At 72.6% G+C, this 227,562-nt stretch carries 194 protein-coding genes, 3 pseudogenes and 2 riboswitches (1 of these 199 only partly in view); of the genes and pseudogenes, 102 read left to right on the top strand and 95 right to left on the bottom strand.

Annotated elements, in window-relative coordinates; all coding sequences use genetic code 11:
• Positions 1-1,579: the 3' portion of an ABC transporter ATP-binding protein gene (locus ACZ7MG_RS25695; RefSeq protein ID WP_471380839.1), read on the top strand. The gene continues 182 nt to the left of window position 1, outside the view; only the last 1,579 of its 1,761 coding nucleotides appear in the window; its start codon lies beyond the left edge, outside the window; its stop codon occupies positions 1,577-1,579.
• Between the two features lie 27 nt (positions 1,580-1,606).
• Here the strand turns inward: ACZ7MG_RS25695 and ACZ7MG_RS25690 are convergent, their stop codons facing one another.
• Both ACZ7MG_RS25690 and ACZ7MG_RS25685 read right to left on the bottom strand, forming a co-directional pair.
• Positions 1,607-3,067: an aldehyde dehydrogenase family protein gene (locus tag ACZ7MG_RS25690; protein ID WP_471380838.1), complete on the bottom strand. Its 1,461-nt coding sequence runs from the start codon at positions 3,065-3,067 to the stop codon at positions 1,607-1,609.
• A 182-nt stretch (positions 3,068-3,249) separates the two neighbouring features.
• Complete coding sequence (locus ACZ7MG_RS25685; RefSeq protein ID WP_471380836.1) at positions 3,250-3,546, bottom strand: hypothetical protein; 297 nt, start codon at positions 3,544-3,546, stop codon at positions 3,250-3,252.
• Between the two features lie 225 nt (positions 3,547-3,771).
• Here ACZ7MG_RS25685 and ACZ7MG_RS25680 point away from each other — a divergent pair, with 225 nt between their 5' ends.
• Positions 3,772-4,137, top strand: coding sequence for a nuclear transport factor 2 family protein (locus ACZ7MG_RS25680; protein ID WP_471380835.1), 366 nt, complete (start codon positions 3,772-3,774; stop codon positions 4,135-4,137).
• Positions 4,138-4,332: 195 nt separating this feature from the next.
• Positions 4,333-5,562, top strand: a complete 1,230-nt coding sequence (locus ACZ7MG_RS25675) for a glycosyltransferase (RefSeq protein ID WP_471381712.1) — start codon at positions 4,333-4,335, stop codon at positions 5,560-5,562.
• 427 nt (positions 5,563-5,989) lie between these two features.
• Here the strand turns inward: ACZ7MG_RS25675 and ACZ7MG_RS25670 are convergent, their stop codons facing one another.
• On the bottom strand, positions 5,990-6,658 hold the full coding sequence (locus tag ACZ7MG_RS25670) for a TetR/AcrR family transcriptional regulator (RefSeq protein WP_471380833.1): 669 nt from the start codon (positions 6,656-6,658) through the stop codon (positions 5,990-5,992).
• A 168-nt stretch (positions 6,659-6,826) separates the two neighbouring features.
• Here ACZ7MG_RS25670 and ACZ7MG_RS25665 point away from each other — a divergent pair, with 168 nt between their 5' ends.
• Complete coding sequence (locus ACZ7MG_RS25665) at positions 6,827-8,092, top strand: YncE family protein (protein WP_471380831.1); 1,266 nt, start codon at positions 6,827-6,829, stop codon at positions 8,090-8,092.
• On the opposite strand, the gene ACZ7MG_RS25660 is transcribed toward ACZ7MG_RS25665, so the two are convergent.
• Positions 8,085-9,968 carry a cellulase family glycosylhydrolase gene (locus tag ACZ7MG_RS25660; RefSeq protein WP_471380829.1) on the bottom strand — a complete coding sequence of 628 codons (1,884 nt, stop codon included), beginning with the start codon at positions 9,966-9,968 and terminating at the stop codon, positions 8,085-8,087. The two genes, ACZ7MG_RS25665 and ACZ7MG_RS25660, sit on opposite strands and share 8 nt — an antisense overlap.
• A 166-nt stretch (positions 9,969-10,134) precedes the next feature.
• Positions 10,135-12,204 (bottom strand): GTP-binding protein, encoded by a 2,070-nt coding sequence (locus ACZ7MG_RS25655; RefSeq protein WP_471380827.1) that lies wholly within the window; start codon positions 12,202-12,204, stop codon positions 10,135-10,137.
• Positions 12,205-12,550: 346 nt separating this feature from the next.
• Here ACZ7MG_RS25655 and ACZ7MG_RS25650 point away from each other — a divergent pair, with 346 nt between their 5' ends.
• Positions 12,551-13,660 carry an XdhC family protein gene (locus ACZ7MG_RS25650; protein WP_471380826.1) on the top strand — a complete coding sequence of 370 codons (1,110 nt, stop codon included), beginning with the start codon at positions 12,551-12,553 and terminating at the stop codon, positions 13,658-13,660.
• 6 nt (positions 13,661-13,666) lie between these two features.
• Here ACZ7MG_RS25650 and ACZ7MG_RS25645 read toward each other — a convergent pair whose 3' ends face one another.
• Positions 13,667-14,173, bottom strand: coding sequence for a metallophosphoesterase family protein (locus tag ACZ7MG_RS25645; protein WP_471380824.1), 507 nt, complete (start codon positions 14,171-14,173; stop codon positions 13,667-13,669).
• A gap of 13 nt (positions 14,174-14,186) precedes the next feature.
• Positions 14,187-16,934: a SpoIIE family protein phosphatase gene (locus ACZ7MG_RS25640; RefSeq protein WP_471380823.1), complete on the bottom strand. Its 2,748-nt coding sequence runs from the start codon at positions 16,932-16,934 to the stop codon at positions 14,187-14,189.
• A gap of 315 nt (positions 16,935-17,249) precedes the next feature.
• On the opposite strand from ACZ7MG_RS25640, the gene lanKC reads away from it, so the two are divergent.
• The 4 genes and pseudogenes from lanKC to ACZ7MG_RS25620 all read left to right on the top strand — a co-directional run.
• Positions 17,250-19,865: a class III lanthionine synthetase LanKC gene (gene lanKC / locus ACZ7MG_RS25635; protein ID WP_471380821.1), complete on the top strand. Its 2,616-nt coding sequence runs from the start codon at positions 17,250-17,252 to the stop codon at positions 19,863-19,865.
• Positions 19,866-19,950: 85 nt separating this feature from the next.
• Complete coding sequence (locus tag ACZ7MG_RS25630; RefSeq protein WP_005483995.1) at positions 19,951-20,067, top strand: SapB/AmfS family lanthipeptide; 117 nt, start codon at positions 19,951-19,953, stop codon at positions 20,065-20,067.
• Positions 20,068-20,234: 167 nt separating this feature from the next.
• Positions 20,235-22,232: an ATP-binding cassette domain-containing protein gene (locus tag ACZ7MG_RS25625; RefSeq protein ID WP_471380820.1), complete on the top strand. Its 1,998-nt coding sequence runs from the start codon at positions 20,235-20,237 to the stop codon at positions 22,230-22,232.
• Positions 22,229-23,722, top strand: a pseudogene (locus ACZ7MG_RS25620) (ATP-binding cassette domain-containing protein); the annotation flags it as partial. The gene ACZ7MG_RS25625 and the pseudogene ACZ7MG_RS25620, both read left to right, overlap by 4 nt.
• 309 nt (positions 23,723-24,031) lie before the next feature.
• Here ACZ7MG_RS25620 and ACZ7MG_RS25615 read toward each other — a convergent pair.
• Positions 24,032-24,634 (bottom strand): LuxR C-terminal-related transcriptional regulator, encoded by a 603-nt coding sequence (locus ACZ7MG_RS25615; protein ID WP_471380818.1) that lies wholly within the window; start codon positions 24,632-24,634, stop codon positions 24,032-24,034.
• Between the two features lie 290 nt (positions 24,635-24,924).
• On the opposite strand from ACZ7MG_RS25615, the gene ACZ7MG_RS25610 reads away from it, so the two are divergent.
• Positions 24,925-27,069, top strand: a complete 2,145-nt coding sequence (locus tag ACZ7MG_RS25610) for a SpoIIE family protein phosphatase (RefSeq protein ID WP_471380817.1) — start codon at positions 24,925-24,927, stop codon at positions 27,067-27,069.
• 265 nt (positions 27,070-27,334) lie between these two features.
• Here the strand turns inward: ACZ7MG_RS25610 and ACZ7MG_RS25605 are convergent, their stop codons facing one another.
• Complete coding sequence (locus ACZ7MG_RS25605) at positions 27,335-28,783, bottom strand: S1 family peptidase (RefSeq protein WP_471380816.1); 1,449 nt, start codon at positions 28,781-28,783, stop codon at positions 27,335-27,337.
• 720 nt (positions 28,784-29,503) lie between these two features.
• On the opposite strand from ACZ7MG_RS25605, the gene ACZ7MG_RS25600 reads away from it, so the two are divergent.
• From ACZ7MG_RS25600 to ACZ7MG_RS25585, 4 genes are all read left to right on the top strand, one after another.
• Positions 29,504-29,719 carry a hypothetical protein gene (locus tag ACZ7MG_RS25600; RefSeq protein WP_033528587.1) on the top strand — a complete coding sequence of 72 codons (216 nt, stop codon included), beginning with the start codon at positions 29,504-29,506 and terminating at the stop codon, positions 29,717-29,719.
• A gap of 88 nt (positions 29,720-29,807) precedes the next feature.
• Positions 29,808-30,614, top strand: a complete 807-nt coding sequence (locus ACZ7MG_RS25595; protein ID WP_471380814.1) for a hypothetical protein — start codon at positions 29,808-29,810, stop codon at positions 30,612-30,614.
• Between the two features lie 68 nt (positions 30,615-30,682).
• Entirely contained in the window at positions 30,683-32,848 is a 2,166-nt protein-coding gene (locus ACZ7MG_RS25590) for an NHLP family bacteriocin export ABC transporter peptidase/permease/ATPase subunit (RefSeq protein WP_471381710.1), read from the top strand.
• 1 nt (position 32,849) lies between these two features.
• Positions 32,850-35,681, top strand: coding sequence for an NHLP bacteriocin export ABC transporter permease/ATPase subunit (locus tag ACZ7MG_RS25585; RefSeq protein WP_471380813.1), 2,832 nt, complete (start codon positions 32,850-32,852; stop codon positions 35,679-35,681).
• Between the two features lie 271 nt (positions 35,682-35,952).
• On the opposite strand, the gene ACZ7MG_RS25580 is transcribed toward ACZ7MG_RS25585, so the two are convergent.
• From ACZ7MG_RS25580 to ACZ7MG_RS25565, 4 genes are all read right to left on the bottom strand, one after another.
• Entirely contained in the window at positions 35,953-37,245 is a 1,293-nt protein-coding gene (locus tag ACZ7MG_RS25580) for an MDR family MFS transporter (RefSeq protein ID WP_471380812.1), read from the bottom strand.
• Entirely contained in the window at positions 37,242-38,711 is a 1,470-nt protein-coding gene (locus ACZ7MG_RS25575) for an ABC transporter permease subunit (protein ID WP_471381708.1), read from the bottom strand. Before ACZ7MG_RS25575 ends, ACZ7MG_RS25580 begins: the two co-directional genes overlap by 4 nt.
• 299 nt (positions 38,712-39,010) lie before the next feature.
• Positions 39,011-40,504, bottom strand: coding sequence for an ABC transporter substrate-binding protein (locus tag ACZ7MG_RS25570; protein ID WP_471380811.1), 1,494 nt, complete (start codon positions 40,502-40,504; stop codon positions 39,011-39,013).
• A 74-nt stretch (positions 40,505-40,578) separates the two neighbouring features.
• Positions 40,579-41,163 carry a GNAT family N-acetyltransferase gene (locus ACZ7MG_RS25565; RefSeq protein ID WP_471380809.1) on the bottom strand — a complete coding sequence of 195 codons (585 nt, stop codon included), beginning with the start codon at positions 41,161-41,163 and terminating at the stop codon, positions 40,579-40,581.
• A gap of 166 nt (positions 41,164-41,329) precedes the next feature.
• On the opposite strand from ACZ7MG_RS25565, the gene ACZ7MG_RS25560 reads away from it, so the two are divergent.
• Together ACZ7MG_RS25560 and ACZ7MG_RS25555 are read left to right on the top strand one after the other, a co-directional pair.
• Positions 41,330-42,352: a Ppx/GppA family phosphatase gene (locus tag ACZ7MG_RS25560; protein WP_471380808.1), complete on the top strand. Its 1,023-nt coding sequence runs from the start codon at positions 41,330-41,332 to the stop codon at positions 42,350-42,352.
• 167 nt (positions 42,353-42,519) lie between these two features.
• Positions 42,520-43,029 (top strand): STAS domain-containing protein, encoded by a 510-nt coding sequence (locus tag ACZ7MG_RS25555; RefSeq protein WP_471380807.1) that lies wholly within the window; start codon positions 42,520-42,522, stop codon positions 43,027-43,029.
• 206 nt (positions 43,030-43,235) lie between these two features.
• On the opposite strand, the gene ACZ7MG_RS25550 is transcribed toward ACZ7MG_RS25555, so the two are convergent.
• Positions 43,236-43,781 carry an RNA-guided endonuclease TnpB family protein gene (locus tag ACZ7MG_RS25550; protein ID WP_471380805.1) on the bottom strand — a complete coding sequence of 182 codons (546 nt, stop codon included), beginning with the start codon at positions 43,779-43,781 and terminating at the stop codon, positions 43,236-43,238.
• 56 nt (positions 43,782-43,837) lie between these two features.
• Here ACZ7MG_RS25550 and ACZ7MG_RS25545 point away from each other — a divergent pair, with 56 nt between their 5' ends.
• Positions 43,838-44,026, top strand: a complete 189-nt coding sequence (locus ACZ7MG_RS25545) for a hypothetical protein (protein WP_471380804.1) — start codon at positions 43,838-43,840, stop codon at positions 44,024-44,026.
• A 199-nt stretch (positions 44,027-44,225) separates the two neighbouring features.
• Here ACZ7MG_RS25545 and ACZ7MG_RS25540 read toward each other — a convergent pair whose 3' ends face one another.
• Complete coding sequence (locus ACZ7MG_RS25540; protein WP_471380803.1) at positions 44,226-44,690, bottom strand: subtilase-type protease inhibitor; 465 nt, start codon at positions 44,688-44,690, stop codon at positions 44,226-44,228.
• 696 nt (positions 44,691-45,386) lie between these two features.
• On the opposite strand from ACZ7MG_RS25540, the gene ACZ7MG_RS25535 reads away from it, so the two are divergent.
• Entirely contained in the window at positions 45,387-46,553 is a 1,167-nt protein-coding gene (locus tag ACZ7MG_RS25535; protein ID WP_471380802.1) for a lactate 2-monooxygenase, read from the top strand.
• Between the two features lie 183 nt (positions 46,554-46,736).
• On the opposite strand, the gene ACZ7MG_RS25530 is transcribed toward ACZ7MG_RS25535, so the two are convergent.
• The 5 genes from ACZ7MG_RS25530 to ACZ7MG_RS25510 all read right to left on the bottom strand — a co-directional run bounded on the left by ACZ7MG_RS25530 (position 46,737) and on the right by ACZ7MG_RS25510 (position 55,366).
• Positions 46,737-48,581 (bottom strand): ricin-type beta-trefoil lectin domain protein, encoded by a 1,845-nt coding sequence (locus ACZ7MG_RS25530; protein ID WP_471380801.1) that lies wholly within the window; start codon positions 48,579-48,581, stop codon positions 46,737-46,739.
• A gap of 569 nt (positions 48,582-49,150) precedes the next feature.
• Positions 49,151-49,528: a toxin Doc gene (locus tag ACZ7MG_RS25525; protein WP_471380800.1), complete on the bottom strand. Its 378-nt coding sequence runs from the start codon at positions 49,526-49,528 to the stop codon at positions 49,151-49,153.
• Between the two features lie 3 nt (positions 49,529-49,531).
• Complete coding sequence (locus ACZ7MG_RS25520) at positions 49,532-49,777, bottom strand: hypothetical protein (protein ID WP_471380799.1); 246 nt, start codon at positions 49,775-49,777, stop codon at positions 49,532-49,534.
• An 85-nt stretch (positions 49,778-49,862) separates the two neighbouring features.
• Positions 49,863-52,106, bottom strand: coding sequence for a glycoside hydrolase family 9 protein (locus ACZ7MG_RS25515; RefSeq protein WP_471380798.1), 2,244 nt, complete (start codon positions 52,104-52,106; stop codon positions 49,863-49,865).
• Positions 52,107-52,270: 164 nt separating this feature from the next.
• Complete coding sequence (locus tag ACZ7MG_RS25510; RefSeq protein WP_471380796.1) at positions 52,271-55,366, bottom strand: glycoside hydrolase family 2 TIM barrel-domain containing protein; 3,096 nt, start codon at positions 55,364-55,366, stop codon at positions 52,271-52,273.
• A gap of 275 nt (positions 55,367-55,641) precedes the next feature.
• Here ACZ7MG_RS25510 and ACZ7MG_RS25505 point away from each other — a divergent pair, with 275 nt between their 5' ends.
• Complete coding sequence (locus tag ACZ7MG_RS25505; protein ID WP_471380795.1) at positions 55,642-58,056, top strand: SpoIIE family protein phosphatase; 2,415 nt, start codon at positions 55,642-55,644, stop codon at positions 58,054-58,056.
• Positions 58,057-58,230: 174 nt separating this feature from the next.
• Positions 58,231-59,490, top strand: coding sequence for an SLC13 family permease (locus tag ACZ7MG_RS25500; protein WP_471380794.1), 1,260 nt, complete (start codon positions 58,231-58,233; stop codon positions 59,488-59,490).
• A gap of 27 nt (positions 59,491-59,517) precedes the next feature.
• On the opposite strand, the gene ACZ7MG_RS25495 is transcribed toward ACZ7MG_RS25500, so the two are convergent.
• Complete coding sequence (locus ACZ7MG_RS25495; RefSeq protein ID WP_471380792.1) at positions 59,518-60,435, bottom strand: helix-turn-helix domain-containing protein; 918 nt, start codon at positions 60,433-60,435, stop codon at positions 59,518-59,520.
• Between the two features lie 73 nt (positions 60,436-60,508).
• Here ACZ7MG_RS25495 and ACZ7MG_RS25490 point away from each other — a divergent pair, with 73 nt between their 5' ends.
• Positions 60,509-61,342, top strand: coding sequence for a phytanoyl-CoA dioxygenase family protein (locus ACZ7MG_RS25490; RefSeq protein ID WP_471381706.1), 834 nt, complete (start codon positions 60,509-60,511; stop codon positions 61,340-61,342).
• Positions 61,343-61,362: 20 nt separating this feature from the next.
• On the opposite strand, the gene ACZ7MG_RS25485 is transcribed toward ACZ7MG_RS25490, so the two are convergent.
• From ACZ7MG_RS25485 to ACZ7MG_RS25475, 3 genes are all read right to left on the bottom strand, one after another.
• Positions 61,363-61,977, bottom strand: a complete 615-nt coding sequence (locus tag ACZ7MG_RS25485; protein ID WP_471381703.1) for a response regulator transcription factor — start codon at positions 61,975-61,977, stop codon at positions 61,363-61,365.
• Between the two features lie 47 nt (positions 61,978-62,024).
• Complete coding sequence (locus ACZ7MG_RS25480) at positions 62,025-63,218, bottom strand: sensor histidine kinase (RefSeq protein ID WP_471380790.1); 1,194 nt, start codon at positions 63,216-63,218, stop codon at positions 62,025-62,027.
• A 176-nt stretch (positions 63,219-63,394) separates the two neighbouring features.
• Positions 63,395-64,558, bottom strand: a complete 1,164-nt coding sequence (locus ACZ7MG_RS25475; protein WP_471380788.1) for an ABC transporter substrate-binding protein — start codon at positions 64,556-64,558, stop codon at positions 63,395-63,397.
• A gap of 288 nt (positions 64,559-64,846) precedes the next feature.
• On the opposite strand from ACZ7MG_RS25475, the gene ACZ7MG_RS25470 reads away from it, so the two are divergent.
• The 4 genes from ACZ7MG_RS25470 to ACZ7MG_RS25455 all read left to right on the top strand — a co-directional run bounded on the left by ACZ7MG_RS25470 (position 64,847) and on the right by ACZ7MG_RS25455 (position 70,310).
• Positions 64,847-67,594, top strand: a complete 2,748-nt coding sequence (locus ACZ7MG_RS25470) for a helix-turn-helix transcriptional regulator (protein WP_471380787.1) — start codon at positions 64,847-64,849, stop codon at positions 67,592-67,594.
• Between the two features lie 176 nt (positions 67,595-67,770).
• The gene (locus ACZ7MG_RS25465; protein ID WP_471380785.1) at positions 67,771-68,595 is read left to right on the top strand and encodes an alpha/beta fold hydrolase; all 825 of its coding nucleotides are present in this window, start codon (positions 67,771-67,773) and stop codon (positions 68,593-68,595) included.
• 54 nt (positions 68,596-68,649) lie between these two features.
• A complete protein-coding gene (locus ACZ7MG_RS25460) occupies positions 68,650-69,447 on the top strand; it encodes an alpha/beta hydrolase (RefSeq protein ID WP_471380784.1) in 798 nt (265 codons plus the stop codon).
• 65 nt (positions 69,448-69,512) lie between these two features.
• Positions 69,513-70,310 (top strand): MBL fold metallo-hydrolase, encoded by a 798-nt coding sequence (locus ACZ7MG_RS25455; RefSeq protein WP_471380783.1) that lies wholly within the window; start codon positions 69,513-69,515, stop codon positions 70,308-70,310.
• A 22-nt stretch (positions 70,311-70,332) separates the two neighbouring features.
• Here ACZ7MG_RS25455 and ACZ7MG_RS25450 read toward each other — a convergent pair whose 3' ends face one another.
• Positions 70,333-70,950, bottom strand: coding sequence for a flavoprotein (locus tag ACZ7MG_RS25450; protein ID WP_471380782.1), 618 nt, complete (start codon positions 70,948-70,950; stop codon positions 70,333-70,335).
• 23 nt (positions 70,951-70,973) lie between these two features.
• The gene (locus ACZ7MG_RS25445) at positions 70,974-72,002 is read right to left on the bottom strand and encodes a helix-turn-helix transcriptional regulator (RefSeq protein WP_471380780.1); all 1,029 of its coding nucleotides are present in this window, start codon (positions 72,000-72,002) and stop codon (positions 70,974-70,976) included.
• A gap of 331 nt (positions 72,003-72,333) precedes the next feature.
• Here ACZ7MG_RS25445 and ACZ7MG_RS25440 point away from each other — a divergent pair, with 331 nt between their 5' ends.
• The 4 genes from ACZ7MG_RS25440 to ACZ7MG_RS25425 are packed head-to-tail and all read left to right on the top strand — an operon-like array spanning position 72,334 to position 78,117.
• Complete coding sequence (locus tag ACZ7MG_RS25440; RefSeq protein ID WP_471380779.1) at positions 72,334-73,377, top strand: sugar ABC transporter substrate-binding protein; 1,044 nt, start codon at positions 72,334-72,336, stop codon at positions 73,375-73,377.
• Positions 73,378-73,388: 11 nt separating this feature from the next.
• Positions 73,389-75,371 carry a sugar ABC transporter ATP-binding protein gene (locus tag ACZ7MG_RS25435; RefSeq protein ID WP_471380778.1) on the top strand — a complete coding sequence of 661 codons (1,983 nt, stop codon included), beginning with the start codon at positions 73,389-73,391 and terminating at the stop codon, positions 75,369-75,371.
• Positions 75,368-76,360 carry an ABC transporter permease gene (locus ACZ7MG_RS25430; RefSeq protein WP_471380776.1) on the top strand — a complete coding sequence of 331 codons (993 nt, stop codon included), beginning with the start codon at positions 75,368-75,370 and terminating at the stop codon, positions 76,358-76,360. The genes ACZ7MG_RS25435 and ACZ7MG_RS25430 overlap by 4 nt, the downstream gene beginning before the upstream one ends.
• A gap of 59 nt (positions 76,361-76,419) precedes the next feature.
• A complete protein-coding gene (locus tag ACZ7MG_RS25425) occupies positions 76,420-78,117 on the top strand; it encodes an amidohydrolase (RefSeq protein WP_471380775.1) in 1,698 nt (565 codons plus the stop codon).
• Positions 78,118-78,175: 58 nt separating this feature from the next.
• Here ACZ7MG_RS25425 and ACZ7MG_RS25420 read toward each other — a convergent pair whose 3' ends face one another.
• Positions 78,176-79,117 carry an LLM class flavin-dependent oxidoreductase gene (locus tag ACZ7MG_RS25420; protein ID WP_471380774.1) on the bottom strand — a complete coding sequence of 314 codons (942 nt, stop codon included), beginning with the start codon at positions 79,115-79,117 and terminating at the stop codon, positions 78,176-78,178.
• A 118-nt stretch (positions 79,118-79,235) separates the two neighbouring features.
• Between ACZ7MG_RS25420 and ACZ7MG_RS25415 the strand changes: the two genes are divergently transcribed.
• The 3 genes from ACZ7MG_RS25415 to ACZ7MG_RS25405 all read left to right on the top strand — a co-directional run bounded on the left by ACZ7MG_RS25415 (position 79,236) and on the right by ACZ7MG_RS25405 (position 81,306).
• Positions 79,236-79,808, top strand: coding sequence for a MarR family winged helix-turn-helix transcriptional regulator (locus ACZ7MG_RS25415; protein ID WP_471380773.1), 573 nt, complete (start codon positions 79,236-79,238; stop codon positions 79,806-79,808).
• 299 nt (positions 79,809-80,107) lie between these two features.
• A complete protein-coding gene (locus tag ACZ7MG_RS25410; protein WP_471381701.1) occupies positions 80,108-80,728 on the top strand; it encodes a LysE family transporter in 621 nt (206 codons plus the stop codon).
• Between the two features lie 131 nt (positions 80,729-80,859).
• Positions 80,860-81,306 (top strand): nitroreductase family deazaflavin-dependent oxidoreductase, encoded by a 447-nt coding sequence (locus tag ACZ7MG_RS25405; protein ID WP_471380772.1) that lies wholly within the window; start codon positions 80,860-80,862, stop codon positions 81,304-81,306.
• 269 nt (positions 81,307-81,575) lie between these two features.
• Here ACZ7MG_RS25405 and ACZ7MG_RS25400 read toward each other — a convergent pair whose 3' ends face one another.
• Positions 81,576-82,634 carry a cation diffusion facilitator family transporter gene (locus ACZ7MG_RS25400; protein ID WP_471380770.1) on the bottom strand — a complete coding sequence of 353 codons (1,059 nt, stop codon included), beginning with the start codon at positions 82,632-82,634 and terminating at the stop codon, positions 81,576-81,578.
• Positions 82,635-82,740: 106 nt separating this feature from the next.
• On the opposite strand from ACZ7MG_RS25400, the gene ACZ7MG_RS25395 reads away from it, so the two are divergent.
• Both ACZ7MG_RS25395 and ACZ7MG_RS25390 read left to right on the top strand, forming a co-directional pair.
• Entirely contained in the window at positions 82,741-83,772 is a 1,032-nt protein-coding gene (locus tag ACZ7MG_RS25395) for a glutathione S-transferase family protein (RefSeq protein ID WP_471380769.1), read from the top strand.
• 1 nt (position 83,773) lies between these two features.
• Positions 83,774-84,103 carry a DUF4235 domain-containing protein gene (locus ACZ7MG_RS25390; RefSeq protein WP_471380768.1) on the top strand — a complete coding sequence of 110 codons (330 nt, stop codon included), beginning with the start codon at positions 83,774-83,776 and terminating at the stop codon, positions 84,101-84,103.
• Between the two features lie 51 nt (positions 84,104-84,154).
• On the opposite strand, the gene ACZ7MG_RS25385 is transcribed toward ACZ7MG_RS25390, so the two are convergent.
• A complete protein-coding gene (locus ACZ7MG_RS25385; protein ID WP_471380767.1) occupies positions 84,155-84,547 on the bottom strand; it encodes a VOC family protein in 393 nt (130 codons plus the stop codon).
• Positions 84,548-84,621: 74 nt separating this feature from the next.
• A complete protein-coding gene (locus ACZ7MG_RS25380) occupies positions 84,622-85,098 on the bottom strand; it encodes a GNAT family N-acetyltransferase (RefSeq protein WP_471380766.1) in 477 nt (158 codons plus the stop codon).
• A gap of 175 nt (positions 85,099-85,273) precedes the next feature.
• Here ACZ7MG_RS25380 and ACZ7MG_RS25375 point away from each other — a divergent pair, with 175 nt between their 5' ends.
• Both ACZ7MG_RS25375 and ACZ7MG_RS25370 read left to right on the top strand, forming a co-directional pair.
• Positions 85,274-85,636 carry a DUF1304 domain-containing protein gene (locus ACZ7MG_RS25375; RefSeq protein ID WP_471380764.1) on the top strand — a complete coding sequence of 121 codons (363 nt, stop codon included), beginning with the start codon at positions 85,274-85,276 and terminating at the stop codon, positions 85,634-85,636.
• Positions 85,633-86,205, top strand: a complete 573-nt coding sequence (locus tag ACZ7MG_RS25370; protein ID WP_471380763.1) for a TetR/AcrR family transcriptional regulator — start codon at positions 85,633-85,635, stop codon at positions 86,203-86,205. The genes ACZ7MG_RS25375 and ACZ7MG_RS25370 overlap by 4 nt, the downstream gene beginning before the upstream one ends.
• Positions 86,206-86,217: 12 nt before the next feature.
• On the opposite strand, the gene ACZ7MG_RS25365 is transcribed toward ACZ7MG_RS25370, so the two are convergent.
• The 3 genes from ACZ7MG_RS25365 to ACZ7MG_RS25355 form a co-directional block, all read right to left on the bottom strand.
• A complete protein-coding gene (locus tag ACZ7MG_RS25365; protein WP_471380762.1) occupies positions 86,218-87,087 on the bottom strand; it encodes a hypothetical protein in 870 nt (289 codons plus the stop codon).
• Positions 87,088-87,242: 155 nt separating this feature from the next.
• A complete protein-coding gene (locus tag ACZ7MG_RS25360; RefSeq protein ID WP_471380761.1) occupies positions 87,243-88,352 on the bottom strand; it encodes an NAD(P)-dependent alcohol dehydrogenase in 1,110 nt (369 codons plus the stop codon).
• A 31-nt stretch (positions 88,353-88,383) separates the two neighbouring features.
• Positions 88,384-89,841 (bottom strand): aldehyde dehydrogenase family protein, encoded by a 1,458-nt coding sequence (locus ACZ7MG_RS25355; RefSeq protein WP_471380760.1) that lies wholly within the window; start codon positions 89,839-89,841, stop codon positions 88,384-88,386.
• A 127-nt stretch (positions 89,842-89,968) separates the two neighbouring features.
• Between ACZ7MG_RS25355 and ACZ7MG_RS25350 the strand changes: the two genes are divergently transcribed.
• From ACZ7MG_RS25350 to ACZ7MG_RS25335, 4 genes are all read left to right on the top strand, one after another.
• Positions 89,969-90,397 (top strand): MarR family winged helix-turn-helix transcriptional regulator, encoded by a 429-nt coding sequence (locus tag ACZ7MG_RS25350; protein ID WP_471380759.1) that lies wholly within the window; start codon positions 89,969-89,971, stop codon positions 90,395-90,397.
• Positions 90,398-90,567: 170 nt separating this feature from the next.
• Positions 90,568-90,972, top strand: coding sequence for an anti-sigma factor antagonist (locus ACZ7MG_RS25345; protein WP_471380757.1), 405 nt, complete (start codon positions 90,568-90,570; stop codon positions 90,970-90,972).
• Positions 90,973-91,096: 124 nt separating this feature from the next.
• Positions 91,097-91,753 carry a DUF4230 domain-containing protein gene (locus ACZ7MG_RS25340; RefSeq protein ID WP_471380755.1) on the top strand — a complete coding sequence of 219 codons (657 nt, stop codon included), beginning with the start codon at positions 91,097-91,099 and terminating at the stop codon, positions 91,751-91,753.
• A gap of 263 nt (positions 91,754-92,016) precedes the next feature.
• Positions 92,017-92,706, top strand: coding sequence for a VanZ family protein (locus tag ACZ7MG_RS25335; protein WP_471380753.1), 690 nt, complete (start codon positions 92,017-92,019; stop codon positions 92,704-92,706).
• Here ACZ7MG_RS25335 and ACZ7MG_RS25330 read toward each other — a convergent pair.
• Positions 92,687-92,923, bottom strand: a complete 237-nt coding sequence (locus tag ACZ7MG_RS25330) for a hypothetical protein (RefSeq protein WP_471380752.1) — start codon at positions 92,921-92,923, stop codon at positions 92,687-92,689. The two genes, ACZ7MG_RS25335 and ACZ7MG_RS25330, sit on opposite strands and share 20 nt — an antisense overlap.
• Positions 92,924-93,081: 158 nt before the next feature.
• Here ACZ7MG_RS25330 and ACZ7MG_RS25325 point away from each other — a divergent pair, with 158 nt between their 5' ends.
• Entirely contained in the window at positions 93,082-94,128 is a 1,047-nt protein-coding gene (locus ACZ7MG_RS25325) for a PHP domain-containing protein (protein WP_471380751.1), read from the top strand.
• Between the two features lie 111 nt (positions 94,129-94,239).
• A complete protein-coding gene (locus ACZ7MG_RS25320; RefSeq protein WP_471380749.1) occupies positions 94,240-94,905 on the top strand; it encodes an HAD family hydrolase in 666 nt (221 codons plus the stop codon).
• Between the two features lie 304 nt (positions 94,906-95,209).
• Here the strand turns inward: ACZ7MG_RS25320 and ACZ7MG_RS25315 are convergent, their stop codons facing one another.
• Positions 95,210-95,866, bottom strand: coding sequence for a M15 family metallopeptidase (locus ACZ7MG_RS25315; RefSeq protein WP_471380747.1), 657 nt, complete (start codon positions 95,864-95,866; stop codon positions 95,210-95,212).
• 179 nt (positions 95,867-96,045) lie between these two features.
• Here ACZ7MG_RS25315 and ACZ7MG_RS25310 point away from each other — a divergent pair, with 179 nt between their 5' ends.
• Positions 96,046-97,074 carry an SDR family oxidoreductase gene (locus ACZ7MG_RS25310; protein ID WP_471380746.1) on the top strand — a complete coding sequence of 343 codons (1,029 nt, stop codon included), beginning with the start codon at positions 96,046-96,048 and terminating at the stop codon, positions 97,072-97,074.
• A 121-nt stretch (positions 97,075-97,195) separates the two neighbouring features.
• Here the strand turns inward: ACZ7MG_RS25310 and ACZ7MG_RS25305 are convergent, their stop codons facing one another.
• The 3 genes from ACZ7MG_RS25305 to ACZ7MG_RS25295 form a co-directional block, all read right to left on the bottom strand.
• Complete coding sequence (locus ACZ7MG_RS25305; protein ID WP_471380745.1) at positions 97,196-97,474, bottom strand: hypothetical protein; 279 nt, start codon at positions 97,472-97,474, stop codon at positions 97,196-97,198.
• A gap of 89 nt (positions 97,475-97,563) precedes the next feature.
• Positions 97,564-98,538: a phosphotransferase family protein gene (locus ACZ7MG_RS25300; protein ID WP_471380743.1), complete on the bottom strand. Its 975-nt coding sequence runs from the start codon at positions 98,536-98,538 to the stop codon at positions 97,564-97,566.
• A 121-nt stretch (positions 98,539-98,659) separates the two neighbouring features.
• On the bottom strand, positions 98,660-101,875 hold the full coding sequence (locus ACZ7MG_RS25295; RefSeq protein ID WP_471380742.1) for a cytochrome P450: 3,216 nt from the start codon (positions 101,873-101,875) through the stop codon (positions 98,660-98,662).
• Between the two features lie 155 nt (positions 101,876-102,030).
• Here ACZ7MG_RS25295 and ACZ7MG_RS25290 point away from each other — a divergent pair, with 155 nt between their 5' ends.
• The 4 genes from ACZ7MG_RS25290 to ACZ7MG_RS25275 all read left to right on the top strand — a co-directional run bounded on the left by ACZ7MG_RS25290 (position 102,031) and on the right by ACZ7MG_RS25275 (position 105,956).
• Positions 102,031-102,675, top strand: coding sequence for a PAS domain S-box protein (locus ACZ7MG_RS25290; protein ID WP_471380741.1), 645 nt, complete (start codon positions 102,031-102,033; stop codon positions 102,673-102,675).
• A gap of 119 nt (positions 102,676-102,794) precedes the next feature.
• Positions 102,795-103,289 carry an FBP domain-containing protein gene (locus ACZ7MG_RS25285; RefSeq protein ID WP_471380739.1) on the top strand — a complete coding sequence of 165 codons (495 nt, stop codon included), beginning with the start codon at positions 102,795-102,797 and terminating at the stop codon, positions 103,287-103,289.
• Between the two features lie 50 nt (positions 103,290-103,339).
• Positions 103,340-104,596 carry an FUSC family protein gene (locus ACZ7MG_RS25280; RefSeq protein ID WP_471380738.1) on the top strand — a complete coding sequence of 419 codons (1,257 nt, stop codon included), beginning with the start codon at positions 103,340-103,342 and terminating at the stop codon, positions 104,594-104,596.
• A 103-nt stretch (positions 104,597-104,699) separates the two neighbouring features.
• A complete protein-coding gene (locus ACZ7MG_RS25275) occupies positions 104,700-105,956 on the top strand; it encodes a lactonase family protein (protein WP_471380737.1) in 1,257 nt (418 codons plus the stop codon).
• Here ACZ7MG_RS25275 and ACZ7MG_RS25270 read toward each other — a convergent pair.
• The gene (locus ACZ7MG_RS25270; protein WP_086754388.1) at positions 105,924-106,649 is read right to left on the bottom strand and encodes a DUF2470 domain-containing protein; all 726 of its coding nucleotides are present in this window, start codon (positions 106,647-106,649) and stop codon (positions 105,924-105,926) included. The genes ACZ7MG_RS25275 and ACZ7MG_RS25270 overlap by 33 nt on opposite strands.
• Before the next feature lie 118 nt (positions 106,650-106,767).
• Positions 106,768-107,376, bottom strand: a complete 609-nt coding sequence (locus ACZ7MG_RS25265; protein ID WP_471380736.1) for a TetR/AcrR family transcriptional regulator — start codon at positions 107,374-107,376, stop codon at positions 106,768-106,770.
• Positions 107,377-107,492: 116 nt separating this feature from the next.
• On the opposite strand from ACZ7MG_RS25265, the gene ACZ7MG_RS25260 reads away from it, so the two are divergent.
• Positions 107,493-108,992, top strand: a complete 1,500-nt coding sequence (locus ACZ7MG_RS25260; RefSeq protein ID WP_471380734.1) for a cytochrome P450 — start codon at positions 107,493-107,495, stop codon at positions 108,990-108,992.
• Here ACZ7MG_RS25260 and ACZ7MG_RS25255 read toward each other — a convergent pair.
• From ACZ7MG_RS25255 to ACZ7MG_RS25205, 11 genes are all read right to left on the bottom strand, one after another.
• On the bottom strand, positions 108,960-109,817 hold the full coding sequence (locus ACZ7MG_RS25255) for a pentapeptide repeat-containing protein (RefSeq protein WP_471380733.1): 858 nt from the start codon (positions 109,815-109,817) through the stop codon (positions 108,960-108,962). The genes ACZ7MG_RS25260 and ACZ7MG_RS25255 overlap by 33 nt on opposite strands.
• A 36-nt stretch (positions 109,818-109,853) precedes the next feature.
• Positions 109,854-110,372, bottom strand: a complete 519-nt coding sequence (locus tag ACZ7MG_RS25250) for a GNAT family N-acetyltransferase (RefSeq protein WP_471380731.1) — start codon at positions 110,370-110,372, stop codon at positions 109,854-109,856.
• Positions 110,369-111,130, bottom strand: a complete 762-nt coding sequence (locus ACZ7MG_RS25245) for a PIG-L deacetylase family protein (RefSeq protein WP_471380730.1) — start codon at positions 111,128-111,130, stop codon at positions 110,369-110,371. Before ACZ7MG_RS25245 ends, ACZ7MG_RS25250 begins: the two co-directional genes overlap by 4 nt.
• 40 nt (positions 111,131-111,170) lie before the next feature.
• Positions 111,171-112,472, bottom strand: coding sequence for an alpha/beta fold hydrolase (locus ACZ7MG_RS25240; protein WP_471380729.1), 1,302 nt, complete (start codon positions 112,470-112,472; stop codon positions 111,171-111,173).
• A 129-nt stretch (positions 112,473-112,601) separates the two neighbouring features.
• Positions 112,602-113,627, bottom strand: a complete 1,026-nt coding sequence (locus ACZ7MG_RS25235; RefSeq protein WP_471380728.1) for a LacI family DNA-binding transcriptional regulator — start codon at positions 113,625-113,627, stop codon at positions 112,602-112,604.
• Between the two features lie 127 nt (positions 113,628-113,754).
• Positions 113,755-115,179, bottom strand: coding sequence for a BNR repeat-containing protein (locus tag ACZ7MG_RS25230; protein WP_471380727.1), 1,425 nt, complete (start codon positions 115,177-115,179; stop codon positions 113,755-113,757).
• A gap of 81 nt (positions 115,180-115,260) precedes the next feature.
• The gene (locus tag ACZ7MG_RS25225) at positions 115,261-115,581 is read right to left on the bottom strand and encodes an L-rhamnose mutarotase (RefSeq protein ID WP_471380726.1); all 321 of its coding nucleotides are present in this window, start codon (positions 115,579-115,581) and stop codon (positions 115,261-115,263) included.
• A gap of 17 nt (positions 115,582-115,598) precedes the next feature.
• Positions 115,599-116,681, bottom strand: coding sequence for a rhamnose ABC transporter substrate-binding protein (rhaS, locus tag ACZ7MG_RS25220; protein ID WP_471380725.1), 1,083 nt, complete (start codon positions 116,679-116,681; stop codon positions 115,599-115,601).
• A gap of 60 nt (positions 116,682-116,741) precedes the next feature.
• On the bottom strand, positions 116,742-117,716 hold the full coding sequence (locus tag ACZ7MG_RS25215) for an ABC transporter permease (protein ID WP_471380723.1): 975 nt from the start codon (positions 117,714-117,716) through the stop codon (positions 116,742-116,744).
• The gene (locus ACZ7MG_RS25210; RefSeq protein ID WP_471380721.1) at positions 117,709-118,749 is read right to left on the bottom strand and encodes an ABC transporter permease; all 1,041 of its coding nucleotides are present in this window, start codon (positions 118,747-118,749) and stop codon (positions 117,709-117,711) included. The genes ACZ7MG_RS25215 and ACZ7MG_RS25210 overlap by 8 nt, the downstream gene beginning before the upstream one ends.
• Positions 118,746-120,263, bottom strand: a complete 1,518-nt coding sequence (locus ACZ7MG_RS25205; RefSeq protein WP_471380719.1) for a sugar ABC transporter ATP-binding protein — start codon at positions 120,261-120,263, stop codon at positions 118,746-118,748. The genes ACZ7MG_RS25210 and ACZ7MG_RS25205 overlap by 4 nt, the downstream gene beginning before the upstream one ends.
• Positions 120,264-120,520: 257 nt before the next feature.
• On the opposite strand from ACZ7MG_RS25205, the gene rhaI reads away from it, so the two are divergent.
• From rhaI to ACZ7MG_RS25175, 6 genes are all read left to right on the top strand, one after another.
• On the top strand, positions 120,521-121,681 hold the full coding sequence (gene rhaI / locus ACZ7MG_RS25200; protein WP_471380717.1) for an L-rhamnose isomerase: 1,161 nt from the start codon (positions 120,521-120,523) through the stop codon (positions 121,679-121,681).
• Positions 121,682-121,959: 278 nt separating this feature from the next.
• Positions 121,960-123,999: a bifunctional aldolase/short-chain dehydrogenase gene (locus ACZ7MG_RS25195; protein WP_471380715.1), complete on the top strand. Its 2,040-nt coding sequence runs from the start codon at positions 121,960-121,962 to the stop codon at positions 123,997-123,999.
• Positions 123,996-125,474, top strand: coding sequence for a rhamnulokinase (locus tag ACZ7MG_RS25190; RefSeq protein ID WP_471380714.1), 1,479 nt, complete (start codon positions 123,996-123,998; stop codon positions 125,472-125,474). Before ACZ7MG_RS25195 ends, ACZ7MG_RS25190 begins: the two co-directional genes overlap by 4 nt.
• 88 nt (positions 125,475-125,562) lie before the next feature.
• Entirely contained in the window at positions 125,563-126,318 is a 756-nt protein-coding gene (locus tag ACZ7MG_RS25185) for a (Fe-S)-binding protein (RefSeq protein WP_471380712.1), read from the top strand.
• Positions 126,315-127,826 (top strand): LutB/LldF family L-lactate oxidation iron-sulfur protein, encoded by a 1,512-nt coding sequence (locus ACZ7MG_RS25180; protein WP_471380710.1) that lies wholly within the window; start codon positions 126,315-126,317, stop codon positions 127,824-127,826. The genes ACZ7MG_RS25185 and ACZ7MG_RS25180 overlap by 4 nt, the downstream gene beginning before the upstream one ends.
• Entirely contained in the window at positions 127,823-128,485 is a 663-nt protein-coding gene (locus tag ACZ7MG_RS25175; RefSeq protein WP_471380708.1) for a LutC/YkgG family protein, read from the top strand. The genes ACZ7MG_RS25180 and ACZ7MG_RS25175 overlap by 4 nt, the downstream gene beginning before the upstream one ends.
• Positions 128,486-128,523: 38 nt before the next feature.
• Here the strand turns inward: ACZ7MG_RS25175 and gap are convergent, their stop codons facing one another.
• Together gap and ACZ7MG_RS25165 are read right to left on the bottom strand one after the other, a co-directional pair.
• Entirely contained in the window at positions 128,524-129,522 is a 999-nt protein-coding gene (gap, locus tag ACZ7MG_RS25170) for a type I glyceraldehyde-3-phosphate dehydrogenase (protein ID WP_471380706.1), read from the bottom strand.
• 109 nt (positions 129,523-129,631) lie between these two features.
• Entirely contained in the window at positions 129,632-130,588 is a 957-nt protein-coding gene (locus ACZ7MG_RS25165) for a GlxA family transcriptional regulator (RefSeq protein ID WP_471380704.1), read from the bottom strand.
• Between the two features lie 287 nt (positions 130,589-130,875).
• On the opposite strand from ACZ7MG_RS25165, the gene ACZ7MG_RS25160 reads away from it, so the two are divergent.
• A complete protein-coding gene (locus ACZ7MG_RS25160; RefSeq protein WP_471380703.1) occupies positions 130,876-131,682 on the top strand; it encodes an SAM-dependent methyltransferase in 807 nt (268 codons plus the stop codon).
• A gap of 45 nt (positions 131,683-131,727) precedes the next feature.
• Here ACZ7MG_RS25160 and ACZ7MG_RS25155 read toward each other — a convergent pair whose 3' ends face one another.
• Positions 131,728-132,483: a UdgX family uracil-DNA binding protein gene (locus tag ACZ7MG_RS25155; protein ID WP_471380701.1), complete on the bottom strand. Its 756-nt coding sequence runs from the start codon at positions 132,481-132,483 to the stop codon at positions 131,728-131,730.
• 172 nt (positions 132,484-132,655) lie between these two features.
• Here ACZ7MG_RS25155 and ACZ7MG_RS25150 point away from each other — a divergent pair, with 172 nt between their 5' ends.
• From ACZ7MG_RS25150 to katG, 3 genes are all read left to right on the top strand, one after another.
• Positions 132,656-133,528 carry an EamA family transporter gene (locus ACZ7MG_RS25150; RefSeq protein ID WP_471380700.1) on the top strand — a complete coding sequence of 291 codons (873 nt, stop codon included), beginning with the start codon at positions 132,656-132,658 and terminating at the stop codon, positions 133,526-133,528.
• 85 nt (positions 133,529-133,613) lie between these two features.
• Positions 133,614-134,057: a Fur family transcriptional regulator gene (locus ACZ7MG_RS25145; RefSeq protein WP_471380698.1), complete on the top strand. Its 444-nt coding sequence runs from the start codon at positions 133,614-133,616 to the stop codon at positions 134,055-134,057.
• 31 nt (positions 134,058-134,088) lie between these two features.
• A complete protein-coding gene (katG, locus tag ACZ7MG_RS25140) occupies positions 134,089-136,302 on the top strand; it encodes a catalase/peroxidase HPI (protein ID WP_471380696.1) in 2,214 nt (737 codons plus the stop codon).
• A gap of 91 nt (positions 136,303-136,393) precedes the next feature.
• Here the strand turns inward: katG and ACZ7MG_RS25135 are convergent, their stop codons facing one another.
• The gene (locus ACZ7MG_RS25135; protein ID WP_471380695.1) at positions 136,394-137,227 is read right to left on the bottom strand and encodes an SDR family oxidoreductase; all 834 of its coding nucleotides are present in this window, start codon (positions 137,225-137,227) and stop codon (positions 136,394-136,396) included.
• Between the two features lie 85 nt (positions 137,228-137,312).
• Positions 137,313-138,080: an IclR family transcriptional regulator gene (locus ACZ7MG_RS25130; protein ID WP_471380694.1), complete on the bottom strand. Its 768-nt coding sequence runs from the start codon at positions 138,078-138,080 to the stop codon at positions 137,313-137,315.
• Between the two features lie 166 nt (positions 138,081-138,246).
• Here ACZ7MG_RS25130 and ACZ7MG_RS25125 point away from each other — a divergent pair, with 166 nt between their 5' ends.
• Genes ACZ7MG_RS25125 through ACZ7MG_RS25115 form a run of 3 tightly spaced genes read left to right on the top strand, consistent with a single transcriptional unit; the run spans position 138,247 to position 141,107 of the window.
• On the top strand, positions 138,247-139,239 hold the full coding sequence (locus ACZ7MG_RS25125) for a 2-hydroxyacid dehydrogenase (protein WP_471380692.1): 993 nt from the start codon (positions 138,247-138,249) through the stop codon (positions 139,237-139,239).
• Positions 139,240-139,248: 9 nt separating this feature from the next.
• Complete coding sequence (locus tag ACZ7MG_RS25120; protein ID WP_471380690.1) at positions 139,249-140,019, top strand: SDR family oxidoreductase; 771 nt, start codon at positions 139,249-139,251, stop codon at positions 140,017-140,019.
• A gap of 47 nt (positions 140,020-140,066) precedes the next feature.
• A complete protein-coding gene (locus ACZ7MG_RS25115) occupies positions 140,067-141,107 on the top strand; it encodes an L-idonate 5-dehydrogenase (RefSeq protein WP_471380689.1) in 1,041 nt (346 codons plus the stop codon).
• 28 nt (positions 141,108-141,135) lie between these two features.
• On the opposite strand, the pseudogene ACZ7MG_RS25110 reads toward ACZ7MG_RS25115, so the two are convergent.
• Both ACZ7MG_RS25110 and ACZ7MG_RS25105 read right to left on the bottom strand, forming a co-directional pair.
• Positions 141,136-141,417 (bottom strand): annotated as a pseudogene (locus ACZ7MG_RS25110) (RICIN domain-containing protein); the annotation flags it as partial.
• Between the two features lie 28 nt (positions 141,418-141,445).
• A complete protein-coding gene (locus ACZ7MG_RS25105; protein WP_471380687.1) occupies positions 141,446-142,465 on the bottom strand; it encodes a Gfo/Idh/MocA family protein in 1,020 nt (339 codons plus the stop codon).
• Positions 142,466-142,781: 316 nt separating this feature from the next.
• Here ACZ7MG_RS25105 and ACZ7MG_RS25100 point away from each other — a divergent pair, with 316 nt between their 5' ends.
• The 5 genes from ACZ7MG_RS25100 (at position 142,782) to ACZ7MG_RS25080 (ending at position 147,245) form a co-directional block, all read left to right on the top strand.
• Positions 142,782-143,447, top strand: coding sequence for a DUF6215 domain-containing protein (locus ACZ7MG_RS25100; RefSeq protein ID WP_471380686.1), 666 nt, complete (start codon positions 142,782-142,784; stop codon positions 143,445-143,447).
• Positions 143,448-143,585: 138 nt separating this feature from the next.
• A complete protein-coding gene (locus ACZ7MG_RS25095) occupies positions 143,586-144,005 on the top strand; it encodes a RidA family protein (protein ID WP_471380685.1) in 420 nt (139 codons plus the stop codon).
• Positions 144,003-144,209, top strand: a riboswitch (cobalamin riboswitch). (Overlaps the previous gene by 3 nt.)
• 68 nt (positions 144,210-144,277) lie before the next feature.
• A complete protein-coding gene (locus ACZ7MG_RS25090; protein WP_471380683.1) occupies positions 144,278-145,339 on the top strand; it encodes an ABC transporter substrate-binding protein in 1,062 nt (353 codons plus the stop codon).
• On the top strand, positions 145,336-146,433 hold the full coding sequence (locus tag ACZ7MG_RS25085; RefSeq protein WP_471380681.1) for a FecCD family ABC transporter permease: 1,098 nt from the start codon (positions 145,336-145,338) through the stop codon (positions 146,431-146,433). Before ACZ7MG_RS25090 ends, ACZ7MG_RS25085 begins: the two co-directional genes overlap by 4 nt.
• Complete coding sequence (locus ACZ7MG_RS25080; RefSeq protein ID WP_471380680.1) at positions 146,430-147,245, top strand: ABC transporter ATP-binding protein; 816 nt, start codon at positions 146,430-146,432, stop codon at positions 147,243-147,245. The genes ACZ7MG_RS25085 and ACZ7MG_RS25080 overlap by 4 nt, the downstream gene beginning before the upstream one ends.
• Positions 147,246-147,314: 69 nt before the next feature.
• Here the strand turns inward: ACZ7MG_RS25080 and ACZ7MG_RS25075 are convergent, their stop codons facing one another.
• The 3 genes from ACZ7MG_RS25075 to ACZ7MG_RS25065 all read right to left on the bottom strand — a co-directional run bounded on the left by ACZ7MG_RS25075 (position 147,315) and on the right by ACZ7MG_RS25065 (position 151,315).
• A complete protein-coding gene (locus tag ACZ7MG_RS25075; protein WP_471380678.1) occupies positions 147,315-148,490 on the bottom strand; it encodes an FAD-dependent monooxygenase in 1,176 nt (391 codons plus the stop codon).
• Positions 148,491-148,619: 129 nt separating this feature from the next.
• The gene (locus ACZ7MG_RS25070; RefSeq protein WP_471380676.1) at positions 148,620-149,924 is read right to left on the bottom strand and encodes a cytochrome P450; all 1,305 of its coding nucleotides are present in this window, start codon (positions 149,922-149,924) and stop codon (positions 148,620-148,622) included.
• A 20-nt stretch (positions 149,925-149,944) separates the two neighbouring features.
• Entirely contained in the window at positions 149,945-151,315 is a 1,371-nt protein-coding gene (locus ACZ7MG_RS25065; RefSeq protein ID WP_471380674.1) for a glutamine synthetase family protein, read from the bottom strand.
• Positions 151,316-151,480: 165 nt separating this feature from the next.
• Here ACZ7MG_RS25065 and ACZ7MG_RS25060 point away from each other — a divergent pair, with 165 nt between their 5' ends.
• From ACZ7MG_RS25060 to ACZ7MG_RS25015, 10 genes are all read left to right on the top strand, one after another.
• Entirely contained in the window at positions 151,481-151,669 is a 189-nt protein-coding gene (locus ACZ7MG_RS25060) for a ferredoxin (protein WP_086755097.1), read from the top strand.
• Between the two features lie 5 nt (positions 151,670-151,674).
• Positions 151,675-152,889: an NAD(P)/FAD-dependent oxidoreductase gene (locus ACZ7MG_RS25055; protein ID WP_471380673.1), complete on the top strand. Its 1,215-nt coding sequence runs from the start codon at positions 151,675-151,677 to the stop codon at positions 152,887-152,889.
• A gap of 12 nt (positions 152,890-152,901) precedes the next feature.
• The gene (locus ACZ7MG_RS25050; protein ID WP_471380671.1) at positions 152,902-153,714 is read left to right on the top strand and encodes an acetoacetate decarboxylase family protein; all 813 of its coding nucleotides are present in this window, start codon (positions 152,902-152,904) and stop codon (positions 153,712-153,714) included.
• Positions 153,715-153,813: 99 nt separating this feature from the next.
• Entirely contained in the window at positions 153,814-155,274 is a 1,461-nt protein-coding gene (locus tag ACZ7MG_RS25045; protein WP_471380670.1) for an aldehyde dehydrogenase, read from the top strand.
• A complete protein-coding gene (locus tag ACZ7MG_RS25040; protein ID WP_471380669.1) occupies positions 155,267-156,172 on the top strand; it encodes a 3,4-dihydroxyphenylacetate 2,3-dioxygenase in 906 nt (301 codons plus the stop codon). The genes ACZ7MG_RS25045 and ACZ7MG_RS25040 overlap by 8 nt, the downstream gene beginning before the upstream one ends.
• Positions 156,173-156,186: 14 nt before the next feature.
• Entirely contained in the window at positions 156,187-157,032 is an 846-nt protein-coding gene (locus ACZ7MG_RS25035) for a fumarylacetoacetate hydrolase family protein (RefSeq protein WP_471380667.1), read from the top strand.
• Positions 157,033-157,091: 59 nt separating this feature from the next.
• Positions 157,092-157,715 carry a TetR/AcrR family transcriptional regulator gene (locus tag ACZ7MG_RS25030; RefSeq protein WP_471380665.1) on the top strand — a complete coding sequence of 208 codons (624 nt, stop codon included), beginning with the start codon at positions 157,092-157,094 and terminating at the stop codon, positions 157,713-157,715.
• A gap of 198 nt (positions 157,716-157,913) precedes the next feature.
• Positions 157,914-159,374 carry an APC family permease gene (locus tag ACZ7MG_RS25025; RefSeq protein ID WP_471380663.1) on the top strand — a complete coding sequence of 487 codons (1,461 nt, stop codon included), beginning with the start codon at positions 157,914-157,916 and terminating at the stop codon, positions 159,372-159,374.
• Between the two features lie 133 nt (positions 159,375-159,507).
• Entirely contained in the window at positions 159,508-161,001 is a 1,494-nt protein-coding gene (locus ACZ7MG_RS25020; RefSeq protein WP_471380661.1) for an aldehyde dehydrogenase, read from the top strand.
• Between the two features lie 8 nt (positions 161,002-161,009).
• Positions 161,010-161,720 (top strand): gamma-glutamyl-gamma-aminobutyrate hydrolase family protein, encoded by a 711-nt coding sequence (locus tag ACZ7MG_RS25015; RefSeq protein ID WP_471946158.1) that lies wholly within the window; start codon positions 161,010-161,012, stop codon positions 161,718-161,720.
• A gap of 58 nt (positions 161,721-161,778) precedes the next feature.
• On the opposite strand, the gene cobN is transcribed toward ACZ7MG_RS25015, so the two are convergent.
• Positions 161,779-165,432, bottom strand: coding sequence for a cobaltochelatase subunit CobN (gene cobN / locus ACZ7MG_RS25010; RefSeq protein WP_471380658.1), 3,654 nt, complete (start codon positions 165,430-165,432; stop codon positions 161,779-161,781).
• Positions 165,433-165,523: 91 nt separating this feature from the next.
• Positions 165,524-165,600, bottom strand: a riboswitch (cobalamin riboswitch).
• A gap of 124 nt (positions 165,601-165,724) precedes the next feature.
• On the opposite strand from cobN, the gene cobG reads away from it, so the two are divergent.
• From cobG to ACZ7MG_RS24995, 3 genes are all read left to right on the top strand, one after another.
• Positions 165,725-167,041, top strand: coding sequence for a precorrin-3B synthase (gene cobG, locus ACZ7MG_RS25005; RefSeq protein WP_471380657.1), 1,317 nt, complete (start codon positions 165,725-165,727; stop codon positions 167,039-167,041).
• An 80-nt stretch (positions 167,042-167,121) separates the two neighbouring features.
• Positions 167,122-167,760: a precorrin-8X methylmutase gene (locus ACZ7MG_RS25000; protein WP_471381700.1), complete on the top strand. Its 639-nt coding sequence runs from the start codon at positions 167,122-167,124 to the stop codon at positions 167,758-167,760.
• A gap of 11 nt (positions 167,761-167,771) precedes the next feature.
• The gene (locus ACZ7MG_RS24995; RefSeq protein ID WP_471381697.1) at positions 167,772-169,262 is read left to right on the top strand and encodes a precorrin-2 C(20)-methyltransferase; all 1,491 of its coding nucleotides are present in this window, start codon (positions 167,772-167,774) and stop codon (positions 169,260-169,262) included.
• A 265-nt stretch (positions 169,263-169,527) separates the two neighbouring features.
• On the opposite strand, the gene ACZ7MG_RS24990 is transcribed toward ACZ7MG_RS24995, so the two are convergent.
• Positions 169,528-170,274 (bottom strand): cobalt-precorrin-6A reductase, encoded by a 747-nt coding sequence (locus tag ACZ7MG_RS24990; protein WP_471380655.1) that lies wholly within the window; start codon positions 170,272-170,274, stop codon positions 169,528-169,530.
• A gap of 18 nt (positions 170,275-170,292) precedes the next feature.
• On the opposite strand from ACZ7MG_RS24990, the gene ACZ7MG_RS24985 reads away from it, so the two are divergent.
• Positions 170,293-171,429 (top strand): cobalt-precorrin-5B (C(1))-methyltransferase, encoded by a 1,137-nt coding sequence (locus ACZ7MG_RS24985; protein ID WP_471380653.1) that lies wholly within the window; start codon positions 170,293-170,295, stop codon positions 171,427-171,429.
• A gap of 201 nt (positions 171,430-171,630) precedes the next feature.
• Here ACZ7MG_RS24985 and cobM read toward each other — a convergent pair whose 3' ends face one another.
• From cobM to ACZ7MG_RS24965, 4 genes are all read right to left on the bottom strand, one after another.
• Entirely contained in the window at positions 171,631-172,380 is a 750-nt protein-coding gene (gene cobM, locus ACZ7MG_RS24980) for a precorrin-4 C(11)-methyltransferase (protein WP_471380651.1), read from the bottom strand.
• Positions 172,377-173,702, bottom strand: a complete 1,326-nt coding sequence (cbiE, locus tag ACZ7MG_RS24975; RefSeq protein ID WP_471380650.1) for a precorrin-6y C5,15-methyltransferase (decarboxylating) subunit CbiE — start codon at positions 173,700-173,702, stop codon at positions 172,377-172,379. The genes cobM and cbiE overlap by 4 nt, the downstream gene beginning before the upstream one ends.
• A 177-nt stretch (positions 173,703-173,879) precedes the next feature.
• Positions 173,880-174,533 carry a polysaccharide lyase family 7 protein gene (locus tag ACZ7MG_RS24970; RefSeq protein ID WP_471380649.1) on the bottom strand — a complete coding sequence of 218 codons (654 nt, stop codon included), beginning with the start codon at positions 174,531-174,533 and terminating at the stop codon, positions 173,880-173,882.
• 352 nt (positions 174,534-174,885) lie between these two features.
• Positions 174,886-175,092, bottom strand: a complete 207-nt coding sequence (locus tag ACZ7MG_RS24965) for a hypothetical protein (RefSeq protein ID WP_471380647.1) — start codon at positions 175,090-175,092, stop codon at positions 174,886-174,888.
• Between ACZ7MG_RS24965 and ACZ7MG_RS24960 the strand changes: the two genes are divergently transcribed.
• The gene (locus ACZ7MG_RS24960; protein ID WP_471380646.1) at positions 175,091-177,253 is read left to right on the top strand and encodes a glycosyl hydrolase family 95 catalytic domain-containing protein; all 2,163 of its coding nucleotides are present in this window, start codon (positions 175,091-175,093) and stop codon (positions 177,251-177,253) included. The two genes, ACZ7MG_RS24965 and ACZ7MG_RS24960, sit on opposite strands and share 2 nt — an antisense overlap.
• Before the next feature lie 75 nt (positions 177,254-177,328).
• On the top strand, positions 177,329-179,227 hold the full coding sequence (locus ACZ7MG_RS24955) for a glycoside hydrolase family 97 protein (RefSeq protein ID WP_471380645.1): 1,899 nt from the start codon (positions 177,329-177,331) through the stop codon (positions 179,225-179,227).
• A gap of 65 nt (positions 179,228-179,292) precedes the next feature.
• Here ACZ7MG_RS24955 and ACZ7MG_RS24950 read toward each other — a convergent pair whose 3' ends face one another.
• From ACZ7MG_RS24950 to ACZ7MG_RS24930, 5 genes and pseudogenes are all read right to left on the bottom strand, one after another.
• A complete protein-coding gene (locus ACZ7MG_RS24950; RefSeq protein WP_471381696.1) occupies positions 179,293-180,258 on the bottom strand; it encodes a D-2-hydroxyacid dehydrogenase family protein in 966 nt (321 codons plus the stop codon).
• Between the two features lie 66 nt (positions 180,259-180,324).
• A pseudogene (locus ACZ7MG_RS24945) lies at positions 180,325-180,492 on the bottom strand (mycothiol transferase); the annotation flags it as partial.
• A 33-nt stretch (positions 180,493-180,525) separates the two neighbouring features.
• A complete protein-coding gene (locus ACZ7MG_RS24940; protein WP_471380643.1) occupies positions 180,526-181,449 on the bottom strand; it encodes an alpha/beta hydrolase in 924 nt (307 codons plus the stop codon).
• 26 nt (positions 181,450-181,475) lie between these two features.
• Complete coding sequence (locus tag ACZ7MG_RS24935; protein WP_471380642.1) at positions 181,476-182,390, bottom strand: SDR family NAD(P)-dependent oxidoreductase; 915 nt, start codon at positions 182,388-182,390, stop codon at positions 181,476-181,478.
• A gap of 90 nt (positions 182,391-182,480) precedes the next feature.
• Positions 182,481-183,962: an aldehyde dehydrogenase family protein gene (locus tag ACZ7MG_RS24930; RefSeq protein ID WP_471380640.1), complete on the bottom strand. Its 1,482-nt coding sequence runs from the start codon at positions 183,960-183,962 to the stop codon at positions 182,481-182,483.
• A 121-nt stretch (positions 183,963-184,083) separates the two neighbouring features.
• Between ACZ7MG_RS24930 and ACZ7MG_RS24925 the strand changes: the two genes are divergently transcribed.
• Positions 184,084-184,674, top strand: a complete 591-nt coding sequence (locus tag ACZ7MG_RS24925; RefSeq protein WP_471380639.1) for a TetR/AcrR family transcriptional regulator — start codon at positions 184,084-184,086, stop codon at positions 184,672-184,674.
• A 60-nt stretch (positions 184,675-184,734) separates the two neighbouring features.
• Here ACZ7MG_RS24925 and ACZ7MG_RS24920 read toward each other — a convergent pair whose 3' ends face one another.
• Positions 184,735-185,700, bottom strand: a complete 966-nt coding sequence (locus tag ACZ7MG_RS24920) for a pirin family protein (RefSeq protein WP_471380638.1) — start codon at positions 185,698-185,700, stop codon at positions 184,735-184,737.
• 192 nt (positions 185,701-185,892) lie between these two features.
• Here ACZ7MG_RS24920 and ACZ7MG_RS24915 point away from each other — a divergent pair, with 192 nt between their 5' ends.
• Genes ACZ7MG_RS24915 through ACZ7MG_RS24905 form a run of 3 tightly spaced genes read left to right on the top strand, consistent with a single transcriptional unit; the run spans position 185,893 to position 187,244 of the window.
• On the top strand, positions 185,893-186,399 hold the full coding sequence (locus tag ACZ7MG_RS24915) for a MarR family winged helix-turn-helix transcriptional regulator (protein ID WP_471380637.1): 507 nt from the start codon (positions 185,893-185,895) through the stop codon (positions 186,397-186,399).
• Entirely contained in the window at positions 186,396-186,845 is a 450-nt protein-coding gene (locus ACZ7MG_RS24910; protein ID WP_471380636.1) for a MarR family transcriptional regulator, read from the top strand. Before ACZ7MG_RS24915 ends, ACZ7MG_RS24910 begins: the two co-directional genes overlap by 4 nt.
• Positions 186,846-186,896: 51 nt before the next feature.
• Positions 186,897-187,244, top strand: coding sequence for a tetratricopeptide repeat protein (locus tag ACZ7MG_RS24905; protein ID WP_471380635.1), 348 nt, complete (start codon positions 186,897-186,899; stop codon positions 187,242-187,244).
• Between the two features lie 157 nt (positions 187,245-187,401).
• Here ACZ7MG_RS24905 and ACZ7MG_RS24900 read toward each other — a convergent pair whose 3' ends face one another.
• Positions 187,402-188,814, bottom strand: a complete 1,413-nt coding sequence (locus ACZ7MG_RS24900) for a PepSY-associated TM helix domain-containing protein (protein ID WP_471380633.1) — start codon at positions 188,812-188,814, stop codon at positions 187,402-187,404.
• 175 nt (positions 188,815-188,989) lie between these two features.
• On the opposite strand from ACZ7MG_RS24900, the gene ACZ7MG_RS24895 reads away from it, so the two are divergent.
• On the top strand, positions 188,990-189,667 hold the full coding sequence (locus ACZ7MG_RS24895) for a peptide deformylase (RefSeq protein WP_471380632.1): 678 nt from the start codon (positions 188,990-188,992) through the stop codon (positions 189,665-189,667).
• A 33-nt stretch (positions 189,668-189,700) separates the two neighbouring features.
• On the opposite strand, the gene ACZ7MG_RS24890 is transcribed toward ACZ7MG_RS24895, so the two are convergent.
• Positions 189,701-191,158: a dihydrolipoyl dehydrogenase family protein gene (locus tag ACZ7MG_RS24890; RefSeq protein WP_471380631.1), complete on the bottom strand. Its 1,458-nt coding sequence runs from the start codon at positions 191,156-191,158 to the stop codon at positions 189,701-189,703.
• Between the two features lie 126 nt (positions 191,159-191,284).
• Here ACZ7MG_RS24890 and trxA point away from each other — a divergent pair, with 126 nt between their 5' ends.
• A complete protein-coding gene (gene trxA / locus ACZ7MG_RS24885; protein ID WP_028796869.1) occupies positions 191,285-191,671 on the top strand; it encodes a thioredoxin in 387 nt (128 codons plus the stop codon).
• A 28-nt stretch (positions 191,672-191,699) separates the two neighbouring features.
• Here trxA and ACZ7MG_RS24880 read toward each other — a convergent pair whose 3' ends face one another.
• A complete protein-coding gene (locus tag ACZ7MG_RS24880; RefSeq protein WP_471380630.1) occupies positions 191,700-192,734 on the bottom strand; it encodes a LacI family DNA-binding transcriptional regulator in 1,035 nt (344 codons plus the stop codon).
• A 480-nt stretch (positions 192,735-193,214) separates the two neighbouring features.
• Between ACZ7MG_RS24880 and ACZ7MG_RS24875 the strand changes: the two genes are divergently transcribed.
• The 6 genes from ACZ7MG_RS24875 to ACZ7MG_RS24850 all read left to right on the top strand — a co-directional run bounded on the left by ACZ7MG_RS24875 (position 193,215) and on the right by ACZ7MG_RS24850 (position 199,460).
• Positions 193,215-194,189, top strand: a complete 975-nt coding sequence (locus tag ACZ7MG_RS24875) for an alpha/beta hydrolase (RefSeq protein WP_471380628.1) — start codon at positions 193,215-193,217, stop codon at positions 194,187-194,189.
• Between the two features lie 207 nt (positions 194,190-194,396).
• Positions 194,397-195,443, top strand: coding sequence for a helix-turn-helix domain-containing protein (locus ACZ7MG_RS24870; protein ID WP_471380626.1), 1,047 nt, complete (start codon positions 194,397-194,399; stop codon positions 195,441-195,443).
• A 203-nt stretch (positions 195,444-195,646) separates the two neighbouring features.
• Entirely contained in the window at positions 195,647-197,071 is a 1,425-nt protein-coding gene (locus ACZ7MG_RS24865; RefSeq protein ID WP_471380624.1) for an amidase, read from the top strand.
• A gap of 34 nt (positions 197,072-197,105) precedes the next feature.
• On the top strand, positions 197,106-197,330 hold the full coding sequence (locus ACZ7MG_RS24860) for a hypothetical protein (RefSeq protein ID WP_055513823.1): 225 nt from the start codon (positions 197,106-197,108) through the stop codon (positions 197,328-197,330).
• Positions 197,331-197,490: 160 nt separating this feature from the next.
• Complete coding sequence (locus tag ACZ7MG_RS24855) at positions 197,491-198,903, top strand: flotillin family protein (protein ID WP_471380623.1); 1,413 nt, start codon at positions 197,491-197,493, stop codon at positions 198,901-198,903.
• 110 nt (positions 198,904-199,013) lie between these two features.
• A complete protein-coding gene (locus ACZ7MG_RS24850) occupies positions 199,014-199,460 on the top strand; it encodes a type II toxin-antitoxin system PemK/MazF family toxin (RefSeq protein ID WP_471380622.1) in 447 nt (148 codons plus the stop codon).
• Between the two features lie 53 nt (positions 199,461-199,513).
• Here the strand turns inward: ACZ7MG_RS24850 and ACZ7MG_RS24845 are convergent, their stop codons facing one another.
• A complete protein-coding gene (locus ACZ7MG_RS24845; RefSeq protein ID WP_471380620.1) occupies positions 199,514-200,359 on the bottom strand; it encodes a TIGR02452 family protein in 846 nt (281 codons plus the stop codon).
• A gap of 288 nt (positions 200,360-200,647) precedes the next feature.
• Here ACZ7MG_RS24845 and egtA point away from each other — a divergent pair, with 288 nt between their 5' ends.
• The 5 genes from egtA to ACZ7MG_RS24820 all read left to right on the top strand — a co-directional run bounded on the left by egtA (position 200,648) and on the right by ACZ7MG_RS24820 (position 205,592).
• Entirely contained in the window at positions 200,648-201,922 is a 1,275-nt protein-coding gene (gene egtA, locus ACZ7MG_RS24840) for an ergothioneine biosynthesis glutamate--cysteine ligase EgtA (protein WP_471380618.1), read from the top strand.
• The gene (gene egtB, locus ACZ7MG_RS24835; protein WP_471380617.1) at positions 201,919-203,265 is read left to right on the top strand and encodes an ergothioneine biosynthesis protein EgtB; all 1,347 of its coding nucleotides are present in this window, start codon (positions 201,919-201,921) and stop codon (positions 203,263-203,265) included. The genes egtA and egtB overlap by 4 nt, the downstream gene beginning before the upstream one ends.
• On the top strand, positions 203,265-204,077 hold the full coding sequence (gene egtC, locus ACZ7MG_RS24830) for an ergothioneine biosynthesis protein EgtC (protein WP_471380615.1): 813 nt from the start codon (positions 203,265-203,267) through the stop codon (positions 204,075-204,077). The genes egtB and egtC overlap by 1 nt, the downstream gene beginning before the upstream one ends.
• On the top strand, positions 204,074-205,036 hold the full coding sequence (egtD, locus tag ACZ7MG_RS24825) for an L-histidine N(alpha)-methyltransferase (RefSeq protein ID WP_471380614.1): 963 nt from the start codon (positions 204,074-204,076) through the stop codon (positions 205,034-205,036). Before egtC ends, egtD begins: the two co-directional genes overlap by 4 nt.
• A gap of 337 nt (positions 205,037-205,373) precedes the next feature.
• A complete protein-coding gene (locus ACZ7MG_RS24820; RefSeq protein ID WP_351410094.1) occupies positions 205,374-205,592 on the top strand; it encodes a dodecin in 219 nt (72 codons plus the stop codon).
• Positions 205,593-205,613: 21 nt separating this feature from the next.
• Here the strand turns inward: ACZ7MG_RS24820 and ACZ7MG_RS24815 are convergent, their stop codons facing one another.
• Positions 205,614-206,102, bottom strand: a complete 489-nt coding sequence (locus ACZ7MG_RS24815; protein ID WP_471380611.1) for a phosphatase domain-containing protein — start codon at positions 206,100-206,102, stop codon at positions 205,614-205,616.
• A gap of 146 nt (positions 206,103-206,248) precedes the next feature.
• Between ACZ7MG_RS24815 and ACZ7MG_RS24810 the strand changes: the two genes are divergently transcribed.
• Positions 206,249-207,346, top strand: a complete 1,098-nt coding sequence (locus ACZ7MG_RS24810) for an NAD(P)/FAD-dependent oxidoreductase (RefSeq protein WP_471380609.1) — start codon at positions 206,249-206,251, stop codon at positions 207,344-207,346.
• A gap of 177 nt (positions 207,347-207,523) precedes the next feature.
• Here ACZ7MG_RS24810 and ACZ7MG_RS24805 read toward each other — a convergent pair whose 3' ends face one another.
• Positions 207,524-208,042: a MarR family winged helix-turn-helix transcriptional regulator gene (locus ACZ7MG_RS24805; RefSeq protein ID WP_471380607.1), complete on the bottom strand. Its 519-nt coding sequence runs from the start codon at positions 208,040-208,042 to the stop codon at positions 207,524-207,526.
• A 121-nt stretch (positions 208,043-208,163) separates the two neighbouring features.
• Between ACZ7MG_RS24805 and ACZ7MG_RS24800 the strand changes: the two genes are divergently transcribed.
• The gene (locus tag ACZ7MG_RS24800) at positions 208,164-209,114 is read left to right on the top strand and encodes an alpha/beta hydrolase (protein ID WP_471380605.1); all 951 of its coding nucleotides are present in this window, start codon (positions 208,164-208,166) and stop codon (positions 209,112-209,114) included.
• A 48-nt stretch (positions 209,115-209,162) separates the two neighbouring features.
• Here the strand turns inward: ACZ7MG_RS24800 and ACZ7MG_RS24795 are convergent, their stop codons facing one another.
• The 9 genes from ACZ7MG_RS24795 to ACZ7MG_RS24755 form a co-directional block, all read right to left on the bottom strand.
• Positions 209,163-210,506: an MFS transporter gene (locus ACZ7MG_RS24795; protein ID WP_471380603.1), complete on the bottom strand. Its 1,344-nt coding sequence runs from the start codon at positions 210,504-210,506 to the stop codon at positions 209,163-209,165.
• A gap of 109 nt (positions 210,507-210,615) precedes the next feature.
• Positions 210,616-211,566, bottom strand: a complete 951-nt coding sequence (locus tag ACZ7MG_RS24790; RefSeq protein ID WP_471380601.1) for a catechol 2,3-dioxygenase — start codon at positions 211,564-211,566, stop codon at positions 210,616-210,618.
• A gap of 29 nt (positions 211,567-211,595) precedes the next feature.
• The gene (locus tag ACZ7MG_RS24785; protein ID WP_471381694.1) at positions 211,596-212,648 is read right to left on the bottom strand and encodes a 4-oxalomesaconate tautomerase; all 1,053 of its coding nucleotides are present in this window, start codon (positions 212,646-212,648) and stop codon (positions 211,596-211,598) included.
• Between the two features lie 32 nt (positions 212,649-212,680).
• The gene (locus ACZ7MG_RS24780) at positions 212,681-213,406 is read right to left on the bottom strand and encodes a 4-carboxy-4-hydroxy-2-oxoadipate aldolase/oxaloacetate decarboxylase (RefSeq protein ID WP_471380600.1); all 726 of its coding nucleotides are present in this window, start codon (positions 213,404-213,406) and stop codon (positions 212,681-212,683) included.
• Positions 213,406-214,161 (bottom strand): PIG-L deacetylase family protein, encoded by a 756-nt coding sequence (locus ACZ7MG_RS24775; RefSeq protein WP_471380598.1) that lies wholly within the window; start codon positions 214,159-214,161, stop codon positions 213,406-213,408. The genes ACZ7MG_RS24780 and ACZ7MG_RS24775 overlap by 1 nt, the downstream gene beginning before the upstream one ends.
• Before the next feature lie 108 nt (positions 214,162-214,269).
• Positions 214,270-214,920: a GntR family transcriptional regulator gene (locus tag ACZ7MG_RS24770; protein WP_471380596.1), complete on the bottom strand. Its 651-nt coding sequence runs from the start codon at positions 214,918-214,920 to the stop codon at positions 214,270-214,272.
• Between the two features lie 86 nt (positions 214,921-215,006).
• Positions 215,007-216,629, bottom strand: a complete 1,623-nt coding sequence (locus ACZ7MG_RS24765; protein ID WP_471380595.1) for a CocE/NonD family hydrolase — start codon at positions 216,627-216,629, stop codon at positions 215,007-215,009.
• Positions 216,626-217,267, bottom strand: a complete 642-nt coding sequence (locus ACZ7MG_RS24760) for a TetR/AcrR family transcriptional regulator (protein WP_471380594.1) — start codon at positions 217,265-217,267, stop codon at positions 216,626-216,628. The genes ACZ7MG_RS24765 and ACZ7MG_RS24760 overlap by 4 nt, the downstream gene beginning before the upstream one ends.
• 103 nt (positions 217,268-217,370) lie before the next feature.
• Entirely contained in the window at positions 217,371-218,291 is a 921-nt protein-coding gene (locus ACZ7MG_RS24755) for an EamA family transporter (RefSeq protein ID WP_471380592.1), read from the bottom strand.
• A gap of 68 nt (positions 218,292-218,359) precedes the next feature.
• Here ACZ7MG_RS24755 and ACZ7MG_RS24750 point away from each other — a divergent pair, with 68 nt between their 5' ends.
• Positions 218,360-219,238 carry a LysR family transcriptional regulator gene (locus ACZ7MG_RS24750; protein ID WP_471380591.1) on the top strand — a complete coding sequence of 293 codons (879 nt, stop codon included), beginning with the start codon at positions 218,360-218,362 and terminating at the stop codon, positions 219,236-219,238.
• Here ACZ7MG_RS24750 and ACZ7MG_RS24745 read toward each other — a convergent pair.
• The 7 genes from ACZ7MG_RS24745 to ACZ7MG_RS24715 form a co-directional block, all read right to left on the bottom strand.
• The gene (locus ACZ7MG_RS24745; protein WP_471380590.1) at positions 219,223-220,917 is read right to left on the bottom strand and encodes a hypothetical protein; all 1,695 of its coding nucleotides are present in this window, start codon (positions 220,915-220,917) and stop codon (positions 219,223-219,225) included. The two genes, ACZ7MG_RS24750 and ACZ7MG_RS24745, sit on opposite strands and share 16 nt — an antisense overlap.
• Before the next feature lie 26 nt (positions 220,918-220,943).
• On the bottom strand, positions 220,944-222,776 hold the full coding sequence (locus ACZ7MG_RS24740; RefSeq protein ID WP_471380589.1) for a flavin-containing monooxygenase: 1,833 nt from the start codon (positions 222,774-222,776) through the stop codon (positions 220,944-220,946).
• A 62-nt stretch (positions 222,777-222,838) separates the two neighbouring features.
• On the bottom strand, positions 222,839-223,678 hold the full coding sequence (locus ACZ7MG_RS24735) for an SDR family oxidoreductase (protein WP_471380588.1): 840 nt from the start codon (positions 223,676-223,678) through the stop codon (positions 222,839-222,841).
• Positions 223,647-224,894: an NAD(P)/FAD-dependent oxidoreductase gene (locus tag ACZ7MG_RS24730; protein WP_471380586.1), complete on the bottom strand. Its 1,248-nt coding sequence runs from the start codon at positions 224,892-224,894 to the stop codon at positions 223,647-223,649. The genes ACZ7MG_RS24735 and ACZ7MG_RS24730 overlap by 32 nt, the downstream gene beginning before the upstream one ends.
• On the bottom strand, positions 224,891-225,088 hold the full coding sequence (locus tag ACZ7MG_RS24725; RefSeq protein ID WP_045561554.1) for a ferredoxin: 198 nt from the start codon (positions 225,086-225,088) through the stop codon (positions 224,891-224,893). The genes ACZ7MG_RS24730 and ACZ7MG_RS24725 overlap by 4 nt, the downstream gene beginning before the upstream one ends.
• 64 nt (positions 225,089-225,152) lie before the next feature.
• Complete coding sequence (locus ACZ7MG_RS24720) at positions 225,153-226,397, bottom strand: cytochrome P450 (protein WP_471380584.1); 1,245 nt, start codon at positions 226,395-226,397, stop codon at positions 225,153-225,155.
• Positions 226,398-226,701: 304 nt separating this feature from the next.
• On the bottom strand, positions 226,702-227,421 hold the full coding sequence (locus ACZ7MG_RS24715) for a response regulator transcription factor (RefSeq protein WP_471380582.1): 720 nt from the start codon (positions 227,419-227,421) through the stop codon (positions 226,702-226,704).
• Positions 227,422-227,562 lie beyond the last annotated feature (141 nt).

The raw sequence follows: 227,562 nt of genomic DNA, 5'->3' as shown, positions 1-227,562 counted from the left end.
GACCATCACCTGGGCGCTGGTCCTGATGTCCGTGCTGGTCGTCGCCAACTCGGCCGTGGGCGCGGTGGGTTCGTACGTGCTGCGGCGCACCGCCGAGTCGGTGGTGCTCGGCGCGCGGCGCGCCCTGTCCTCGTATCTGCTGCGGCTGCGGATCACGGCGGTGGACCGCAGCGAGCCGGGCGACCTGATGGCGCGGATCACCTCCGACACCACGCTGCTGCGGGAGGTCACCACCGACACCCTGGTGGGCCTCGGCACCGGCGGTCTGACGCTGGTGGCGACGGTGGTGCTGATGGGTCTGGTGGACCCGGTGCTGCTGGCCGTCACGCTGGGCGTGATCGTGGGCGCGGGCCTGGTGTTCGGGGTGATCGTGCCCCGGATCAACCGGGCGAGCAAGGCCGCGCAGGACGCGGTCGGCGCGATGGGCGCCTCGCTGGAGCGGATCCTCGGCGCGCTGCGCACGGTGAAGGCGTCCGGTGCGGAGCACCGCGAGGAGGAGACGATCCACGCGGCGGCAGAGGAGTCATGGCGGCAGAGCGTGCGGGCCGCCAAGTGGTCGGCCGCCGCCGGGAACACGGCCGGGCTCGCCATGCAGATCGCCTTCATCACCGTCCTGGCGGTGGGCGGCGCCCGGGTCGCGACCGGCGCGATCGACGTGGGCACCCTGGTGGCCTTCCTGCTGTACGTGTTCTATCTGATGTCGCCGATACAGCAGGTCGTGGGCGCGATCACGCAGTACCAGACCGGCGCCGCCGCCCTCACCCGCATCCAGGAGGCGCTGCGGCTGCCCGCCGAACCGGCGGCGCGTCCGGCCCCGCTGCCGGCCCCGGACGCCGAGCCCGCCGCGCTCGCCTTCGACGGGGTCCGCTTCCGCTACGCAGACGACCTGCCCTACATCCACCACGGGGTGACCTTCGATGTCCCGGCCCGGGGTATGACGGCGTTCGTGGGCCCGTCCGGCGCGGGCAAGACCACGGTGTTCTCCCTCATCGAGCGGTTCTACGACCCCGAGGCGGGCCTCATCACCGTGGACGGCCGCGATGTCGCCGAGTGGGAGCTGTCCCGGCTGCGGTCCGCGATCGGGTACGTCGAGCAGGACGCGCCCGTGCTGTCCGGGACCCTGCGCGACAACCTGCTCCTGGGCAATCCGACGGCCGACGAGGCGGACCTGACGCGGGTGCTGAAGACGACCCGGCTGGACGGTCTGATCGCCAAGCTTCCGCAGGGGCTGGAGACGCTGGTCGGCCACCGGGGCACCAAGCTCTCCGGCGGCGAACGCCAGCGGGTGGCCATCGCCCGGGCCCTGCTGCGCCGCCCCCGGCTGCTGCTGCTCGACGAGGCGACCAGCCAGTTGGACGCGGTGAACGAGGCGGCGCTGCGGGACACCGTCGCCGATGTGGCCCGTACGACGACGGTGCTGGTGGTGGCGCACCGGCTGTCGACGGTGACGATGGCCGACCGGATCGTGGTCATGGACGCGGGCCGGGTCCGCGCGGTCGGCACCCATCGCGAACTGGTGGCCGCCGACCCGCTGTACGCGGAGCTGGCGGCCACGCAGTTCCTCGCGACGGCCGGATAGCCGGGGTCCCGACGGGCCCCGGACGCGTCAGAAGGGGAAGTGCGCCTGCTGGCCGGCGATCGTCACCCAGCGGGTGTTGGAGAACGCCTCAATGCCCCAGCGTCCGCCGAAGCGGCCGTAGCCGGAGGCCTTCACACCGCCGAAGGGGGCCATCGGCTCGTCGGCCACCGACTGGTCGTTGACGTGCACGATGCCGGTACGGATCCGGCGGGCGACGGCCAGTCCGTGGGTGGCGTTCTCGGTGATGACCCCGCAGCTCAGGCCGTTGTCCGTGTCGTTGGCGACGGCCACGGCGGTGGCGTCGTCGGCGAACGTCTCAAGTACGCAGAGCGGGCCGAAGGACTCCTGGTAGTAGAGGTCGGCGTCCTTCGGGACATCGGTGAGGACGGTCGCCGGGTGCACCGCGCCCTCCGGCTGCCCGCCGCCGGTGAGCACGGTGGCGCCCTTGGCGACGGCGTCCTTCACCAGCGCGGCGATCCGCCGGGCGGCGTCGGCGCTGACCAGCGGCCCGACCACGGTGTGCGGGTGGTTGGGGTCACCGGCCTGGAGGGTGGCGACCTTGGCGGTGAACTTCTGCGCGAACTCCTCGGCCAGCGACTCGTGGACGAGGATCCGGTCGCCGGACATGCAGATCTGCCCGGCGTTCATGAAGACGCTGAAGGTGACGGCGTCGACCGCGTAGTCCAGGTCGGCGTCGTCGAGCACGATGACGGAGTTCTTGCCGCCCAACTCCAGGACGGCGGGCTTGAGATGACGGGCCGCGTGCTCGCCGATGATCCGGCCGACGCCGGTGGAGCCGGTGAAGTTCACGGCGCGCACCCGCGGGTCGGAGATCAGCGCTTCGGCGATCTCCGCCGCGTCCTCGGGCGCGTTGGTGACCACGTTCAGCACACCGTCGGGCAGTCCGGCCTCCCGGAAGACGTCGGCCACCAGCAGCCCGCAGGCGATCGGCGCGTCCTCGCTGGGCTTGACGACGACGGTGTTGCCGGCGGCCAGCGGGGCCGCGACGGCCCGTACGCCGAGGATGACCGGCGCGTTCCACGGCGCGAACGCGGCCACCACGCCCAGGGGTTCGCGTACCGCGAGGCTGAGGGCGCCCTCCTTCTGGGTGCCGAGGACCTCACCGCGCGGCGCGGTGATCGCGGCCGCCGCCTCGCGCAGGATGTTCGCCGCGAGCGCCACGTTGAAGTACGCCCACGGGCGGGTGCCGCCGGCCTCGCGGGCCATGATGTCGGCGACCTGGTCGCCCCGGCCCTCCAGCAGCTCGGCGGCCTTGAAGAAGATCGCGCGCCGGGCGAAGGGGGCGAGCGCGGCCCACTCCTCGAAGGCGGCGTCGGCGGCGTCCACCGCCCGCCGGACGTCCTCGGGACCGGCCGCCGCGACCGTCGCGTACACCTCCCCCGTGTACGGGTCGAGGTCCTCGGCGGTGCGGCCGGACGTGGCGGGCACATCCTTGCCGCCGATCAGAAGGTCACGGGTGATGGCCATGTGCGGCTTCCTCGGGGTACGAATCGACGACGGTACGTGATCGAGCATGATCGGTCATGAGCGCTCGTAGTGCGAAATTCAATTACGTTACTGTTCCGTGATGCTCTGCCCGGCCCCCTGGCATGTCAAGAGCCCCACCACGAGGTTCGCGGCGGGGCTCCCGGTCGTGTGCGACCGTTTCGCTACTCGATGGCGCCCAGCAGGCCGAGGGCGGGCGCGGCCATGTCGGTGACCTGGTGCAGTTCGTTCAGCCGGTTCAGTTCGTGGACCTGGTTGAGGCTCTTGAGCTGCTGCGAGGGGCGCGGCAGGGCCGCCTTGTGCTCCTCGGGGAGGTCGCTGACGGCGAGCGAGTCCAGCGTGGACATCGGGCTGAGCGTGGTCGCGTCCGCCGTGGCGTCCGCGTGCGCCATCGGAGCGGTCAGTCCCGTGACACCGACGGCGAGACCGACGGCGGCGACGATACGTCGAGTTGAGATCATGCCCTCAGCAACGCTCCCCGCCCCTCGACGGTCACGGCCGCTCACCCGTGAGGCGCACGCCTCCCCCGGCCGTACGGACAGCCGTGCGGGCAGCCGTGCGGGCAGCCGTGCGGGCAGCCGTCCGGCCACGGTTGCCGGGACCCGTCCGGGGGAGGAGCCTCGGAGGAGAGGCCGTTCGCGGCCCGTTGCGCCCTGCCGGGCCACGGCCTTCGAAGGAGGTCATCCATGGGCACCTCGACGAGCCCCGCCTTCGATGTCGAAGCGCTGCGCCGGGGCACGGAGGAAGCGAACGCGGCGACGCTGACGTCGCTCTACGCGGACGACGCGGAGCTGCGCGTCGTGGACCGCAACACCCAGCCGAGCCATCCCAAGGTGTTGCACGGCCGGTCCGAGATCGGCGCGATGTTCGACGACGTCTGCAGCCGGGAGATGACCCACAAGGTCGAGCAGTGCGTCGTCCAGGGCGATCAGGTCGCTCTCACCGAGTCCTGTCTCTACCCCGACGGGGTACGGGTCCTGGCGAGTTCGATGATGTCGCTGCGCGACGGAAAGATCGTCGACCACACCATGGTCCAGGCCTGGGACGAATAGCCGCGCGGCCCGACCGGGGCGTTCGAGAGCGGCGCCGAGCGGTCGGGGTCGGGCGGTCGGGGTCGGGCGGTTTCGGTCAGGGGCTCTTTCGGTCAGGGGCTCTTTCGGTCAGGGGCTCTTTCGGGTCATCGCGGGGCGGTCCGGCCCTTCCGCCGGGTCCTCGCCGCCATACTGTCGGGCGTGCGTGTAGCGATCATGACGGCGGGTTCCCGGGGTGACGTGGCCCCCTATACCGGGCTGGGACACGGGCTGGTGCGGGCCGGGCACGCGGTCACCCTGGTGACGCACGCCCGGTTCGAGCCGCTCGTGGCGGGCTCCGGGGTCACCTTCCACGCCATGCCCGTGGATCCGCGGGAGGAGCTGGAGTCGGAGCGCGGGCGGGGGCTGCACCGGAGCTCCACCGGGGCGGGGAAGCTGTACCGGGCGGTGGAGATGGCCCGGAGTCTGGTGGGGCGGATGGCCGGCGATCTGGTCGCCGCCGCCCGTGCCAGTGACGTCCTGCTGGTGGCGGGCACCCTGGCCCCGCTCGGCCACACCATCGGCCAGGGACTGTCGCTGCCCACCCTCGGCGTGAACCTCCAACCCCTGGCGCCCACACGGGAGTTCGCGCCGCCGATGACCGGGGTCCGCTCCTGGGGCGCGATCGGCAACCGGGCGGCCGGGCACGCGGTGAACGCGGCCGTCGAGTGGGTCTTCACCGACGAGGTGCGCAGACTGCGCGCCGAGTACGGGCTGCCGCGCACCGGCCGGGTGGCCGCGCGGCGGAGCCGGGAGCGGGCGGGCCGGCCGGTGTTCCACGGCTTCAGCCCCCGGGTGGTGCCGCGCCCCGGGGACTGGCGGGCCGGGCTGGACATCACGGGCTACTGGTGGCCGTACGACCGCGAGGACCGGCTGCCCGGAACGCTGCTGGACTTCCTCGACGCCGGGCCGCCCCCGGTCTTCGTGGGGCTGGGCAGCGCGACCGTGCCCGATGCCGAGCGGATGAGCGGCGAGGTCGTACGGGCCCTGCGGGCGGCCGGGCTGCGCGGGGTGATCCAGCGGGGCTGGGGCGAACTGCGGGGCGAGGGCGAGGACATGTTCACCGTGGGCGAGGTCCCGCACTCCCTGCTCTTCCCCCGCATGGCGGCCGTCGTCCACCACGCGGGCGCGGGCACCACGGCGGCCGGGCTCCGCGCCGGCGTCCCGGCCGTGCCGGTGCCGGTGCAGTTCGACGAGGCCTTCTGGGCAGCCCGCCTGGTCACCCTCGGGGTGTCACCGGCAGCCGTCCCCCTGCGCCGCTTCACAGCCGCCGCCCTGACGACAGCCCTACGACAGGCCACCGCCGACCCGTCATACACCCATCGCGCCCAAACCCTGGCCGAACAACTCCACACGGAGGACGGCGTAGCCCCGGTCCTGACCGCGCTGAACCGCCTGCCGGGCTGAGAGCCGGGGGCGAGCACGACCGGGCCGAGAGACCGGGACCGGCACCGGGCACCGGGCACCGGGCACCGGGCACCGGGCACCGGGCACCGGGCAGCCTTCGGCGACCAGCACGGGCAGGGCAGACGTAGCGCCCGGCCCCAGGCGGGACCGGGCCTCGGCCTTCCGCGACATCGGCACCCGGTCGGGCACGGGACCCGCACGGCACCCCTGGGCGGGTGCCGCCCCGGCGCGCGCCAGACACCCTCCTTCCCCTGCGCCGCACGGCAGCCGCACGTCCCACCGGAGCGTTTGGGGGCGCCGCCGGTCCGCGCACAGCCCGACGCCGGGACGGCACGCGGCGCAGCGCGCCCTCCTTTCTCGGGCGCCGCCCGCCAACCACGCGTGCCCGCCGGGGTGTTCGGGGCGGCGCCGGGGCGATGTGGTGCTGCTAGCCGCCGGTCGCCTTCGGGGTCCAACCCGCCGGTCGGAGGATTCCCAGGAGCAAGCCGACCAGTTCGTCGACCACCTCGTCGAGGGGGGCGTCGACCCAGCCGGCCTGCCAGTCGTGGAGGAGGCCGTTGACGCTGCCGATGAAGGCGGTGGCGGCGATGCGGTAGTCGCGGTGGACGGCCTCGCCGCGCTCGGCGGCGGCCGTGGCCTCGGCGCAGATGAAGTCGATCCAGCGGGACCGGCGTTCGAGGCGCTGGCGCTCCAGGCGGGGGCTGACGCCGATGATCTCGGTGAAGGTGATGCGCAGCCGGCGCGGATCACCGGTGACGTTCGCGGCGTAGGCGCGGAACGCGGCGGTGGCCCGCTCGGCGACGGGCCGACCGTCCATCGTCGCGAGGCCGGTGAGCGCGGCCTCCTCGGCCCAGTCGTTGACCTGGAGGTGGAGCGCGGCCAGCACATCCTCCAGGGTGCTGAACTCCTCGTAGAACTGACGGGTCGACAGCCCGGCGGCCTCGCTCAGCCCCGCGATGGTGGTGGCCCGGAAGCCGGGGCTGTCGCCGAAGAGTCGCAGGCCCGCGTCGAGGAACCGGTCCCGGCGCTCGGCCCGCCGTTCCGCCGCGGATCTGCCCCCGTACCGGCCGGTGGGCTGTCTGAGCCTGCCCGACACGATGCTCCTCCCGACGCGACGCCACTCGGTGCGACGGCCCGCTCGACCGTCACGGTCGATTTTGTCGTGTCCCTGGTCTTGTGGTGTGGCGGGGCCGTTCCTTACTTTCCAGTAAGTCTGCTCTGAACACTGGTGTGTTCAGATTCCACCCGCGCAGGAGGAACCGTCATGCCCCTCTCCCCCGCCCCCCGCCGCCGCGGAACCCGACACCTCGGCGCCGTCGCCGCCGCGCTCGCGCTGACCGCCTCCGCCGTCGCGACCGCCGGCCCGGCGAGCGCCGCGGCCGACCTGCGGGAGGTGATGTTCGTGGGCAACAACTGGGAGGGCACCGCGGACGTCATCAAGTCCTCCGGCGACTTCGCGAAGGTCGGCCGGGTCAATGTCATCCCCGACAAGGACGCGCGGATGGCGGAGATCAACGCCGATCCGATCAGATGGATCGCCTACATGACGATCCGGAACAGCGTGGGCGAGGGCCACGACCAGTACGTGGACGACATGTACTCGACGCCGGACGGCTCCTCGATGGTCGTCTCCCGCCCGAGCTTCGCCGACGTGGTCTCGATCAACCTCACGACCGGGGCGATCAACTGGCGTTTCCCGGTGTCGGGTTACCGCTCCGACCACATGGCGGTCTCCCCCGACGGCAAGCGCGTCGCGGTGTCCGCGTCGACCGGCAACACCGTGCACGTCCTGGACATCGTCACCGGCAAGCAGCTCGGTTCGTTCAAGACCGGCGACAAGCCGCACGAGAACATCTTCACCAAGGACGGCAAGTACATCTGGAACATGGCGATCGGCGATGTGAACACCCAGACCGACGCGCCCTGGCTGGACTGGACGAAGGGCGACCGGAAGATCACGGTCGCCGACGCGAACACCTTCCAGCAGGTGAAGGTGATCGACATGCGGGAGCGGCTCGACGCGATCGGGCTCGGCGACTACTCGGACGCGGTCCGCCCCGCCGCGTTCTCGCCGGACGAGACGAAGCTGTACTTCCAGGTGTCGTTCTTCAACGGCTTCTTCGAGTACGACATCGCCACCGACAAGATCACCCGCACCAAGACCCTGCCGAAGACCCCGGGCGTCAGCGACGACCGCACCACCTTCGTCAACGACTCCCGCCACCACGGCCTCACGATGAAGCCCGACGGCACCAAGCTGTGCATCGCGGGCACGATGGACGACTACGCGACCGTGGTGGACCGCGCGACCCTCCAGGAGGGCCCGCTCGTCCCCGTCTCCAAGCCGTACTGGTCGACCGTCAGCGGTGACGGCAAGTCCTGTGTGGTCTCCGAGAGCGGCGCCGACCAGGTGACGGCGATCGACTTCGCCACCGGGCGGAAGACCGTGTCCGTGCCAGTCGGCGACCACCCGCAGCGGGTGCGGCTGGCGAAGGTGCCCGCCGACTGGACCGGACCGTCCGCTAGCTGAACTCAGTGGCCAGCCAGCTCGCCAGCTCCGTCCGCGCCGCGTTCAGCTGCGTCGCGGTCGGGGCTGTCGCGCCGTTGGTGACCAGGGCGTAGTGGAGCTTGCCCGTGTCGGCGGCGGTGAGCAGGAGACGGCGGCTGCCGGTGCCGCCCGGTTCCTTGGCGGCGGCGATCGGCGTGGAGGTGGTGTACGCCGGGGGCGCGGCCGTCACCCCGAGGTCGGACACCACCGTGGTGGACGCGGTGGGGAAGGAGGCCGGGAGGTGCAGCTCGGTCGGTTCGGTGCTCCCGTCCGAGCGCCAGACCAGCAGGGAGTACTGGCCGGAGCCGACGAGCGAGGAGACGTTCGGCAGGGAGCTGGGCACCGGGTTCCACGTCAGCGTCGTGGAGCCGTCGCGCGAGCGGTCCTCGTAGGTGAAGGCGACCGTCCTGCCCGCCGTGGCGCTCGGGTAGATCCGGTCCAGCATCCGGGCGTCCTGGCGGAGCACGGCCGTACCGGAGTCGTCGAGGCGTACGGCGGAGAGGTCCTCACCGTTCCAGGCGTCGCCCTCGACCTGCACCTTGTCGGGGTTGTCGTTCATCAGCTCGTGGTGGCGGCCCCAGTAGATGTCCCACTGCCACTGGGAACCGGAGAGGACCGGGCCCGAAGTGGCCGGGTTCGCCCACCAGTTCGCGCCCTTCACCCGGGAGTCGAGCGCCTGGTACATGGCCTTGTAGACCGTGGGCGCCTTGTCGGAGACCGAGCCGCTGAGCGGGTGTCCGAACTCGCTGATGATCGCCGTGGTGCCGCCGGCGGTGGCCCGGTCGCGCACGGTCCCGAAGTCGGTCGTGTACTGCCCGTCCTCCGCCTTGCCCCACATGAAGACGCCGGAGATCGCCTTCTGGTCGTAGAAGTGGGTGTTGAAGACATAGCGCGGTCCGATGGTGCCCGCGTCGAGGAGGCCACCCTCCTGTTTCTGGAAGTCGATGTTGGCGTTCCAGAAGAGGTTCGGCTCGACGAAGGCAGGCTTGGACTGCCAGCCCGCCGCGTCCATCCGGGCGCGGAACTTGACGTAGAACGGCCACAGGACGTCCTTCTCCCACGTCCGGCTGGTCTGCCCCGAGTCGAGGATCCCGGGGTGCGGCTCGTTCCACGGGTCGAAGCCGACGAGGCCCTGGAACTGGGCGGACGTGAGGTTCGCCTTCACGTACGTCATCGTCTTCTGCGCGGTGTCCAGGAAGGAGTCCTGGAGCCCGTAGGTGTTGTGCCAGAAGTCGTACGTCGACTCCGTCACGGCCGCGTTGGAGGTGATGTTCTGGCCCCAGAACGGGCAGATCCCGCAGTACTCGTCCGGGTAGTCACCGAGGTCGACGGCCCACTTGGGGGCGCCGTCGCCGGTGTACCAGCTGTCGGAGTCGAACAGCCAGCGGGAGTACAGGTCCTGGTGGAAGTCGGGGTAGACCTTGATCCCGGCGTCCAGGAACGCGCCCATCTGCGCGGTGGCCGCCGCGAGGTAGGAGCTGCTCACCTGCCCGCGCACCGGTTCCGCGTACGCCCAGGAGAGCAGGAAGCGGACGGAGTTGCCGCCGCCGAGTGCCCGGAGCGCGGTCGCCGACTTCTTCGCGTCGGCGACCGAGGCGAAGGGCAGACCGTTGTTCTCCTTGAGTTTCGTCTCACCCGAGACGTTGTAGCCACGCAGGACGACCTCGCGGCCGAGGCCGTCCTTGAACGTGCCGCCGTCGACCGTGAGCGTGGCCGCGGCCTGGGCGTCGAACCAGAGTTCGTCCGTGAGAGCGGAGGCGGGCTGGGTGGGGCCCGCCGTGATCAGGAAGCCGGTGACGAGTACCAGGACACCGAGCAGACGAGTGCGCAATCTTGACATGTCCGCCACATTCGACATGTGCACTACCGTCCCAATGGTCAGGCGAGCCGTCAATAGCAACTGACGCACGAGTAAGTACCCGTTTTCTCAATACAGTTCACCTGTCACGGCTGATTCTTTGCCCCGCACACCCCGGCGCGATCACCGATGCGATCACGGATGCGATCACGGATGCGAGCGCCTCTCAGGTACCCACCCGCCGGGACAGGTTCAGGAGGTACTCCTTGCGGTCGAGGGGGTTGAGGTCGGTGCGCGGCCGTACGGGGACGGCGGTGCCCGCGACGGGCGCGTAGTGGTCGAAGGCGGTCTCCAACTCGCCCTCCCCGCCGGTCAGTCCGGGCAGCCGCTGCTCCAGCCCATGCACCTGGGCGGCGGGCATCAGCCCCTCCAGCCGTACGGCCGTCCCGACTGTCCCGGCCGTCCCGGTCGTCGTCGCCCGGGTGTCCCTCGGTACGGCGCGCAGGGCGGCCAGCACCGGCAGGAGCGCGCCCAGGGTGTCCGCCGGGGCGTCGACCCGGAAGCGGTGCATCGGCTCGTGGACCCGGGTCCCGGCCCGCCGCAGCGCTTCCATCAGCACCAGCGGGGTCAGCCCACGGAAGTCCGCGCCCGTGCTGGACATGCTCTTGTCGAAGCCCTGGTGGGCATGGCTCTGCCGGGGCGAGTAACCGGAGTGTGTCATCGTCACCGCGCAGTCGGGGACGCGCCAGCCGTGGACCCCCTGTTCCAACGCCTCCCGCACGGTGTCCTCCACGGCCTTAAAGAACGCGTACGGCATGGAGCCCAGCTCCACCTCCAGCCCGAACGCCACCCCGGAGCCGACCGGCGCCGGCGCCACCCGCAGCCCGACCGTCGCGAGGAACGGGTTGCCGTCCTTCTTGTTGAACTCCACCGCCGCGCCGTCGCCGACGAGGCGCTCCACACAGATGGTCGTCGTCTCGCGGAAGGTGACCTCGATGCCGTACTCGTCGGCGAGCGTCGCCTGCACGACCTCCTTCTGCACCTCCCCGTACAGCGACACGGAGGTCTCCCGCCGGGTCTCGTCGTGACGGAGGCCGATCAGCGGGTCCTGCTCGGCGAGTTGGGTGAGGGCGAGATGCAGGGCGCCACCGTCCTCGGCGCGGACGGGACGGACGACGGTTTCGAGGGTGGGAGGGGAGAAGTGGAGCCGGTCGGCCGACCGCCGGTGTTCGTCGGACGGCCCCTGCTCTCCGTCGGGCCGTCGATCGTCGCGTGGTGGGCCGAGGGTGTCGCCGATGCGGATGTCGGTGAGGCCCCAGAGTCGCGCGATCCGGCCGGCCGGGACGGCCGTCTCGCGGACGGCCGCTCCCCGTTCGAAGACGCTGATCGCGGTGACCTTGCCTTCTCGTTCGCCGCCGCGGAAGGTCAGCCGGTCGCGGGTGCGTACCGTCCCGTCGAACATGCGCACATAGGCGATCTTCTCGCCCGCCGGGCCGCGTTCGACCTTGAAGACCGTGCCGGAGACGGGGGCGTCCGCGTCACCGGCCGCCGGGGGCAGCAACTCCGCGATCCCGTCGATGAGTTCGCCGACTCCCGCGCCCGTGATCGCGGAGCCGTGGAAGACCGGGTGCAGCAGGGCCTCACCCGTCTGGGTGGCGAGGGCCGCGCGCAGCCGGGTGTCGGAGAGGGGGCTGTCGTCGGCGCGGTGGTCGACGTAGGCGGCGAGCAGGTCGTCGTCGTGTTCGGCGAGGAGTTCGGGCAGCCGGGACGGAAGGGGGTCGTACAGGGTGAACCGGGCTTGGGGTGTGCCTCGTCCGTGGACCTCGCCCATGGGGGCGATCGCCGGGGTGAGGCGGCTTGCGATCGTCGCCAGGAGGTCCCGGTGGCGCGCGCCGCGACGGTCGATCTTGTTGACGAAGATCAGTGTGGGGATGCGCAGGCGGCGCAGGGTGCGCATCAGGACGCGGGTCTGGGCCTGGACTCCCTCGACGGCCGAGACGACGAGGATCGCGCCGTCGAGCACGTTCAGGACGCGTTCCACCTCGGCGATGAAGTCGGGGTGTCCTGGGGTGTCGATGAGGTTGACGGTGAGGTCGTCGATCTCGAACGACACGACCGCGGACTTGATGGTGATGCCTCGGCGGCGTTCCAGGGCGAGGGTGTCCGTGCGGGTGTTGCCGGCGTCCACGCTGCCGGGCTCGTCGATGACGCCGGCCGTGTGCAGCAGGCGTTCCGTGAGGCTGGTCTTACCTGCGTCGACGTGGGCGAGGATGCCGAGGTTGAGCGTGCGTGACAAGCGTCATGTCCTTTGAAATGGGGGGCATTCCTTCCTGGCGGGACATGAACGTGCGGCGCATGGGGGCTCCTTGGGGGGTGGGAGTGGGGGTGGGGATGCGTGCGCAGTGAAACACCGTGGTCGAACCGCCCGCAAACCAATTTCCCGCGGGTAAGACACGGCCCTGGCGGGCCGTGAAAAAGCAGGGGCGCAGCCCCGCTTTTTCAGGGGCGCGGGGAACTGCGCGAGAAGCCCCACCGGACCCGCACCCGACAACGCACCCCTCGGGGTCGAGACTCGGCGGGCGATGGAGGGCCTGGTGCTGGACGCTGGAGGGGATGGGTGGGGCGGGAGAGGAGTGGAGGTCGTGCGGGAGATTCTTTCGGCGGTCGGGGCTTGGTGCGCCGCAGGCACCCCCTTCGGTCTCGCCACCGTCGTGGACGTCAGCCGCAGCGCCCCGCGCGGCCCGGGCGCCGCCATGGCCGTCGGGCCCGGTGACGAGGTCGTCGGCAGCGTGTCCGGTGGCTGTGTGGAGGGCGCCGTGTTCGAGCTGACGCAGGAGGTCATGGCGTCCGGTGAGGCCCGGCTGCACACCTTCGGGTACAGCGACGAGGACGCGTTCGCGGTGGGGCTGACGTGCGGTGGGGAGATCACGCTGCTCGTGCGGCGGGTGGCGGCGGCCGAGGACCCGTCGTTCGGGGCGGTCGTGGAGTCGGTGGGCGCCGGCCACCCGGTGACCCTGGCGACCGTGACCGACGGCCCGGCCCGACGCGGCGCCACCCTGGCCGTGTGGCCGGACACGGCCTCCGGCACCCTCGGCACCCCCGGGCTGGACGCCGCGGTCGCCGCCGATGCGCGGGGGGAGTTGGCTCAGGGGGTCACCGGGCTGCGGCACTACGGGCCCGGCGGGGAGCGGCGGGAGGACTCGGTGTCCGTGTTTCTGCAGTCGTTCGCGCCGCCGCCCCGCATGCTGGTGTTCGGCGCGATCGACTACGCGGCGGCGGTGGCCCGGATCGGGGACTTCCTCGGGTACCGGGTCACGGTGTGTGACGCCCGCCCAGTGTTCGCCACCCCGAAACGCTTCCCGGCCGCCGTCGAGGTGGTCGTCGACTGGCCGCACCGCTATCTGCGCGACACCCCGACCGACGACCGCACCGTCATCTGCGTCCTCACCCACGCCCCCAAGTTCGACGTACCGCTGCTGGAGGAGGCGTTGCGCCGCCCGGCCGCGTACATCGGGGCGATGGGCAGCCGCCGTACGCACGACGACCGGACGCGGCGGCTGCGGGAGGCCGGGCTCGACGCGGCCGAACTGTCCCGGCTGCGCTCCCCCGTCGGCCTGGACCTCGGCGCCCGTACGCCGGAGGAGGTGGCCGTCTCCGTCGCGGCGGAGATCGTCGCGCTGCGGTGGGGCGGCAGCGGGGTGCCGCTGACGGCGACGACCGGGCTGATCCATCCGGCGGCCCCGCCCCGCTGAGTCCGCTCAGGTGGGGGGAGGTGGGAGGCGGTGCAGGCGTACGTCCGTCAGCTCGCCCGCCGCCGCCGTCGCCGTCATGTAGGTGCGGTGGGGCTGGCGGCGGCGGTCGGTCGGGGAGCCGGGGTTCAGCAGGCGCAGGCCGGTGGGTGTGGTCGTGTCCCAGGGGATGTGGCTGTGGCCGAAGACGAGAACGTCGGTGTCGGGGAAGCGGGCGGCGCAGCGGGCCTCCCGGCCCTGGGCGGCGCCGGTCTCGTGGACGACGGCGAGCCGCAGCCCGGCCAGGGTGGCGCGGGCCACCTCGGGGAGGCGGGCGCGCAGGCCGGGGCCGTCGTTGTTGCCGTACACGGCGACGAGCCGGCGGGAGCGGGCTTCGAGGAGGTCGAGGGTGGCCTCGTCGACCCAGTCGCCGGCGTGGACGACCACGTCGGCGCGCGGGAGTTCGGCGAGGAGCGGCTCGGGCAGCGCCTTCGCGCGCTTGGGCAGATGGGTGTCGGAGAGCAGCAGCAGACGCACGCCGGCCAGCCTGTCACTCGATGGGGATCTCCGCCCACACCTGTTTGCCGCCGCTGACCGGGACCGTGCCCCAGGCCGAGGACATCGCCTCGACGAGGAGGATGCCGCGCCCGCCCGTGGCCTCCCAGCCGATGACGGTGGGCTTCATGGGGGTGCGCGGGGAGGAGTCGGCGACCGCGACACGGAGGCGGTCGGCCAGAAGGGTGAGGTCGAGGCGGACGCGGCCGTCGGTGTGGACGAGGGCGTTGGTGACGAGTTCGGAGACGACGAGGAGCACGGTGTCGGCGGTGGACTCGACGCCCCAGCGGCGCAGCACCCGCCGGGTGTAGCGGCGGGCCTGTCCGACCGCCTGGGGGACGCGCCACACGCTCCAGTTCTCGCGCTGGGGGCGCAGGGCCATGCCGTCGTAGCGCACCAGGAGCAGGGCCACGTCGTCGTCGCGGTTGGCGCCGCCCAGCAGGGTGTCGGCGACCGAACCGAGGTGGGCGGGGTCGGCGGCGGACAGTTCGGCGGCGAGCTGGTCGAGCCCGTCCTCCACGTCGACGTCGGCGGACTCGACGAGGCCGTCCGTGGTGAGGGCCAGCAGGGTGCCGGGGGTCAGCCGCAGGGGGCTCATCGGGAAGTCGGCGCGCATGACGACGCCGAGCGGCGGCCCGCCCTCCGCCTCGCTGATCTCGGTGGTGCCGTCCGGGTGCCGCAGCACGGGCGGGATGTGGCCGGCGCGGACGTACCAGGCGGAGCCCTCCTCCATGTCGATGTCGACGTAGCAGCAGGTGGCGAAGAGGTCGGTCTCCATGTCCATGAGGAGCCGGTTGGCGTGCGAGACGACGACGTCCGGGGGGTGCCCCTCGACGGCGTAGGCGCGCAGGGCGGTGCGCATCTGGCCCATCAGGGTGGCGGCGCCCGCGTTGTGGCCCTGGACGTCGCCGATGACGAGGGCCACGTGGTTGTCGGGCAGCGGGATGACGTCGTACCAGTCACCGCCGACCTCCAGTCCGGCAGTGGTGGGCAGATAGCGGGCGACGGCGACCGCGCCGGGCAGCTGGGGCAGGCGGCGCGGGAGCAGGGTGCGCTGGAGCATGCCGACGAGTTCGTGCTCGGCGTCGAACGCGTGGGCCCGCATCAGGGCCTGCCCGGCGAGGCCCGAGGCGGCGGTGAGCAGGGCGCGTTCCTCGGGGCCGAAGTCGTGGGGGTTGTCCCAGCCGATCAGACAGGCCCCGGCCATCCGGCCGCCGGCGGGCAGCGGGAGCACGGCGAGGCCGCCGGGGCCGACGTCGGCGAGGGCCGGTTCCAGATCGGCTCCGGCGGGCCAGATCCCGGCGCGTCCCTCGCGCAGCGCGGTGGCGAGGGTCGGCATGGTGCGCACCGGCGCGTCCGGCCACTCGCCGCGCCACTCGGAGCGCCACACCTCGGGCCAGACCTCCGGCTGCGGTGGATCGAGGACGGTGACGACCAGGCGGTCCCCCTCCAGTTCGGCGAGGGCGATCCGGTCGGCCTGGAGCGGCTTGCGCAGCGCGGTCACCACGGCCTGGCTGACGTCCCGTACGGTGCCGGCGGTGGCCAGGGCGGCGGCGAGGCGCTGGATACGGGCCACGTCGCCGCGGCCGGTGCGCAGGGTGGAGGCGTCGGCGACGGTGCCGACGAGCCGGGTGGGCCGGTCCTCGCCGCCGGGCAGCATCCGGCCGCGCAGCCGGAGCCAGCGCTGCTCGCCGGAGGGCTGCAGGATGCGGAACTCCAGCTCCCGGTCGCCGATGGACATGTGGTCCGCCTCCACGACGGACATCAGCGCGGGGAGATCCTCGGGCACGGTCAGCGCGATCAGGGTCTCGACCCTGCCGTCGAAGTCGTCCGGGCCCATGCCGAACAGCTCCAGCAGCTTGTCGTCCACCTCGACCCGCCCGGTGTCCATGGCCAGGTCGAAGGAGGCGCCGGGCCCGGCCGGCGGGGCGGGGGCGGCGCTGGTGACCGCCTCGGCGAGGAGGTCCAGACACTGCCGGTCCTCCGCGTCGAAGGCGTCCGCGCCGTCCCCGACGGCGACAAGACACCCACGCTCACGCAACGGCAGCACGCCCAGCGAGAACTCCTGGACGGGGACGCGGGGGGCGTGCGCGTCCGGCTCCTGGCCGACGCCGGAACCCCCGCCGGCCTCCCGACCGACACCGGAACCCCCACCGGCCTCCTGGCCGACGCCGGAGCGCCCGCCAGCCTCCCGACCGACACCGGAGCCCCCGCCGGCCTCCTGGCCGACACCGGAGTGCCCACCGGTCTCCTGGCCGACGCCGGAGCCCCCGCCAGCCTCCCGACCGACACCGGAACCCCCGCCGGCCTCCTGGCCGGCATCGGCGCCCTGGGGACGCCCGGCCTCGCCCCGGGGGCTGTCGGCGCCCCGAGGAACGTCCCCGTCCTGCGAGACGCCCGCCTCCCGCGGGACATCCGCGTCCCGGAGCACCTCGTCCGACGTGAACCAGCGGGGGCGGCCCGAGCGGCAGGTCTCGGCCACCGGGGCGGACCCCGAGGCGGGGTAGCTGTCGCGGAGGCCGTAGAGGCCTCGCGGTACGCCCGCCGAGCCGGCCAAGGACAGCGCGTCGCCCTCGCCGTCGGGGATGTACACGACGGCGACGGTCGCGCTCGTGAACACGAGCACCTGTTCGAGGATGGCGTGCAGCCGCTCCTGCGGATCGAGATCGCCGGCAAGCGTCTTGAGCGCGAGTTCGGCACGCAGCGTCCTCGTTCCGCGTTCCGCCGCGCCCTCACTGACCACGTCCGCAATTACAGCGCTTCCGGCACGCTCGCGCAGCCCCTGGGACCGTTCGGCGGGGCCCGGGGCCCCGCTCCGCCCGCCCACCCGGGCCGGAAAGAGGCCGAACGGACCCGAACGGACCCGAGCGGATTCGAGCGGATTCGAGCGGATTCGAACAGATCTTTACGTATGCGTTCCGCACGGTGAGTGCGTGACAGGCGTGACGGGTTTCTGGTGACAGCCGTGACTGTCGGGCACTCCGCCGGGCCGGAAGACTCGTCGTCACCCGGCCCAGGGGGCGACGGCGACGACGGCACACGACCCGGGGGGACGCGCATGGACAAGCGGTACGAGGCGTACGCGCTCGCCGACAGACACTTCTACGAGACACCGGACCGGCTCTCGGCCGGTGACCGCGCCGGCCAGGCGGCCCCGGGCTACGAGACCGCCCGGCGCGCGGTTCCCGAGGGCTGGCGGGCCGCCCGGATCGGGGACTGGCTGACGCTGACCCCGGTCGACGACGGCGGGCGGCCCCGTCCCGGACCCACCCAGGGATGGAAGGTGCACGCCTCCGCCACCCGGGCGAACGCGGACCGGATCGCGGCGATCGTGTGGGACTACTGCGTGCCCCGGTCGATCCCGTTCAAGTTCGTGCCGGGCCCGTATCTGCTGCATCTGCGCAACGCCAAGTACGCGGGCCGCGACACCAGCGGCAAGTTCGTGACCGTCTACCCGGCCGACGAGGAGCAGCTGCACCTCGTCCTGCGCGAGCTGGGCGCGCTCCTGGCGGGCTTCGACGGCCCGTACATCCTCACCGATCTGCGCTGGGAGGAAGGACCGCTCTACGTCCGCTACGGCGCCTTCGCCCGTTCCTTCGTCGTCGACGAGCGCGGCACACTCGTCCCCGCCGTCCGCGACGGCCAGGGCACCCTGGTGCCGGACCAGCGGAAGCCGACCTTCCATGTGCCCGACTGGGTGACGCTGCCCGCGTTCCTGGAACCGCAGCTCGCGGCCCGCAACACGACCACGGTCGGCGACCTGCCGTACCGCATCGAGAAGGCGCTGCACTTCTCCAACGGCGGCGGGGTGTACGTCGGCACCGACACCCGGGACGGCCGCCGCGTGGTCCTCAAGGAGGGGCGCCCGCACGCCGGGCTGGCCGCCGACGGGGCCGACGCGGTCACCCGGCTGGAGCGGGAGAGGGCCGCGCTGGAGCGGCTGACCGGGCTCGGGGTGGTGCCCGAGGTGCGCGACTGGTTCACGCTCGGCGACCACCGCTTCCTCGTCATGGACTTCGTCGAGGGCCGCCCGCTCAACGCGTACGTCGCCGAGCGGCACCCCCTGCTGGCCGCCGACCCCGAGCCGGGCGCGGTCGCCGCGTACACGGCCTGGGCGTTACGCGTCCACCGGGCCGTCGAGGAGGCGGTGGCGGCGGTGCACGCGCGCGGGATCGTCTTCAACGACCTGCACGTCTTCAACATCATGGTCGCGCCGGACGACCACTCGGTCTCCCTCCTCGACTTCGAGGCGGCGGCGCCGGCCGAGGAGAACGGCCGCCAGACCGTCGCCCACCCGGGCTTCCTGGCGCCCCCGGACCGTACCGGCCCGGCCGTCGACCGCTATGCCCTCGCCTGTCTGCGTCTGGCGCTGTTCCTGCCGGTCACCTCGCTGTTCGTGGTGGAGCGGGAGAAGGCCGCGCATCTGGCGGCGGTGATCGCGGAGCAGTTCCCGGACGTGCCGCGCGGGTTCCTGGACGAGGCGGTCGCGGAGATCACCCGTGGGAGCGGCGGCGTCGAGGAGGCACGGGTTCACCGTGCCCCGGCCGGCGGCTGGTCCCTCGCCGAGCCCGGGGACTGGCCGTACAGCCGTGACTCGATGGTCAAGGCGATCCTCGCCTCGGCCACCCCGGAGCGCGACGACCGGCTCTTCCCCGGGGACGTCGCCCAGTTCTCCGACGGTGGCGGCCTCGGCCTCGCGCACGGCGCGGCGGGTGTCCTGTACGCGCTCGCGGAGGTCGGCGCCGAGCGTTACGAGGAGGGCGAGCGCTGGCTGCTCGACCACACCGACCCGGTGCCGGTCGGTACCCCGCTCGGCCTGTACGACGGTCTCGCGGGCGTCGCGTTCACCCTGGACCGGCTCGGGCACCGGCAGCGGGCCCTGGACCTGGTCGAACAGGTGCTCGCCGAGAAGTGGCAGAAGCTGTCGTCCGACCTGCGCGGCGGGCTGGCCGGGCTCGGCCTGGTCCTCGACGAACTGGCGCGGACCACCGGTGAGTCCGGGCTGCGCGCGCCCGCGGCCGAGGCCGCGGACCTCCTCGTACGCCGCCTCGCCGAGCCCCGCCCGGCACCGCCCCGCCGACGGGCCGGCCTGCTGCGCGGCGCGAGCGGACCGGCGCTGTTCCTGCTGCGCCGGTACGAGGAGACGGGCGACCCCGGGCTGCTCGACGCGGCGGGCGCGGCGCTGCGGCAGGACCTGGAGTGCCTGGTCGAGCAGAAGAACGGCGGGCTGGCCGTCGACGAGGGATGGCGGACGATGCCGTACCTCGGGGACGGGAGCGTGGGCGTCGGCATGGTCCTCGACGACCTCCTGGCCGCGACCGGCACCGGCACGCAGGAGTACGCCGGCGTGCGAGCGGGCGTACTGACCGCCGCGGCCTACCGCTTCTACGCCCAGCCGGGGCTGTTCGAGGGCCGGGCCGGGATGATCCTTCATCTGGCGCGGACCGGCGCACCGCGCGAGCGGCTGACGGAACAGATCGCCGCGCTCGGCTGGCACGCGATGCCCTACCAGGGGCAACTGGCTTTCCCCGGCAGCCATTTGATGCGGCTGTCCATGGACCTCGGTACCGGAACGGCGGGCTGTCTGCTGGCCCTCGGCGCGGCCCACGCCGCCGCCGACGGCGCCCCGGCGCAGCTGCCGTTCCTGCCGCCGCCACGGCGGCGGCCCCTATGACGCGGTTCCGCCACCCGGTGGAGTCGTGACGCAACACCCCCGTCCCCAACGGTCCCTGAGCGGGCCGTCGACGAAAGGAAGCGACATGGCACTTCTCGACCTGCAGACGATGGAAGCCGACGAGACGACCGGCACCGGCGGCCCCAGCTCCCTGAGCGTGCTGTCCTGTGTGAGCGCGGCCAGCATCACGCTCTGCCTCTGATCCGACGGGCCGACGGGCCGGCGGCTCCGGACGGTTCCTCTCCCCTCCGGGGAGGGGCCGTCCGGGGCCCACGCGTCACCGTGCACGACCATGCACCCCGCAGACCGCTCCCGTGTCCTTCGTCCACCCGGTCATCCCACACCCGGTCATCCCACGTCAGGACGGGTATGACGCCTCTCACCGAAGCCGGGGCCACCGGCCCGGCAGCCGCGTCCGTTTCTCTGCTGCGCTCGACCGTCCGGTACTCCGGCCCCCGTTGTACGGCGCTGGCGCTGGTGTCCGTGGCCGCGACGGGGGCGAACCTGTCGCTGCCGGTCGCGCTGGGCCGGGCCCTCGATCTGCTGCTGGCCGGCGATCCGGACGGCTCGCGCTGGGTGCTGTGGTGCACGGGGCTGATCCTCGTGGCGGCCGTGCTGGACGCGGTCGAGACCGTGCTCGGCGGGACCACGAACGCCCGGGCCACCGCCTGGCTGCGGTATCGCCTGGTGGGGCACGTCCTGGCGGTGGGGCCGCGGGCCGTGGGCCGGTTCGGAGCCGGTGACCTGGTGGCCCGGCTCGTCGGGAACGCGGCCCAGGCGGGGACGGCGCCCGCCACGGCCGCCGCGCTCCTCGCCGCGCTCGCCGGGCCGCTGGGCGCGGTGGTGGCGCTGGGGTTGATCGATCTCCGGCTGATGGCGGCGTTCCTGATCGGGGCCCCGCTGCTCGTCCTCGTGCTGCGCGCGCTCGCCCGGGGCTCCTCCGACTGCGTCACGCGCTACCAGCGGGCCCAGGGCCGGATCGCGGGCGGCCTGGCCGAGGCCGTCGCCGGGCACCGGACGATCGCCGCCGCCGGGATCGCCGACCGCACGGTCGACCGCGTCCTGAAGCCCCTGCCCGAGCTCTCCCGCGAGGGGCACCGCATGTGGCACGTCCAGGGCCGGGCCGCCGCGCGCGCCGCCGCCGTGGCGCCGCTGGCGCAGCTCGCCGTCGTGGCCACCGCCGGCGTCCTCCTCACCCGGTCCCACCTCACCCCCGGCGAACTCCTCGCCGCGTCCCGCTACGCCGTCCTCGCCGCCGGCATCGGCGTCCTGGTCGGCCACGTCTCGACCCTGATCCGCGCCCGAGCGGCCGCCGCCCGGCTGAGCGAACTACTGACCGAGCCCGCGATGCCCTACGGCGCACGCCGGCTCCCGCACGCCGGGCAGGGGGCGCCGGAGTCGGAGTCCGAGGGTCTTTTCGTGCCGGAGCCACTGGAACCGACGCCGGAGGAGCCCCCCGTACCGGAGCCTCCGCAGCCGACGCCGGAGGGGGCTGCCGTACCCCGGCCGCTGGAGTCGTGGCGGGCCCCGGAGCGCGGGCGGCGGGCGTCCAACACCCCCTCCCCGCAAGGGCGGCTTGAGCTGCGGGGCGTGAGCGTCCGTCGGGGTGGGCGGGTGCTGCTCGGGGGGGTCGATCTTGTGGTGCCGGGTGGGGCGGCGGTGGCTGTGGTGGGGCGTTCGGGGGCGGGGAAGTCGCTGCTCGCGGCGGTTGCCGGGCGGCTCGTGGATCCGGACGAGGGGGAGGTGCGGCTCGACGGGGTGCCGTTGCCCGAACTGGACCGGCGGGAGCTGCGCCGGGCGATCGTCCATGCCTTCGAACGCCCGGCCCTGCTGGGCGACTCCGTCGAGGACACCATCGCCTTCGGCGTCCCCCGCCCCTCCCCGGTCCGCGTCCGGGAGGCCGCGCGCGCCGCGCACGCCGACACGTTCGTCCGCCGCCTCCCCGACGGCTACGCCACCCCCTGCGCCGACGCCCCCCTGTCGGGCGGCGAGGCCCAACGCCTCGGCCTCGCCCGCGCGTTCGCCCGCGACTGCCGGCTCCTCGTCCTCGACGACGCCCTCTCCAGCCTCGACACCCTCACCGAACACCGCGTCACCGACGCCCTCCTCTCCCCCACCACCGGCACCACCCGCCTGCTCATCGCCCACCGCGCCACGACGGCCGCCCGCGCGGACACGGTGGCCTGGTTGGACGAGGGAAAGGTGCGAGCGGCGGGACCGCACGCGGAGCTGTGGCGGATCGCGGGGTATCGGGAGCTGTTCGGGGCTGGGGACGGCACCGGGGTGGAGGCAGGAACGCGCCGGGCGGAGACCGCCCACGACGCCGACGCGCCGCACAGCGGTCCGGACGGAGGGGGCCGACGATGACGGGCAGCCGGGCGGAGACCGGGACGGCGCCCTCGGCGCACGTCGGGCCGCGACCGCACGCCCCCTCGCCCGGCCTCCCCCGGCGCGGCCTGCGTTTCCTGCGGCGGCGGGCGCGGGTCGTCGTACGGCTGGCGCTGTGGTCCGTGGTGGAGGCGGTGCAGACGTTCGTGATGGGGTACGCCCTCGCGCGGGCCCTCGACGACGGGTTCCTGGCCGGGCGGGCGGGGGTCGGGCTGGGGTGGCTCGGGGTGGGGGCGGGGGCCGTGGTCGTGGGGGCGTTCGGGACCGGGCGGGTGTACGGCGGTGTGGCGGGGCTGGTGGAGCCGTTGCGGGACCGGCTGGTGCGCGGGGTGGTGGAGCGGGGGGTCCGGGAGGCGGACGGCGGGGCCCTGTCCGGGCTGACCCAGCAGGTGGAGATCGCCCGGGACACCTTCGCCGGACTGGTGATGGTGTCCCGCTCGTTCGTGTTCACCGCCGCCGGGGCGCTCGTCGGGCTCTTCTCGCTGGCCCCGCCCCTGCTGCTGGTGGTGGGCCCCCCGCTGGTCGTCGGCGTGGGCCTGTTCCTGGCGACGCTGCGCCCGCTGGCCCGCCGGCAGGAGACCTTCCTCGTCGCCGACGAGGCGCTCGCCGACCGGCTCGGCACCGTCTGTCCGGGGCTGCGGGACATCACCGCGGCCGGGGCGGAGGACCTCGTCGCCGCCGACACCGGCCGGTGTGTCGACGCCGAGCACCGGGCCGCCCGCTCCCTGGCCCGCTGGGGCGTCGTCCGTGTCGCCGCCCTCGCGATCGGCGGCCAGCTGCCGGTGGTCCTCCTGCTGGCCACCACCCCCTGGCTGCTGGACCAGGGGGTTACCCCCGGCGCTCTGATCGGCGCCCTCGCCTACGTCACCCAGTCCCTCCTCCCCGCCCTCCAGAACCTGGTCCACGGCCTGGGCACCAGCGGCTCCCGGCTCGCGGTGGTCCTGCGCAGACTGCTCCCCCCGCTCCCCCCGCCCAGCACGACGGCGCACGCCCCCGGCCCGGACACGCCGCCCCTCGCGCCCGACCCGGGCCCCGCCCCCGACGCCCTCACCCTCTCCTCCGTCACCTTCGCCTACGGCGCCTCCGGCACCCCCGTCCTCGACGGTCTCGACCTCCGGGTCCCGCGCGGCACGCATCTCGCCGTCGTCGGCCCCAGCGGCATCGGGAAGTCCACCCTCACCGGGATCGTCGCGGGTCTGCTGCGCCCCCGGCAGGGCACCGTCCGCTTGTGTGGGCAGCCGGTCCCGGGCGCCACATCCCACGCACACCGGGTGCTCATTCCGCAGGAGGCGTACGTCTTCGGGGGATCCCTCGCGGAAAACCTCGGCGAGCTGCGGCCGAAACCCGTGCCCGAGGAGGAGCTGTGGGCCGCCGCGGAGGCCGTGGGGCTCGCGGGGGTGATGGCCCGGCTGGGCGGTCCGGGGGCCGAGGTCGACCCGGGCGCGCTGTCCGCCGGGGAGCGCCAGCTCGTCGCGCTGGGCCGGGCGTATCTGTCGTACGCGTCGGTCGTGATCCTCGACGAGGCGACCTGTCACCTGGACGCGGAGGCGGAGGAGCGCGCGGAACGGGCGTTCGCGCGACGGCCGGACACGACCCTCGTGGTGGTCGCCCACCGGGTCAGCTCGGCCCGTCGCGCGGACCGGGTGCTGGTCATGGACGGGCGCTCCGTGGCGTACGGGGAGCACGACGAACTGCTCGCCCGCTCCCCCCTCTACCGGGACCTGGTGGGCGCCTGGGGACCCGGGGCGGCCACGCCCCGCCCGGCCGTACGGCGTCCCTCAGAGCCAGCCCTCCCCCTGGGAGATCCGGATCGCGTCGATCCTGTTGCGCGCCCCCGTCTTGCGGGTGATGGCGGCCATGTAGTTGCGCACGGTCCCGTGCGAAAGGTGCAGGCTGCCGGCGATCTCGGCGACGGAGGCGCCCTCCGCGGCCAGGGACAACACGCTCAGCTCACGGCGGGTCAGCGGCATCTCGGCGGCCTTGAGGAAGCCGAAGCCGAGGGAGTCGTCGATGAACCGTCTCCCCCGGGCCACCTCGCGGATCGCGGACACCAGCCGCTGCGGTGACCCCTCCTTGTCGACGTACCCGAGGGCCCCCGCCTCCGCGGCGCGCTTGAGGAGTCCGGGTCTGCCGGCGTGCGCCAGGACGAGGAGCCCCGGGGCGGCGGCGCCGGTGCCGCGCAGGTCGGCCAAGGGCGGGATGCCCACCGCGTCCGCGCAGTACAGGTCCGCCGCGCAGACGTCCGGCCGCAGGGACCGTACGCGCCCCGGCGCCGCACGCCAGGACGCGTCGTACACCGTCAGTCCGGGTTCCGCGCGGAGCCACTCCGCCAGTACCGACCTGACCAGACATTCGTCGTGCACGAGCAGTACCCCGATCACGTTCGCCCTCCGCCTCCCGGACACCCGATGTCCTCCGCCTCAGCGCGTGCCCATTGTTGGCGCCCCCGACCACGCCCGGGCGCGAAGAACCAGCCATCGGGGTGCGAGGGGGCGCACTCGCGGCGCCCGCGCGCGACGCCGCGCATCACCGAGGGGGCATGGCCCGGGCGAGAGGGGGTACAGCGGTTCGTCCACGGCAGGGCGCTCGCCGTGCGCGGGCGGCCTCCAGGGGGGAGCCTGGACCCTGGGGCGCGTCGCGCGGCCGTACGAGGTGCGAGGAGGTGGTCGGCATGGCCGGCGTCCACGCGTCCGGAGGGCGGACGACCGTCGACACGGCCCGGGTCGGCCATCCGCTGCTGTCGCTGGCCCTGGCCGCGATGATGGACGACGTCGAGGCCCACTCCGGCGCGGTGTATCTGCTCACGCCGGACGAACCGGTCCTGGAGATGGCGGTCATGGCGGGGCTGCCCAGATCGTTCGCCGCGCCCTGGGAGCGGGTGGGGCTGAGCGCCCCGGTCCCGGTCTCGGAGGCCGTGCGCGGGCGGCGGCTGGTGTGGGTCAGCGGCGAGGAGCAGATGGCCCGCCGCTATCCCCGGATCGCCATGGTGCTGCCCTACCCGTTCGCCCTGGCCGCGCTGCCGGTGGCGACCCGCGACACCACGTACGGCGCCGTCTTCCTGACCTGGCCCGGCTCCCACCCGCCGGAGCTGAGCGAGCGCGAGCGGGACCAGCTGACGTCCGCCTGCGACCGGCTCGCGAAGCGGCTGCGGCGCGCGGAGGAGGAGGGCCGGCCGGTGCTGCCCGAGCCGGACCTGTCGGCGCCGTCCGCGACCATGGTCGCCGGGACGCTCGGCACGGTGGAGGCGGCGCGGATGGTGGCGCGGCTGCCGTACGGGATGTGCGCGCTCGATCTGCACGGGCGGATCACCTTCGCCAACGCGGCCACGGCCGAACTGCTCGGCATCCCGGTGAGCGCCCTGCTGGGCACCCAGCTGTGGGCGTCGGTGCCGTGGCTCAACGATCCGGTGTACGAGGACCGGTACCGGGCGGCGCTGATGAGCCAGCACGTGACGTCGTTCGTGGCGCTGAGACCGCCGAGCGACTGGCTGTCGTTCCGGCTGTACCCGGGTACGAACGGGCTGAGCGTACGGATCTCCCGGGCCCGCGCGGTCGCCGAGGCCGAGCGGGCCGCGCGGGCGGAGGGCGAGGGGCAGGGCCGGCTGGTGACCATCCACCATGTGCTGGCGCTGGCGAGCGCGCTCACCGAGGCGGTGAGTGTGCAGGACGTGGTGGAGCTGGTCGCCGACGAGATCGCCCCGGCCATCGGCAGCCAGGCCCTGGTGATGTTCGGCTCGCGTGCCGGACGGCTGCATGTGCTCGGGCACCGCGGCTACACCGACCCGCATCTCGTGGAACGCTTCGACGGGATGCCGCTGTCCGCGCCGATGCCCGGGGCGCACGCGCTCACCACCGGGGTGCCGGCCTTCTTCGAGTCCCGGCAGCAGCTGGAGCACCTCTATCCGATGCGGCAGGACTCCCCCGACGGGCTGGGCGCCTGGGCGTATCTCCCGCTGATCGCGTCGGGGCGGCCGGTGGGGACCTGGGTGCTCGGGTACGCGGATCCGCATCCGTTCCCGGCGGACGAACGCGCGGTGCTGACCAGCCTCAGCGGACTGATCGCGCAGGCGCTGGAGCGGGCGCTGCTGTACGACGCCAAGCACCAGGTCGCGCACGGGCTGCAGAAGGCGCTGCTGCCGCACTCGCTGCCGTCGATCCCCGGGATCGAGGCGGCCTCCCGCTATCTGCCCGCCACCCGGGGCATGGACATCGGCGGCGACTTCTTCGACCTGGTCCTCTCGCACGGACGGGCCTCCGCCGTGATCGGTGACGTACAGGGGCACAACGTGACGGCGGCGGGGCTGATGGGGCAGATCCGTACGGCGGTGCGCGCGTACACGACCGTCGGGCAGGCGCCTCAGGAGGTGATGAGCAGCACCAACCGGCTGCTGATCGACCTGGGTTCGGAGCTGTTCGCCAGTTGTCTGTATCTGCGGCTCGATCCGGAGCACGGGACGGCCGTGATGGCGCGGGCGGGGCATCCGCCGCCGTTGCTGCGCCGGCCGGACGGGAAGGTGCGGGTGCTGGACCTCGCGGGTGGGCCGCTGCTCGGGATCGACGCGGAGGCGTCGTATCCGACGACCGAGGTGGCGCTGGCGGAGGGGTCGGTGCTGGTGCTCTACACCGACGGGCTGATCGAGTCGCCGGGGGTCGACATCGAGGAGGCGTTGGCGGAGCTCGGGGAGCGGTTGTCTGCGGCCGGGGAGCGGCCGTTGGACGCGCTGGCCGACAGTCTTGTGCGGGAGATCGGGGCGGCGGAGGAGCGGGCCGATGATGTGGCGTTGCTGTTGCTGCGGGCGACTGGCTCCGCCGGGTGAGGCCTCGGGTTGTTGCCAGGTGGGTCGTTCGTCGGGTGCGGGTGCGTGGGGGCTGGTCGCGCAGTTCCCCGCGCCCCTGAAAAGACGGGGCTTCGCCCCTTTTTCAGAGCGACGAATCGGTCCGGCCCTCCCGCCGGAGGGCCGGACCGTTCCACCTGTCCGCCGGACCGCTGTGGTGTGGCCGGTGGGTGGGCCGTGAGGCGACGGCCGGGGGTCAGTGGCCGCTGAACCCCGGGCCGTCGCTCACGTTCTCGGTGGCGTTCGCCTACTGCTCGACGCCCTGCTCGTCGACACCCTGCTCGTCGACGCCCTGGTCGCCGACGCCCTGGTCGCCGATGCCCTGCTCCTGCTCCTGGCCCGCACCGGCGACGGCACCCGCGTCGCCCTCCTCGCCGGCTCCGGCGGCAGCGGCGCCCTCTTCCTCGCCCGCGCCCGCCGCGGCGGCGCCCTCTTCCTCACCGGCACCGGCCACGGCACCGCCGTCGGCCTCCTCGCCGGCTCCGGCGGCGGCGCCACCGTCGGCCTCTTCGCCCGCACCGGCGGCGGCACCGCCGGCAGCTTCCTCACCGGCGCCCGCGCCGGCGTCGCCGAGGGTGGCACCCGTGGCGGCGAGGGCGGTGGTGACCGGCTGGAAGAAGGTCTCGCCGCCGACGGTGCAGTCGCCGCTGCCGCCGGAGGTCAGACCGATGGCCTGGCCGTCCTCGGTGAACAGCGAGCCGCCGCTGTCGCCGGGCTCGGCGCAGACGTTGGTCTGGATGAGGCCGGTGACCGTGCCCTCGGGGTAGTTCACCGTGGCTTCGAGGCCGGTGACCTGGCCGTCGGCGAGACCGGTGGTGCTGCCCATGCGGAAGACCTGGAGGCCGACCGCGGCCTCGCCGGCCGCGTTGATGTTCACCGTCTGGCCGTTGCCGAGGTCGACCGTGCTGGCCGCCTGGGTCGCCGGGTCGTTGTAGTTGACCAGGGCGAAGTCACCGGCGCCGGGGAACGTGGCGGTCGCCGCGTCGACGGTGGCGATGGGCGCGCCGCCCTCCTCCTCGGACCACTCGGCCTCGGCGACACCGCAGTGACCGGCGGTCAGGAAGGCCGGGGCGCCTTCAGCGTTGAGCACGTTGAAGCCGGCCGAGCAGCGCGCGCCGCCGCCGAAGATGGCGTCGCCGCCCTCCAGGAACGTCTTGAACGTGCCGGCGGACTTCTTGATGGTCGCCATGCCCGAGCCGAGCGACTTGACGGCCGTCTCGATGGTGTCCCAGTTCTCGCCCGTGACCGTGGAGTCGGCGGTGACCTGGAGCTTGTTGGTGCGGGGGTCGATCGCCCAGGCCGTGCCGGGGACGCTGGCCTGCTCCTTCAGCGTGGCCGCGCCCTTCTGGAGCTCGGACCAGCTGTTGTCGACCTCACGGACCTCCGCACCGGCCGACTGGGCCTGGATGATCACGTTGTTGTCGTCGCCGTCGATCTCGAGGCCATCGATGACGTTGATGATGAGCTGCTGCTCGCCCGAGTCGTAGTACGCGCCTGCGAACGCGTCACCGAGCAACTCCTGGAGCTGGGAGGCGAGGTCCGAGGCGTCACTCGCCGCGAGCGTCTTCGGGGCCGCGTCCTTGGACTCCGTCTGCGACGCCATCGCGTTCGGCAGAATGAGGGCCGCCGCACCGATCGCCGCCACGCCGCCTGCGGCTATGAACGCCTTGCGCTTGGTGGCTCGTTTGTGACTCAACTCTTGACCTCCTGGGGACGGGGTCCGTACCGCCGTCCGGCGGGTGAACTCGGGGCGCCTGGTTGCCAGTTGGTACGGATGGTTCCGGTGGGGTGTTCAACGCTCCGCAAAAAGATTCCGATCTTCCATTTCGCAAAGCGCGCTACGCCCGTCGTTCGCGTGCCATTTCACGACTTCCCGCCCGCGCGTCCCCGTGGGTGACCTGTGGGCGCTCTGTGGGTGCCACCGGCCGGCGTCCGGGCGGGCACTGTCCGCGACCGCCCGACAGCGGTCCGTCCACGTCGAAGATCGGGAAACCGGCTTCAGGGAATCTCCACACCGAATGCTCAGCGGAGTCACGGCCGGTGGAAGTTCTGCACAGGCCCGGATCGGGTGCCGTGCCTTTGAGGCGGGACTGTCCCTTTCGTTTTCCGGCCGGCAATGAAGGACGTATGACGATGCCGCGATCCGTGTGGAGAAGCCGCCCCCAAGCCGTGCGCACTCCTGCACCAATGAACCGTCATGGTCACCAACTGCGCTGGTGAGAGGCCATGTTGATTGGATGTGCGCGGCGGCGATCTGCTTATATCCATCGCACCGCGGGGGCCGCCGAGCTCTTGGAGACGGAAGCAGCCAGCTCTCCGGATCGAGAGGTAAGTACCCACGTGCGCGGCCGTCGTTCTGTCCCCAGAAGGGGGCCGCTCCCCCCTGATGAAGAGCTATACGAAGGGAAGTTCCATCATGAACTCCACCCCCCAGGTTGAGACCGCCGAGATCTCGGACGCCGCCCTCGACGCCGTCTCCGGTGGCCTCTCGGTCAACGCCGTCGGCACCGTCACCGGCCTGGTGGACGGCATCGCCCCGGTCTCCGGCCTGGTCAACACGGCCGTCGGCACGGTCGAGGGTGTCACCGGTCTGAACACCGCCCCGGTCACCAGCCTGGTCGCCGGTCTCTGATCGACCCCCAGTACCGCTGAGTCCCGGAACCACCTGACAGGTTCCGGGACTGTCGGGGTGCCCAGAAGTCCCGTCCGAGGGAAGTCCCGTGCAGTTCCGCCAACAGGCCCTCGCCAAGCTCCAGTCGCCGGAGGAACTCGACCTCCCGGTGCGCTTCGCCCGCCCGCAGGGCTGGCTGGTGCTGTCCGTGACGGTGGTCGCCATGGCCGCCGCCTCCGTGTGGGCCGTCACGGGTTCCGTCGCGTCCACGGTCAGCGCGCCCGCCGTCCTCACCCACAACCAGGGCAGTTACGTGCTGCAGAGCCCGGTGGCCGGTCAGGTCACCGCCGTGCTCGCGCGGCAGGGCGAGCGGCTGCCCGCCAGGGCCCCCGTCCTGAAGGTCGCCACCGCCGACGGCGAGCGAGTCGTCCGGTCCGTCGCGGCCGGCCGGGTCTCCGCGCTCGCCGCCACGATCGGCCAGATCATCCAGACCGGCGCGAACGTCGCTGCCGTCGAGAAGGTCGCCGACGCCGACGACCCGCTCTACGCGACGGTGTACGTTCCCGCCGAGAACGCGGCCTCGATCCCGGAGGACGCCGCGGTGGACCTGACCGTGCAGTCGGCGCCCACCCAGCGGTACGGCGTACTGCGCGGCCATGTGAAGAAGGTGGACCGCACCGCGCAGACCCCGCAGTCGATCGGCGCGTTCCTCGGGGACGACCAGCTGGGCGAGCAGTTCACCAAGAAGGGCCGCCCGGTGGCCGTGACCGTACGGCTGGACCGCAAGGCGTCGACCGAGTCGGGCTACCAGTGGTCCTCGCAGGACGGGCCGCCGTTCGAGCTGACCTCCATGACCATGGCCACGGGCTCGATCAGGCTGGCCGACGAGCGTCCGATCGATTGGCTGCTGCCGTGACCGCGTCCCAGGACACCGCCCCGCCTCCCGTACGCGGCAGACGCAAGGCCGCCCCGCAGAAGCGTCCGGTGCCCAAGGGCCGGCAGAAGACGGTCCGTACGCCGACCGTGCTGCAGATGGAGGCCGTGGAGTGCGGCGCCGCCTCCCTCGCCATGGTCCTCGGCCACTACGGACGGCACATCCCGCTGGAGGAGCTGCGGATCGCCTGCGGTGTCTCCCGGGACGGCTCGCGCGCCAGCAATCTGCTGAAGGCGGCCCGCAGTTACGGCTTGACCGCCAAGGGCATGCAGATGGACGTGGCCGCCCTCGCCGAGGTGAAGGCGCCGGCGGTCCTGTTCTGGGAGTTCAACCACTATGTCGTCTACGACGGCATGGGGCGCCGCTTCGGCCGGCGCGGCGTGCACATCAACGACCCCGGCAAGGGCCGCCGGTTCGTGCCGATGGAGGACTTCGACGCGAGCTTCACCGGGGTCGTCCTCGTCATGGAGCCCGGCGAGGGCTTCGAGAAGGGCGGGCGCAGGCCCGGTGTCCTCGGTGCCATGCCCGCCCGGATGCGCGGTACCGCCGGCACGCTGCCCGCCGCCGTGCTCGCCAGTCTGCTGCTGGTGGCGGTCGGCGCGGCGGTGCCCGCGCTGAGCCGCACCTATATCGACATGTTCCTGATCGGCGGCCAGACCTCCCTGCTGGGTGTGCTGTTCACGTCGATGGGCGCCTGTGTGCTGCTGACGGTTCTGCTGACCTGGCTGCAACAGGCGAATCTGCTGCGTGGGCGCCTGATCTCCTCCACTCTCTCCAGCGCCCGCTTCCTGCGCCATCTGCTCCGCCTGCCCGTCACCTTCTTCTCCCAGCGCAGCCCCGCCGACCTCGTCCAGCGGCTCCAGTCCAACGACGCGGTCGCCGAGACCCTGGCCCGCGATCTCGCGGCGGCCGGGGTGGACGCGGTCGTGGTCGTCCTCTACGCCGTCCTCCTCTATACGTACGACCCGCAGCTCACCTTCGTCGGCATCGGGGTGGCACTGCTGAACGTGGTGGCGATGCGGGTGGTGATCCGGCTGCGCGCGACCCGGACGGCGAAGCTGCGCGCCGACAACGCCCGGCTCACCAACACGGCGTACACCGGCCTGCAGCTGATCGAGACGATGAAGGCGACCGGCGGCGAGGAGGGCTACTTCCGCAAGTGGGCGGGGCAGCACGCCACCACGCTGGAGGAGCAGCAGCGGCTCGGCGTGCCGAGCGCCTGGCTCGGTGTCGTCGCCCCGACGCTCGCCACGCTCAACAGCGCGCTGATCCTGTGGATCGGCGGGATGCGCGCGGTCGAGGGCCATATCTCCGTCGGTCTGCTGGTCGCCTTCCAGGCGCTGGTCACCCGCTTCACCGCCCCGATCACCCGTCTCAACGGCGTGGCGGGCCGGATCCAGGACTTCGCGGCCGACGTGGCCCGGCTCAAGGACGTGGAGAACTTCCAGGCGGACCCGCTGTACGCCCGCCCGGACGCCGCCGAGTCCACGCGTCGGCTCCAGGGGCATGTGGAGCTGGAGAACATCACCTTCGGCTACAGCCCTCTCGACAAGCCCCTGCTCACCGGCTTCGACCTGACCGTGGGCCCGGGGCAGCAGGTGGCACTGGTCGGCGGCTCGGGCAGCGGCAAGTCGACGGTGTCGAGGCTGATCTCGGGCCTGTACTCCCCCTGGGAGGGCGTGATCCGCATCGACGGCCGCCGGCTGGAGGACATCCCCCGGGGCGCGCTGGCGGCCTCGGTCTCCTTCGTCGACCAGGAGGTGTTCCTCTTCGAGGGCACGGTCCGCGACAACGTGGCCCTGTGGGACCCGTCCATCCCGGACGAGGCCGTGGTGGAGGCGCTGCGCGACGCGGCCCTGTACGACGTGGTGGTCCGCCGGCCCGGCGGGATCCACAGCCGGGTCGAGCAGGACGGCCGGAACTTCTCCGGCGGTCAGCGGCAACGCCTGGAGATCGCGCGGGCGTTGGTCCGCAGGCCCAGCATCCTCGTCCTCGACGAGGTGACCAGCGCGCTGGACGCGGAGACCGAACTGATCGTGATGGACAACCTGCGCAAGCGCGGCTGCGCGTGTGTGGTGATCGCCCACCGGCTCTCCACGGTCCGCGACAGCGACGAGATCGTCGTCCTCCAGCACGGCACGATCGTGGAACGCGGACGGCACGAGGAGCTGGTGACACGCGGCGGCGCGTACGCCCAGCTGGTCAGGGAGCGATGAGATGACGTCCCCGTCCGGTGAGGGCGCCGAGGGCGACCTCGTCCTCGGCGCGCTCGGCGCCATGGGCACCCCCCTCGACTGCGCCGGCCGCACCCGCCTCGACCTCGAAGGCCCGCAGACGCTGTGGCTGGTGGCCTCCGGCGCGCTGGACCTGTTCGCGGTCGACGCCGTGCAGCAGGGCCACTGGCACCATCTGGGCCGTCTGGAGGCGGGCGCGCTGCTGCTCGGCCCGGTCGCCGGGCCCCAGCACACCCTGGTCGCCCGCCCGCTGCGCGACTGCGTGGTCCGGCGCATCGGCCTGCGCGAGCTGTACCAGCAGGTGGGCACCGAGACCTGGTCGTACGACGAATGGGGCAACCCCCAGCTCGTACCGCCGCAGACCAGCCCCCTCGAATACGCCCTCGCCCTGGGCGTCGGCCGCGGTCTGTCCATCCTCTTCCAGGCGCCGATGGCCACCGAACAGGCCGCCGCGCCCACCGACGACGACGTGTTCTGGATGCGGGTGCCGCCCGGCAGCGTCCAGTACGGCTCGCTGTACGGCGCGGAGGCGGCGGCCGATCTGCTGATGGACCCCGGGGTCTGGCAGAGCATGGTCGACCAGCAGTACCGGCTGCTGGCCACGCTGGACCGCTGGATCGAGCAGCTGGAGCGCACCCACGAGGACCGTACGGCGGCCGGGATCAAGGCCGGTGAGGCGGTCCGCGCCCAGGCCGACCGCACGCTCCTCGCCTCGATCGGCAAGCAGTCCGCGAACCGGCGTACGACGGCCGCCGACGCGGACGCCACGTACGCGGCCTGCAAGGTCGTCGCCCGGACCGCCGGGATCGCCCTCTCCGAACCGGCGCAGAGCGGCACCGAGAGCGACCGGCTCGACCCGGTGGAACGCATCGCGCTCGCCTCCCGGGTCCGGGTCCGTGCCGTACGGCTCGCCGGGAGCTGGTGGCGGGAGAACGTGGGCCCGCTGGTCGGGCACCGGGCCCTGTCCGGGGCCCCGGTGGCGTTGCTGTGGCGGCGCGGCGGCTATGTGGCCGTACAGCCGTCGTCCGGCCGGGAGACGCCGATCGAGAAGGCGAACGCTGCGGAGTTCGAGCCGCGGGCGGTGATGTTCTACCGGCCGCTGCCCGAACGGGTGCTGAGCCCGCTGCGACTGATGCGGTTCAGCCTGCACGGCACGCGCGGCGACATGACGGGCCTGCTGCTCAGCGGCCTGGTCACGGTCCTGCTCGGGTCTCTCGTGCCCATCGCGACGGGCCGGATCCTCGGCGAGTACGTGCCGAAGGCGCAGGAGAACCTGATCGTGCGGGTCTGCCTGGCGATCATGCTGGCGAGCGTGGTGTCGGCCGCGTTCCTGCTGCTGCAGAACATGACGATCCTGAGGCTGGAGGGCCGTATCGAGGCGACCCTCCAACCGGCGGTCTGGGACCGCCTGTTGCGCCTGCCGACCAAGTTCTTCACCTCCCGCTCCACCGGCGAACTGGCCAGCGCGGCCATGGGCATCAGCGCGATCCGCCGCACCCTGGCCGGGGTCGGCCCCGTGGTCGCCCAGTCGGTGACCGTCGGCGCCGTGAACCTCGGACTGCTGCTCTGGTACAGCGTCCCCATGGCCCTGGCGGCGATCGGCATGCTCGTGCTCGTGGCCTCCGTCTTCCTCGGCCTCGGCCTGTGGCAGGTCCGCTGGCAGCGGCGCCTCGTCGTGCTGAGCAACAAGCTGAACAACCAGGCCTTCCAGACCCTGCGCGGTCTGCCGAAGCTGCGGGTGGCCGCCGCCGAGAACTACGCGTACGCCGCCTGGGCGGGCGAGTTCGCGCGCAGCCGGGAGCTGCAGCAGAAGGTCGGCGGCATCAAGAACCTCAACACGGTGCTGGGCGCGGTGTATCTCCCCCTGTGCACCCTGCTGATGTTCATGCTGCTGGCGGGCCCGGCGCGCGGGTCGATGTCGGCGGCGGAGTTCCTCACCTTCAACACCTCGGTGACGATGCTGCTGACGTCGGTGACGCAGCTGACGGGCGCGTTCGTGTCGGCGGTCGCGGTCCTCCCCCTGTTCGAGGAGATCAAGCCGGTGCTGGAGGCCACGCCGGAGGTCCGTACGGCGAGCACGCGCCCCGGTGCCCTCTCCGGCGCGCTGGAGGCCCGCCGGCTCTCCTTCCGCTACGCGGACGACGGCCCGCTGGTGCTGGACGACGTGTCCTTCGCGATCGAGCCGGGCGAGTTCGTGGCGATCGTGGGCCCGAGCGGCTGTGGCAAGTCGACGCTGCTGCGGCTGCTGATCGGCTTCGACAAACCGGTCTCCGGCAGCGTCCTCTACGACGGCCAGGACCTCGGCGCCCTCGACCAGTCCGCCGTGCGCCGCCAGTGCGGGGTCGTACTCCAGCACGCGCAGCCGTTCACCGGTTCGATCCTGGACGTCATCTGCGGGACGGAGCCGTTCACTCCGGAGGAGGCGATGGCTGCCGCCGCGATGGCCGGGCTCGCCGAGGACATCCAGCGCATGCCGATGGGGCTGCACACGATCGTCCAGGGCAACGGGGCGATCTCCGGCGGCCAGCGCCAACGCCTCATGATCGCCCAGGCGTTGATCCGCCGCCCGCGTCTCCTTTTCTTCGACGAGGCCACGAGCGCACTGGACAACGAGACGCAGCGCACGGTGATCGAGAGCACGCGCGCGCTGAACGCGACGCGGGTTGTCATCGCCCACCGGTTGTCCACGGTCATGGACGCGGACCGGGTGGTGGTGATGGAGGACGGCAAGGTGGCGGAGGTAGGCCCTCCGGCCCAGCTGCTGGCGAATCCCGCGGGACGGTTGCACGAACTGGTCCGCCGTCAGATGGCTTGAGCGGCGGCGCGGAAGAGCTCGGGGGTGGGGGGTGCGTCGGCGGGTGCGGGTCCGGTGGGGGCTGGTCGCGCAGTTCCCCGCGCCCCTGAAAAAACGGGGCTGCGCCCCTGCTTTTTCACGGCCCGCAGGGGCCGTGTCTTTTAGGGGCGCGGGGAACTGCGCGAGAAGCCCCACCGGACCCGCGCATACCCACCCACCCCGCGCGGAGCGCGAAAGGGGGTCGAAGGGGCGCAGCCCCTGGGGATGGGACGGGTAGGGGCGGCGGGGGCGATCAACGACGGCGCGGCAGGAGCGCGATCGCCGCCACCGGGACCACTGCCAGCACAACCCACGGCACCACCCGAGACACCCCCGAGTCCATCAGCGCCCCGGCCCCCGCACTACCCCCCAGCACGATCAACCCGGACACCGAGGACATCGCCCCGGTGTAGAGCCCCAACCTCCCCGCCACCGCAAGATCCGGCACCCACGCCCGCGCCGCCGGCGCCACCAACATCTGCCCCACCGTCAGCAACACCACGAACCCGGCGGCAGGCAACAGCCCCGCGTTCCCGGCCCACCCGGCGGGCAGCGCGAGGCCCACCACCAAGAACCCACCCGAGATCAGCAGCAGCCCCGCCACCATGGACCGCCGCAGATCCCACCGCTCCGCAACCCACCGCGTGACCGGCAACTGCGCGGTCACCACCAGCAGCGACGACAGCCCGAACAGCCAGGCGAGCGCGGACTGCGACCCCGTGGCCCGCTCCACCTCGTCGGGGAGCAGCAGATACAGCTGGTTGTACGCCAGCAGATACGCCCCGTACGCACAGCACAGCGCCAGGAACCGGCGGTTGCGCAGCAGCCCGCCGAGGCCGCCCTTCACCGCGACCCGCTCCCGTCCCGGGATGTGCTGCGGCAGCAGCCACGCGTGCCCGGCGAGGACGAGCACGAAGACCCCGGCGCCCACGAGACACACCACCCGGAAGTCCACGGCCAGCAACAGCGCGCCGATGAGCGGCCCGACGAACGCGCCGGCCTGTCCCGCCACCGTGAACAGCGCGAGGACGCTCGTACGGGGGCCGCCGCCCGACTCCTCCCAGACCACGGCCTGCCGGGCGACCTCCGACTCGACGGCGGGCGAGAACAGGGCCGCCGCGAACCCGATCAGCAGGACGGATCCGATGACCGACCAGTCCGCGTCCGCGTAGCCGAGCCAGGCGAAGCCGCCGATCCGCAGCGCGCACCCGACCAGGACGACCGGCCGTACGCCGTAGCGGTCGGCCAGTGCCCCGCCGACGACGAACAGCCCCTGCTGGCTGAAGGTGCGCAGCCCGAGCACGAAGCCGACCATCCAGCCGGCCATGCCGATCGCCGTACCGAGATGCTCGGCGAGGAACGGCAGCACGGCGAAGAACCCGATGTTGAAGGCGAGTTGGGTGAGAATCAGCAGCCGGAGCAGAGGGTTGAGCTTCGCCCAGGTGCCGCGCCGGGAGGGCTTGGCCGTGCTCTGCTCAGGCGCTTCGTCCGCTGCCCGCCGCTCCGCCGCGTCGCTCACCGGCTGCTTCCGCTGGGGCTCTGTCATCCGGTCTCTCCGACGGTCGCTGCGACGGCCGGCCCCGGCCGGCGGGCGCTCCCGGCGAACGGCAGGCGCGGCCACCGCACTCCGCCCGTCGCCGTGACCGCGAGGGCGCCCAGGAGGGCGAGGGCGGTGGCGGGGGCGGCGACGGCCCAGGGGGCGCGTTCGGCGTAGGGCTGGTTCTCGGCGAGCAGGAGGCCCCATTCCGGGTCCGGTGGCTGCGCGCCGAGGCCGAGGAAGCCGAGGGCGGTGAGGGCGAGGGCCACACCGGGGAGCCGCAGGAGGGCGTGCCGGGCGACGGGGGGCAGGACGGCGGGGAGCAGTTCGCGGCGGAGGAGATAGCCGGTGTCCGCGCCGAGCCCCTTGGTCGCCGTGATGTGCGTCGTGGCCCGCTCCTGTTCGAGCAGGGCCGTGGTGTGCGCGGCGAGCGGCACCCAGGCGACGGCGGCCACGGCCAGCGCGGGTGTCGCCGCTCCGCTGCCGGCGACTCCGGCGACGAGCAGGCCCGCGAGGACCGGGGGGATGGCGTTGACGGTGTCGACGAGGGGCCCGGAGAAGCGGGGCAGCAGACCGAGCAGAAGTCCCGCGAGGAGGGCGGCGGCGCTGATGGTGACGGCCAGGGAGAGAGTGGTGAACGCCCCGTGCCCGATCCGGGCGAGGAGGTCGCGGCCGAGCGCGTCGGTGCCCAACGGGTGGGCCCAGGATGGCGGTTGGAGCCGCGATCCGGTGTCCAGGGTGAGCGGGTCACGGGTCAGACCGAGTGCGACGACCGCGAGGAGCAGCGTGCCGTGGAGCAGTGGAGTGCGGCGGGGGGCGGGCGGCTTCGGGCGGTGCAGGGACTGGAGTGCGCCGTCGCGGAGGGCCGGGCCGATGAGGAGGCGGGCGGCGAGCCGGGCGAGTGCTCCGGCGACGGCGGCCAGCAGGACCAGGGCGAGGGTGCCGGCCTGGAGGACGGGGAGGTCCTGGGCGATCGCGGCCTGGAGGGTGGTACGGCCGAGGCCGGGTATGTCGAAGATCTGCTCGACGGTGACGGCGCCGCCGGTAAGGCCGACGACGAACAGGCCGAGGTTGGGCAGCAGTCCGGGTATGCAGCGGCGTACGGCTTGGCGGGCGGTGGCCCGCCCGGGTATGCCGCGGGCGGCGGCGGCCAGCGCCCAGGGTTCGGCGAAGGCGCCGGGCAGCAGGTCGTCGAGCATCCGGCCGAGCAGCGCGCCCGCGGGCAGGCCGAGGGCGAGCGCGGGCAGCACCATCCACTCGGGCCCGTACCAGCCGAGCGCGGGCAGCCAGCCGAGGTGCACGCCGACGACGACGGCGAGCACGGAGGCGGTGAGGAACTCGGGCAGCGCGGCGAGCATCGCGGCCAGGCTGCCGCCGCCGCGGCGGTCGTCGAGGCGGCGGTGCGCGCCGAGCCACAGGGTGCGGGCGCAGACCGCCGCGGCCGTGGCCGCCGCGACGACGAGCGCGGCGGCCATCAGCAGCACGGAGACCCCGAGGGCCTGGACGACGGACGGGGTGACCTCGGCGCCGGAGATCCACGACCGGCCCGCGTCACCGTGCGCCAGCCCGCCGAACCACTCCGCGAGGAGCTTCGCCGGGCCGGCGTCGAGGCCGATCTCGTCCCGTACGGCCGCCAGGACCTCGGGGGTCGGGTCGCGTTCGGCGGAGCGTGCCTTGAGGACGGTGAGCGCCGGGTCGGTGCGCGACAGCCAGGGCAGCAGGCCGATGGCGCACAGCAGCGTGGCGGCGAGCAGGGTCCGCCAGAGTGCCCGTATCAGCGCCGGGTCCCCGTTCCGACCAGCGTGCGCTCGTAGGGGTCGAGGATGACACCCTGGACGGAGTCGCCGACGCCGGTGATGATCCGCTGGTGCACGAGCGGGACGGTGGCGTCGGTGGCGAGGATGGCCGCCTCGGCGGTCATGGCCGCCTGCTGCCGCTTGGCGGTGTCGGCCTCCTTCGCGGCGGCGGCGACCGCCCGGTCGACCTTCTTGTCGCAGAGCAGGGCGAGGTTGTAACTGCCGTCGCAGGTGAAGTCGCTGGCCATGATGGAGACGGGGTCGCCGGTGTCCAGCAGGGAGTTGCGGGCGCCGACGAAGGCGTCGAACTTCCCGGCGAGGGCGTCGCTCTCCAGCCGTGAGTACTCGCGGACCTCCAGCTTCACCTTGAACCCGGCCTTCTGGAGCTGCTGTTGCAGCACCTGGGCGACCTCGGGCAGCTCGGGCCGGTTGTCGTAGGTGGCGACGGTGATGGAGGTGCCGTCGCCCTCGGTGGCCTTCGCGCGCCCGGCGGGCTCGACGCGCTTGTCGGCGGCCCAGGTCACGGCGGGCCCGAAGATGCCGACGCCGGCGTCCGCGTGGCCCTCGTAGACGTCCTTGGCGAGGACGGAGCCGTCGACGGCCTCACGGGCGGCGGCCCGGAGCTTCGGGTCCTTGAAGGCACCGGACTTGGTGTTGAGGAGGAGGCTGGTGGTGCGGGTGGTGGCCGTCTCGCGCCGGGTGTCCTGGTCGAGGGTGGAGGCCTGTGCCACGGGGACGGCCTCGGCCACGTCGACCTGGTCGGTGCGCAGGGCGTTGGTGCGGGCGGAGCCGTCGGCGATGAACTTGGCGTCGATGCCGCTCGCCTGGGCGCGTCCGCCCCAGTAGGCGTCGAAGCGGTCCAGGGTGGCGGCGGTGGTGCCGGTGACCTCGGTGACCTCGAAGGGGCCGGTGGCCGTGCCGACCGGGTCGACGCGCTTGCCGCCGTAGGCCTTGGCGGACAGGATCGCGAGGCCGGGGCTGGTGAGCCGCAGCGGCAGGGCGGGGTCGGGGTCGTCGGTGGTGACACGGACCTGACGGTCGCCGTCCGCCTTCGCGGTGAGCTTGACGCCGGAGAGCGCGGCGGTGACCGGTTCGGCCTCGGTGGCGTGGGTGAGGGCGGCGGCGACGGTGGCCGGGGTGACGTCGGTGCCGTCCTGGAAGGTGGCCTCACGCAAGGTGAAAAGCCAGTTCCGGTCGTTTTCCCGGGTCCAGGACTCGGCGAGCGCGGGGGCCGCGGAGCCGTTGGCGTCGAGCTTGGTGAGGCCCTCGGTGACGCCGAGGCGGCTGAGGAGGGTGGCGTCGGCGCCGTAGGGCGAGAAGTTCTCGGCGGGCGGGAAGGCGAGGGCCACGCGCAGGCGGGAGCCGTCGGCCGACTTGTCGTCAGAAGTCTCGCCGTTCGAGGCGAAGCAGCCGGTCAGGGCGGGGGCGAGAAGCAGGCCGGCGACGACGCGACGGCGACGGGGTGAGCGCATGGTCCTTGGTTCTCTGTGAGGGACAGGGGTGAGCAGGTGGCGCGCGACACACCCTACATGAGAATGATTATCATCTAACCTGCGAGGGGGTCGAGGGGGTCGACGGCCTGCGGCACGAGAAGAGGCGCCCCCTGCGGCACCGGGATCTCGAAGTGCACGACCCGCTCGCCCGTCACCTCACGCTCGTCGCACACGGCCACGCCCTGCGAGCGCCAGAAGTCCTCGGCGCCGGGCACGCCGGGGTCGGTGTGCAGATAGACGGAGCGGTAACCGCCGTCCGCCGCCGCGAAGTCCAGCAGCGCCGCGACCAGCCGCCGGGCCAGCCCGCGCCGCCGGTGCTCGGCACGCACGTACACCCGGCGCAGCTGGGCGGTCCCGCCCGAGGGGTAACGCTCCGCCAGCCAGCGGGGGTTGGGCGGATGGGCGGGGCCCCGGGAGTCCAGGGCGCCGGTGGCGACGACCGCGCCGTCCCGCGCGTCGACCGCCACCAGGAGCACATGCCGGGCGGGGGCGACGTACGCGCCCTCCAGATCGATGATGTCCCCGTGCCAGCGCGGCACATAGCCGGTGCCGAAGTCGCGGTAGACGGTGTCGAGCATCACCGTACGGGCGCCGTCGAGGTCGTCGGGTCCTGCCACCCTGATGTCATAGTGCTGCACCTGCGCATCATATGCAATAAGTCTGATCATTCCACTGGGGGGTGCGCGGCGGCCGCTCGCCGGAGGGTGGTGAAGCACGGCGGCATCCGGCCGGTATGCAACTGTGTGCCACTGACCGCCGTGCGGGCTACGCGTGTTGAGGCGCTCACCGGGTACTCCGTCGGTCATGCGGATGAGCGTGGTGGATGTGGGATCGAACACGGTACGGCTCGTGGTGGCGGACGCCGAGGGCGGAATACCGCTGCCGGTGCACACCGCCAAGTGGCGCCTGCGGCTGTCCGAGCAGGTGACGCCCGGGGGCGAGGTGCCCGAGGAGGCCGTACGGCAGTTGTGCGACGCGGTCGCGGCGGCGGCGCGCACGGCGGAGAGATGGGGGGCGTCGACGCCGCTGGCGTTCGCGACCGCCGTGGTGCGCTCCGCGCCGAACTGCCGGGAGGTGCTGCGGACCGTGCGCGCGGAGACCGGGATACCGATCTGCACCCTGCCCGGCGAGGTGGAGGCCGAACTGACCTTCCTCGGCGCACGGCGGTGGATGGGCTGGCGGTCGGGACCGCTCGCGCTGCTGGACATCGGCGGCGGCTCGCTGGAGGTGGCCTTCGGCCGGGGCCGGCTGCCGGACTTCGTGGCCTCGCTGCCCCTGGGCGCCAACCGGCTGACCCATGAGTTCTTCCAGGGGCAGGACCCGCCGTCCCCGGACAGCATCAAGGCGCTGCGGCGCAAGGTCCGCCACCAGCTCCGGGACGTCTCCGCCCGCATCCGCTGGGAGGGGCCGCGCACCGCCGTGGCCACCTCGCGCACCTTCCAGCAGCTCTCCCGGCTGTGCGGGTCGGCGCCGGGTCGTCAAGGGCCGTTCGTGGAGCGGGAGTTGCGGTGCGCGGACCTGGGCCTGGCCATCGACCGCCTCGCCGCCCTCCCCGCCGCCGAGCGGTCCGTCCTGCCCGGCATCTCCGCGCCCCGGGCGACACAGAGCCTCGCCGGAGCGCTGGTCGGGCACACCACGATGAAGCTCGCCGGCCTGAAGTCCGTGACGATCTGCCCCTGGGCGATCCGCGAAGGCGTCCTGCTGCGGCACATCGAGGACGGTCCGGCGTGGTGGGCGGAGGCGACGCGGGACATCGAGGACACCGGGCCGGGCGGTTCGAGCGCGGCGGGCGCCGTGCCCCTGCGTATCGCCGTGCCGGCCCACTGAACCGTGCGCTCCACATCAGCGATCCACCGCAATGTCAATGGTCAGCACGGAAGTTCACCTTTTCGAGTGCTGTAAATCTTGCGCCGGGCGTGAAAGGGGTGGCCGGCTCCGCGCCGGGGTAGCTAACGGGACCGAATGCGCCCTACCCCTGACAAGGTGGAGCCGCCATGCCCCCGGATGCCCATGACCGTGCCGTCCCCCGGCCCGAGGACACGGCCGCCGGAGCCGGGCCCGGACCCGCGTCCGGAGCCGGGCCCGCATCCGAAGCCGGGCCCGGATCCGGACCGGTGGCGGCGAATCCGTACGCCCGTACTCACCGGTCCGGCCCGTTCACCGTGATCGAGGTCTCGGGTGAGATCGACATCGCCTCGGCGGGCCTCGTGGCCGAGCATCTGACGGCCGCCGTCACCGGGCCCGGCCGACGGCCCGGCGAGCCGGACGTGCTCGTCGACCTGCGGGGCGTCTCCTTCTTCGACTGCTCGGGCCTGCGCGTCCTGTGCCGGGCGGAGGCCACGGCCCGGGCACGCGGCGGCCGGCTGCGCCTGGTCTCCGACCAGCCCCGGATACGGCGCCTGCTGCGCGCCGCAGGGCTGTTGGGCCGCTTCCCACCGCTCCCGGACCTTCCGCCCACTCCCCTGTCTCCGCCTCCGTCTTCGCAAGGGCCAAGTCTCAAGTAGCAGTTCAATGAAACGATTGAAGGACCTGCGGCAGGCGCACACCCGTTCCGGCGGACACCGGCACGGAATCCGAGCGAGACAGAAGTGGAGACAGAAGTGGAGACGCGCGAAGTCAACTACCCGGCCCTGAAGCTGAAGGACCAGGCTTGCAGGCAGAGTGAGACGGAAAGCTGAGGTCCCACTGTGGTTCCCTGCGTCCGGTGCCGCTAGGCGGTACTGGGGCGGTTGACTGCGCCCCGCTTCCACACAGCATCAGCCCGGTGGGCGATGTTGCGGGAGCCGTTGTGGTCCGCATGCAGCACGGTCCCGCAGGACCGGCATACGAACCGTGCTTGATCCACTCGGTTGGTCCGGTGGGTGTGCCGGCACTCCGAGCACTGCCGGGAGGTATTGCGCGGGTCCACGTGGACCACGGGCACACCAGCCCGCCTGGCCTTGTACTCGACAAAGGAGCCGAGTTGGGCGAACGCCCAGGAGGAAAGCCGTGCCCGCTGGTCTTTCTTGGCCGTAACCCTCTGCCGGATACCGGTCAGGTCTTCCAGACCGATACCCCTGGAGGTGCGTTCAGCGGTATCCAAGAGCTTCTTGGCGATGATGTGGTTGCGCTGGGTGGCGTACCGGGCTTCCTTGCGCCGCTGGCGCTTGAGGGCACGGGCCGCGCTCTTGGTGCGCTTCTTCTGCAGCTTCGAGCGCAGGTCACGCTTGCCCCGCCTGCTGCCCTGCTCCGCAGGAGCTTCGATTCTTCCCCGCAAGCGGGAGGGCATCCCCACCCCGACCTGAAGGACGGGGCATCCTCGAAGGAGATCAGGTGAAGTTTCTTCTCGAAGTCGACCTGGACAGCACGGACTGGGACGAGGGCACCACCGTCCAGGAGTTGGAGCGCATCCTGCGCTACTGGGGCGGCAACCTCCGGCACTGCGAGATCACTCCCGGGGACGGCCAGCCCCTGTACGACACCGGCCATCAGGAGGTCGGCCGCTGGACCGTCACCGAGTGAACGCCTGAAGGCCCCCGGCAGTTGATGCCGGGGGCCGGCCCTCGGCCCCACTCCGCTCGGCCGGCCCCCGGACGGGGATCGCGTGACACTCCGCGACAGGGCTCGCGCTCCCCAGCCACGAACCCTCGCTCATCACTCACGGGACCACGCGACCCCGGTCTGTTCGGCCGCCACGAAGCGGCCTTGTCCCAGGGATCGTTCAGAAGGCGTACAGGACGCTCGCGCCCGAGCTCTTCAGGCACTCGTTGGCGAAGACGCGCTCGTACGCGACGCGCTTGCCCTGCCAGACACCGTGCACGGTGACGACCACCGGGTCGTACTGCTTGGTGCACATCGCCCCGCCCATGCCGCTCAGGGCGGCGAAGTCGCCGCCGCTGTCGCGGAGTTCGGCGCAGGCGTCGACGGGCGCCGGGTGCGTGCCGGAGGCCTTGGGCGCACAGGTCAGCGTGACCGCGCGCTCGGGGGTGACGGCGACCGCGTTCTCGCCGTGGCCCATGGTCAGGACCAGGGCCGAGGGGGCGTACAGCCCGGACACGGCGGGCGCGGCCACGGCGGGCTCGGGGGTGGTGAGCGCCGGGGCGGCGAGCGCGGAGCCCGTGAGGGGACCGCAGACGGCGGTGGCCGCCAGGGTCAGAGTCGCTGCCAGGCGCGCGGTCTTCGGCATGGTGTGCATCCTTCCGCTCTGCAGGAGTGCCCGGACGGCCCCGTCACATCGGTCGTGTGTACGAGGCCGGCCCGGTCGGTGCCGGATCGGCGAGCGCGAGTCTGCCGGGTCCAGGGCCGGAACACACATCGACCCCACAGGTTTCGGTAACTTTGAGTATTGAATCAGTGGCGTGAAGTCACGGAGATCGACCACGTGAACCCCGATTCTGAGCGGTTCCCGATCGCTCCATGATCACAAATGGCCGGATCTCCACCACTGAGCAATCGGCCTGAAACATTCCGCTTCCCTGCCCGGACCCCCTCACGATGGTGGACGATTCATCCACTCGCACCCCGGAAAATGGACGAAGCGCCCCCTGGTGTCGACTCGACGGGCGCCCGTACCGTCACCTCACCCCCTGAGGACGGCTTCCGCTCCTGCCCGAGACGCCCCCACCCCGGCACCCCGGCACCCCGGCACCCACCAACATCCGGCAATCCCCGCCAGCTCCCGGCCAATCCCCTTGCCCCCGGCACCCGCCGACACCCAGCAGCACCCCGACCCCGGCACCCACCGATCCCCGCCAGCGCGCTGGCGCCCCCGGCCCCCTCTTCCGACCGATCGCTCGCGCGTGGCGGTGGACGGCGGGCGTCGGGGTCGTCAGGATCGTCGGCGACGTGGTGGGTTGCTGACGGTGAGGGGCGGGTCGGGCGGATGGCGAAGCACTGGGCGGACTTTCAGTACGAGATCTATCTGGGCGGGATGGGCGGGGCCGTGCCACGGCTGCCCGCCGAGTTGAGCCGGCTGGAGGAGTTGGCCGAGCACCGGCTCGGCGCCGGCCCGGTCGGCTATGTGGCGGGCAGCGCGGGGGACGGCAGCACGGCCCGCGCCAACCGGGCGGCGCTGGACCGGCACCGCATCGTGCCCCGGCTGCTGCGGGACGTCAGCGAACGCGACCTGTCCGTCGAGGTGTTGGGCCGTACGCTGCCGGCGCCGGTGGCACTCGCCCCGGTAGGCGTGCTGTCGATCGTGCACCCCGAGGCGGAGTCGGCGGCCGCACGGGCCGCCGCCGCGCAGGGCGTGCCGTACATCCTGTCCTCGGCGTCCAGCACGCCCCTGGAGCGGGTCGCGGAGGTGCTGGGCGACGCGGAGCGCTGGTTCCAGCTGTACTGGGCGAAGGACCGCGAGGTCACCCGGAGCTTCCTGCACAGGGCGAAGGCCTCCGGGTACTCCGTGCTCGTCGTCACCCTCGACACGCCGCTGCTCGGCTGGCGGCCACGCGATCTGGAACGGGCGTATCTGCCGTTCCTGCACGGTGTCGGCACCGCCAACTACTTCTCCGACCCGGCGTTCCAGGCGGGGCTCGCCAAACCCGTGCACGAGGATCCGAACGCGGCCGTGCTGCACTTCGCGGGCATGTTCGGCGACCCGGGGAAGACCTGGCCCGATCTGGCGTTCCTGCGCGAACACTGGGACGGGCCGATCGTGTTGAAGGGGGTCCTGCACCCGGACGACGCACGGCTCGCGGCGGACGCGGGGATGGACGGGGTGGTCGTGTCCAACCACGGGGGACGGCAGGTGGCCGGGGGTGTGGGGGCCGCCGACGCGCTGCCGGGGGTGGTGCGGGCGGTGGGTGAGCGGATGGAGGTGCTGTTCGACAGTGGGGTGCGCAGTGGGGACGACGTCTTCAAGGCGCTGGCGCTCGGGGCCCGGGCGGTGCTGGTCGGGCGGCCGTACGTCTATGGTCTCGCCCTCGACGGGCAGGCCGGCGTCGAACATGTCATCCGCTGTCTGCTCGCCGAACTCGACCTGACGCTCGCGCTGTCGGGGCACGGGACGCCGGGGTCGGTGGGGGCCGACAGCCTCTTCGGCTCCGCCTGACCGGCCAGCCCCTTCGCGCTCCGCGCGGGGGTGGGTGGGTACGCGCGGGTCCGGTGGGGCTTCTCGCGCAGTTCCCCGCGCCCCTAAAGGCAAAAAGCATGGGGCGCAGCCCCCGCTTTTTGAGGGGCGCGGGGAACTGCGCGACCAGCCCCCACCGAACCCGCACCCGACAACGCCCCGCCCCTACAACCCCAGGCCCGTCAACAGCCCCGCGACGTCGAGAGACGTCAGCGGCAGCACCAGCCGCGCCTCGCCGGAGGCCTCCGCGTCGTCGTCCCCCACCGAGAGGATCGAGCCCCCTTGTTCGGCCTCCGCCTCAGGGGACGCACCCGGCTGCGGGGAGCGGGACTTCTCCGGGCCGGGGTCCGGAGAGGCACCGTCGGCCTCCGGCTCCGGCTCCGGCTCGCGGGACACCGGCTCCGTCTCCGGCGTCGGCGCCTCGGAACCGGAGACGGACAGGGACTCGGGGCTGGCGGTGACGCCGTCGGTGAGCCAGCGCTGGGTGGTGGAGTTGTCCCGGACCTTGACGACGATGTCCGCGTCGGGCTCCCGGGCGACCGGGGCCATGGCGAGCCCCTCCCCCCACCGGGGCAGCAACTCGCCCTGCACGGTGAAGTCGTAGCGCACGTCGTCCCCGCGCTCGGAGTCGTCGTCGGCGCACTTGCCGAGGACGACGACCCCGGCGTCCACCTGGGAGTCCAGGCACAGTTCGGGGTTGGCGACACTGCGGAGCAGCCCGTCCTCCTCGTAGGACCACTTCTGGGTCCAGCCGGAGTCGCACACCGCGAGTTCGGTCGAGGCGCCCTTCACGGCTTTGCCGCCCTGGATGTCGATGCACAGGTCGGCGGCCTGGTTGCGCAGCCGCGTCTGCTGGGGTGCCGTGGGCCGCCCGGCGGAGGCCGGCGGGGTCGGCGACGCCGTGTCGGTGGTGGTGTCGTTGCCGGTGTCCGGTGCCGTGGCGACGCCCCCGGTGGCGCTGGTGGAGGCCGTGGGGTCGGCTCCGTTGCCGTCGTCGGAGAGGAACGCGGCACCCAGGACGGCCGCGAGCAGGGCGCCCGAGGAGACACCGACGGTGATCAGGGCGCGGGGGTTGCGCGCCCCGGCGGTGATCCGGCGGCGCTGTGCGGGGATCTGGGAGAGCAGACGGTGCCGGCCGCCGCTCCCCGGACGTCTCGAACTCCCCTTCTGCGGCATGCGGCCGGGCCGGGAGTCGAGATAGCGCCGGGCGCCCCAGCCGAGTACGGCCTCGGCGATGACTCCGCCCAGTCCGCCCTCGAAATGGCTGAGTTGCTCGGCGGCGTAACGGCAGTACCGGCACTCCAGCAGATGCTGCTGGACATCGGGCAGCAGGGCGCCGCCGCGGCGAATCGGTACGTCCAGCAGCCGGTTGTAGAAGCGGCAATCCTTGGACGGCGCGAGTTCCCGGTGGGCGCGGACGCAGCCCTCACGGAATTTGTCGCGTGCCTGCTCCAGGGTGGCGGTCGCGCTGTCGGCGTCCAGGCCCAGCAGACCAGTGGGTATGGTTATCGTTTCGGCTTCTACTTCGGTGTGCCACAGCAGGCACTGGGCGACCGCGGGGAGGGCCTGGAAAGAGCGCTCGACGAGCTTGCGGTTTTCGGGCGTCATGGACTTCGCCGCCCGCATACCGCGACCGCCCGCGGGCTTCCTCAGGTCGGCCAGCACACCGGAGACGCCCCCTTCCGCGGACCACTCCTTGACGGTGTCGCGCGCGGCCACCAGCAGCCGTGGCCGCAGGGCCACGCCCGACTCGCCCCGCATCAGCCCGTCGAGCACCCGGTGGAAGGCGGTCGCGGTCACCATCGAGGCCACCGGGGACTGGGTGGCGAGACAGATGACCGCGTAGTCGTACGTCGGCTGCCAGTGCCGTGCCATCAGCAGGGCGACGGGGTCGCCGGTGCCGCCTTCCGACCAGCCCCTCAGCCGGGCGGCGAGCGTCTCGTCGGACTCTCCAGGCACCGGGCCGGGCGCGGGCGGATATGTGGGACGGGGAGGGTGGGGGGTGTGCACAGAGCGGGTTCCTTCCAAGGCGCAAGATGGCACACGGAGTTGTGGCCGCCGAAAAGGGCCCTGGATTGGTGCGTACCTTTTTGGCGGGCGCCGGGAAAGCGGTCGGGGGCCGAACCGCACGATGACCGTCTTCCTTGAGCCTTTTGGGCCCTTCGGCGACCGGAAAGGCCAAATGGCCTTTCTGGCGGGGCCATTGCCCATGCGCAGGAAGTTCACCCTTGCACAAGTTACTCATGGCTAACAAGGCACTTGTGCAACATCCGCATCACTAAAAGCAGGTCAGATGACCGGTATCGATGCTTCCGCTTCGCAGAACGAAGCCTTCCGTTTTCTGAATACTCAAGATTTCAAGCACCCCGTGTGAACCGAACGCACATCCCGGTGTCCCGCGCACGCTCCCGGCGCGCCGACGGTTGGTTGTTGACTGGAGTCGGCCACCTCGGAAGGCCCCGCGCGGAACGGCGGCTCTCCCGCGCGAAACGGCCGCCGACCTTGATCCTCCCGCCCTCGGTCGGCGGCCCCGGGGCGGGTCCTCCCTCGTCCGGCCGGCTCGGATCCGCCGGAACCGCTCAGATCTGCCAGGACCGCAGCCGGTCCGCGGCCCCGTAGACATCGGCCGCCCCGGAGAGCAGATCGCGCGCGAGATCCACGAGGGCGCCGTACGGCGGGTCGATGCCGGCGCCACTGACGAACATGTACGCCACGGCCGTCGCACAGGCGAAACGGGCGTTGGCGGCCGGCAGCGGTTTGAGCACCGCGAGGGTGTGCAGCAGCGCGGCGGCCCGCCAGGCCGGGTCGGAGTCGACGCCGAGGCGCGGCGGGTCGACGCGGTGCCGGGCCACGGCGGCGACCAGCGCGGAGAAGTCGTTGATGGTGGGCTGCTCGGGCATGACCTCTTCATGCCGCTGGAGCAGCCAGGGCACGTCGATGTGGATGACGGGTGCCATCGCTCAGACGGCCCGCCCTTTGACGTGCGCGGCCGGTTCGTCGTCCGGGAAGGCGGCGGCGAACTCGTCGGCGTGCGTGGTGAAGAACCGGCGGAACGCCTCCGCGCCCTCCTTCAGCGCCCGGTGCCGCACGATGTCGGCAGCGGCGGCCTCGCGCACGAGCGCCTTCATCGACGTACCGCGCTCCTTGGCGATCTGCCGCAGATCCTCTAGCTCGCGGTCGCTGAACTCCACATTCAGAGCTGGCATGCACCAACGGTACCGCGAGGGTACTTACCCGTAAATAGTCGCAGGTCACGGGCTACCCCACGCGGTACCGAAGGGGAGGCGACGCTCAGCTCTGGTCCGCCACGAACGACGCCATGCGGGCCAGGGCCGCGTTCCAGTTGATCGTGTGTTCGTTGGTCGACCAGGACTGGATGTCGTCGATGTAGCAGAACTGGCCGACACAGCCTTGGAGTTTGCTCTGTGCGTAGGGGTCCTGGATGGAGGAGTTGGGGCCGCCGGCGAGGGTGCCGGCCGGCGGGTTGGGCTGGGACGGGTCGAGCTGGTGGGCGTACCAGCGGCTGTGCTGGTTGCGGGCGTCGACCTCGCCGTAGCCGGTGACGTAGGAGATGTTGAGGGCGTTGCGGCCGAAGAGGTAGTCCATGCTCTGCAGGGCGCCCTCGCGGTACTTCGAGGCGCCGCTGATGTCGTACGCCGTGGCGATCACCACCGCGTTGTTGAGGATCTGGTGGTTGGAGCCCCAGTCGTAGAGGTGGTTGTCGGGGGCGTACGGCATGCCGTAGGGGTGGGCCTTCAGCGTGGCCAGATAGCGGTCGGCGGCCTTGATCACGGACTGGCGGACCTTGTCGCGGCCGGGCAGCTTGTTCGGGACGGTCGCGAGGTCGAGGCGGCCCGCGGCGGCCGTGCGGGCCCAGTCGAAGCCGACGGGGCCGAAGATGTCGGCGGTGTGCACGGGTGAGGCGAGGACCTGGTCCTGGAAGGTCTTCTCACCGGTGGTGAGGTACAGCTGCGCCGCCGCCCAGTAGAACTCGTCGGTGACGTCGCGGTCGGCGTAGGTGCCGCCGCCGATGCCGTCGCTCTCGGAGGCGTACAGGGCGGGGTGCTCCTTCGCCGCCGCCCAGGCCGTGCGGGCCGCGGTGAGGGCCTTCGCGGCGAACGCGGGGTCGTAGGGGCGGTAGAGGCGGGCCGCCTGGGCGGCGGTGGCGGCCAGGTTCAGGGTGGCCGCGGTGCTCGGCGGGTGCAGTTCGCGCTTCTGCGGGTCGTCGGCGGGCATCAGGGGCAGGCCGGTCCACTGCTCGTCGTGGATCTTGTGGTGCGCCATGCCCGCGAGGGGCTCGCCCTGCGGCACCTGCATCTTCAGCAGGAAGTCCAGCTCCCAGCGGACCTCGTCCAGCAGGTCGGGGACCTTGTTGCCGCTCTCCGGGATGTCCAGCGAGCCGTCCCCGAGCTTCCGGGGCTCTCCGGTGCGGGCGTGCAGCGCGCGTTCGTAGGTGCTGAGCACCTCCCAGGTGGAGATACCGCCGTTGACGACGTACTTGCCGTGGTCGCCGGCGTCGTACCAGCCGCCGGTGACATCGAGCCGGTGGTCGCAGACACCGGGCTGGCAGGGCACGTTCCCGTCCCCTTGGTTGGGCGCCACGTCGACGTGGCCGGCCGCGCGGCCGTAGCCGGGGCGCAGGTGGTCGTCGATCGGGGTGCCGCTGCGCTGGGTGTAGTAGTACTTCAGCGAGTCGAGCCGGAGCCGTTCGTAGGCGGCCGGGTCGATGTCGAACGGGCGGCTGGTCTCGCCGTCGACGGTCAAGGTGAAGCCGGCGCCGCGCTTGCGGTACGCGCCGAAGTCGATCGAGTGGACGTTCTGCCCGGAGGAGGCGTCGAGCCCGCGCGGGGTGGTCCGCCCCTGGGCGACCACCGCGCCCGAGGCGTTCTTCAGCTGCCAGGGCAGCTTGGCCGTGGCCTCGGTGACCAGGGTGGCGTTCTTGGGTCCGGCGGGCAGATAGGCGACCTGGTTGACGCGCACCCGGGGCCCGGTGTCGGGCTCGTACACCTCCGGGGGCACCCCGCCGAGCAGCGACACGTCGTCCATGCAGAAGGTGAACGGGTTCGCGTTGCCGCCCACTTGGAAGCCGACCTGGCCCTGGGTGGTGTCGACGGGCGAGGTGAAGGTGTAGGTGTACGCGTCGCCCGAGACGTTCAGCTGCGGGCTGACCTCGAAGTAGGTGTCGTACGGGGCCACGGACAGGCCGACGATCGCGCGCAGGATGTTGCCCTGGGGGGTGCCGGAGGCGGAGAAGCTGAAGCGGTACGACTCGCCCTTGACGAGGGTGAGGTCGTTCTGGCCGACGGCGGCGTCCCAGCGGTTGGTGGTGCCGCCGGGGATCTCGGCGCAGAGGCGGCCGTCGGTGAGCCCGGCGGTGACGTTGCCGGTCGTCCACCAGGGGGCGGTGGTGGTGTCGAAGGTGCCGTTCTTCACCTGTTCGACCTCCTCGGCCTGGGCCGAGCCGGTGGGCAGCGCGGTGAGCGCCGCCGCGAGGAGGGCCGTCAGGGCGAGCAGGGTGGTTCTGCGTCGTTTCACGTCGGGGCTCCTCGGGGGAGGTGGGGGACGTAGGACGTGGGAGCGCTCCCAGGCAGGGCTGCGGGCCATGCTGTTAGAGACATGACAGCCCGTCAACGGTCCGGACAGGACTGGTTTCCCGTCCGGACCGCGGCGGCTCCCTCCGACCGGCCGGCGTCGCACGGTCAGACCGCGAGAACGTCCAGTCTGCTGATCCGCACCGCGCCGCGCGCCTCGCCCGGATGGCGGCTCGTCAGGGTGAGCCGGATCCGGGTGCCGCGCACCGGGGCGAACGTGATCACCGTCGGGGCGTCCGAGGCGGTGGCCCAGTCGGTCTTCGCGCCCTCGACCGGGACGTACCGTTCACCGTCCCCCACCTCGACCGTGACGGCCTCGGGCAGGGTGTGCCCGGCGTCGACGGTGAAGGAGACCTCGACCCGGTCGACCGTCCCGGGCCTCCCCCAGTCGACCGACACCCAGTCCTCGGGCCGTGCCCCGCCGAACGCCGGCAGCAGGGCGGTGGCCGCCTTGAGGAAGGCGTTGGACCAGCCGGTGGCCGGGTCGCCGTCCAGCATGGCGGCGGGGAGGGTGTCGGTGCGCCCGGAGTAACTGGCGTCTGCGTGCGGGTGGTTGATGGCGGCCGGGTGGTCGGGCGCGAACTCGGCGGCCGGAGTGGACGATCTGTCGCGCGCCGTCGTGGCCCGGACGCTCACCTTCCCGGTCCTCAGCCCCTCCACCCGTGCCGTCACCTTCACCGAACCGGGCTCGGTCCCGGCCCGGACGATCGCGAGCGCCTTGCCGCCGAACGCGGTCCGGGTGGCGGCCTGGTAGCGCTCGGCGCTCTCCTCACGGCCGTTGTCGAGCCCGGCGAGGGAGCCGCCCCGTACGTCGAAGGTGATCAGGTGCTCGGCGTCGGGCACCACCACGCCCCGGGCGTCGACGATCTCGGCGGTGACGAAGGCCAGTGAACGCCCGTCCGCGGCCACGGACTTGCGGTCGGCGGTCAGCCGCACCGTGTGCGGCCGGCCCGCCGTGCGCAGGACGTCGGTGGCGACGGTCCTGCCGTTCCGCCGCGCCACCGCCTTCAACTCACCGGGCGCGTACGGCACTTGCCAGGTGAGGTGGAGCTTTCCCGCGCTGCCGTTGGGGCTGGTGTAGCTGCCGGGGTACGGGCCGTCGGTGAAGGTCTTGTCGTCGCCGGTGGCCTCGGTGGTCTCCAGGTAGGGGCGCCCGTCGACGGTCTTCTTCTCGTCGAACCGCCGTGTCCCCAGGGACTTTCCGTTGAGGAACAGCTCCACGGTGTCGACGTTGGAGTACGCCCACACCTCCACCGTGTCGCCCTCGGCGTGGTTCCAGGTCATCGGCAGCAGATGGACCATGGGCCGGGCGGTCCACTGGCTCTGGAAGAGGTAGTACATGTCCTTCGGGAAGCCGGCCGTGTCGACCGCGCCGAAGAAGGAGGCCTTCACCGGGAAGACGTCGTACGGCGTGGGCTCGCCGATGTAGTCGATGCCGGACCAGAGGAACTGCCCGGCGAACCACTTCCGGTCGCGGTCCTTCTTGTGGCCGTACTCGCCGCTCATGGTCCAGGAGGCGAGGTTGTTGTCGTAGGAGGAGACGCCCCGCTTCCCGGGGGTGTGGTTCTCGCCGGTGTTGAGGCGCTCGGGCTCCTGGTAGACGCCCCGTGTCGAGGTCTCCGAGGACGACTCCGACTCGAAGAGGAACAGGTGGGGGTAGCGGGCGTGCAGGGCGTCCACCGACTTGGCGGTGTTGTAGTTGAGGCCGAGGCCGTCGAGTTTGGCCAGGATCAGATCGCCGGGGGTGCCGGGGGCGGGGACGCTGCGGTGGCGGTGGGAGCCGATGACGATCGGGCGGGTGTCGTCGGAGGCCTTCACGGCGGCGATCAGCCGGTCCGCCATGGCGAGGCCGGAGGTGGAGGTGAACTCCGAGACCTCGTTGCCGATCGACCACATGAGGACGGCGGGCGAGTTACGGGCGGCGAGCACCATCTCGGTCACGTCGCGGTCGGCCCACTCGTCGAAGAAACGGCCGTAGTCGTAGCGGGTCTTGGGGCTGCGCCAGCAGTCGAAGGCCTCGACCATCATCACGATGCCCAGCTCCTCGCAGACCTCGATCATCTCGGGGGAGGGCGGGTTGTGGGAGGTGCGGAAGGCGTTGACGCCCATCGACTTCATGATCGTCATCTGTCGGCGGATCGCGTCGGCGCTGACGGCGGCGCCGAGCGCGCCCAGGTCGTGGTGGAGGTCGACGCCCTTGATCTTGTGCGCGGTGCCGTTGAGGTGGAAGCCCTCGTCGGGGTCGAAGCGGAAGGTGCGGATGCCGAAGGGCGTGCGGTGGGTGTCGGTGGTCCTGCCGCCGACACGCAGTTCGGTCCTGAGGGTGTAGCGGTGCGGGTCCGTGAAGTCCCACAGTCTCGGCTCGCGGACGGTCAGTTCCTGGGTCTCGGTCTCGGTCGCGGTGCCGGTGACGGAGACGGTGGAGGACGTACGGGCGACCGTGCGGCCCCGGGCATCGACGATCCGGGAGACGATCTCGACGTCCGCCCCGGCCCCGGAGGCGTTCACGACGGAGGTCCGTACGCGGACGAGGGCGCGCTCCTCCGTGATGTCGGGCGTGGTGACCTGGGTGCCCCAGCGGGCCACGTGCACGGGGTCGGTGACGACGAGGCGGGCCTCGCGGTAGATGCCGCTGCCGGAGTACCAGCGGCTGCTGGGCAGGCGGTTCTGGACCTTGACGGCGATGACGTTCGCGGTGCTGCCGTCGGTGTGCAGCAGGTCGGTGAGGTCGAAGGCGAAGCCGGTGTAGCCGTAGGGGTGGCGGCCGACCTCGGTGCCGTTGCAGTAGACGTACGAGTCCATGTAGACGCCGTCGAACTCGACGGAGATCCGCTTCCCGGCGAGGGAGGGCGGCAGGGTGAAGGTGGTGCGGTACCAGCCGAGGCCGCCGGGGAAGAAGCCGGTGCCGCTGGTGGTGCCGTGCTGGGTGGTGGGCGCCAGTTCGATGGACCAGTCGTGCGGGACGGCGACCCGGCGCCAGGCGGAGTCGTCGTGGCCGGGGTCGGCGGCGTCGGCGTACGCGCCGGTCGGGTCGGTGATGCCGCCCGGGTTGACGAGGGCGAAGCGCCAGCCGTCCCGGAGGGGCAGGGTCCGGCCGGGGGACGAAGGGCGCGCCCGGGGTGCGGCGGTGGCGGTGCCCGCCAGCGCTCCCGCCAGCGGGGCGGAGGTGCCCGCGACGAGTAAGGATCTGCGGGTGACGGTCATGGTGTTCCCTTCGTCGAACGTGCGGGTGGACGTTCCGGGAGCCGCGGAGCACCGGCCTGGTGCGACGCGGAGCCCCACAAGCCATCACAAGTGATCGTGACCAAACAGAATCTGACGATCCTCCCCAGGGGCGTCAAGAGCCCCTCACGCCACTCGCGCGCACTGATGCGGTAAATCAGGCAGGCGTGCGGTTTCCCGTCCGCTTTACCGGCGGAGCGCATAGGCTGGAATTCACCCGTAAGCCCGTTCGGTCCGGCGGAATGGAACTCGCGACGATGAGGAGCCGCAAGGTAACGCACGGTGATGCCCCTGCGTATGCCCTGGACGGTGCCGCCACGGCGCGGGCGGCCATGGACGGCGACGGCACGATCGTCGAGTGGAACGAGGGCGCGAGCCGTCTGCTGGGCTGGCCCGCGGCGGAGGTCGTGGGACGCCCCGCCGAGGAGCTGCTGGCCCCGGGGGGCGCTTTCCTGCCGCCCCCGCCGGGCAGCCGCGTCTGGAGCGGCACGCTCGCGCTGCGTCACCGCGACGGCCGTACGGTGACCGCGTGGCTGCTCGCCCACCACCGGGGCATGCGGGACAACGACGGCGGCGGCAGCTGGCTGGTTCTGTGTCCGCTGGACGATCCGGGGCCGCTGGTGCGGGACGATCCGCTCGCGGCGGCCGTCATGGTCCAGTCTCCGTGCGCGATGGCCGTCTTCGACGACCGGCTGCGGCTGCGCGGCATCAACGCCGTGATGGCGGACGCCGTGGGCATGCCCGAGGACAACCTCCGGGGCCTGCACATGTCCGAGATCCTGGGCGGCCGGCAGGGCGAGAAGCTGGAGCAGCATCTGCGCGAGGTGCTCGCCCTGGGCCGGCGCAGGGACGTACAGACCTTCCTGCGGGCCGCCGACGAGGACCGCGCGCACGCCTGGTCGGCCGCGATCGCCCCGGTCCTGGACGACTCCGGGGTGCCGATCGGGGTCTGTGTCACCGGGCACGACATCACCGAGCAGTACCTCGCTCGGCAGCGGCTGCAGCTGGTGAACGAGGCGAGCATCCGTATCGGCACCACCCTCGACGTCCGGCGCACCGCGCAGGAGCTGGCCGACGTGTGCGTCCCGGTCCTCGCCGACTTCGTCAGCGTCGATCTGATGCAGTCCCTCGACCACGGCGACGAACCGCACGAGGGCCCGCTCTCCCCGCCCTTCACCCTGCGCCGGGCCGCCCACCAGTCGGTCACCCCCGGCTGCCCCGAGACGGTCGTCGAGGTGGGCCGTACCGACGTCTATCCGGCCTCCTCCCCACAGGCGGCGTCCCTGACGGTCGGGCACACCATCGTGGCGACCGACCCCGCCAACACACTGGTGGACTGGCTCGCCTGGGACCCCATACGCAGCCAACGGGTCAAGGAGCTGGGCGTCCACACCACCATGTCGGTGCCGATCCGGGCCCGTGGCACGACCCTCGGGGTGGCCGTCCTGACCCGTTTCAAGCGGACCGACCCGTTCACCGCCGACGACGAGCTGCTCGCCGAGGAGGTGACGGCCCGCGCCGCCGTCTGCATCGACAACGCCCGCCGCTACTCCCGCGAACGCGAGACCGCCCTCGCCCTGCAGCGCAGCCTCCTGCCCCAGACCCTCCCCCGGATGCCCGCCCTGGAGGCGGCCTCCCGGTATCTCCCGGCGGCGCAGGCCGGGGTCGGCGGTGACTGGTTCGACGTGATCCCGCTCTCCGGGATGCGGGTCGCCATGGTCGTCGGCGACGTCGTCGGGCACGGCGTCCAGGCCTCCGCCACCATGGGCCGGCTGCGGACCGCCGTCCGCACCCTCGCCGACGTCGACCTCGCCCCCGACGAACTGCTGACCCACCTCGACGACCTCGTCGTACGGCTGTCGGCGGAGGCCGGCAGCGAGGGCGTGACCGGTGAGGTGGGGGCCACCTGTCTGTACGCCGTCTACGACCCGGTGACCCGCCGCTGCACCTTCGCCCGCGCCGGGCATCCCCCGCCCGTGGTGCTGGACCCGGACGGGCGGCCGATGGAGGTGGAAGTGCCGTCGGGACAGCCCCTGGGCCTCGGCGGACTGCCCTTCGAGTCCGCCGAACTCGAACTGCCCGAGGGCACGGTCATCGCCCTGTACACCGACGGTCTGATCGAGACCCGGGACCGGGACATCGACGCCGGTCAGGAACTGCTGGCCGAGGCGCTGTCCGGCCGCAGCGGCTCACTGGACGACATCTGCCAGGACGTCGTGCAGTCCCTGCTGCCGGCGAACGGCGCCCCCGACGACGTGGCGCTGCTGCTGGCCCGCACCCGGGGGCTCAGGGCGGAGCGGGTCGCGACCTGGTCGATCCCCGCCGACCCCGCGTTCGTCGCCCGGACCCGGCAGTACGTGCTGACGCAGATGGCGCTCTGGGGCATCAGCGAGTCGGCGTTCACGGCGGAGCTGGTGGTGAGCGAGCTGGTCACCAACTCGATCCGGCACGGCGTCCCGCCGATCCAGCTGCGGCTGATCCACGACGACACCACCCTGATCTGCGAGGTGTCCGACGGCAGCGGCACCGCCCCGCATCTGCGCCGGGCCAAGACCTTCGACGAGGGCGGCCGCGGACTGCTGCTGGTGGCCCAGCTGACCCAGCGGTGGGGCAGCCGGCACACCGAGGACGGCAAGACGATCTGGGCGGAGCTGACGCTGTCGGAGGAGTGAGGCGCGGCCCCGCCGCACCGGGACGGGTTTAACGGGCGTGAGATGGGCCTCACCGTAGGCCGTACTCGCGTTCGGCGGGCGTCGGTGGGCAGCTGTACGGTGCAGCAGCCCCCGCGCGCCGCCGTGCGCGGCCTGCGAACGTCTCTGCCCTGCTTACGCCGCGAAAGTCCTGCCGTGAACACCGCCCTCGCCGAGGTCCTCTCCGTCGTTCTGCTCGTCGTCGTCCTCGGCTGCGCGGTCGCCCGCCCGTTCGGACTGCCGGAGGCCGTGGTCGCGGTCCCGGCCGCCGGTGTCGCCGTGGCGGCCGGTGCCGTCTCCCTCGACCACGCCCGTGCCGAGGCCGAGCTGCTGGGCCCGGTGCTCGGATTCCTCGCCGCCGTACTGGTGCTGGCCAAGCTCTGCGACGACGAGGGGCTCTTCCAGGCGTGCGGCGCGTGGATGGCGCGGGCGTCGGCGGGCAGCCCCCGGCGGCTGCTGGGCTCGACGTTCGCGCTGGCCTCCGGCATCACGGCGGTCCTCAGCCTGGACGCGACGGTCGTGCTGCTCACCCCGGTGGTGTTCGCGACCGTGGCCCGGCTGGGCGCCCGCCCGAAGCCGCATCTGTACGCCACCGCGCATCTGTCGAACACGGCCTCGCTGCTGCTGCCCGTCTCCAACCTCACCAACCTGCTGGCGTTCACCGCGAGCGGGCTGACCTTCACCCGGTTCGCGCTGCTGATGGCGGCGCCGTGGGCGGTGGCCGTGGCCGCCGAGTACCTGGTGTTCCGCCGGTTCTTCGCGGCCGATCTGGACGCCGGGGCACCCACGCCGAAGGAGGCGGTCGAGGCCCCCGAGCTGCCGGTGTTCGCGCTGGTCACGGTCGTGTGCACGCTCGCCGGCTTCGTGGTGACGTCCGCGCTCGGGATCGAGCCCGTCTGGGCGGCGCTGGCCGGTGCCGTGGTCCTCGCGGTCCGGGCGCTCGCCCGCCGCACCACGACCCCGGTCGCGCTCCTCCACTCCGTCTCGCTCCCCTTCCTCGCGTTCGTGCTGGCGCTGGGCGTCGTGGTGCGCGCGGTGGTCGACAACGGTCTCGCCGACGCGCTCGGCCGGGTGATGCCGTCCGGCACCGGGCTGCTCGCCCTGCTCGGCGTCGCCGCCCTCGCGGCCCTCCTCTCCAACGTCATCAACAACCTGCCCGCGGTCCTCGTCCTGGTCCCCCTGGCCGCCCCGCTCGGCACCGGCGCCGTTCTCGCCGTCCTCCTCGGCGTCAACATCGGCCCGAACCTCACCTACGCCGGCTCCCTCGCCACCCTCCTCTGGCGCCGCATCGTCCACCACCACGACCACGACGTAGACCTCGGCGAGTTCACCCGCCTCGGCCTCCTGACCGTCCCGGCGGCACTGGTGTCGTCGGTGGTGGCCCTGTGGCTGTCCCTGCTCGTCCTCGGGGGCTGAGCGGGCCACCGGCCGGGCACCGGCCGGTCAGCCGTCGTCGCGCAGCCCCCGGCGGTACTTCCCCGGTGGCACCCCGTACCGCTGTCGGAACACCCGGCTGAAGTGGAAGGGGCCGGTGAAGCCGGAGGCGGTGGCGACGCGTTCGACGGGGAGGTCGGTGGCTTCCAGGAGGCGGGCGGCGTGGTGGAGGCGGGCGTGGTGGAGGGCGCGCATCGGGGAGTGGCCGAGCTGCTCGGTGAAGAGGTGGGCGAAGCGGGACGGGGAGAGGGCGACGTGCTCGGCGAGGGAGCGGACGGTGTGCGGGGCGCCGGGATCGGCGGCGATGAGGTCCCCGGCCCTGCGGATCCTCGGGTCCACCCCCGAGCGGCGCGGCTCGGACCGGGCGGCGGTGAGCAGGACGACCTCCTCCAGGGAGCAGAGCGCGAGTTCGCGGGCGGCCGTGCCGTGGGCCACGGCGACCTCGTCGTCCGGGACGGTCGCGCCGGGTGCCGGGGGTGTGCCCTCGCCGGTCCAGCGGGCGTCGGCGAGCATCCGGTGGAAGGCCGCGGCGACGCGGGCGCGGATGCCGTCGGGGGCCGAGGGCACGGCGTACAGGCGGTCACCGGCCTCGTACGGGCGCAGCCAGGACGTCCAGGAGGGCCGGGTCTGGCAGTGCGCCCACCAGAACGCCCACTGCCCGGCGCCGGGCTCGACCGTGTAGTGGTGCGGCACTCCCGGGCCGAGGACCACCAGATCGCCGGGGCCGGCCGTCGTCCGCGCGGCGCCCTGCCGCAGCAGTCCCCCGCCGCCCGTGGTCCAGGTGAACAGCCAGCTGTCGGCGCCGCGCGGCCGGTGCACGGCGTACGGCGGGCGCTGGTCGAAGCGGCCGACGATCACCTGGCCGGGCGGTGGTGAGGGGTCCTCGGGGACAGCAGTCACGGGCAGGTCGTCAGCACGCACAGGCATCCTCCCGAAAGGCGCTCGGACCTAGCGTGGAGTACATCGGACCACGGTGAGAAGGGACGCGCGGATGGCAGCCATGGGCAAGGCGGAGGAGCGGGCGGAGTTCCGGGCGGGGTTCCGGGCGGAGTTCCGGGACACGTTCGAGGAGGACGGGTATCTGGTGGTGCGGGGGCTGTTCTCCCCGGCCGAGATCGAGGAGCTGTGCGGCCGGTTCGCGGCCCTTCAGGCGGGCGGGCCCGTTCCGGGGCACTTCCAGCCCCGCCCGGCCGCGCCGGGCGAACCGGCCGACCCGCTGCACGTCCACCCCCGGGTGATGCACCCGCACCGCATCGACGAGCTCTCGCTGCGGGTGCTCCTCGACACCCGGCTGCGGGAGATCCTCGAAGGGCTGCTCGGCGAGGAGGTGCTGGCCGCGCAGAGCATGTTCTACTTCAAGCCGCCGGGCGCCCGGGGGCAGGCGCTGCACCAGGACAACTTCTATCTGCGGGTCGAGCCGGGGACGTGTGTGGCCGCGTGGATCGCCTGCGATGTGATCGACCGGGACAACGGGGGCCTGGAGGTCGTGCCGGGGACCCACCGCATGGACCTGTTCTGCCCGGAGGAGGCGGACGAGGAGGTGTCGTTCGTCCGGGAGTACGTCCCGCCGCCGCCCGGACTGACCGCCGCGCCCGTCGACATGCGCCCGGGCGACGTCCTGTTCTTCAACGGCAGCCTGGTGCACGGCTCCCAGCCCAACCGCACCACCGACCGGTTCCGCCGCTCCTTCATCGGCCACTACGTGGGCCGCTCCACGGAACGCATCGGCCGCTACTACGAGACGCTGACCATGAGCGGCGCCCCGGTGGCCCTGGCGGAGAGCGAGGGGGCGGGCCCCTGCGGCACCGAGTTCGAGCCGATGGGCGCCCACTGAGCGAGGTCCTTCGCCCCGCCTCAGCCCAGTTCGAGCAGCCCCCGCCGGATTGCCTCGGACACCGTGCTCGCCCGGTTCTCGGTGCCGAGCTTGCGGTAGACGCGGACCAGATGGGTCTTGATCGTGGCCTCGGTGAGGAAGAGGGCGGCGGCGATGGACCGGTTGCTGTGGCCGAGCGCCAGCAGCCGTACGACCTCGATCTCACGGTCGCTCAGGGCGGTGCCCGGATCGGCCAGATGACCGGCGAGATGTCCGGCGGCCTCGGGGGCGAGCCCCATGCCACCGGCCGCCGCGGCCCGTACCGCGCGGAACAGTTCCTCGGGCGGGCCCGCCTTGAGGATGTAGCCGCGGGCGCCCGCCTCCATCGCCCGGACGACATCGCCCTGGGTGCCGGAGCTGGTGAGGACGACGACCCGGCTGCCGGGGGCCTCGGCGGTGATCCGCCGGGTCGCGTCGAGGCCGCCCGCCCGGGTGCCGGGCGTGGTGTCGTCGGTCAGCCGGAGGTCCATCAGCACCACGTCCGGGGCCAGCCGCACGGCGAGGCGGACGGCCTCCTCGCCGTCGCCGGTCTCGCCGACGACCTCGAAGCCGGGTTCGCCGGTGAGGAGGGCGCGCAGTCCGGCGCGTACGACCATGTGGTCGTCCACGATCAGGACGCGCAGCGGGTGGGTGTGCGGGTCGTTCACCGGCCGGCCAGGGCGAGGGTGTCCACGGGGAGGCTGGCGCGGGCCAGGGTGCCTCGGCCGGGGGCGCTGCGGACGGTGAGCGTGCCGCCGAGGGCGTCCAGCCGCTCCCGGCCGGCGCTCAGGCCGAGGCCGCGGTCGCCCCGGCGGCCCGCGGCCCGTGCCGCGTCGAAGCCGACGCCGTCGTCCCGTACCTCGACGGAGACGGTCGTGCCGTCGTGGTGGTCGAGGGTGACCCAGACGTGCCGGGCGCGGCCGTGCTCGCAGGCGTTGGCCAGCAGGCCCTGGGCGACGCGGAGCAGGGCGGCGGCCCGGTCGCGGGACAGGTCGCCCGGATCGCCCTCGGCGCGGAACAGCACCCGCGAGGGGGTGGCCGTGTCGCGGGCGCAGAGGGTGCGGAGCGCGGTGGCGAGATCGTCGTGCTCCAGGGCGGGCGGGGTGAGGTCGCTGATGATGGTGCGGGTCTCGGCGAGGTTGGCGCCGAGCGCGTCCACGACCGTACGGACCTGGGTGCGGGCGAGGTCGGGGCGGCGGTCCCAGTCGCGGTCGGCGGCCTGGAGGAGCATCCGGCTGCCGGCGAGTTCCTGGGCGAGGGTGTCGTGCAGGTCGCGGGCGATCCGGGCGCGCTCGGCGAGCCGGCCGGCCTCGCGCTGGCCGCGCGCCAACTCGGCCCGGGTGCACCGGAGTTCGGCGAGGAGTCGCTGCTGGGCGCGGTAGAGGGCGACGGTGGCCCAGAGCGCGGCGGTGGGCGGGACGACCAGTTCGGGGTGGAGGGTCACGGTGGTCCGGGCGATCACCGCGACGAGGAGCACGGTGATCACGCCGACGGCGGCGACGGCCGTACGGCCGGTGAACATACGCAGGGCGAGGATCGCCAGCGGGAGGGCCAGCCAGGTGTAGGCGGTGGCGACGGGCGCGGGCATGCCCCAGGAGATCCCGCACCACAGGGCCAGCAGGGCGCCGAGCCAGAGGGGCCGGCCCCGGGTCCCGAGCCGGTCCCAGCGGGCGAGTCCGACGACGTACCCGACCGACAGCAGGGTGACGAGCGGGACCAGTTGCCAGCACAGCGCGATGTTGAGGTCGACCAGGCGGAGGACGCCGCCGACGGCCACGGTCAGGAAGACCAGGTCGGGCAGCCGCCGGAGCGACAGCGAACCTCTGCGTACGAAGGCGGGGGCGGCGATGGCGGGCACGGCGGCGATTCCCTCTGCGACGGTCCGGACGGGCACGGGGCTGGCGGGGCCAGCCGAGTGTAGACAGCGACACCTATGACCGAGGTAAAGGAGTGCGCCGCACCCGCGCCCGCCCGGGAGGCTGTACGCGCCCGGGACGCCGTACGCCCGGTGCGCCGTGCCCGTCCGGTGGGGTGCTACCGCCCGGGGTGCAGGCCCAGGACGCCCGGCGTCGGGTCGCCCTTGACCTCGCCGAAGTAGAGGGCGAAGGTCTGCTTCCAGCGCTCGACCTGCGCGCGGTCCTCCATGAACCGGGGGAAGCCGTCGAGGTGCGCGTCGCGGTAGGTCCACACGGGCTTGAGGCCACCGGCGGGGGTGACGTCGGTGCGGACGGACCAGCCGTTGAACGAGCCCTGCTGACGCTCGGTGGACAGCGCCCAGTTGAGGTACAGCTTGCCGGCGGTGGGGTTGGCGGCCTTCTTGAGGATCGCGGCGCGCTGGCCCCAGGCCATGAACGGGTGACCGTCGGCCACCGCGAAGCGGGTCGCGGCGGTCGGGGGCGCGGTCAGCGAGCCGGAGCCGCCGACACCGATCGCCTTCTGCTTGCCGTTGACCGCGACGCCCGGGGTGTGCGAACCGCGGTTGAACTGCGGCTGCTGCGCGGCGAACTCGGCGATCCAGTCCCAGCCGTAGGCCTCCTGGTACAGGGAGAACAGGTAGAGCACCGCGTCGTCGTCGTGCGGGTAGGAGGAGGCGATGGCGCCCTTCCAGCGCGGGTCGACCAGCTCCTTCGGCGACTTGGGCGCGTTCCCGGCGACGGCGTCGACGCCGTACATGTAGCTGAAGGCGATGACCTGGACGGCCGTCCAGGCGCCCTGCGGGTCGCGGAAGTCCTTGTACAGCTTGGAGAATCCGGCGGGCTTGTAGGGCAGCAGCCTGCCCTGGCTCTTCCAGCGGGTGAAGTCCTGGAGGGTCTGGAGCTGGACGACGTCGGGGACGAGGGTGCCGGTCGCGAGCTGGTTGTCGACCCGGACGTCGTGGTACTTGCTGTAGTCCACGACCATCGTGAGGTCGATGTCCGGGAAGCGGGCGCGGAACGCCTGGGCCGTGAAGTCCTGCTGGGTGGAGGTGTCGCCGCCCGCGTAGATGACGAGCTTGCCGCCCTCGGCGACCGCGGCGCGGTACAGCTCGTCGAGGGAGCGGGTCTCCTCCGAACCCCCCGCCGCCGTACGGGAGTCCGACGCCGACGCGCCGGCGGCCCGGGCGGTGGCGGCCTGGGCGGCGCCGGTCGCGGCGAGGCCGCCGAGCGCGGCGCCCGCCCCGGTGGTGAGGATGCGGCGCCTGCTGAAGCTGCTGGCCATGTGGGGGAAGGTCCTTTCGGGGCTGACTCGTGGGGCGGTGCCGCTGCGGCGGCACCGTAAGTCTGTGAGCGGCGGGGGCCGCCGCGCGTCGCCCGTAAGCCGTCGATCCGTTCAACCGTTCGGTTGAACGGCGCCTCATCCGTCACCGTCGGATCACCGTGTCCCGCGCTCGCCCGATGCCCAAGTGCGCCTGGCCGCACGCTGATTGAATGAGACGGCTTCACCAAAACCTCGTCATAACCTCATACGGCCTGCACAGGAGGCCCCCGATCGAAGGGCGTCGTCGTCGTGGTTCTCAAGGGGCGGGCAGGGGAACGTGAGCGACTCGAACGGCTGGTGGCGGAAGTACGGCAGGGGCTGAGCGGCGTCCTGCTGCTGCGCGGCGACGCCGGGATCGGCAAGACCGTGCTGCTGGAGCACGCGGGCGGGGAGGCCGCCGATCTGCGGGTGTTACGGGTGGCGGGCGTGGAGTCGGAGTCGGGCTTCCCGTTCGCCGCGCTGCAGCGGTTGCTCGTGCCGTTTCTGGACGGGCTGAAGGAGCCGGGTGCGCTGCCGCCGTCGCAGCACGAGGCGCTCCGGGTGGCGTGCGGGCTGGCCGACGGGCCGCCCGCCGACCGGTTCCTGGTGGGCCTCGCGACCCTGACGCTGCTCGCGGAGGCCGCGAAACGGCGGCCGGTGCTGGCCTGTGTCGACGACGCGCAGTGGCTCGACGAGGAGTCGCTGGGCGTCCTCGCCTTCGTGGGGCGGCGGGTGCACGCGGAGGGCGTGGGGCTGCTGTTCGCGGCCCGGACCGGTTTCGAGGCGCCCGCCGGGCTGCCGGTCACCGAGATCAAGGGCCTTGAGGAGCCGTTCGCCCTGGAACTGCTGCGGGAGGCCGTCACCGGGCCGCTGGACGCCCGGGTGGGCGCGCGGATCGTGGCCGCGACCGCCGGGAACCCCCTCGCGCTGGCCGATCTGGGCCAGGAGCTGACCGCCGACCAGCTCTCCGGCTCCCTCGCCCTGCCCGAACCGCTGCCCGTGGGGAGCCGGTTGGAGGCGCACTATCTGCGGCGGGTGCGCGAGCTGCCGGGGGCGGCGCGGACCTGGCTGCTGCTGGCGGCGGCCGTGCCCGGCGGCGACCTCGGGTATGTCACGAGCGCGGCCCGGCGGCTCGGGATCGGCCCCGAGGACTCGGGTCCGGCCGAGGCGGCGGGCCTGGTGGTGCTGCGTACGGCCGTCGGGTTCCGGCATCCGCTGGTGCGGTCGGCGGTGTACGGCGGTGCCACCAGCGTGGAGCGGCGCCGGGCCCACCGGGCACTGGCCGAGGTGACGGACCGGCCCGCCGACTCCGACCGGCGGGCCTGGCATCTGGCGGCGGCCGCGCTCGGCCCGGACGAGGAGGTGGCCGCCGAGGTGGAGCGGTCGGCCGACCGGGCGGGCGCCCGGGGCGGCTACGCGGCCCGCGCCACCTTCCTCGTCCGGGCCGCCGAGCTGACGCCGGAGGGGGTGGTGCGGGCGGGCCGGCTGCTGGCCGCGGCGGAGGCCGCGCTGACGGCGGGGGCACCGCTGCAGGCGGAGTCGCTGCTGGACACCGTCGACGTCGGGCTCCTGGGGGACGTCGGCCGGGGGCGGGCGTTGCTGGTGCGCTCCCACTCGGTGACGCTCCTCGGCGACGCGGGCTCGTTCGCGGCGGCGCCGGCGCTGTGTCTGCGCGCCGCGCGGGCCTTCGCCGACGGCGCTCCGGAACTGGCCCGGGAGGCGCTGCTGTGGGCGGTCCAGGGCGCGATCACCTCCGAGCATCTGATGCGGGACGCGACCGTCACCGACATCGCGCGGGCCGTGGACGACCTGCTGCCCCGCTCGGCGCCCGCGACCGGTGTCGATCTGGTGCTGCGCGCCTTCGCGGTCCTCGTCACCGACGGCTACGAGCAGGGCGTGCCCCATATGCGGCGGGCCCACGCGATGGTGCTGGACCCCCGGACCCCGGACGCGGACGTGCTCCGCGCCTTTCTGCCCGCCATCACCCTGACGATGATGCTGTGGGACGAGGAAGCCCAGCGCGCGGTCATGCGCCGGGCGGCCGATGTCGCCCGTGACGCCGGCGCCCTGCCGCAGCTCGACACCGCCCTGTACTGCTCGGTGATGCACGAGACCAACCTCGGCGAACTGGACCGCGCGGACGAGCTGCATGCCCAGGGCCACCAGATCCGGGCCGCGATCGGCGCCACCGACGACACCTGGGCCATCTACCGGCACCCCGAGCTGCTCGCCTGGCACGCGGACGCCGAGGACCTTCAGGCGGTGCTGCGCGGCTCCATGGAGGCCGGCACCTGGCTGGGCAACGGCGCGGTGGAGTCCATCGCCCGGATCGGCATGGCGGTCCACGCGCTCGGCGCCGGCGACTACGCGCGGGCCCGCACGATCACCCAGGAGCTGACCGGCCACGACGTGTTCGCCTACCACTCGCGGATCCTGCCCCACCTGGTCGAGGCCGCCGTCCGCTGCGGCGACCGGGTGCTCGCCACGACCGCCCTGCGGACCCTGGAGTCCCGGGCGACGGCCACCGGCACCGCGTGGGCGCTCGGGCTGCTGGCCCGCTGCCGGGCGCTGCTCGCGCCCGCGGAGGACGCCGACCCGCTGTACCGCGAGGCGATCACCCTGCTCTCGGGCGGCGGCGCCCGCGCCGACCTGGCCGTGGCGCATCTGCTGTACGGGGAGTGGCTGCGCCGCCGCAAGCGCCGCAGGGACGCCCGTGAGCAGCTGCGTACGGCGCTGGCCATGTTCGACGCCATGCGGGCCCGGGGCTACGCGACCCGTGCCGCGCAGGAGCTGGCGGCGACCGGTGAGCATCCGCGGCGCGGCCCGGCGGGGACCGGCGGCGCGCTCACCCCGCAGGAGCTGACCATCGCCCGGCTCGCCAAGGAGGGCGCGACCAACGCCGAGATCGCGGCCCGGCTGTTCATCAGCGCCAGCACGGTCGACTACCACCTGCGGAAGGTCTTCCGGAAGCTGGACGTCACCTCGCGCCGTCAGCTGTCGCGGGTCCCGGAGCTGTGAGGCCGCGTGGCGGGGTGGCGGATCCGGGAGCGGTGAGGCCGCGTGGCGGGGTGGAGGGCCCGGGCATAGCGTCGTTCGCGGACCGCGTCCCGACTACGCGTTCCACAGGATTCGGCGCCGGCCCGGCCCGCCGGAGGATGCACGGGCCGGACAACCCCGCAGACGGGAGCACCTCCATGCCGTACGTCACCGCAGCCGACGGGGCTCAGATCTTCTACAAGGACTGGGGTCAGGGCCGCCCGGTCGTGCTGAGCCACGGCTGGCCCCTCGGCTCGGACAGCTGGGAGGCCCAGCAGCTGTTCCTGGCCACGCACGGGTTTCGCGTCGTCGCGCACGACCGGCGCGGGCACGGCCGTTCCACCCAGACCTGGCACGGCAACGAGATGAACACCTACGCCGACGACCTGGCCACCCTGATCGACACCCTGGACCTCAGGGACGTCACGCTCGTCGGGTTCTCCACGGGCGGCGGCGAGGTCACCCGGTACATCGGCCGGCACGGCACCGGGCGGGTCGCGCAGTTGGTGCTGGTCTCCGCCGTACCGCCGTTGATGCTCAGGACCGACGACAATCCCGGCGGGGTGCCCGTCGAGGTGTTCGACTCGATCCGTGCCGGGTCGCTGGCCGACCGGTCGCAGCTGTACCGGGACCTCGCCGACGGCCCGTTCTTCGGGAACAACCGGCCCGGGGCCAATGTGTCGCAGGGGATCCGGGACGCGTTCTGGCTCCAGGGCCTGCAGTCCGGACACCGGAACGCGTACGAATGCATCGCCGCGTTCTCCGCCACGGACTTCCGCGCCGATCTCGACGCCGTCGACGTGCCCGCGCTCGTGATCCACGGCGACGACGACCAGGTGGTGCCGTTCGAGGTGGGCGGCAAGGCGTCGGCGGCCCGGATCAAGAACGCGACGCTGAAGGTCTATCCGGGCGCCCCGCACGGCATCACGGACACCCACAAGGAACAACTCGGCGCGGATCTGCTGGAGTTCCTCAACTCCTGAGCCCGCACCGCCGCACGTTCTGTTCACCTCGTTCCAGTTCCTGGAAGGAAAACGATGAGCAGTCCCGACACGATCGTCCTGATCCACGGTTTCTGGGTGACACCCCGCAGCTGGGAGCACTGGATCGCCCACTACGAGAAGCGCGGCTACCGGGTCCTCGCGCCGGCCTACCCGGGCTTCGAGGTGGAGGTCGAGTCGCTCAACGCCGACACCACCCCGATCGAGAAGGTGACGGTCCCGCAGATCGTCGACAGCCTGGTGGCCCTCGTCCAGGGCCTCGACAAGCCGCCGGTCCTCATCGGCCACTCCGCGGGCGGCGTCTTCGTCCAGCTCCTCCTCGACCGGGCCCTCGGCGCGGCGGGCGTGGCGATCAACTCGGCGCCCACGGAAGGCGTCGCCGTCCTCCCGCTGACCCAGATCAAGTCGGCGTTCCCGGTGCTGAAGAACCCGGCCAACCGGCACCGCGCGGTCGGTCTCACCTTCGAGCAGTGGCACTACGCCTTCACCAACACCTTCCCGGAGGACGAGTCGAGGGCGCTGTACGAGCGGTACGCCGTCCCGGCGTCCGGCAGCATCTTCTGGGACAGCGCCCTGGCCACGCTGCGCCCCGGCCACCAGAGCACCTATGTGAACTACCACAACGAGGACCGGCCGCCGCTGCTGTTCGTCTCGGGCGAGAAGGACCATCTGATGCCGCCCAAGGTCCAGCAGTCCAACGCCAAGCACTACAAGGCGCACACGGTCACCGAGGTCAAGGAGTACCCCGGTATGCCGCATCTGCTGCCCGCCGCCCCCGGCTGGGAGGCGATCGCGGACGACGCCCTGGACTGGGCGGTCGCGCACGCGCGCTGAACTCCCGTGCCCGGGGCGGCCGTTCACCACGGCCGCCCCGGGCCTTTTTCCGGAAGGGATCCCGTATGACCGGCGTCCGCGTCACGCACATCGGCGGCTCGACCACCCTGATCGAGATCGATGGCCTGCGCCTGCTCACCGACCCGACGTTCGACCCGCCGGGCCGCCGCTACGCCTTCGGCTGGGGCACGTCGTCGCGCAAGACCGCCGGGCCCGCGTTCCCGGCAGCCGAACTGCCCCCGGTGGACGCGGTGTTGCTCACCCACGACCATCACGGCGACAACCTCGACGACGCCGGGCGTGCCCTGCTGCCCGGGGTGGGGACCGTGCTCACCACCCCGTCCGGGGCCCGTCGGCTCGGCGGCAACGCGCGGGGGCTGGGCCCCTGGGACACCTGGAAGCTCACCTCGTCCACACCCGGCGGCACGACCGTCGAGGTGACCGCCACCCCCGCCCGGCACGGCCCGCCGCTGTCCCGCCCGGTCGTCGGCGACGTGACCGGCTTCGCGCTCTCCTGGCCGGGTCAGCTGCACGGCGTGCTGTGGATCTCCGGCGACACGGTCCTCTACGACGGCGTACGGGAGGTGGGCCGCCGCCTGACCGTGGGCACCGCCCTGCTCCACCTCGGCGGCGTCGGCTTCCCGGTCACCGGCCCGCTCCGCTACACGATGACCGCCGCCGGGGCCGTGGAGGTCTGCCGGCTGCTGCGGCCCCGTACCGTCGTGCCGGTGCACTACGAAGGGTGGAGCCACTTCCGCGAAGCCCGTACGGCGGCCGAGCGGACCTTGGCGGGGGCGCCGGCCGGGATACGGGAGGTGTTCCGCTGGCTGCCGATGGGGGCGGCCACGGAGATCAGCGTGTGAGGGGCCTCAGCGGGTGGGGACGTCAGCGGGTGGGGTTCGCCCCCTCGCCGTCCGCCGCCAGCAGGTCCAGCGCCCGTTCCCACCGGAACTCCGCGCGCCCGCCGCCCTCCTCCGTCTCCCCGGCGTACGGGTCGCCGAACCGGACGCCCATGCCGCGCAGCCGCTCCAGGCTCGCGCGGTACGCCGGGTGGGCGGCGAGGGCGTCGGCCACACAGGGCAGGACGGCGATGGGGACACCCAGGCCGTTCGCCTCGCACAGGGTGCCGACCGCGAGGGTGTCGGCCAGCCCGGCGGCCCATTTGTTGACGGTGTTGAAGGTGGCGGGCGCGACCACGACGGCGTCCGGTGGCGGGAAGGGGCGCGGGTCACCCGGCCGCCGCCAGGCCGAACGGATCGGGCGGCCGGTCTGCGCCTCGACCGCCGCCGTGTCGAAGAAGCCGCCCATGGCGACGGGCGTCGCGATGACCCCGACCTCCCAGTCCCGCTCCTGTGCGGCCGTGATCAGCTTGCTCACATCGACGGCGATCCCGGCCGCACAGACGACGACGTAGAGGAAGGGCTTGCCGGTCGATGCGGGTCCGCCCTGAACGGATCCGGTCGGTGCGGGCCGGGTGCCGGCCGTGTTCTCGGTCGCGGTCATCCGTCGACCCTACTGATCCCGGCTCAGCCGCCGGGCGCTCTCTCGACAAAGCGTTCGACGTCCGCGGCGGTCGGTCGCAGCAGGCCGTCCCGGACGGCGAGGGCCGTGGCCTCGGCGCGGGAGGCGGCGCCGGTCTTGCGCAGCAGATGCTCGACATGGGTGTGTACGGTGCGCGGGGACAGGAACAGCGCCTGGGCGATGGCCTGGTTCGTCTGCCCGGTGGCCGCCCGCGTGAGCACCTCCAGTTCGCGCGGGCTGAGCCCGTACGGCAGCGGTGCGGGCGTCTCGTGCACCAGGACCGCCCGGCGTACGACGGCCGTGCCGAGGGTGTGGCGGCGGACGGTGACCCGGTACCAGTCGGGGCCCACGGGCCAGAGCAGGCGCAGCCGGGTGCCGTGCGCGTCGGCGAAGGCGCGCACGAGACGGCGGAACTCGGTGTCCTGGAGGACGGTCGCCGGGGCGCGGCCGGGGAGGTCGAGGGTGTCGTCGGCGACGACCAGGCTCGCCCCGCCCTCCGCCGGAAGGTCGGGGAGGTCGCCCGCGTGGGCGGTGGGGTCGGCGAGGACGCCCAGGGCGGGCAGCAGGGACGCGAGCAGCCGGCGGGTGTCGGTGTCGTAGGCGTCGGGGGTCGCGGTGGAGAGGGTGATCAGGCCGACGAGGCGGCCGTGGTGGCGCAGGGCGCCCGTCACCGCGTCCCGGACGCCCGCCGGGCGCATGCGCTCGGCGTAGAACCAGCCGTCGCGGTAGCGCTCCCCCGGGTCCTCGACGTCCTCGCAGATGGAGGGCGGGATCTCGCTGCGCAGGACGTTGGCGTACCAGGGGGTCGCGACGAACTCGGCGGCCAGCGTCGCGGAGACGTCGGCGTCGTAGCCGACGCCCGCGACCTGGACGTAGGTGCCGGTCAGGGGGTCGATCTCCAGGAGGGTGGCGGCGTCCAGGGGCAGGGCGCGGCCCAGTTCGTGGAGGGCCTCGGCGCAGGCGGAGACGGTGTCGCGTTCCCGGGTGAGCATGCCGATGCGGGCGGCGGCGGCCATCTGGTGGTGGGTGAGCATGCGAGCCTCCCGGGGCGGCCCCGAGACCGGACAGGTCTTTTGGGCCCTAACGATATGCCGGTGGGGTGCGGTGGACAAGGCGTTCACCGATCCGTGACGTGGCCGACCACCGCTGTCGGCCGGCCGGACGGGTTCCACGGTGCCGGGCCGTCGTCCGCATTCGGTATTTGTACGGATGGTGGGGCGGGGCGGCGGGGTCTTTCCTGTTCGGCACAGCTTCGGCACGGCTTCGGCACGGCTTCGGCACCGGCACCGCTTCGGCCGAGGCACCGCTTCGGCACCGCAGGACGCCCGCCGCTGACGGGCCCCGTCCCCCTTGGAGAACCCCGCCATGACCAGACGCCCTCTTTCCGTCGCCCCGGCCTCACGCAGGCAGTTCCTCGCGTGGTCCGCCGGAGCGCTCACCGCGACCGGGCTGGCCGCCACGGGCTGCAGTGCCCCGGAGAGCGGTTCCGGCTCCGGTGCGGCGAAGGCGGCGGACGCGTCCCCGTCCGCGCGGAAGCTGACGCAGATCGGCCTCGACTACCCCTTCACCCAACTCCCGCTCTACACCACCCTGGTGAAGCTCTCCACGGCCGCCGCGAAGAAGCACGACGTCAAGCTGCTGACGACGAGCGACGCGAGCAACCCGGACACCCAGGCCAGCAACCTCACCACCTGGGTCACTCAGAAGACGCCCGCGATCGTGTCGTTCCCGATGGTCTTCGAGGCCGCCGAGTCGATCGCCAAGTCGGCGCTCGACGCGGGGCTGATCTGGGTGACGTACGGCGGGACGCTGGAGAACCAGAGCGCCGACATCCAGTTCAGCTTCCGGGAGAGCGGCACGCTGCTCGGGGAGGCCGCCGCGAAGTGGGCCACCGAGGAGCTGAACGGGAAGGGGAAGATCGCGTTCCTGGTCGACAACACGATCGAGCTGGGCCGGGAGCGCACCAAGGGCATGATCGACGCCTTCACCAAGCTCGCGCCCGGCGTCGACGTGGTCGCGCAGGAGCAGGCCATCGACCCCGACACGGGGCTGTCGAAGTCCAACGCGCTGCTCGCCAAGCACCCCGACCTGAACATCATCCTCGGCATCACGGACGCGGCGGCCTACGGCGGGTTCAAGGCGTTGCAGCAGGCCGGGCGGAAGAACGGCGACCGGAAGACGTTCGTCGGCGGCCAGGACGGGTCGGCGCCCTCCCTTCTCGCCATCAAGCAGGGCACCTTCTACCGCGCCTCCTCCGCCCTCGCTCCGCAGGACATCGCGAACGCCATCGTCGACGTGCCCCTCGCGGTCGCCGCCGGGAAGGCCGACGCGAGCGTCCAGGTACCGGTCAAGCTGCTCCAGCGCGGCGACACGGGGGAGATCGACGCGCTGCTCGCCCAGAACGGGTAGGGCGCGACGCGATGACCGGTACGAACGACACCGGGGCGGGGCCGACCGGGGTGGCGGGAGCCGCCGGGGCCGTGGCTCCGCCGAATCTGCGGATCACTTCCCTCAGCAAGTCCTTCGGGGGCGTACGGGCACTGGACGGGGTGGATCTCACCGTGCCCGGCGGGCAGGTGCACGCGCTGCTCGGGCACAACGGCGCGGGCAAGTCCACGCTGATCAAGTGTCTCGGGGGCGCGTTCCCGCCGGACGCGGGGACGATCGAGGTGGGCGGGGTGCCGTACGCCCGGCTCAGCCCGCGCGAGTCGATCGCGGCCGGGGTGGCGATCATCTTCCAGACGCTGAGCGTCGTGGACTCCCTGACCGTGGCCGAGAACATCTTCCTCGGCCAGGAGTGGACCCGGTACGGCCGGATCGACCGCCGGGCCCAGGAGAAGGTCGCCGCCGAGCTCCTGGACCGCGTCGCCGCGAGCTGCTCGCCCCGCGACCGGGTGGGTGAACTCCCCATGGGCCAGAAGCAGTTGGTCGAGATCGCGAAGGCCCTGAGCCGCAGCGCCTCGGTCCTGGTCCTCGACGAGCCCACGGCCGCCCTCTCCGGCACCGAGAGCGACGCCCTCGCCACCCGCGTGGAGGACCTCCGCGCCCAGGGCCTCGCCATCGTCTACGTCACCCACCTCCTCGCCGAGGTCGAACGCCTCGCGGACGCCGTGACCGTCCTCCGCGACGGCCGAGTCACCCACCACACGGCAACCGGCGACCACACCCGCCGCGACCTGGTGGAGGCGATCACGGGCACGCACGCCGCGAGGGCGGGCACCGCCCCGTCGTCGCAGGCCGACACGGGCACGGATGGTCCGGCCGACACACCAGAAGCCCTCCGCCGCACGGCCGCCCCACCGATAGGCACTACCGGCGACACGAACAAAGAGCCCGCCGCCCCCCACGGCGCGGGTACTGGCCCGTCATCGCGAGCGGCGGAGGTTCCGGGCGGTGCGAGCGGCGAGGCCCCGGCCCGCCCGGACCACGACGACGCCCCCGAACCGTCCCCCGCTCGCGAGCACCGCCCCTCGGCGGAAGTGGGCGAACGCCGTCCCCAGCCCTCCGGCGGTCCGGCGCCGGGCGTGGGCGGGACGGCCGTGCAGCGAGCCGGCGCGCCCGGTGGGGTTACGGGCCCCGGTGCTCCACCCCCCGCCCGCCTCGCCCTCCGCGGCCTGTGCGGGCCCGGGTTCGGGCCCGTTGATCTCATCGTCGGCGAGGGGGAGATCGTGGGGCTGTACGGGTTGATCGGGTCCGGGCGGACGCGGGTGCTGGAGACGTTGTTCGGGAGGCGGCGGGCCGGCGGTGGCACCGTCCGGGTCGGTGAGCGGGTCGTCTCGCCCACCCGCCCGGCGGACGCCCTCGCCGCCGGGATCGCGCTGGTGCCGGCCGACCGGCGGGCGCAGGGGCTGTTCGCGGGGCTGAGCGCACAGGACAACGTGCTGTTGCCGAGTGTGCGGACACTGGCCCGGCGTGGGGTGCGGGCGCTCGCGGCGGAGCGGCGGGTGTTCGCCTCGCTCGCCGAGGCGGTCGGGCTGCGGCCCGCGCGCCCGGGGCTGCCCGCCGCCGCCTTCTCCGGCGGCAACCAGCAGAAGCTGCTGCTCGGCCGCTGGATCAACGAGGCCCGGTCCGTGGACGTCCTGCTCCTCGACGAGCCGACCCAGGGCGTCGACGTCGGCGCCCGCCAGGAGATCTACGACGTCGTGTCCACGCTCGCCGAACAGCGCGGCACGGCCGTGCTGTTCGCCTCCAGCGACCCGGAGGAGGCGGCCCGCCTCGCCCACCGCTGTCTGGTCGTCGACCGGGGCCGGATCATCGCCGAACTCTCCGGCGCCGACCTCACCGAGGAGGCACTGCTGGCGGCCGTCCACGACGCGGAACCGGCGGCACGGCGGCCCCGCCCCGCACCGGACGGCGCCCCGTCCGCCCCCTCCCCCTCCCCGTCCCCCGAAGGAGCAGCATGACCACCGTGACCGCCGCCGAGCGCGTCGTCCCCGGCCCGCGCGCCCTGGCCGCGCACGGCCTGGCGACGGTGCGGCGCCATCCCCTGCTCGTCGTCCTGACCGCGCTGGTGCTGGTGTTCCAGCTGTCCACCGGCAGCTTCCTCGACCCCGGCAACCTGCGCGGTATCGCCACCGACGCGGCCGCCCTCGCGATCGTCGCCGTCCCCCTGGCCCTCCTGGTCATCAGCGGCTATCTGGACCTGTCCGTGGGCTCGACGCTGGCGCTGGGCGCCCTCACGGCGGGCTGGCTCGCGGGTGAGCAGGCCCAGTCCCCCGTGGTCGCCGTGCTCGGCGCGCTGGCCGTCGGCGCGGCGGTCGGCGCCGTGAACGGGGTGCTGTGCTGCTACCTGGGGCTGTCCCCGTTCATCGTGACCCTGGGCATGCTGGCGGCCGTACGCGGACTGGCCCAGCAGCTCTTCCCCCTGCCGCTGAGCGGCTTCGGCGACGGTTTCGCCTGGCTCGGCGGCGCCCGGATCGCCGGGATCGCGGCACCCGTGGTCATCGCCGCCGCCGTACTCGTCGCCGGCGCGCTGTTCCTCGCCTACACCCCCACGGGACGCCATGTGTTCGCGATCGGCGTCAACCGGGAGGCCGCCTATCTCTCCGGCATCGACGTCCGCCGTACGCCGTTCGCGCTGTTCGTGGTCACGGGTACGGCCGCCGCGCTGGCCGGGGCGATCAAGGCGTCCGTGCTGGACAGCGTGGTCGCGGGCACCTCGGGCACGGGCTTCGAACTGACCGTGCTCACGGCCGTGCTGCTGGGCGGGGTCGCGCTGAGCGGTGGCTCCGGTTCGGTTCTCGGGGTACTGCTCGGCGTGCTGTTCCTGGGATGCCTGCAGAACGGGCTGACACTGCTGAGCGTGCCGACGTTCTGGCAGCAGATGGCCCAGGGCGTGGCCCTGGTGGCGGGCGCCGCGCTCGCGTACTTCGGCCCACGGACGACCCGATGACCGACAGGCCTCCGCGGCCTCTTTCACCCCCACTCGTACGGACACCCAGAGAGGTCCTCGTGAGCGACACTTCCCCCACCCTCGTCCTGACCGGCGGTCAGGTCATCACCGTCGACGCCGGTTTCTCGGTCGCCGAGGGTGTGGCCGTGCGCGGCCGGGAGATCGTCGCGGTCGGCACGGACGCGGAGATGCGTGCCCTGGCCGGGCCGACGACGAGGATCGTCGAGCTGGCCGGGCGGACCGTGCTGCCCGGCATCAACGACTCCCATCTGCACGGCGCCGCGTACGGGCTGTCCAGGCCGCCGTTCGCCCTCGACGTCGGTCATCCGGCGGTCGGCTCGATCGCCGACATCGCGGCGGCGGTGGGCGCGGCGGCGCGGGCCGCCGAGCCCGGGGAGTGGATCGTCGGCCTGGGCTGGGACCCCGGCTATCTCGCCGAGTGCCTGGCCGAGCCCGGCCGCCTCCCGCACCGGGCCGACCTGGACGCGGTGGCACCCGAGCACCCCGTCTGTCTCACCGACTTCTCCCAGCACATGGTGTGGGCGAACAGCGAGGCCCTGCGCCGCTGCGGGATCGACGCCGGCACCGAGGCGCCGGACGGCGGGGTGATCGACCGTGACGCGGACGGCCGCCCCACCGGCATCCTCCGCGAGGCCGCCGGTGTCCTGCTGCAGGCCGCCCTGCCCTCCCCCACGGTCGCCCAGCGCCGCCAGGCCATCCGCGCCGTCGTCGCCGAACTCCACAGCCGCGGCATCACCAGCTACACCGAGCCCGGCCTCGGCCCCGGCGGTTCCGAGACCCTGTTCGGCGGGCTGAGCACCGACAACTGGACCGCGTACGCCGAGCTGGCCGCGACCGGCGGTCTGCACGCCCGGGTCAGCGTGCTTCTGCTGCCCGCGCCCATGGGCGGCTCCGCCGACGACGTCCGCAAGGGCCTGACCGAACTGCACCGCCCCGAGTCCCCCGACCCCCGGCTGCTCCACGCCATCGGCGTGAAGATCTTCGCCGACGGGGTGCCCCCGAACCGTACGGCGTGGATGCACGAGCCCTACGCGGACGGCGGCCACGGCTCCCTCTGTGTGCACGGCCGGACACCCGAGCTGCAGGTCGACGAGCTGTTCGACATGATCCGGGTCGCGCACGAGGCGGGTTACCAGCTGGGCGTCCATGTCACCGGCGACCGGGCCATCGACCTCGTGGTGGACGCGTTCGTGGCGGCGCAGCGGGCCGCGCCGCGCGCCGACGCCCGGCACTACGTCATCCACGGCGACTTCATCGGCGCCGGCAGCCTCGCCCGGCTTGCCGCGCACGGCTACGGCGTGAACATGAACCCGGCCATCAAGTGGACGATCTCCGACCTGATGGCGGAGGTCGTGGGCGCGGAGCGGTCGGCGTACCAGTGGCCCGCGCGTTCGGCCTTCGACGCGGGGGTCGCGGTGTGCGCCAGCTCGGACGCGCCGATCACCGAGCCCGACTGGCGGCAGGGCGTCGCCGGGATGCTGCTGCGCGAGTCGAAGGCCAGCGGCCGGGTCAGCGGCCCCGAACAGCGCGTGGAGCTCGCCGAGGCGCTGCGGGCGTACACGATCAACCCGGCGCGGCAGGACTTCGCCGAGGAGTGGAAGGGGTCCGTGGAGGTGGGCAAGGTGGCCGACCTGTGCGTGCTGGACCGGCCGCTGCTGGACATCGACCCGCACGAGATCACCGGGGTCCAGGTGGACATGACGGTGTTCGACGGCGGGATCGTCTTCGAGCGCTGAGCGGGACACGGGTGAGGAGGCCGACGCCGCGGGTCGCGGTGTCGGCCTCCTCACGCCCTCAGCCCGTCAGCGCCTCCACCCGTCGCATGACCTCCTTGCAGAAGGCGCCCACCGCGTCCGCGTCGTCGATGAACTGGTTCGGCTTCACGCAGAAGGTGGTGAAGCCCTGTTCCAGCTGTTCGGGGATGGAGGCGAGGGCGGCGCCGAGGTCCGCCGGGGAGTGGTCGTCGGGGAAGACCGCCTGGGTGCCGCCGATCATCTCCAGCTCGGTGGCGTCCCGTCCGGCGGCGGCCATCGCCTCGTGGAGCGCCGTGAGGTCGTCCGGGGTCGGCCGTCCGAGGGGGTGGAAGCCATGGCCGTACCGGACGAGCCGGCGCAGTACGGGGCCGTGCAGGCGCTGTCCGCCGAACCACAGCCGCGGCCCCTGGGGGCGGTACGCCTTGGGTTCGAAGTAGACGTCCCGGAAGGCGTAGTGCTCGCTGTCGTGGGAGATCGGGGACGGGCCCCAGGCCTTCGCCCAGACCTCCAGGTGCTCGTCGAGGAGTTGGCCCCGCCGGCCGAAGGGTACGCCCAGCGCGTCGTACTCGTCCCGGCTCCAGCTGACCGTGGGCTGCACCAGCAGCCGTCCGTCGCTGAGCAGGTCGAGGGTGCCGAGTTCGCGGGCCATCAGCAGGGGGTGGCGCAGCGGGGCGAGGACGGCCGCGGCGGCCAGGCGCAGGCGCTCGGTGACGGAGGCGATGGAGGCGAGCAGGAGCAGCGAGTTGGGCCAGGGCGTGTACGGGTCCTGGTTGCCGGGGAGGGCGTAGTCGCGGGGGTTGCCCATGATGCCGTCGGCGGCGGCGTCGGGGCCGAGCACGATGTGTTCGCTGACCATGACGGAGTCGAACCCGGCGTCCTCGGCCTCACGTGCCCACCGTACGGCGGTGGGCAGGTCGGCCCGGCCGCCGGTGAGGGTCCAGTTCTCGCTGAGGACCAGCAGCATGCGGGGGGTGGTGCTCATGGTGGATTCCCTCTCCTCCGTACAATTTGATCCCGAATGACCGAACGACCGGTCCGAACCGCACCACCGGCCCGACCGGATGGTCGACCGACCGCACCATCGACCCGAGGAGCACCCCTTGCCCGGCCAGCGATCCATCACCGAAGCCGAGAAGCTCGCCGCGGCGAAACTGGGGGACTTCCCGCTCCGCCGGGACCAGATGGCCGCGGTGGCGAACATCTACCGGGCCGCGTCGGCGGTGCGGCAGCACCTGGAGAACTCGGTGCTGCGCGGCTCCGACCTGACCTGGACGGCCTTCGTGGTCCTGTGGGTGGTGTGGGTGTGGGGCGAGTCCGAGACCCGGCACGTGGCCGAGGAGGCGGGAATCTCCAAGGGCACGCTCACGGGTGTGGCCCGGACGCTGGAGTCTCGGGGGCTGGTCCGGCGGGCGGACCACCCGACGGACGGGCGGCTGGTGCTGCTGGCCCTCACCGACAAGGGCGAGGAGCTGATGCGGCGGGTGTTCCCCGCGTTCAACGAGGAGGAGGCCTTCGTCACCGGGCAGCTCAGCGACGAGCAGTGCCGGAGCCTCGCGGAGGGGCTGCGCGGTGTCGTGCTCCAGGTCGAGGAGCACGGTGAGGAGCGCCGCCGCGCCCTGCTGAACGGCGCCGAGCCCGCCCCCCGCCGCAGCGGCCGCCGCCCGAAGGCCTGACGCCACCCGGACCTCGTTTCATTTGGGTTCAAACAACATAGGCGGAGGCGGAACCCCGGTCAAGAGCCGGCGGTGATCCGCACGCACGTGAGCAGCCGGTGTCCCGGCTCCGCGAGAACCGGCCATGATCCGCCCCTGCCGGAGCCGCCGGGTAATTCCCTTGCGGGGCCGGGCGTCCGGCCCCAGGATCTGCCCATGTTCATCATCGACGCCTTCCCGCCGCTGACCCTCGCCACCGCCTCGCCGGTGCGGGGGCAGCAGCGGTCCGGCCGACCGTGGGGACCGACAACGCCCCGGTCATGACGGCCGCGCTCGTCGCGGGGCTCCTCGCCGGTTTCGGCATCGCCATCCCCGTCGGAGCGGTCGCGACCTACCTCGTCTCCCTCACCGCCCGTACGTCCCTGCGGACCGGAGCCTGCGCCGCGCTCGGCGTCGCGACGGCCGACGGACTCTACGCCCTGCTCGCCACCCTCGGCGGTACGGCCCTCGCCGCCGCGCTGCAACCGGTGCTGGCACCCCTGCGCTGGGCCTCCGCCCTGGTGCTCCTCGTCCTCGCGGCGCGCGGCACGGTCACGGCCCTGCGCCAGTACCGCACCCGGCGCCTCACCAGCCGCACGGAACGCGATCCGGTGAGCCCGGCCCGCGCCTACGCCGCCCTGCTGGGCATCACCCTGCTCAACCCCACCACGGTCGTCTACTTCGCCGCGCTCGTGCTCGGCAGCCGCGCCACCGAGGCCGTGAGCCCCCTGGAGCAGGCCGTGTTCGTCCTCGCCGCGTTCCTCGCCTCCGCCGGCTGGCAACTGCTCCTCGCGACCGGCGGTGCCCTGCTCGGCCGGGCCCTGACCGGCCACCGGGGACGGCTGGTCACGGGCCTCGCGTCGAGTGCCGTGATCGCGGTGCTGGCGGTGCTGATGCTGTAGCCGTCACGGCCCCGGGCCCGGCGGGCCCCGTACAAGTCCCGTGCGGGTGTGGCGTGATGAGGATGATTCGGGGAAGGGCCGTTGTTGAATGCGGGGGACAGTCTGAAACGCGACAGCAAGGGACAGTTGCCATGCCACTTGAAGGCGAGTACGTGCCCAGCCCGACGCAGTGGGTGCGCGAGCAGGTCGAGTTGTACGAGAGCTCGGGCGGCACGCAGGGGACGACACTGCTGGACACCGGCCTGCCGGTCATCGTGCTCACCACACGCGGCGCGAAGAGCGGGAAGATCCGCAAGACCCCGCTGATGCGGGTGGAGCACGAGGGCCGGTACGCGGTCGTCGCCTCGCAGGGCGGCGCGCCCAAGCACCCGGTCTGGTACCACAACATCAAGTCCGACCCGCGGGTGGAGCTGCAGGACGGACCCGCGCGGCAGGACCTGACCGCGCGTGAGGTCACCGGGGACGAGAAGGCCGAGTGGTGGGAGCGTGCGGTCGCCGCGTATCCGCCGTACGCGGACTATCAGGAGAAGACGGACCGGGAGATTCCCGTCTTCGTGCTGGAGCCCGTGGCCGGCTGACCGTGCGGGGTCGGGTGGGGGTCCGGTGTCGGGTGCGGGTCGGGTGTCGAGTGCGGGTGCGTGGGGCTTCTCGCGCAGTTCCCCGCGCCCCTTAAGGGCCGTGGGCCCTGAAGGGCCCCGGCCCTATCGGGCCGAAAAAGCACGGGGCGCAGCCCCTGCTTTTTCAGGGGCGCGGGGAACTGCGCGACCAGCCCCCACCGGGCCCGCACCCGACAACAAAAAACTTCGCCCCGTCGCGCATGTTCCCCGAAGGGCCGGGCACCCGAGCCTCAGGCCCCGCCGCGTTCCCCCGTCGCGGCGGGGCTTTCCCCTGCCTCGGCCCGCTCCCCCGGCCCCGTCTTCTCCGTCACGTCGAGGAAGATCTGCTCGGCCTCCGGGACGACGCGGGCGATGGTGCCCTTGATCCGGACGGCGACCAGCTCGACCTCCTCGCTGTCCAGGCCGGGCACGAGGTCGACCCGGGCGGCCACCAGAAGCGAGTCCAGGCCCAGCTGCATGGTGAGCAGGGCCTCCACGGTGTCGATCTCGGGCTGTGCCGCCAGCAGCGAGCGGATACGCCGGCCGGCCTCGGGCTCGGCGGCGACACCGATGAGCTGTTCGCGGGCGTCCCGGCCGAGCCGGTAGGCGACGTACACGAGCAGCGCACCGATGGCCAACGAGGCGGACGCCTCCCAGACGACCTGGCCGGTCATCATGTGCAGGACCATCCCGGCGATCGCGAGGGTCACCCCGAGCACCGCCGTGCCGTCCTCGGCGACGACCGTGCGCAGCGCCGGGTCCCGCAGTCCGTCGGCGCCGCCGCCCTGCATCCGCACCTGGTGCAGGGCGCGCAGCAGCGAGGCGCCCTCGGAGAGAAGGGCGACGCCGAGGACGGCGATCCCGGCGACATAGCCGTCGTAGGACTCCTCGCCGCCGCTCGTCAGGGCGTGGATCCCCTGGTAGAAGGAGAAGCAGCCGCCCATCACGAAGATGCCGACGGCGGCCAGCAGGGCCCAGAAGAAGCGTTCCTTGCCGTAGCCGAAGGGGTGCCGGGCGTCGGCGGGGCGGCGGCTGCGGCGCAGCGCGGCGAGGAGGAAGACCTCGTTCACGCTGTCGGCGACCGAGTGGGCGGCCTCCGAGAGGAGAGCGGGCGATCCGGCGAGGAGTCCGCCGACGGTCTTGGCGACGGCGATCACCAGGTTGGCGCCGAGGGCGACGAGGACGGTGATCCGGGTCCTACGGTCCTCCTGTGCCTTGCTCTTCTTCTGAGTCCGTCGGACCTCCGGCCCTTCCCGTACCGCCCCGCCCCGCTCGTCCGTCGTCTCCGTGTCCACTGGTGTCCTCGTCACGTTCGCCGACTGCCCCGACCCGTCGTGCTCACACCGTGGGCATCGCGGAAATCGGGGAACCCTCCTCAGGGCAGACGTATCCGGACGGACCGGGAAGGCGGGCAGGATGAGTGTCGGCGAGGGCAACGAGACGTACGGGCGGAAACCGTTCAAGCGGTCCAAGAGCCACTTCGCGGACCGGATCACCGCCGACGGCCGCGACGGGTGGCCGGTCGAGCCGGGCCGCTACCGGCTGGTGGTCAGCCGGGCCTGCCCCTGGGCGAGCCGGGCGGTGATCTCCCGGCGGCTGCTGGGTCTGGAGGACGCCCTGCCGATGGCGGTGACCGACCCGATCCAGGACGACCGCAGCTGGCGGTTCACCCTGGACCCGGACGGCCGGGACCCGGTGCTCGGCATCCGCTTCCTGAAGGAGGCCTACGACGCGCGGGAGAGCGGCTACCCGGGTGGCGTCAGCGTTCCCGCCGTTGTCGACGTGCCCAGCGGCGAACTGGTCACCAACGACTACCAACGGCTCACCCTCGACCTGGCCACGCAGTGGACGGACCTGCACCGCGCGGGCGCGCCCGACCTCTACCCCGAGGCCCTGCGCGACGAGATCGACACCGTCATGGCCGAGGTCTACGAGGACGTCAACAACGGGGTGTACCGGGCGGGCTTCGCCACCGGGCAGGAGGAGTACGAGGAGGCCTGCGCCGGGGTGTTCCGGCGGCTGGAGGCGTTGTCGGAGCGGCTGGCGCGGCAGCGCTATCTCGTCGGGGAGACGGTGACGGAGGCGGACATCCGGCTCTTCACCACGCTGGTGCGTTTCGACGCCGTCTACCACGGCCACTTCAAGTGCAACCGCTGGAAGCTGGCCGAGGACCCGGTGCTGTGGGCGTACGCCCGTGATCTGTTCCAGACCCCCGGATTCGGGGACACCGTCGACTTCGACCACATCAAACGGCACTACTACCAGGTGCACACGGGCATCAACCCGACCGCCGTCGTGCCCCTCGGGCCCGATCTGGCGGGCTGGCTCGACCCCCACGGCCGGGAGGACCTGGGCGGCAGCCCGTTCGGCGACGGCACACCGCCGGGGCCGGTGCCCGCCGGGGAGGCCGTGGCCCCCCAGGGTCGTCCCGACCGGACGACACCGTGACATGAAGCGTGACAAGAAGGAGGAGGACCCCATGTCCATGAAGAAGCAGAAGCTCCCCCTCGCCTACAAGCCTGTCGGCTTCGCCCTCGGCTGGGTCAGCGGTGCGGTGGCGACGGCCGCGTTCCGTAAGACCTGGAAGCTGATCCGGCACGAGGACGACGCACCCGACGCACTGGACCGGGACCGCGGCTGGGGCGAGGTGCTGCTCGCGGCGGCCGTCCAGGGCGCGATCTTCGCGGTCGTGCGCAGCGCGGTGGACCGCACGGGCGCGAAGGCCATCGAGCGGTCCACCGGAACCTGGCCGACCTCGGAGAAGGGCGGCCGGAACTGACCGTTCGAGGGGCTGTCGGGGTCGGCCCCGACAGCCCCTCGCCGAAGGGCCCTAACCCTGCTTGGGGGCCGTGGAGTGTTCGCGGCGCAGGGTGAAGGAGTGGCCGGCCGGGTCGGAGTAGCCGCGCTCCTCGAACGGTCCGCTCGGCTCCTTGGTGTCGACCGGGCGCCCGCCGAGCGAGACGATCCGGCGCTCGGCCTCGTCCAGGTCCTCGACGTAGAAGTCCAGATGGGCCTGGAGGGAGTTCTCGGGGCGCGGCCAGCTGGGCGGGGTGGCGTTGACGTCCCGGCGGAACGCCAGCCGGGCGCCGCACGCACCCTCGATCTCGACGCGGTTGGCGGTCGCGTCCGTCTCCTGCGCGTCGAGCAACTCCTTGTAGAACACCGCGAGTTTCTCCGGCTCGGCGCAGTCCAGCACCACGAGGCCCGCCTGTACCAGTGCCATGTCTCCTCCGTACGGGATACCGGGCGCGGGGGACGGTTCCGCCGCCGCCCATACGCTCCCCGGGTACCCGCCGGTCACAGGTTCAGCCGCAGCGTGAGCGCCTGGGGGCGGAACTCCTCCCGCTCGTAGAACCGGATGCCGTCCGCGTTGCCCGCCGAGGCGGTCACCTCCGCGTGCGCCGCGCCGTGCCCCCGCGCCCACCCCAGGAAGGCGTCCACCAGCCGGGCCCCCACCCGGGCGCGCCGGTGCTCGGGCCGGACATAGAGCGCCATCAGGGTGGCCGACCCCACGGGGCGCATCGCGGAGGGACGGGACAACGAGCCCGACAGATGCCCCACCACCTCACCACCGTGCAGCGCGGCCAGCAGCAGCCGTCCGGGGTCCTGAAGGGCGGCCGTGAAGGCCTCGGCGCCATGCACACGCGGCCAGTCCACGTTCAGGCTCGGGTCCCGCTCCCCGCCGTCCTCGGCGAACAGCAGGGAGCTGGAGACGACGATCCCCGGCACGTCCTCGGCGCGGGCCCGCCGCACGATCACCTCTTGCTCACTCATGGATCGGAACCTAGCGGCAGGCACTGACAACCCGTCGGAGACGACCCACGACGACCATCCCGGCTGGACTTCCTGGACAGTCGTCCAGCTATAGTAGACACCTGTCCAAGAAATGGACGAGGTGTCGCATGACGACATCGAGACGACATCGAGTGAGTGACGGAGTCTGTTGACCATGGAGATCCTGGCGAACGTGCTGGTCGCGCTGGTGGCCCTGCTGCACGCGTACATCCTGGTGATGGAGATGTTCCTGTGGCAGAAGAAGCCGGGGATGTCCTTCCACGGGCTGGACGCGGAGATGGCGAAGCGGACGGCCTCGCTCGCCGCCAACCAGGGGCTCTACAACGGCTTCCTCGCCGCCGGTCTGGTGTGGGGCCTGGTCGCGGGCGACCCGACCGGCTACCGGGTCCAGATCTTCTTCCTGGCCTGTGTGATCGTCGCGGGCGTGTACGGCGCCGCCACCGCCAACCGCCGCATCCTGGTCGCCCAGGCGCTGCCCGGCGCACTCGCCCTGGCCGCCGTCCTCGTCGCCGGATGACCCCGGAGGACCACCGGGCCGCCGAGGACCCCCGGGCGGCCCGTACCCGGGCCCGGCTGCGCGAAGCCCTGCTGGAGGAGTGCGCCCGGCACCCCCTGCACGAGGTCAGCGTGGCCGCGCTGGTCCGCCGGGCGGGGGTCGGCCGGGCCACGTTCTATGTGCACTACCCGGACCTGGAGGCGCTGGCCGTCGACGCCTGCGCCGATGTCGTACGGGACGCCGTGGAGGCACTGCACGCCTGGCGCGGGCGCCCCGACCCGGTGCGGGCCCCGGCGGCGCTGCCGGAGTTCTTCGCCGGGCTCGCCCCGCACGCGGCCCTGTACCGCGCGCTGCTGGCGCCCGGTGGCGGCGGACCGCTCGGCCGGGTCCTGCACCGGGATCTGCGCGCCTACAGCCTCCGGGAACGCGAACTGGCGGGGGCCGCGGACGCCCCGCTGGTGGCCTCCGCCGTGGCGGCCACCTTCGCGGGGGTCCTCGCCGACTGGCTGCACGGTCTCCTCGACGGCACCCCGCAGGAGATCGCCGACCAGGCGTGGCAACTGCTGGTGGCGCTGCACCGCAGTCGCTGAGCGGCCCGCGGGTCAGGCGCAGCCCATGCCGTCCGCCACCTCCGGCCAGACCTCGACCCCGTCGGGGGTGCGGACGTACGCCTTCGACGGGTCGCCGTCGATCAGCCACAGCGCCCGGTCCCCGTGGCGGTATCCGGTGTCGCGCGCGTGCACGGGCATGGGGACGTCGCCGTCGTAGGCGGAGGTCAGCATCCCCTCCGGCAGGACGCCGTCGGGGTCGCGGCCGTAGAGCCGGCCGTTTCCGTCCGCGTCGGCGCCCGTCGACAGGAAGTGGGCCTTCTGCCAGTCGCAGTGTTCCGCGCCGGCGGAGGTGTGCACCTCGGTGATCGGCACCCGCTGGCCGTTCCGGTCGGTCCAGATCTCGTACCACTTGCCGTCGGTGAAGCTCGCCGGCAGTTCGGCCGGGTCGCAGGAGGCGGTGGTCTCCGGCCCCCAGCCGGGGCTGTTCTTCCGGTCCTTGGCCACGATCACGGCGACCTTGGTCCGGCCGTCGACGTCGTAGGAGAAGAGGGCGCGGTCCTTCTCCTCGCGCTCCAGGCGGTAGCCGTCCCTGGGGACGTCGGGCACCTCGATGTCGAAGTACGCCTCCAGGCCCTCCTCGGGGGTGTCACCGCCGTCGTTCTCGCCCCAGCCGCCCGGTCCGCCGCCGCCGTCGTAGATCTCGCCGTCGCACTCCAGCGCCCGGCCGGCCGCGCCGGACTCGGTCCTGATCGCCTCGACGCCGTCCTCGTCGACCTCCCGGTGCGGCACGTACAGCGGTCCGTCGTACGGTGTCGCCGGTGCCGTCCCGGTCACCACGAGGCCGCCGCTCCCGCTCCCGGTCCCGCAGCCCACCGCCGCGACGGCCGTCAGGATCGCTGTCGCCGCGAGTCCCCTGCGCATCCGCACCCCCGTTGTTCGTTCCCGTACTCCGTGTCCTTCCTTCGACGCGGGAAGGGCGCAGGACGTTCGACAGCCCTGTGGGTGACCTGCACAGCAGGTCACCCACAGAGCCGAGGTCACGTGGGGAGTGACGTGACCCGGAGGGAGATGGCTTGTCAGAACGTCAGGACGGGCTTGATGGCCTTTCCGCCGCTCATGTCGGCGACCGCCTGGCCGATGTCCTCGAACGCGTAGCGGCTGATCAGCCGGTCGAGCGGCAGCTTGCCCTCCTTGACGAGCTGGACGAGGACCGGGATGGCGGTCTGGATCTCGTTGTCGCCGAGGGTGAGGCCGACGACGCGCTTGCCGCCGAGCATGCCGTTGACGTCGAGGGAGACCTCGGTGCCGAACGGCGGGGCACCCACGATGACGAGGGTGCCGCGCGCGGCGAGGGCGTCGACGCCCTTGCGGAGCACGAAGACGCTGCCGGTGGTCTCCACGATGCCGTCGGCGCCCCGGCCGCCGGTGATCTCCATGATCGCCTCGGTGAGGTCGGCGACCTCGCCGCCGTTCACCGTGTGCGTGGCGCCCAGTTCCTTCGCCAGCTCCAGGCGCTCGGCGACCTTGTCGACGGCGATGACCGTGGTCGCGGGGGTGAGGGCCGCCGCCATCACGGCGGACAGGCCCACCGCTCCGGCGCCGAGGACGACGACCGTGGAGCCCGCGCGGGGCTCCAGCACGTTCCAGACGGCGCCGACGCCGGTCTGGACACCGCAGCCGAGCGGGGCGATGGAGTCGAGCGGTACGTCCGGGTCGACCTTGACGAGGCCGCGCTCGTCGACGAGGGCGCGCTCGGCGAAGGAGGACTGGCCGAAGAAGTGGCCGCCGAGGTCCTGGCCGTCGCGGCTGATGGTGCTGGTGCCGTCGGCGCGCCGGCCGCCGAGCAGGTTCAGCGGGAGCCAGGTGGCGCAGTACGCCGGGTGCCCGTCGCGGCAGTTCTGACAGCCGCCGCAGGAGGTGAAGGACAGGACGACATGGTCGCCGGGCACGACGGAGGTGACGCCGGGGCCGACGGCCTCGACGACTCCGGCGCCCTCGTGGCCCAGGACGCCGGGCAGCGGGAAGGGCAGCCCGCCGCTCGCGACCCCGAGGTCGGTGTGGCAGAGCCCGGCGGCGACCATCCGGACCAGGGCCTCGCCCGGCCCCGGCTGGTCGAGGACGACCTCGGAGAGGGTGAAGGGCGCGCCCCCGGATTCGACCACTGCGGCACGTGTGGTGGTGGACATGCTCATAACTCCTTTGATCCCGGGGAGGTGGTCAGTCGAGGGAGACGACGACGGACTTGACCTTGGTGTAGGACTCCAGGGCCTCGGGTCCGTACTCGCGGCCGAAGCCGGAGGCCTTCACACCGCCGAAGGGGACGGCGGGGTCGAGCATCGGCCAGTCGTTGACCCAGACGATGCCGGCCTGGAGGCGGTCGGCGACGCGGTGGGCGCGGGTGAGGTTGGTGGTCTGGATGCCGGAGGCCAGGCCGTACGGCGTGGAGTTGGCCAGTTCGACGGCCTCGTCCTCGGAGTCGAAGGGCTGCACGGTGAGGACCGGCCCGAAGACCTCCTCCTGGACGACCCGGGAGTCGTTGGTGAGGTCGGCGATGACGGTGGGCTTGTAGTAGTAGCCGCCGTTGAGGTCCAAGCGCTCACCGCCGCAGACGATCCGGCCGCCCTCCTTGCGGGCCAGCTCGACGTACTCCTCGACCTTCTTGAGGTGCCGCTCGCCCGCCATCGGGCCGATGACGGTCTCCGGCTGCCGGGGGTCGCCGAGGGGGACGCCGGGCACCGCGTCGGCGAGGATGCCGAGGACGGTCTCGTAGACCGGGCGGGAGACCAGCAGCCGGGGGCCGCCCATGCAGAACTGGCCGGTGTTGAAGACGAAGCCCTTGATGATGGCGCCGATGGCCTTCTCGATGTCGGCGTCCTCGAAGACGACGTGCGCCGCGTTGCCGCCCAGCTCCATGGTGACCTGCTTCAGGCCCTCCCCGGCGACGCTCGCCGCGTGCCGGCCGGTGGCGGTGGAGCCGGTGAAGGCGATCTTGTCGACGCCGGGGTTGCGCAGCAGCGCCTCGCCCGCGACCGGGCCCGTGCCGGTGACCACGTTGTAGACGCCGTCCGGGACACCGGCCTCCTTGAGCAGGCCCGCCATGTAGAGGGCGCTGAGCGGGGTCTCCTCGGCCGGCTTGTGCACGACCGTGTTGCCGGCCGCGAGCGCGGGGGCGATCTTCGAACCGGCCAGGATCAGCGGGAAGTTGAACGGGGTGATCGCGCCGACCACACCGATCGGGCCGCGCTTGGTGTAGGCGAGGCGGTTGTCCGGGACGTCACGGGAGGAGCCGTCCAGGGTCCAGGCGAGGGAGGCGTAGTACTCGTAGTCGTTGGCCGCGTTCGTCACGTCGACGGCGTGCGCCAGCGTGATGGGCTTGCCGACGTCACGGCTCTCGATCGCCGCGATCTCGTCGGCGTTCTCCCTGATGAGCTGGGCGACGCGGTTCAGGATCCGGCCGCGCTCCCGGCCGCTCAGCCCGGACCACGTACCGCTGTCGAACGTCTCGCGCGCGGCGCGCACGGCGGCGTCGACGTCGGAGGCACCCGCCTCCGCGACCGTCGTGACCACCTGGCCCGTGGACGGGTCGATCACATCGGTACGTGCCCCGTCGGCCGCCTCGACCCACTGTCCACCGATGAACAGCCGCCCGGGCCCGCTCTCGAAGGTGGTCGTCATTGCCCACTCCTCAGCCTTGTTCCAGCCGTGATCATGCCTTGATCACCAAGTCTTCAACCAACAGGATTCCTGTTGGTTCGCAGTTTCATTACACACAGGTTTCCTGTCAATGCCTTACGCTGACTCCATGGTCGGCACCAAGGCACCCCCCTCCCTTCTCTACATGGTCAAGCAGGTCGAGCTGGTTGTCCGCTCGCGGCTGGACGAGCTGGTGAAGCCGGCCGGGATCACGGCCCTGCAGTACACGTCCCTCACGGTGCTGGAGCGGCACGACGGACTCTCGGCCGCCCAGCTCGCCCGCGACTCGTTCGTCACGGCCCAGTCCGTCGCGGATCTCGTACGCAGTCTGGAGAACCGCGGGCTCGTGCGCCGGGAGCGCAACCCGCGCAACCGGCGCGAGCTGCTGATCCTGCTCACCGACGAGGGGCGCGAGCTGCTCGCCCGCTACGCCGAACCCATGCGTGACCTGGAGGAACGCCTGATCAGCGGTCTCACCGCGCACCAGGCCGACCAGTTCCGGCAGGCGCTGTCGAAGGCGTGGCACGCGCTGTCGTAGGGGGCGCCGCGGGGGCGCTGCGCAAAACTCCGCACGGATTGGCGGAGAAATCGAAGACATATGTCAATCGAACATGCTGAAATTCACCCTGACGAGGGTAACTTGCAGGGCGGGGAAGGGTTTTGTCCGACGCCTTGCCCTCACAGAGTCCGGTTGGAGGCGATGCCGTCGTGTCGAGCGACCCCACTCCGCCCACGACCGGGTACCTGCGCGTGCGCACGGACCGCGGCCGCACCGTGCTCGAACTGCACGGGGAGATCGACATCGCGGCGGCCGTGGAGATCATTCCGCACCTCGACGCGGAGACCGGCCGTCCCGGTGCCCGGATCGTGATCGACCTGCGGCACGTCGAGTTCTTCGACTGCTCGGGTCTCAGGCTGCTCTACCGGGCCCGGCAGCGGGTGCTCGACCGCGACGGCGACCTGCGGCTGGTCTGCACCCACCCGCTCACCCTGCGCGTCCTGAAGGTCACCGGCCTGGCCCGTCTGCTGCCGCCCGCCCCGTCCCTGGACGCGGCCCTGGAGCAGCCGGACAAGGCGCTGGAGCGTCCCGAGGCCGCCTCCGGCACGTTATGACCCCGGGCCGCCGAGGGAGACCGGCGGCCCGCATCAGCGGCAACAGCTTGACGGCAATCGCCAACTCCGCGTTCCTCCACGGCCTTTGAGGGCATTCGTTGAAGGAGGAAGGAGGGCCGTCGACATGACGACGTCCATCAAGCGCACGCGGGTGCCCGGCTGGGCCAAGCTGCTCGCCGCCGTGGTCATCCTCATCGTGGTGCTGCTGGCCGCCCTGCGGATGCTGGTCTTCGGGGGGCTGGACGACGTGTTCGGCACCGAGGAGCACGACCGCTCGGGACCGACACTGCTGAAGTCCATCCAGGACATGAGCCGTTACGACGCCGCCTCGGGCAACTTCCAGGTGGTCGTCGATCTGGAGAAGGACGCCAAGTACCTGCCGGACGCGCTCCGCGGCACCCGCACCCTGTACGTGGGCGCGGGCACCGTCGACGCCTATGTCGACCTCGGCAAGGTCGGCGAGAACGACGTGAAGGTCGACGAGGACCGTACGTCGGCCACCATCAACCTCCCCCACGCCCAGCTCGGCAAGCCGGCCCTCGACACCGAGCACTCCTACGCCGTCTCCAAGCAGCGCGGGCTGCTCGACCGGCTGGGCGACCTGTTCTCCGACAACCCCAACGGCGAGCAGGCGGTGCAGCGGCTCGCCGTCAAGCACATCGGCGACGCCGCGAAGGACAGCAAGCTCACGGACCGCGCCGAGGCCAACACCACCGACATGCTCGAAGGGCTCCTGCAGTCCCTCGGCTTCGAGGAGGTGAAGGTGACGTACGGGTCCTGAAGGTCGGTCCTGAGGGTCCTGACCTTCCGGGTTCGGGGAGAGCGCGCCGTGCGCGCTCTCCCACGCCCCGCCGCTCCCGGGTGCCGTGGCGGCCACCCCTCGAACGGGAGCGGGTCCCTGTCACTCCCCACCCGGAGTGCCCCGAGGGGGCGGGTCAAAACCTGGCGGCGCCCGGTCGGCCACTTCCCCTCCGGGCGGGAATCGGGGGCCGCTTCGGGGGTAACAGCCTTGGTACAGAAGGAAGTTGAATTCGGGAGGGTCGCATGGCCGGCACCACGTCACGTTCCCGTACCACGACCTCCGGCCGCCGTTCCCCGGCGGCTCCGGGCGAACGACGACCGCTCCCGCTGCCCCTGCGGCTGCTGGCGATGACGGTGGCCTTCCTGGCCATGGTGGCCTTCGGCGCGGTGCTGGCCGGGCTCACCCTCCAGCCGTCCCCGGCGTCGGAGGCGCTCACCCACAGCAACCTGCGGCCCGGCAGCTCCCTGGAGCTGTACTGGCACCATCCCGACCCGCGCGACGCGCTCAAACAGGTCGGCGGCAACATCCTGCTGGGCGTGCCGTTCGGCCTCCTGCTGCCGGTACTGGCACCCGGCGCACGCGGTCTGCTGCGGGTGCCCGCGCTGACCGCGCTGATGATGCTGCTGGTGGAGCTGGTCCAGGGCGCACTCGTCACCGGACGCGCGTTCGACATCGATGACGTCATCCTGAACACGGCGGGGGCGCTGCTGGGCTATCTGCTGCTGGGCCGGCGCCTCGGCCGGGCGGTCCACGCACGGCCCCCGCGCGAGCCGAAGGCCGCACCGGCCGGCCGCAAGGGGCCCAGCCCGAAGGCACCCGGACCCAAGGCATCCGGCCGGAAGGCACCGGCCAAGGCGAAGGCGCCGCGCGGCGCCTGGATCCAGCGCCTGCGGGTGCGCCGCCGTAAGGGAGCTAGTGCAGCTTCCAAGTGAATTTGTCGCCGCCCACCCAGCGGACCTGGTCGGGGTCGTCGAGGTCGTGGACGGCGACCCCGTAGGCCGCCGCGGCCCGCAGCACATCCGTCAACGTCTTCGCCTCGCCGACCACCTGGCCGTCGATCTGCACGATCCGGAACGGCGGTGTACCGGGCTGCACACCGAGCACCAGGACCCGGGGGTGGGAAATGTAGGGGCTCGCGCTTTCGGTCATGTCTAGAGCGTAGAGCGGTTCCGGCGTCGGTGACCGGGTGGGGTGGGGCCGGACGCGTCCGGGCGCCCGTGATCGTAACGCCGCCGTGCGGGTACCCGGGGGCTGGGCGACGCTGGAAGCGGTAGCCCGGAAACCGCGGACCGGAGCCCGGAGGTGTCATGGATCCCGTCGAGGCCCTGGACCGGATCGCGTTCCTGCTGGAGCGGGACGGGGCCCCCACCTATCGCGTACGGGCGTTCCGTACGGCCTCGGCCGTGCTCGGGGCGCTGTCGGCGGGCGAGGTGGCGGAGCGGGCGGCCACGGGCTCCCTGGAGTCCCTGAAGGGCGTCGGGCCGAAGACGGCGCAGGTGGCGCGTGAGGCGCTGGCCGGGGAGGTGCCCGGCTATCTGCGGAAGCTGGAGCGGGAGGCCGAGGCGGCCCCGCTCACGGACGGGGGCGCGGGCGCGGCGCTGAGGGAACTGATCCGGGGCGACTGCCATGTGCACTCGGACTGGTCGGACGGCGGCAGCCCGATCGAGGAGATGGGCCGGACCGCCGCACGGCTCGGCCACGAGTGGACGGTGCTCACCGACCACTCGCCCCGGCTGACCGTCGCCCGGGGCCTGTCCCCGGAGCGGCTGCGGGAGCAGCTCGACGTGGTGGCCGCGCTCAACGAGACGTGGGCGCCGTTCCGGCTGCTCACCGGCATCGAGTGCGACATCCTCGACGACGGTTCGCTCGACCAGGAGCCCGAGCTGCTGGAGCGGCTGGATGTGGTGGTGGTGTCCGTGCACTCCAAGCTGCGGATGGACGCGCGCGCGATGACCCGGCGGATGGTGGCCGCGGTACGCGACCCGCACTCCGATGTGCTCGGGCACTGCACGGGGCGGCTGGTGACCGGGCGGGGGCGGCCCGAGTCGGAGTTCGACGCGGAGGCGGTGTTCTCGGCCTGTGCGGAGACGGGGACGGCGGTGGAGATCAACTCCCGGCCGGAGCGGCTGGATCCGCCCCGGCGGCTGGTGCGGGACGCGGTGGAGGCGGGGGTGCTGTTCTCGATCGACACGGACGCGCATGCGCCGGGGCAGTTGACGTGGCAGGTGCACGGGTGTGCGCGGGCGGAGGAGTGCGGGGTGCCGGCGGAGAGGGTGGTGACGACGTGGGGGGTGGAGGAGGTGTTGGGGTGGGCGCGTGATCGGGAGGTGCCGGAGGGGGTGTTGAGTGCCTAGGAGCTCGGGGGGTTGTGGTGTTTTGGCGGGTGCGGGTGTGTTGTGGCTGGTCGCGCAGTTCCCCGCGCCCCTGTGGGGCGCGGATGTGATCGTTTCCAGGAAAGGTGAGCCATGGGAAAGGCTGCTGTGTTCGATGTCGACGGGACCCTTGTCGACACCAACCATCTGCATGTCGTCGCCTGGTGGGAGGCGTTTCGGCAGGGTGGGCACGAGGTGGCCATGCATGACGTGCATCGGGCGGTGGGGCTGCCGTCGGGGAGTCTCGTCACGCATCTGCTGGGTGAGGAGCGAGGTACCGAGGAGCAGGACGCGTTGAGCGCGGCGCACAAGGCGTTGTACGGGGCGTACTTCGAGCGGCTGCCCGCGTTCCCGGACGCGGGGCGGCTGTTGCGGCGGCTCGACGGGCAGGGGTGGAACGTGGTGCTGGCGACCTCGGCGGGCGGGGCCGAACTGGCCGCGTTGCGGCGGGCGATCGGGGCCGACGACGCGATCACGGCGACGGCGAGCGCCGACGACGTGGCCGAGGGAAAACCGGCGCCGGACCCGGTCGAGCAGGCACTGGAGCTCGCGGGGGCGGAGGCCGGGAGTTCCGTGTTCGTCGGGGACACCGTCTGGGACATGCGGGCGGGCGCCCGCGCCGGGGTGCGCTGTGTGGCGGTGCTCTGCGGCGGCATTCCGCGGGCGGAGCTGGAGGCGGCCGGCGCCGAGGCGGTGTTCCGGAATCCGGCCCATCTGCTGGCCGCGCTGGAGGAGAGTCCGCTCGGCCGGGAGGAATGACCTGATGACGGCCGCTGTGGGCGGCCTCTGGGGACGTGACGCAGATCACCGGCATTGTCCGGATACGGAAGGAACACCCCCTGGTACTTTCCCGTTGAACCAACCGTGGGTGTGGATGGGACAGTGTCCCCGGGCCTCACCTTTTGCCCACAGGGACGATCGTTCGGCTGAAGCCCTGTGGAGCCTTTCGCCGAGAGGCGACCGCCATCCGCACCCACACACAGACCGCCCCGACCGTGATTCCCCCGTCCCGGTCGGGGCTTCTCCTTTGCCCGAGGCGTTCAGGCGCCGATGCCCGAGGCGTTCAGGTGCCCAGCTCCCGCGGTCCGTACAGCGCCGCCGGCGCGCCCGTCGTCAGGGCCCAGTAGCGATCGCCGTACGACCAGTGCCACCACTCGGTGGGGTAGTTGACCAGGCCGGCCGCGGTGAGCGCGGCGCCGAGCGTCTCCCGGTGGGCGCGGGCCTCGGCGGAGATACCGTCCGCCCCCGTGTAGCAGGCGCCGTCGCTCTCCTCGGGGCTGGCGTTGATCCGCGTACCGAAGTCGAGTTCGCGGCCTTCCGCGTCCGCCAGGGTCAGGTCCACGGCGGCGCCCGCGGAGTGCGGGGCTATCTCGGGCGGGGAGACATAGCGGCTGGCCGCCGCCCGGATGCGGTCGGCGGACCAGTCGGGGTGCAGGGCGCGCTGCTCGGCCGCGTACCGCTCGAAGTACCGGCGCTGCAGTGACGGCGGCCGGTAGCCCTCGACGAACAGCAGCCGCAGCCCGTCCGGCAGCAGTGACTGCGCCTTGACCAGCCGCTCCAGCACGCCCGCGCGCAGATGGGCGTAGGCGCCCGTGGTGTCGGCCTTGCGCGCGTCGACCAGCAGGGAGCCGGCCCGGCGTACGTCGACGAGCGGCTCGTCGGAGTCGTGGACGGGCACCGCCGCCACCTTCGGATCGGACATCAGGATGATCTCGGTCATGCGCTGATCATCTCGTGGAGGCGGCCGGACCCTGTGGGAATCGGCCAGGCCCGAGCCGCGCGGCGTCGGGTCCGGCGGTGGCCGCGTGCATTCCCGGGGGCCGGGTACCCGTGGGCCGCCCGAACGAGTCGTGGGGCGTGGGCGGCCCTGGACGAGCCGAAGCGCGAGAGGGGTCAGCGGTGAACGGAGAATCCGGCGGAAAGATCGTGGTCACCGGCGCCACCGGCAATGTGGGGACCAGTCTGGTACGGCTGCTCGCCGAGGACGCGGAGGTCGGCCTAATCCGGGGGCTGGCCCGTCGCGTCCCGGAGTGGGCGCCCAACAGGACGGAATGGTCGGCCGTGGACGTGGGGTCGGAGAAATCCGATCTGGTCGCGGAGTTCGAGGGCGCGGACGCGGTCGTCCATCTCGCGTGGGCGTTCCAGCCGACGCACGACCCGGCCACGACCTGGCGGACCAATGTGCTGGGCAGCATCCGGGTCTTCGAGGCGGTGGCGGCGGCCAAGGTGCCGACACTGGTGCACGCCTCGTCGGTCGGCGCCTACTCGCCGGGGCCGAAGGGCCGCGCGGTCGACGAGTCCTGGCCCACGCACGGCTGGCCGGACGCCGCGTACTGCCGGGAGAAGGCCTATCTGGAACGTGCCCTGGACTCCTTCGAGTACGAGCACCCCGGGGTGCGGGTGGTGCGGATGCGGCCCGCGTTCCTGTTCAAGCGGGAGTCGGCGAGCGAACAGCGCCGGATCTTCGGCGGGCGTTTCCTGCCGGGCCAGCTGGCCCGGCCCGAACTGCTGCCGTTCCTGCCCGACATCCCCGGCCTGAAGGTGCAGACCCTGCACACCGACGACGCCGACCGCGCCTACCGGCTGGCGCTGCGCTCCGATGTCCGCGGCGCCTTCAACCTCGCGGCGGAGTCCCCCGTGGACGCCGCGCTGCTCGGCGAGGTGCTCGGTTCCCGGCCGGTGCGGCTGCCCCGGGCCGCGGCCCGCTCGGCGGTCGCCGCGGCCTGGAACCTCAGGCTGCTGCCCGCCTCACCGCACCTCTTCGACGCCGTGCTGCGGCTGCCGCTGATGGACTGCTCCAAGGCCCGCGACGAACTGCACTGGCGGCCCGAGCGGACGGCGGTGGAGGTGCTGGAGGAGTTCCTGGAGGGGCTGCGGCAGGGCGCCGGGGAGGAGACGGAGCCGCTGCGGGGGCCGAAGGTGGGCTGAGGCGCCGACGCCGGGTGCGCCGGGCGCCTCCCGCCGGACATGACGGCGCCTCCCCGGGTCCCACCGGGGAGGCGCCGAGTCTTGGATTCGCCCAGTGGCGAAGGGTTCGGCGGGGCCGGGGTCAGCCGGACGGCTCGTCGGGGACGGGCTGCTCCGGGTTCACGGCGGCCGACTGCGGGGCGCCCTGCCTGCCGGTGCCGGCCTCGTCCGTGTCGGGCACGTCGGTGGCCTCGCCGGCCCTGTCCTCGTCGGTCTCGTCGTCCTGGTCCCGCTCGCCGTGGGTGGCGCGCGTCGGGGCCACCTCCCAGGGGTCCTCGCCCTCGTTGGCCTGCTGGTCGGGCAGATCCCTCGGTACGGGGTCCGGGTGCTCGCCGGGACCCTCCAGCCGGTGATCGGTCACGGCGTGCTCCTTCCTGTCGTGCACCGGGCGCGGGTACCTCGGGCCGATCGACTCAAACCAGGAGTTCCGTGAACCGGGTGGCCCGTGTGTCAGGAGAGGTCCCGCAGCTCCTCCAGGGCCGCCGTCAGCTGGGGCGCCACCTCCTTGCGCCGCCACTCGACGTGCCCGTCGTCCATCGCGCGGGGCACCACCTCGATCAGCATGATCAGGTAGAGGTAACTGCGGTAGAGGGCATAGCGGCGGCGGACCGAAGGCGTGAACTCGATCTCCCCGCCCGCCTCCTGATAGCCCCTCAGGAAGTCGGCGTCCCGCCGGATGTCGCCGAGCAACGCCAGGGAGACGAGGTCCGCGACCGGGTCGCCCCAGAACATGCGCTCGCCGTCGATGAGACCACCGACGCGCGGCGACTCCCCGCGCTCGACGAGGATGTTGCCCTGCCACAGATCGAAGTGGACCAGTCGCGGCACGGTCACCTCGTCGAGGGCGTCGTACGCGAGCCGGGCCGTGCGGGCCACCTCCTCCACGGGCAGGGGCAGCCAGGCCCGGAAGCGGCGGGCGTCGTCGAGGACGCCGTCGTAGAGCGCGGCGAAGGCCGTACGCCAGTCGGGGGTGAGCGGGCCGAAGACACCGGACGGGTAGCCGAAGCCGGGGCCGGTCACCCGGTGGAGCCGGGCCACCAGACCGCCCAACTCCCGCCGCAGGGAAGCCTCTTGTCCGGCCTCCAGCCCTTCCCATCCGCCTCCCGGGCAGTGGGTGAGCAGGATGTGCCGGCCGGCCGGCGCGCTCTCGTCGAGGGCGACTCCCGCCACCTGGGGCGCGGGGACGCCGACGCTCCCGGCGCCATGACAGAACGCGGCCTCGCCGCCGAGGAGTTCGCTCTCATGGGTCATGCCCGGGGTGGTGGGCGGCGGGGGGATCTTGAGGATCAGCCGGGTGCCGTCGGTGAGGCGCAGCTCCTCGACGGTGTTGTACGTGCCGCCGGCGAGCGGCAGCCGCTCGGCGAGGCTCTCGGGCGGCAACCCCGCCGCCGCCAGGACGAGCCGTGCCCGCTCCTCGTCGTCCACTCCGGTCCCCCTCGTCCCGCCCTCGTCCCGCCGTACGCGGCCGTGCGGGCCCACTCTGCCAGGTGGGCCCGCACGGCCGCAGGCCTGATCGGCCCGGGAGGGGAAGATCAGGCCATCGCGCTCAGCCCGCCGCGTAGACGTCCTCCACATAGCGGCCCGAGGCGATCAGGTCGTCCAGCCAGCGCCCGGAGTCGGCGCCGGGGTGCCGGGCGGCGTGGATCGTACGGAAGGCCTCGCGGACGCCGGGTGCCATGCGGGAGCCGTCGCCGCAGACGTAGACCCGGGCTCCGGCGTCCAGCAGGGCACCCACCTCGTCGGCATCGGCGGCGATCCGGTGCTGGACGAAGGCGGCGCCGTCGACCGGGGCCGCGCTGAAGGCGGGGCGGAGCGAGACGGCTCCGGCGGTCTCGGCGGCGCGCAGCTCGTCGGCGTGCAGGAAGTCCGCGTCGGGCGCGTCGCAGCCGAAGTAGCAGACGGCGGGGGCGAGTTCGGCGCCCGAGGCGGCCCGTGCGACCCGGTCCGCGACGGCGCCGCGGAACGGGGCGAGGCCCGTGCCTGCGGAGACCATGATGACCGGTGCCGGGTCGTCGTGTCCGATCCGGAAGGCCTCGCGGCACGGCTGGATCCGGGCGAGGACGGTGTCGCCGGGCTTGACGGTGTTCAGGTAGCCGGAGCCGACGCCCGTGTGGACACCGGCGCCGGAGCGGGCCGGGGCCTGGAGCAGGGAGACCATCAGGTCGGCGTGGGCCGGGTCGGTGGCCGGGGAGGACGAGATCGAGTAGTGGCGGGGCCGGAGCGGGGTGAGCAGGTCGAGGAGGGCCGGCCAGGTCAGGGCTCCGCGCAGGGCCGGGTTGGCCTCGATCACCTCGACCAGGGTGCGGTGGTCGTCGCCGGAGGCGGCGCTCGCGGCGAGGGCGGCGCGCTCGGGCGGGCAGGGGTTGGCGGCGGCCAGCGCGGACAGCTGCTCGGCCGTCGGCCGGTTCTGCAACTCCACGTGGTGGGACAGGAGTTGATGGACCGTCACCGGTCGGTCGACCGGGATGCCGTCGCGGCGCCGGGAGCGGATGTCGAGGATCTCGTCCGGGTCGAGGCCCAGCGCGGTGACGGCCCGCCGGACGAGCGCCGGGTCGTTGACGGGCAGGACGGTCAGATGGTCGCCGGTGCGGTAGGCGGCCCCCTCGGGCAGGGCGAGCCGTACGAAGCGCTTGGTGCGCGGGTGGCCGGGGGCGGTGAGGTCGTACGCCTCGGTGACGGTCATCGGGGTCAGCCCGTGCCGCTCGGCGGCGGCGTGCAGCGGGCCGCCGGTGAGGGTGCGGACCTCGTGGGCGGAGGTGGGCTCGCCGGTGGCGGCGGTGGCGTCCGGGTCGCCGTACTCCGTCAGCAGCGCGGTGCGCAGAGCGGCCGTGAAGGCGCGGACGGTGCCGGTGAGGTCGCCGGAGGCGTCGGCGGCGGCGCGGTCCAGCAGGCGGGTGCCGCCGAGTGCGGCGAGGCGTTCGTCGAAGCGGGTCGGGACGTGCTGGTAGGTGGCGGCCCAGTTGCGGTCGCCGACGCCGAGGACGGCGTAGCTGCCGGTGAAGGCCGCCTCGTCGGTGTCGAGCCAGGCGGCGAAGGCGGTGGCGTCGTCGGTGGGGCGGCCGTTGTAGGAGGCGGCGGTGATGACGACGGGGCCGTCGGCGGGCAGCCCATCGGCGTACGCGTCGAGGGGCGCGACCTCCGCCTCCGCGCCCAACTCGGCTGCTTCGTCGGCGAGTTGGGCGGCGAAGTCGCGGCAGGTGCCGTAGTTGCTGCCGTGCAGGAAGAGGGCGCGGGTGCCGGGGCGGACGCGGGCGGGGAGAGCGGCGGTCTCGTCGGCCCGCGTGGCGGTGTCGGTGTGCCCGGCGCCGGGCAGCGGGGGGTGCGTGCGGTCGGCGGGGGTGCGCGGGGTGAGCGTCAGGGTGAAGCCCTCGGGCTTGAGGGTGAGGGTCTCCTTGACCGTGAGGGCGTAGTCGGCGTGGTCGTGCGGCCGGTAGCGGTGGACGAGCATCGCGAGCAGCATCGTCGCCTCGTGCAGGGCGAACTGCCGCCCGATGCAGGCGCGTTCACCGGTGCCGAAGGGCTTGAACGCGTGCGGGGAGCGGGCCTCCTCCGCCTCGGCGGTGAAACGGGTGGGGTCGAACAGTTCGGGGTTGTCGCCCCAGACGGGCTGCCGGTGCAGCATCGGGCCGAGCACGGTCACCGCCTTTCCGGCGCGCAGCGGGACCCGGCCGCCGAGCAGGGTGTCCTCGCGGGCGTACCGGCTGAACGCGGCGGCCGTCGGCCACAGCCGCAGCGCCTCGTTCAGCACCTGCCGGGTGTAGGTCAGCCGTCCGACCTCGTCGAAGGTCGGCTCGGGGTCGGCCCGGTCGCCCCACAGGGCGTCGACCTCGCGCCGCACGAGCTGGAGGACGGCCGGGTGCTTGGCCAGGTAGTACAGCGCGAACGACATCGCGCCGGAGGTCGTCTCGTGGCCGGCGATGAGGAAGGTGATGACCTGGTTGCGGATGTTGGCGGTGTCGAGGGTGGTGCCGTCGGTGGGGTGCGCGGCGGTGAGCATGAGGCCGAGCAGGTCGTCGGTGGTGGTCTCGCCCGATTCCACGCGGGCGGTGATGACGTCGTCGACGACCCCGGCGAGATAGGCGGCGTCCGCCCGGAAGGCGGCGTCCGCGGCCGTGTGATCGGCGCCAGGGGCGCGGCTCAGGCGCTCCATGCTCCACTCCAGACAGCGGACCATGGCCTCGACGAAGGGGTGGGGGTCGGCGCGCTCGAACGAACCGAAGTCGTAGCCGAAGCCGGCGAGCCCGATCGTGTCGAGGGTCATCCGGGTCATGTCGTCCGGTACGTTCACCGCCCGCCCGGCCTCGCTCGCCCGGTCCCAGGACTCGATCAGCCTGCGGGCCACCCGCAGCATCACCGGGTGGTACGTGCGCATCGAGCCCAGCGCGAACGCCGGCATCAGGATGTCGTGCGCCTTCGCCCAGTTCGGCTCGTCGTTGTACGCGGTGAAGAGTCCGTCGGCGGCGAACTCCCGCACGTTCTCCAGCGCGGGCCCGACCGCCTTGGCGAACCGGCTCTCGTCGGAGAGGTCCGCCACCAGGTCCAGATCGGCGACGAACAGGGTGTCCCGCCCGTGCAGCCTGCGCACGAGCACGGATCCGTGCTCCCGCATCAGGTCCATGACCTGCTGGACGGGGGTGCTTCCGGGTCCCGTGGCGGAGATGTCGACGACGGGGACGCCGTGGGGGGCGTCTGGCGTCCGGTCGGGCGCCTGGTCGGCCGTGGTGGACTCGGCGGGCTTCGGGTGCGGCGCGGTGGGGGGCATGGCGCGACAACTGCCTTTCGCGGTACGGGACTACGGGCGTACTGCGTTCCAGGGTTGCCGCCGAGGGCTGCTGACTCGTGCCACCGCGCTACATGATTGTGTAGGAGGAAGCCGTGGCGCGGGGTTGCGCGGCGGAGCGAGAGGCGGAGGCCGGGATGAATCTGCGGCAGGGAGACGCCGTCGTGTGGCGGAACCGGGCCATGGCCCTCTTCGACCGTATTCCGATGCCGGTGGCCGTCTGCGACGTGTACGGCTCCGTCGTGCTGGCGAACCCCGCGATGGCGAGCGAGTGGGGTACGACGCCGGGGAGTCTGCGCGGGCGTGAGGTGCTGGAGCTGTTCCGTCCGCAGGAGGCGACGCAGGTCGAGCGGATCGCGCAGGCGCTGCGACTCCGGCACCGTTCGCGCTACCCGGTGTCGGTGCGCTGGGACGCGGCCGACGGGGCGCGCCGGCACGGCGAACTGACCGCCGACCCGATCAGCGACGGCCCCGACGTCACCCCGTCGCTCCTGGTCCTGGTCCGGGTCCTCGGCGACCGCCCGGCGCGGGACGACCCGCCGCCCGCTCCCCCGGCGAGCCCCACCGAGGCCCGCATCCTGGCCCTCCTCGCGGGCGGCGCCACGACCGCCCGGACCGCCCGCGAGACCGGCCTCACCGTCGACGGCGTCAACTACCACCTGCGCCGCCTCTCCGCCCGCTGGACCGCCACCGGCCGCACCGAACTGGTGGCCCGCGCCTACGCGTTGGGAGTGCTCGCACCCGGGGTGTGGCCACCGGCGCCCGCGGGGACCCCCGAGTAGCCGCCGGCCCCACCCCACCCCGGTAATCCATTGGCTCCCCGCCGGGAACACGGCTAGCTTAGGAGAAAACCTAGTAGCCCTAGGTTGCAGCCGAACGCAGCCACTGTGAAGGAACCACCATGAAGCCGCTCACCGAGCAGGACATCCGCAGCTCCTTCGTCAACTGCTCCAAGGGCGAGGCGAAGCGCGTCTCCGTCCCCCGTGATCTGGAGCGACGGCCCTGGGAGGATCTGGACTTCCTCGGCTGGCGGGATCCGGGGGCGCCCGACCGCAGCTATCTGGTCACCGAGCGCGCCGGCCGGCCCGTCGGCGTCACCCTGCGGTTCCCCTCCGCACAACGTGGTTTCCTGCACCGGAGCATGTGCTCGCTGTGTCTGACGACCCACCGGGGCAGCGGGGTCTCGCTGATGACGGCACGCAAGGCGGGCGCGGCCGGGCGCGAGGGCAACTCGGTCGGCGTGTACATGTGTGCCGACCTGGCGTGTTCGCTGTATGTGCGCGGCAAGAAGGCGCTGGACACCGGGAGCCGTTTCGAGGAGAGCCTCACCACGGAGGAGCAGATCGCCCGGACGGTGGGCCGTCTGTCGGCCTTCCTGGACCGGCTGTACGACTGAGCGTCCCGTCCATGAGTTCGACCAGGCGGTGGAACGGGAACAGCGCAAGGATGCGAGACGTACGTGATGTGGGGGCCCTGATCGGCACACGGGTCCGGAAGTGGCACCAGGATCCGGTGATCGTGCAGTCGGTACGGTCGGCGGCCGCGGCCACCGTGGCCTATGTGGTGGCGTTGCAACTCAGCCCGGAGGCGGCACCCCTGACGGCACCGCTGACCGCGCTCCTCGTCGTGCAGGTGACCCTCTACTCCACGCTCACCACCGGCATCCGGCGGGTGAACTCGGTGGTCGCCGGCGTGGTCATCGCGATCGGCTTCAGTGTCCTGGTGGGCCTCACCTGGTGGAGCCTGGCGCTGATCATCCTGGCCTCGCTCGCGGTGGGGCATCTGGTGCGGGTGAGCGAGTTCGTGCCCGAGGTGGCGATCAGCGCGATGCTGGTGCTCGGGGTGACCAGGGTCGGCGACACGGCGTGGGCGCGCGTACTGGAGACGCTGATCGGCGCGGTCGTCGGGCTCGCCTTCAATCTGCTGCTCGCTCCCCCGGTGTGGGTGGAGGCGGCCGGTGAGTCCATCGAGGACCTGGCGCGGCGGATGCGGCGGCTGATGATCCGGGTCGGAGAGGAGGCCGCGGGCCGCACCCCGGCGGAGGCCGCGGCGGCCCGGCTGCACGAGGCCCGCAAGCTCGACTTCGACATCGTCGAGGTGGACGCCGCCCTCCAGCAGGCCGAGGACAGCCTGAAGCTCAATCCGCGGGTACGGGAGGGGCTGCTGCACCGGGTCGTGCTGCGCACCGGGCTGGACACGCTGGAGATCTGCACGGTGGTCCTGCGGGTGCTGGCCCGTACCCTGACCGACCTGGCCAAGGAGCGGGAGCCGGATCCGCTGTTCTCCGCGCAGGTGGGGGCGGCCGTCGAGCAGTTGCTCGCCGAGATCGGCGACGCGGTGGTCAGCTTCGCCGTGCTGGTCACCACCGATGTCAGCCGGAGTGCCGAGTCCGCGGAGGCGCGGCTCACCGCCGAGCTGTCGACGGCCGTCGCGACCCGGGACAAGCTGGCCCAGCTGCTGCTGGAGGACATCCAGCGCGACGCCCGCCAGTGGCAGCTGCACGGCGCCGTACTGACGGAGGTCAACCGCGTGCTGGACGAGCTGGACACCGAGCACCGCTCGCAGCGGCTGCTGGAGGAGCTCGACCGCTGCACCCGGGAACAGCGCGAGCGCTCCCCCCGGCTCACACGTCTGCGCGACCGCGTGCGCCTCGCACGTCCCCGCAGGCGGAACCGGTCCGGCCGCGCCGGACGTACCAAGTGACGTCCGCGTGACGCCCTGAGCGTCTTTGCCCCGCCTTTGCGCTGAGGCGCTCGTACCCGTCAAGGTGGTGACGGCCGAGACGAGCGACACCAGAGGTGCACGAATGACGAGTGAGGCGGCGGACCGAGGCGACTGGAGCAGGCGCCGCGTCCTGGGCCTGCTGGCGGGAGCGGCCGTACCGGTGGGCCTGGCCGGTTGCGCGGGCTCCGACGAGGCGGCCGGACCCACGGCGTCCTCCCCCGCGGCGAACGCCCCGACGGGCTCCTCGCCGGGCTCCTCGCCGGGCACGGAGGCCGGGGCCGGCACCGCGTCCCCCTCCCCCTCCCGCACCGGCCCCCAGCCGCTCTACATCGGCACGTACACCTCGGCCGAGGGCGGCGGCACCGGGATCGGCGTGGCGACGTACGACGCGCGGAGCGGCCGTATCGCGGGCAAGGGGACGATCACCGGGGTCCCCGACCCGTCGTATCTCGCCGTGCATCCGGACGGGCGGACGCTGTACGCCGTGAACGAGCGGACGGACGGCGGGGTGAGTGCCGTACGGCTGTCCGACCGCGAGGTGCTCGGCACCCGGAGCAGCGGGGGCGAGGCGCCCTGTCAGCTGTCGGTGCATCCGAGCGGACGGTGGCTGCTGAGCGCCAACTACGGCACGGGCAGTGTCGCCGTGCACCCGGTCGAGGACTCGGGGGCGCTGGGCGAGCGCACGGATCTCGTGGTGCACAGCAGTCCGGCGCCGGGTCCGGGGCAGGAGGGTCCGCACGCGCACCAGATCATCACCAGCCCGGACGGCGGCCATGTCCTCGCCGTCGATCTGGGCACCGACACGGTCTACACGTACCGTCTGGACGAGTCCCGGGGCACGCTCACCGAGGTCTCCCGGGCGCGCACCCGCTCCGGTGCGGGGCCACGCCACCTCACCTTCCATCCGGGCGGCCTGTACGCCTATCTCGCCAACGAGGTCGACAACACGGTCGTCGTCTGCGCCTACGACCCCGTCAGCGGGCGGCTCACCCCGGGCGACCCGCAGTCCACGGGCACGGGTGCGGGCACCAACTACCCGGCGCAGCTGGTGGTGACGCCGGACGGCTCGCACGCGTATCTCGCCAACCGGGGGCACGACAGCCTGACGCGGTACGCGGTCGAGGCGGACGGCGCCCGGCTGAGGCTGCTGGACACGGTGCCGGTCGGCGGGGACTTCCCGCGCCAGATCGCCCTGTCGCCGGACGGGACTCTGCTGTTCGCGGCGTTGCAGCGGTCGAGCGCGGTCAGTGTCTTCCGGGTCGACGCGGAGAACGGTGAACTGCGGCGCGCGGGCGCGCCGTTCGCGTCACCCGTCGCCGTCTGTGCGCTGCCGCTGTAGGGCGCGCGGGCAGGACGCGGCGCTCGCCTGGGAGAGCAGGACATGCATCCGCTCGGTGAGCTGCGCCATGTCGTTCGCGGGCTTGTGGAACGTCAGCCGTACGTCGCCGTTGCCGCGGGCCCGCTCGATGCGCAGGGTCAGACCGTGCCGGTCGACGGCGAGCGGCTGGACGCGTACGGCGCCGTGCAGGCTGTCGTGCGGGACGAGCCGGGTGAGGCGTTCGACGGCGTCGGGGTGGGCGTCGGCGAGGTGGGTCAGCAGCCGGGACTCGGCCGTGGCCAGCGGGTCCGGTGCGGCGGCGGCGAACTCGTCGAGGTCGACGACGACCGCGCCGGACGGCTCGCGCAGCACGATCCGGGTGGCTTTGAACTCCAGGTCGCCGTCCTTGGGCGCGAACCAGCCGGCGATCCAGAGCCGGGCCCGGATGCGGTTGCGCACGGGGACGGGCGCCACGTCGGCGAACTCCAGCACGGCGGACGGTTCGCCGCGCGGTGCGCAGATCGCGGCGGCGACGAGCGTACTGTCCTCGGGGACGCACAGGATCACCCGGCCGTCCTCGGTGACGCTGTGCGCGCCGACGAACTCCTCGCGGCCGCCCTCGGCGGTCACCGCGCAGGACCACGCCGCCGCGAGCACCGAGCGGGCACGCTCCGCCGCGGCGGGCGCGGCCGTCCAGGTGTGACGGTCACCCATCCCAAACCTCCCTTAGGTAAGCCTTGCCTAACCTATCGAAGATCGGGGCGTACGCCAACCACCGGCGTCCAGTCCGTGGACTTCTCGCTCGCCGCGGTGACCCGACCGGGGTTCCGGCTCAGGGGGTGAGCACCCCGAACAGGGCCCGCGCGCACAGGTCGCGCACCTGCTCGCGGGAGAACTCCGCACCCCTCAGCCACTCCAGGCAGACGGCCGTGGTGAACGCCAGCCAGCCGCGCACCGCGAGCCGGGTCTCCGGCCGTGCGTCGAGCGCGACCGCGAACTCGGTGTCCGAGGCCAGGGCCGCCAGGATCTGCGCCTCCTGCGCGGCCAGCGCGCGCTGGTAGACCTTGCGCACGGCCTGGTCGCCGGTGGCGTCGGCGCGGTGGAAGGCCCGGAAGCCGTGGGCGTGGTCCTCGACGTACGCGAGGAACACGTCGAGCCCGTTGGCGAGCCGCTCGCGCGCCGAACCGCCCGGTGCGGGGGTCATGATCCGCAGCATGCGCTCGCTCTCGCGCTCCACCACGGCCGCGAAGAAGACCCGTTTGTTCGGGAAGTAGTGGTAGAGCAGCCCCCGGGAGACACCGGCGATCTCGGCCACCTGCTCGATCCAGACGTCGTCGTACGGGCTCTCCGAGAAGAGCCGGGCGCCCACCGCGAGGAGTTGCTCCCGCCGCTCCTCGGTGCTGAGCCGGCGACGCGGGCGCTCTCCCTGCCTGGCTGCCATACCGTCACCTTACTTGACGTGGGTTCAACAACGGGACGAGACTGAAATCGCTATTGAACCCGGGTACAACAGCCGCGACGGCTTCGGCACGGCGTGCGCGTGAGGGAGATGTGGTCATGACGGCGACGACAGGGGCCACGGCTGTCGGGGGTTTCCGCAGCGCCGAGCTGGGCTGGCCCGAGCTGCACCGCATCCCGCACCCGCCGTACCGGATACCCGTCGTCGGCGACGCGCTCGGCACCAATGTGCGGACGCCGGTCCAGGAGTCGGTGCGGCTGGGGCGGCGGCTCGGGCCGATCTTCCGGCGGAAGGCGTTCGGCAAGGAGATCGTGTTCGTCGGGGGTGCCGCCCTCGCGGCCGAGATGGCGGACGAGGCGCGGTTCGCCAAGCATGTGGGGCTCGGGGTCGCCAATCTGCGTCCGGTGGCCGGGGACGGGCTCTTCACGGCGTACAACCACGAGCCCAACTGGCAGCTCGCGCACGACGTCCTCGCCCCGGGCTTCAGCCGGGAGGCCATGGCCGGCTACCACCCGATGATGCTCGACGTCGCCGAGCGGCTGATGGAGCACTGGGACCGGGCGGGCGCGGCGGGCAGCGCCGTGGACGTGCCCGGCGACATGACCAAGCTGACGCTGGAGACGATCGCCCGCACCGGCTTCGGCCATGACTTCGGCTCCTTCGAGCGCACCCGGCCGCACCCCTTCGTCGCGGCGATGGTCGGCACCCTGACGTACGCGCAGCGCCGCAACACCGTCCCCGACCCGCTGGTGCCGCTGCTGCTGCGCGGCGCCGCCCGGCGCAACCAGGCGGACATGGCGTTTCTGAACGAGACGGTCGACGCGGTGGTACGGGCCCGGCAGGCCTCCGGTCGCGGCGCATCGGGCGGGCGTGGTGACGGAGCTCTGCTCGACCGGATGCTGGAGACCGCGCACCCGGAGACCGGGGAGCGGCTGTCCGCCGAGAACGTACGGCGCCAGGTCATCACCTTCCTGGTCGCCGGGCACGAGACCACCTCGGGCGCCCTCTCCTTCGCCCTGCACTACCTCGCCCGGTATCCCGAGCTGGCGGCCCGGGCCCGCGCCGAGGTGGACCAGGTGTGGGGTGACACCGTACGGCCCGGCTACGAGCAGGTGGCCAGGCTGCGGTATGTGCGCCGGGTGCTGGACGAGGCGCTGCGGCTGTGGCCGACGGCGCCGGCGTTCTCCCGGGAGGCTCGCGAGGACACCGTGCTGGGCGGGGTCCATCCGATGCGGCGGGGTGCCTGGGCGCTGGTGCTGACGGCGATGCTGCACCGGGATGCGGAGGTGTGGGGCGCGGACGCCGAGCGGTTCGACCCGGACCGCTTCGACGCGGCGGCCGTCCGTGCGCGGGCCCCGCACACGTTCAAGCCGTTCGGCACGGGGGCGCGGGCCTGTATCGGCCGTCAGTTCGCGCTCCACGAGGCCACGTTGGTGCTGGGGCTGCTGTTGCGCCGCTACGAGTTGCGGCCTGATCCGGCGTACCGGCTGCGGGTGGCGGAGCGGCTGACCCTGATGCCGGAGGGGCTGCGGCTGACCGTGGAGCGGCGGGCGGGCGGGGTGCCGTCAGGCCGTCCAGTGGCCGGGGCGGGTGACTGAGGCCGGCAGCCGGGTGCCGGCGCTGCCGCGCGCCGCGTCGATCTGGGGCTGGGTCAGGAAGAAGGCGCCGGTCAGGTCGGCGTCGGTGAGGTCGGTGTCGCGGAGGTCGGCGCCTATCAGGTCCGCTCCACGCAGATCGGCGCCGGTCAGGTCGGCGGCTATGAGGTAGGCACCGCGCAGGTCGGCCTTGCGGAGATCGGCGCCCTTGAGGCGGGCGCCCATGAGGTCGGCGCCGCGCCGGTTCCGCTTGCGTCCGGCGCCCGCCCGCATCAGCTCGCTCACCTTGAGCAGCAGTTCGTTGACGCGGCCCCGGTGCGCGGCGACGTCCAACTCCCGCAGTTCCTCGGGGGACTTCGTGGTCAGCTCCTCGGTCTCGTCCCGAAGACGGCGGAGGTCGGGGTGCACCGGGGCGGCGGCGGGGAGGGTCAGCGACTCGGTCAGGTACCAGAGGAGTTCGTGGAGCTGGCGGACCACGGGGAACGTGTCGAACATCCGGCGGGCGTGCTCGGGCCCACCCGTCCGCCAGTTCTCGCCGCCGAAGGTGACCTGGGAGACCTTCTGTCCGGCGCCGAAGCAGTCGTAGACCGTGCAGCCGTTGAAGCCCTCGTCCCTGAGCCGGGTGTGGATGCCGCACCGGAAGTCGTCCCCGAGGTTGCCGCACGCCTTGCCCGCGGGCTTGTCGACGGCGAAGTCCGTCGAGCGGGCGAAGGGCAGCGCGACACAGCACAGACCGAAGCAGTCGCCGCAGTCGGCGCGCAGCTCACGCAGGTCACGCAGGTCACGCAGGTCACGCAGGGGAAGGGGCTCACCGGAAGTCTGTTCCACAGGGGCCACCCTAACGAGAACCCCCGGCCCCGGCGGTCAGTCCCGTCCCAGCTCCAGCCGCCAGTCGTTCGACATGCTCCAGTGCCCCTTCGGGTACTCCACGGAGACCTCCCCGAACAGGGTGAAGCCCGCTTTGCGGCACACCGCGTTCGACGCGGCGTTCGCCACTCGCGGCAGCGCGTGCACATAGCGGTGGGTCCGCGCCTCCCGTGCCGCCTCGACGACCGCCCGTGCGGCCCGTACGGCGAGGCCCCGGCCCTGGAACTCGGGCAGGATCCCCCAGCCGGTCTCCCAGACGGTCTCGCCCCGCCACTCGTGCTCCCAGTAGCCGATCGTGCCGACGGCCTCACCCGTGTCGGCCAGTACGACCCGGTACATCCGTCCGGCCGCCACGTCGAGATAGCGGCGGTGCCGGGCGAGCAGCTCCTCCTCGGTCTCCGGGCCACCCAAGTGCTCGGTCATCCGGGGGCTGTTGATGCGCCGCAGCAGCCCGAAGTCGTCCTCGGACCAGGGCTCCAGCCGCACCCCGTGCCCGGGGCTCCCGTCGCCCGTCACCGGGGGAACACCTCGAAGGCCACGGCCGGTCTGCCGCCGAACCGCTCCCCCGTGGTCCGGGCGAAGCCGGTGAGGAAGTCGCGTACGTACGTCTCCGGGTCCTCCTTCGTCAGCACCTCCAGGTAGGTGCGGTGTTCCAGGAGGGAGGCGACCGCGCGGTCCAGGCCGGCCGTGGCGTCGACGGCGTGGGTGGGGCTGGAGGAGCCGGCGACGGCGACCCAGCGGACGCCGTCCCAGGGCTCCAGGCCCTGTTCGACGAGTTCGGGGAAGATCCAGCGGTTCCCCGCGTCCCCGGCGGCGTCCAGGGTGGCGCGGCCCACCGCCACATGGTCGGGGGTGTTCCAGGCGACCCCGCCCCAGGTGTCGCGGTGGTTGAGGGTGACGAGCAGTTCGGGGCGGTGCCGGCGGATGGCGGCCGCGATGTCCCGGCGCAGGGCGGGCCCGTACTCGATGACGCCGTCCGCGTGGTCGAGGAACTCGACCTCCGACACCCCCACCACGGCCGCGCTCGCCCGCTGCTCCCGCTCGCGCAGCGGGCCGCAGCGCGCGGGCTCCAGGGTGTCGATGCCGGCCTCGCCACGGGTGGCCAGGACGTAGGCGACCTCGCGGCCGGCGTCGGTCCAGGCGGCGACCGCCGCCGAGCAGCCGTACTCGAGGTCGTCCGGGTGGGCGACGACGGCGAGGGCCCGCGTCCAGTCGTCGGGCAGGGGCTTGAGCTGGTCCGGCTGTTCCGGCTGGTCCTGCTGCAGATCGGTCATATCGGCACAGTAGACCCGGGCACTGACAACCGGGCCGCGTTCACTCCTCGTCGCGCGTCAGTGCCAGCAACCGGTCCAGGACGCGCGGTCCGCCGGCCCGTACGCCGTCGTGCTCGAACTCGTCCGTGACCCAGGTGCGCAGGCCCCGGATCGCCCGGGCGGTCGCGAGGGAGTGGGCCGTGTCGACGTACATGTCGTCGTGGTAGATCGCGGCGGCGACCGGGACCTCGTTGGCGGCGAGCCGGTCCGGGTCGTACAGGGGCGGCCAGCCCCGCTTCCGGGCCAGGTCCTCGGCGGTCTCGCGGAGCGGGCGCAGGGCGGGGTCACAGTCGAACATCCAGGGGTGCACGGACTCCCCCGTGAACAGCACCGGGCCGTCGCCGGTCAGCGTCTTGGCTGCGTCGAACCGCGGAAGGCGGCCGCGCACCCGCTCCGCCGCCCAGCTCGTGGGGCCCGCGTCCTGGCCGTAGATGGCCTCGTGCAGGAGCGCGTAGAGGGGGTGACCGGCGTACGACAGCAGGCCCTGGACCTCCTCCTGGAAGGAGTCGGCGAGGGCGGGGCCGCCGGGGGTGCGGACGAAGGCGTCCTCCAGCAGGAAGTGCAGCCGGTGGCTGCCGTCGCTCCGGCCGAGGAGGATGCCGAGGGACTGGAACGCCTCGACGGTGAGGCGGTAGCCGCCCGGGAGGACGATGTCGTGCTGGAGCAGGTGTTCGGCGATCTGCCGGGCCCGCTCTACGTCCTGCGGGTAGCGGGCGTAGTGCGCGGCGACCTTGCGTTCGATGCGCGGGAAGGCGGCCTGGTAGACCTCGTCGGCGGTCGCGTCGAGGGAGGGCAGTCCGCCGGTGATGACGACCCGGCTCAGGCCCTCGGGCGCCTCGGAGAGATAGGTGACCGCGCAGAAGCCACCGAAGCTCTGGCCGAGGACGGCCCAGGGGGCGCCGCCGGTGACCTCGGGGCGGATGGCCTCGCAGTCGCGGACGATGGAGTCGGCGCGGAAGTGGGCGAGGTAGTCGGCCTGTTCGGCGGGACCGCCACGCAAGGGGAGGGTCTGGCGGTTGGCGGGGGTGGAGGCGCCAGTGCCGCGCTGGTCCAGGAGCAGGACGCGGTACTCCGCGAGGGCCCGCTCCAGCCAGGCCTCACGGCCGACGAAACGGTTCGCCCCGAAGCCGGGGCCGCCCTGCAGATAGACCAGCCAGGGCAGTTCGGCGTCCGCCTTGTCGCTCGCGACGACCTCGCGCGCGTAGAGCTCGATCCGCTCCCCCGCCGGGTCGTCGTGGTCGAGGGGGACGGCGAAACGACGGTCGGTGAGGACGACACCGGGCTGCCGGTAGCTGACGGACAACAGGGCTCCTTGGGCGGACGGGTTCCGGGCCGTGGTCCAGTCCAGCACAGATTCTTCGCCCGGCCGACCCCGTGGATCAAGAAATTCCCGGGAACCTCTACTGAACGACCGCTCAGCGCGGTCGTCGGCTCAGCGCGCCGAGAGGCTGGAGCGGCGCACCACCAGTTCGGGCTGGAGGACGACGCGGCGGTGTTCGTGCCGGGCGGGCGCGGTCTCGGCCTCGGTCTCCTCCAGGAGGAGTTCGGCGGCGAGGGCGCCCATGGTGACGGCGGGCTGCCGTACGGAGGTGAGGGGGACGGCCGCCGCGGCGGCGAACTCGATGTCGTCGTAGCCGACGATGGCGAGGTCGTCGGGGACGCTCACCCCGGCCGCGTACATGGCCTGGAGGACGCCGAGGGCGAGCAGGTCGTTGGCGCAGAAGACGGCGGTGGGGCGGTCGGCGAGACCGAGGAGACGGGCGCCCGCGTCACGGCCGGCGGCCACGTCGAGGCGTTCGGTGGGCAGCTCCCGCAGGGCCTCGGGGCCGAGTCCCGCCTCCCGCAGGGCGTTCAGGGCTCCCGTACGGCGGTCGCGGACCTGGTTGAGGCCCGCCGGTCCGCTGACGTAGGCGATGGAACGGTGGCCCGCGTCCACCAGATGCCGTACGGCGAGGGCGCCGCCGGCGACGTCGTCGACGGAGACCGAGCACTCGGTGGTGCCCTCGGCGACCCGGTCGACGAGGACGAAGGGGATGCCGTGGCGGCGGAACGCCTCGATGTTGCGTCCCGTCGCGTCGGCCGGGGTGAGCAGGACGCCGCGCACCCGTTGTTCGGCGAAGAGCGAGAGGTACTCGGACTCCTCGCCCGCGCTCTGCGCGCTGTTGCAGACCATCACGCCGAGTCCGGCGTCGCGCGCGGCCCGCTCGGCACCGCGCGCGACGTCGACGAAGAAGGGGTTGCCCATGTCGAGCACGAGCAGCCCCATGATGCGGCTCCGCCCGGCCCGCAGCTGGCGCGCCGACTCGCTGCGGACGTAACCGAGGCGGTCGATCGCGGCCAGCACCCGGGCGCGGGTGCCGGACGCCACCGAGTCGGGCCGGTTGATGACGTTGGAGACCGTGCCGACGGAGACTCCGGCGGCTGCGGCGACGTCCTTGATACCCACCGGCTGCGACATCGGACAGGGACCTCCAGGAAGGTACGAAAGCGGCGGGCGTACGGTCACATTACCTTCGGGGCCGGCGCGGGAACGGCCCGGTCAGGTGCGCGGACCCGCCGCTCGTACGGGAATCAGGTGTGCGGAATCAGGCGGGCAGGGCGAAGTCGATCACGCGGAGCGCCGACGGGGTCGTACCGCTGGACTTCACCTGGTACAGCACGGACAGGACGTTGTCCTGGGCGATCCGGCTCTCGTCGAAGACGACCTCGCCGAAGGCGTTGAGCCCGGAGCCGTCGAACAGGATCTTCCAGTCGGTGTGCCCGGAGGCCGCCGAGGCACCGGCGATCCGGCCGAACGGGAAGATCGCGTAGGCGTTGTTGTACTTGTCCATGACCAGTTTGGTGCGCTGGCTGGAGTTCAGCGGCACCGGTATCTCGGTCTTCGCCCAGGCGCCGGAGGCGCTCTTGCGGACGAGGAAGGCGCGGCCGTTGGCGGTGCGGTTGGCGACGTAGTTCGTGGTGCACTGGCCGAAGCGGCCGGGGACGTAGCTGATGATGGCGTGCGGTCGGCCGGCGGAGTCGGTCCACTGGCTCTCCTGGTTCATCAGGGAGTGGTCCGGGTTGAGCGCGTCCACGACGAGGCCCGCGTCGGTGACGGAGACCTTGTCGGAGCCGCCGGTGGTGCCGACGACGGTGCCCGCGTTGTTGCGCCAGGTCCGGCCGCGGTCGTCGGAGTAGACGTAGCCGGTGTCGTGGTTGGTGATTCCGCCGCCGTTGCACATGACGGCGCCGTTCTGCTCGCGCCAGGTGAACAGGGCGTGCAGGCGGCCGTTGCGGTCGTAGTCGATGCCGTGCAGGTACATGTTGCGGGCCGTCGAGGAGCCGTGCTCGCTGGTGTAGGTGCCGGTGGAGGACGTCCACTCGCCGAGGTTGGTCCAGGAGGTGCCGTTGTACTCGGCGAGGGCGTTGCGGCCGTTGCCGGAGATGCCGGCGCGGTAGCTCAGCTGGAGCTTGCCGTCGGGCGTCGAGACGAACTGCGGGTAGGTGAACTGCGAGGTGAGGGCGAGTCCGTCGAGGGTGGACTGTGGGGCGCCGAAGCGGCTGGTGGTCCAGCTCAGGCCGGCCGGGTTGTCCATGAGCCCGGCGACGGACTTGACGTAGGTGAAGCCGTCGCTGTGCGAGTCCATGTTGAGGTGGAGGCGGCCGTCGACCTTGGAGACGCCCATGGAGATGACGTTGTGGGAGTCGTTGTAGCGCAGGGTGTGGCCGACCTTGACGGTGGACCAGGTGCCGGAGCCGAGGACCCGGCGGCCGACGACGGCGTTGCGGTCGGCGGTGTACCAGACGGCGTACTGGTAGCCCTTGTAGGTCAGCAGGGCGTTCTTCTGGAAGGCGTTGTTGTTGACCAGGCCGTCGTAGGACACGAAGAAGATGGCCTGGCTGTCCAGCAGGGTGTTGCCGGTCTGGGTGACGGACGGGCCGGGGTCGGCGGCGCGGGCGGCCGTGGCGCCGAGGGCGGGGGTCACCACGGCACCGGCGAGTGCGGCGCCGAGCAGCGTACGTCTCTTCATCTCGGGACTCCGTTGTCGAGCGAGGTGGGGAGGGGAGGGGAGGGTGCTGCGACGTGGGGGGGGTCGGGTGGGGCTACAGGTTCAGGCGAGGTGGAAGACCTCGGTGAGGGGTTTCATGGCCTCGTCGGGGCGGGCGCCGTCCAGCGACTCGAAGAACGGCGCCATCTCCGTCTGCCAGCGGGCGTTGACGTCGGTGGCCTCCATACCGGCCAGGGCGGCTTCGAAGTCCTCGGTCTCCAAGTAGCCGACCAGCAGACCGTCCTCGCGCAGGAAGAGCGAGTAGTTGTGCCAGCCGGTGGCCGAGAGCGCTTGAAGCATCTCGGGCCACACGGCGGCGTGCCGCTCGCGGTACTCGTCGAGGCGGTCCGCCCTGACCTTCAGCAGAAAGCACACGCGCTTCATCAACACCCCTAAGTCGCTCAGAAGTTGAACTGGTCGATGTTGTCCTTGGTGAACACGGTCGGCTTGCCGAGGCTGATCACACCGTCCTTGCCGATGGTGTACTCGCCCATGTCGCCGGCGGTGAAGGTCTCGCCCTCCTTGCCGGTGATCTGGCCGGAGACCAGCGCCACCGAGGTACGGGCGGCCAGCTCGCCGAGCTTCGCCGGGTCCCACAGCTCGAAGCCCTCGACCGTGCCGTCCTTGACGTACTTGCGCATGTCGTTGGGGGTGCCGAGGCCGGTCAGCTTGACCTTGCCCTTGTACTTGGAGCCCGACAGGTACTGGGCGGCGGCCTTGATGCCGACCGTGGTCGGGGAGATGATCCCCTTCAGGTTCGGGTACTCCTGCAGCAGGCCCTGGGTCTGCTGGAACGACTTCTGGGCGTCGTCGTCACCGTAGGCGACCTTGACGAGCTTGATGTCCTTGTACTTGGGGTCCTTCAACTCGTCCTTCATGAAGTCGATCCAGGTGTTCTGGTTGGTCGCGGTCTGCGCGGCCGACAGAACGGCGATCTCGCCCTTGTAGCCGATCTGCTCGGCGAGCAGCTGGACCTCGGTACGGCCCAGGTCCTCGGCGCTGGCCTGCGAGACGAAGGCGTTGCGGCACTCCGGCTTGGTGTCGGAGTCGTAGGTGACGACCTTGATGTCGTTGCTCATGGCCTGCTTGAGCGCGGTGCACAGGGCGCCCGGGTCCTGCGCGGAGACGGCGATGGCGTCGACCTGCTGCTGGGTGAGCGTGTTGACGTAGTTGACCTGGCCGGAGGTGTCCGTGGCGCTGGACGGGCCGACCTCCTTGTAGCTGGAGCCCAGCTCCTTCAGGGCCGCCTCGCCGCCCTTGTCGGCGGAGGTGAAGTACGGGTTGTTGACCTGCTTCGGCAGGAAGCCGACGGTCAGGCCCTTCTTCAGCTCGGCGTTCGGGTCGGCCTTGCCGGTCGCCGCCGCGGAGGCGGCGTCGTCCTTCACATCGCTCTTGGTGGTGCCACCACAGGCGGTGACGGCCAGCGCGAAGGAGGTGACGGCGGCGAGCGCCGCACAGGAACGACGGAGGGTAGCTCTGCGCATGACGATGGAGTCCTTTTCAGGGAAGGGAGAGGTTTTTCAGGGAAGGGAGAAGTGCTGACGTCAGCCGGTTGATTGGGCACGTGCGACGGCGAGTTGGCGTGCCACCCGCGGCCCGAGCACGGAGAGGACGAGCAGGACGCCGGTGACGACGATCTGCGACTGTGCCGAGACGTCCTGCAGACTCATCACGTTCTGCAGAGCACCCAGCAGGAACACCCCGGCGATCGCACCGCCGAGCGTCCCCTTGCCGCCGTCGAAGTCGATGCCGCCGAGCAACACCGCCGCGATGACGGAGAGTTCGAGGCCGGTGGCGTTGTCGTAACGGGCGCTGGCGTAGTGCAGCGCCCAGAAGACGCCGGTGAGGGAGGCCATGAGGCCGGTCACCGTGAACAGGATCAGCTTCTGCCGCTTGACGCGGATCCCGGTGAAGCGGGCGGCCTCCTCACTGGCGCCGATCGCGAACAGCGAGCGCCCGAACGGGGTGGCGTGCAGGGCGATCACGGCGATCACCAGCAGCACCAGGAAGGGGATGAAGGCCTGCGGGACGAAGCTGTCGCCGATCCGGCCGGCCGCGAAGTCCAGGTACTGCGTGGGGAAGTCGGTCACCGCGTCGGAGCCGAGCACGATCTGTGCGATGCCCCGGTAGGCGGCGAGCGTACCGATGGTGACGGCGAGGGAGGACAGGCCGAGCCGGGTGACCAGCAGGCCGTTGATCAGTCCGCAGACCACACCGAGGGCCAGACAGATCGGGATGATCACCTCGATGGTCATGCCCTGGTTCCACAGGGCGCCCATCACCGCGCCGGACAGACCGGCGGTGGAGGCGACGGACAGGTCGATCTCGCCGGAGACCACGAGGAGGGTCATCGGGAGGGCGACCAGCGCGATCGGCAGGGTGTTGCCGATGAGGAAGGACAGGTTGAGCGCGTTGCCGAAGCCGTCCACGGTGGTGAAGGACAGCAGGAGCACGACGATCAGGGTGGCGCCGACCACGGTGTCCCAGCGGACCGCGCGCGAGAACGTGGAGTCAGCCATGGCGGGCGTTCCTCTTCTTCAGGGCTGCCGCCACCCGCAGCGCGACCACACGGTCCACGGCGATGGCGAGGATGAGCAGGATGCCGTTGATGGCCAGCACCCACACCGAGCTGACGCCGAGGGCGGGCAGCACGCTGTTGATGGAGGTCAGCAGCAGCGCGCCGAGCGCCGCGCCGTAGACGCTGCCGGAGCCGCCGGTGAAGACGACACCGCCGACGACGACCGCGCTGACGACGGTGAGTTCGTAGCCGTTGCCGGTGCTGGAGTCGACGTTGCCGAAGCGGGCCAGGTACAGCGCTCCGGCGAGGCCGGCGAGGGCGCCGCAGAAGGTGTAGGCGACCAGGATCCGCTTGCGGACCGGGATACCGGCGAGCCGGGCGGCCTCCGGGTTGGAACCGAGGGCGTACAGCTCACGGCCGCTGCCGAAGTGCTTCATGTAGTACGCCGTCGCCACCAGCACCACCACCGCGATCAGCGCCAGGTAGGGCACCGCGGAGATGCCGCCGGAGCCGAAGTCGACGAAGCCGTCGGGGAGGGCGGAGGCGGTGATCTGGCGGGAGCCGACCCAGATCGAGTCGATGCCCCGGATGATGTACAGGGTGCCGAGGGTGACGACGAGGGCGGGCACCTGGCCGAGGCTGACGAGCAGTCCGTTCAGCAGGCCGAAGCCGATGCCCATCAGGATCGCCAGGAACACGGCCACGACCGCGTTGCCGCCGCCCTGGAGATACGTACCGGCGGCGAAGGCGCTGATGCCGAGGGTGGAGCCGACCGACAGGTCGACGTTGCGGGTGATGACGACCAGGGACTGGCCGACGGCGACCAGCACCAGGATCGTCGCGTTGAGCAGGAGGTCCTTGATGCCCTGTTCGGTGAGGAACTCGCTGTTGCCGAGCTGGGTGACGACGATCATCACCAGGAAGACGACCAGGATGGCGAGTTCGCGCATCTTGAAGACGCGGTCCACGAGCCGGGTGCCGCTGGACTTGGGCACCTCGGTCACGGGGGTGTTCTGAGGGGTGGTCACCGTCATGCGGCGGCCCTCCCGGTGGCTGCGGCCATCACGGATTCCTCGGTGGCTTCGGAGCGAGGGATCTCGGCGGTGAGCCGGCCCTCGTGCATCACGAGCACGCGGTCGGCCATACCGAGGATCTCGGGCAGGTCGGAGGAGATCATCAGCACGGCCACGCCGTCGGCGGCCAACTGGCTGAGCAGACGGTGCACCTCGGCCTTCGTACCGACGTCGATGCCCCGGGTGGGTTCGTCGACGATCAGCACCTTGGGGCCGGTGGCCAGCCACTTGGCGAGGACGACCTTCTGCTGGTTGCCGCCGGACAGGGTGTTGACGGTGTCGGCGATCCGGGCGTACTTGACCTGGAGCTTGACGGCCCAGTCGAGGGAGCGGCTGCGTTCGGCGCCGCGGTCGACGAGGCCGCCCTTGACGGTCGTACGGAGTCCGGTGAGGCCGATGTTCCGCTCGATGGACATGTCCATCACCAGGCCCTGGGCGCGGCGGTCCTCGGGGACCAGGGCGAGCCCGGCGGCCATGGCGACGGACGGGGCGCCGTTGGTGAGCGCGTGGCCGTCGAGGTCGACCTCGCCCGCGTCCCAGCGGTCGATGCCGAAGACGGCCCGTGCGACTTCGGTGCGGCCGGCGCCGACGAGGCCGGCCAGGCCGACGATCTCGCCGCGGCGGACGTCGAAGGAGACATCGGTGAAGACGCCCTCGCGGGTCAGCCGGCGCACGCTGAGCGCGACCTCGCCGGCCTCGACGTCCTGCTTCGGGTACAGCTCGTCCAGGTCGCGGCCGACCATGCGGCGGACCAGGTCGTCCTCGGTCATGCCCTCGACGGGTTCGCTGGAGATCCAGGCGCCGTCGCGGAGGGTGGTGACCCGCTGGCAGATCTGGAAGATCTCCTCCAGCCGGTGGGAGATGAAGAGGACGGCGGAGCCCTGCTCGCGCAGGGTGCGGACGACACCGAAGAGCCGGGCCACCTCGCTGCCGGTGAGGGCCGCCGTCGGCTCGTCCATGATCAGGACGCGGGCGTCGAAGGAGAGCGCCTTGGCGATCTCGACGATCTGCTGGTCGGCGATGGACAGGCCGCGCGCGGGGCGGTCGGGGTCGAGTTCGACACCGAGCCGCTGCATCAGCGCGAGGGTGGCCGCGTGGGTGGCCTTGTGGTCGATCCGGCCGAGGGCGCGCCGTGGCTGGCGGCCCATGAAGATGTTCTCGGCGATCGAAAGGTCGGGGAAGAGAGTGGGCTCCTGGTAGATCACGGCGATGCCCGCGTCCCGGGCGTCGGCCGGGCCGTGGAAGACCGTGGGCTCGCCGTCGAGGAGCACCTGACCGGAGTCCGGTCGGTGCACTCCGGCGAGGCTCTTGATCAGGGTCGACTTGCCCGCGCCGTTCTCCCCGGCGAGTGCGTGCACCTCGCCCGGGAACAGTTCGAGGGACACGTCCCGCAGGGCGCGTACGGCGCCGAAGGACTTGGAGACGCCCTTCAGCGCGAGAACGGGGGCCGGACCCGTGTCGGACGGGTGGGTCATGGGGGCTCCTCGACGACGGCCGGTGGCGAGCGGAGAGCTGCCTCAGTGCGTCGTGAAAGGTTTCAACTAGGTTGCCGGGACGTTAGGCACCAGTCGCATGTCACGTCAATGGGTTCCGGTCGAAATTCTTTCGATAGAAGTGGTCACAACCGGGTCACGGAGAACGGTATGGAACACAGGGCTTGACAGTCCGGCGTGCCACTCATAGTTTCCGGTACTGAATCGTTTCAGACATCGAAGCCGGTAGGAGCCCTGACGTGACCGAGCTCGCCGCGGTGAAGGCCGCCCTCAAGACCCAGGCCGTCGAGACGCCGTCGTGGGCGTACGGGAACTCCGGAACCCGTTTCAAGGTGTTCGCCCAACAGGGTGTCCCGCGTGATCCCTGGGAGAAGCTGGACGACGCCGGGAAGGTCCACGAGTTCACCGGCGTGGCCCCGACCGTGGCGCTGCACATCCCCTGGGACAAGGTCGAGGACTACGCGGCGCTGGCCAAGCACGCGCAGGAGCGCGGCGTGAAGCTGGGCACCATCAACTCCAACACCTTCCAGGACGACGACTACAAGCTGGGCAGCGTCTGCCACCCGGACGCCGCGATCCGCCGCAAGGCCGTCGACCACTTGTTGGAGTGCGTCGACATCATGGACGCGACCGGATCGCGCGATCTGAAGCTGTGGTTCGCGGACGGTACGAACTATCCCGGCCAGGACGACATCCGTGAGCGGCAGGACCGGCTGGCCGAGGGCCTCGCCGAGGTGTACGCGCGGCTCGGGGACGACCAGCGGATGCTGCTGGAGTACAAGTTCTTCGAGCCGGCGTTCTACTCGACGGACGTCCCCGACTGGGGGACCGCCTACGCGCACTGCCTGAAGCTCGGGCCGAAGGCACAGGTCGTGGTCGACACCGGGCATCACGCGCCGGGCACCAACATCGAGTTCATCGTGGCGACGCTGCTGCGGGAGGGGAGACTCGGCGCGTTCGACTTCAACTCGCGGTTCTACGCGGACGACGACCTGATGGTGGGGGCGGCCGACCCGTTCCAGCTGTTCCGGATCATGTACGAGGTCGTGCGTGGGGGTGGGTTCACTCCCGAGGTCGCGTTCATGCTCGACCAGTGCCACAACATCGAGGCGAAGATCCCCGCGATCATCCGGTCGGTGATGAATGTGCAGGAGGCTACGGCGAAGGCGCTGCTCGTCGACCGGGGGGCGCTGCGCTCCGCTCAGCAGGCCGGGGATGTGCTGGAGGCCAACGCGGTCGTGATGGACGCGTACAACACGGATGTGCGGCCGTTGCTTCGTGAGGTGCGGGAGGAGATGGGGTTGGACCCCGATCCGCTCGGGGCGTACCGGCGGTCCGGGTGGGCGTCGAAGATCGTGGAGGAGCGGGTCGGTGGGGAGCAGGCGGGTTGGGGGGCGTGACCGCTGTGCTCGGCTGACGCCGATTGCCGTACCTCGTCTGCCACGTTCTGCCGGATGCGGGCTGCGGGCCGGTTCGTGGCTGGTCGCGCAGTTCCCCGCGCCCCTGAAAAAGCAGGGGCTGCGCCCCGTGCTTTTTCGGCCCGAAAGGGCCGGAGGCTCTTAAGGGGCGCGGGGAACTGCGCGAGAAGCCCCACTCACCCGCACCCGGCGACGCACCCCCGACCCCCCGAGCTGAACCCCGTACCCCGTACTCATCTCACCGTAAGGATTGATCGCACATGGCAACCCATCCCGAAGCCGCTGCTCTGATCGCTCGTTCTCGTCGGCTCGGTGCTGATCCGCGGAACACGAACTACGCCGGGGGGAACGCGTCGGCGAAGGGGACCGACACCGATCCCGTCACCGGGGGTGACGTGGAGCTGATGTGGGTGAAGGGGTCCGGGGGCGACCTGGGCACCTTGACCGAGGCGGGGCTCGCCGTGCTGCGGCTGGACCGGATGCGGGCGCTGGTCGAGGTGTATCCGGGGGTGGAGCGCGAGGACGAGATGGTGGCCGCGTTCGACTACTGCCTGCACGGCAAGGGCGGGGCCGCGCCGTCCATCGACACCGCCATGCACGGGCTCGTGGACGCCGCCCACGTCGACCACCTCCACCCCGACTCCGGGATCGCGCTCGCCTGCGCCGCCGACGGGGAGAAGCTGACCGCCGAGTGTTTCGGGGACAGCGTGGTGTGGGTCCCGTGGCGGCGGCCCGGCTTCCAGCTGGGGCTGGACATCGCGGCCGTGAAGCGGGAGAACCCGGGGGCAATCGGCTGTGTGCTCGGGGGGCACGGGATCACCGCCTGGGGCGAGACCGCCGAGGAGTGCGAGAAGAACTCGCTGCACATCATCCGGACCGCCGAGCGGTTCCTGGAGGAGAAGGGGAAGGCCGAGCCGTTCGGGCCCGTCGTCGAGGGGTACCAAGCCCTCGAAGCCGCCGCGCGTCGCGAGCGGGCCGCCGCCCTCGCCCCGCACATCCGGGCCATCGCCTCGCAGGACAAGCCTCAGGTCGGGCACTTCACCGACTCCGAGGCCGTCCTCGACTTCCTGTCGAGTGCCGAGCACCCGCGGCTGGCAGCACTGGGTACCTCGTGCCCGGATCACTTCCTGCGGACCAAGGTCCGGCCGCTCGTGCTCGACCTTCCGCCCACCGCCGATCTCGACGCGGCGATCGCACGGCTCAAGGAGCTGCACGCCGAGTACCGGGAGGAGTACGCCGCCTACTACCGGCGGCACGCCGAGCCCGACTCCCCCGCGATGCGCGGCGCCGACCCGGCGATCGTGCTGATCCCGGGCGTGGGCATGTTCAGCTTCGGCAAGGACAAGCAGACCGCGCGGGTGGCCGGCGAGTTCTATGTCAACGCGATCAACGTGATGCGGGGCGCCGAGGCGGTGTCGACGTACGCGCCGATCGAGGAGTCGGAGAAGTTCCGCATCGAGTACTGGGCGCTGGAGGAGGCCAAGCTTCAGCGGATGCCGAAGCCGAAGCCGCTGGCGACCCGGGTCGCGCTCGTCACGGGTGCGGGCAGCGGCATCGGCAAGGCGATCGCCCACCGGCTCGTGGCCGAGGGTGCCTGTGTCGTCGTCGCCGATCTGAACGCCGACAACGCCGCCGCCGTCGCCGAGGAGCTGGGCGGGGCCGACAAGGCCGTCGCCGTGACCGTCGACGTGACGGACGAGGGGCAGATCCAGGAGGCGTTCAAGGCCGCCGCGCTGGCCTTCGGCGGGGTCGATCTCGTCGTCAACAACGCGGGTATCTCGATCTCCAAGCCGCTGCTGGAGACGTCCTCGAAGGACTGGGACCTGCAGCACGACATCATGGCCCGCGGGTCGTTCCTGGTGTCGCGTGAGGCGGCCCGCGTGATGATTGCGCAGGGGCTGGGCGGCGACATCGTCTACATCGCCTCGAAGAACGCCGTGTTCGCCGGGCCCAACAACATCGCCTACTCCGCCACCAAGGCCGACCAGGCGCACCAGGTGCGGCTGCTCGCCGCCGAGCTGGGTGAGCACGGGATCCGCGTCAACGGGGTCAACCCCGATGGTGTGGTGCGTGGTTCGGGGATCTTCGCGGCCGGCTGGGGTGCCCAGCGCGCGGCGACCTACGGGATCGAGGAGGAGAAGCTCGGCGAGTTCTACGCCCAGCGGACCATCCTCAAGCGCGAGGTGCTGCCGGAGCACGTGGCGAACGCGGTGTTCGCGCTGACCGGCGGCGAGCTGACCCACACCACCGGGCTGCACGTCCCGGTCGACGCCGGCGTGGCCGCCGCCTTCCTGCGATGAGCGCGCCTGGGACGGACGGGTCCGTGAAGTCGTACGCGGCGGTCGACCTCGGCGCGTCCAGTGGGCGGGTCATGGTCGGCCGCGCGGGGCGGGACTCGCTGGAGCTGGTGGAGGCCCACCGGTTCCCGAACCGGCCGGTGCGGACGCCCGAGGGGCTGCGCTGGGATGTGCTGTCGCTGTACGCGGGGGTGCTCGACGGGCTGAAGGCGGCCGGTGCCCTCGGTGGTGGGCGGGTCGACTCCGTCGGGATCGACAGCTGGGCCGTCGACTACGGGCTGCTGGACGCGGACGGGGCCCTGCTGGGCAATCCGGTGCACTACCGGGACGCCCGTACCGAGGGGGTCGCGGAGAAGGTGTGGGCCACCGTGCCCGCCGCCGAGCTGTACGCGGCGACCGGGTTGCAGTACGCGCCCTTCAACACGCTCTATCAGCTGGTGGCCGCCCGGTCGTCCGCTCAACTGGCTTACGCAGAGCGGTTGTTGCTGATTCCCGATCTGCTGGCGTACTGGCTGACCGGGGAGCAGGGCACCGAGCTGACCAATGCCTCGACGACTCAGCTGATCGATCCCCGGACGCGTGACTGGTCGCGGGACGTGGCGGACCGGCTGGGCATCGATCTCGGTCTGTTCGCGCCGCTGCGGCAGCCCGGGGATCCGGCCGGGCTGCTGCGCCCCGAGGTGCTGGAGGGGACGGGGTTGACCGGTCCTGTTCCGGTGACCACGGTCGGGTCGCACGACACGGCCTCGGCGGTCGCGGCCGTCCCGGCCACCGGGGAGCGGTTCGCCTACATCTGCACCGGCACCTGGTCGCTGGCCGGCCTGGAGCTGGACGCTCCGGTGCTGACCGAGGCGAGCCGGGCGGCCAACTTCACCAATGAGCTGGGGCTCGACGGCACGGTCCGCTACCTCCGGAACATCATGGGGCTGTGGCTGCTCCAGGAGTGCGTACGGGAGTGGGGGGACCCGGATCTCGGCGAGCTGCTGCGGGGCGCGGCGGGTGTGCCCGCGCTGCGGTCGGTGGTGGACGCCGGGGACTCGGCGTTCCTCGCGCCCGGCCGGATGTCCGAGCGGATCGCGGAGGCGTGCCGGGAGTCGGGGCAGCCCGTGCCGGAGTCGCCCGCCGAGGTCACCCGGTGCATCCTCGACTCGCTGGCCCTCGCCCACCGGCGGGCCGTCGCCGAGGCCCAGGCGCTGGCCGACCACCCGGTCGACGTCGTCCACATCGTGGGGGGCGGCACCCGTAACGCGCTGCTCTGCCAGCTCACCGCCGACGCCTGCGGGCTGCCGGTGGTGGCGGGGCCGGCGGAGGCGGCGGCCCTGGGCAATGTCCTCGTCCAGGCCCGTACCCACGGCCTGGTCGACGACCGGGCCTCGATGCGGCACCTCCTCGCCCGCACCCAGCCGCTGGTGCGGTACGAGCCGCAGGGCGATCCGGCGGCCTGGCGCGCGGCGGAGGCCCGGCTCACCGCACGGTGAGCGGAACCGTACGCGGAGGGCCTCTCGCCCTCCGCGTACGCGCGTCGTACTCTGCACTCATCCGATGATCGACCCTCAAGGAGCCGCGATGCGTGTCGCCCTGTTCCTGACCTGTGTCAACGACACGCTCTATCCGGACACCGGCCGCGCCGTGGTGAAACTGCTGACCAGGCTGGGCGTCGACGTCGACTTCCCGATGGGGCAGACCTGCTGCGGACAGGCGCACTACAACACCGGGTACCGTCGGGAGGCCGAGCCGCTGGCCCGGCAGTTCTCCGATGTATTCCGGGAGTACGAGGCGATCGTGACGCCGTCCGGCTCGTGCGGGGCGATGGTGCGGGAGCTGTATCCGCGGATGGGCGAGCGGGCGCGGGCGGAGGGGCGCGGGGACGGGCTGGCGCGGACACTGGCGCCGGTCGTGCCGAAGACGTACGAGCTGACCGAGTTCCTGGTGGACGTGTTGGGCGTGACGGACGTCGGCGCGTGCTACCCGCACAAGGTGACCTACCACCCGACCTGTCACGGACTGCGCAGTCTGGGGCTCGGGGAACGGCCGCGCAGGCTGCTGCAGGCCGTGAAGGGGCTGGAGTTGGTGGAGCTGCCGGGGGCCGACGAGTGCTGTGGCTTCGGTGGCACGTTCGCCGTGAAGAACTCCGATGTCTCGGCGGCCATGGGCCTGGACAAGGTGCGCAACGCCGAGTCGACGGGCGCCGAGGTGCTGTGCGCGGCCGACAACTCGTGTCTGATGCACCTCGGAGGCACCATGACCCGGCTGCGGACGGCCCTGCGGCCGGTGCACATCGCGGAGATCCTGGCGAGCACGGAAGAGGAGCCGCTGGTATGAGCGGGACGTATCTCGGTATGCCGGCGTTTCCGAAGGCGGCGCGGGAGGCCGTGGGGGACCGGACCCTGCGGGGCAATCTGCGGCACGCCACCCACACGATCCGCGCCAAACGCGCGACCGCGGTCGCGGAGGTGTCCGACTGGGCCGCGCTGCGCCAGGCGGGCAAGGACATCAAGGACCACACGCTCCGTCATCTCGACCGGTATCTGGTCCAGTTGGAGGAGTCGGTCACGGCGGCCGGCGGCACGGTGCACTGGGCGGCCGACGCCGACGAGGCCAACCGGATCGTCACGTATCTCGTGAAGGCGACCGGGGAGAGCGAGGTCGTCAAGGTCAAGTCGATGGCCACGCAGGAGATCGGGCTGAACGAGGCGCTGGAGGCCGAGGGCATCCACGCCTACGAGACCGATCTCGCCGAACTCATCGTGCAGTTGGGCAAGGACCGGCCCTCGCACATCCTGGTCCCGGCGATCCACCGCAACCGGGGCGAGATCCGGGACATCTTCGCGCGGGAGATGAGCGAGTGGGGCCGTCCGGCACCGGAGGGTCTGACCGACACGCCCGCCGAGCTGGCGGAGGCCGCGCGGCTGCATCTGCGGGAGAAGTTCCTGCGCGCCAAGGTCGGGATCTCCGGCGCCAACTTCATGGTCGCCGACACCGGCACGCTGGTGGTCGTCGAGTCCGAGGGCAACGGCCGGATGTGCCTCACCCTCCCCGAGACCCTGATCTCGGTCGTCGGCATCGAGAAGATCGTGCCCACCTGGCAGGACCTGGAGGTGTTCCTGCAGACCCTCCCCCGCTCCTCCACCGCCGAGCGGATGAACCCGTACACCTCCACCTGGACGGGCACGACGGACGAGGACGGCCCCCAGACCTTCCATCTGGTCCTCATCGACAACGGCCGCACCGACACCCTCGCCGACGAGGTCGGCCGGCAGGCCCTGCGCTGCATCCGCTGCTCGGCCTGTCTCAACGTCTGCCCGGTGTACGAGCGGGCGGGCGGCCACGCGTACGGCTCGGTCTATCCGGGCCCGATCGGCGCCATCCTCAGCCCCCAACTCCGGGGCACGGCAAGCGAGATCGACGCCTCACTGCCGTACGCGTCCTCGCTGTGCGGCGCCTGCTACGAGGTGTGCCCGGTCGCGATCGACATCCCCGAGGTGCTGGTGCATCTGCGGGAGCGGGTCGTGCAGGGCGGGCCGGTGACGGAAGACGGCAACAAGGTCGTCCTCAAGCCCGCGAAGGGGCACGCCGCCGAGCGTGCGGCGATGCGGGCGGCCCGCTGGGCGTTCAGCCACCCCGGCGCGCTGCGCACCGGACAGCGGCTCGCGTCCCGCACCCGCCGCTTCCACCCCCGTACGCTGCCGGGCCCCGGCAAGGCGTGGAGTGCCAGCCGGGACATCCCGGCGCTGCCGGCCGAGCCGTTCCGGGACTGGTGGCAGCGGACCGACGGCGGGCGCGTCAACGGCGGCAACGGCGGCAACGGCGGCAAGGAGGACGTGAAGTGAGCAGCAGGGATCTGATCCTGGGCCGGGTGCGGCGCGCCCTCGCCGACGTACGGGCCGACTCAGGGCACGACGACATGCCGTACGAGCAGGCCGTTCCGCGCGGCTATCTGCGGGAGCACGGTGACCGGAGTGTCGCGGAGACGGTGGAGCTGCTGGCGGAGAACCTGGCGGACTACCGGGCGCTCGTGCACCGCACGGACGAGGGCGGCCTCGCCGAGGTCGTCGCCGGGTTGCTGCGCGAGCACGGCTCGACGTCGGTGGTGGTGCCGTCGGGGCTGCGGGAGGAGTGGCTGGCGGCGACGGACGTGACGCGGGTGCCGGACCGTGGCGAGACCACCGCGCACGAACTGGACGGCGTCGACAGCGTGGTCACCGCCTGCGCCCTCGCCATCGCCGAGACCGGCACCATCGTCCTCGACGGCTCCCCCGACCAGGGCCGCCGCCGGATCACCCTGGTGCCCGACCACCACATCTGTGTCGTCCGTGTCCCGGACCAGGTCGTGTCGTCGGTCCCTCAGTCCCTCGAACTCCTCGACCCGGTACGCCCGTTGACCTGGATCTCCGGCCCGTCGGCCACCAGCGACATCGAACTGGACCGGGTGGAGGGGGTGCACGGCCCACGCACGCTGGAGGTCGTGCTGGTGACGGGCACCCCCTAGGCCTGGCCTGGGCCGGGCCCATGCCTGGCCCAGGCCGGTCAGCCGGTGGCGAGGAGCTCCAGGGTGTCGATGACACGGTTGGAGAAGCCCCACTCGTTGTCGTACCAGGCGACCACCTTGACGTGGCGGCCGTCGACGCGGGTCAGGGCCGAGTCGAAGATCGACGAGGCGGGGTTGCCCACGATGTCGGACGAGACCAGCGGGTCCTCCGAGTACTCCAGGACGCCCGCGAGGGGGCCCTCCGCCGCGGTGCGGTACGCCGCCAGCACCTCGTCGCGGGTCACGTCGCGGGCGACGGTCGTGTTCAGCTCCACGATCGAACCGACCGGCACGGGTACGCGGATGGAGTCGCCCGACAGCTTGCCGTCGAGGTTCGGCAGGACCAGGCCGATCGCCTTGGCGGCGCCGGTCGTGGTGGGCACGATGTTGACGCCGGCGGCGCGGGCGCGACGGGGGTCGCGGTGCGGGCCGTCCTGGAGGTTCTGCTCCTGCGTGTAGGCGTGCACCGTCGTCATGAAGCCGTGCTCGATACCGGCGAGGTCGTCGAGGACCTTGGCCAGCGGCGCGAGCGCGTTGGTCGTGCAGGAGGCGTTCGAGACGATCGTGTGCAGGTCCGCGTCGTAGGTGTCGGAGTTGACGCCGAACGCGAGCGTGATGTCGGCGCCGTCCGAGGGGGCGCTGACCAGCACCTTCTTCGCGCCCGCGTCGAGGTGGGCGCGGGCGGCCTTCGCCGAGGTGAAGCGGCCGGTGGCCTCCAGGACAATGTCGACGCCCAGCTCGGCCCACGGCAGGTTCGCCGGTTCGCGCTCGGCCGTCACCCTGATCCGGTGGCCGTCGACGACGAGGGCGTCCCCGTCGACGGTCACCGGGCGCCCGAGCCGGCCGGACGTGCTGTCGTAGGCGAGCAGCCGGGCGAGCGTGGCGGGCTCGGTGAGGTCGTTGACGGCGACGATCTCCAGGGCGCTGTCGCGCTCCAGCAGGGCGCGGAGCACATTGCGTCCGATGCGGCCGAATCCGTTGATGGCGATGCGAGTCATGAGTGAGGTCCCTTCCCTTCTCCCCACCAGGCTCGCTCGCGCCCGGAGCCGCCGACAGTGGCGGGATCGCCATGGTTCAAAAGGATCCCGCCACATCGGGTGAGGTGGGTCACTCGCCCTTGGTGAAGGTGCGCCGGTACTCGCTCGGGGTGGTGCCGAGGATGTGCTGGAAGTGCAGGCGCAGGTTGGCGCCGGTGCCGAGTCCGACGTCGGCGGCGATCTGTTCGACGCCGCGCTCCGAGCGTTCGAGCAGTTCGCGGGCCAGGTCGATGCGGGCGCGCATCACCCACTGCATCGGTGTGTAGCCGGTCTCCTCGACGAAGCGCCGGGAGAACGTGCGCGGCGAGACCCCCGCCTGGCGGGCCAGGGTGTCGAGGGTGAGGGGCTCGCCGAGCCGGTGCAACGCCCACTCGCGGGTGTCGGCGAACCGTTCGCCGAGCGGCTCGGGAACGCTGCGCGGCACGTACTGGGCCTGGCCGCCGCTGCGGTAGGGGGCGGCGACCAGCCGCCGGGCCGCGTGGTTGGACGCGGCCACCCCGAGGTCGCCGCGCAGGATGTGCAGGCACAGGTCGAGGCCGGAGGCGGCGCCGGCCGAGGTGAGCACGCTGCCCTCGTCGACGAACAGCACGTTCTCGTCGACCCGGACGAGCGGGTGCCTGGCGACGAGGGCGCGCGTGTAGTGCCAGTGCGTCGTGGCGCGCCGGCCGTCGAGCAGGCCCGTCGCGGCGAGCGCGAAGGCGCCGGTCGAGATGGCGGCGAGCCGCGCGCCCCTTTCGTGGGCGGCGATCAGCGCGTCGACGACGGCCTGCGGCGGGTCGTCGCGGTCGGGGTGCCGATAGCCGGGGACGAAGACGATGTCGGCCCACGCGAGCGCGTCGAGGCCGTGGGCGACGTGGTACGCGAGGCCGTCGCCGCCGGTCACGAGGCCGGGTGTCGCCCCGCAGACCCGCACCTCGTACGGCATGCTCGCGCGCGTCGTGAAGACCTGCGCGGGAATGCCGACGTCGAGCGGCTTCGCCCCGTCGAGCACGAGGACGGCGACGCGATGCAGACGGGAGGCGGGCACGGCAAGAGGTTACGCGGGGCCCGGACCATGGTCGTCGGGCTCACCACGGGTCGGGGGCGGTGCGGTGCGGTCGGGGGCGGTGCGGTGCGGTCGGGCGCCGTGCGGTGCGGTCGGGCGCCGTGCGGTCGGCCGGATCTCGACGGTGGGCCGGTGTTCCGATGCCCGACCACCGGTCATGTGCGTGGTGGTCTCGCTAGGTTGGATGGCCGCTCCGGAAGTCGGCGGGAGCCGGCGGGCAGGAGTCGGAGTCGGAGTCGGAGTCGGCAACAGTCAACACGGGGGTCCGCATGCCGCTTGACCGTCCGGTCGTCGGCAGCGACGTCCCGCACTCGGCCCGGATCTGGAACTACTGGCTCGGCGGCAAGGACTGCTACGAGATCGACCGGCGGGTCGGTGACGAGATCCGTGCCGTGAACCCCCGGATCGTCGACATCGCCCGTGCCCAGCGGCGGTTCCTGCGGCGCGCGGTCGTCCATCTCACCGAGGAGGCCGGCTTACGCCAGTTCCTCGACATCGGCACCGGGCTGCCCACCGCGGACCACACCCACGAGGTCGCGCAGCGCTCGGCCCGGGAGGCGCGGGTCGTCTACGTCGACCACGACCCGACCGTCCTCGCCCACGCCTCCGCCCTGCTCACCAGTACCCCCGAGGGCGCCGCCGCGTTCGTCGCCGCCGATCTGCGCGCCCCGGACACGATCCTCGACCGCGCCGCCGAGACCCTGGACCTCGGCCGCCCGGTCGCCCTGCTGCTGCTCGGCATCACCGCCCACCTGCCCGACGAGAGCGCGTACGCCGTCGTCGCCCGGCTGCTCGGCGCCCTGCCCTCCGGCAGCCGTCTCGTGCTCGCCGACAGTACGGAGGTGTACCGGCCGGAGGCGATGCGATCGATGGTCGAGCACTGGAACGCGACGAGCGACAACCCGCGCGTCAACCGCTCCCCCGGGCAACTCGCCCGGTTCTTCGAAGGGTTGGAGCTTCTCGAGCCGGGCCTCGTCTCCGTGACCCGGTGGCGGCCCGAGCGGGGCGACGCCGACGGCACCGGTGAAGGGCAGGACGAGGTGGACTGCTTCGGCGGGGTGGCGCGCAAGCGGTAGGGGGCGCGTGGCGCTGGAGCCTGCGGCGGTGGAGGGCTCGCGGGACTACGGCTCACTCTTGGCCAAAGCTTCGGCGGCCACCTGGAGGTCCGAGACCAGTCCGGCGTACGCGGCGTCGCGGTCGTCGGCGCGCAGTACGGCGGAGGGGTGCAAGGTCGCGACGACGTACGGCGAGGGGCCCTTCGACGACTGGCTCCCTGGCAACCGGTCCTCCGGCAGGGTCAGCAGCGCACCCCGGTCCTTGGTGACCCGGAAGGAACCGCCGAGCAGCGCCTTGCCGGCGGTGGCGCCGAGGGCCACCACGATCTCGGGCCGGACGAGGCGGAGTTCGGCGAGGAGCCAGGGGCGGCAGGCGGCGACCTCACGGAGGTCGGGCGCCTTGTGGATACGGCGTTTGCCGCCGCCCGGGGGCCGGGTGAACTTGAAGTGCTTGACCGCGTTGGTCACATAGGCCTCGTCCATGTCGATCCCGGCCTCCTCCAGGGCCCGCCGCAACAGCCGCCCGGCGGGGCCGACGAAGGGCTCGCCCTGCCTGTCCTCCTGATCACCCGGCTGCTCCCCGACGAGCAGCAGCCGGGCGGACTCGTCCCCCTTGCCGAAGACCGTCCCAGTGGCGTCCTCGTACAACGGGCAGCCCCGGCAGTCGGCGGCGGCCCGACGGTGGGCCGGGAGCCCTCCACGACTCGGCAGATACGGCTCGGCGTCATAGGCCCGCGGGCCCTGGGCGGGGCTCTGCGTGGAACTCGCGCGCCGCGTGGAACGCGCGTTCCGGGTCTGACTCGCGTGCTCGGTGGGACTCATCCGGGTCGCCTCCTTCGGCGGGAGCCCGGCAGGTGTGAGATGCGCGGGACCGGGCCGAGCGCCCCGTCGTGGAGGTGGAGGGGGAGACCGGGGCTGCTCGGGGCTGTCTCCCCGGGTACCCCTTCGCTCCGGATCCACCATGATGTCGCTCCCGCGGGGCACCCATGGACGAATGGCCGCCCTCCTCGCCCTCGCGTCCGCAGCCCTGTACGGCATCGTCGACTTCGCCGGTGGGCTGCTGTCCCGCCGGGTGCACTTCGCCGTGGTCACGCTCCTCGGCCAGGTCGGCGGACTGCTGGCGGCGCTCGTGGTGGCGTTTCTGGTGCCGGCGCCGGATGCACGGCTCCCCGACCTGCTGTGGGGCGCGCTGTCCGGTGTCGGGAGCGGGGCGGCGATGACGTATCTGAACCGGGGGCTGAGCCGGGGCAGCATGTCCGTGGTGGTGCCGGTCAGCGCGGTCACCGGGGTGGCGCTGTCGGTGCTGTGCGGTGTGCTCCTCCTCGGCGACCGGCCCACCGGGGTGGCGTGGCTGGGGATCGCCGCCACGGTGCCCGCCCTGTGGCTCGTGTCGGGCGGGGGCGGGGCGTCGCCGACCGGGGGGCCGGCGGGGGCGGGGGCGGGATCCGCCGGGCTCCGGCAGGGGGCGACGCGGGACGGTCTCCTCGCCAGTCTGGGGGTGGCGGTGCAGTACCTGGGGCTGGCCCAGGCCGGTGCGGAGAGCGGCGTGTGGCCGGTGGTCGCGGGCCGGGCGGCGGCAGTCGTCCTGCTGCTGCCCGCGCTGTGGCGGCGGGCCGGGCGGTTCCGGCAGCCGGCGGAGGCGTGGGGGAAGGCCGCCGCGATCGGAGCGGGGGCCGCGCTCGCCCTGATTCTGTACCTCTGGGCGGCCCAACGGCAGATGGTCTCCGTGGTGGTCGTCCTGGCGTCCCTGTATCCGGCCGTTCCCCCGGTCCTCGGGCTGACCCTGCTCCACGAACGGGTGAACTTCTGGCAGACGGCCGGGCTCGTCGGGGCCGTGATCGCGATTCTGCTGCTCACTTTGGGCTGATCTGATCGGCGCGGGCAGTGACACCACAAACTTGTATCGTTCGTTTTCTTGAACTGTTCGTGTTTAGGAGGGTAGGTTGGTCGGCATGACCGCATCCCAGCCTCCGAACACCGCCGAGGAGCTGCGCGGTGCCGGCCTGCGGGTGACGGCCGCGCGCGTGGCGCTCCTGGAGACCGTCCGGGACGGGGACCACCTCGGCGTCGAGGCGATCGCCACCGGAGTGCGCGACCGTGTGGGCCACATATCGCTCCAGGCCGTGTACGAAGCACTCAACGCGCTCACCGGCGCGGGGCTCGTGCGCCGCCTCGAACCACCCGGCAGCCCCGCCCTGTACGAGGGGCGTGTCGGGGACAACCACCATCACCTCGTGTGCCGCAGCTGCGGTGCCGTGGTCGACGTCGACTGCGCGGTCGGGCACGCCCCGTGTCTGACCGCCTCCGACGACCGCGGCTTCGCGATCGACGAGGCCGAGGTCATCTACTGGGGCCTGTGCCCCTCATGCTCCACAGCCGGCAGTTCAGCACCGTGATCCACCCCCGTTTTCCGGAAGGACTCCCCCGATGACCGAGAACCACGACGCGATCGTCACAGACGCGAAGCCCGAGGGGACGGGAGGCTGCCCGGTCGCTCACGGGCGCGCCGCGCACCCGACCCAGGGCGGCGGCAACCGCCAGTGGTGGCCGGAGCGGCTCAACCTGAAGATCCTCGCCAAGGACCCCGTCGTGGCGAACCCCCTCGGTGAGGAGTTCGACTACGCCGAGGCGTTCGGCAACCTCGACCTCGCGGCCGTCAAACAGGACATCGCCGAGGTACTGACCAACTCGCAGGACTGGTGGCCGGCCGACTTCGGCAACTACGGCCCGCTGATGATCCGTATGGCCTGGCACAGCGCCGGCACGTACCGCATCAGCGACGGCCGCGGTGGTGGCGGCCGCGGTCAGCAGCGCTTCGCGCCGCTGAACAGCTGGCCGGACAACGGCAACCTGGACAAGGCCCGCCGTCTGCTGTGGCCGGTCAAGAAGAAGTACGGCCAGTCCATCTCCTGGGCCGACCTCATGATCCTCACCGGCAACGTCGCGCTGGAGACCATGGGCTTCGAGACCTTCGGCTTCGGCGGCGGCCGCGCCGACGTCTGGGAGGCCGACGAGGACGTGTACTGGGGTCCCGAGACCACCTGGCTCGACGACCAGCGCTACACCGGCGACCGCGAGCTGGAGAACCCGCTCGGCGCCGTCCAGATGGGCCTCATCTACGTCAACCCCGAGGGCCCCAACGGCAACCCGGACCCGCTCGCCGCGGCCCGCGACATCCGTGAGACGTTCCGCCGCATGGCGATGAACGACGAGGAGACCGTCGCCCTCATCGCCGGTGGCCACACCTTCGGCAAGACCCACGGCGCCGGCCCGGCCGACGCGGTCGGCAACGACCCCGAGGCCGCCTCCATGGAGGAGCAGGGCCTGGGCTGGAAGTCCACCTACGGCAGCGGCAAGGCCGGTGACGCCATCACCTCCGGCCTGGAGGTCACCTGGACCACCAAGCCCACCCAGTGGAGCAACGACTTCTTCGACATCCTCTTCGGCTACGAGTGGGAGCTGACCCAGAGCCCCGCCGGTGCCAACCAGTGGGTGGCCAAGGACGCCCAGGCGGTCATCCCGGACGCCCACAGCGACTCCAAGAAGCTGCCGACGATGCTCACCACCGACCTCTCGCTGCGCTTCGACCCGATCTACGGTCCGATCTCCAAGCGCTTCCACGAGAACCCCGCCGAGTTCGCGGACGCCTTCGCCCGCGCCTGGTACAAGCTGACCCACCGTGACCTGGGCCCGAAGTCCCTGTACCTCGGCCCGGAGGTCCCGGCGGAGACCCTGCTGTGGCAGGACCCGCTGCCGCAGGCGGAGGGCGAGACCATCGACGCCGCCGACGTGGCGGCCCTGAAGGCCAAGCTCCTCGACTCGGGCCTCACGGTCTCGCAGCTGGTCTCCACCGCGTGGGCCTCGGCGTCCACCTTCCGCGGCAGCGACAAGCGCGGCGGTGCCAACGGCGCCCGTATCCGCCTGGAGCCGCAGCGCGGCTGGGAGGTCAACAACCCCGACGACCTCGCCCAGGTCCTGCGGGTCCTGGAGGGCGTCCAGTCGGAGTTCAACTCCGGCGCCAAGAAGGTCTCCCTGGCCGACCTGATCGTCCTCGGCGGTGCCGCCGCGGTGGAGAAGGCCGCCAAGGACGCCGGCTTCGACGTGGAGGTCCCCTTCACCGCGGGCCGTGTCGACGCGACCGAGGAGCACACCGACCCGGAGTCCTTCGCCGCGCTGGAGCCGACCTCGGACGGCTTCCGCAACTACCTCGGCAAGGGCAACCGCCTCCCCGCCGAGTACCTGCTGCTCGACCGCGCCAACCTGCTCACCCTGAGCGCCCCCGAGCTGACCGTCCTCGTCGGTGGTCTGCGCGTCCTCGGCGCCAACCAGGGCGGCTCGACGCACGGCGTCCTCACCGAGACCCCGGGCAAGCTCACCAACGACTTCTTCGTCAACCTGCTCGACCTGGGCACGGAGTGGAAGTCGACGTCCTCGGACCAGACCACGTTCGAGGGCCGTGACGCCGCCACGGGCGAGCTGAAGTGGACCGGCACCCGTGCCGACCTCGTCTTCGGCTCCAACTCCGAGCTGCGCGCCCTCGCCGAGGTCTACGCGAGCGACGACGCCAAGGAGAAGTTCGTGAAGGACTTCGTCGCGGCCTGGGCCAAGGTCTCCGACCTGGACCGCTTCGACCTGGTCTGATCCTCACCGGACATGACGTCCGGGTCGGCCCTGCACGGGCCGGCCCGGACGTTCTGCGTGCGGGCCCGCTCACCTCGCCGGGCGGACCTCCTCACCTCGCCGGGCGGACCTCCTCCGGGGCGCCGATCCAGCGGCTCGCCTCGATGTCGGCGGAGGTGTCCCGCTGCCGGGTGGGGGCGATGACCAGTTCCTCGACGACCGTGCGCGGCGCCAGCGTGGCGCACAGCAGTACGGCCCGTGCCACGTCCCGCGGCTGCACCATGGCCGCCCGCTGCTCCTCGCCCGGCGGGGCGGCGCGGCCGTCCAGGATCGGGGTGTTGACCTCGCCGGGGAGGATGCAGGTGGCGCGGATCAGGTCGTCGCGGAAGGTGTGGTGGAGGTAGGCCATGAAGTTGCGTACGCCCGCCTTCGCCGCGCCGTAGGGGGCGCCGCCCAGGAGGGTGGGCCGTAGCGCGGCCAGCGAGGAGATCGTGATGATCGAGCCGCCGCCGCGCGCCAGCATGTCCGGGAGGACGGCCCGGGTGAGCAGGTAGACGGCGGTGAGGTTGACGCCCAGGACGGCGTTCCACTCGTCCTCGCCGGTCCAGCGCACGTCGACGGCCTTGCTCGCGCCGCCCGCGTTGTTGACCAGGATGTCGACGGGCCCGGCGGTCTCCCGGGTCCGGTCGACCAACTCCCGTACCTCGTCGGCGTTCTCGACATGGGTGGAGTGCGTGACCGCCGTGCCGCCCGCGTCCTCGATGACGGCGGCGACCTCGTCCAGGACATGCTGTCGGCGTCCGGCGAGCATGACGGTCGCGCCCGCCTCCGCGAGCATCAGCGCCGTCTCCCGGCCGATCCCAGTCCCGGCCCCGGTGACCAGCGCGGTCTTGCCCGCCAACGGTCCCGTTCGCTGTCCGTCGTGGTGTCCGTCGTGGTGCCCCATGTCGGTCGCCCCTCCCGGTCGGCGGGCGCTCCCGCGCGCCCTCAGGGTGAGGATCCCCCTCCGCGGGGCCCGTGGGGAGGGTGCGTCAGCGGGCCGGGAGCCGGACGCCCAGCTCGTCCGCCGCCGACCGCAGCAGCGGGACCATGGCGACGAGGTCGTCCAGGCTGCGGCGGAAGGCGGGCGCGGCGGTGGAGAGGGCGGCGAAGACGGTGCCGTCGGGCCGCAGGATCGGGACGGCCACGGCGCGCAGCCCGGCGTGGTGCTCCTCGTCGGCGGTGGCGTAGCCGAGTTCGGCGGCGCGGGCGACCTGGGCGCGCAGGACGTCGCGGTCGGTGACGCTGTTCGGGCCGTGCGGGGTGAGGTCGACGCGGTCCAGGAGGTCGGCGCGTACGTCGTCGGGGGCGAAGGCCATCAGGACCTTGCCCATCGAGGTGCAGTGCAGCGGGCCGTGGCGGCCGGGGTCGCTGCGGACGCCGACCGGCAGGGGGCCGTCCACGTAGTGCACGTACAGGTGCCGGGTGCCGTCGAGGACGGACATCAGGGTGGCTTCCTCGGTCTGCCGTGTCACGCGCTGCATCACGGGGAGGGCGGTGCCGGCGAATCCGTACACCTGGCCCGCCTGCTGGCCGAGCTGGAAGAGTCTGAGGCCCGGTTTGTAGCGCTTGCCGTCGGACTCGAACTCCACCAGGCCCTCGCGGCACAGGGAGTTGACCAGCCGGTGCGCGGTACTGACGGGGACGCCGCTGGCGCGGGCCAGTTCGGACAGGGTGATGCCGTGCGGGCGCTCCCCCACCAGGACGAGCAGCCGGATCGCCCGCCCGACCACGTCCGCCGGTACTTCGCTCCCAGTCACAGCGGCAAGTTACCACTGGCCGGAAAGCCCTCCCACTCAGCGGTGCGGCCCGCCGTCCCGCACGGCCCGGTCGCGCGGTGGTTGACAGCGGACGCCCGTCACGCCGACGATGCTTTCCATTGAGCAGACAACTTTTCCACTCAGTGGGAAAATCAGGGAGTCGTGTATGACGCAGCGCGTGCTCATCACCCGGCCCGTCCTTCCCGGCGGCGGCCTCGACCGGCTGACCGACCGTGTGGAGGCGGTGCGCTGGGACGGGCCCGGCAGACCCGAACCGGCCGAGCTGCACGCCCTCGCCCCCGGGGCGAGCGGCATCCTCTGTCTGGGCAACGACCGGGTGGACGCCGCCCTGCTGGACGCCGCAGGGCCGTCGCTGAAGGTCGTCGCGCTGGCCGGCATGGGCTTCGACGCCGTGGACCGGGAGGCCGCCGCCGAGCGGGGTGTCGTGGTCACCCACACCCCCGGCGTCCTCGCCGAGACCACCGCCGACCTGACCTTCGCGCTGATCCTGATGGCCCGCCGCCTGCTGGGCGCCGCCGGCGACGCGCTGACCGCCGGGCGGTGGGACGTGCCGCGCATGGGCGACCACCTGGGCCTGGACGTGTACGGCGCCACGCTCGGCATCGTCGGGTACGGCCAGATCGGGCGGGCGGTGGCCCGCCGGGCCCACGGCTTCGGTATGCGGGTGCTGCACCACAGCCGGTCCGCGCCCGAGGACGCGCTCTCCACCCCGGTGGACCTGCCCACCCTGCTCGCCGAGTCCGACGTGGTCTCGCTCAACGTCCCGCTGACCCCGGGGACCCGTCATCTCATCGGCGCGGCCGAGCTGGCGGCCATGAAGCCGACCGCGACCCTGGTCAACACCGCGCGGGGCGGTGTCGTGGACGAGGACGCCCTGCTCAAGGCGCTGCGGAACGGGACCATCCACTCCGCCGGTCTGGATGTCTTCGCACGCGAGCCGATGGGCGCCGAGTTGTCGCCCCTGGTCGGCGAGCCCAACGTGGTGGCCCTCCCCCATGTCGGCTCGGCCACCGAGGCCACGCGGGCCGCCATGGTGGACCTCGCCGTCGACAACATCCTCGACGTCCTCGCGGGCGGCCCGGCGCGCACCCCGCTGCCGGGCGGCGCCGCGATCCCCTCCGCACCGAACCACCCCTGAGAGGTCCGTATGAGCCACCCCCTCTTCGACGTCACCGGCAAGGTCGCCCTGGTCACCGGTTCGAGCCGCGGCATCGGCCGGGCGCTGGCCACCGGCCTGCTGGAGGCGGGCTGCACGGTCGTCCTCAACGGCCGGGACACCGCCGTCCTGGAGACCACCCGTGGGGAACTGGCCGAGGCCTTCGGCGAGGCGGTCCTCGCGGAGGCCTTCGACGTCACCGACTCCGCCGCCGTGGCCGCCGCCGTCACCCGGATCGAGGACCGCGTCGGACCGATCGACATCCTCGTCAACAACACCGGCGCCCAACGCCGGGCCCCGTTCCTGGAGTTCACCGACGAGGACTGGCACGGCCTGCTCGACACCAACCTCACCAGCGCCTTCCTCGTGGGCCGCGAGGTCGCCCGCCGGATGGTCCCCCGGGGCCACGGCAAGATCGTCAACATCTGTTCGCTGCAGAGCGAGGCGGTCCGCCCCGGTATCGCGCCCTACTCGGCGACCAAGGGCGGCCTGAAGATGCTCACCAAGGGCATGTGCGCCGACCTCGGCCCGCACGGCATCCAGGTCAACGGCATCGGCCCCGGCTACTTCGACACCGAGCTGACCTCCGCGCTGGTCGCGGACGAGGAGTTCAGCGCCTGGGTGCGGGGGCGGACGCCGGCCGGCCGCTGGGGCGACGTCCAGGACCTCGTCGGCGCCCTGCTCTTCCTCTCCTCCCCCGCCTCGGACTTCGTCAACGGCCAGCTGCTGTACGTCGACGGCGGCATGCTGTCTGTCCTGTGACCCGGCCGACCCCCTGGCCGCCCCCGGCCGACCTCCCAAGGAGCCCCATGCACGCCTGTGTTGTCCACGGAGCCGGCGACCTCCGGGTCGAGGAGCGGCCGTACGACGGTCCCGCGCCCGGTGAGATCGCGGTCGCCGTCGCCCTCGGCGGGATCTGCGGCAGCGATCTGCACTACTACCACCGGGGCCGGGTGGGCGACTTCGCGGTGAGCGAGCCCATGGTGCTCGGCCATGAGGTGGTCGGCCATGTCACCGCCCTCGGCGACGGGGTCGAGGGGCCGGACGCCCCGGCGGTGGGCACGCCCGTCGCGATCCATCCCGCCACGCCCTGCGGGGTCTGCCCCGAGTGCGCGCGCGGCAGCCGCAACGTCTGCGCCCACACCCGCTATCTGGGCAGCGCGGCCCACACCCCGCATGTGCAGGGCGGGTTCGCGCAGCACATCACCGTGCCCGCCGACCAGGTCCGGGCGCTGCCGCCGGGGCTCGGCCTGCACCGGGCCGTGCTCGCCGAGCCGCTGTCGGTGGCGCTGCACGCCGTGCGCCGGGCGGGCGAGGTGAGCGGCAAGCGGGTCCTGGTCACCGGGGCCGGGCCGATCGGCTGTCTGGTCGTGGCGGCGCTGCGGCACGCGGGCGCCGCCGAGGTCGTCGTCAGCGATCTGCACGAGGAGCCGCTGCGGATCGCGACCGCGGTGGGCGCCACCGCCGTGGCGCGGGCCGACCGGCCCGACGACCCGAACTGGGCCGGGGTCTTCGACGTCGCCGTGGAGGCGTCCGGGGCGCCGGCCGGGCTGCGCAGCTGTGTGGAACGGGCCCGGCGGGGCGGGGTCGTGGTGATGCTCGGGCTGCTGCCGCCCGGGGAGATCGGGCTGCTCGGCAATGTGGCGGTCACCCGTGAGCTGGAGCTGCGGGGCTCCTTCCGTTTCGACACCGAGTTCGACGAGGCCCTGTCCCTGCTGGCCCAGGGCCTCCCGGTCGACCCGGTCGTCACGCACACCTTCCCGCTGGAGCGGTCCGTCGCCGCGTTCGACACCGCTCAGGACCGGACGGTCGCCTCCAAGGTGCTGCTGGACCTGTCCGGGGAGGCATGAGCGGGCGGCGGGCGCCGAGTCCCGGGGTTCAGACCTCGGTGAAGGTCCACAGCAGGTTGGTGCTGGTGCCCCAGGCCCACTGCTTGGCGGCGGACCCGGCGGAGACGTTGCCGCCGCCGTCGAGGACGAGGCCCGTGGTGCGGTTGGCCAGGGAGTAGCGGCCGTCGCCCCGGTGGGTGATCAGCCACTGCTGGTTCGTCCCGCCGTTCCAGGCCGCCTGTCGGACCGTGGCGCCGTTCGCGGTGGCACCACCGCCGTCGGCGACCAGGCCGCCGGCCCGGTTCTCCAGCCGGTAGAGGCCGTCGCCGACGTCACATGTATGGGGCCGGCTGTCGCGGTCAGCGGTAAAGGGCCGGGCGGTCTACGAGGTCGACCTCGACGCGGACTCCCTCGCGCTGGGCGCGGACGCCCGCCTCGGAGATCGCGGCGACGGCGTACCCGTCCCAGGTGCTGGGTCCGGTGACCTCGCCGCGCCGGGTGGCGTCGACCCATGCCTGGACCTGACGGTCGTAGGCGTCCTCGAAGCGTTCGAGGTAGCCCGGGGTGACCGTGCCGCCCCAGCGGCCCGCCGTGGTGACGAGCATGTCGTGTCCGTCGCCGATGCGGGCCGTGCCGTTCTCGCAGACGGCCTCGGCCTGCACCTGGTAGCCGTAGCGGGCGCTGAGGAAGATCTCGACGTCGACGACGGCACCTCGGTCGGTCTCGAAGACGACGAACTGGGGGTCGCTCAGGCCCTCGGGGGCGTACGCGGTCGGCCGGGGCCGCAGCACGGTGACGGCGGTGATCTCGTGGCCGAGCAGCCAGCGGGTGACGTCCATCTCGTGCGCCACGGAGTCGTTGATGGCCATGGCGTCGGTGAAGCCGGGCGGGGCCGAGGCGTTGCGGTGCCGCTGGTGCAGCAGCAGTGGTCGGCCCAACTCGCCGCTGTCCAGCAGGGACTTGAGCCTGACGTACTCGCGGTCGTAGCGGCGCATGAAACCCACCTGCACCCGGCGGTGGCCGAGGCGCTGCTCCGCCTCCAGCAGCCGGAGCGCGGAGGCGGAGTCCGGGGTGAGGGGCTTCTCGCACAGGACGGGCAGATCGTGCGCGAAGGCCGTGAGCAGGGCGGCCTCGTGGGCGGGGCCCGGGGAGGCGACGAGGACGGCGTCGACACCGGGGGCGGCCAGCGCCTCGGCCGGGTCGCCGTAGGCCGCGCAGCCCTCGACACCGGCGGCGATCGCCTCGGCCCGGTCGGTGTCCAGGTCGACGACGGCGGCCACATGGGCTCCGCTGATCACCTCGGCGATCCGGCGCACATGGTCGGCGCCCATCCGGCCGGTGCCGATGACGGCGACACCGAGGGAGCCGTGCTCAGTCATACCGTTCCGTCCTTTCGTGCCCTTCGTGGCCGACGACGAGGGGGCCCGGCAGGCGGTCGGCCGTCTCGTGGCGCCGGGCCACCGGGCCATCATGCCCATCCACGGCTCGGCGGAATTCCGTTTCCCCGCGTGACGGTCACCGGTTAGGCTCCCCCGGCGCGCGTGAGGCGTGTGCACATCAACGTGGGGGCACGGGGGCATGGTCGACGATTTCACGGGGTCCGCTGCGGGTTCGCCGGCAGGGTCAGGGGCGGGCGCGGGGGCAGGCACGGGGGCGGGCGCAGGGGCAGGCGCGGGATCCGGGCCCAGGAAGGAAATGAGCACCGGGGCCCAGGTGTTCTCGGCGGTGGCGACCGTCGGAATGATCCTGGGCACCCTGTGGTTTCTGGGGGACCTCCTCGACGGGACGCAGGAGCCCTTGGGACCGGCGACCTGCTCGGCCTCGGACGACGCCTCGCCGGCGGCGCGGGGCAAGATCTCCGGTGCGCGGCTGTGCACCGCGCTGAACCGTTCCGACCTGCCGGGACTCCTCGGCACACCGACCGAGCAGGCGGTGACCGCGTCGGGCAGCGACAGCAAGTCCACCTGGGCCGACGGCACGAAGACCGTCACCCCGGAGGCGACCGTCAAGCTGGACACCTACACCGTGGAGCTGTCGGCGTCGTACGAGGACCTCCCGGTCGCCGAGTCGGTCGGCTATCTGGGCGCCGGCGCCGAGACCAGGACGGTCCTCGGGCACAAGGCGGCCCTGTACTCGGGGCAGACCATCGCCATCTCCTTCGGGCTCGACGGCAGTGACCCCCAGTCCGGCCCCGGAGGCGTCGCCCGCCGTCTGCTGGTCGCGACCGACCCCGAGGACAGCGGCAGCACCTTCGAGCTCGTCATCTACCGCCAGGACTCCCAGATCCCCGACGACGCGGCCCTGTTCCGTGTCGCCGAGAAGGTCCTGCCGACGATCCCGGGGTGGAAACCCGCCGCCTGAACTGCTGGGTCACCGTGCGGTAACCCAGGCACCGAAAAGTGCGTTCTTCCACGTCAGCGGCCACTCTCCTACGGTTACCGGGTAACCACGAGAGAGCACATGAGCCCCTCGGGCGCTCATGACGAGGAGGCGTACGACATGTCCATCACCCTTCTGAACCCCGACGGACTGCCGAAGATCGACGTGTACCGGCAGGTGGCGGTCGCGACCGGCACGAAGCTGGTCTTCGTCGCCGGACAGGTCTCCTGGGACGCCGACGGCGTCACCGTCGGCGAGGGCGATCTGGCCGCGCAGGTCGAGCGGTGCTACCTGAACGTCGGCACCGCACTGGCCGGGGCCGGCGCCTCCTTCGACGACGTGGCGAAACTCAACGTCCACGTCGTCGACTGGAGCCCCGACAAGATGCCCACCCTCCTGGAGGGCATCTCCCGGGCGGCCACCAAGCTCGGTGTGACCGCGACCCCACCGGTCACCCTCCTCGGCGTCGCCTCCCTCGACATCCCCGAACACCTGGTGGAGATCGAGGCCACGGCGGTCGTCGACGGAGAGGGCCTGTGATAGCTTGCCGACGCCAGTCGAACTCGTGTGCGCGCAAGTGGGCGTACGGGTCAGGGAATCCGGTGGGAATCCGGAGCTGACGCGCAGCGGTGAGGGTGACGGGCGGGGCAACGGCCACTGGACGGCGGTCACGATCGCGGTCCGGGAAGGCGTCCCGTCCGGGTGACCCCGAGTCCGAAGACCTGCTGGCGGTCCCCGGCGCCGAGGGGTGCCCGGGACAGCTCCGTACGACCGGGCTTCGCGCATGAGCCCTCGACGCCGAAGGAAGTCCCGTGCCGCTCGCACGTCCTGTCCGTCATGCCGTCCTCTTCCTGGCCGCCGGTTCGCTGCTGCTGACCGGCTGCGGGGGCTCCGGGTCCGACGGGTCCGCCGGGTCCGCCGCCTCGGGGGCGGCCGCGGGCGAGTCCGCCGGTCATCCGGTCACCCTCGACAACTGCGGTGAGCGGGTCCGGGTGGACAGCCCGCCCCAGCGTGCCGTCTCCCTCAACCAGGGCACCACCGAGATCCTGCTCTCCCTCGGCCTCGCCGACCGCATGGCGGGCACCGCCACCTGGACCGACCCGCTGCCGAAGGCCCTGGAGAAGGCCGACGCGAAGGTGCCGAGGCTCGCCGACAACGCGCCCTCCTTCGAGAAGGTCCTGGACGCCGAACCCGACCTCGTCGTCTCCTCGTTCGCCTCCACCCTCGGCAAGGGCGGGGTGGCGACCCGGGCGGAGTTCGAGAAGCTCGGCGTCCCCACCTATCTCTCGCCCTCCGACTGCGTCGGCAAGGACAACAGCGGAGACGGCGACGGCGTCCGCACCGAGCCGCTGACGATGGACGCGGTCTACGGCGAGGTCCGCGATCTGGCGCGGATCTTCGGGGTCGAGGAGCGCGGCGAGAAGCTGGTGGCCGAGCTGAGGTCCCGGGTGGAGAAGGCGACCACGGGCCTGGACGCCGAGGGCGTGACCGTCATGTACTGGTTCGCCAACGCCCAGTCCCCGTACCTCGCGGGCTGCTGCGGTGCCCCCGGTGTCATCACCCGTGAACTGGGCGCGAAGAACGTCTTCGACGACACCGACGAGGAGTGGCCCCAGGTCAACTGGGAGACCGTCGCCGACCGCGACCCCGATGTCCTCGTCATCGGCGATCTGGTCCGCAAGCAGCAGACGGCGGAGACGGCGGCGAAGAAGATCGAGTTCCTGGAGTCCGATCCCGTCACCAGGAACATGACGGCGGTGAAGAAGAAGCGGTACGTGTTGCTGTCCGGGCAGGCGATGAACCCGACCGTCCGCACCGTCGAGGGCGTGGAGAAGGTGGCGGCGGCGCTCCGCGCGTACGGCCTCGCGGGATGACGGGGGCGGAGGTCGATGCGGGGGCGGAGGCCAGGGCGGGGGCGGTTAATAGGGCCGGGGCGGGGGCGCCGTTCGTCGTGCGGGTGGTGCGGCGATCGGTGGCGTGGGTGGCCGGGCTCGTGGCACTGGCGCTCTCCGTGGCCGTGGCGATCACCATCGGACCGGCGGACATCGGTGTGGTCGACGTCTGGTCCACGGTGGTCGCCCATCTCGGCTGGGGACACACGGAGTTGACGCCCATCCGGGACGGCATCGTGTGGAATCTGCGGCTGCCGCGCACCCTGCTGGCCGCCGTGTGCGGGGCCGGGCTGGCGGTGTGCGGCGCGGTGATGCAGTCGCTGCTGCGCAATCCGCTGGCCGACCCCTTCGTGCTGGGCGTCTCCTCCGGGGCGTCGACCGGCGCGGTCGTGGTCGTGGTGCTCGGCGTGGGCGGCGGCGCGCTGTCCGTGTCCGGGGGCGCGTTCGTGGGAGCGGTGGTCTCCTTCGGGCTGGTGCTGCTGCTCAGCCACATCCTCGGCGGGACGACGGACCGGGTGGTGCTGGTCGGTGTCGCGGCGATGCAGTTGTTCTCCGCGCTGACCTCCTTCATGGTGATGACGGCCGCCGACGCCGAGACGACCCGCGCGGTGCTGTTCTGGCTGCTCGGCTCGCTCAGCGGGGCGGACTGGACGGATGTGACGGTGTGTCTGGCGGTGCTGGTCGGGGTGCTGCTGGTCTGTCTGGGGCACGGCCACGCGCTGGACGCGTTCGCGTTCGGGCAGGACGCGGCGGCCTCGCTCGGGGTGTCCGTGGCCCGCACCCGGCTGGTGCTGCTGTGCGTCACCGCGCTGCTGACGGCGGCGCTGGTCGCCTCGGCCGGGGCGATCGGCTTCGTCGGGCTGGTCCTGCCGCACGCCGCCCGCGCGCTGACCGGCTCCGGGCACGGACGGCTGCTGCCGGCCACCGCGCTGGCCGGGGCGGTGTTCCTGGTGTGGGTCGACACCCTCGCCCGTACCGTCCTGGACCCGCAGGAGGTGCCGGTGGGTGTGGTGACGTCCCTGATCGGCGTCCCGGCGTTCGTCGCGATCATGTACCGGACGAGGAGCACCCGATGACGGACAACGCGGACGCGGACGCCACGGGGTTGATGGATTCCGCCGGGCTGCGGGCCGAGCGGGTCTCGCGGAGCGCGGACGGCACGCTGATCCTGGACGGGGTCGGTCTGGCGCCGCGGCCCGGGACCGTCACCGGGCTGCTCGGCCCCAACGGTTCGGGCAAGTCCACGCTGCTGCGTCTGCTCGCGGGGGTCATCGCGCCCGCCTCCGGTGTCGTCACGCTCGACGGCCGGCCGCTCGACCGGGTGGGCCGCCGCGCGGTCGCCCGGCGGATCGCGGTCGTGGCCCAACAGGCGGACACCCAGGTCGAGTTGACCGTCCTGGATGTCGTACGGCTGGGGCGGGTCCCGCATCGTCGGGCCTGGACGCCCGTCGCCCCGGCCGACGAGGAGGCCGTCCGTACGGCGCTGGCCCGCACCGGTCTGGCCGACAAGGCGCACCGGTCCTGGCACACGCTGTCCGGCGGGGAGCGGCAGCGGGTCCAGATCGCCCGCGCCCTCGCCCAAGAGCCGCGCGAACTCCTTCTGGACGAGCCGACCAACCACCTCGACATCCAGCACCAGCTGGCCCTGCTGACCCTGATCGGCGAACTCCGCCTGACCACCGTCGTCGCCCTCCACGACCTCAACCTCGCCGCGATGTACTGCGACCAGCTGGTGATCCTCAAACAGGGCCGCGTCGTAGCCGCCGGCACCCCGCACGACATCCTCACCGAGCCCCTGATAGCCGACGTCTACGGCGTCCGAGCCACGATCACCCAGCCCGGCCCCGACGACCGGCCACACATCCGCTTTTTGGGACCGGTCGCCTAGGGGACGGGCAGGACGGGGGTGGGCTTGGCGGGGGCGGGTCAGGGACGGTGACGGGGGGCGCTACGGCGCCTACGCGTCCGCCGCGTCGACCCCCCACGCGCCCGCGTGCGGGCCGAACTCGTTCTCCGTCGCCTGCGCGGCCAGCCGGGCGTTGCGGGCGCGTGCCTCCGGTCCGTCCGGGAGGTGGTAGTCCTCGCCGGCCCGCGCCGACCCGGTCTGCACCCGCGTGGCGGTGGTCAGCCGCCGGCGCACGTAACGGTCGAGCGCGTCGGGTACGTCGGCCGGTGCCGCGCCCGTGAGGCAGTCGCCGAGGACGGCCGCGTCGGCCAGGGCCTGCGCGGCGCCCTGGGCGTGGAAGGGCACCATGGCGTGGGCGCTGTCGCCGAGCAGGGTGACCCGGCCGATGTTCCAGCGGGCGAGCGGGGCCCGGGTGTGGATGCCGTACCGGAGCACCGTGCCCGTGCGGCCGAGGACGTCGCGCACCCGGGGGTCCCACCCCTCGAACGCCCGCAGCTGCTCCTCCGGCTCGGCGCGGGCGGTCCAGGACTCACGGGCCGCGTCGGTGCCGACGACACCCACGACGCCCACGACGTTGAGCAGTTCGCCGCCGCGCACCCAGTAGTGCACGAAGTGCCGCCCCGGGCCGAGCCAGAGGGCGTACTCCGGCAGGTCCAGGTCGGCCACCCGCGCGGCCGGCAGCAGCGAGCGGTAGGCGGCGGTCCCCGAGAACAGCGCCTCGTCGGCGCCGAACAGCCACCGGCGGGCCGCGGATCGTACGCCGTCCGCGGCGACGACGAGGTCGGCCGACAAGCGGTCGCCGTGGGCCGTCGTCACCCGCGCGGCGGTGTCGTCCTGGTCGATGCCCACGGCCACGGTGTCCAGCCGCACCGCGTCGGACGGCACGGCGGCGGCCAGGGCCGCGTGCAGATCGGCCCGGTGGGCCTGGAGATACGGCGCCCCGAACGCGTCCTCGGCCGCGCGGCCCAGCGCGTAGTGGCAGATCTCGCTGCCGTCGGACCAGGTACGGAAGGACAGCCGGGACGGCCGGCTGGACCGGGCGGCGACCGCGTCGAGGACGCCGAGGCGGCGCAGGACACGGGTGGCGTTGGGCGCGAGCTGGATTCCGGCGCCGATCTCGGTGAAGCGCGGCGCCTGCTCGACGAGGGTCACCTCGCACCCGGCGTGCCGCAGACTCAGCGTCGCGGCCAGCCCGCCGATGCCCGCCCCCACGACGATCGCCCTCATGCCCCCACCTCAGGTCGATACCGTCCCACGCTACCGGCGGACGAGCGGCGGGGGCAGGCGTGCGACGACGCGAAGTCGCCGCGCGCGGGCGCACGGAGGGAAGGCGACCGACTCGGTTCGGGCCGGGGCTCAGGCGAGGGTGACCTCGACCGGGAGTTTCTTGATGCCGTTGACGAAGTTGGAGCGGACGCGGGGCACCTCGCCGGCGAGGCGGATGTCGGCGAGGCGCGGGATCAGCTCCTCGAACATGATGCGGATCTCGGTGCGGGCCAGCAGATTGCCCAGGCACAGATGCGGGCTGCCCTTGCCGAAGGTGACATGGTCGTTGTCGGCGCGGGCCACGTCGAAGGCGTACGGGTCGCCGAAGACCGCCTCGTCGCGGTTGCCGGAGGCGTACCACATGACGACCTTGTCGCCCTCCTTGACCTGCTTGCCGCCGAGTTCGACGTCCCGGGTCGCGGTGCGGCGGAAGTGGTAGACGGGGGACGCCCAGCGCAGGAACTCCTCGGTCGCCACCGGGATCAGGGAGGGGTCCTCCTGGAGGCGGGCGAGCTGTTCCGGGTGCTGGAGCAGGGCCAGCATGGAGTGGGTGATGGTGTGGCGGGTGGTCTCGTTGCCGGCGACGACGAGGAGCAGGAAGTAGTTGTCGAAGTCCTGCGCGGAGAGCGGGACGCCGTCGCGCGGGGTGGTGTTGACGAGCTTGGAGACCAGGTCGGTGCCGTCGCCGCCGCGGCGCTGCCGGGCCAACTCGCGGCCGTACTCGAAGACTTCGAGGGAGGCGGGTGAGCGGAACGGAAGGTGTCGGTACTGCTCGCTCTCCGCGCTGTTCAGCAGGACGTCCGCGTAGTCGGGGTCGGTGTTGCCGATGATGCGGTTGCCCCAGTCGATGAGCTTCTGGTTGTCCTCCGGGGGGACGTCGAGGAGCCGGGCGAGGACGTTGATGGGGAAGTCGGCGGAGACGTCGGCGACGAAGTCGAAGGTGCCCTTGGCGAGGGCCGTGTCGAGGGTGGTGGCGGTCAGGCCGCGCAGGAAGTCGGTGTAGCTGTTGATGACGCCGGCGCCGAACTGCCGCTGGATCACGCTGCGCAGCGCGCGGTGGCGGACGCCGTCCAGTTCCAGGATGGAGGCGCGGGTGCGGATCTGGTCCTCGTCGACCTCTTCGAGGTTGACGAACTTCGTCGAGGTGAAGGCCTCGGCGTCGCGGTCGACGCGGGCGATGTCGGCGTGCCGGGTGACCGCCCAGAAACCGGAGTTGGGGGCGTCCTCCGGCTGCCAGTGCACCGGGTCCTCGTGGCGCAGGGTGTGGAACATGCGCCAGGGGGTGACGCCGTCGGTGAAGTTGTCGAGGTCGGCGAGGTCCACGTCGTCCAGCGGCATGGGCTCTTCCACGGCCTCGCGTGCGAAGGCGGTGGGAAGGTGGGCGGAAGCGGTCATGGTGGTGGTTCTCCCGGGCGTCACAGGTGGTAGGCGTACTCGGTGAACTCCCAGTCGGTGACGTGCCGTTGGAAGCGTTCGACCTCGTCGCGCTTGTAGCTGAGGTACGAGGTGGTGAAGTCCTTGCCGAGGATCTCGGTGAGGGCGGTGTCCGCCTCCAGCGCGTCGAGGGCGGCGGACAGACCCATCGGCAGGACGGCCGAGCGGGCGGTGTCGTAGCCGTAGCCCTCCAGCGGGGCCGGGGGCTCCTCGCCCGCCCGGACGCCGAGCAGCGCGGCGGCGATCGTGCCGGCGATCAGCAGATACGGGTTGGCGCCGGCGTCGCCGAGGCGCAGTTCGAGGCGGGCACCGGAGCCGCGCTCGGGCGGGACGCGGACCATGGCGCTGCGGTTGTCCAGGCCCCAGTCGATCAGCCAGGGGGCGAGGGTGTCCGGGCCGAAGCGTTTGTAGGAGTTGACCGTCGGGTTCGCGAGGGCGGCGAGCGCCGGGGCGTGGGCGAGGACACCGGCGATGGCGTGCCGGGCGGTCGCGGACAGCCCGTACTGCCCGGCCGGGTCGTCGAAGGCGTTGTGCCCCTGCTCGTCGTCGCAGGAGAGGTGGAGGTGGAAGCCGGAGCCGCCCGCGTCGTTGAAGGGCCGGGCCATGAAGGTGGCGAGGCGGCCCTCCTTGCGCGCGAGTTCCTTGACGGCGGCCTTGAAGCGGAAGGAGCGGTCGGCGGCGGAGAGCGCCTCGGAGTGCGTCAGGTTGATCTCGAACTGGCCGCCGTCGAACTCGTGGTTGCCGTTGGTGACGCCGATGCGCAGATCGCGCAGGTGGCGCAGGGTGCGCAGGAGGTGGTTGTCGGGGTCGGCGCGCAGGCCGGCGGTGTAGACGGCACCGGCGGCGCCCGAGTACCGCTTCCAGCCGCTCGGAGAGCCGGGGTCCTCGTCGCAGAGGAAGTATTCGAGCTCGGGGCCGACCACCGGGCGCAGCCCCTGCTCGGCGCAGCGCGCGAGCACCGAGCGCAGCAAGTCGCGGGGCGATTCGGGCGCGGGTGCCCCGGTGGCCGGGTCGATGGTCTCGCCGAGACAGGTGGCGACGCCGGGCTCCCAGGGCAGGGCGACCAGGGTGTCGAGGTCCGGGCGGACGTGGATGTCCGGCAGCCCGGCGTCCAGACCGCCCGCGACGGGGACGACATCGCCCTGCGGTGAGGTGTGGTAGACGGCCTTGCAGAAGGCGAGTCCGTGCTCGCAGGCCGTCGGCAGCTGCTCCAGCAGCACGTCACGGGCCCGGTCGGTGCCGATCAGGTCCGGATAGGTCACCCGGACCACGTCGATGCCCTCGGCGGCCAGCCGCTCCTGGTGGTGCGCGACGGCTTGGTGCCTGACGGCCGGTGTTTCGGATGCGCTCACCGTTGTCTCCTCGGCGGCTCGGACCAGTTGTTTGGTGCCAAACGATAAGAACGACCACAGCGGCCCGCAAGGGGGTCGGACGGAAAAATTATCCACCTGGACAGGTATTGACCAGGGGTGGACGACTTCTTATGTTGTTTGAAGCCAAACGAGTTGGAGGTCCCCATGAAGGTCGTCGTCGACATGAACAAGTGCCAGGACCACGGACAGTGTGTCTTCGCCGCCCCCGACGTCTTCCAGCTCGACGGGAACGGGCGCCTGGCCTACGTCAGCGATCCCGACGACGCGCTGCTCGACGAGGTCGAGGAAGCCGCCGACGTCTGTCCGCTCCAGGCCATCCGGATCGAGGCCTGAGCCCCATGGCAGGGACAGACACGGACACGGGAGCGGGCCGCGTGGTGGTGGCCGGTGCCTCCATGGCCGGGCTGCGGGCCGCCGAGCAGCTGCGCGCGGCCGGCTGGACCGGGGCGGTCACCGTCGTCGGCGACGAGCCCCACATGCCGTACAACCGGCCCCCGCTCTCCAAGGAGGTGCTGGCCGGAAAGGCGCCCTTCGAGTCGCTGGCCTTCCGCCCCCGGGCGAGCGTGGCCGACGTGGAGTGGCGGCTCGGCACCAGGGTCGTCGCCGCCCGCCTCGACGAGCGGACCGTCGAACTGGACGACGGCTCGGTGCTCGCGTACGACGGTCTGGTCGTCGCCACCGGGATGCGGCCCCGGCGGCTGAGCTGCCCCGGCCCCCTGGCCGGCCGGCACACGGTCCGCACCCTCGCCGACGCGCAGGGGCTGCGGGAGGAGCTGACCCGGCCCGGGGTCCGGGTGGTCGTGGTCGGCGCCGGGTTCATCGGCTGCGAGGTCGCCGCCACCGCCGTGGGGCTCGGCGTCGCCGAGGTCACCGTCGTCGATCCGCTGCCGCTGCCCATGGTCGGCCCCCTCGGCGAACTCCTCGGGCGCGCGCTGTTGCGGCGGCACGAGGAGCGCGGGGTGCGGTTCGCGCTCGGCACGGGCGTCGCCGGGTTCGCGGGCGAGGACCGGGTCACGGGCGTGGTCCTCGACGACGGCACCGTACTGCCCGCCGACGTGGTCGTGGAGTCGGTGGGCTCGCTCGCCAACGTGGAGTGGCTGGAGGGCAACGGGCTCGACCTCTCCGACGGCGTGCTCACCTGCGAACAGCTCAGGGTCGGCGGGCGGCCGGACGTGGTCGCCGTCGGTGACGTCGCCCGGTTCCCCAACGCCCGCTACGACGGCGTACCCCGCCGGGTCGAGCACTGGTCCATCCCCACGGACACCGCCAAGCACGCGGCGAAGGTCCTCACCGGAGCCGAGCCGCCGCCCTTCGCGCCGCTGCCCACCTTCTGGAGCGACCAGCACGACTTCCGGCTCCAGTCCTTCGGCGCGCCCGCGCTCGGCCGGGACGACGTACGGGTCCTGGACGGCGACCCGGATGGGGACGTCCTGGTCGGCTACCACCACGGCGACCGGTTGGTCGGTGTCGTCGCGCTCGGCGGCCCCCAGGCCGTGTCCGCCGCCGCCCGCTACCGCGCCGAACTGCTCAAGCAGCCCGCCCTCACCGCGTAAGGAACCCCTGTCATGTCTGCTGTCCGTGGATACTTCCACCCCAAGACGGCGAGCGGTGCCTCGTCGCTGATCCCCTCCCCGCCGTGGCGCTACTCGGGCGACCTGCTCACCGTCGAGTACCGCACGGATCCGGCGCGGGTGCGTGAACTGCTGCCGGAGCCTTTGGAGTTGGCCGACGAGGACCCCGGTGCGGTCGCGCTGATCTGGGCCGACTGGCAGTCCTGCTCGGCTTCGGGGGCGGAACTGCTCGACCCCGTCCTCTCCCAGTACAAGGAGGCCTTCGCCGTCGTCCGCTGCGCGTACAAGGGGCGGACGTACTCGCGGTGCGTCTACATCTGGGTCGACAAGGACTTCGCGATCGCCCGGGGGCTGCACCAGGGGTATCCGAAGAAGCTCGGGTCCATCCATCAGACGCGGCCCCATCCGTACGGGCCCGCTCCGCGGATCGCGGCGGGGGCGCGGTTCGGGGCGACGCTCGCCGCGGCCGACCGGCGGTTGGCCCAGGCGGTGGTGACGCTGCGGGAGCCGGCGGAGACGAACGGGTTCGTGAACGCGCATCCCATGGCCCATCACCGGTGGCTGCCGGCCATTGAAAAGGGGAAGGGGTTGGCGCTCGATGAGCTGATCGAGACCGGGGCGGCGGCCTTCGAGGGGGGGCAGCCTTGGGTGGGTGAGGCGGAGTTGGAGTTGTTCGAGGCGCCTACGGAGGAGTTGGCTCGGCTGGAGGTTCGTGAGCCGATCGCTGCGTACTACCGGCAGGTGGGGGTTGTCTGGGACGGCGGGCGGTTGTTGGAGTCCGGGACGTCCGAGGCGGGTGCCGAGTGAGGTTTGTGGGCGGGTGCGGGTTCGTTGTGGCTGGTCGCGCAGTTCCCCGCGCCCCTGGGTGGGTTGGTCTGGCCCTTCTCTCAAAAGGAATCCCCTTTCATGTCTGACAAAATCACCGTCGCCGGGGTCTCCGTCGACACCCGGCACTGGATCGGTGGGCGGCGGGTCGCCTCTGCCGAGACCTTCACCGACGTCTCCCCCATCGACGGGCGCGTCCTCGGCGAGATCGCTCGCGGTGGTGCCGTCGAGGTCGAGGCCGCTGTGGTCGCTGCTCGGGAGGCGTTTCCCTCCTGGGCCGCCACCTCGCGCGCCGAGCGTGCCCGGATCCTGCACGCCATCGCCGACGGGGTCGAGAAGCGGCTCGAAGAGTTGGCGATCGTCGAGACGAACGACAACGGGGCGTTGCTGCGGTCGCACCGTCGGGGTGTGATGCCCCGGGTGGCGCACAACTTCCGGTTCTTCGCGGACTGGTTGCTGACGTTGGAGCACGAGGAGTTCGAGACGCGCGGGCACGGCAATCGTGTGAGCTGGGATCCGGCGGGGCCGTCCGTGCTGATCACGCCGTGGAACGCACCGCTGATGCTGGCCACCTGGAAGGTCGCGCCGGCGTTGGCGGCCGGTAACACGGTGATTCTGAAGCCCGCGGAGTGGACGCCGCTGACCGCGTCGCTGCTGGCGGACATCGCCGCCGAGGCGGGGCTGCCCGCCGGGGTGCTCAATGTGGTGCAGGGGTACGGGTCGGAGATCGGTGACGCGCTCACCTCGCATCCGGACGTACGGCGGATCAGCTTCACCGGGTCGGTGCCGACAGCCAAGCGGATCGCCGCGTCGGCGGCGCCCAACCTCACCCCGCTCAGCCTCGAACTGGGCGGCAAATCACCGCTGTTGGTGTTCGCGGACGCCGATCTGGAGCTGGCCGTCGACCTCGCGGTGGAGCAGTACGACAACGCCGGGCAGGTGTGTCTGGCGGCGACGCGGTTCCTCGTCGAGGAGTCGGTCGCCGAGGAGTTCACCCGGCGGTTCGTCGAGAAGGCCGGCGCCCTCGTACAGGGGGATCCCCGGGACGAGGCCACCGACATCGGGCCCAACATCCATCCCCGACAGCTGGAGAAGATCGACGGGTTCGTGCGGCGGGCCGTCGCGGACGGGGCCCGGGTGGTCATCGGCGGGCATCGCAACGACGGGCAGTACTACGCGCCCACGCTGCTCACCGAGGTCGCCCAGGACTCGGAGATCGTGCAGGAGGAGGTCTTCGGGCCGGTCCTGACGCTGCAGACCTTCGCCGACGAGGACGAGGCGGTCCGGCTCGCCAACGACACCCGGTTCGGGCTGGCGGCCACCGTCGCCACCGGTGACACCGAGCGCGCCGCGCGGGTGACCGGGCGGCTGGTGGCGGGCACGGTGTGGGTGAACTGCTTCTTCGTCCGCGATCTGCGGGCGCCCTTCGGCGGCTCCCGGCACTCCGGCGTCGGCCGGGAGGGCGGCACCTGGAGCTTCGACTTCTACTGCGACCTGAAGAACACCGTGACCGCACCGAACGGATGGAACAGCCATGGGTGAGATCGTCGGGGCGGGGCTCCTCGCCCATGTGCCCACCATCGTGCTGCCGGAGGCCGACCGGCTGGAGCTGAACGAGGGCAAGGAGATCACCCTCGTCACCGGTCTGCGGGAGCTGCGCCGGGACGTCTTCGAGCGCGACGACTACGACACTGTGGTGGTCCTCGACTCGCACTGGGCGACGACCGTCGAGTTCGTCGTCGCCGCGCAAGCGCGCCGGGCCGGGCTCTTCACCTCCGAGGAGCTGCCGCGCGGGATGTGCCGGATGCCGTACGACTTCCCCGGTGATCCCGAACTCGCCCTGAACATCGAGAAGTTCGCGGACAAGCACGGCACCTGGATCACCGCGATCGAGGACGAGTACCTACCGATCTACTACGCCACGATCAACCTCTGGAAGTTCCTCGGCGAGGGTCTGCCGGACAAGCGGTGGGTGACCATCGGGGTCTGTCAGACCGGGGACATGGAGGACCATCTGCGGCTGGGGCGGGCGCTGGCCGACGGGATCGCCGCGACTCCCGGGCGGCGGGTCCTGATCATCGCCTCCGGTGCGCTGTCGCACACCTTCTGGCCGTTGCGCGAGCTGCGGGACCACGAGGCCAGCGACCCGGTGCACATCCGTACGCCCGAGGCCCGCGCGGCGGACTACGAGCGCATCGCGTGGTTCAAGGAGGGCCGGCACGACAAGGTCCTCGACACCATGGACGCGTTCTGGAAGCAGAAGCCCGAGGCGAAGTTCTTCCACTACCTGATGCTGGCCGGCGCGCTGGGCGAACAGGCCTGTGTCGCCAAGGGCCGGCAGTACGGCGAGTACGAGAACTCCGTCGGCACCGGACAGGTGCACCTGTGGTTCGACCGCCCGGCCGCCGGCTGGACCGGCGCCCCTCACCCGCTCCCCTAGAAAGGCCCCCCGCCATGCCCGAGTACCGCCGCATCCTCCTCGACGGGGCCACCGTCCAGGTCACCGTCGACGGAGACGAACTGGTCGCCGGGGACGGCCGCCGCGTCAAGACCGAGGAGGCCCACCACCTTCCGCCGGTCGTGCCGTCGAAGATCGTCGCCGTCCACCTCAACCACCGCAGCCGTGTCGACGAGTTCCGGATCGATCTGCCGGAGACACCCACCTACTTCCACAAGCCGACCTCCTCCCTCAACTCCCACCAGGGCGCGATCGTCCGGCCCGAGGGCTGCAAGTGGCTCAACTACGAGGGCGAGGTCGCCATCGTCATCGGGAGGACCGCGCGGAACATCGCGCCCGAGGACGCGGGCGCGTACATCGCGGGCTACACGGTCGCCAACGACTACGGGCTGCACGACTTCCGGGACACCGACGCCGGTTCGATGTTGCGGGTGAAGGGCTCCGACACCCTCTGCCCGCTGGGCCCGGGGCTCGTCACCGACTGGGACTTCCACGGCAAGCGGCTGCGGACGTACGTCAACGGCGAGGTCGTCCAGGACGGTTCGACGGACGAGATGAAGTGGGACATGCACTATCTCGTCGCCGACATCGCCCGCACCATCACGCTGTACCCGGGCGACGTACTCCTCTCCGGCACCCCGGCCAACTCCCGGCCGGTACAGCCCGGTGATGTCGTGGAGGTGGAGGTGGAGGGCCTCGGCCGGCTCACCAACCACATCGTCACCGGCCCCACCGCCGTACGTACCGACGTGGGCGCGCAGCCCACCGAGTCCGAGGAGGTGCTGTCCACGGCACTCGGCGGCGACTGGGAGTTCCGTGGCGTGCGGCCGCCCCGGCGGTGACGTCCCGGGGTGGAGACGGGCAGGTGGCCGGTGGGAGGAAGGCGGGTAGGGTCACGCGCATGACCGACTCCGCCGACGTCCCCGAGAGCCGACGGCCACGCAAGCGCCTCCACTACGGCGAGGGCCGCGAGGCCCTGCTGAACGCCGCCGTGCACGTGGTGGCGCGGGGCGGGCTGCGCAAGCTCACCTATCGGGCGGTCGCGGAGGAGGCGGGGGTCACCCATGGGCTCGTCGTGCACCACTTCGGGTCGCGGGACGCGCTGATCGAGGAGGCCCTCGCCCACACCATCCGCACCTCGCTCGACACCAGCTCCCTGGAGCCGGGCACCGGCAAGGTCGCGGACTTCTCCACCGGGCTGTCGGAGATGGTCACGGCCGATCCGGACACCCAGGCCTTCCAGTACGAACTGCTGCTGGAGTCCCGCCGCCGCCCGGAGCTGCTGCCGCAGATCCGTGAGCTGTACGACGAGTACTTCGACGCCGCCCAGCGCGAGCTGGGCCGGATGCTGCCCGCCGGCGCGGACAAGGCGCTGACCCGGCTGGTCTTCGCCGCGCTGGACGGTCTCGTCCTGCACCAGCTCGTCTTCAACGAGCCGGAGGTCACGGACCGGGCCGTGGAGGAACTGCGCGCCCTTCTGCGGCTGCTGCACGCGAACGGCGACGACCACCCACAGGGCCTCTGACCTCAGCGGTCGCGGCCCCGGGCGTCTCGGCGTCCGGGGCCTTTCGGCATGCCCGTGGACGTGCCCGCGCGGCCCTGTCACACCTGCCGAAAATCTTCACGTGACCCCTTGCCAAACGGATAGTTCCAGCCCACGATGAGGCAACTCGTTTGGGCCTAAACGAATCCCATCCCTCCCCGTCCCCGACAGGTGATCCGAGTGGACAGTCAGACGGCGGTCGCCCCGCACCACGCGCAAGACCCCTCCACGGCAGGCAGGCTCAAGCCCGATTCCCTCGGCGTCCTGGGCATCCTCTTCTTCGTCCTTTCCGCCCAGGCGCCGCTGACCGGTATCGCCGGCGCCGTCCCCATCGCCGTCGTCATCGGCAACGGGGCCGGGGTCCCGGCCGCGTACGTCGTGGCCGGTGTGGTGATCCTGCTGTTCTCCATCGGCTTCGTCGCCATGGGCCGCCATGTCGTGGACGCCGGAGCCTTCTACACCTACATCGGCAAGGGCCTCGGCCGGTCCACCGGCTCCGGCAGCGCCGGCGTCGCGCTCTTCGCCTACTGCGCCATCCAGGCCGCGATGTACGGGCTCTACGGCGCCACGGTGAGCGGTCTCGTCGAGCACTATGCCGGGGTCGACGTCGCCTGGTGGGTGTGGGCGCTGGTGACGATGGTGGTCGTGCAGATCCTCGGCGCCGCCGGGATCGAGATGGGCGCCAAGGTGCTGGCCGTGTTCGTGCTGGCGGAGTTCAGCATCCTGATCGCCTTCGCCTTCGTGACCTTCTTCAAGGGCGGCGGCCCCGAGGGGCTCGGCTTCGCCGACAGCTTCTCGCCGGACGCGGCGCTCCAGGGCGCCCCCGGTGTGGCGCTGATGTTCGCCGTCGCGTCGATGTTCGGCTTCGAGGCGACCGCCATCTACGGCGAGGAGGCCCGGGAGCCCAAGAAGACGGTGCCGCGCGCCACCTATCTGTCGGTCGCGGTGGTCACCGGCTTCTTCGCCTTCACCTCGTGGATGCTGGTCTCCGCGCACGGCGCCTCCCAGGCGACGGCGGAGGCGGGCAAGGCGCTGGAGGGCGGCGACGCGGCGGGCTGGGTCTTCGCCCCCATCGCGGCGGAGTTCGGCGCCTGGACCGGCGACGTCCTGCCCGTCCTGCTGGCCACCTCGCTCTTCGCCGGCATCCTGGCGTTCCACAACTCCGCCAACCGCTATCTGTTCTCCCTGGGCCGCGAGGGCCTGCTGCCGCGCGGACTCACCTCGCTGAACAGTCGCCACTCCCCCTGGGCCGCCGGCATCGTCCAGACCGTGATCGCGGCGGCCCTGGTCCTCCCGTTCGCCCTGCTGGGCAAGGACCCCGTGCTGACGCTGTTCTCCTGGTTCAGCGGCGTGGCCGTCCTCGCGATGATGCTCCTCTACTTCCTGACCTCGGTCTCCGTGGTCGTCTTCTTCCGCCGCTCCCGCGCCGACACCCGGCCCTGGAACACACTGATCGCCCCCGTCCTCGGTGCGCTCGGCATCGCCTGGGCGATCTGGCTGATCATCGAGAACTTCACCACGCTCATCGGCGGCGACCGGACCACCGCCGTGTGGCTCCAGCTGACCGTCCCGGCGGTCCTGGTCCTGGGTCTCGTCGCGGCCCGGGTGACCCGGGGCGCGCGGACCACCACGGACGCCTGACCGGCTCGGACCGCCAGGGTCGCCTGACCGGCTCGGGCCGCCACGGACGCCTGACCGGCTCGGACCGGCCTCCGCTCGCCGTCACCGTTTCCGTTCGAGTCCCGCCGAGCCCACAACAAGAAGAGGAGAGCCCATGCCCGCCGCCCCCGCCCACGACACCCTGCTGCGCCGCGCCAAGGAGCTGGAGCTGCCCGGCCTGCACCACATCGACGGGGTGGACGAACCGGGCGGGGGCGCCTCCTTCGCCGTCGTGTCCCCCCGTGACGGGCAGGTCCTCGCCGAGGTCGCCGACGCGGGCAGCGCCGAGGTCGACCTCGCCGTGGCCGCCGCCCGCCGCGCCTTCGACTCCGGCCCCTGGCCCCGCCTCGCCCCCGCCGACCGGGGCCGGATCCTGCTCCGCGTCGCCGAACTCCTCGAAGAACAGCGGGAGAAGCTCGCCCTCACCATCACCCTGGAGATGGGCAAGCCGTACACGGAGGCGCACGACATCGAACTGCGCGCCGCGATCACCACCTTCCGCTGGTACGGGCAGCTGGCCGACAAGCTCACCGACGAGTCACCCCACACCGCCCCCGACTCCCTCGCCCTGGTCACCAGGGAACCCTCGGGTGTCGTGGGCGCGGTGGTGCCCTGGAACTTCCCCCTCACACTGGCGAGTTGGAAGGTCGCCCCGGCGCTGGCGGCCGGCTGCACGGTCGTCCTGAAGCCGTCCGAGAACTCCCCGCTCTCCGCGCTGCTCCTCGGCCGGATCGGCACCGAGGCCGGACTGCCGCCCGGTGTCCTCAACGTCATCGCCGGTGACGGCCCGACCGCCGGGCGGGCCCTCGGCCTCCACCCCGACGTGGACGTCCTCGCCTTCACCGGGTCCACGGCCGTCGGCCGGCACTTCCTGCACTACTCCGCCGACTCCAACCTCAAGCGCGTCTGGCTGGAGTTGGGCGGCAAGTCGCCGAACATCATCCTCCCCGACGCCCCCGACCTGGAGAAGGCCGCCGCCACCGCCGCCTGGGGCATCTTCTTCAACCAGGGTGAGATGTGCACCGCCCCCTCCCGGCTCCTGGTGCACTCCTCCGTCGCCGAACGCGTCACCGAGGCCATCGTGGCCCGCGCCCGGGAGCTGCGCGTCGGCGATCCGCTCGACCCGGCCACCGAGATGGGCGCCCTCGTCCGCGAGGCCCATCTCGACCGGGTCCTCGACCACATCGGCACCGGTGTCGAGGAGGGCGCGCGGCTGCGGGCGGGCGGCGAGCGCACCCTCACCGACACCGGCGGCAGCTATCTGCGGCCCACCGTCTTCGACCGGGTGGACCCCGGAATGCGGCTGGCCCGTGAGGAGATCTTCGGCCCCGTCCTGTCCGTCCTCACCTTCGACGATCTCGACGAGGCCGTACGGCTCGCCAACGCCACCGAGTACGGCCTCGCCGCCGGCCTGTGGACCGCCGACCTGTCCACCGCCCACAAGGTCTCGCGCGCGCTGCGGGCGGGCACGGTGTGGGTCAACTGCTACGAGGAGGGCGACCTGACCGTCCCGTTCGGCGGGATGAAGCAGTCGGGCAACGGCCGGGACAAGTCCGCCCACGCCATCGACAAGTACACCGAGCTGAAGACGACCTGGATCCAGCTGTGACCCGATCCGTGACCCGACCCCGGCCGTTGATCGCGATTCCCGCCCGTTTCGCCGCCACCACCTCCGCGCTGCGGTACGCCGCCGAGGTCAACGCCCGCGCGCTCGTCGAGGCGGTCTGGCGGGCGGGCGGCGAACCCGCGACCATCCACCCGGCCCCCGACAACGAGGGGACGGCCCGCCTCGCCCGCTTCGACGGCGTCCTGCTCCCGGGCGGCGGCGACCTCGCCCCGTACCGCTACGGCGCCACCGACACCCACCCCGAGGTGTACGACGTGGACGAGACACAGGACGCCTTCGATCTCCGAGCCGCCCGCACCGCCCTGGACCTGGGCATCCCGCTGCTGGCCATCTGCCGGGGCCTCCAGGTCGTCAACGTGGCCCTCGGCGGCACCCTGGAACAGGACATGGGCGGCCCCGACCGCGAACACCGCCACCTCGTGCACCCGGTGGCGCTCCGACCCGGCACCCTGCTGGAGCGGGCCACCGGCGTACAGAAGGTGGAGGCGTCCTGCTACCACCACCAGCGGGTGGACGTGCTCGGCGAGGGGCTGGAGATCACCGCCCGCGCCGCCGACGGCACCGTGGAGGGCCTAGAACTCCCGGGCGCCCCCGGCTGGTTCACCGCAGTGCAGTGGCACCCCGAGGACACGGCCTCAGAGGACCCCGTACAGCAGGCCCTCTTCGACGCGCTCGTACGGGCGGCCGGGGACGGACGCTGAACCGGGCCGCCGCTGTCGACGGCGGCCCGTCCGCGAGCGTCGCGTCCGCCGCCCGCCGTCAGTCCTCGCCGCCCTCCAGGTCCCCCTCCGCCTCCAGGTACACCTGACGCAGCCCCTCCAGCACCGCCGGGTCCGGCTTCTCCCACATGCCGCGCGACTCCGCCTCCAGCAGCCGCTCGGCGATGCCGTGCAGGGCCCAGGGGTTGGCCTGCTGGAGGAACTCACGGTTGGTCTCGTCGAGGACGTAGGTCTCGGTGAGCTTGTCGTACATCCAGTCGGCGATGACACCCGTGGTGGCGTCGTAGCCGAACAAGTAGTCCACCGTCGCGGCGAGTTCGAAAGCGCCCTTGTAGCCGTGGCGGCGCATCGCCTCGATCCACTTGGGGTTGACGACACGGGCCCGGAAGACTCGGGACGTCTCCTCCACCAGGGTGCGGGTGCGGACCGTCTCCGGGCGAGTGGAGTCGCCGATGTACGCCTCGGGGGCCGTGCCCCGCAGGGCGCGGACGGTGGCCACCATGCCGCCGTGGTACTGGAAGTAGTCGTCGGAGTCGGCGATGTCGTGCTCACGGGTGTCCGTGTTCTTCGCGGCCACCTCGATCCGCTTGTACGCGGTCTCCATCTCCTCGCGCGCCGGACGGCCGTCGAGTTCCCGGCCGTACGCGTAGCCGCCCCACACCGTGTAGACCTCGGCGAGGTCGGCGTCGGTGCGCCAGTCGCGGGAGTCGATGAGCTGGAGCAGGCCCGCGCCGTACGTCCCCGGCCGGGAGCCGAAGATCCGGGTGGTGGCCCGGCGTTCGTCGCCGTGGGAGGCCAGGTCCGCCTGGACGTGGGCGCGGACGTGGTTGACCTCGGCCGGTTCGTCGAGCGAGGCGGCCAGCCGTACGGCGTCGTCGAGCAGCCCGATGGTGTGCGGGAACGCGTCGCGGAAGAAGCCCGAGATACGCAGGGTGACGTCGATACGGGGGCGCCCCAACTCCTCGGCGGGGACGGCCTCCAGACCGGTCACCCGGCGTGAGGCGTCGTCCCAGACGGGCCGGACGCCGAGCAGGGCCAGTGCCTCCGCCACGTCGTCGCCGGCCGTGCGCATCGCGCTCGTCCCCCACAGCGACAGCCCGACCGACGTGGGCCATTCGCCGTTGTCGGTGCGGTAGCGCTCCAGGAGGGAGTCGGCGAGGGCCTGGCCGGTCTCCCAGGCGAGACGGGAGGGGACGGCCTTGGGGTCGACGGAGTAGAAGTTGCGGCCGGTCGGCAGGACGTTGACCAGGCCCCGGAGCGGGGAGCCCGAGGGGCCCGCCGGGACGAAGCCGCCGTTCAGGGCGTGCACGCTGTGGTCGAGTTCTGCCGTGGTCGCCGCGAGCCGGGGGACGACCTCGCGGGCGGCGAACTCCAGGATGGCGGCCACCTGTTCGGCGCGCTCGGCGGGGACGGCCGCCGCGACGACGGTGGGGACGGCGGCCGGGTCCCAGCCCGCGTCCTCCATCGCCTGGACCAGCGCGCGGGCCTTCTCCTCCGCCTCGTCGGCGGTCGTCCGGGTCGCGGCGGACTCGTCGAGGCCGAGGGCCTCGCGCAGGCCGGGCAGGGCGGTGGTGCCGCCCCAGATCTGGCGGGCGCGCAGGACGGCGAGGACGAGGTTGACGTGGTCGGCGCCGGCGGGCGGGGTGCCGAGGACATGCAGACCGTCGCGGATCTGGGCGTCCTTGACCTCGCAGAGCCAGCCGTCGACGTGGAGCAGGAAGTCGTCGAAGCCGTCGTCCTCCGGGCGGTCGTTCAGACCGAGGTCGTGGTCGAGCTTGGCGGCCTGGATGAGGGTCCAGATCTGGGCGCGGATCGCCGGGAGCTTCGCCGGATCCATCGAGCTGATCTGGGCGTACTCGTCGAGGAGTTGCTCCAGGCGCGCGATGTCACCGTAGGAGTCGGCGCGGGCCATCGGCGGCACGAGGTGGTCGACGAGGGTGGCGTGGACGCGGCGCTTGGCCTGGGTGCCCTCGCCCGGGTCGTTGACCAGGAAGGGGTAGACCAGGGGGAGGTCGCCCAGGGCCGCGTCCGGACCGCAGGCGGCGGACAGGCCCGCGTTCTTGCCGGGCAGCCACTCCAGGTTGCCGTGCTTGCCGAGGTGGATCATCGCGTCGGCGCCGAAACCGCCGTCGTCGGCGCGGGCCGCGATCCAGCGGTAGGCGGCCAAGTAGTGGTGGGAGGGCGGAAGATCGGGGTCGTGGTAGATCGCGATCGGGTTCTCGCCGAAGCCGCGCGGCGGCTGGATGAGGATCAGCAGATTGCCGAAGCGCAGGGCCGCGAGGACGATGTCGCCCTCCGGGTTGGCGCTGCGGTCGACGAACATCTCGCCGGGCGCCGGACCCCAGTGCTCCTCGACGGACGAGCGCAGCTCCTCGGGGAGCGTGGCGTACCAGCGGCGGTAGTCGGCCGCCGGGATACGGACCGGGTTGCGGGCCAACTGCTCCTCGGTCAGCCAGTCCTGGTCGTGGCCGCCCGCCTCGATGAGGGCGCGGATCAGCTCGTCGCCGTCGCCGGAGGCCAGCCCGGGGACGTCGGCGCCCCCGAAGTCGTAGCCCTCGTCGAGGAGTCGGCGCAGCAGGGCGACCGCGCTCGCCGGGGTGTCCAGGCCGACCGCGTTGCCGATGCGGGAGTGCTTGGTCGGGTAGGCGGAGAGGACGAGCGCGAGGCGCTTGTCGGCGTTGGGGATGTGGCGGAGTCGGGCGTGGCGTACGGCGATTCCGGCGACGCGGGCCGCGCGCTCGGGGTCGGCGACGTAGGCCGGGAGGCCGTCCTCGTCGATCTCCTTGAAGGAGAACGGGACGGTGATCAGGCGGCCGTCGAACTCGGGGACGGCGATCTGGCTGGCCGCGTCGAGCGGGGAGACACCCTCGTCGTTCTCCTCCCAGGCGGCGCGCGAACCGGTCAGGCACAGGGCCTGGAGGATCGGCACGTCGAGGCCGGTGAGGGCGCCCGCGTCCCAGGACTCGTCGTCGCCGCCGGCCGAGGCCTCGGCGGGCTTGGTGCCGCCCGCGGCGAGGACGGTGGTCACGATGGCGTCGGCGGCGCGGAGTTCCTCGATCAGCTCGGGCTCGGGGGCGCGCAGCGAGGCCACGTACAGCGGGAGCGCGCGGGCGCCGGTGTCCTCGATCGCCTCGCACAGGGCGTCCACGAAGGCGGTGTTGCCGCTCATGTGGTGGGCGCGGTAGTAGAGCACGGCGACGGTCGGGCCGTTCTCCGCTGCCCGGGACTCGCGCTCCAGCGGGCCCCAACTCGGCGCGGGCGCCGGTGCGTCGAAGCCGTGGCCGGTGAGCAGGACCGTGTCGGAGAGGAAGCGGGCCAGCTGCTCCAGGTTGGCGGGGCCGCCGTGCGCGAGATAGGCGTGCGCCTCGGCGGCGATGCCGACCGGGACCGTGGAGGCGGCCATCAGCTGGGCGTCGGGCGCCTGTTCGCCGGTGAGGACGACGACCGGGCGGCCGTCGGCGAGCAGCAGGTCGAGGCCGTCCTGCCAGGCGCGGATGCCGCCGAGGAGGCGTACGACGACCAGGTCGGTGCCGTCGAGGAGGCCCGGGAGGTCCTCCAGTGCGATCCGGGAGGGGTTGGCGAAGCGGTACGGGACCGGGCCGCCGGCGGCGCGGGCGCTGAGCAGGTCGGTGTCGGACGTCGACAGGAGCAGGATGCGGGGCTGCGTCGAGCGCTCCCCGGACGATGACTGCATGCGGCTGCTGGCCTTCCTCGGGGTCCGCGCCCCGGGCGGTGTCGGATCGGAGTCTCCCCTGCTCGGGCGGGACCGAGGGGTACGGGGAAGGGAGTTCCTGACTCGCCCGCCCCTCCTGGGACGGACTCACAGTGGCGGGACCGCGCCGGACTCACACCGGGCTTCCTCCCCTAGGGAATGCGACGACAGACCCTAGCGCCGTTGGTGGCGTCGGCGGACCGGATGATCCGCCAAGCAGCATAGTAAGGGTCCCCTCAAAAGGGTGGGGGGTACGGCCGGAGTACCGGTAGGTATGCTCGCGGCCATGTCCTCCACGTCTCCCCTTCCCTCATCGTCCCAGGCCACAGTGGCCCCACGGGACCGGGGCGACGCCTGCCCGGGGACACTGCGACTGCACACGGCGGACGACGGGGCGCTGGCCCGGGTCCGGGTCCCCGGTGGCGTGCTGACCGTCCGCCAGGCCGAGGCGCTCGCGGAGGCGGCCAGGCGGCTCGGCGACGGTGATCTTCACCTCACCTCGCGCGGCAATGTGCAGCTGCGGGGGCTGGCCGGCGGCTGCGGTGCCGAGCTGGCCGAGTCGCTGGACGCGGCCGGGCTGCTGCCTTCCGCCGGGCACGAACGGGTGCGCAACATCGTGGCCTCGCCGCTGTCCGCTCTCGACGGGCGGGGCCTGCGCGACGTACGGCCCTGGCTGTCGGCCCTCGACACGGCGCTGTGCGCGAGCGCTGCGGCGCGGGAGTTGTCGGGCCGGTTCCTGTTCGCGCTCGACGACGGGCGGGGCGATGTGGCCGCGCTCGACGCCGATGTGACCGTACGGGCGGCCGGGGACGGCGGCGCGCTGCTGAGCCTCGGAACGGCCGACGAGGTCCTGTCGGTCCCGGACGGGGACGCCGCTCGGGCGGCTCTGATCGCCGCCGAGACCTTCCTGACGGTGGCGCGGGAGAGCGGTGCCCGGGTCTGGCGGGTGGCCGAACTCCCGCGGCGGGACGCGTTGTCCCGTCTGGTGCGCGAACGGCTGACCGCCGACGGGATCGCCACCGGGTCCCCGGCCGCCACGGAGACACCCTCGGCCAGGGCCGAGGGGCCGCCGCCCGGAGTCGTCGGCGACGCCCTCTCCGTCCACGTCCCTCTCGGGCGCCTCACCTCCCTCCAGTGGCGGGAGTTGACCGCGCTCGCGGCCACCAGCGCCGACCGAGAACTGCGGCTGACCCCCTGGCGGGGAGTCATCGTCCCCGTGCCCGGCCTGAGCGAGGAGCAGGCGGGCGAGGCGCTGGCACGGCTCTCCGTGACCGGCCTCGTCACCGATCCCGCCTCGCCCTGGCCGCACGTCGGCGCCTGCATCGGGCGGCCCGGCTGCGCGAAGTCCCTGGCGGACGTACGGGCGGACGCGACCGCGCACCTGGCGGCGGCCGGACGCGCGGAACTCCCCGTGTACTGGTCCGGCTGCGAGCGCCGCTGCGGCCACCCCCGGGGCGAGAGGGTCGATGTGGTGGCCGTGGCGGGCGGCGGCTACGAACTGACCCGCACGACTCCCGGGCGGGAACCCCGCACCGCGTCCCTCTCCGACCCCGGCCACCTCGCCGCGGCCCTGGCGGCGATCACCCCATGAGCCTCACAAGCGAAACCCGCACGAGCGAAACCCGCACGAACAACACCCGTACGACGACCGAGAGCAGCGAGAAGACCACCGTGACCACGTACGACTACGAGTACGAGAAGGACGGCCCGGCGATCTACCGGCAGTCCTTCGCCACCATCCGCACGGAGGCGGACCTCGCGGCCCTGCCCGCCGACGTCAGCCAGGTCGCGGTCCGGATGATCCACGCCTGCGGAATGGTCGACCTGGTACGGGACTTGGTGTACACGCCGGACGCGGTGGCCCGCGCCCGGGCGGCCCTGCGGGGCGGGGCGCCCATCTTCACGGACGTCCAGATGGTGGCCAGCGGGGTGACCCGCAAGCGGCTGCCCGCCGGCAACGACGTGCTGTGCACGCTCTCCGACCCGGCCGTCCCCGAGCTGGCGGCGAAGCTGGGCACCACACGCAGCGCCGCCGCCCTGGAGCTGTGGCGGGACCGGCTGGAGGGCTCGGTCGTGGCCGTCGGCAACGCGCCCACCGCGCTGTTCCGGCTGCTGGAGATGATCGACGAGGGCGCGCCCCGGCCCGCCGCCGTCATCGGGGTGCCGGTCGGGTTCGTGGGCGCCGCCGAGTCCAAGGAGGCGCTGGCCGCGCATCCGTCGGGCCTGGACCACATCGTCGTACGCGGCCGTCGCGGCGGGAGCGCCATCGCCGCCGCCGCGCTCAACGCGATCGCGAGCGAGGAAGAGTGAACGGCGGGACAGTGCGCGGCAAGCTGTACGGGGTGGGGCTCGGCCCCGGTGACCCGTCCCTGATGACGGTGCGGGCCGTCGAGGTCATCTCCGGGGCGGACGTGATCGCGTATCACTGTGCCCGGCACGGGCGTTCCATCGCCCGCTCGATCGCGGCGAAGCATCTGCGCGCCGACCACATCGAGGAACGGCTGATGTATCCGCTGACGACGGAGACCACCGATCACCCGGGCGGCTACAAGGGCGCGATGGAGGAGTTCTACGCGGAGGCGTCGGCCCGGCTGGCCGCGCATCTCGACGCGGGGCGCACGGTCGCGGTCCTCGCGGAGGGCGACCCGCTCTTCTACGGCTCCTACATGCACATGCACAAGCGGCTCGTGGACCGCTACGACACCGAGGTCGTCCCCGGTGTCACGTCGGTGTCCGCCGCCGCCGCGCGGCTCGGCACACCGCTCGTGGAGGGCGAGGAGGTGCTGACGATCCTGCCGGGCACCCTGCCCGAGGAGGAGCTGACGGCACGGCTCGCCGCGACGGACGTGGCCGTGGTGATGAAGCTGGGGCGGACGTTCACCAAGGTGCGCGGGGCGCTGGAGCGTTCGGGGCGGCTCGACGAGGCCCGCTATGTCGAGCGGGCCACCATGTCCGGGGAGCGGGTCGCCGAACTGGCGGACGTGGACCCGGAGTCGGTGCCGTACTTCGCGGTGGCCGTGCTGCCCAGCCAGGTGGACGCGGAGCGGCCCGAGGCGCGGGAGCGGGGCGAGGTCGTGGTGGTCGGGACCGGGCCCGCCGGTCCGCTGTGGCTGACGCCCGAGACGCGGGGCGCGCTGGCCGCCGCCGACGACCTGGTGGGTTACACCACCTATCTGGACCGGGTGCCTCGGCGCGCCGGTCAGGTCCGGCACGGCTCGGACAACCGGGTGGAGTCGGAGCGCGCCGAGTTCGCCCTCGATCTGGCCCGGCGCGGGCGGCGGGTCGCGGTCGTCTCCGGCGGTGACCCTGGGGTGTTCGCCATGGCGACGGCCGTGCTGGAGGTCGCCGCGCAGGAGCAGTACGCGGACGTCCCTGTGCGGGTCCTGCCGGGGGTGACCGCCGCGAACGCGGCCGCCGCCCACGCGGGCGCCCCGCTCGGCCACGACTACGCCACGATCTCCCTCTCCGACCGGCTCAAGCCGTGGGAGGTCATCGCCGAACGCCTCCGCGCGGCGGCCTCGGCGGACCTGGTGCTGGCCCTCTACAACCCCGGATCCCACAGCCGCACCTGGCAGGTCGGCAAGGCCCGTGAACTGCTCCTGGAGCACCGGGCGCCTGACACCCCGGTCGTGGTCGCCCGGGACGTGGGCGGCCCCGGCGAGCGCGTCCGCATCGTACGCCTGACCGACCTGGACCCCACCGAGATCGACATGCGCACGATCCTGCTGATCGGTTCGTCGCAGACCCAGGTGGTACGGCGTGGGAACGGCGAACAGATCGTCTGGACGCCGCGCAGGTATCCGGAGGGGTGAGGGGAGCGGCGATTCCGTCGCCGGGGACTGCGGGGCGCGGCGGGGGCGGAGACACTCCCGGCCCCCGCCGGGGGCGCGATGCAGCCGGCGCCTCCGGGTTCTGCCGGTGCGGCGACGCTCATGGACCCGCCGACGCCACAGCCGGCCGGTCGGCGGGATGCCCCCGGCCCCCCGGCCCGCCAACCCGCCGGGCACGGCATACGTTCAAGCGGCCTTCGGCCCGTCGGCGGCAGCAGGTGGCGAGGCGGGTCACGGCCGCGCGGTGTCAGCGGGCGCCGAGGTGGTCGTGGACCCAGGCGGCCGCCGTCTCCGGGTCCGGTACGACGGTGACGGTCTCGGGCACGGGCGGGCGGCGCACGACGACCACGGGCAGGCCCGCCTCCCTCGCGGCCGTGAGCTTCGGTGCGGTGGCCGCTCCGCCGCTGTCCTTCGTGACGAGGACGTCCAGGCGATGGCGGCTCAGCAGCTCCCGCTCACCGTCGAGGGTGAAGGGGCCACGGTCGAGCAGCACCGCCATGCGGGCCGGGTACGGGGCCTCGGGCGCGTCGACGGAGCGTACGAGGAACCACAGGTCGTCCAGGGCGGCGAAGGCGGCCAGGCCCATGCGTCCGGTGGTGAGGAACACGCGCCGGCCGAGCGTGGGCAGCAGCCGCGCGGCCTCGTCCAGCGAGGCGACGTCGTGCCACTGGTCGCCCGGGGCCGGGGCCCAGCCGGGGCGGCGCAGCGCGAGCAGGGGAACATGGGTGGTGGCGGCCGCCCGTGCCGCGTGGAAACTCATGGTCCCGGCGAAAGGATGCGTGGCGTCGATGAGCGCGTCCACCCCGTGCTCGCGCAGCCAGGCGGCGAGCCCCTCGGCCCCGCCGAAGCCGCCGACGCGGACCTCGCCCGGGGGCAGCCGGGGGCTGGCGACCCGGCCGGCGAGGGAGCTGGTCAGCCGCAGGCCGGGGGTGCCGTGCAGCAGCTCGGCCAGGCGGCGGGCCTCCGTGGTTCCGCCGAGTATCAGTACGTGCATGGAAGTACGGGTCCGTTCATGAGCGGTGAAGCGAAAGACGTCGGCGAAGCCAAGGGCGGGCGTGCCGCCCAACTCAAGCACACCGGTCTGCGGCCCGGCTGGACCACCGGCGCCTGTGCGACCGCGGCCACGACAGCCGCGTACACCGCGCTGCTGACCGGCGAGTTCCCCGACCCGGTGACCATCACCCTGCCGAAGGGGCAGACCCCGGCGTTCGCGCTCGCCGTCGAGGAGCTGACCGGTGACAGCGCGACGGCGGGGATCGTGAAGGACGCGGGCGACGACCCGGACGTCACGCACGGCGCGCTGGTCCGGGCCACGGTACGGCGGCTGCCGGCCGGGTCCGGGGTGGTGTTCCGGGCCGGGCCCGGCGTCGGGACGGTCACCCGGCCGGGTCTGCCGCTGCCCGTGGGCGAACCGGCGGTGAACCCGGTCCCCCGGCAGATGATGCGGGACCACGTCGCCGAGGTCGCCGCCCGCCACGGCGGCACCGGTGACGTCGAGATCACCGTCTCCGTCGACCACGGCGAGGAGATCGCCCGCTCCACCTGGAACCCCCGGCTCGGCATCCTCGGCGGTCTGTCCATCCTGGGGACGACCGGGATCGTCGTCCCGTACTCCTGCTCGGCGTGGATCGACTCCATCCGGCGGGGCGTCGACGTGGCGCGGGCGGCGGGCCATACGCATGTCGCCGGGTGCACGGGATCCACGTCGGAGAAGACGGTCGTCGCCGAGTACGACCTGCCCGAGGACGCGCTGCTCGACATGGGCGACTTCGCGGGCGCGGTCCTCAAGTACGTGCGCCGGCACCCCGTCGAGCGGCTGACCATCTGCGGCGGCTTCGCCAAGCTCTCCAAGCTCGCCGCCGGCCATCTCGATCTGCACTCCGCCCGCTCCCAGGTCGACAAGGGCTTCCTCGCCGAGCTGGCCCGGCGCGGCGGCGCGGACGAGGCCCTGGCGGCGGAGGTGGCCGCCGCCAACACCGGGCTCGCCGCGCTCCAGCTGTGCGCGGCGGCGGGGGTGCCGCTGGGCGACCTGGTGGCGACCGTCGCCCGCGACGAGGCCCTGGCTGTGCTGCGGGGTGCGCCGGTCGCGGTCGATGTCATCTGCATCGACCGGGCGGGTGTGGTGGTGGGCCGCAGCGGGGTGCGCTGACGCGCGGCAGCCGGGTTTTTGGGGTGCGTTGTCGGGTGCGGGTCCGGTGGGGCTTCTCGCGCAGTTCCCCGCGCCCCTAAAAGACCAGGCCCCTGCGGGCCTGAAAAGCACGGGGCGCAGCCCCGGCTTTTCAGGGGCGCGGGGAACTGCGCGACCAGCCCCCACTCACCCGCACCCGACAACACACCCCCGTAACACCCCTCAGCAGCCGTGCCGATCCCTCTCGGACGAGTACAGGTGGCTGTCCCGGAACTGCCGCGCACCCAACGTGCGGCCGACCATGATGACAGCCGTGCGCAGCACACCCGCCGCCTTCACCTGCCCGGCGATCTCGTCCAACGTGCCGCGCAGGATCAGCTCCTCGGGCCGGGACGCGTACGCGACGACCGCCGCGGGGCAGTCCGCACCGTAGTGCGGGAGGAGCTCCTCGACGACACGGTCGACGTACCGCGCGGCGAGGTGCAGCACGATCAGCGCCCCGCTGCGACCGAGCGTGGCGAGGTCCTCGCCGTCCGGCATGGCCGTGGCCTGCTGGGCGATCCGCGTGAGGATGACGGTCTGCCCGACCGTCGGCACGGTCAGCTCCCGCTTCAGCGCGGCCGCGGCCGCCGCGAAGGCCGGTACCCCCGGCACCACCTCGTACGGCACCCCGGCCGCGTCCAGCCGCCGCATCTGCTCGGCGACCGCGCTGAACACGGACGGGTCCCCGGAGTGCAGCCGGGCCACGTCATGGCCCTCCTCGTGCGCGCGCACCAACTCCGCGGTGATCCGGTCCAGATCGAGCTGGGCGGTGTCCACCAGCCGCGCGTCCGGCGGGCATTCGGCGAGCAGTTCACGGGGGACGAGGCTGCCCGCGTACAGGCAGACCTGGCAGGCGGCGAGGGTGCGGGCGCCGCGGACCGTGATCAGGTCGGCGGCACCGGGGCCGGCGCCGATGAAGTACACGGTCATCTGTCTGCTCCCGGAGCGGTGTCGAGGGGGTCGCCGATGTGGAAGGTGTCACCCGTGGCGTCGCCGGTGGTTTTCCGTACGGCCCACTGGGTCACCGGCATCGCCTGTCGCCAGCCGGTGAAGCCGCCCACGGGGACGGCCTGTGCCACGGCGAGTCGGACGAGTTCGCCGCCGTGACGGCGGTGGGCGGCGGCGAGCACCGCCTCGGACTCCAGCGTCACCGTGTTGGCGACCAGCCGGCCACCGGCGGCCAGCGCCTGCCAGCAGGTGTCGAGCAGGCCCGGCACGGTGAGACCGCCGCCGATGAACACGGCGTCCGGCGGCGGCAGTTCGGCGAGTTCGGCCAGGGCGGCGGGCGCGGCCCCGGTGACGACCCGGAGGCCGGGAACGCCGAGCCGGTCGGCGTTGCGGGTGATGCGGTCGGCCCGTACCGGGTCGCGTTCGACCGTGACCGCCCGGCAGGAGGGGTGCGTGCGCATCCACTCGATCGCGATCGAGCCCGAGCCGCCGCCGACGTCCCAGAGCAGTTCGCCGGGGGCCGGGGCGAGCGCGGCCAGCGTGGCGGCGCGGACGTACCGCTTGGTGAGCTGTCCGTCGTGCTCGTACGCCTCGTCCGGGAGCCCGGGGACGGCGCCGAGCCGCAGGGCGTCGGGGGCGCGTCGGCACTCGACGGCGACGATGTTGAGGGGGTCGCCGGGCGGATCGGTCCGTACCGTCCAGTCGTCGGCGGTCGTGGCGTCGCCCGTCCGTTCCCTGTCCCCGCCGAGCTGTTCCAGGACGCGCAGCCGACTCGGCCCGAAGCCGCGGTCCCGGAGCAGCGCGGCGACCTCCGCGGGCGTACCGGCGTCCGCGCTGAGCACAAGGAGCCGGCGGCCGTCGTGCAGGGCGGCGGCGAGGCGGGCGGTGGGTCTGCCGACGAGGGTGACGACCTCGGTGTCCTCCAGCGGCCAGCCGAGGCGGGCGGCGGCGTAGGAGACGGAGGAGGGGTGCGGCAGGACGCGCAGCCGGTCGCCGGCCTCCTCGGCGAGGGCGCGGCCGATGCCGTAGAACATGGGGTCGCCGCTGGCCAGGACGGCGATGCGGCGGCCGGTGTGCGCGGCGAGGAGGGCGGGGACGGCGGGGCGCAGGGGCGAGGGCCAGGTGACGCGCTCGCCCGTGCACTCCGGGGGCAGCAGGCCGAGCTGGCGGGGGCCGCCGATCAGGACCTCGGCGTCGCGCAGGGCCGCCCGGGACGCGTCGGGGATGCCTCGCCAGCCGTCGGCGCCGAGCCCGACGACGGTGACGGCGGCGGCGTACGGCGGTCCTGGTGGGGCGGGGGTCACTGCGCGGTACCTCGGTGGTTCGGGGGCGTGCTCGGCGCCGCTCCCGAAAGGCGGCTCTCGGGGGCGACAGACGCGCACTCTACTGGGCGGTGACCTGCGCGCCTGTGCCCGGGTGGGGTGCTCGTCCGCCGCCCCCGTGCGGTCCGCGGCCCCCGCGCGGACCGGCCGTGGGTGAGGTCAGCGTCTCCAGTAGGTGATGTCGCGGAAGCGGGCCTCGGCGCGGCCGGAGCCGTGGTGGTAGACGCCGTTCTTGAAGTAGCGGGTGGCGGGGCCCCGGTCGGCGACGGTGAGGACGAGGGAGTCGTCGAAGTAGACCTTGATGGTGCCGGTGCCGCTGCTCGCCTGGTGGGCGATCTTCACGTTGAACCAGGTGTCGTAGGCGTCGGTCCTGAGGACCGTGCCGTCGTAGCGGCGCACGGTCCCGCCGCCGGTGTCGTACACGTTGAGCATGATGTCGGTGGCCGGGGTGCCGGAGGGGCGCCGGGTGCGCAGGGTCTGGACGAAGGACGCGCCGTCGGTGCCGGCCGGGAGGTAGACGTCGGCGTCCCACATGTGGTCGCCGGTGCTGTAGTCGTTCTTCCAGCGCATCTCGGTGCGGGGGTCGGTGGAGCTGCCCTCCTCGAACGGCTCGTCGGTGGCGTACACCCACATGCGGTGGACGCCTCCGCTGAGGCTGTGCCGGTCGCTCAGGTCGAGGTTCCAGGGCTTCTGCCAGCTGTGGGTGAACGAGGTCCGTGTCCAGCCGTCGGTCGGGTCGGCGACCCGGGCGGCGGCCACCGTGCTGCCGGCCAGCAGGCCCGCTCCGGCCTGTAAGACGGTGCGCCTCTTCATCAAGGTTCCTTCCTGAGCAGGAAACATCGGAGGGGTACAAACGTCTGGACCATGTTGCCAAAGTGAGCATGGAGGCCAATTCCCCTCCCCCATAGCCTATTTCAGGCCCACATTGGGCTGGATCTCGCCACCACCCCACCATTGACAGGTACACGAGCCCTGCCTAAGTTCGCCGATACACCCGATGTATTGATGACCATCAGACCTGGAGGACGATGATGACCTCGCAGTCGGGGAGGCACTTACCGTTCCTAGAGACTGAGCGGGAGACTGAAACCGACCCCGCAGCCAGACCACACGACACGACATCGACCACCCACCCTCACTCCCGCGCACCAGAACGTTCTCGACCTCACTCCAGCGACAGCAGCTCCGAATCCCTGCCCCGCCGCACCGTGCTCGGCACCGCGCTGGGCGGAGCGGCGGTGGCGGCCCTGCCCGGGACGGCCCACGCGGGACCGTCCTCACCGGCGGCGTCCGCCGAGACCGACACCGCGTCCGCCCACACCGACACCGCGGTCGCCGGGGGCAGACGCCCCTGGAAGCTCCGCGACACCATGACCACCGACCGCTCCTGGGAGCGGTTCCTGCGCGGCCAGGATCTGCGCTGGAGCAGGCTGCCCACCCGCTGGTACGAGGGCCCGTTCCTCGGCGACGGGCTGCTCGGCAGCATGGTCTACCAGGAGCCGGGCACCAACCGGATCCGGTTCACCGTGCAGCACGGCCGGGTCCAGGACCACCGGCCCGAGTTCGGCAGCGGCTGGGGCACCTGCCGGCTGCCGGTCGGCCATCTCACGCTCGACCCGGTCGGCACGATCACCGCCGTCGACTGGCGGCTGAGCCTGTGGAACGCCGAACTCACCGGCACCGTCACCACCACCGCCGGCACCCTCACCCTCTCCGCCCTGATCCACGACGAGGTGCTGGCCACCCGCGTGACCGCCGCCGGCGGCGAACGGGTCGTGTGGACCTTCCACCCCGAGGAGGCCGTCAGCCCCCGGAAGATCAGCGAGGCCCCGCCCACCGGCTACACCCCCAACCCGCCCTGGACCACCCGCACCACCGCCGACGGCACGGAACAGGTGCTCCAGCCCCTGCTCACCGGCCAGACCGCCACCGCCTACCGCCGCGCCGGCGCGGGCGACGGCGACGGCGAAGAGCTACTGCTCGCCGTGGGCCACAGCGCGCCCTCGACCACCGCCGCCGAGGCCGACTCCCTACGGCATCTGCGGCGCGCCCGGTCCTACGACGCGCTCCGGCGGCGGCACCGGCGCTGGTGGCACGCCTTCTACCCGAAGAGCTTCGTGTCGTTCCCCGACGAGCGGCTGCAGAGCTTCCACTGGATCCAGCTCTACAAGGTCGCCTCCGCCAGCCGCGCGGGCGGCCCCGTCATGGCCACCTGCGGCCCCTGGCTGGAGCCGACCCCGTGGCCCGCGGTCTGGTGGAACCTCAACATCCAGCTGGAGTACTGGCTCGTCCACGGCTCCAACCACCTGGAACTCGACTCGCTCGCCACCACCGTGCGGCAGAACCAGGAACAGCTGATCGCCAACGTGCCCGCCGCCTACCGCACCGACAGCTCGGGCGTCGGCCGCAGCTCCGACATGTTCGCCAACCGGAACGTGGGCCGGCCCGGCACCGGCGCCGAGGTCGGCGACCTCACCTGGGCCCTGCACAACGTGTGGCTGACCTACCGGCACTCCATGGACGAGTCCCTGCTGCGCGACACGGTCTTCCCCGTGCTGCGCCGGGCGATCAACTACTACCTGCACTTCCTCACCCCCGGCAGCGACGGCAAGCTGCACCTGCCGAGCACCCTCTCCCCCGAATACCCGGTCGTGCCCCCGCAGGACACCACCTACGACCTGGCCCTCATCCGCTGGGGCTGCCAGACCCTGATCGAGTCCGCCGAACTGCTCGGTGTAGACGACGAGTTGATCCCGCGCTGGCAGGAGGTGCTGGCCCGGCTCACCCCGTACCCGGTCGACGACACCGGCTACATGATCGGCGCCGAGACCCCGTACGCGCAGTCCCACCGGCACTACTCGCATCTGCTGATGATCTATCCGCTGTATCTCGTCAACTGGGAGCAGCCGGAGAACCGCGAGCTGATCACGAAGTCGGTGGTCCGCTGGCACGCGCTGCCGAGCGCCCACCGGGGGTACAGCTACACGGGGGCCGCGTCGATGTACGCGATGACCGGCGACGGCGACACCGCGATCGGCTATCTGCGGAGGTTCTTCGACCCGAGCACCCGTTACCCCTGCCAGGCCAACACCCACTACACCGAGGCCGGTCCGGTCATCGAGACACCGCTGTCCGCCTCGCAGTCGCTGCACGACATGTTCTGCCAGAGCTGGGGCGGTGTGATCCGGGTCTTCCCGGCCGTGCCGACCGCCTGGGCGGACGTCACCCTGCACGACTTCCGCGCCCAGGGCGCCTTCCTGGTGAGCGCCGTCCGCGAGGGCGGGGCCACCCGGTTCATCCGGATCAGGAGCCTGGCGGGCGAGCCGCTGAGGCTCCGGCACGGGCTCTCCGGCCGCCTCACCGTGCTCCTCGACGACGGCACCCCGGCCCGCACCGACGACCTGGGCGACGGCACCCTCGCCATCGACCTCCCCAAGGGCCGTGAGGTGCTCGTCCACTCCGGCGCCCGGCCCGACCTAGTCATCGCGCCGGTCGACATCAGCGCACCGGGCGCGCCCTGGGGCCTGCCGTAACCGCCTCCCCGCCGCACCGCCTCCCGCCTCCCCATCGCACCGCCGCTCATCCGCACGTACCACGGAAAGGTTCCCATGGCTGTTCCGATTCCGATCAGGACCACGGTCGCCGGGCTCTGCGCCGGGCTGGTGGCCACCCTTCTCACGACCGTGCCCGCACGGGCCGAACCGCACGACCGCGCCTGGTCGGTGTCCGCGTCGGCACACGCGCCCCGCGCGCGGGTGTCCCTGGACTCCGGCACCGGCGCCCTGAGTCTGACGGTGTCCCGCGGCGGCCGTACGGTCGTCGAGCCGTCGCCCGTCGGTATCGTCACCGAAGGGGCCGATCTGTCCCAGGGTTTGCGCTTCCTGCACCGCAGGGACAGGACGATCGACGAGCGGTACCGGACGAAGGCCGGCAAGCGGCTGGAGCGCCGGGTGCGGATGAACGAGAGCCGGCTGTCGTTCGCGACCGCCGCCGGTGCCCGGCTCGACCTCGTCGTCCGCGCCTCCGCCGACGGTGTCGCCTACCGGTACGTGCTGCCCGCCGGCCACGGCGATGTGCTCGGCGAGACCTCCGCGTTCAACCTACCGGCGGACGCGAGCGCCTGGCTCGGCGCCTACCGGGCCGACAACGAGGGGCAGTTCGTCCAGTACACGGCCGCGAACGCCCCCACCGGCGCGTACTCGGACCAGGCGCTGTTCCGCACCGACGGCGGCTACACCCTGCTCGCCGAGTCCGACCTCACCGGCGCCTACTCCGGCGCCCGGCTCACCCATGAACAGGGGTCGGGCACCTACCGGATCAAGCTCGCCGACGACCGGGTGACGGCTGGCGGGGGCCCGCTCGCCACGCCCTGGCGGGCCATGGTCACCGGCGACCTCGCCACCGTCACCCGCTCCACCTTCACCGACGACCTCGCCCCCGCCTCCCAGGTCCGCGACGGCTCCTGGATCCGGCCCGGCACCGCCCTGTGGACCTGGCTCGCCGGCGGTCGGCCCGCAGGTCAGAGCCTCACCGCGCAGAAGGCGTACGTCGACTACGCGGCCGAACGCGGCTGGCCGTACGAGGCGGTCGACGCGGGCTGGTACTTCCGGTCCGACGCCTGGGACACCACCGACCCCGACTGGCAGACCAACAGCTGGATGCCCGAACTCGTGGAGTACGCGCGGGCGAAGGGCGTCGGCATCATCGTCTGGATCCATCAGCGCGAACTCGACACCGCCGAGGAGCGCGCGCAATGGCTGCCCACCCTGGAGCGCTGGGGCGTGAAGGGCGTCAAGATCGACTTCATGGACTCGGAGGCGCAGGCCACGCTGAAGTGGTACGACGCGATCCTCCCGGAGACCGCCGCCCACCACCTCCTGGTCAACTTCCACGGTTCCACGATCCCCAAGGGCATGCAGCGCACCTGGCCGCATGTGATGACCCTGGAGGGCGTCGCGGGCGAGGAGAAGCGCACCAACACCGCCGCCCATCTCACCACCCTGCCGTTCACCCGTAACGTCATCGGCTCCATGGACTTCACGCCCGGCGCCTTCCAGCGCGTCGGACTGCGCCCCAACTCCGACGCGGCCGAGGTCGGGCTCAGCGTCGCCTACGAGTCGGGCCTGCAGATGTTCGCGGGCACCCCGGAGTCGTACGACGCCCGGCCGCTCGCCCGCGCCTACTTCGACCAGGTACCCGCCGCCTGGGACGACACCCGGCTGCTCGCCGGAGAGCCCGGACAGGAGGCGGTGCTCGCGCGGCGCAGCGGCGACCGCTGGTTCCTGGGCGGGGTGTACGCGGGGGCGGCCCGCACCGCCGAGGTCCCGCTGACCCTGGGGCCGGGCAGGTGGCTGGTCGAGACGGTCCGGGACGGTGCCGAGGGCCTCGTCCAGGACCGCCGGGTGATGCGCGGCGGCGACTCCTTCACCGTCGACGTCACCACCAACGGCGGTTTCGCCGCCCTCGCCTGCCCGTGGCGCCCGGGGGTCACGACCTGCTACCGCTGAGCCGCGTCGGCGAGGTGGTACCGGCGCGTGGCTCGACAGCCGGCCACCCGCCGGTCAGCCGCCGGTCAGGGGCCGGTCAGGGGCCGTACGGGGGTACCGGCCAGGAAGGCGGTGATGTCCTCCACCGCCTCCGTGTAGAAGGTGCGGTAGTTGCGCTCGGTGACGTAGCCGAGGTGCGGGGTGGCGAGGACGTTCGGCAGGGAGCGCAGGGGGTCGTCGGCGGGCAGGGGCTCGGTCTCGAAGACATCGAGTCCGGCGCCGGCGATCCAGCCCTCCCGCAGGGCGCGTTCGAGGGCCGCGCCGTCGACGATGGCGGCGCGGGAGGTGTTGACGAGGTACGCGTGCGGGCGCATGGCGCGCAGTTCCGGCTCGCCGAGCAGACCGCGGGTGCGGTCGGACAGGACGAGGTGGACGGAGACGAAGTCGCTGCGGCGGAGCAAGTCGTCCTTCCCATCGGCCAGTTGGGCGCCCGCCTCGGCCGCCCGGTCGGCGGTGAGGTTCTCGCTCCAGGCGAGGACCTCCATGCCGAAGGCACCGGCGATCCGGGCCACCCGGGTGCCGATCCTGCCGAGGCCGAGCAGGCCCAGGGTGCGGCCGTGCAGGTCCTGGCCGACGGTGGACTGCCAGGGGCCGCCCTCGCGCAACACCCGGTTCTCGGTGGTGAGATGCCGGGCGAGGCCGAGCAGGAGCGCCCAGGTCAGCTCGACGGGCGGGGTGGGGCTGCTCGCCGTACCGCACACCGTCACGCCCTGGGCCCGCGCCGCGGCGAGGTCGATCGAGGCGTTGCGCATCCCGGTGGTCACCAGCAGACGCAGCGCGGGCAGCCGGCGCAGGAGGTCGGCGTCGAAGGGGGTGCGCTCCCGCATGATGACGACGATCTCGCAGTCGCCCAGCTCGGCCACGAGCCTCTCCCGGTCGGTGATGTTCTCGCGCAGGGCGCGCACCTCGACCTGGCCCGCGAGGGGGCTCCAGTCGGCCATGTTCAGGGCGGCACCCTGGTAGTCGTCCAGCACAGCGCAGTGGAGGGTCATACGGACAGTCTGCCCCGCGAGGCCGTCACCCCGAAGCCCTGGCCCCGGTGACCCGCCGAAGTACCTGGCCTCGACGGTGGCCACGTGTTTGACCAGGCCGAGGAGGTTGGTCCCGGTCGCTGTCAGAGGCCGGCGGGCGTCGTATGCGGACAGGCCGTCGAGTTTCCAGAGCAGCGCCTCGCGGTCCCGCCGCAGTCTCCCGTGCAGGTCGCCTTTCGCGAATGCGTCGATCATGCGGCTTGAGCCTGCCATGGGCCGCTGGTGGTCTCAAGATCGGGGCAGGTCGAGGGCCTGGGCCAGCCAGGCGTTGGCCCGAGAGGTGAACCGGCGGCTGATGTCCGCTTTGAACGCCCAGCTCTCGAAGCCGTGCGGCGCGCCGGGTACGACGTCGACGGTGACGTCGACTCCGGCGGTGCGCAGGCGTTCGGCGTAGGTGAGGTTCTCGGCGTGGAACAGGTCGATGTCGCCGACGCCGATCCAGGTGGGCGGCAAGCCGGTGAGGTCGTCGCGGCGGGCGGGGACGGAGAAGTCGGGGGCGGTGGGGGCGCCGGGTTCGGCGTTCAGGTAACTGCGCCATCCGATGAGGTTGTTGCGGTTGTTCCAGATCCGGTGGCGTACGGCGTCCAGATCGCGGCGGGCGGCGGTGCGGTCGTCGAGCATCGGCGAGGACAGCCACTGCGCGACGGGAGCCGGGTGGTTCTCGGCCCACAGTCGCTGGGCCAGGCCGGCGGCCAGCCCGCCGCCCGCGCTCTGGCCGCCGAGCGCCACCCGGGCGGGGTCGACACCCAGTTCGGCGGCGTGCTTCTGCAGCCACATCCGCCCCTGGAAGCAGTCGTCGAGCGGTGCGGGGAAGGGGTGTTCGGGGGCGAGCCGGTAGTCGACCGAGACGACGGTGACACCCATGCGGGCGATGTCGATGTTGTGGCCCTCGTCGATACGGGGATGGCCGATGACGTACCCGCCGCCGTGGATCCACAGCAGGGCCGCCGGCGTCGGGTTCCTCAGCGGCTCGTACAGCCGCAGCGTCAGCTGTCCGTCCTTCATGTCCCGGACGCGCACGTCCTCCGAGACGGGGGGACGGGGAGTGGGCGTGGCGCGCAGCAGGCGCAGCATCGGGCGGCTGCCGATCGGCAACGGCGGGAAGAGTCTGGCCGCGCGGCGCAGTTCGGGGGCGATCAACGAGCTTTTCACGGGGGCTCCTTGGACATCGGTCGGCGTCAGACCGGGAATTCCACGCCGGTCAGCTCCTGCGAGACGGTCCACAGACGGCGCTGGAGGGCGGCGTCGTGGGACCGGTCGGTCGAGGTGACCACGATGGGATGGCCCTTCATCTGACGGAAGCCGCCGGGGCCGTAGTACTGGCTGCCCCGCACGTCCGGGTCGGTCGCGGCGCGGAGCGTGGGCAGCGCGCCCATGTCCGCGTCCTGGCTGCCGATCAGGTCGCTGACGAACATGAACGGGCGCATCCAGCCGGGCGTGTTGCGGGTCAGCTCGGTGTTCGAGACGCCGGGATGGCAGGCCACCGCGACCGTGTCGGTGCGGCCGTCGGTGAGCCGGCGGTCCAGCTCGTAGGTGAACAGCAGGTTCGCCAGCTTGGACCGGCAGTAGGCGGCCACGCGGTCGTACGACCGTTCCGAGCGCAGGTTGTCGAAGTCGATCTTCCCGGGCCGGTGCATGATGCTGCTGACGGTCACCACGCGGGATCCCGGCACCGGCAGCAGGTGCGGGAGCAGCAGCCCGGTGAGGGCGAAGTGGCCGAGGTGGTTGGTGCCGAAGTGCAGCTCGAACCCGTCGACGGTGGTCGCGTTCGGGGTGAACATCACTCCGGCGTTGTTGATCAGCAGGTCGATCCTCGGGTGGGCGGCGCGCAGTTGGTCCGCGGCGGCACGGACGGAGTCCAGCGACGACAGGTCGAGGTGCTGGACGGAGACGTCCGCGCCGGGTGTGGCGTCGGCGATCCGCGCGGCGGCCTGCTTGCCCTTGCCGACGTCGCGGACCGCCAGGACCACGGACGCGCCGCGTGCGGCGAGGACGTGCGCGGCCTCGAATCCGATGCCGGTGTTGGCGCCGGTCACGACCGCCACGCGCCCGCGCTGCGGGGGCACGTCGTCGGCCGACCACTTCTGGCTCATGGTTTCTCCTTGTGGGGGGTGCGTTTACGTGGGTGGGGGGCGGAACTCGCGAGATGGGGGGCGGGACTCGCGAGGTGCGGGACGGCGGCCTCAGCGGCCGGCCGGCCAGGTGATCGTCTTGTGCTCCAGGAACTCCGAGAGCCCGAAGGCGCCCGACTCCCGGCCGACACCGCTCTGCTTGTAGCCGCCGAACGGGGCGGCCAGGGACAGGGTGCCGCCGTTGACGTACACATAGCCGGTGCGCAGTCGCCGGGCGACCTCGACGGCACGGATCGCGTCGCCCGACCACACGCCGCCGGCGAGCCCGAAGTCGCTGTCGTTGGCGATGCGGACGGCCTCGTCCTGGTCGCGGAAGCGGATGAAGGCGCCGACCGGGCCGAAGATCTCCTTGCGGGCGAGGGACATCGCGTTGTCCACGTCGACGAAGAGCGTCGGCTCGACGAACCAGCCCTTCTCCAGACCGGCCGGGCGGCCCCCGCCGTGGACGATCCGCGCGCCCTCCTCGACGCCCGCCGCGATCGCGCGCTCGACCTTCTCGCGCTGGGCGGCGCTGATGAGCGGGCCCATCGCGACCGCGGGGTCGGCCGGGTCGCCGACGGGGATCATCGGCAGCATCGCCGTGACCCGGGCGAGGAGTTCGTCGTGGACGGAGTCGTGGACCAGCGTGCGGGTGAGCAGTGCGCAGCCCTGCCCGGCGTGGAGGGTGAAGTTCATGACCACGTCCATGGCGGCCCGGTCGAGGTCGGCGTCCTCGAAGACGAGGTTGGCGGACTTCCCGCCCAGCTCCAGGACCACCTTCTTCAGGGTGTCGGAGCCCTGGGCCATCACCTTGCGGCCCACCGCGTCGGAGCCGGTGAAGCTGACGGTGTCGACCATCGGGTTGCTCGTCAGCTCCTCACCGGCCGCGATGTCGCCGGTGACGATGTTCAGCACACCCGGGGGCAGCCCGGCCTCGTCCGCGATCTCACCGAAGACGAAGGCGGACAGCGGGGTCAGCGGCGAGGGCTTGAGCACCACGGTGTTGCCGGCGGCCAGCGCCGCACTGATCTTGCCGGCGTTGATCATGAGGGGGGCGTTGAAGGGGGTGATCAGGGCCGCCACACCGCGCGGCTCACGCACGATCACGCCCTGCCCGAGCGTCGGACCGGTCAGCGCCTGACCCGTCGTGGGCTGGATCGGCTCGGTGAACGGATACGACGGCAGCACCCGGCCCGCGATGTCCGAGAAGTGTTCGACGGCGAAGCCGACCTGCACCGCGTCGGCGAACGCACGCGGCGACCCCGTCTCGGCCACCGTCAGCTCGACGAGTTCCGCGCGCCGCCGCTCGATGACCGCCGTCATCCGCAGCAGCACGTCGCCGCGCTCCCTGGGCGTCATACGCGGCCACGGGCCCTCGTCGAAGGCGGTGCGGGCCGCCGTGACGGCGCGCACCACGTCCTTGACGGACGCCTGCGGGACGACGCCGATCCGCTCCTCGGTCGCCGGGTTGTGCACCGGCAAACGCTCGTCGCCCTCGCTGTCGACCCAGGCGCCGCCGATGTACAGGCGGTGGGTGAGCTCCGTGGCGGTCATGGCGGGCCTTCTTCCTCATGGTCGTGCCGGCTCGGCCTGACAGCGAATGTAACCAGTGGAAACAATGCTGTCAATGGAAACAATGCTGCCATCGGCAACATGACGGGATAGGATGGCGGGCATGTCACACCGCCCCTACCACCACGGAGACCTGCGCGCCGCCCTGCTGGCAGGCGCCGAACACGCGCTGGAGGAGAAGGGGTCCGCCGCCCTGTCACTGAGGGAGATCACCCGCGGGATCGGGGTCAGCCACACCGCGGCGGGCCGCCACTTCAAGGACAAGCAGGCCCTGCTCGACGCCCTCGCCACCAGCGGCTACGAACGGCTCACCCGGGCCCTGGAGGACGCCGACGACACGGACCTGCCGTTCCCGCGGCGCATCACCGCCCTCAACGGCGCCTATCTGCGGTTCGCGATCGAGAACATCGCACTGCTGGAACTGATGTTCACCCGCAAGCACAGCCCGGACGCGGACGAAGGACTGACGGCGGCCGTCGGGCGCTCCATGGCGTTCATGCGGGGTGTGATCAGCGAGGCCCAACGGCGCGGAGAGGTCATCGAGGGCGACCCCGACCAGGTCACCCTCCTGCCGGCCGCCGCCCTCCACGGAGTCGCCGCCTTCGTGGCCAACGGCACCCTCACACCACAGGGCGCCCTGGACCAGCTCGACCAGCTCGTCCACCACCTGCTGTACGGACTCACCCCGCGCTGACCGGACTCACCCCTCCCCGGCCGGACGCCCCCTGCAGCCCCTTCCTGGAATTACCGCAGGTCAGCGCACCCTTCCACGCGGCTTCAGCGGCACCGCGGGCAGGGTCGGGGCGGGCAGCGGGTCCCCGTCGTAGCCCTTCACCTCGCCGAAGCGGGTGCCCGTCATCCAGTCGCTGCGGGCCTGTTCGATCTCGGCCTGGGACCGCCCGATGAAGTTCCAGAACATGATCAGCTCCTCCTCGAAGGGCTCGCCGCCGAGGAGCATCAGGGAGGCGTTCGTGTCGGCCCGGAGGGGGAGGCCGGTGCGGCCGCAGCCGAGGTAGAGCATCGAGCCGGGGAGGACGGGGACGCCGTCGACGTGGGCCTCGCCGGACATCGCGAGGACGGCGTACTCGAAGTCGGGTTCGAGCGGCAGCCGCAGGTCGGCGCCGGCGGACAGCGTCAGGTCGGCGCCGACGATCGGGGTGAAGGTCGTCCCGGGCGAGGTCGCGCCGTCCAGGGAGCCGAGGACGAGCGTGGCGCTCAGCCCGGCGGCCGTGACCACGGGCAGCTCCGCGTGGTGCTCGAAGCGCGGATCGGTGTGCCGGTGACTGTCCGGCAGCGCCACCCAGAGCTGAGCGCCGTGCAGAAAGCGGGCGTGCGCCTTCGGGCTCTCCTCGGAGTGGCTGATGGCCCGCCCGGAGGTCATCAGACCCAGCTCGCGCGGGCGGATCGTCTGCAGGCTGCCGGTGGAGTCGCGGTGCAGCACCTCGCCCTGGTGCAGCCAGCTGACCGTCTGCAGGCCCATGTGCGGGTGCGGCGGCACCTGCATACCGGGCTCGTCGGCGATGTCGTCGGGACCGTAGTGATCGACGAAGGCCCAGGCGCCGACCATACGGCGGCCCAGGTTGGGCAGCAGACGCCGCACCTCGGTGGACTCGCCGAGCCGCACCCGGCGAGGGCTGAGAAGTTCACGCACCGGCTCGGCCACCACGAAGCCCCGGCCGCCGCACACCGCCGGCACCGCCTCGCGATCAAGATTGCTCATGCCTCACAACCTAGACCCGTCCGGTCCCCGCCGTCAGCCATCCCCTTCTCTCCGGAGGCGAGCCCGGAGGCAGGCCCGGAAGCGAGCCCAGAGGCAGGCCCAGCGGCAGGCTCGGAGGCGGTCCAGAGGCAAGTCCAGTGCCCCCTCGCCAATTAGTAGCCATGGCTATAGTAGCCATGTACGGTATCCACCATGAGTTCGGCGATCGAGGGCGCGACGCCCGGTTTCCTCGTCTGGCGGCTGTCCATGAAGTGGCGGGTCGCGGTCGACCGCGCGCTCGCCCCGCTGGGGCTGACGCACGCGCAGTACTCGCTGGTGGCGTCGCTGTACGGCATGCGGCGGGCCGGCCGGCGGCCGAGTCAGCGGCAGCTCGCGGACCACACCGGCCTGGAGGCCCTGTACGTCTCCAAGCTGGCCCGCGCCCTGGAGGCCTCGGGGCTCCTCGAACGGACCCGGGACCCCAGCGACCCCCGCGCCGTGCGGCTGGCGCTCACCGAGCAGGGGCGCGAGGTGACCCGGCGTGCGATCGAGGTCGTCCAGGGGCTGATGCACCAGCTGCTGGAGCCGCTCGGCGGCCTCGACGGTGCCCGGACCAAGGAGTTCGCACGCGAGTTGACCACCCTGCTCGACGTACCCCTCGCCCCGCCCACCGACCACGTACACGAACACGACAAGGACAAGGACAAGGAGCAGACATGACCACCACCGCACCCGCGCTCAACTCCCGGGTCATCGGCCTCGCCCACTACGCCGCCCGCGCCGTCCTGGAGAGCGTGCTGGCCGACTACGGGCTGACGTTCCAGCAGTCGGTGACCCTTCGGGTCGCCGCGACCGCCGGCGGACCGGTCGGGCGGGACGCGCTCGTCGGCGAGGTCGTCGGCTCGCTCAAGGCCGACGAGGCCGGCATACGCGCCGTCGTCGAGGAGTTGGTCGCCGCGAAGCTCGTGGAACCGGACCCGGAGCGGCCGTCGCTGCTCACGGTCACGGAGGCCGGACACGCGGCCCACGCGGGGTCCGCCGCCGCGACCGCGCCCGTCTCCGCCCGGATCTACGCGGGCATCCCCACCGAGGACCTGGTGGTCGCCGGGCGCGTGCTGACCCTGATCACCGAGCGGGCCGACGCGGAGCTGGCCGCCATGAAGTAGTGGAATATCCAACGGCTGGTGGGGGTTGTGGGCCGGCGAAGGAGGTCCCCAGTGGACACGACGTACTACGACCACGGAACAGCCGCCGAGCGCTGGGAGCGCGCCCGGATGTTCTTCGACGCCAAGGACTACGCCGCCGCCGCGCGCGTCCTCGGCCCGCTGGTCGAGGAGGTCCCGGAGCAGACCGGCCCCCGGCTGCTGCTGGCCCGCGCCTATTACCACTCGGCCCAACTGCGCCGCGCCGAGGCCGAGTTGCGGGTCCTCGTCGAGCGGGACCCGGTGGAGCACTACGCCCGGCTGATGCTGGGCCGCACGCTGGAGCGGCAGGCCCGGCACGACGAGGCGGAGTCCCATCTGCGGATCGCCTCGGCCCTCGCGGGCGACTTCGAGCGCCCGTAGGCGACGGCGAGACGAGGGCGGAAGGCGAGACGAGGGCGGAAGGCGAGGCGAAGGCGAGGCAAGGGCGAGGCGCGGCGGAGGCGAGGGCGCGCCGCCTCCGCCGCGCCGCGCGCCCTCGCCTCCGCTCCGCTCCGCGCCGATGCGCCATCGTCCGTGGCTACTTGGCCTCCGCCCGACCGCCGTACGACCTCTTCCCGCGTCGGTGCGCGATCTCGCCCAGGACGACGTCCACCGCGATGAACACGGCGAGCGGGATGCCGAGAAGCGGCACGAAGTAGCCGAGGACGGCGATGACGGCGAGGGCGGGGACCAGGATCTGCGGCGGTACGTGCTGCCAGGCGCCGCGCGGGATCGGGCGGCCGAAGGACGAGGCCCGGCCGCGCAGCCACCACATGCGGTAGCCCCAGAAGATCAGGACGACCAAGGAGGCCGCGAGGGCCATCAGGAGCAGCTGGTTGGCCAGGCCGAACAGGACACCGGTGTGGCCGTCGATGCCCCAGCGGGACAGCTTGGCGAGGACCGGGTAGTCGGCGAACCGGAGGGTGTCGGTGACCTCGGCACTCGCCGGGTCCACGGCGACGGCGTCCTGCTTGGTGGGCCAGCTGCGCTGGACCTGCCGTACGACGTACGTGGAGGCCGCGTCGGCCGGCGGCACGATCTCCACCGGGTCGCCGAGGCCCTCGGCGCGCGCGGCGGCGAGGATCTTGTCGAGGTCGCCCTCCGCCGGTGCGGCCCCTTCCTCCGCCGTACCGTCGCCGTGGCCGGCGTGGTCGCCCGCCGCGGCCGAGATGGCCGGGGTGGCCTGGTGCAGCTCGGTGCGCAGGACCTCGATGTTGGCGCCCGCGTACGTCGACCAGGTCAGGCCGGTCGCCGAGAGGAAGAAGAACCCGGCGGCGGCCCAGACGCCGACCGTGCCGTGCAGGCCGAGGGTGCGGCGACGGCCGGTGGTGCCGCGCACCTTGCGCTGGGTACGGCGGCGGGCGAACCAGAGCACGAGGCCGCCGGCCGAGATGACCCACAGCCAGCTGGCGGCGAGTTCGCTGTAGAGACGGCCGGTCTCGCCGAGCTGGAGGTTGGCGTGGAACTTGTCGATCCAGGTCCGCACGGGCAGCGCGCCGGTGGAGCCGTACTGCTCCAGCGCGCCGCGCACCTCCGCCGTGTACGGGTCGACGAACACGGCGAGCGTGTTGCCCTCGTCGATGCCCTCGACGCCGGTCAGCATCACCCGGGTCGTGGCGTCGTCCTCGGGCGAGGGGCGGACGGCGGAGATGGTGCCCTCGGGGTAGTCCAGGCGGGCGGCGGCGACCTGCTCGGAGATCGGCACCTTCTTGTCGCCGACCTCGGCGACGGTCGTCCGGTCCGCGTAGACGATCTTCTCGATCGAGAACGAGGCGGCGTACAGCCCGCCCGTCAGGGCGGCGACCAGCAGGAACGGGGCGACGAGGACGCCCGCGTAGAAGTGCAGCCGCAGGACGAGGGGCCGGAGGGAGGCCCAGCCCTTCGGAGTGCCGTCGGGCTTGGCGACGGGTTTCTGGGGCTCGTCCGTCTCGGTCGAGGGGGCGATGGTCATCGGCGGATGCTCCGGGATGGGGATGCGGGGACGTCGTGGCGGTTCAGTAGTCGGATCGTGCACGCGTCGAGTTCCCGGCACTTTGTGTGAGCTGGGTCACATCCCCGCGATGGTGGGGACGGGCGTCCGCGAGAGCCGCCTCGCGTCGCGGGGGCGCGGTTGGCATCCTGGCCCGATGGCTTCCGAACACCCGATGGCTTCTTCCGCGTCCGAGCGCGCCGAGTCCCGCCCCCTGAGCGACCGGGTGGAGGAACTCCTCGCGCACGAGGGGCCGCTGCCGATCGTCGCCGCGGGCGATCCGGTGCTGCGCCGCACCGCAGAGCCCTTCGACGGGCAGCTGGACCCGGGGCTGCTGGCCCGCTTCGTCGCCGCCCTGCGCGCCACCATGCACGCGGCACCCGGCGTGGGCCTGGCCGCACCCCAGGTCGGGGTGTCCCTGCGCATCGCGGTGATCGAGGACCCCGCGCCGGTACCGGAGGAGGTCCGGCTCGCCCGGGGCCGGGTGCCGCAGCCGTTCCGGGTCCTGGTCAATCCGGCGTACGAGGCCGTCGGGTCGTTCCGTGACCCGTTCTACGAGGGCTGTCTGAGCGTGCCCGGCTGGCAGGCCGTGGTGGCCCGGTACGCGAAGGTGCGGCTGCGGGCGCTCGACGAGCACGGGCGAGCGGTGGACGAGGAGTTCTCGGGGTGGCCCGCCCGGATCGTGCAGCACGAGACGGACCACCTGAACGGGACGCTCTACCTCGACCACGCCGAGCTGCGTTCGCTCTCCTCGAACCAGGCGATGGCCGACCGCTGGAACGACCCGACGCCGGCCAGGGCCGCCCGGGAGCTGGGCTTCCTGCTGCCCGACTGACGCCCCCGGCCGGCGCCGCCAGGACGGCCCGGTTCAGCCCCGGTACGCCTCCAGCAGCCGCAGCCAGATCTCGCTGATCGTCGGGTACGAGGGCACCGCGTGCCAGAGGCGGCCGATCGGGACCTCGGCGGCGACGGCGACGGTGGCGGAGTGGATCAGCTCGCCGACGGCGGGGCCGACGAAGGTGACACCGAGGAGGATCTCGCGGTCCAGGTCGACGATCATGCGGGCGCGGCCCTGGTAGCCGTCGGCGTACAGGCCCGCTCCCGCGACGGAGGAGAACTCCACGTCGACCGCGCGGACGCGGTGACCGGCCTGTTCGGCCTCGGCGAGGGAGAGACCGACGGCGGCGGCCTCGGGGTCGGTGAAGACGACCTGGGGGACGGCGGCGTGGTCGGCGGTGGCCGCGTGCGCGCCCCACGGGTCGCTCTCCAGGATCGGGACCCCGGCCGCGCGGGCGGCGATGGCGGCCCCGGCGATCCGGGCCTGGTACTTGCCCTGGTGGGTGAGGAGCGCCCGGTGGTTGACGTCCCCGACCCCGTACAGCCAGTCGCTGCCCGTCACCCGGAGGCTGTCGTCCACGGACAGCCAGGACCCGGACTCCAGGCCGACGGTGTCGAGGCCGATGTCGTCGGTGCGCGGGGCGCGGCCGGTGGCGAAGAGGATCTCGTCGGCCTCCAGCCGGTCGCCGGTGTCGGTGAGGGCCACCACGGTCCCGTTCTCCCGGGACACGGCCGTCACGGACCTACCCGTGCGGACGTCGGCGCCCGCCTCGACGAGGGCCTCGGCGACCAGTTCGCCGGCGAAGGGCTCCATCCGGGGCAGCAGGCCCTTGCCGCGGACGAGGAGGGTGACCTCGGAGCCGAGGGACCGCCAGGCGGTGGCCATCTCGACGGCGACGACACCGCCGCCGACGACGATCAGCCGGCCGGGGACCGCCTGTGCGCTGGTGGCCTCGCGGCTGGTCCACGGCTTGACCTGGGCCAGTCCCGGCAGGTCGGGCAGGAGGGCGCGGCTGCCGGTGGAGACGACCACCGCGTGCCGGGCGGTGAGGGTGCGGCGTCCGCCGTCGGGGGCGTCCACGACCACGCGGCGGCGCCCGGCGAGGCGGCCGTGGCCCCGGTAGAGGTCCGCCCCGATACTGTCCAGCCAGCCGATCTGGCCGTCGTCCTTCCAGTGGGAGGTCTCGTAGTCGCGGTGGGCGAGGACCGCGGTGGCGTCGAGGGGGCCCTCGACGAGGTGGCGCAGGCCGGGTACGCGGCGGGCGTCGGCGCGGGCGATCGCGGGGCGCAGCAGGGCCTTGCTGGGCATGCACGCCCAGTACGAGCACTCGCCGCCGACCAGTTCGCTCTCCACGACCGCGGTCGACAGCCCGGCCGCGCGGGTGCGGTCGGCGACGTTCTCCCCCACGGGTCCGGCACCGAGCACCACCACGTCGTACTCGGTCGTTGTGGCTTCCGCCGTGTCTTCGGTGTGTTCCGTATCCGTCATGGGGCCAGTCTGGTTGGTGGTGTGCGCCGTGGCCACACGGGTACGCGCGCGGAATAGGCCACCGTGGGGTGGCGTTGTGCGGAGCGGCTCGCCCGCGCACCGATACCAGGAAGAGGGATGCACGCCATGAGCAGCACCGTGGAGCTCACCAAGGAGAACTTCGACCGGACGGTCACCGAGAACGAGTTCGTGCTGATCGACTTCTGGGCGTCGTGGTGCGGGCCGTGCCGGCAGTTCGCCCCGGTCTACGAGAAGGCCGCCGACGACAACCCGGACCTGGTGTTCGGCAAGGTGGACACCGAGGCTCAGCCGGAGCTGGCGCAGGCCTTCGGTATCCAGTCGATCCCGACGCTGATGATCGTCCGTGACCAGGTCGCCGTGTTCGCGCAGCCGGGGGCGCTGCCCGAGGCCGCGCTGACCGATGTCATCGGGCAGGCCCGCAAGCTGGACATGGACGAGGTCCGCAAGGCCGTCGCCGAACAGCAGGCGCAGGTCGAGCAGAACGGTCAGTGAACCGGACGGTTCGTCAGGTCGGGGCCGGTCAGCTCGATTCGCGGTGGACGATCGTCGCGCCCAGCACGTCGTGGGTCATGGGGACCGACGCGGGGTCGCGCACCACACGGTCGACCAGTTCCGCGAGGTGCCGTCCGGACGGCAGTTCCAGGTGGACGGTGCTGAGCCGTGGCCGCAGCAGCCGGCCGAGCATCAGGTCGTCGGCCCCGACCACGGCCGTCTCCTCGGGGATGCCGATGCCCTCGTCCTGCAGTGCCCGCATCACCAGCATCGCGTACTCGTCGTTGTACGCGAACACCGCGTCCAGGCCGAGGGATCGCCAGTCGCGGGCGAGCCGCGCGGCGGCGGCCTCGTCGTAGGCGAGCGGCAGTTCCCTGACCGTGGCGTCCGTGCCCTGCACGGCGCGCCGTACGCCGGCCAGCCGGGGCAGGGAGAACACCCCGAAGCCGGGTTCCTCGGGCACGACGACACCGATACGGCGCCGGCCGCGCTCGACGAGGTGCCGGCCGGCGCTGTGGCCGACGCCCGCGTGGTCGAGGATCAGCGCGTGGGCGCCCTCGACGGGTTCGGGGGTGAGGGTGACGACGGCCTTGGCGCCGGAGCGCTTGAGGACGGCCACGCCCTGCGGGCCGAGGCCGACGCCGGGCATGATCACCGCGACCGGGCGCAGTTCGGCCCAGGCGCGGGCGGCGTCGTCGCCGCGCAGACCGAAGCCGCCGTGCTGCACGACCGTGTAGTCGAGGCGGCTGAGGGCCCATTGGATCTCGTTGATGAACTGGCTGTAGAGCGGGCCGATGGGCACGTTCGGGGTGGGCATCAGAACGAGGCGGCTGTGACCGGCGCGCAGGCTGCGGGCGGCCGCGTGGGGCACGTAGCCGAGTTCCTTGGCGGCCTCGTGGACCCGGCGGCGGGTGGGCTCGCTGATCCGGACCGCGCTGGTGTTGTTGAGGACGTAGCTGACCGTCGCGCGTGAGACACCCGCGAGTCGTGCCACATCGGCGCTCGTGGGCACGGATCGCTGCAGGGGCGAGGGCGGGGCGGGCTCTTTCGGTATCTGCACCATGAGGACGGCATCCTTGCAGAAGCGGTGAAGGTCGTTCCGGCCGGGGCACTACCGGCCATACGGTGGCTCGGGGTTCCGGTCACCGATCTTTGTGGCTGGGCAGTTTGGCGAATGTGTTCGAAATCTGTTCAACCCGGCGGCCATTTCACGCCATCTCCACCGACGTGCGCCCGTGCCGCCCGATCCGGGGCGTTCCGGCGGTGTGAAGAGTGGATCCGCTGGTCGGAACAGGCTGCCTGAACACGGTCACGTACGTGAGTGTGAACGCGTCCCCCGTTCCCGGGGCGGTGGGGCCCGGAACCTATGGCGTGAACTGTGTGTTCGATGTGGGTGCGAACCACCCGCCGGATGGCGGGCAACCACCGCCGTACGACGGTGTCCGCACGCCGTGCCGACGCGTTCATCATCACGGTACGAACCGTTGGCACGCGGCGCGGTGCGCACTGGACCGTGGACGCGGTACCCGCACGAGGAGAAGCCATGACCATGCCCCCGCCCCCGTTCGATCCGGAGCTCGCGGCCGCCCTGGAGGCGCTCAAGGACATGGTTCCGCGCGCACTGACCATGGACGACATCCCCGCGATGCGCCAGGGGCCGGGCATCGCGCTGCTGGCCCAGCTGGACCTGACCATGGACGGGTTCTTCGAGGTCGAGGACCGGCTGGTGCCGGGGCCCGCGGGCGAACCGGAGATCTCGCTGCTCATCTGCCGCCCGGCCGCCCCCGCGACGCCGGGGCCGCTGCCGGTGATCTACCACATCCACGGCGGCGGCATGATCGTCGGCAACAACCGGGTGGGCGTGGACGCGCCGCTGGCCTGGGCACGGGAGTTGGGCGCGGTCGTGGTGTCCGTGGAGTACCGCCTCGCTCCCGAACACCCGCATCCGGCACCCGTCGAGGACGTGTACGCGGGACTCGTGTGGACGGCTGAGCACGCGGGCGAGATCGGCGGTGACCCCGAGCGGATCGTGATCGTGGGAGCCAGTGCGGGCGGCGGGCTGGCCGCCGGGCTCGCGCTGCTCACGCGGGACCGCAAGGGGCCGCGGCCGATCGGGCAGATGCTGCTCTGCCCGATGCTGGACGACCGCAACGACACACCGTCCTCGCATCAGATGGCGGGGCGGGGAGTGTGGGACCGGACCGCCAACGAGACGGGGTGGACAGCCCTGTTGGGGGCGCGACGGGGTGGGGACGAGGTGTCCGAGTACGCGGCGGCGGCGCGGGCGGTGGATCTCACGGGGTTGCCGCCGGCGTTCCTCGACGTGGGGTCGGCGGAGACGTTCCGGGACGAGGTCGTGGCGTACGCGTCCCGGTTGTGGCAGGCGGGTGGGGTGGCCGAGCTGCATGTGTGGCCCGGCGGATTCCATGGGTTCGACGGGCTGGCGCCGCAGGCGGTGGTGTCCCGGGAGTGCCGGGGGGCGCATCTGCGGTGGATGCGTCGGCTGATCGGGGAGTAGGTGTCCGGGCGCCGATTTCGTCTGCGGGTGCGTGGGGCTTCTCGCGCAGTTCCCCGCGCCCCTTAAGAGCCTCCGGCCCTTTCGGGCCGAAAAGCAAGGGGCGCAGCCCCTGCTTTTCAGGGGCGCGGGGAACTGCGCGACCAGCCCCCACCGGGCCCGCGGCCGAACGCACGGTCGACCGGCGGAGCCATGACGCAAGATGGACGTATGAAAGAGCTCGCGGGGCGGCTGACCGCCGTGGATCCGGATGCGGGCGCGGCCGTACGGGTCATCGCGTACTTCGACACGCTCACCGAGGGCCGGGCCGGCCTGGAGGCGCTGGTGCGGGGCGCGGCCGTCCTGGCCGGCTGCCCCGCACGGCTCGTCGACACCGAGCGGCGCGTCCACGTCCGGGTGGAGCCCGACGGCCGGCGCCGCGACAGCGACCTCCCGCCGGACCCGGCCTGGCCCTGGGCCGGGCTCGTCCCGGACGGCGTGCCCGCGCTGTGGCTGGAGCGGGCCGCAGGCGCCGAGCCGAGCGTGGTGGACGCGGTCATCCTGGAGCGGGCCGCCGGTGCCCTCCGGCTGGTGCTGGACCGGACCCGGGGCCGGGCTCCCGTCTCCCCCGGCGACGACCCGGCGCTCGTGGAGACCGTCCTCGACGCCACCGCCTCCGAGCGGGCCCGTCTCCACGCCGCCCGGCGCCTCGGCCTCGACCCCGACGACCCCACGACCCTGGCCCGCGCCGTCGCCCCGCTGGGCGGCAGACCCCGCATCCTGCGCGTACGCCGGGAGCCAGGACCGGCACGCCCCGGGCAGGCGACCGAGCCCGCTGGTGGTGCCGGTGGGCGGGTCGGGGTCGGGCCCCCGGTGCCCGTGCTCCGGCTGCCCGGGTCGTGGCACGAGGCGCGGATCGCGTTGCGGTTCACCGCCGAGGGCGGCGCACGGGATCCCGGTGAGCGGGTGGTGTACGCCGACGAGCTGGGCGGGCTCGCCCTCCTCGCCGAACTGATCGCTCCCGGTGCCGAACCGCCGCCTGACGTACGGGACTTGGAGCGGGCCGCGGCCGACGCGCCCTGGATGCTCGCCACGCTGTACGCGGTCGCCTCGACGGCCAGCCTGCGGGCGGCGGCCACCGGCGTCACCGTCCACCACTCCACCCTCCAGGACCGGCTGACCCACGCGGAGGCCCTCCTCGGCTGGCCGGTCCGCACGCCCCAGGGCCGGCTGCGCCTCCATCTGGCGCTCACCATGCGGAACTTGGCACGCGGCTGAGCAAGCGCGCGCTGCGAGGGTCCGGCCGTCGGCTCACCCGGAGCAAGCCCGGCCCACGCCTCCACCCCGCCCCGCCACCCCCGTCACTCACCCTTACGCCACCACGAATCGCCGCGCCCGTCAGGCACGTTGTCCGCGCTGTACCGTCCCGCGCGTACGGACGTTACCGTTCGGTAGAAATCCTGCTTCCGGAGGTGTTCCGTATGGGTGTCGACCGTGCGCCGGGTCTCGTGGAGTGCGCTCGCGCGCTGGCCGCCGGGGAGGTGACGTCGCGGGCGCTCGTGGAGGCGACGCTCGGCCGGATCGAGGCGAGCCAGGGGACGGTGAACGCGTTCCGGCGGGTCCGGGCCGAGGCGGCGCTCGTGGAGGCGGACGCGGCGGACAGGGAACTGGCGGAGGGCGGACGGCGGCCCCTGCTGGGCGTGCCGGTGGCCGTGAAGGACGACATGGACGTGGCGGGCGAACCGACCGCGTTCGGCTGCCAGGGCGAGTTCCCGTCGCTGCCGGAGGACGGCGAGGCCGTACGGCGGCTGCGCGCGGCCGGGGCGATCGTGGTCGGCAAGACCAACACCTGCGAGCTGGGGCAGTGGCCGTTCACGGAAGGGCCCGCCTTCGGCGCCACCCGGAATCCCTGGCACCCGGACCACACCCCCGGCGGCTCCTCCGGCGGATCGGCGGCGGCCGTCGCAGCGGGGCTCGTACCGGCCGCGCTCGGCTCGGACGGCGCCGGGTCGGTCCGTATTCCGGCCTCCTGGACGCATCTCATCGGCATCAAGCCGCAGCGCGGCCGGATCTCGACCTGGCCGCACGCGGAGTCCTTCCAGGGCATCACCGTCAACGGCACCCTCGCCCGCACGGTCGCCGACGCCGCCCTCCTGCTGGACGCGGCGAGCGGCAACCACGAGGGCGATCTGCACCGGCCCCTCCCCGTCGACGCCTCCGAGGCGGTCGGCAGGGACCCGGGGCGGCTCAGGATCGCGCTGTCTTTGAAGCCGCCGTTCACCGCGCTGCCCGCCCGGCTCGACCCCCGCGTGGAGGAGCGGGTGCGGGCCCTCGCGGAGCGGCTCGCCGCGCTCGGGCACGCCGTGGAGGAGGCGGAACCCCGGTACGGGCGGATCGGGCTGACCTTCGTCCCGCGCGCCACCGCCGGTATCGCCGAACGGGTCGGCGCCATCACCGAGCAGAGCCTCCTCGACCGGCGCACCCTCGACGCCGCCCGCCTCGGCCGACTGCTCGGCGGGGCACCCCTGCGGCTGGCCCGCCGTGCGGAGGGCACCCTGCACCGGCGCATCGGCGCGCTCTTCGGGTCGTACGACGTGCTGCTGGCGCCGACGACCGCCGCTCCCCCGCCGCGCGTCGGGGCCATGCTGAACCTCGGCGGCCTCGGCACCGACCGCGCGATGATCGCGGCCTGCCCGTACGCCTGGCCGTGGAACGTGCTGGGCTGGCCCGGGGTGAACGTCCCGGCGGGGTTCGTGGACGACGGGCTGCCGGTGGGCGCGCAGTTGCTCGGCCCGGCGAACAGCGAACCCCTATTGCTGTCGCTTGCCGCGCAGTTGGAGGCGGACCAGCGCTGGCACGAGCTGTGGCCGCCGGAACGGGAGACCGCGGACGTGCCCGTCGTGTGAGCGGGTTCGGTGATCGCCATGTGACCCGTACGCTGTGACCATGGACGAAGCGTCGATGGTCGGGCTGATGGGACGGGTGACCGGTGCGGTCGGTCCCGGGCTCGTCGGCGAGGTGATCGTCCGGGTGCGGGGCGGCGCCGAGCACTTTCTCGCGTACCCCGCCTCCGCGAAGGACCGCATCGAGCCGGGAACGCTCGTGATGGTGATCGAGTATCTGCCGCCGCGCACGGTCTATGTCTCGGCGGCGTACGACAGTTGACGGCCCGTCGGGTCCTTCGTCCGCCGTGTGTCGGCCTTCCGCCACCGGTTGGCATCAGGACTGCAACAACGCTCCCCAGGGACCTGTACCGCCGCCGGACCACGCGGGACACTCCCGACGTTCGGTGCCGAAAGGGCACCTGGCCTAGGGGGGTGTGCCGATGTTCATCGGCATCATCGCGGGGGCGACCGCAGCGGTCGCTCTGGTACTGATCGCTCTGTTCAAGCTCATGTGGCGTGTCGCCGAGCCGAACGAGGCCCTGATCATCTCCGGCTCCAAGCACAAGATGGAGGGCCTGACCGAGGGCATGAACTTCCGTATCGTCACCGGGCGCGGCACCCTCGTGCTGCCCGGTATGCAGGCGGTGCGCAAACTGTCGCTCGATCTCAACCAGACCGAACTGGCCGTGGAGTGCGTGACCTTCCAGGGCATTCCGCTGAAGATCCGGGGCGTCGTCATCTTCAAGGTGGGCGACGACTTCGTGTCCATCGCCAACGCGGCCCGCCGCTTCCTCGGCCAGCAGAAGCGGGTCTCGGAGCGGGTGCACAACGTGTTCGCCGGTCATCTCCGGTCCATCGTGGGCGGGTTGACGGTCGAGGACATGATCCGGGACCGCGAGAAGCTGACCGGGCAGACCCGGGCCGCGTGCGGTACGGAGATGGAGAAGCTGGGTCTGATCGTCGACTCGTTGCAGATCCACGAGATCGAGGACCCGACCGGCTACATCAAGAACCTGGCCATGCCGCACGCGGCGGCCGTCCAGCGGGACGCCCGGATCGCGCAGGCCGAGGCCAACCGGCTCGCCACCGAGGCCGAGCAGCAGGCCGCCGCGCGGATGGCGGAGGCCACCCGCGACAGCGAGATCCTCCAGGCCGGCTACCAGGCCGAACGGGACAACGCCTCGGCGAAGGCCAAGCAGGCAGGGCCGCTCGCCGAGGCCGCCGCGCTGCAGGAGGTCGTCGTCCAGGAGACCCGGGTCGCGGAGCTGGCGGCGGCCCGGCGCGAACAGCAGCTCCAGGCGGACGTCCGCAAGCCGGCCGACGCCAAGGCCTACGAGAAACGGACGCTCGCCGAGGCCGAGCGCGACGCCCGTATCTCCGCCGCGCAGGCCAAGGCCAAGGAGACCGAACTCGCGGCAGCCGCCGAGGCGACCGCGACGCAGGTCACCGGTGAGGCCGAGGCCGCCGCCCGGCAGGCCAAGGGGCTCGCCGCCGCCGAGGCCACACGGGCGAAGGGGCTCGCGGAGGCCGAGGGGATCAAGGCGCGGAGCGCGGCGCTGGCGGAGAACCAGGAGGCGGTGATCGCGCAGCAACTGGCCGAACGGTGGCCGGAGATCGTGCAGGCGGGGGCGTCCGCGTTCGGGAACGTCGACAACATGGTGCTGCTCAACGGGGCGGACGGGATGGCGGACATGTTCGCCAAGGCGCTCACGATGGGTGGGACCGGGTTGGGGCTGGCCCGGCAGTTGTTGTCGTCCATGAACGGGGGGCCTGCCGGCGGCTCGGCGGGGCTCAACGGGGTGCCTGTGGAGAAGGGCACTGTGGAGAAGGTGCAGGTCGACAAGGAGTCGTAGCGCCGTAGCTTCGGCTGTGAGTGGACGGCTGCGGGTTGTACGTGGCTGGTCGCGCAGTTCCCCGCGCCCCTACCGGGGGCGCGGGTCGCGGCTGCGGCTAGCGTGAGCGCGTGACTTCCTTTGCCGAGCAGGATGTGCCGGGGCGCTACGGGCCCACCGCCACCACCGAAGCCGAGCCTCGTGATGTCGGGCGGGTGCGTACCGAGTACGCGCCCGCGCATGACGGGGATCCCGATCCCGGGGAGATCGTGTGGACCTGGGTGCCCTTCGAGGAGAACGACGGGCGGGGGAAGGACCGGCCCGTGCTCGTCGTGGCGCGGGAGGCGCAAGGGACGCTGCTCGCCGTGCAGTTGTCCAGCAAGCGGCATGACGGGGACCGGGAGTGGGTGCCGATCGGGAGCGGGCCGTGGGACCGGTCGGGGCGGGACTCGTGGGTGGATGTGGACCGGGTGCTGCGGCTGCATGAGGCGGGGATGCGGCGGGAGGCGTGCGCGCTCGACCGGATGCGGTTCAACTCCGTTGTGCGGCGGTTGCGGGAACGGTATGGGTGGCGATAGGTCGTCGGCCGGGTGCGGGTTGTTTGTGGCTGGTCGCGCAGTTCCCCGCGCCCCTAGAGGGGCGCGGCCGCCGCGAACTCTCGTTCGAAGGCACCCCTGGTCGTCGCGCCCTTCGTGCGGTCCAGCACCGCGAACACCACGTGGGTGAACGTGCCCTCGAAGCGGCCGCCGTCCGTGAGCAGCTCGCGGAAGGCCGTCGCCACCTGGGTCGGGTCGTTGCCGAAGACTCCGCAGCCCCAGGCGCCCAGGACCAGGCGGCGGTAGCCGTTCGCCGTGGCCGTCTCCAGGACGCGTTCCGCGCGGGTGGCGAGGGCGCGGGGCAGGTCCGGTGTGCGCTCCGGTGCCGTACGGCGGACGACCGAGGCGTTCGGGGCCGGTGAGGTCAGGAAGCCGGCCGTGTACGGGGTGTCGAGGAGGGTGCCGCGGTCGTCCCGGAAGACGGGGACGGCGGGTGAGTGGATGACACGGTCCGTGTAGAACGGGTCGCGGTGGGTGCGGTGGTGGTCGTAGAAGGCGGGGGCCTCGCGGACACAGGTGTAGAGCGCGGAGGCCCGGCAGAGGGCCTCCTCCTGGGCCTGGGCGCCGTTCAGATAGCCGCCGCCGGGGTTGCGGGCGGAGGAGAAGTTGAGGACGGCCACGGGGGTGGTGCCGGTGGCCGTCAGGCGGTGGGCCGCCTCCAGGCTGCTCTCGCCCGTGACCTCGACGGTGACCTCGACGGTCGAGCGGACGGGGGCGACCTCGGGGATCCGCACCGGGGCCGGGCCGTAGAGGCGGGTGCCGGCCCGGGCGGCGGCCACCTCGGCCGCGAGGGACACCTCGTGGCCGGCGGGTGCGCGATAGCGTCCGGCCGCGACGATCTCCTCGGTCTCGCGTGCGATCCCCCGTAGGCGCGCGCTCATCGCGGCACCCCCGTACCCGTGGCGCGCGTCGCCCGCGCGATCTCCCCCGTCGTGCTCATGGGCGCATCCTGGGTGATGCTGGTGGGTGTCCGCAACGGAGTTTTCTCCTCGCGTGAATGGCCCGGTACAGGTCCGGGAAGGCGTGCCTGAAGTTCCCGCAAACAGAGATCGTCGATGCGCATCCGGTCCGCATTGCCACGATGTGCCCCCTTGTGCGGAAGCGGTACGAGGGTTTTGGGTGGGACGAGTGCCCGCCCGACGAGATCGGCATCTCAGGAGGATCCCGACATGTCAGATTCGCTGAGTGACTGTACGGAGCGGCGCTCCGCGGTCACCGAGGCAGAGGTGGAGGCCCTGGTACGGGGCATCTGCTTCAAGACCGGTCCACCCCGCACCCTCGGTGTCGAACTGGAATGGCACGTCCACGAGCTGCGTGATCCGCGGCTCCCGGCACCACCCGCACGACTGGAAGCGGCGTACGCCGCACTGCGGACCCTGACCCTGAACTCCCCGCTGACCGTCGAACCCGGCGGGCAGTTGGAGCTCAGCTCGGCACCGGCCGCCTCCCTGATGGAGTGCGTCGGGTCCGTCTCGGCCGACCTGACCGCCGTACGCGCCACACTGCGCGAGGCGGACCTCGGCATCAGCGGCTTCGGCCACGAACCCTGGAACCCCCCGACCCGCTACCTCCACGAGCCCCGGTACGACGCGATGGAGATCTGTCTCGACCGCTTCGGCCCCGAGGGCCGGGCCATGATGTGCTCCTCCGCCTCGGTGCAGGTGTGTCTCGACGCCGGGTACGAGGAACCCGGTCCCCTCGGCCACCGGCGGCGCTGGTGGCTGGCGCACCAGCTCGGCGCGGTGCTGGTGGCGTCGTTCGCGCACTCCCCGCTGGCGCGCGGCCGGGCCACCGGCTGGCGTTCGACCCGGCAGGCGCTGTGGGCGGCGATGGACCCGGCCCGGACGGACGCGCCGGCGCTGGACGTCGAGCCGCGCGCGGCGTGGGCGCGGCGCGTGCTGGACGCGTCCGTGATGTGCGTCCGCGCGGACGAGGGCCCCTGGGGGGTGCCCGGGGCGATGACGTTCCGGGAGTGGACGAGATCCGACACCCCGCCGACCCGGGCCGACCTCGACTACCACCTGACGACGCTGTTCCCGCCGGTGCGCCCGCGCGGCCATCTGGAGCTGCGCATGATCGACGCCCAGCCCGGTGAGGACGGGTGGATCGTGCCGCTCGCCGTGACGACGGCGCTGTTCGAGGACCCGGAGGCCGCCGAGACGGCCTACCGGACCGTGAAACCGCTGGCCGAGCGGGCGGGTTCGCGGCCCGCGCCGCGCAATCCGTTGTGGGAGGCGGCCACCCGTGACGGGCTCGCCGATCCCGAACTGCGGGAGGCGGCGGCCGTCTGCTTCGCCGCGGCGGCCGAGGCGCTGCCCCGGCTCGGCGCGAGTGCCGAGGTGCTGGACGCGGTCGTGGCGTACACCGACCGCTATGTGGCCCGGGGCCGTTGCCCCGCCGACGATCTGCTCGACGTGTTCCACGGGAAGGACATCCCCGCATGACCGCACCCGAGACGCCGGTCCCGACGGCCGGCGCCGACCCCGACATACTCCGGGAGCGCGCGCTGGCGGCGCTGACCACGGCCCGGGCCCGCACCGCGCTCCTCACCACCGCCGTCGACGAACCCGACCTCACCGCGCAGCACTCCCCGCTGATGTCGCCGCTGGTGTGGGACCTCGCCCACATCGGCAACCAGGAGGAGCTGTGGCTGCTGCGGAACGTGGCCGGGCGGGAGGCGATGCGGCCCGAGATCGACGGGCTGTACGACGCCTTCGAGCATCCGCGTGCCGCGCGGCCCTCGCTGCCGCTGCTGGCGCCCGAGGAGGCCCGGCAGTATCTGCGTGAGGTGCGCGGCCGGGCGCTGGACGTGCTGGAGAGCGCCGACTTCCACGGCACCCGGCTCACCGACGCGGGCTTCGCCTTCGGCATGATCGCCCAGCACGAACAGCAGCACGACGAGACGATGCTGATCACCCATCAGCTGCGCCAGGGGCCGGCCGTGCTGTCGGCGCCGGATCCCGAGCCCGTCCCGCTGTTCACCGGACCGGCCGAAGTCCTGGTACCCGGCGGGGAGTTCACGATGGGGACCTCGGACGAGCCGTGGGCGCTGGACAACGAGCGGCCCGCGCACCGGCGGACCCTCCCGGCGTTCCACATCGACACCACCCCGGTGACCAACGGCGCGTACCAGGCGTTCCTCGCGGACGGCGGCTACGAGGACGACCGCTGGTGGACGACCGAGGGCTGGGACCACATCCGCGCGCACGCCATCACCGCGCCGCTGTTCTGGCGGCGTGACGGCAGACAGTGGCTGCGGCGGCGCTTCGGTGTCACCGAGGTCGTACCGGCCGACGAGCCGGTGCTGCACGTGTGCTGGTACGAGGCCGACGCGTACGCACGCTGGGCGGGGCGGCGACTCCCGACCGAGGCCGAGTGGGAGAAGGCGGCCCGGCACGACCCGGTCACCGGCCGCTCGACCCGCTACCCGTGGGGCGACGCCGACCCGGCGCCCGAGCACGCCAACCTCGGGCAGCGGCATCTGCGCCCGGCACCCGCCGGTAGCCATCCGGAGGGGGAATCACCTCTGGGCGTACGGCAGTTGATCGGTGATGTGTGGGAGTGGACGTCGAGCGACTTCCTGCCCTACCCGGGGTTCACGGCGTTCCCGTACAAGGAGTACTCGGAGGTGTTCTTCGGCCCCGAGTACAAGGTGCTGCGCGGCGGTTCGTTCGCCGTGGACCAGGTGGCGTGCCGGGGGACGTTCCGCAACTGGGACTATCCGATCCGCCGGCAGATCTTCAGCGGCTTCCGCACGGCCCGGGACGCGTCCCCGGAGGTCGTCTGATGTGTCGTCATATCGCGTATCTGGGGCCGGAGTCGGCGCTGGGCCGGGTCCTGGTGGATCCGCCGCACGCCCTGTTCCGGCAGTCGTGGGCGCCCCGGCGGCAGCGGTACGGGACGGTCAACGCCGATGGTTTCGGGGTCGGTTGGTACGCCGAGGGCGACCCTGTGCCGGGCCGTTACCGGCGGGCCGGGCCGATCTGGGGCGACCAGTCCTTCGCGGACCTCGCCCGGGTGGTCCGCACCGGGGCGCTGCTGGCCGCCGTACGGGACGCGACGGTGGCGGGCGCGGACGACGAGGCCGCGGCGGCGCCGTTCGCCGCCGGGGCGTGGCTGTTCAGCCACAACGGCGCGGTCGCCGGGTGGCCCCGGTCGCTGGCCCGTCTCGCCGACGGTCTGCCCGCCGTGGAGCTGCTGTCGATGGAGGCCCGTAACGACTCCGCGCTCGTGTGGGCGCTGGTCCTGAACCGGCTGCGGGCCGGCGACGAGGAGGGCCAGGCGCTGGCCGACACGGTTCTGGAGGTCGCCCGCGCGGCCCCCGGCTCACGGCTCAACCTGCTGCTCACCAACGGCGAGACCATCACGGCGACGGCCTGGGGCGACACGCTCTGGTACCGCGCCGAGCCCGGCCGCAGCACGGTCGTGGCGTCCGAGCCGTACGACGACGATCCGCACTGGGTGGAGGTCCCGGACCGCACCCTGCTCGCGGCGAGCCGTACGGACGTGCTGCTCACCCCGCTCAAGGAACCGGAGGACGCCACCCGTACGACCGACGACGAGACAGCCTCCGCCAGCCCGAAGGAGACTTCCGCGTGAGCCCGTTCCGTGTCACCCGCACCCTGCCCGAGGACGCCACCGACGCGGCGCTGCGCGCCGATGTCCTGGACGGGCTGACCCGTACCCCGAAGACGCTGCCGCCGAAGTGGTTCTACGACGCGCGCGGCAGTGAACTGTTCGAGCGGATCACGGAGTTGCCCGAGTACTACCCGACCCGTGCCGAGCGGGAGATCCTCGTCGGCCGGGCCGGCGAGATCGCCGCGGCGAGCGGTGCGCGGACCCTGGTCGAGCTGGGGTCCGGCTCCTCCGACAAGACCCGGCATCTGCTGGACGCGATGCCGGGCCTGCACACGTATGTGCCGGTCGACGTGAGCGAGAGCGCGCTGCGGCAGGCGGGCGAGGCGCTGGTCGCCGAGCGGCCCGGGCTGAACGTGCACGCCCTGATCGCCGACTTCACCGCGGGGCTGGCACTGCCCGAGACTCCGGGGCCGCGGCTGGTGGCGTTCCTGGGCGGCACGATCGGCAATCTGGTGCCGGTGGAGCGGGCGGCGTTCCTGACCGCCGTCCGGGGGCTGCTGGCGCCCGGGGACGCGCTGCTGCTGGGGACGGACCTGGTCAAGGACGCGGGGGTGCTGGTCGCCGCGTACGACGACGCGGCGGGGGTGACAGCCGAGTTCAACAAGAACGTGCTGAACGTCGTCGACCGGGAGTTGGGGGCGGACTTCGATCCCGACGCCTTCGAGCATGTCGCCCTCTGGGACGTGGAGCGCGAGTGGATCGAGATGCGGTTGCGGTCCCTCGTGGCGCAGACGGTGAAGATCCCCGCGCTTGGCCTCGCGGTCGAGTTCGAGGCGGGGGAGGAGGTGCGGACCGAGGTGTCGGCGAAGTTCCGTCGGGACGGGGTGCGGGCTGAACTGGCTGCGGTGGGGTTGGAGTTGGCCCACTGGTGGACCGACTCGGAGGAGCGGTTCGCGTTGTCGTTGAGCCGGGTCGGGTAGCGGGCGGGGCTGGTCCTGGAGGGTGCGTTGTCGGGTGCGGGCCCGGTGGGGCTTCTCGCGCAGTTCCCCGCGCCCCTAAAAGACCAGGCCCCTGCGGGCCTGAAAGATCAGGCCCCGCGGCCCTGGAAGGCAACCGGCGGCGGGCCTGAAAAGCATGGGGCGCAGCCCCTGCTTTTCAGGGGCGCGGGGAACTGCGCGACCAGCCCCCACTCACCCGCACCCGACAACGCACCGCCCCCCACCCCGGCCCCCCTCGCGAACCGGCGGAGCCTGGGGCACCGTGGAGGGATGTGTGGCCTGGAGGCCACCGTGGAGCTCGCGAACAAGGAGAACCCGTATGACCGACCACGTGTACCGGGTCACCGAGATCGTCGGCAGTTCGGGCGAGAGCGTGGACCACGCGATCCGCAACGGCGTCGCCCGCGCCGCCCAGACCCTGCGCAACCTGGACTGGTTCGAGGTGACGCAGGTCCGGGGGCACATCGAGAACGGGGAGATCGCGCACTACCAGGTCGGCCTCAAGGTCGGCTTCCGGCTGGACGACGACACCGACTGACCCGGCGGCTCGCGCGGGCGCTCAGGTCCGCCCCTCCCGCTCCTGCGCCACCTTCAGCGCGGCGGAGGCGGCGGCCCAGCGCGCCCGTACGACCGTGAAGCCCGCCCGCTCCGCGTCCTCGCAGACCAGTTCGTCGTCATCGACGAGGACGCGGATCTCGCGGGTCCGCGACAGTTCGCGGAGGATCTCCAGTTTGGTGTGGCGGGCGGGCCTGCGGTCGTTGTTCCGACGCATCCAGATGCGCCCCTCCGGCAGGCCCTGCGCGGCCAGCCAGTCGACGGTGTCCCGGCGGCAGCGCTCGGGCCGTCCGGTCAGATACACGACCTCGCACTCCTCGGCGCTCTCCCGCGCCAGCGCGACCCCCTCCGCCAGCGGCGGATCCTGTGGGGCGGCGGCGAAGAACGCGGCCCAGTCGCGCGGCTTGCGCTCCAGGAACCGCTGCCGGTGCGCAGTGTCGGCGAGGGTGTTGTCCAGGTCGAAGACGGCGAGGGGCCGGTCGTTGTCGGTCACGGCACCAGCCTAGGCAGAGCCCGGCCGGCCGCTGACTCGTGTCGTCCGTCGGGGCTTCACACGACCGACACAGACCCCGCCAATCGCTTGAGGTTTCAAACGTTAGGCTCATCATCTCTCCCCCCACCCAGCACAGGAGAATCGGTGTGCTTGACGGCGAAGTAATCGTGATCGGCGGCGGATACGGGGGCATCCGCCTCGCCAAGCAGCTGGACGAGGTCGCACGGGTCACCCTCGTGGACCGCAAGGAGGTCTTCTTCCACCGCATCGCCGCCCTGCGCGCGGGCGTGCACGAGGCATGGACATGGACGCCCTTCGTCCCCTACGACCGGCTGCTGCGCAACGGCCGGGTCGTGGTGGGCAAGGCGATCGACATCGACACGGCCGAGCGGCAGGTGAGGCTCGCCACGGGTGAGCGGCTGCCGTACGACGTGGTGGTGATCGCGACCGGCGCGGACTATCCGGAGCCGGCCCGTTTCCTGGGCACCACCACGGAGGAGGCGGGCAAGACGTTCGCCGCGCACCAGGAGAGCGTGGCCGCCGCCGAGCACGTCCTGATCGTCGGCGGCGGGCCGGGCGGGGTCGAACTCGCCGCCGAGATCCGGCTCGCCCGGCCGGACGCGCGGGTCACGCTCGCGCACGCCGGGTCCGAGCTGCTCAACTCCACCGGCAGCAAGCGGGCCGGGCGGCGGGCCCTGACCTGGCTGGAGTCGCACGACGTCCATGTGCGGCTCGACTCGTTCGTCTCCCCCGGGCCCGACTTCGGCACGTACCGGGACGGCCGGGGGAACCTCATCGAGGCCGACCTGTCGTTCTGGGCCAACGGCACCACCCCGAACACGCTCTGGCTGCGGCTGGCCGGGCACGGGACGTGGCTGAACGAGGCCGGGCAGGTCAAGGTCGACAGCATGCTGCGGGTCGACGGGCAGTCGGACGTGTTCGCGGTCGGCGACGTGAACGATGTCAGCGAGCTGAAGATCTCCCCCGTGGCCTTCGCCCAGGCGGACATCGCCGCGCACAACATCCGTTCCCACCTGACGAGTCCGGGCCGGCATCGCAAGGAGCCGCGGCTGTACCGGCCGGTCCGGCGGACGCCGCTGATCGTGCCGCTCGGGCCGGCCGACGGGATCACCCTGCTGCCGGTGCCCGGTGGGGAGACGGCGGTGCTGGGGGCGCGGACGTCCACGCTCGCGAAGGCGCGGACGCTGATGACGCCGTATGTCCGGAGGCAGTTGGGCTACTGAGGGGTGCGTTGTCGGGTGCGGGTCCGGTGGGGCTTCTCGCGCAGTTCCCCGCGCCCCTGAAAAGCAGGGGCTGCGCCCCGTGCTTTTCGGCCCGAAAGGGCCGCAGGCCCTTAAGGGGCGCGGGGAACTGCGCGAGAAGCCCCACCGGGCCGCAGACGAAAAACTCGCCTCGCCCGGTCAGTCCAACCCCGCCGCGCTCACCGACTCCTGCTCCACCAGCTCGTTCGCGTGTGTCAGAAAGTCGTCCACCATGCGATGGAACAGCCCCGCGAGCTGCTGGAGTTCCTCCGGGGACCACTCCGACAGCGCCATCTGCATACCGCGGACGCCGGCCTCGCGGATGCGGTCTATCGCCTGCTTGCCGACCGGGGTGAGTTCGATGCGCTGGGCGCGGCGGTCGTCCGGGTCGGGGACGCGGGTGACGTGACCCGTCTTCTGGAGCTGCTGGACCTGGCGGGTGACGTGGGAGGCCTCGACGCCGAGGCGGTTGGCCAGCTCCCCCGGCCGCAGCGGCTCGGAGTCGGCGATCTGCCGGAGCAGGGCGACGGCGGCACGGTCGAGGGGGACACCGGCCAGGCTCATCAGTCGCTCGTGCGCCCGGGCCCGGGTGCTGAGGTAGGTGATACGGGTGAGGGCTCGCTCGATCTCGATCACTTCCGGGGAAGCGGGGTCGGAGGGTAGCGGTGATGGGGACATGGGCCCTACTTTACCATCTTGTTGCCTGACTCAAGTAAGTTCATCGCCCCGGCGCAGTCAGGCGCGGCACCGCGCAGTCCCTCGCAGCCCCTCGCAGCCCCCGCGACCGAACGGAGCCCCCATGTCCCTTCTCGCCCGCCCGGCAGTGGCCGCCCTCGCGGCCAAGGCGATGCAAGGCCTCGCGGCGCTGGCGCACCGCCGGCCCAGTGGGCGGGGTTCGGCCGCGTCCTGGCTCGGGCGCCTTCCCGAATACACCTGCGAGACCCGCGAGTTGAGCGTCCCGACGGCGTACGGCCCGGCCCGTGCCGTGCTCTATCTGCCCGCCGGCACCGAGGGCGCCGCTCCCCCGCCGCTGCACGTCAACTTCCACGGCGGCGGCTATGTCATGCCGCAGATCGAGCTGGACGACCCGCTGTGCCGGTGCCTGGCCGTCGAGGCGGGCGTGGCCGTGCTCAACGTGGACTATGTGGTCGCCCCGCAGCATCCGTTCCCCGCGCCGCCCCGGCAGGCGTTCGAGGTGGTCCGGTGGGCCGCCGGGCACGGGGACGAGCACGGCTGGGACGGGAGCCGGCTCTCGGTGGGCGGGCAGAGCGCGGGCGGTGGGCTGGCGGCGGCGGTGGCCCGCCAGGCGTTGGAAGAGGGCGGCCCGTCGATCGCCCTCCAGGTCCTGCACTACCCACCGCTCGACCTCGCCACCGGCGCCCGGGACAAGCGGGCCGCCATCGCCAGACCGATGCTGCGCCCGTGGATGGCGGACGTCTTCGACAGCGCGTACATCCCGGACCCGAAGGAGCGCGCCGACCGGCTGGCCTCGCCCGCCCACCCCTCGGACACCGCCGACCTCAAGGGCATCGCGCCGGCGTTCGTGGTCACCGCCGAGAACGACCTGCTCAAGGCCGAGGGTGTGGCGTACGCCGACCGGCTCCGGACGGCCGGGGCCCTGGTCGGCCATCACGATGTCGCGGGTGCCGACCACGGTTACGACGGCCAGGACGAGACCAGGGCCCGCGAGGTGTACCCGCTCATCGCGCAGCGAGTGCGGCAGGCGTTCGCGGAGGATCCGGCGGCGTAGGGCCGACGTCGGCGCCGAGCCCGGCGCCGGGCCTCCTCGTGCCGCCGGTCAGCCCGTCGGTGTCAGGGACTTCTCCTGGTCGCTGTGCGGGGTCCGGCCTGCGGTCCGCAGGGAGGCGATGCCGATGAAGACCATGGAGGAGACTCCGGCGAGGGCGAAGGCGGTGAAGCCCCAGTCGCCGTGGCCGGCGGCGAGGAGCTGGCCGCCGAGCCAGGGGCCGAAGACGGCGCCGAAGCGGCCCATGCCGGAGGTCCAGCCGACGGCCGTGGCCCGGTTCCCCGGGGCGGAGCGCAGGGAGACGGTCGCGTAGATCATGGTCTGGGCACTGTTGAGGAAGACGCCGGTGAGGAAGACGACCAGGAAGGTCACGCCCAGCGGCATCCGGACGCTGAGCAGGAAGACACCGGCGGCGGTCAGCGCGAACCAGATCGCCGAGATGCGCGGGGCACCGAAGCGGTCGGCGGCGCGGCCCGCCACGAGCATGCCGACGATGCCGCCGAGGTTGAACAGGACGACGAAGGTGAGCGCGGAGCCCAGCTCGTAGCCCTCGGCGCGCATCAGGGTGGGCAGCCAGGTGGCGACGCCGTAGACCAGGAGCAGACCGCCGAAGGAGGCCGCCCAGTAGAGCAGGGTGCGGTTCCACTCGCCGCCGCGGAAGAGGTCGGCGAGGGCGGTCCAGCGGTCGGTGGGGTTCTTCTCGGCGGGCGCGGCGGGCGGTTCGACGTCGAAGCGGCGGGCGAGCTGTGCGGCCTCGTCCAGGCGGCCCTTGGCGACCAGGAAGCTCAGCGACTCGGGCATCAGCTTCGCGAGGACCGGTACGAACAGCAGCGGGGTCACACAGATCCAGAAGGCGGCCCGCCAGCCGAGGGGCTCCACGACCCACAGGGCGACGTAGGCGGAGAGGATGCCGCCGGCGTGGTGGGCGGTCATCAGCATGCCGATGGTGAGGGCGGCGCGACCGCGCGGGGCGTAGTCGGAGACCATGCTGATCGCGGTCGGCAGCAGCCCGCCGAGGCCGATGCCGGCGAGGGTGCGGCCGAGGCCGAAGACGCCGACGGAGTCGGCCATCGCACAGAGGCCGGAGGCCAGTGAGAAGAGCGCGACACAGGCGACCATCAGCTTCTGGCGGCCGATGCGGTCGGCGACCGTACCGGCGGTGAGGGCGCCGACGAGCATGCCGAAGGTGGCGTAGCTGCCCAGGTCACCGGCCTGGTCGGGGGTGAGGCCGAGGGCCTTCTCCGCCAGCATGTGCGGCAGCACCGAGCCGTAGATGAACATGTCGAGGCCGTCGAAGAGGACGGCCAGCCAGCACAGGCCGATGACCAGTGCGGCGAGCTTGCCGACGCGGACGGCCGGGGTGGCCGCGGAGGTCGGGGACGGGGAGGAGGACATCGTTGTTTCCCTCTCGAACCGGGAGAACGCGGGGGGTATCCAGACGCTAAGCAGCCACCTCAGATGAGTCAACGTTTTTGTCAACAATTTTGGCGGCAATTGCGGGGTGTCAGTCGACCGGCGGGGTGCCGTGCGTGTGGAAGGACTCGATGGTCTTCAGGCCCCAGGCCTGGCCCTTGGCGCGCTCCTCCTGGGTCCAGGTGATGAGCGGCCAGTCGGGGGCGAGGACGAGGCGGGTGAGCGGGTTGCACAGCTCGATCCGGTTGCCGCCCGGCTCGTAGACGTACAGGAAGAACGTCTGCTGGATGGCGTGCTTGTGCGGGCCGGTCTCGATGAACACGCCCTGGTCCAGGCAGAGATCGGCGGCCCGCAGGATGTCCTCGCGGGTGTCGGTGGCGAACGCGATGTGGTGCAGCCTGCCGCGTGAGCCGGTCCAGTCCTCGGTGTAGACGACGTCGTACGACTTGTTGGTGAAGGTCAGCCACTGGGCGGCGACCCTGCCGGTGTCGAGGACGATCTGTTCGGTGGGGCGGGCGCCGAGGACGTCGCGGGTGAAGGCGGCGTCGGCCCCGACGTCGGCGGCGAGGAAGTTGACGTGGTCGAGGCGGCGTACGCCGACGCCGTGGCCCGGCTTGGCCTGGGGCTGGTTCTTCAGGCCCGGCCTGAGGTCGGCCGGTGCCTCGTACCACTCGCTCTCCCAGTACAGGGCGATCTCGTGGCCGTCGGGGTCGGTGGTGACGTAGAGCGGGCCGATCCCCGGCTCGTCCTCGACCCAGCGGCCCGCGCGCCCGGTGTTCTCCAGCTCCTTCACCCGGCGTTGCAGTGCCTGCTCACTGGAGGCCCGCAGGGCGGTGCGGCGGATGCCGTTGGTGGAGTGGGCGGTGAGGGTGAGGCTGTGGTGTTCGTAGTCGTCCCAGGTCCGCAGGTAGACCGAGCCGCCGGAGCGGCCGTTCTCGGTGAGGCCCAGGATCTCGGTGAAGAACCAGAGGCTGCGGTCGAGGTCGGGGGTGAGCAGTTCGACATGGCCGAGGTGGGCGATGTCGCCGAGCGGCGGGGTCATCGGGGACTCCTTGGAGTAGCGGGAGTGGGTCAGGGGTGGGAGGAGGGGGCGGCGGGCCGGGGGAAGACCGTGCCGTCGAAGATCTTGCGGGCGGTGCGGACGACGGCGGTGCGGCTCGCCGAGGGGCTGCCGTCGGGGCCGTACGCCACCCGGGTCTCGATGTCGAGGAAGCCGGTGGGGTGCTCGACGCGCAACCGGTCGCCGGTGGCCGGGAGTTGGGCGATGCCCTCGCCCACTCCCCCGGCGACCCGTAGCCCGGCGGCCACGCTCGCGGCGCCGAGGACGCCGATGGAGGGGTGGCAGCGGACCGGGATGAAGGTGCGGGTGGCGACCCCGCCGCCGTCCCGGGGCGGGGCGAGGAGACTGAGCTTGGGCACGGTGGTGTGCTCGACGTCCCCGAGGCCCATCAGCGGGCCGGCGGTCAGCCTGATCTCGCGCAGCCGGGCGGCGAGCGCGTCGTCCTCCTCCAGGTCACCGGGGGTCTCGTGGCCGGTGACGCCGAGGGCGGTCGCGGGGATCAGGACGGTCGGCATGCCGTTGTCCACGCAGGTGACCTCCGTACCGGCGACGACATCGCGGGCGTTGCCGGTCGGGAGCAACGGGCCGCCGCCGGGCGGGAACTCGATCACCACCGGCGCGCCCGTCCCCGGCACCCCGGAGATCTCCGCGTCCCCGGTGACCGCGATCCGGCCGCCGGGGGTGGGGAAGGTGGCGACGGCGAGGTCACCGGTGTTGAGCATGCGGATCCGTACGGACGTCTCGGGCTCGCCGGGGCTCACCAGTCCGCGGTCGACGGCGAACGGGCCGACCCCGGCGAGCAGGTTCCCGCAGTTCTGACGGGCACTCACCTCCGGTCTGTCGACGCCGACTTGGAGGAACAGGTAGTCGACATCGGCCCCGGGGTCGGCCGACGCGGACACCACGGCCACCTTGCTGGTCAGGGGGTGGGCCCCGCCCAGGCCGTCGATCTGGCGCGGGTCGGGGCTGCCCATGACCCGCAGCAGCAGGTCGTCGCGGTCGGCCGGGTCGGCGGGCAGGTCCTCGGCGAGGAAGTAGGCGCCCTTGGAGGTGCCGCCGCGCATCAGCGTGCAGCGGACGCCCCCGGACCAGCCGGTCACGGCCGGGGCTCGTCGTCGGCGTACTCCTCGGCGGCGTACTCCTCGTACGACCGGTACGTCACCCCGAGCCGTACGAGGGTCTCGCGCAACCCGTAGCGGTCCAGGCCGAGTTGGCCGTCGAGGAAGGCGGCGCGGGAGGCGGCCTCCTTGCGTTCGCGGGCCTCGGCGGCCTCGGCCGTGCGGCGGGCCCGGGTGCGGGGGACGACCACCACTCCGTCGTCGTCGGCGAGGATCACGTCACCGGGGTGGACGACTCGGCCGCCGATGGCCACGGGGACGTTGACGGAGCCGCCGGTGGCCTTGACCGTGCCCTGGGCGCTGACGGCGGCGGCCCAGGCGGGGAAGTCCATCGCGCGCAGTTCGGCGGTGTCGCGGACGCCCGCGTCGATGACCAGGCCGCGGACGCCCCGCCGTTGGAGGGCGGTGGCGAAGAGTTCGCCGAACATGCCGTCGGTGGAGGGCGAGGTGGTGGTGACGACGAGGATGTCGCCCTCGCCGCACTGCTCGACGGCCGCGTGGATCATGAGGTTGTCGCCGGGCCAGGACAGGACCGTGACGGCGGTGCCGGCGATCCGGGTGTCCCGCTGGACCGGGTGCAGGTGGGTGCCGAGCAGGCCCGTGCGGCCCATCGCCTCGTGGACGGTGGCGACGCCGTACCGGCCGAGCGCCTCGACGTCCCGCGCGTCCGCCTTCGGCGGGTTGGTGACGATCACGCCGCCCATCAGTCGAGCACCCCCGTGACCTGCGGGTAGGGGCGCATGTACGCCTCGGCCATGGTTCGGTGGGCGAGGCCCAGGTTGGGGCCCGCGTTGCGCTTGAGCTGGACGCCCCGGCGTACGGCGAGGTCGGTGTAGTAGTCCCACAGGTGCCGCTGGGCGGCCAGGCACTCCATGGCCTTGCGCTTGGTCTCCCAGACCTCGGTGATGTCGAGGAGGACCTCGGGCCGGAAGCCGCACATCTCGGGCTGGTGGGGCTCGAAGAAGAAGACGGGCGGGGCGCCGATGATCTCGCCCTCGGCGGGGTAGCCGATGGCCTGGGCGAGGACCCGGGCGTCCAGGGCCATCCGGGCGGCGGCCGGGTGGTCGCCGTTGTAGGGGTCCTCCAGGGGGTGGGTGAGGACGACGTCCGGCTGGGCCGCGCGGTAGACGGTGACCAGCCTGTCGGTGAGTTCGGGGGTGCCGAGCAGCGGGTAGTCGCCGGCGTCGAAGAAGACGATCCCGGCGCCGAGCGTGGCGGCGGCCTTCTCGGCCTCCTCGCGGCGGATCGCCTTGATCTCGTCGAGCTTCCGGCCCTCGCGCCAGGCCTTCGCGGACTCGCCGCGCTCCCCGAAGGTCAGACAGGCGATGGTGACCTTCTCGCCGCGCGAGGCCGCCAGGGCGATGGCGCCGCCGGCCCTCCACACGAAGTCGCCCGCGTGGGCGGTGATGACGAGTGTCGATCGAGGTGGGGCGGCGGCGGGCGCCGTGCCGTCGGTCATGGTTCGGGTCTCCTCGGTGGACAGGCGGGTCCGCCCACCCCGGAGCGTCGTGCGCGGCGGCCAGGTCGTGTCCGCGTCGCCCGGCAGGCGGGACTCTGCGGACACGAGCTATGCGCGCAGCGCGGTGATCACGCTCGTGAGGTGGGCGCGGACGGCCTCCTCGGCCGCCCGGGGGTCCCTCGCCGTGATCGTCTCGATCATGGCGAGGTGTTCACCCAGGGAGTGCTGGGGCCGTCCCGGCCGCAGCGCGAGCTGGAACCGGTGGCGCACCAGCTGGGCGTTGAGCCGCTCCAGCAGTTCCACGGCCACCTGCTGGCCGGAGATCTCCCGGATGCGGGCGTGCAGCCGCTGGTTCAGCTCGGAGTACGTCACCGGCTCGCCGTCGGCCACGGCTTTGGTCATCGCCGTGCCGATGTCGGCCAGTTCGGCGAGTTCGTCGTCGGTGGCCAGGGTGGCCGCCTTCGCCGCGCACAGCCCTTCCAGGACCATGCGGCACTCGCTGATGGCGACCGCTTCCTCCACGCTCACCACCCGCACCCGCGAGCCCCGGTTGCGGATCCGCTCGACCAGTCCTTCGGCCTCCAGATCGATCAGCGCCGCGCGGATGCTGGCCCGTGTCACACCGAACTGCTCGGCGAGTTCGTTCTCCACCAGCCGTTGGGCCGGTGCCATCTCGCCGTGCAGGATCGCCTGCCGCAGCTTCGCCAGCGCGAGCTGTTTGGCCTGCTCTCCGGTGCCCGGACGGGCTTCCTCCTGCATCGTGCCCTCCCTGAGTGAGTGCCTGTCGAACGTAAATCTAGGCCAACAGGATTGTCAACAATTTTGTTCTCACAGGGTCGCACGGTTCACCGGGCCGCCTCCGGGGCGGTCCGCACCGGAAGGATCACCGCGGAGGGCTGCTCCGGCCCGTGGTGGACGCGCTGGTCGGCCGCCCGGAGGGTGGTGGCGGTGGCGAGGGGCGCGCCCGTGCCCGGGTTGCGGGCGTAGCGGGGGAAGGCGCCGCTGGAGACCTGGACGCGGATGCGCCGGCCGCGCCGGAAGCGGTGGGCGGTGGGCCACAACCGGACGTCGGCGCGGCCGAGTTCGTCGGCGCCGGTGAGCCCGGTCAGCCCGTCGCAGACGTTGACCGAGCGGCCGCGCTCGTCGACCTCGCAGAGCCGGACGAACACATCGGCGTACGGCAGGCTGGAGCGGAACCAGATCTCGGCGCTCACCTCACCGACGATCTCGACGTCCTCCTCCAGTACGGCGGTGGTGTAGGTGAGGACGTCCGGGCGGGCCTCCAGCGCGGTGTTGTCGACGCGTCCGGCGCGGGGCGGCATGCACACGCCGCCGACGGACGGGGTGGGGTCCGCCGGGTCGTAGTGGTACCCGTCGGACCCGGGCCCGGCGGGCGGCTCGACGGCGAGGGCTCCACCCGGATGGAGGCGGAAGCGTCGCTCCTCGTACCCCTTCGGCGGCCAGGATGCGAAGTCGCGCCAGGCCTCCTCGCCCGTCACGTACAGCCGCACCGGGGCGCGCTCCGGGGGCTGTTGGCCGCGCGCGTGGGCGAGGCCGAACTCGACGGCCTCCATCGCCAGGGTGTTGTCGAACGTGGTGTGCGTCCAGGGGCCGACGGTCAGCCGGGGCTCGCGGCCGGCCGTCTGGAGGGCCGTGAAGTCCCGTAGCTGGCCGGGCAGGAAGATGTCGTACCAGCCGCCTATCGAGCTGACCGGTACGGTCACCTCGGCCACCCGGTCCCGGTGGTCGAGGCCGGCCCAGTGCGGGTCGTCGGCGTCGCGGGCGAGGATGTCCTGGATGTACGGGGAGCGCCGGCCGAGGGCGGCCAGGTCGGCGTCGGCGAGGGGCAGGGTGTCGAGGGCGCGGCGGACGCGCTTCAGCCCGAAGGGCTGGCGGACCATCGCGAACGGGCGTTCCTGCTGGGCGACCATGGCGCCCCAGCCGAACGGCGTCTGCAGCGACATCCCGTCCGCGCGCAGGAACTCCAGGGTGAGCGCCGACTCCGTCATGTGCGGGATCATCGCCTTGACCTGCGGCGGGAGCCGGTCGGCCACCGCCCACTGCACATAGCCCATGTAGCTGGTGCCGACCAGCACGATCGCGTCGCCGCACCACGGCTGCTCGACCAGCCAGTCCAGGGTCGCCAGACCGTCCGCGCGTTCCTGCCGCTGGGGGTCGAAGGTGCCGCCGGAGCCGAAGCCGCCCCGGGTGCTCTGGATCAGCACCTGATAGCCGCGCTCGGCCAGCGGCCGGACCGCCGCGAGCGCGATCACGCCGCGCCTGCCGTACGGGCAGCGGATCAGCGCGGTCGGCAGGCCCTCGCCGCCGGTGCGCGGCGCCCAGCGGTCGGCGAGCAGGTCGACCCCGTCGGGCATCGGCACCCGCAGGTCCCGTTCGACGACGAGGTCCCGGGTGAGCGGCGGGGGCAGTTTCAGTGCGCGCTGGACGAGGTGGCTGCTGAGGTTCACCGGCGTTGCTCCTGGTTCGGTGCGGACGGGACGGACCGGCCCAGCGCGGCGGTGATCATGGGCACCATCCGCATCAGCCGGTCGGCGAACTGCTCCGGGTCGAGCGGCTCCTCGCCCTCCACGACCCAGGTGTTGACGACGGCGGAGGCGCCGCCGGTGAGGAACGTGGCGAGGTCGTCGACCAGTCCGGGGTCGGGATCGGCGCCGTGGAGTCGGCGTACGACCTCCCGGTTGGCGGGCGTGATCAGTTCGGTGAGCCCCTTGTTGAGGTCGAACGCGCGGGACCCGGTGAACATCGCGCGGTAGAAGGCGCGGTGCTCGGCGAAATGCCGTGCCATGGCCAGCACTCCGGCCCGGTCGGTCAGGTCCGCCGCGTCGTACGCGGGCCCCTCGACCAGTTCACGCCGGGCGAGGTCCAGCCCGGCCTGGAGCAGCAGTCCGTCACGGTCCCCGAACTGCTGGTACAGCACCTGCCGGCTGATGTCCGCGGCCTCGGCGATCTCCGAGACCGGGACGGCGGTCGTGCCCCGCTCGGCGACCAGGGCGAGGGCGGCCCGCATCAGCGCGGCCCGCGAGCGGCGGACCCTGCGGTCCATGGGCGGCTGCGGAGGTGTCGGGGGAGTCGGGTCCGGCTGCATGACCACGATAATGGACACCTGTTAAGAAATGAGCAAGTGTCCATGAACGGCACACGGAGTGCCGACGCGAGGAGGAACGGAGTGTCGGCGCGAGGAGAAGGGGTCAGCGGCGCGGCACCGACATGCTCAGCGCGTTCGCCGCGACCACCGCGCCGATCGCCGACCATTCGAGCGGGCCGAGGCCCTGCCCGAGCATGATCCAGCCGGCCAGGGCCGCGAGGACGGGGTTGACGCTCATGAAGAGCCCGAACACCTGGGCGGGTACGCGGCGCAGGGTGAACACGTCGGCGAGGTAGGGCACGGCCGAGGCGAGGACCCCGGCGGCGATCGCGTAGGCGACGGCCCCAGCGGTCGGCGGGTTCCGTACGACGACGGCGACGCCGACCGGCAGGAAGGCGAGGGCGGAGAGGGCGGCGGCCGCCGCGGACCCCTGGGCGCCGGGGATACGGCGGCCGACCGTGCGGTTGAGCAGGATGTACGAGGCCCAGCAGACGGCGGCGAGGAGACCGAGGCCCATGCCGAGGTAGTCGGCGGAGGGCTGGGGGCGCATCAGGGTGACCACGCCGACCCCGGCGATCAGCGCGCAGCACGCGTCGATCCGGCGGCGCGAGCCGGCCAGCGCGATGGCGAGCGGACCGAGGAACTCCAGGGTCACCGCGAGCCCCAGGCCGATGCGGTCGATGGCGGTGTACAGCGACAGATTCATCGTCCCGAACACCAGCGCGAGCAGCACCACCGGCCACCACTGGCGGGCGGTGAAGGACCTCCACCGCGGCCGGCCCACGGCCACCAGGACGAGGGCGGCGACGTACTGCCGTATCGCGACCACGCCGGCGGGTCCGAGCACCGGGAAGGCCAGCGAGCCCAGGGCGGCCCCGACCTGGTTGGACGCGCCGCAGCCGAGCATGGTGAGGACGGCGGCGAGGCGCGCGCCGCCCGGCTCCGGGGAGGGGGACGCGGCGGCGGACTCGGGGGCCGTACCGGTGGGGGCGAGGGCGGCGGTGGGAGCGGCGGCGGTGTCCATGAGCCGATCGTGCGCCGGGCCCACCGTTGCGCAAAATGCATCCACGGGCAGATCTATACGCTGGAGTCATGGATGACACGGACCCGGTCGTCAGGGAGGTGGAGCTGCGGCAGCTGCGCTGTCTCGTGGCGATCGTCGACGAGGGCACCTTCACCGACGCGGCCATCGCGCTCGACGTCTCCCAGGCGGCCGTGTCCCGCACCCTGGCTTCGCTCGAACGGGCCCTGGGCGTACGGCTGTTGCGCCGGACCTCGCGCGAGGTGACCCCCACGCCGACCGGGCTGCGGGTGGTGTCGCACGCGCGGCGGGTGCTCGGCGAGGTGGACGACCTGGTGCGGGAGGCGACCTCGGGCCACGTACGGCTGCGGATCGGCTACGCCTGGTCGGCGCTGGGCCGCCACACGCTGACGTTCCAGCGCCGCTGGGGCGCCGCGCATCCGGAGACGGATCTGCAGTTCGTGCGGGCCAACTCCCCGACGGCCGGGCTTGCGGAGGGCTCCTGCGATCTCGCCGTGGTCCGGCGGGCGGTGGACGACCGGCGGTTCGACTCGGCGATCGTCGGGCTGGAGCGGCGGATGTGCGCGCTGGCGAGCGACGATCCGCTGGCCCGCCGCCGGTCGGTGCGGCTGGCCGATCTCAGCGGGCACGTCCTGCTGGTCGACCGCCGGACCGGCACGACCACCCCCGACCTGTGGCCGCCCGGCTCCCGGCCCGCGACCGAGAAGACGCACGACGTCGACGAGTGGCTCACCACCATCGCGACGGGCCGTGCCGTCGGGGTGACCCCGGAGTCCACGGCCAACCAGTACCGGCGGCCCGGTGTCGTCTACCGGCCGGTGCGGGACGCCGAGCCGATCGCCGTGCGGCTGGCCTGGTGGCGGGACGACCCGCATCCCGCCACCCCGGCCGCCATCGAACTGCTCTCGGAGCTCTACCGCTCCGGCTGAGCCCCTCCCCCGGCCCCGGCCTTCGGTGTCAGCCGCAGCACGGTGCCCTCGCCGTTGGCCGACAGCAGGAGGGTCCCGTCCGGGGCGGCGGCGAGACCGGCGAAACGGCGGGCCATCCCGGGCATGCCGCCGGCGAACAGGGCCGGTTCCTCCCGGGGGACGACACCCGGGGGCGGTCCGACCGGAAGGTCCTCGGCGTCGGTGCGCCGCTCCCCCGTGACGAGGGAGATCGCGTGCAGCCTGCGCGGACCGGTCTCCACCACGAACAGGTCGTCCCCCAGGACCGCCAGCCCCTGCGGTGCGCCGAGCCCGTCCGCGACCACGGTGGTCCCGCCGCCGTCCGCATCGATCCGCAGGACCGTCCCAAGCCGTTCCTCGCTGACGTAGAGGCGGCCCCGCGCGTCGAAGGCCACGTCGGTGGGCCGGTCGAGCCCTTCGGCGAGGACGGTCACGGTGTCCGCAGCCGTACCGGGGGCCGTGGCCGAGTCGCCGGCCGGGCCCGTCCCGGCGTCCGCCGCGGGGGCGTCGACGGCCACGACCCGGCCCGCGCCCGACTCGGCCACCACCAGGGAGCCGTCCGGCCCCACCGCGATCCCGATGGGCCGGTCGAGGCCCCGCACCCGCTCCCGGGCGGTCCCGGACCCGGTGTCGTGGGTCAGTACGGCGCCGAACTGCGAGGTGTAGTGCAGCAGTTCGCCGTCGGCGGCGATGCCGTGGGCGAAGGGCCTCAGCAGATGCGTCTCCACCTCGTCGGGCGCCGGGCTCGCCAGCCGGTAGTGGTCGGCCGCGTACACCGTGCCGCCGAGGTCGACCGTGATGCCGTAGGGCCCGTCGAAGCCGCGGGGCACGAGGTCGCGGGTGCGGCCGTCGGGGTGCAGCTCGCTGACGCCGCCGGCGGCGTAGCTGGAGACGAACATCCGGTTCTCGGCGTCGAACGCCGCGTTGTCCAGGGCCGTCAGCCCGCTGGTGAGGAGCGTGCGGGTGCCGCCGCCGTGCAGGTCGATCCGGGTGACGATGCCCTCGACGCCGCGCGAGACGACGTGCAGGACACCGCCCTGGTCGAAGCGGACCGCGACCGGCTGGTGCACGTCCTCGGCGACCACCTCGGGCGTCCCGCCGTCCGGCGGCACGCGCCAGACCTGGCCGGTCATCATGTGCGGGTAGTACAGATGGCCGTCCGGGCCGCGCTGCATCGCGTTGCCGAGGGCCAGCCCCTCGCTGAGCACCACCGGGTCGCCGCCGTCCGGGAACAGCTCCATCAGCCGGCCGTCGGGCTTCATCTCGTTGATGAACAGCCGGTCCCCGATACAGGTGATGCCGTTGGGGTTGGTGACCTCGTCGGAGACGAGGCCGTACTCCCCCGCCGGGCTCCGCCGCCACACCCGGCCCGGCACCAGGTCGGCTATGTACATCGAGCCGTCCGCGCCGAAGGCGAGGTCGTCCGGCGACTGCACCGGGCTGTCCATCGGCACGACCACCTCGACGTCCCCGGTGGCCGGGTCGACGGCGCTGATCTGCCCGGCGAGGAACTGCGCCACGTACAGCCGCCCGTCGGGGCCGAACGCCACCCCGTTGGAACCCCACAGCGGATTGGGCGGGTTGAGCCGCCGCGCATCCCAACGGGCGCTGGTGGTACGGAGATCGCCGGACTCGTCGTACCGGCTGGGTCGCTTGTCCATACCGTCCGTCATCGTCTTCCCCGGCCTCACTCGGCGCCCACGAGGACGTCGTCCATGCCGCCGTCCGCGCGCCAGCGGCGCAGCAGTTCGTGGAAGGCCACCGGTCCGTCGCCGTACGACTCGCTGCGCTCCCGGGGCCGGCCCTCGTTGTTGTAGTAGCCGGGGGTGCACTCGGCCTGGAACCTGTACAGGTCGGCCGCCTTCTCGCGGATGGTGGCGACCCAGGCGTCCTGGGCCTCGGCGCTCGGCTCGACGTAGCGGGCGCGGCGTCTGCGGGCCTCGGCGACGACCTCGCCGACGTGGCGGGACTGCTGGTCGAGGATGTGGACGTAGTTGACGGCGCTGGCGTTCTGCATCGGGCCGAGCTGGAAGAGGTTGGGGAAGCCGTGGCTGTAGAAGCCGTGCAGGGTCTTCGGGCCGGCCGTCATCCAGGTCTCCAGCAGGCCGACGCCGTCCCAGCCGTACGCGGGGAGGCGGCCGGAGAGCAGGCCGGAGACACCGACCTCGAAACCGGTGGCGAAGATGACGCAGTCCACCTCGTACTCGACCCCGCCGACCACCACCGCGTTGTCGGTGATCCGCTCGACGCCATGGGTGTCGGCCGTGTCGACGAGGGTGACGTTGGGCCGGTTGAAGGTCTGGAGGTACTGGTCGCTGAAGGTGGGCCGCTTGCACATGTAGCGGTACCAGGGCTTGAGCTTCTCGGCGGTCTCCGGGTCCTCGACGATCGTCGCCACGCGGTCACGCAGCTCGTTCATCTTCTGGAAGTCGGCGATCTCGTAGGCCCGTTCACGCTCGTCCGCCGGGACGTCCGCGTACGCGGCGGTCGGGATCAGCTTCTCCTGGAGGCGGGCGCTGCTGGTCCAGGCGTCGTTCACCAGGTCCTGACCGGCCCGGACGCCGGTGACGGTCTTCAGGAAGTTGTCCATGCGCGCGCTCTGCCAGCCGGGGGCGAGCGTCTTCGCCCACTCCGGGTCGGTGGGGCCGTTGCCGCGCACGTCGACCGTCGAGGGGGTGCGCTGGAAGACGTACACGTGTGCCGCGTCGGCCCCGAGGTGCGGGACGACCTGGATGGCGGTGGCGCCGGTACCGATGACGGCGACCCTCTTGTCGGCGAGCCCGGTGAGGCCGCCGTTCGCGTCGCCGCCCGTGTAGGCGTAGTCCCAGCGGCTGGTGTGGAAGGTGTGGCCCTTGAACGTCTCGATGCCGGGGATGCCGGGCAGCTTCGGCTGGCTGAGGGTGCCGCTGGAGACGACGACATAGCGGGCCCGGACGCGGTCGCCGCGGTCGGTGGCGACGATCCACTCCAACTCGGTGTCGTCCCAGCGCAGTTCGGTGGCGACGGTCTGGAAGAGGGCGTCGCGGTAGAGGTCGAAGTGCCGGCCGATGGCGCGGGTGTGCTGCCGGATCTCCTCGCCCGGGGAGTACTTCCACTTCGGGACGTAGCCCAGTTCTTCGAGGAGCGGGAGGTAGATGTACGACTCGATGTCGCAGTGGATGCCGGGGTAGCGGTTCCAGTACCAGGTGCCGCCGAAGTCGCCGCCCTTCTCGATCACCCGGACCGACTCGACGCCCGCCTGCCGCAGCCGGGCCCCGGCGAGCAGCCCGCCGAAACCGCCGCCGACGACGATGGCCTCGACCCGGTCGTCGACCGGGTCGCGGGTGAACTCCTGGTCGGCGTACGGGTCGTCGTCGTAGTACGCGAAGTCACCGGAGATCCGCTGGTACTGCGCGCCGCCGTCCGGGCGGATCCGGCGCTCGCGCTCGGCCCGGTACCGGGCGCGCAGGGCGTCCGGGTCGAAGCCCAGTTCCTCCGGGTCCGGCGTGGTGGGGACGGAAGGGGTGTGGGGGGTGGACATCGATGTCCTCTCTGCGGTCCTGGTACGTCCGTTGGGGGTCGTGCTGTGCCGCACGGGCCGTGTCAGGCGGGGCGGTGCCGGCGCATCCAGGCGCCCTGTCCGCCGTCGACGAGCAGGTCCGTGCCCGTGATGTAACGCGCTTCGGGGCCGATGAGGAATGCCACGGCGTCGGCTATCTCCGCCGGGGTGCCGGAGCGGCCGGCTCCGCTCGCCTCCATCATCTGGAGCATGTGCGCCCCGCTCGGCCCCTCGGCCTCCGCCTTCGACATGGCGGTGGCGATGATCCCGGGGCTGACGGTGTTGATCCGGGCGCCGCGCCGGCTCCAGGCGAGCGCGGCGGCCTCGACCCGCACATGGTTGGCCCGCTTGGACACGATGTACGCCATCGTCGCGCTGTCCCCGACGGCGGCGACGGCACCGACGTCGAGGAGTTCCTCCGCCGGGGCGGTGGCGAGGGCGTCCTCGTCCGCGGCGCCGAGGGAGGCGACATGGCCGGCCATGCTGGAGACGCAGACCATGGCCGTGTCCCGGCCGGCGACCGTCTCGAAGGCGTCGATGACATGGGCGGTGCCCAGCAGGTTGACCTCCAGGATCGTCCGCGCCGCGCCCTGGGCGGCGGAGACACCGGCGGTGTGCACGACGGCGGTCACCCGGCCCTCGCCGGCCGCCTCCTCGGCGAGCCTGTCCACGGACTTCCGGTCGGAGACGTCGGTCAGGACGCCCCGTACCGCGTACCCCTCGTCGCTCAACGCCTCGACGGCCCGGTCGAGTTGACCAGCCGAGGCGTCGGCCAGCAGCAGGGTCCGCCCGCTGCCGAGCCGCCGCGCGATCGCCACGCCCATGCCGCCGGCGCCGGTGACGACGACCACGTCACGCTCGCGGTCGGACGGTCGTTCCGCCATGTTCTACCTCCTGCGGTGTCGCCGGTGTCTCCGGCGGGAGTGTCGTGCGCCAGTCGGCGCCGGACGCGATGGCCTGCCGCCACTGCCGGATCGCCTTGGGCGGCATACCGACCGCGAGGGCGCCGGTGACCTGGTCGCCCGTGCGGTAGACGGCGACGAAGCGGCGTTCGGCGAGGGCCCCGGCGACGACGGCGACCTCGTCGTGGCCGCGCAGCTGCCCGTAGGCCTGGATCTTCATGTCGTACTGGTCGGACCAGAAGTACGGCACCGGTGCGAACGGCTTGCGGGCCTCGGGGGCGAGCAGGTTGCGGGCGGCGGCCATGCCTTGCTCGGCCGCGTGCGTGCGGTGCTCGATCCGCATCGAGGTGCCGAACAGCGGGTTGTACCAGCGGGCGACGTCACCGGCCGCGTACACGTCCCCGCCCTCCGGCCGGGGGGACCCCCAGACGGCCTCGCAGTACTCGTCGCACAGCACGCCGTCGCCGGTCAGCAGGCCGCTGTCCGCCAGCCACTCGGTGTTGGGCAGCGAACCGACGGCGACCAGCACCTCGTCGGCCTCGACCACCTCGCCGTCCGCGAGCCGTACGCCGTCCTCGGTCACCTCGGTGACGGTGACACCGGTGCGCAGGTCCACGCCGTGGTCGAGATGGGCCCGGGACAGCACCGCGCCGACCTCCGCGCCGACCGCGTGGGCCAGCGGCACCGGCGCCGGTTCCAGGAGGGTGACCTTCGCTCCGAGCCGCCAGGCGACGGCCGCGGCCTCCGCGCCGAGGAACCCGGCGCCGACCACGACCAGCCGCGTCCCCGGTGTCAGCCGCTCCCGCAGCGTCAGCGCGTCGTCCAGGGTGCGCAGCACATGTGCGCCCTCCCCGGGCAGCCTGCGCGGGCGTACGCCGGTCGCGACGACCAGTGCGTCGTACGGCACCTCGTCGCCGTCGGCGAGCCGAACGCGGCGTTCCCGCGGGTCGAGGCCGGTCGCGGCGGTCCCGAGGCGCAGGTCCAGGCCGAGGCCGTCGAGATGGGCCGGGGCGCGCAGGGTGAGCCGGTCGGTGTCCCACTCCGCCGAGAGGAGCTGCTTGGACAGCGGGGGCCGGTCGTACGGGGCGTGGGGTTCGTCGCCGACGAGGGTGAGCGTGCCGTCGTAGCCCTCGCGGCGCAGCGTCTCGGCCGCCGCCAGTCCGGCGGCCGAGGCGCCCACGACCACGATCCGCCTCACCGGTCCACCAGTCGGATCGCGGCGGCGGGGCAAATCGCGACGGCCTCCTGCACCCCGTCCATGAGGTCGTCGGCGGGGTGCTCCTCCAGCAGGATCGCGACGCCGTCCTCGTCACGCTGGTCGAACACCTCCGGGGAGGCCATCACGCACTGGCCGGAGGCCACGCACTTGGGTTCGTCGAGTTCCACACGCATGGGGTGCTCCTTGGTTCGCGCGTAGTCGTGGGGGTGGTGGGGGTGGTGGGGGGAGGGCAGGTCGTCACCAGGCGACGGGCAGGCACTTCACGCCGTAGGTGGTGCCGGTGTGGTTGAAGGCCAGCTGGTCGATGGGGGCGGCCGGGCGGAGGGTCGGGACACGGCGGTAGAGGGTGCCGTAGACGACCTGGAGTTCGAGGCGGGCCAGGTTCTGGCCGAGGCACTGGTGGGGGCCGTAGCCGAACGCGTTGTGCTGGCGGGCGGGGCGGCTCAGGTCCAGGCGATCGGCCTCGGGGAAGGCGTTCGGGTCCCAGTTGGCCGTCTGGAGGTCGAAGAGCAGGCCGTCGCCCTTGCGGATGACCTGGCCGTCGATCTCGATGTCGTCCTTGGCGACGCGCCGCAGGCCCGAGTGGACGATGGAGAGGTAGCGCAACAGCTCGTCGACCGCGCCGGCGACCACTTTCGGGTCCTCGGTGTCGCGCAGCACGGCGAGCTGGTCGGGGTGTTCGAACAGGGCGAGCGTGCCGAGGCTGATCATCGTGGCGGTGGTCTCGTGGCCGGCGATCAGCATGGCCACGCCCATGCTGACGGCCTCCTGGTGGGTCATCTCCCCGGCCTTGACGCGGGTGCCCATCTCCGACAGCACGTCGTCACCCGGCTGTTCGAGTTTCTCGCGGAAGAGGGCGTCGAGGTAGCCGCCGAGGGCGCGGCTGGACTCCTGTGCCTCCTCCGCGGTGAGGGAGTTGTCGAGGACGCGGTTGCTGTTCTCCTGGAAGAAGTGGTGGTCCTTGTACGGCACGCCGAGCAGTTCGGCGATGACGAGCGAGGGCACGGGCAGGGCGAGCGCCGTCAGCAGGTCGGCCGGGTTGGGGCCGGCCAGCATCTCGTCGATCAGGTCGTCGACGATCTTCTGTACGGCCGGGCGCATCGCCTCGATCCGCTTCACCAGGAACGGCGCGTTCACCGAGCGGCGCAGCCGGGTGTGTTCGGGCGCGTCCGTGTTGGTGATCAGCTTCGGGGTGTGCGGGGCGATGGCCGCGCGGTGGGCGTTGACATGGGGGAAGTCCGGCTCGTGGTCGTCGTTGCTGACCCGCGGGTCGGTGAGCAGGGTGCGCTGGTCGGCGTGGCGGGTGATCAGCCACGGGGTGCTGCCGTTCCAGATGCGCACCTTGGTGATCGGCCGGTCGCCGCCGCGGAGTTCCGCCGCGGCGGGGGGCGGGGCGAGCGGGCACTCCGTCGCCCTGGGCATCGGATACACCGGGCACTGGCCGCTCGCGTCGGACGCGGCGTCGGTGAGGGTGTCGGCCATGGTCTCTCCTCGGGGGTGGGGGCTCCGGTGAGGTGGAGCGCCGGGGGATGCGTCGAGGCCTCGATGAACACATGCAAACAGAGCGGTCTGACGGGGGGCGGCCAGTTACCTGACAGGAAGCTGACGTGAGCCGGATCACATGGCGGGGTGAGGGGTGGCCTTTCGGCCACAACTCGCGGGGCTGGGTGGGTGGTTGGTGTTCACGGAAGGGGGGCGAGAGTGCTGCGGCGTTCTTGGTGGGGGGCCCAGCGGTGCGTCACGGCTTGAGTGGCTTTAGGACACATTTGCTTCATGAGAGGTTCGCTCAGCGTTCCCCGGAGGACGTGCCGAGCCAGTAGCCGAAGCCTCGGCGGGTGTGGATGAGGGGCGTGCCCTCGCGGTCCACCTTGCGGCGGAGGCGGGAGACGAGTTGTTCGATCGCGTTGTCGCCGTGGAAGTCGCCCCACACGTAGCGGCCGATCTGCTCCTTCGACAGCACCTTGTGGGCGTTGACGAGGAGATGGCGCAGCAGGCGGTACTCGGCCGGGGTGAGGTTCAACGCCAGGCCCGCACGCAGGGCCTGGCAGGCGGGGTCGTCCAGGACCAGGTCGTCGTACGACAGTTCACCGTCGCGGCGGACGGGTTCTCGGCCGCGCAGGAGGACCTGGGCGCGGGCCAGGACCTCGGCGATACGGAAGGGTTTGGTGACGTAGTCCTGCTCTCCCAGGCCGAGTTCGGGGAGGAGCTTGCCGAGGGAGTCGTACTGGGTGAGGAACAGGACGGGTGGGCGGTGGACCACGGGGCGGCGCTCACGGCCGAGGTCCTCCAGGTCGGGGAGGGCGAGGTCGAGGACGACCAGGTCGAAGCGGTGGTCGGTGAGGCGGGTGACGGCTTCTCTGCCGGAGGGGGTGGTGTGGGGGTGGTAGCCCGCCAACTCCAGGGTGGTGGAGAGGAGTTCGGCGGTGGAGGGGTCGTCGGCGGCGATGAGGAGGTGTTGGCCTGTGCCGCGTGGGAGGGTGGGGGTGGGGGTGGGGGTTAAGGGCATGAGGGGGTGCCTGCCTGGTCGTCGGGGGTGTGTGCGGGTGCGTTGGGGTTTTTCGCGCAGTTCCCCGCGCCCCTGGTGGGGCGCGGGTGGCCGGTGGGGCGGGCGGGGCCGTGCCGGTGCGTAGAGTCCGTCGCGGGTGGC

This window comes from Streptomyces sp. NPDC107538 (assembly GCF_055657445.1).
The sequence above is the reverse complement of the archived record's forward strand: the minus strand, read 5'-3'. Positions and strand labels throughout refer to the sequence as shown.

Coding starts and splice junctions, on each gene's coding strand:
- ACZ7MG_RS25690 (WP_471380838.1), bottom strand. CDS start 3,067: ATGGCCATCACCCGTGACCTTCTGATCGGCGGCAAGGATGTGCCCGCC.
- ACZ7MG_RS25685 (WP_471380836.1), bottom strand. CDS start 3,546: ATGATCTCAACTCGACGTATCGTCGCCGCCGTCGGTCTCGCCGTCGGT.
- ACZ7MG_RS25680 (WP_471380835.1), top strand. CDS start 3,772: ATGGGCACCTCGACGAGCCCCGCCTTCGATGTCGAAGCGCTGCGCCGG.
- ACZ7MG_RS25675 (WP_471381712.1), top strand. CDS start 4,333: ATGACGGCGGGTTCCCGGGGTGACGTGGCCCCCTATACCGGGCTGGGA.
- ACZ7MG_RS25665 (WP_471380831.1), top strand. CDS start 6,827: ATGCCCCTCTCCCCCGCCCCCCGCCGCCGCGGAACCCGACACCTCGGC.
- ACZ7MG_RS25660 (WP_471380829.1), bottom strand. CDS start 9,968: ATGTCGAATGTGGCGGACATGTCAAGATTGCGCACTCGTCTGCTCGGT.
- lanKC (WP_471380821.1), top strand. CDS start 17,250: ATGGACAAGCGGTACGAGGCGTACGCGCTCGCCGACAGACACTTCTAC.
- ACZ7MG_RS25630 (WP_005483995.1), top strand. CDS start 19,951: ATGGCACTTCTCGACCTGCAGACGATGGAAGCCGACGAGACGACCGGC.
- ACZ7MG_RS25625 (WP_471380820.1), top strand. CDS start 20,235: ATGACGCCTCTCACCGAAGCCGGGGCCACCGGCCCGGCAGCCGCGTCC.
- ACZ7MG_RS25610 (WP_471380817.1), top strand. CDS start 24,925: ATGGCCGGCGTCCACGCGTCCGGAGGGCGGACGACCGTCGACACGGCC.
- ACZ7MG_RS25600 (WP_033528587.1), top strand. CDS start 29,504: ATGAACTCCACCCCCCAGGTTGAGACCGCCGAGATCTCGGACGCCGCC.
- ACZ7MG_RS25585 (WP_471380813.1), top strand. CDS start 32,850: ATGACGTCCCCGTCCGGTGAGGGCGCCGAGGGCGACCTCGTCCTCGGC.
- ACZ7MG_RS25580 (WP_471380812.1), bottom strand. CDS start 37,245: ATGACAGAGCCCCAGCGGAAGCAGCCGGTGAGCGACGCGGCGGAGCGG.
- ACZ7MG_RS25575 (WP_471381708.1), bottom strand. CDS start 38,711: ATGGCCGCCGCGCTCGTCGTCGCGGCGGCCACGGCCGCGGCGGTCTGC.
- ACZ7MG_RS25570 (WP_471380811.1), bottom strand. CDS start 40,504: ATGCGCTCACCCCGTCGCCGTCGCGTCGTCGCCGGCCTGCTTCTCGCC.
- ACZ7MG_RS25560 (WP_471380808.1), top strand. CDS start 41,330: ATGCGGATGAGCGTGGTGGATGTGGGATCGAACACGGTACGGCTCGTG.
- ACZ7MG_RS25555 (WP_471380807.1), top strand. CDS start 42,520: ATGCCCCCGGATGCCCATGACCGTGCCGTCCCCCGGCCCGAGGACACG.
- ACZ7MG_RS25540 (WP_471380803.1), bottom strand. CDS start 44,690: ATGCCGAAGACCGCGCGCCTGGCAGCGACTCTGACCCTGGCGGCCACC.
- ACZ7MG_RS25535 (WP_471380802.1), top strand. CDS start 45,387: ATGGCGAAGCACTGGGCGGACTTTCAGTACGAGATCTATCTGGGCGGG.
- ACZ7MG_RS25525 (WP_471380800.1), bottom strand. CDS start 49,528: ATGGCACCCGTCATCCACATCGACGTGCCCTGGCTGCTCCAGCGGCAT.
- ACZ7MG_RS25520 (WP_471380799.1), bottom strand. CDS start 49,777: ATGCCAGCTCTGAATGTGGAGTTCAGCGACCGCGAGCTAGAGGATCTG.
- ACZ7MG_RS25510 (WP_471380796.1), bottom strand. CDS start 55,366: ATGACCGTCACCCGCAGATCCTTACTCGTCGCGGGCACCTCCGCCCCG.
- ACZ7MG_RS25505 (WP_471380795.1), top strand. CDS start 55,642: ATGAGGAGCCGCAAGGTAACGCACGGTGATGCCCCTGCGTATGCCCTG.
- ACZ7MG_RS25495 (WP_471380792.1), bottom strand. CDS start 60,435: ATGCCTGTGCGTGCTGACGACCTGCCCGTGACTGCTGTCCCCGAGGAC.
- ACZ7MG_RS25490 (WP_471381706.1), top strand. CDS start 60,509: ATGGGCAAGGCGGAGGAGCGGGCGGAGTTCCGGGCGGGGTTCCGGGCG.
- ACZ7MG_RS25485 (WP_471381703.1), bottom strand. CDS start 61,977: ATGGTCGTACGCGCCGGACTGCGCGCCCTCCTCACCGGCGAACCCGGC.
- ACZ7MG_RS25475 (WP_471380788.1), bottom strand. CDS start 64,558: ATGGCCAGCAGCTTCAGCAGGCGCCGCATCCTCACCACCGGGGCGGGC.
- ACZ7MG_RS25465 (WP_471380785.1), top strand. CDS start 67,771: ATGCCGTACGTCACCGCAGCCGACGGGGCTCAGATCTTCTACAAGGAC.
- ACZ7MG_RS25460 (WP_471380784.1), top strand. CDS start 68,650: ATGAGCAGTCCCGACACGATCGTCCTGATCCACGGTTTCTGGGTGACA.
- ACZ7MG_RS25455 (WP_471380783.1), top strand. CDS start 69,513: ATGACCGGCGTCCGCGTCACGCACATCGGCGGCTCGACCACCCTGATC.
- ACZ7MG_RS25450 (WP_471380782.1), bottom strand. CDS start 70,950: ATGACCGCGACCGAGAACACGGCCGGCACCCGGCCCGCACCGACCGGA.
- ACZ7MG_RS25445 (WP_471380780.1), bottom strand. CDS start 72,002: ATGCTCACCCACCACCAGATGGCCGCCGCCGCCCGCATCGGCATGCTC.
- ACZ7MG_RS25440 (WP_471380779.1), top strand. CDS start 72,334: ATGACCAGACGCCCTCTTTCCGTCGCCCCGGCCTCACGCAGGCAGTTC.
- ACZ7MG_RS25435 (WP_471380778.1), top strand. CDS start 73,389: ATGACCGGTACGAACGACACCGGGGCGGGGCCGACCGGGGTGGCGGGA.
- ACZ7MG_RS25430 (WP_471380776.1), top strand. CDS start 75,368: ATGACCACCGTGACCGCCGCCGAGCGCGTCGTCCCCGGCCCGCGCGCC.
- ACZ7MG_RS25420 (WP_471380774.1), bottom strand. CDS start 79,117: ATGAGCACCACCCCCCGCATGCTGCTGGTCCTCAGCGAGAACTGGACC.
- ACZ7MG_RS25410 (WP_471381701.1), top strand. CDS start 80,108: ATGACGGCCGCGCTCGTCGCGGGGCTCCTCGCCGGTTTCGGCATCGCC.
- ACZ7MG_RS25405 (WP_471380772.1), top strand. CDS start 80,860: ATGCCACTTGAAGGCGAGTACGTGCCCAGCCCGACGCAGTGGGTGCGC.
- ACZ7MG_RS25395 (WP_471380769.1), top strand. CDS start 82,741: ATGAGTGTCGGCGAGGGCAACGAGACGTACGGGCGGAAACCGTTCAAG.
- ACZ7MG_RS25390 (WP_471380768.1), top strand. CDS start 83,774: ATGAAGCGTGACAAGAAGGAGGAGGACCCCATGTCCATGAAGAAGCAG.
- ACZ7MG_RS25385 (WP_471380767.1), bottom strand. CDS start 84,547: ATGGCACTGGTACAGGCGGGCCTCGTGGTGCTGGACTGCGCCGAGCCG.
- ACZ7MG_RS25380 (WP_471380766.1), bottom strand. CDS start 85,098: ATGAGTGAGCAAGAGGTGATCGTGCGGCGGGCCCGCGCCGAGGACGTG.
- ACZ7MG_RS25375 (WP_471380764.1), top strand. CDS start 85,274: ATGGAGATCCTGGCGAACGTGCTGGTCGCGCTGGTGGCCCTGCTGCAC.
- ACZ7MG_RS25370 (WP_471380763.1), top strand. CDS start 85,633: ATGACCCCGGAGGACCACCGGGCCGCCGAGGACCCCCGGGCGGCCCGT.
- ACZ7MG_RS25365 (WP_471380762.1), bottom strand. CDS start 87,087: ATGCGCAGGGGACTCGCGGCGACAGCGATCCTGACGGCCGTCGCGGCG.
- ACZ7MG_RS25360 (WP_471380761.1), bottom strand. CDS start 88,352: ATGTCCACCACCACACGTGCCGCAGTGGTCGAATCCGGGGGCGCGCCC.
- ACZ7MG_RS25355 (WP_471380760.1), bottom strand. CDS start 89,841: ATGACGACCACCTTCGAGAGCGGGCCCGGGCGGCTGTTCATCGGTGGA.
- ACZ7MG_RS25350 (WP_471380759.1), top strand. CDS start 89,969: ATGGTCGGCACCAAGGCACCCCCCTCCCTTCTCTACATGGTCAAGCAG.
- ACZ7MG_RS25340 (WP_471380755.1), top strand. CDS start 91,097: ATGACGACGTCCATCAAGCGCACGCGGGTGCCCGGCTGGGCCAAGCTG.
- ACZ7MG_RS25335 (WP_471380753.1), top strand. CDS start 92,017: ATGGCCGGCACCACGTCACGTTCCCGTACCACGACCTCCGGCCGCCGT.
- ACZ7MG_RS25330 (WP_471380752.1), bottom strand. CDS start 92,923: ATGACCGAAAGCGCGAGCCCCTACATTTCCCACCCCCGGGTCCTGGTG.
- ACZ7MG_RS25325 (WP_471380751.1), top strand. CDS start 93,082: ATGGATCCCGTCGAGGCCCTGGACCGGATCGCGTTCCTGCTGGAGCGG.
- ACZ7MG_RS25320 (WP_471380749.1), top strand. CDS start 94,240: ATGGGAAAGGCTGCTGTGTTCGATGTCGACGGGACCCTTGTCGACACC.
- ACZ7MG_RS25315 (WP_471380747.1), bottom strand. CDS start 95,866: ATGACCGAGATCATCCTGATGTCCGATCCGAAGGTGGCGGCGGTGCCC.
- ACZ7MG_RS25295 (WP_471380742.1), bottom strand. CDS start 101,875: ATGCCCCCCACCGCGCCGCACCCGAAGCCCGCCGAGTCCACCACGGCC.
- ACZ7MG_RS25290 (WP_471380741.1), top strand. CDS start 102,031: ATGAATCTGCGGCAGGGAGACGCCGTCGTGTGGCGGAACCGGGCCATG.
- ACZ7MG_RS25285 (WP_471380739.1), top strand. CDS start 102,795: ATGAAGCCGCTCACCGAGCAGGACATCCGCAGCTCCTTCGTCAACTGC.
- ACZ7MG_RS25280 (WP_471380738.1), top strand. CDS start 103,340: ATGCGAGACGTACGTGATGTGGGGGCCCTGATCGGCACACGGGTCCGG.
- ACZ7MG_RS25275 (WP_471380737.1), top strand. CDS start 104,700: ATGACGAGTGAGGCGGCGGACCGAGGCGACTGGAGCAGGCGCCGCGTC.
- ACZ7MG_RS25270 (WP_086754388.1), bottom strand. CDS start 106,649: ATGGGTGACCGTCACACCTGGACGGCCGCGCCCGCCGCGGCGGAGCGT.
- ACZ7MG_RS25265 (WP_471380736.1), bottom strand. CDS start 107,376: ATGGCAGCCAGGCAGGGAGAGCGCCCGCGTCGCCGGCTCAGCACCGAG.
- ACZ7MG_RS25260 (WP_471380734.1), top strand. CDS start 107,493: ATGACGGCGACGACAGGGGCCACGGCTGTCGGGGGTTTCCGCAGCGCC.
- ACZ7MG_RS25245 (WP_471380730.1), bottom strand. CDS start 111,130: ATGACCGATCTGCAGCAGGACCAGCCGGAACAGCCGGACCAGCTCAAG.
- ACZ7MG_RS25235 (WP_471380728.1), bottom strand. CDS start 113,627: ATGTCGCAGCCGGTGGGTATCAAGGACGTCGCCGCAGCCGCCGGAGTC.
- ACZ7MG_RS25230 (WP_471380727.1), bottom strand. CDS start 115,179: ATGAAGAGACGTACGCTGCTCGGCGCCGCACTCGCCGGTGCCGTGGTG.
- ACZ7MG_RS25225 (WP_471380726.1), bottom strand. CDS start 115,581: ATGAAGCGCGTGTGCTTTCTGCTGAAGGTCAGGGCGGACCGCCTCGAC.
- rhaS (WP_471380725.1), bottom strand. CDS start 116,681: ATGCGCAGAGCTACCCTCCGTCGTTCCTGTGCGGCGCTCGCCGCCGTC.
- ACZ7MG_RS25215 (WP_471380723.1), bottom strand. CDS start 117,716: ATGGCTGACTCCACGTTCTCGCGCGCGGTCCGCTGGGACACCGTGGTC.
- ACZ7MG_RS25210 (WP_471380721.1), bottom strand. CDS start 118,749: ATGACGGTGACCACCCCTCAGAACACCCCCGTGACCGAGGTGCCCAAG.
- ACZ7MG_RS25205 (WP_471380719.1), bottom strand. CDS start 120,263: ATGACCCACCCGTCCGACACGGGTCCGGCCCCCGTTCTCGCGCTGAAG.
- ACZ7MG_RS25195 (WP_471380715.1), top strand. CDS start 121,960: ATGGCAACCCATCCCGAAGCCGCTGCTCTGATCGCTCGTTCTCGTCGG.
- ACZ7MG_RS25190 (WP_471380714.1), top strand. CDS start 123,996: ATGAGCGCGCCTGGGACGGACGGGTCCGTGAAGTCGTACGCGGCGGTC.
- ACZ7MG_RS25185 (WP_471380712.1), top strand. CDS start 125,563: ATGCGTGTCGCCCTGTTCCTGACCTGTGTCAACGACACGCTCTATCCG.
- ACZ7MG_RS25180 (WP_471380710.1), top strand. CDS start 126,315: ATGAGCGGGACGTATCTCGGTATGCCGGCGTTTCCGAAGGCGGCGCGG.
- gap (WP_471380706.1), bottom strand. CDS start 129,522: ATGACTCGCATCGCCATCAACGGATTCGGCCGCATCGGACGCAATGTG.
- ACZ7MG_RS25160 (WP_471380703.1), top strand. CDS start 130,876: ATGCCGCTTGACCGTCCGGTCGTCGGCAGCGACGTCCCGCACTCGGCC.
- ACZ7MG_RS25155 (WP_471380701.1), bottom strand. CDS start 132,483: ATGAGTCCCACCGAGCACGCGAGTCAGACCCGGAACGCGCGTTCCACG.
- ACZ7MG_RS25150 (WP_471380700.1), top strand. CDS start 132,656: ATGGCCGCCCTCCTCGCCCTCGCGTCCGCAGCCCTGTACGGCATCGTC.
- ACZ7MG_RS25145 (WP_471380698.1), top strand. CDS start 133,614: ATGACCGCATCCCAGCCTCCGAACACCGCCGAGGAGCTGCGCGGTGCC.
- katG (WP_471380696.1), top strand. CDS start 134,089: ATGACCGAGAACCACGACGCGATCGTCACAGACGCGAAGCCCGAGGGG.
- ACZ7MG_RS25135 (WP_471380695.1), bottom strand. CDS start 137,227: ATGGGGCACCACGACGGACACCACGACGGACAGCGAACGGGACCGTTG.
- ACZ7MG_RS25125 (WP_471380692.1), top strand. CDS start 138,247: ATGACGCAGCGCGTGCTCATCACCCGGCCCGTCCTTCCCGGCGGCGGC.
- ACZ7MG_RS25120 (WP_471380690.1), top strand. CDS start 139,249: ATGAGCCACCCCCTCTTCGACGTCACCGGCAAGGTCGCCCTGGTCACC.
- ACZ7MG_RS25115 (WP_471380689.1), top strand. CDS start 140,067: ATGCACGCCTGTGTTGTCCACGGAGCCGGCGACCTCCGGGTCGAGGAG.
- ACZ7MG_RS25105 (WP_471380687.1), bottom strand. CDS start 142,465: ATGACTGAGCACGGCTCCCTCGGTGTCGCCGTCATCGGCACCGGCCGG.
- ACZ7MG_RS25100 (WP_471380686.1), top strand. CDS start 142,782: ATGAGCACCGGGGCCCAGGTGTTCTCGGCGGTGGCGACCGTCGGAATG.
- ACZ7MG_RS25095 (WP_471380685.1), top strand. CDS start 143,586: ATGTCCATCACCCTTCTGAACCCCGACGGACTGCCGAAGATCGACGTG.
- ACZ7MG_RS25085 (WP_471380681.1), top strand. CDS start 145,336: ATGACGGGGGCGGAGGTCGATGCGGGGGCGGAGGCCAGGGCGGGGGCG.
- ACZ7MG_RS25080 (WP_471380680.1), top strand. CDS start 146,430: ATGACGGACAACGCGGACGCGGACGCCACGGGGTTGATGGATTCCGCC.
- ACZ7MG_RS25075 (WP_471380678.1), bottom strand. CDS start 148,490: ATGAGGGCGATCGTCGTGGGGGCGGGCATCGGCGGGCTGGCCGCGACG.
- ACZ7MG_RS25070 (WP_471380676.1), bottom strand. CDS start 149,924: ATGACCGCTTCCGCCCACCTTCCCACCGCCTTCGCACGCGAGGCCGTG.
- ACZ7MG_RS25060 (WP_086755097.1), top strand. CDS start 151,481: ATGAAGGTCGTCGTCGACATGAACAAGTGCCAGGACCACGGACAGTGT.
- ACZ7MG_RS25055 (WP_471380673.1), top strand. CDS start 151,675: ATGGCAGGGACAGACACGGACACGGGAGCGGGCCGCGTGGTGGTGGCC.
- ACZ7MG_RS25050 (WP_471380671.1), top strand. CDS start 152,902: ATGTCTGCTGTCCGTGGATACTTCCACCCCAAGACGGCGAGCGGTGCC.
- ACZ7MG_RS25045 (WP_471380670.1), top strand. CDS start 153,814: ATGTCTGACAAAATCACCGTCGCCGGGGTCTCCGTCGACACCCGGCAC.
- ACZ7MG_RS25040 (WP_471380669.1), top strand. CDS start 155,267: ATGGGTGAGATCGTCGGGGCGGGGCTCCTCGCCCATGTGCCCACCATC.
- ACZ7MG_RS25035 (WP_471380667.1), top strand. CDS start 156,187: ATGCCCGAGTACCGCCGCATCCTCCTCGACGGGGCCACCGTCCAGGTC.
- ACZ7MG_RS25030 (WP_471380665.1), top strand. CDS start 157,092: ATGACCGACTCCGCCGACGTCCCCGAGAGCCGACGGCCACGCAAGCGC.
- ACZ7MG_RS25020 (WP_471380661.1), top strand. CDS start 159,508: ATGCCCGCCGCCCCCGCCCACGACACCCTGCTGCGCCGCGCCAAGGAG.
- cobN (WP_471380658.1), bottom strand. CDS start 165,432: ATGCAGTCATCGTCCGGGGAGCGCTCGACGCAGCCCCGCATCCTGCTC.
- cobG (WP_471380657.1), top strand. CDS start 165,725: ATGCTCGCGGCCATGTCCTCCACGTCTCCCCTTCCCTCATCGTCCCAG.
- ACZ7MG_RS24990 (WP_471380655.1), bottom strand. CDS start 170,274: ATGCACGTACTGATACTCGGCGGAACCACGGAGGCCCGCCGCCTGGCC.
- ACZ7MG_RS24985 (WP_471380653.1), top strand. CDS start 170,293: ATGAGCGGTGAAGCGAAAGACGTCGGCGAAGCCAAGGGCGGGCGTGCC.
- cobM (WP_471380651.1), bottom strand. CDS start 172,380: ATGACCGTGTACTTCATCGGCGCCGGCCCCGGTGCCGCCGACCTGATC.
- ACZ7MG_RS24970 (WP_471380649.1), bottom strand. CDS start 174,533: ATGAAGAGGCGCACCGTCTTACAGGCCGGAGCGGGCCTGCTGGCCGGC.
- ACZ7MG_RS24960 (WP_471380646.1), top strand. CDS start 175,091: ATGACCACCGACCGCTCCTGGGAGCGGTTCCTGCGCGGCCAGGATCTG.
- ACZ7MG_RS24965 (WP_471380647.1), bottom strand. CDS start 175,092: ATGGTGTCGCGGAGCTTCCAGGGGCGTCTGCCCCCGGCGACCGCGGTG.
- ACZ7MG_RS24955 (WP_471380645.1), top strand. CDS start 177,329: ATGGCTGTTCCGATTCCGATCAGGACCACGGTCGCCGGGCTCTGCGCC.
- ACZ7MG_RS24950 (WP_471381696.1), bottom strand. CDS start 180,258: ATGACCCTCCACTGCGCTGTGCTGGACGACTACCAGGGTGCCGCCCTG.
- ACZ7MG_RS24935 (WP_471380642.1), bottom strand. CDS start 182,390: ATGAGCCAGAAGTGGTCGGCCGACGACGTGCCCCCGCAGCGCGGGCGC.
- ACZ7MG_RS24930 (WP_471380640.1), bottom strand. CDS start 183,962: ATGACCGCCACGGAGCTCACCCACCGCCTGTACATCGGCGGCGCCTGG.
- ACZ7MG_RS24925 (WP_471380639.1), top strand. CDS start 184,084: ATGTCACACCGCCCCTACCACCACGGAGACCTGCGCGCCGCCCTGCTG.
- ACZ7MG_RS24920 (WP_471380638.1), bottom strand. CDS start 185,700: ATGAGCAATCTTGATCGCGAGGCGGTGCCGGCGGTGTGCGGCGGCCGG.
- ACZ7MG_RS24915 (WP_471380637.1), top strand. CDS start 185,893: ATGAGTTCGGCGATCGAGGGCGCGACGCCCGGTTTCCTCGTCTGGCGG.
- ACZ7MG_RS24910 (WP_471380636.1), top strand. CDS start 186,396: ATGACCACCACCGCACCCGCGCTCAACTCCCGGGTCATCGGCCTCGCC.
- ACZ7MG_RS24900 (WP_471380633.1), bottom strand. CDS start 188,814: ATGACCATCGCCCCCTCGACCGAGACGGACGAGCCCCAGAAACCCGTC.
- ACZ7MG_RS24895 (WP_471380632.1), top strand. CDS start 188,990: ATGGCTTCCGAACACCCGATGGCTTCTTCCGCGTCCGAGCGCGCCGAG.
- ACZ7MG_RS24890 (WP_471380631.1), bottom strand. CDS start 191,158: ATGACGGATACGGAACACACCGAAGACACGGCGGAAGCCACAACGACC.
- trxA (WP_028796869.1), top strand. CDS start 191,285: ATGAGCAGCACCGTGGAGCTCACCAAGGAGAACTTCGACCGGACGGTC.
- ACZ7MG_RS24880 (WP_471380630.1), bottom strand. CDS start 192,734: ATGGTGCAGATACCGAAAGAGCCCGCCCCGCCCTCGCCCCTGCAGCGA.
- ACZ7MG_RS24875 (WP_471380628.1), top strand. CDS start 193,215: ATGACCATGCCCCCGCCCCCGTTCGATCCGGAGCTCGCGGCCGCCCTG.
- ACZ7MG_RS24870 (WP_471380626.1), top strand. CDS start 194,397: ATGAAAGAGCTCGCGGGGCGGCTGACCGCCGTGGATCCGGATGCGGGC.
- ACZ7MG_RS24865 (WP_471380624.1), top strand. CDS start 195,647: ATGGGTGTCGACCGTGCGCCGGGTCTCGTGGAGTGCGCTCGCGCGCTG.
- ACZ7MG_RS24855 (WP_471380623.1), top strand. CDS start 197,491: ATGTTCATCGGCATCATCGCGGGGGCGACCGCAGCGGTCGCTCTGGTA.
- ACZ7MG_RS24845 (WP_471380620.1), bottom strand. CDS start 200,359: ATGAGCGCGCGCCTACGGGGGATCGCACGCGAGACCGAGGAGATCGTC.
- egtA (WP_471380618.1), top strand. CDS start 200,648: ATGTCAGATTCGCTGAGTGACTGTACGGAGCGGCGCTCCGCGGTCACC.
- egtB (WP_471380617.1), top strand. CDS start 201,919: ATGACCGCACCCGAGACGCCGGTCCCGACGGCCGGCGCCGACCCCGAC.
- egtC (WP_471380615.1), top strand. CDS start 203,265: ATGTGTCGTCATATCGCGTATCTGGGGCCGGAGTCGGCGCTGGGCCGG.
- ACZ7MG_RS24820 (WP_351410094.1), top strand. CDS start 205,374: ATGACCGACCACGTGTACCGGGTCACCGAGATCGTCGGCAGTTCGGGC.
- ACZ7MG_RS24805 (WP_471380607.1), bottom strand. CDS start 208,042: ATGTCCCCATCACCGCTACCCTCCGACCCCGCTTCCCCGGAAGTGATC.
- ACZ7MG_RS24800 (WP_471380605.1), top strand. CDS start 208,164: ATGTCCCTTCTCGCCCGCCCGGCAGTGGCCGCCCTCGCGGCCAAGGCG.
- ACZ7MG_RS24795 (WP_471380603.1), bottom strand. CDS start 210,506: ATGTCCTCCTCCCCGTCCCCGACCTCCGCGGCCACCCCGGCCGTCCGC.
- ACZ7MG_RS24790 (WP_471380601.1), bottom strand. CDS start 211,566: ATGACCCCGCCGCTCGGCGACATCGCCCACCTCGGCCATGTCGAACTG.
- ACZ7MG_RS24785 (WP_471381694.1), bottom strand. CDS start 212,648: ATGCGCGGCGGCACCTCCAAGGGCGCCTACTTCCTCGCCGAGGACCTG.
- ACZ7MG_RS24780 (WP_471380600.1), bottom strand. CDS start 213,406: ATGGGCGGCGTGATCGTCACCAACCCGCCGAAGGCGGACGCGCGGGAC.
- ACZ7MG_RS24775 (WP_471380598.1), bottom strand. CDS start 214,161: ATGACCGACGGCACGGCGCCCGCCGCCGCCCCACCTCGATCGACACTC.
- ACZ7MG_RS24770 (WP_471380596.1), bottom strand. CDS start 214,920: ATGCAGGAGGAAGCCCGTCCGGGCACCGGAGAGCAGGCCAAACAGCTC.
- ACZ7MG_RS24760 (WP_471380594.1), bottom strand. CDS start 217,267: ATGCAGCCGGACCCGACTCCCCCGACACCTCCGCAGCCGCCCATGGAC.
- ACZ7MG_RS24755 (WP_471380592.1), bottom strand. CDS start 218,291: ATGGACACCGCCGCCGCTCCCACCGCCGCCCTCGCCCCCACCGGTACG.
- ACZ7MG_RS24750 (WP_471380591.1), top strand. CDS start 218,360: ATGGATGACACGGACCCGGTCGTCAGGGAGGTGGAGCTGCGGCAGCTG.
- ACZ7MG_RS24745 (WP_471380590.1), bottom strand. CDS start 220,917: ATGGACAAGCGACCCAGCCGGTACGACGAGTCCGGCGATCTCCGTACC.
- ACZ7MG_RS24740 (WP_471380589.1), bottom strand. CDS start 222,776: ATGTCCACCCCCCACACCCCTTCCGTCCCCACCACGCCGGACCCGGAG.
- ACZ7MG_RS24735 (WP_471380588.1), bottom strand. CDS start 223,678: ATGGCGGAACGACCGTCCGACCGCGAGCGTGACGTGGTCGTCGTCACC.
- ACZ7MG_RS24725 (WP_045561554.1), bottom strand. CDS start 225,088: ATGCGTGTGGAACTCGACGAACCCAAGTGCGTGGCCTCCGGCCAGTGC.
- ACZ7MG_RS24720 (WP_471380584.1), bottom strand. CDS start 226,397: ATGGCCGACACCCTCACCGACGCCGCGTCCGACGCGAGCGGCCAGTGC.
- ACZ7MG_RS24715 (WP_471380582.1), bottom strand. CDS start 227,421: ATGCCCTTAACCCCCACCCCCACCCCCACCCTCCCACGCGGCACAGGC.